At 59.2% G+C, this 230,686-nt stretch carries 197 protein-coding genes and 1 pseudogene (2 of these 198 cut by a window edge); 115 read left to right on the forward strand and 83 right to left on the reverse strand.

All coding sequences use genetic code 11. From position 1 onward, the window contains the following. Positions 1-462: the 5' portion of a porin family protein gene (locus E4021_RS00265; RefSeq protein WP_168797397.1), read on the reverse strand. Its footprint begins 171 nt before the window's first position; 462 of the gene's 633 nt are visible here — the first part of the coding sequence; the start codon lies at positions 460-462; its stop codon lies beyond the left edge, outside the window. A gap of 149 nt (positions 463-611) precedes the next feature. On the opposite strand from E4021_RS00265, the gene E4021_RS00270 reads away from it, so the two are divergent. Next, the gene (locus E4021_RS00270; RefSeq protein ID WP_136455890.1) at positions 612-899 is read left to right on the forward strand and encodes a hypothetical protein; all 288 of its coding nucleotides are present in this window, start codon (positions 612-614) and stop codon (positions 897-899) included. Between the two features lies 1 nt (position 900). Here E4021_RS00270 and E4021_RS00275 read toward each other — a convergent pair whose 3' ends face one another. Further along, positions 901-1,575: a hypothetical protein gene (locus E4021_RS00275; RefSeq protein WP_136455891.1), complete on the reverse strand. Its 675-nt coding sequence runs from the start codon at positions 1,573-1,575 to the stop codon at positions 901-903. A gap of 92 nt (positions 1,576-1,667) precedes the next feature. On the opposite strand from E4021_RS00275, the gene xseB reads away from it, so the two are divergent. After that, positions 1,668-1,853, forward strand: coding sequence for an exodeoxyribonuclease VII small subunit (gene xseB / locus E4021_RS00280; protein ID WP_136455892.1), 186 nt, complete (start codon positions 1,668-1,670; stop codon positions 1,851-1,853). Between the two features lie 4 nt (positions 1,854-1,857). After that, entirely contained in the window at positions 1,858-2,691 is an 834-nt protein-coding gene (locus E4021_RS00285) for an SDR family NAD(P)-dependent oxidoreductase (protein WP_136455893.1), read from the forward strand. A gap of 136 nt (positions 2,692-2,827) precedes the next feature. Here E4021_RS00285 and E4021_RS00290 read toward each other — a convergent pair whose 3' ends face one another. Then, complete coding sequence (locus E4021_RS00290) at positions 2,828-3,679, reverse strand: SDR family NAD(P)-dependent oxidoreductase (protein WP_136455894.1); 852 nt, start codon at positions 3,677-3,679, stop codon at positions 2,828-2,830. 70 nt (positions 3,680-3,749) lie between these two features. Beyond that, complete coding sequence (locus tag E4021_RS00295; protein WP_246050184.1) at positions 3,750-4,571, reverse strand: type 1 glutamine amidotransferase; 822 nt, start codon at positions 4,569-4,571, stop codon at positions 3,750-3,752. A gap of 180 nt (positions 4,572-4,751) precedes the next feature. Here E4021_RS00295 and E4021_RS00300 point away from each other — a divergent pair, with 180 nt between their 5' ends. Next, the gene (locus tag E4021_RS00300) at positions 4,752-5,318 is read left to right on the forward strand and encodes a Dps family protein (RefSeq protein WP_136455895.1); all 567 of its coding nucleotides are present in this window, start codon (positions 4,752-4,754) and stop codon (positions 5,316-5,318) included. A 54-nt stretch (positions 5,319-5,372) separates the two neighbouring features. Here the strand turns inward: E4021_RS00300 and E4021_RS00305 are convergent, their stop codons facing one another. After that, entirely contained in the window at positions 5,373-6,182 is an 810-nt protein-coding gene (locus tag E4021_RS00305) for a YjjG family noncanonical pyrimidine nucleotidase (RefSeq protein WP_168797398.1), read from the reverse strand. A gap of 78 nt (positions 6,183-6,260) precedes the next feature. Between E4021_RS00305 and E4021_RS00310 the strand changes: the two genes are divergently transcribed. The 3 genes from E4021_RS00310 to arfB all read left to right on the forward strand — a co-directional run bounded on the left by E4021_RS00310 (position 6,261) and on the right by arfB (position 7,970). Beyond that, complete coding sequence (locus tag E4021_RS00310; protein WP_136455897.1) at positions 6,261-6,773, forward strand: DUF1573 domain-containing protein; 513 nt, start codon at positions 6,261-6,263, stop codon at positions 6,771-6,773. 103 nt (positions 6,774-6,876) lie between these two features. Then, on the forward strand, positions 6,877-7,572 hold the full coding sequence (locus E4021_RS00315; RefSeq protein WP_136455898.1) for a metallophosphoesterase family protein: 696 nt from the start codon (positions 6,877-6,879) through the stop codon (positions 7,570-7,572). After that, the gene (arfB, locus tag E4021_RS00320; protein ID WP_136455899.1) at positions 7,569-7,970 is read left to right on the forward strand and encodes an alternative ribosome rescue aminoacyl-tRNA hydrolase ArfB; all 402 of its coding nucleotides are present in this window, start codon (positions 7,569-7,571) and stop codon (positions 7,968-7,970) included. The genes E4021_RS00315 and arfB overlap by 4 nt, the downstream gene beginning before the upstream one ends. A gap of 25 nt (positions 7,971-7,995) precedes the next feature. Here the strand turns inward: arfB and E4021_RS00325 are convergent, their stop codons facing one another. From E4021_RS00325 to E4021_RS00335, 3 genes are all read right to left on the reverse strand, one after another. Next, positions 7,996-8,907 carry a transcription antitermination protein NusB gene (locus E4021_RS00325; protein WP_136455900.1) on the reverse strand — a complete coding sequence of 304 codons (912 nt, stop codon included), beginning with the start codon at positions 8,905-8,907 and terminating at the stop codon, positions 7,996-7,998. A gap of 74 nt (positions 8,908-8,981) precedes the next feature. Continuing rightward, complete coding sequence (locus tag E4021_RS00330; RefSeq protein ID WP_136455901.1) at positions 8,982-10,352, reverse strand: DoxX family protein; 1,371 nt, start codon at positions 10,350-10,352, stop codon at positions 8,982-8,984. An 11-nt stretch (positions 10,353-10,363) separates the two neighbouring features. Beyond that, complete coding sequence (locus tag E4021_RS00335) at positions 10,364-13,789, reverse strand: DEAD/DEAH box helicase (RefSeq protein ID WP_136455902.1); 3,426 nt, start codon at positions 13,787-13,789, stop codon at positions 10,364-10,366. 135 nt (positions 13,790-13,924) lie between these two features. On the opposite strand from E4021_RS00335, the gene E4021_RS00340 reads away from it, so the two are divergent. The 3 genes from E4021_RS00340 (at position 13,925) to E4021_RS00350 (ending at position 16,720) form a co-directional block, all read left to right on the forward strand. Further along, complete coding sequence (locus E4021_RS00340) at positions 13,925-14,899, forward strand: NAD(P)H-dependent flavin oxidoreductase (protein ID WP_136455903.1); 975 nt, start codon at positions 13,925-13,927, stop codon at positions 14,897-14,899. 114 nt (positions 14,900-15,013) lie between these two features. Then, entirely contained in the window at positions 15,014-15,778 is a 765-nt protein-coding gene (locus E4021_RS00345; RefSeq protein WP_136455904.1) for an enoyl-CoA hydratase-related protein, read from the forward strand. Between the two features lie 210 nt (positions 15,779-15,988). After that, positions 15,989-16,720: a S24 family peptidase gene (locus E4021_RS00350; protein WP_136455905.1), complete on the forward strand. Its 732-nt coding sequence runs from the start codon at positions 15,989-15,991 to the stop codon at positions 16,718-16,720. A gap of 968 nt (positions 16,721-17,688) precedes the next feature. On the opposite strand, the gene E4021_RS00355 is transcribed toward E4021_RS00350, so the two are convergent. Both E4021_RS00355 and E4021_RS00360 read right to left on the reverse strand, forming a co-directional pair. Further along, positions 17,689-20,076 carry a glycoside hydrolase family 3 N-terminal domain-containing protein gene (locus E4021_RS00355; RefSeq protein WP_136455906.1) on the reverse strand — a complete coding sequence of 796 codons (2,388 nt, stop codon included), beginning with the start codon at positions 20,074-20,076 and terminating at the stop codon, positions 17,689-17,691. A gap of 61 nt (positions 20,077-20,137) precedes the next feature. Then, the gene (locus E4021_RS00360) at positions 20,138-20,629 is read right to left on the reverse strand and encodes a DUF6495 family protein (protein ID WP_136455907.1); all 492 of its coding nucleotides are present in this window, start codon (positions 20,627-20,629) and stop codon (positions 20,138-20,140) included. Between the two features lie 78 nt (positions 20,630-20,707). On the opposite strand from E4021_RS00360, the gene E4021_RS00365 reads away from it, so the two are divergent. Further along, complete coding sequence (locus tag E4021_RS00365) at positions 20,708-21,565, forward strand: TerC family protein (RefSeq protein ID WP_136455908.1); 858 nt, start codon at positions 20,708-20,710, stop codon at positions 21,563-21,565. 187 nt (positions 21,566-21,752) lie between these two features. On the opposite strand, the gene E4021_RS00370 is transcribed toward E4021_RS00365, so the two are convergent. The 3 genes from E4021_RS00370 to rplU all read right to left on the reverse strand — a co-directional run bounded on the left by E4021_RS00370 (position 21,753) and on the right by rplU (position 24,309). Next, on the reverse strand, positions 21,753-23,009 hold the full coding sequence (locus E4021_RS00370) for a DEAD/DEAH box helicase (RefSeq protein WP_136455909.1): 1,257 nt from the start codon (positions 23,007-23,009) through the stop codon (positions 21,753-21,755). Between the two features lie 671 nt (positions 23,010-23,680). Continuing rightward, a complete protein-coding gene (rpmA, locus tag E4021_RS00375; protein ID WP_136455910.1) occupies positions 23,681-23,938 on the reverse strand; it encodes a 50S ribosomal protein L27 in 258 nt (85 codons plus the stop codon). Positions 23,939-23,994: 56 nt separating this feature from the next. Next, positions 23,995-24,309 carry a 50S ribosomal protein L21 gene (gene rplU, locus E4021_RS00380; protein ID WP_136455911.1) on the reverse strand — a complete coding sequence of 105 codons (315 nt, stop codon included), beginning with the start codon at positions 24,307-24,309 and terminating at the stop codon, positions 23,995-23,997. Positions 24,310-24,538: 229 nt separating this feature from the next. Here rplU and E4021_RS00385 point away from each other — a divergent pair, with 229 nt between their 5' ends. After that, entirely contained in the window at positions 24,539-24,958 is a 420-nt protein-coding gene (locus E4021_RS00385) for a hypothetical protein (protein ID WP_136455912.1), read from the forward strand. Here E4021_RS00385 and E4021_RS00390 read toward each other — a convergent pair. Genes E4021_RS00390 through E4021_RS00410 form a run of 5 tightly spaced genes read right to left on the reverse strand, consistent with a single transcriptional unit; the run spans position 24,872 to position 29,102 of the window. Next, the gene (locus E4021_RS00390; protein WP_168797399.1) at positions 24,872-25,690 is read right to left on the reverse strand and encodes a DUF2520 domain-containing protein; all 819 of its coding nucleotides are present in this window, start codon (positions 25,688-25,690) and stop codon (positions 24,872-24,874) included. The genes E4021_RS00385 and E4021_RS00390 overlap by 87 nt on opposite strands. 23 nt (positions 25,691-25,713) lie before the next feature. Further along, positions 25,714-26,367 carry a phosphoribosylanthranilate isomerase gene (locus E4021_RS00395; RefSeq protein ID WP_136455914.1) on the reverse strand — a complete coding sequence of 218 codons (654 nt, stop codon included), beginning with the start codon at positions 26,365-26,367 and terminating at the stop codon, positions 25,714-25,716. Then, complete coding sequence (trpC, locus tag E4021_RS00400) at positions 26,364-27,182, reverse strand: indole-3-glycerol phosphate synthase TrpC (RefSeq protein ID WP_136455915.1); 819 nt, start codon at positions 27,180-27,182, stop codon at positions 26,364-26,366. The genes E4021_RS00395 and trpC overlap by 4 nt, the downstream gene beginning before the upstream one ends. Before the next feature lie 51 nt (positions 27,183-27,233). After that, the gene (gene trpD, locus E4021_RS00405) at positions 27,234-28,223 is read right to left on the reverse strand and encodes an anthranilate phosphoribosyltransferase (RefSeq protein WP_136455916.1); all 990 of its coding nucleotides are present in this window, start codon (positions 28,221-28,223) and stop codon (positions 27,234-27,236) included. Between the two features lie 6 nt (positions 28,224-28,229). After that, positions 28,230-29,102, reverse strand: a complete 873-nt coding sequence (locus E4021_RS00410; RefSeq protein ID WP_136455917.1) for a porin family protein — start codon at positions 29,100-29,102, stop codon at positions 28,230-28,232. Positions 29,103-29,445: 343 nt separating this feature from the next. Between E4021_RS00410 and E4021_RS00415 the strand changes: the two genes are divergently transcribed. From E4021_RS00415 to E4021_RS00450, 8 genes are all read left to right on the forward strand, one after another. Next, positions 29,446-32,637, forward strand: coding sequence for a SusC/RagA family TonB-linked outer membrane protein (locus tag E4021_RS00415; RefSeq protein WP_136455918.1), 3,192 nt, complete (start codon positions 29,446-29,448; stop codon positions 32,635-32,637). 83 nt (positions 32,638-32,720) lie between these two features. Next, on the forward strand, positions 32,721-34,187 hold the full coding sequence (locus tag E4021_RS00420) for a SusD/RagB family nutrient-binding outer membrane lipoprotein (RefSeq protein WP_136455919.1): 1,467 nt from the start codon (positions 32,721-32,723) through the stop codon (positions 34,185-34,187). Between the two features lie 132 nt (positions 34,188-34,319). Beyond that, positions 34,320-34,940 (forward strand): NifU family protein, encoded by a 621-nt coding sequence (locus tag E4021_RS00425; protein WP_136455920.1) that lies wholly within the window; start codon positions 34,320-34,322, stop codon positions 34,938-34,940. A 127-nt stretch (positions 34,941-35,067) separates the two neighbouring features. After that, positions 35,068-36,366, forward strand: coding sequence for an adenosylmethionine--8-amino-7-oxononanoate transaminase (gene bioA / locus E4021_RS00430; RefSeq protein ID WP_136455921.1), 1,299 nt, complete (start codon positions 35,068-35,070; stop codon positions 36,364-36,366). Positions 36,367-36,396: 30 nt separating this feature from the next. Then, positions 36,397-36,738 (forward strand): 2Fe-2S iron-sulfur cluster-binding protein, encoded by a 342-nt coding sequence (locus E4021_RS00435; protein ID WP_136455922.1) that lies wholly within the window; start codon positions 36,397-36,399, stop codon positions 36,736-36,738. Between the two features lie 110 nt (positions 36,739-36,848). Then, entirely contained in the window at positions 36,849-37,094 is a 246-nt protein-coding gene (gene iscX / locus E4021_RS00440; RefSeq protein WP_136455923.1) for a Fe-S cluster assembly protein IscX, read from the forward strand. 183 nt (positions 37,095-37,277) lie between these two features. After that, positions 37,278-37,811, forward strand: a complete 534-nt coding sequence (locus E4021_RS00445) for a KdsC family phosphatase (protein WP_136455924.1) — start codon at positions 37,278-37,280, stop codon at positions 37,809-37,811. A gap of 163 nt (positions 37,812-37,974) precedes the next feature. Further along, positions 37,975-40,290 carry an ATP-dependent helicase gene (locus E4021_RS00450; protein ID WP_136455925.1) on the forward strand — a complete coding sequence of 772 codons (2,316 nt, stop codon included), beginning with the start codon at positions 37,975-37,977 and terminating at the stop codon, positions 40,288-40,290. A 40-nt stretch (positions 40,291-40,330) separates the two neighbouring features. Here E4021_RS00450 and E4021_RS00455 read toward each other — a convergent pair whose 3' ends face one another. From E4021_RS00455 to E4021_RS00465, 3 genes are read right to left on the reverse strand one after another with little or no spacing between them, the layout of a single operon-like run. Next, on the reverse strand, positions 40,331-41,545 hold the full coding sequence (locus tag E4021_RS00455) for a Pycsar system effector family protein (protein WP_136455926.1): 1,215 nt from the start codon (positions 41,543-41,545) through the stop codon (positions 40,331-40,333). Then, positions 41,535-42,470 (reverse strand): SdiA-regulated domain-containing protein, encoded by a 936-nt coding sequence (locus tag E4021_RS00460; protein ID WP_136455927.1) that lies wholly within the window; start codon positions 42,468-42,470, stop codon positions 41,535-41,537. Before E4021_RS00460 ends, E4021_RS00455 begins: the two co-directional genes overlap by 11 nt. Positions 42,471-42,480: 10 nt before the next feature. Further along, on the reverse strand, positions 42,481-46,224 hold the full coding sequence (locus E4021_RS00465; protein ID WP_168797400.1) for a metallophosphoesterase: 3,744 nt from the start codon (positions 46,222-46,224) through the stop codon (positions 42,481-42,483). 252 nt (positions 46,225-46,476) lie between these two features. Between E4021_RS00465 and bshB1 the strand changes: the two genes are divergently transcribed. After that, positions 46,477-47,208: a bacillithiol biosynthesis deacetylase BshB1 gene (gene bshB1 / locus E4021_RS00470; RefSeq protein WP_136455929.1), complete on the forward strand. Its 732-nt coding sequence runs from the start codon at positions 46,477-46,479 to the stop codon at positions 47,206-47,208. Here the strand turns inward: bshB1 and E4021_RS00475 are convergent. Beyond that, a complete protein-coding gene (locus tag E4021_RS00475; RefSeq protein WP_136455930.1) occupies positions 47,205-48,539 on the reverse strand; it encodes a polysaccharide deacetylase family protein in 1,335 nt (444 codons plus the stop codon). The genes bshB1 and E4021_RS00475 overlap by 4 nt on opposite strands. 84 nt (positions 48,540-48,623) lie before the next feature. On the opposite strand from E4021_RS00475, the gene E4021_RS00480 reads away from it, so the two are divergent. Together E4021_RS00480 and aroB are read left to right on the forward strand one after the other, a co-directional pair. Further along, complete coding sequence (locus tag E4021_RS00480; RefSeq protein ID WP_136455931.1) at positions 48,624-49,424, forward strand: hypothetical protein; 801 nt, start codon at positions 48,624-48,626, stop codon at positions 49,422-49,424. 16 nt (positions 49,425-49,440) lie between these two features. Beyond that, entirely contained in the window at positions 49,441-50,508 is a 1,068-nt protein-coding gene (aroB, locus tag E4021_RS00485; RefSeq protein ID WP_136455932.1) for a 3-dehydroquinate synthase, read from the forward strand. An 11-nt stretch (positions 50,509-50,519) separates the two neighbouring features. Here aroB and E4021_RS00490 read toward each other — a convergent pair whose 3' ends face one another. Then, entirely contained in the window at positions 50,520-50,996 is a 477-nt protein-coding gene (locus tag E4021_RS00490; protein ID WP_168797401.1) for an Hsp20/alpha crystallin family protein, read from the reverse strand. A gap of 150 nt (positions 50,997-51,146) precedes the next feature. On the opposite strand from E4021_RS00490, the gene E4021_RS00495 reads away from it, so the two are divergent. Together E4021_RS00495 and E4021_RS00500 are read left to right on the forward strand one after the other, a co-directional pair. Continuing rightward, positions 51,147-52,577: a redoxin family protein gene (locus tag E4021_RS00495; RefSeq protein WP_136455934.1), complete on the forward strand. Its 1,431-nt coding sequence runs from the start codon at positions 51,147-51,149 to the stop codon at positions 52,575-52,577. Continuing rightward, complete coding sequence (locus E4021_RS00500) at positions 52,577-53,017, forward strand: hypothetical protein (protein WP_136455935.1); 441 nt, start codon at positions 52,577-52,579, stop codon at positions 53,015-53,017. The genes E4021_RS00495 and E4021_RS00500 overlap by 1 nt, the downstream gene beginning before the upstream one ends. Before the next feature lie 6 nt (positions 53,018-53,023). Here the strand turns inward: E4021_RS00500 and E4021_RS00505 are convergent, their stop codons facing one another. Next, on the reverse strand, positions 53,024-53,986 hold the full coding sequence (locus E4021_RS00505) for a TIGR03885 family FMN-dependent LLM class oxidoreductase (RefSeq protein WP_136455936.1): 963 nt from the start codon (positions 53,984-53,986) through the stop codon (positions 53,024-53,026). Positions 53,987-54,109: 123 nt separating this feature from the next. On the opposite strand from E4021_RS00505, the gene E4021_RS00510 reads away from it, so the two are divergent. From E4021_RS00510 to E4021_RS00545, 8 genes are all read left to right on the forward strand, one after another. Beyond that, positions 54,110-55,789: an alpha-amylase family protein gene (locus E4021_RS00510; RefSeq protein WP_136455937.1), complete on the forward strand. Its 1,680-nt coding sequence runs from the start codon at positions 54,110-54,112 to the stop codon at positions 55,787-55,789. 140 nt (positions 55,790-55,929) lie between these two features. Then, a complete protein-coding gene (locus tag E4021_RS00515; RefSeq protein ID WP_168797402.1) occupies positions 55,930-57,432 on the forward strand; it encodes a putative maltokinase in 1,503 nt (500 codons plus the stop codon). Between the two features lie 9 nt (positions 57,433-57,441). Further along, entirely contained in the window at positions 57,442-58,122 is a 681-nt protein-coding gene (locus E4021_RS00520; protein ID WP_136455939.1) for a 4-hydroxy-tetrahydrodipicolinate reductase, read from the forward strand. 40 nt (positions 58,123-58,162) lie between these two features. After that, positions 58,163-59,047 (forward strand): hypothetical protein, encoded by an 885-nt coding sequence (locus E4021_RS00525; protein ID WP_136455940.1) that lies wholly within the window; start codon positions 58,163-58,165, stop codon positions 59,045-59,047. Positions 59,048-59,092: 45 nt separating this feature from the next. Next, positions 59,093-60,187: an alanine dehydrogenase gene (gene ald, locus E4021_RS00530; RefSeq protein ID WP_136455941.1), complete on the forward strand. Its 1,095-nt coding sequence runs from the start codon at positions 59,093-59,095 to the stop codon at positions 60,185-60,187. 69 nt (positions 60,188-60,256) lie between these two features. Continuing rightward, positions 60,257-61,783 carry a M28 family peptidase gene (locus E4021_RS00535; protein ID WP_136455942.1) on the forward strand — a complete coding sequence of 509 codons (1,527 nt, stop codon included), beginning with the start codon at positions 60,257-60,259 and terminating at the stop codon, positions 61,781-61,783. Positions 61,784-61,789: 6 nt separating this feature from the next. Then, the gene (locus E4021_RS00540; protein WP_246050186.1) at positions 61,790-62,929 is read left to right on the forward strand and encodes a sterol desaturase family protein; all 1,140 of its coding nucleotides are present in this window, start codon (positions 61,790-61,792) and stop codon (positions 62,927-62,929) included. A 54-nt stretch (positions 62,930-62,983) separates the two neighbouring features. After that, entirely contained in the window at positions 62,984-63,898 is a 915-nt protein-coding gene (locus E4021_RS00545; protein ID WP_136455943.1) for a hypothetical protein, read from the forward strand. Between the two features lie 13 nt (positions 63,899-63,911). Here E4021_RS00545 and E4021_RS00550 read toward each other — a convergent pair whose 3' ends face one another. Next, positions 63,912-65,327 (reverse strand): DUF5106 domain-containing protein, encoded by a 1,416-nt coding sequence (locus E4021_RS00550; protein ID WP_136455944.1) that lies wholly within the window; start codon positions 65,325-65,327, stop codon positions 63,912-63,914. A gap of 59 nt (positions 65,328-65,386) precedes the next feature. Then, the gene (locus tag E4021_RS00555) at positions 65,387-66,112 is read right to left on the reverse strand and encodes a 5-oxoprolinase subunit PxpA (protein WP_136455945.1); all 726 of its coding nucleotides are present in this window, start codon (positions 66,110-66,112) and stop codon (positions 65,387-65,389) included. Between the two features lie 104 nt (positions 66,113-66,216). Between E4021_RS00555 and E4021_RS00560 the strand changes: the two genes are divergently transcribed. The 5 genes from E4021_RS00560 (at position 66,217) to E4021_RS00580 (ending at position 71,560) form a co-directional block, all read left to right on the forward strand. Continuing rightward, the gene (locus E4021_RS00560; RefSeq protein ID WP_136455946.1) at positions 66,217-67,602 is read left to right on the forward strand and encodes a Gfo/Idh/MocA family oxidoreductase; all 1,386 of its coding nucleotides are present in this window, start codon (positions 66,217-66,219) and stop codon (positions 67,600-67,602) included. 104 nt (positions 67,603-67,706) lie between these two features. Next, positions 67,707-68,390, forward strand: coding sequence for a uracil-DNA glycosylase (ung, locus tag E4021_RS00565; RefSeq protein ID WP_136455947.1), 684 nt, complete (start codon positions 67,707-67,709; stop codon positions 68,388-68,390). Positions 68,391-68,423: 33 nt separating this feature from the next. Then, the gene (locus E4021_RS00570; RefSeq protein ID WP_136455948.1) at positions 68,424-69,065 is read left to right on the forward strand and encodes a hypothetical protein; all 642 of its coding nucleotides are present in this window, start codon (positions 68,424-68,426) and stop codon (positions 69,063-69,065) included. An 18-nt stretch (positions 69,066-69,083) separates the two neighbouring features. After that, on the forward strand, positions 69,084-70,364 hold the full coding sequence (gene purD / locus E4021_RS00575) for a phosphoribosylamine--glycine ligase (RefSeq protein WP_136455949.1): 1,281 nt from the start codon (positions 69,084-69,086) through the stop codon (positions 70,362-70,364). Beyond that, positions 70,361-71,560, forward strand: coding sequence for a GlmU family protein (locus E4021_RS00580; protein ID WP_136455950.1), 1,200 nt, complete (start codon positions 70,361-70,363; stop codon positions 71,558-71,560). The genes purD and E4021_RS00580 overlap by 4 nt, the downstream gene beginning before the upstream one ends. Here the strand turns inward: E4021_RS00580 and E4021_RS00585 are convergent. Then, positions 71,554-72,459, reverse strand: a complete 906-nt coding sequence (locus E4021_RS00585; protein ID WP_136455951.1) for a CPBP family intramembrane glutamic endopeptidase — start codon at positions 72,457-72,459, stop codon at positions 71,554-71,556. The genes E4021_RS00580 and E4021_RS00585 overlap by 7 nt on opposite strands. A 62-nt stretch (positions 72,460-72,521) precedes the next feature. Between E4021_RS00585 and E4021_RS00590 the strand changes: the two genes are divergently transcribed. Further along, complete coding sequence (locus E4021_RS00590) at positions 72,522-74,498, forward strand: glycosyltransferase family 2 protein (protein ID WP_136455952.1); 1,977 nt, start codon at positions 72,522-72,524, stop codon at positions 74,496-74,498. Here the strand turns inward: E4021_RS00590 and E4021_RS00595 are convergent. Together E4021_RS00595 and E4021_RS00600 are read right to left on the reverse strand one after the other, a co-directional pair. Then, positions 74,482-79,344, reverse strand: a complete 4,863-nt coding sequence (locus E4021_RS00595) for a translocation/assembly module TamB domain-containing protein (protein WP_136455953.1) — start codon at positions 79,342-79,344, stop codon at positions 74,482-74,484. The two genes, E4021_RS00590 and E4021_RS00595, sit on opposite strands and share 17 nt — an antisense overlap. Positions 79,345-79,457: 113 nt before the next feature. Continuing rightward, positions 79,458-80,591: a hypothetical protein gene (locus E4021_RS00600; protein WP_136455954.1), complete on the reverse strand. Its 1,134-nt coding sequence runs from the start codon at positions 80,589-80,591 to the stop codon at positions 79,458-79,460. Between the two features lie 210 nt (positions 80,592-80,801). Here E4021_RS00600 and lepA point away from each other — a divergent pair, with 210 nt between their 5' ends. The 5 genes from lepA (at position 80,802) to E4021_RS00625 (ending at position 89,259) form a co-directional block, all read left to right on the forward strand. After that, positions 80,802-82,589: a translation elongation factor 4 gene (gene lepA, locus E4021_RS00605; protein WP_136455955.1), complete on the forward strand. Its 1,788-nt coding sequence runs from the start codon at positions 80,802-80,804 to the stop codon at positions 82,587-82,589. Positions 82,590-82,694: 105 nt separating this feature from the next. Next, positions 82,695-85,232, forward strand: a complete 2,538-nt coding sequence (locus tag E4021_RS00610; protein ID WP_136455956.1) for a transglycosylase domain-containing protein — start codon at positions 82,695-82,697, stop codon at positions 85,230-85,232. 40 nt (positions 85,233-85,272) lie between these two features. Then, positions 85,273-87,078, forward strand: a complete 1,806-nt coding sequence (gene asnB / locus E4021_RS00615; RefSeq protein ID WP_136455957.1) for an asparagine synthase (glutamine-hydrolyzing) — start codon at positions 85,273-85,275, stop codon at positions 87,076-87,078. Between the two features lie 11 nt (positions 87,079-87,089). Beyond that, positions 87,090-88,265, forward strand: coding sequence for a glycosyltransferase (locus E4021_RS00620; RefSeq protein ID WP_136455958.1), 1,176 nt, complete (start codon positions 87,090-87,092; stop codon positions 88,263-88,265). A gap of 88 nt (positions 88,266-88,353) precedes the next feature. Further along, entirely contained in the window at positions 88,354-89,259 is a 906-nt protein-coding gene (locus E4021_RS00625) for a glycosyltransferase family 2 protein (RefSeq protein WP_136455959.1), read from the forward strand. Positions 89,260-89,263: 4 nt separating this feature from the next. On the opposite strand, the gene purB is transcribed toward E4021_RS00625, so the two are convergent. Continuing rightward, positions 89,264-90,604, reverse strand: a complete 1,341-nt coding sequence (gene purB / locus E4021_RS00630) for an adenylosuccinate lyase (protein ID WP_136455960.1) — start codon at positions 90,602-90,604, stop codon at positions 89,264-89,266. 78 nt (positions 90,605-90,682) lie between these two features. Continuing rightward, complete coding sequence (locus E4021_RS00635; RefSeq protein ID WP_136455961.1) at positions 90,683-91,057, reverse strand: hypothetical protein; 375 nt, start codon at positions 91,055-91,057, stop codon at positions 90,683-90,685. A 174-nt stretch (positions 91,058-91,231) separates the two neighbouring features. On the opposite strand from E4021_RS00635, the gene E4021_RS00640 reads away from it, so the two are divergent. From E4021_RS00640 to E4021_RS00665, 6 genes are all read left to right on the forward strand, one after another. After that, a complete protein-coding gene (locus E4021_RS00640; RefSeq protein WP_136455962.1) occupies positions 91,232-91,453 on the forward strand; it encodes a CcmD family protein in 222 nt (73 codons plus the stop codon). Next, positions 91,446-92,864 carry a Glu/Leu/Phe/Val family dehydrogenase gene (locus E4021_RS00645; protein WP_136455963.1) on the forward strand — a complete coding sequence of 473 codons (1,419 nt, stop codon included), beginning with the start codon at positions 91,446-91,448 and terminating at the stop codon, positions 92,862-92,864. The genes E4021_RS00640 and E4021_RS00645 overlap by 8 nt, the downstream gene beginning before the upstream one ends. A 107-nt stretch (positions 92,865-92,971) precedes the next feature. Beyond that, on the forward strand, positions 92,972-93,454 hold the full coding sequence (locus tag E4021_RS00650) for an Lrp/AsnC family transcriptional regulator (RefSeq protein ID WP_136455964.1): 483 nt from the start codon (positions 92,972-92,974) through the stop codon (positions 93,452-93,454). 41 nt (positions 93,455-93,495) lie between these two features. Further along, a complete protein-coding gene (locus E4021_RS00655; RefSeq protein WP_136455965.1) occupies positions 93,496-94,377 on the forward strand; it encodes a carbon-nitrogen hydrolase in 882 nt (293 codons plus the stop codon). Positions 94,378-94,453: 76 nt separating this feature from the next. Further along, the gene (gene nth / locus E4021_RS00660) at positions 94,454-95,095 is read left to right on the forward strand and encodes an endonuclease III (protein ID WP_136455966.1); all 642 of its coding nucleotides are present in this window, start codon (positions 94,454-94,456) and stop codon (positions 95,093-95,095) included. Between the two features lie 19 nt (positions 95,096-95,114). After that, complete coding sequence (locus E4021_RS00665) at positions 95,115-97,223, forward strand: HD family phosphohydrolase (protein ID WP_136455967.1); 2,109 nt, start codon at positions 95,115-95,117, stop codon at positions 97,221-97,223. Between the two features lies 1 nt (position 97,224). Here E4021_RS00665 and E4021_RS00670 read toward each other — a convergent pair whose 3' ends face one another. Continuing rightward, complete coding sequence (locus E4021_RS00670; RefSeq protein WP_168797403.1) at positions 97,225-97,893, reverse strand: NAD-dependent epimerase/dehydratase family protein; 669 nt, start codon at positions 97,891-97,893, stop codon at positions 97,225-97,227. 20 nt (positions 97,894-97,913) lie between these two features. Then, the gene (locus E4021_RS00675) at positions 97,914-99,248 is read right to left on the reverse strand and encodes an MFS transporter (RefSeq protein WP_136455969.1); all 1,335 of its coding nucleotides are present in this window, start codon (positions 99,246-99,248) and stop codon (positions 97,914-97,916) included. An 87-nt stretch (positions 99,249-99,335) separates the two neighbouring features. Here E4021_RS00675 and glmM point away from each other — a divergent pair, with 87 nt between their 5' ends. Continuing rightward, the gene (gene glmM / locus E4021_RS00680; RefSeq protein WP_136455970.1) at positions 99,336-100,727 is read left to right on the forward strand and encodes a phosphoglucosamine mutase; all 1,392 of its coding nucleotides are present in this window, start codon (positions 99,336-99,338) and stop codon (positions 100,725-100,727) included. Positions 100,728-100,769: 42 nt separating this feature from the next. Beyond that, positions 100,770-101,567 carry a 3-deoxy-8-phosphooctulonate synthase gene (gene kdsA, locus E4021_RS00685; RefSeq protein WP_136455971.1) on the forward strand — a complete coding sequence of 266 codons (798 nt, stop codon included), beginning with the start codon at positions 100,770-100,772 and terminating at the stop codon, positions 101,565-101,567. Positions 101,568-101,594: 27 nt separating this feature from the next. Here the strand turns inward: kdsA and E4021_RS00690 are convergent, their stop codons facing one another. The 3 genes from E4021_RS00690 to gldC form a co-directional block, all read right to left on the reverse strand. After that, positions 101,595-102,098: a hypothetical protein gene (locus E4021_RS00690; protein ID WP_136455972.1), complete on the reverse strand. Its 504-nt coding sequence runs from the start codon at positions 102,096-102,098 to the stop codon at positions 101,595-101,597. 16 nt (positions 102,099-102,114) lie between these two features. Beyond that, on the reverse strand, positions 102,115-103,428 hold the full coding sequence (gene xylA / locus E4021_RS00695) for a xylose isomerase (protein ID WP_136455973.1): 1,314 nt from the start codon (positions 103,426-103,428) through the stop codon (positions 102,115-102,117). Positions 103,429-103,517: 89 nt separating this feature from the next. After that, a complete protein-coding gene (gldC, locus tag E4021_RS00700; RefSeq protein ID WP_136455974.1) occupies positions 103,518-103,880 on the reverse strand; it encodes a gliding motility protein GldC in 363 nt (120 codons plus the stop codon). A 131-nt stretch (positions 103,881-104,011) separates the two neighbouring features. On the opposite strand from gldC, the gene rfaD reads away from it, so the two are divergent. The 5 genes from rfaD (at position 104,012) to E4021_RS00725 (ending at position 107,694) form a co-directional block, all read left to right on the forward strand. Continuing rightward, a complete protein-coding gene (gene rfaD, locus E4021_RS00705) occupies positions 104,012-104,980 on the forward strand; it encodes an ADP-glyceromanno-heptose 6-epimerase (RefSeq protein WP_136455975.1) in 969 nt (322 codons plus the stop codon). 27 nt (positions 104,981-105,007) lie between these two features. Next, on the forward strand, positions 105,008-106,006 hold the full coding sequence (gene fbp, locus E4021_RS00710; protein ID WP_136455976.1) for a class 1 fructose-bisphosphatase: 999 nt from the start codon (positions 105,008-105,010) through the stop codon (positions 106,004-106,006). Continuing rightward, positions 106,006-107,115 carry an acyltransferase family protein gene (locus E4021_RS00715; RefSeq protein WP_136455977.1) on the forward strand — a complete coding sequence of 370 codons (1,110 nt, stop codon included), beginning with the start codon at positions 106,006-106,008 and terminating at the stop codon, positions 107,113-107,115. The genes fbp and E4021_RS00715 overlap by 1 nt, the downstream gene beginning before the upstream one ends. Positions 107,116-107,178: 63 nt before the next feature. Beyond that, the gene (locus tag E4021_RS00720; protein ID WP_136455978.1) at positions 107,179-107,361 is read left to right on the forward strand and encodes a hypothetical protein; all 183 of its coding nucleotides are present in this window, start codon (positions 107,179-107,181) and stop codon (positions 107,359-107,361) included. A gap of 132 nt (positions 107,362-107,493) precedes the next feature. Then, the gene (locus E4021_RS00725; RefSeq protein ID WP_136455979.1) at positions 107,494-107,694 is read left to right on the forward strand and encodes a hypothetical protein; all 201 of its coding nucleotides are present in this window, start codon (positions 107,494-107,496) and stop codon (positions 107,692-107,694) included. Between the two features lie 2 nt (positions 107,695-107,696). Here the strand turns inward: E4021_RS00725 and E4021_RS00730 are convergent, their stop codons facing one another. The 3 genes from E4021_RS00730 to E4021_RS00740 all read right to left on the reverse strand — a co-directional run bounded on the left by E4021_RS00730 (position 107,697) and on the right by E4021_RS00740 (position 110,961). Continuing rightward, positions 107,697-109,313: a VWA domain-containing protein gene (locus E4021_RS00730; protein ID WP_136455980.1), complete on the reverse strand. Its 1,617-nt coding sequence runs from the start codon at positions 109,311-109,313 to the stop codon at positions 107,697-107,699. A gap of 120 nt (positions 109,314-109,433) precedes the next feature. Beyond that, a complete protein-coding gene (locus E4021_RS00735) occupies positions 109,434-110,189 on the reverse strand; it encodes a glucosaminidase domain-containing protein (RefSeq protein ID WP_136455981.1) in 756 nt (251 codons plus the stop codon). A 103-nt stretch (positions 110,190-110,292) separates the two neighbouring features. Beyond that, positions 110,293-110,961 (reverse strand): cyclase family protein, encoded by a 669-nt coding sequence (locus E4021_RS00740; RefSeq protein ID WP_136455982.1) that lies wholly within the window; start codon positions 110,959-110,961, stop codon positions 110,293-110,295. Positions 110,962-111,152: 191 nt separating this feature from the next. On the opposite strand from E4021_RS00740, the gene E4021_RS00745 reads away from it, so the two are divergent. The 3 genes from E4021_RS00745 (at position 111,153) to E4021_RS00755 (ending at position 114,460) form a co-directional block, all read left to right on the forward strand. Beyond that, complete coding sequence (locus E4021_RS00745) at positions 111,153-111,410, forward strand: DUF4212 domain-containing protein (protein WP_136455983.1); 258 nt, start codon at positions 111,153-111,155, stop codon at positions 111,408-111,410. 63 nt (positions 111,411-111,473) lie between these two features. Then, positions 111,474-113,273: a sodium:solute symporter family protein gene (locus E4021_RS00750; protein ID WP_136455984.1), complete on the forward strand. Its 1,800-nt coding sequence runs from the start codon at positions 111,474-111,476 to the stop codon at positions 113,271-113,273. A 98-nt stretch (positions 113,274-113,371) separates the two neighbouring features. Next, positions 113,372-114,460: an AAA family ATPase gene (locus tag E4021_RS00755; protein WP_136455985.1), complete on the forward strand. Its 1,089-nt coding sequence runs from the start codon at positions 113,372-113,374 to the stop codon at positions 114,458-114,460. 28 nt (positions 114,461-114,488) lie between these two features. Here E4021_RS00755 and E4021_RS00760 read toward each other — a convergent pair whose 3' ends face one another. Together E4021_RS00760 and E4021_RS00765 are read right to left on the reverse strand one after the other, a co-directional pair. Beyond that, positions 114,489-115,793 (reverse strand): M23 family metallopeptidase, encoded by a 1,305-nt coding sequence (locus E4021_RS00760; protein ID WP_136455986.1) that lies wholly within the window; start codon positions 115,791-115,793, stop codon positions 114,489-114,491. Between the two features lie 88 nt (positions 115,794-115,881). Continuing rightward, entirely contained in the window at positions 115,882-117,357 is a 1,476-nt protein-coding gene (locus tag E4021_RS00765) for a hypothetical protein (RefSeq protein WP_136455987.1), read from the reverse strand. 286 nt (positions 117,358-117,643) lie between these two features. On the opposite strand from E4021_RS00765, the gene serC reads away from it, so the two are divergent. The 5 genes from serC (at position 117,644) to E4021_RS00790 (ending at position 124,831) form a co-directional block, all read left to right on the forward strand. After that, on the forward strand, positions 117,644-118,705 hold the full coding sequence (gene serC, locus E4021_RS00770; RefSeq protein ID WP_136455988.1) for a 3-phosphoserine/phosphohydroxythreonine transaminase: 1,062 nt from the start codon (positions 117,644-117,646) through the stop codon (positions 118,703-118,705). A gap of 103 nt (positions 118,706-118,808) precedes the next feature. Further along, positions 118,809-119,018 carry a hypothetical protein gene (locus tag E4021_RS00775; RefSeq protein WP_136455989.1) on the forward strand — a complete coding sequence of 70 codons (210 nt, stop codon included), beginning with the start codon at positions 118,809-118,811 and terminating at the stop codon, positions 119,016-119,018. Between the two features lie 358 nt (positions 119,019-119,376). After that, complete coding sequence (locus E4021_RS00780; protein WP_136455990.1) at positions 119,377-120,021, forward strand: HAD family hydrolase; 645 nt, start codon at positions 119,377-119,379, stop codon at positions 120,019-120,021. Between the two features lie 102 nt (positions 120,022-120,123). Next, positions 120,124-121,842 (forward strand): T9SS type A sorting domain-containing protein, encoded by a 1,719-nt coding sequence (locus E4021_RS00785; protein WP_246050187.1) that lies wholly within the window; start codon positions 120,124-120,126, stop codon positions 121,840-121,842. Positions 121,843-121,912: 70 nt separating this feature from the next. Continuing rightward, a complete protein-coding gene (locus E4021_RS00790) occupies positions 121,913-124,831 on the forward strand; it encodes a TonB-dependent receptor (protein ID WP_136455992.1) in 2,919 nt (972 codons plus the stop codon). 42 nt (positions 124,832-124,873) lie between these two features. On the opposite strand, the gene E4021_RS00795 is transcribed toward E4021_RS00790, so the two are convergent. Then, a complete protein-coding gene (locus E4021_RS00795; protein WP_136455993.1) occupies positions 124,874-125,317 on the reverse strand; it encodes an RDD family protein in 444 nt (147 codons plus the stop codon). Between the two features lie 468 nt (positions 125,318-125,785). Between E4021_RS00795 and E4021_RS00800 the strand changes: the two genes are divergently transcribed. The 5 genes from E4021_RS00800 to E4021_RS00820 all read left to right on the forward strand — a co-directional run bounded on the left by E4021_RS00800 (position 125,786) and on the right by E4021_RS00820 (position 135,004). Then, positions 125,786-126,778 carry a S66 peptidase family protein gene (locus tag E4021_RS00800; protein ID WP_136455994.1) on the forward strand — a complete coding sequence of 331 codons (993 nt, stop codon included), beginning with the start codon at positions 125,786-125,788 and terminating at the stop codon, positions 126,776-126,778. A gap of 135 nt (positions 126,779-126,913) precedes the next feature. Beyond that, a complete protein-coding gene (locus tag E4021_RS00805; protein ID WP_136455995.1) occupies positions 126,914-129,346 on the forward strand; it encodes an LTA synthase family protein in 2,433 nt (810 codons plus the stop codon). Positions 129,347-129,378: 32 nt separating this feature from the next. After that, on the forward strand, positions 129,379-131,073 hold the full coding sequence (locus tag E4021_RS00810; protein ID WP_136455996.1) for a glycosyl hydrolase: 1,695 nt from the start codon (positions 129,379-129,381) through the stop codon (positions 131,071-131,073). Positions 131,074-131,182: 109 nt separating this feature from the next. Further along, a complete protein-coding gene (locus E4021_RS00815; RefSeq protein WP_136455997.1) occupies positions 131,183-133,648 on the forward strand; it encodes a GDSL-type esterase/lipase family protein in 2,466 nt (821 codons plus the stop codon). Between the two features lie 267 nt (positions 133,649-133,915). Next, positions 133,916-135,004, forward strand: a complete 1,089-nt coding sequence (locus tag E4021_RS00820; protein WP_136455998.1) for a CgeB family protein — start codon at positions 133,916-133,918, stop codon at positions 135,002-135,004. Here the strand turns inward: E4021_RS00820 and yaaA are convergent. From yaaA to rseP, 3 genes are read right to left on the reverse strand one after another with little or no spacing between them, the layout of a single operon-like run. Further along, positions 135,001-135,756: a peroxide stress protein YaaA gene (gene yaaA / locus E4021_RS00825; RefSeq protein ID WP_136455999.1), complete on the reverse strand. Its 756-nt coding sequence runs from the start codon at positions 135,754-135,756 to the stop codon at positions 135,001-135,003. The two genes, E4021_RS00820 and yaaA, sit on opposite strands and share 4 nt — an antisense overlap. Before the next feature lie 3 nt (positions 135,757-135,759). Beyond that, positions 135,760-136,269 carry an iron-sulfur cluster co-chaperone HscB C-terminal domain-containing protein gene (locus tag E4021_RS00830; protein WP_136456000.1) on the reverse strand — a complete coding sequence of 170 codons (510 nt, stop codon included), beginning with the start codon at positions 136,267-136,269 and terminating at the stop codon, positions 135,760-135,762. Then, positions 136,269-137,612, reverse strand: a complete 1,344-nt coding sequence (gene rseP, locus E4021_RS00835; RefSeq protein ID WP_136456001.1) for an RIP metalloprotease RseP — start codon at positions 137,610-137,612, stop codon at positions 136,269-136,271. The genes E4021_RS00830 and rseP overlap by 1 nt, the downstream gene beginning before the upstream one ends. Positions 137,613-137,897: 285 nt before the next feature. On the opposite strand from rseP, the gene E4021_RS00840 reads away from it, so the two are divergent. The 4 genes from E4021_RS00840 (at position 137,898) to E4021_RS00855 (ending at position 141,946) form a co-directional block, all read left to right on the forward strand. Continuing rightward, positions 137,898-138,749 (forward strand): prephenate dehydratase, encoded by an 852-nt coding sequence (locus tag E4021_RS00840; protein ID WP_136456002.1) that lies wholly within the window; start codon positions 137,898-137,900, stop codon positions 138,747-138,749. A gap of 8 nt (positions 138,750-138,757) precedes the next feature. After that, entirely contained in the window at positions 138,758-139,966 is a 1,209-nt protein-coding gene (locus tag E4021_RS00845; RefSeq protein ID WP_211096940.1) for a pyridoxal phosphate-dependent aminotransferase, read from the forward strand. Further along, positions 139,963-140,805, forward strand: a complete 843-nt coding sequence (locus tag E4021_RS00850; protein ID WP_136456003.1) for a prephenate dehydrogenase — start codon at positions 139,963-139,965, stop codon at positions 140,803-140,805. The genes E4021_RS00845 and E4021_RS00850 overlap by 4 nt, the downstream gene beginning before the upstream one ends. Before the next feature lie 61 nt (positions 140,806-140,866). Beyond that, positions 140,867-141,946: a chorismate mutase gene (locus E4021_RS00855; protein ID WP_136456004.1), complete on the forward strand. Its 1,080-nt coding sequence runs from the start codon at positions 140,867-140,869 to the stop codon at positions 141,944-141,946. Between the two features lie 137 nt (positions 141,947-142,083). Here the strand turns inward: E4021_RS00855 and E4021_RS00860 are convergent, their stop codons facing one another. The 3 genes from E4021_RS00860 to E4021_RS00870 form a co-directional block, all read right to left on the reverse strand. Then, positions 142,084-142,383 carry a putative quinol monooxygenase gene (locus E4021_RS00860; protein ID WP_136456005.1) on the reverse strand — a complete coding sequence of 100 codons (300 nt, stop codon included), beginning with the start codon at positions 142,381-142,383 and terminating at the stop codon, positions 142,084-142,086. A 68-nt stretch (positions 142,384-142,451) separates the two neighbouring features. Beyond that, on the reverse strand, positions 142,452-143,549 hold the full coding sequence (gene ychF / locus E4021_RS00865) for a redox-regulated ATPase YchF (RefSeq protein ID WP_136456006.1): 1,098 nt from the start codon (positions 143,547-143,549) through the stop codon (positions 142,452-142,454). A gap of 70 nt (positions 143,550-143,619) precedes the next feature. Continuing rightward, positions 143,620-144,249, reverse strand: coding sequence for a rhomboid family intramembrane serine protease (locus E4021_RS00870; RefSeq protein ID WP_136456007.1), 630 nt, complete (start codon positions 144,247-144,249; stop codon positions 143,620-143,622). 48 nt (positions 144,250-144,297) lie between these two features. On the opposite strand from E4021_RS00870, the gene E4021_RS00875 reads away from it, so the two are divergent. Further along, complete coding sequence (locus tag E4021_RS00875) at positions 144,298-144,717, forward strand: Dabb family protein (protein WP_136456008.1); 420 nt, start codon at positions 144,298-144,300, stop codon at positions 144,715-144,717. Here E4021_RS00875 and E4021_RS00880 read toward each other — a convergent pair. Genes E4021_RS00880 through pyrR form a run of 3 tightly spaced genes read right to left on the reverse strand, consistent with a single transcriptional unit; the run spans position 144,709 to position 147,416 of the window. After that, positions 144,709-145,923: a 1-acyl-sn-glycerol-3-phosphate acyltransferase gene (locus tag E4021_RS00880; protein WP_136456009.1), complete on the reverse strand. Its 1,215-nt coding sequence runs from the start codon at positions 145,921-145,923 to the stop codon at positions 144,709-144,711. The two genes, E4021_RS00875 and E4021_RS00880, sit on opposite strands and share 9 nt — an antisense overlap. Continuing rightward, positions 145,924-146,868 carry an aspartate carbamoyltransferase catalytic subunit gene (locus tag E4021_RS00885; protein ID WP_136456010.1) on the reverse strand — a complete coding sequence of 315 codons (945 nt, stop codon included), beginning with the start codon at positions 146,866-146,868 and terminating at the stop codon, positions 145,924-145,926. 2 nt (positions 146,869-146,870) lie between these two features. Next, complete coding sequence (pyrR, locus tag E4021_RS00890; protein ID WP_246050188.1) at positions 146,871-147,416, reverse strand: bifunctional pyr operon transcriptional regulator/uracil phosphoribosyltransferase PyrR; 546 nt, start codon at positions 147,414-147,416, stop codon at positions 146,871-146,873. 155 nt (positions 147,417-147,571) lie between these two features. Here pyrR and E4021_RS00895 point away from each other — a divergent pair, with 155 nt between their 5' ends. The 3 genes from E4021_RS00895 to folE are packed head-to-tail and all read left to right on the forward strand — an operon-like array spanning position 147,572 to position 150,314. After that, complete coding sequence (locus E4021_RS00895; protein ID WP_136456012.1) at positions 147,572-149,257, forward strand: GNAT family N-acetyltransferase; 1,686 nt, start codon at positions 147,572-147,574, stop codon at positions 149,255-149,257. Between the two features lie 28 nt (positions 149,258-149,285). Further along, on the forward strand, positions 149,286-149,714 hold the full coding sequence (locus E4021_RS00900) for a 6-pyruvoyl trahydropterin synthase family protein (RefSeq protein WP_136456013.1): 429 nt from the start codon (positions 149,286-149,288) through the stop codon (positions 149,712-149,714). Positions 149,715-149,717: 3 nt separating this feature from the next. Beyond that, complete coding sequence (gene folE / locus E4021_RS00905) at positions 149,718-150,314, forward strand: GTP cyclohydrolase I FolE (RefSeq protein ID WP_136456014.1); 597 nt, start codon at positions 149,718-149,720, stop codon at positions 150,312-150,314. A 75-nt stretch (positions 150,315-150,389) separates the two neighbouring features. Here folE and E4021_RS00910 read toward each other — a convergent pair whose 3' ends face one another. Further along, a complete protein-coding gene (locus tag E4021_RS00910; protein ID WP_136456015.1) occupies positions 150,390-151,709 on the reverse strand; it encodes an aspartate kinase in 1,320 nt (439 codons plus the stop codon). A 1,122-nt stretch (positions 151,710-152,831) separates the two neighbouring features. On the opposite strand from E4021_RS00910, the gene E4021_RS00915 reads away from it, so the two are divergent. The 8 genes from E4021_RS00915 to E4021_RS00950 all read left to right on the forward strand — a co-directional run bounded on the left by E4021_RS00915 (position 152,832) and on the right by E4021_RS00950 (position 164,095). After that, positions 152,832-154,178: a (Fe-S)-binding protein gene (locus tag E4021_RS00915; protein ID WP_136456016.1), complete on the forward strand. Its 1,347-nt coding sequence runs from the start codon at positions 152,832-152,834 to the stop codon at positions 154,176-154,178. Between the two features lie 410 nt (positions 154,179-154,588). Continuing rightward, positions 154,589-155,374, forward strand: a complete 786-nt coding sequence (locus tag E4021_RS00920) for a (Fe-S)-binding protein (protein ID WP_136456017.1) — start codon at positions 154,589-154,591, stop codon at positions 155,372-155,374. A gap of 41 nt (positions 155,375-155,415) precedes the next feature. Then, positions 155,416-156,903 (forward strand): xylulokinase, encoded by a 1,488-nt coding sequence (locus E4021_RS00925; protein WP_136456018.1) that lies wholly within the window; start codon positions 155,416-155,418, stop codon positions 156,901-156,903. A 71-nt stretch (positions 156,904-156,974) separates the two neighbouring features. Further along, positions 156,975-157,640, forward strand: a complete 666-nt coding sequence (locus E4021_RS00930; RefSeq protein ID WP_136456019.1) for a TIGR04282 family arsenosugar biosynthesis glycosyltransferase — start codon at positions 156,975-156,977, stop codon at positions 157,638-157,640. Between the two features lie 36 nt (positions 157,641-157,676). After that, positions 157,677-160,907 carry a SusC/RagA family TonB-linked outer membrane protein gene (locus tag E4021_RS00935; RefSeq protein ID WP_136456020.1) on the forward strand — a complete coding sequence of 1,077 codons (3,231 nt, stop codon included), beginning with the start codon at positions 157,677-157,679 and terminating at the stop codon, positions 160,905-160,907. A 22-nt stretch (positions 160,908-160,929) separates the two neighbouring features. After that, the gene (locus E4021_RS00940) at positions 160,930-162,360 is read left to right on the forward strand and encodes a SusD/RagB family nutrient-binding outer membrane lipoprotein (RefSeq protein ID WP_136456021.1); all 1,431 of its coding nucleotides are present in this window, start codon (positions 160,930-160,932) and stop codon (positions 162,358-162,360) included. Then, positions 162,360-163,772, forward strand: coding sequence for an SLC5/6 family protein (locus tag E4021_RS00945; RefSeq protein ID WP_136457209.1), 1,413 nt, complete (start codon positions 162,360-162,362; stop codon positions 163,770-163,772). The genes E4021_RS00940 and E4021_RS00945 overlap by 1 nt, the downstream gene beginning before the upstream one ends. After that, complete coding sequence (locus tag E4021_RS00950) at positions 163,757-164,095, forward strand: tRNA-binding protein (RefSeq protein WP_136456022.1); 339 nt, start codon at positions 163,757-163,759, stop codon at positions 164,093-164,095. The genes E4021_RS00945 and E4021_RS00950 overlap by 16 nt, the downstream gene beginning before the upstream one ends. A 4-nt stretch (positions 164,096-164,099) precedes the next feature. On the opposite strand, the gene E4021_RS00955 is transcribed toward E4021_RS00950, so the two are convergent. Next, positions 164,100-165,851 carry a sigma-54 interaction domain-containing protein gene (locus tag E4021_RS00955; protein WP_136456023.1) on the reverse strand — a complete coding sequence of 584 codons (1,752 nt, stop codon included), beginning with the start codon at positions 165,849-165,851 and terminating at the stop codon, positions 164,100-164,102. Between the two features lie 221 nt (positions 165,852-166,072). Between E4021_RS00955 and E4021_RS18515 the strand changes: the two are divergent. From E4021_RS18515 to arsS, 3 genes and pseudogenes are all read left to right on the forward strand, one after another. After that, a pseudogene (locus tag E4021_RS18515) lies at positions 166,073-166,693 on the forward strand (metallophosphoesterase family protein); the annotation flags it as partial. A 306-nt stretch (positions 166,694-166,999) separates the two neighbouring features. Further along, positions 167,000-167,335 carry an arsenosugar biosynthesis-associated peroxidase-like protein gene (locus E4021_RS18520; RefSeq protein WP_136457211.1) on the forward strand — a complete coding sequence of 112 codons (336 nt, stop codon included), beginning with the start codon at positions 167,000-167,002 and terminating at the stop codon, positions 167,333-167,335. A gap of 69 nt (positions 167,336-167,404) precedes the next feature. Beyond that, positions 167,405-168,478 (forward strand): arsenosugar biosynthesis radical SAM (seleno)protein ArsS, encoded by a 1,074-nt coding sequence (gene arsS / locus E4021_RS00970; protein WP_136456024.1) that lies wholly within the window; start codon positions 167,405-167,407, stop codon positions 168,476-168,478. Positions 168,479-168,612: 134 nt separating this feature from the next. Here the strand turns inward: arsS and E4021_RS00975 are convergent, their stop codons facing one another. The 5 genes from E4021_RS00975 to typA all read right to left on the reverse strand — a co-directional run bounded on the left by E4021_RS00975 (position 168,613) and on the right by typA (position 176,741). After that, entirely contained in the window at positions 168,613-170,784 is a 2,172-nt protein-coding gene (locus E4021_RS00975; protein ID WP_168797404.1) for a prolyl oligopeptidase family serine peptidase, read from the reverse strand. A gap of 60 nt (positions 170,785-170,844) precedes the next feature. Continuing rightward, positions 170,845-171,615 (reverse strand): DUF481 domain-containing protein, encoded by a 771-nt coding sequence (locus tag E4021_RS00980; protein WP_136456026.1) that lies wholly within the window; start codon positions 171,613-171,615, stop codon positions 170,845-170,847. 8 nt (positions 171,616-171,623) lie between these two features. Further along, entirely contained in the window at positions 171,624-172,196 is a 573-nt protein-coding gene (locus E4021_RS00985) for a DUF6580 family putative transport protein (protein WP_136456027.1), read from the reverse strand. A 33-nt stretch (positions 172,197-172,229) separates the two neighbouring features. Further along, positions 172,230-174,764, reverse strand: a complete 2,535-nt coding sequence (locus E4021_RS00990; protein WP_136456028.1) for a T9SS type B sorting domain-containing protein — start codon at positions 174,762-174,764, stop codon at positions 172,230-172,232. Between the two features lie 171 nt (positions 174,765-174,935). Beyond that, positions 174,936-176,741: a translational GTPase TypA gene (gene typA / locus E4021_RS00995; protein WP_136456029.1), complete on the reverse strand. Its 1,806-nt coding sequence runs from the start codon at positions 176,739-176,741 to the stop codon at positions 174,936-174,938. Positions 176,742-177,070: 329 nt separating this feature from the next. Here typA and E4021_RS01000 point away from each other — a divergent pair, with 329 nt between their 5' ends. Then, positions 177,071-177,454, forward strand: a complete 384-nt coding sequence (locus tag E4021_RS01000; protein ID WP_246050190.1) for a VOC family protein — start codon at positions 177,071-177,073, stop codon at positions 177,452-177,454. Between the two features lie 173 nt (positions 177,455-177,627). Here E4021_RS01000 and E4021_RS01005 read toward each other — a convergent pair whose 3' ends face one another. The 4 genes from E4021_RS01005 to E4021_RS01020 form a co-directional block, all read right to left on the reverse strand. After that, positions 177,628-178,437, reverse strand: a complete 810-nt coding sequence (locus tag E4021_RS01005) for a helix-turn-helix domain-containing protein (RefSeq protein ID WP_136456030.1) — start codon at positions 178,435-178,437, stop codon at positions 177,628-177,630. Positions 178,438-178,487: 50 nt separating this feature from the next. After that, positions 178,488-179,240 carry an oxygen-binding di-iron domain-containing protein gene (locus E4021_RS01010; RefSeq protein WP_136456031.1) on the reverse strand — a complete coding sequence of 251 codons (753 nt, stop codon included), beginning with the start codon at positions 179,238-179,240 and terminating at the stop codon, positions 178,488-178,490. Between the two features lie 369 nt (positions 179,241-179,609). After that, entirely contained in the window at positions 179,610-180,956 is a 1,347-nt protein-coding gene (locus tag E4021_RS01015) for a Gfo/Idh/MocA family oxidoreductase (protein WP_136456032.1), read from the reverse strand. A gap of 40 nt (positions 180,957-180,996) precedes the next feature. Further along, entirely contained in the window at positions 180,997-181,755 is a 759-nt protein-coding gene (locus E4021_RS01020) for a 3-keto-disaccharide hydrolase (protein ID WP_136456033.1), read from the reverse strand. Positions 181,756-181,902: 147 nt separating this feature from the next. On the opposite strand from E4021_RS01020, the gene E4021_RS01025 reads away from it, so the two are divergent. The 5 genes from E4021_RS01025 to E4021_RS01045 all read left to right on the forward strand — a co-directional run bounded on the left by E4021_RS01025 (position 181,903) and on the right by E4021_RS01045 (position 185,836). Next, positions 181,903-182,265 (forward strand): nuclear transport factor 2 family protein, encoded by a 363-nt coding sequence (locus E4021_RS01025; RefSeq protein WP_136456034.1) that lies wholly within the window; start codon positions 181,903-181,905, stop codon positions 182,263-182,265. A 182-nt stretch (positions 182,266-182,447) separates the two neighbouring features. Further along, the gene (locus tag E4021_RS01030) at positions 182,448-183,479 is read left to right on the forward strand and encodes a methyltransferase (protein ID WP_136456035.1); all 1,032 of its coding nucleotides are present in this window, start codon (positions 182,448-182,450) and stop codon (positions 183,477-183,479) included. 36 nt (positions 183,480-183,515) lie between these two features. Beyond that, positions 183,516-183,941: a hypothetical protein gene (locus E4021_RS01035; RefSeq protein WP_136456036.1), complete on the forward strand. Its 426-nt coding sequence runs from the start codon at positions 183,516-183,518 to the stop codon at positions 183,939-183,941. A 32-nt stretch (positions 183,942-183,973) separates the two neighbouring features. Next, entirely contained in the window at positions 183,974-184,972 is a 999-nt protein-coding gene (locus E4021_RS01040; RefSeq protein ID WP_136456037.1) for a GAF domain-containing protein, read from the forward strand. A gap of 15 nt (positions 184,973-184,987) precedes the next feature. Then, on the forward strand, positions 184,988-185,836 hold the full coding sequence (locus E4021_RS01045) for a hypothetical protein (protein WP_136456038.1): 849 nt from the start codon (positions 184,988-184,990) through the stop codon (positions 185,834-185,836). A 6-nt stretch (positions 185,837-185,842) separates the two neighbouring features. On the opposite strand, the gene E4021_RS01050 is transcribed toward E4021_RS01045, so the two are convergent. After that, entirely contained in the window at positions 185,843-187,939 is a 2,097-nt protein-coding gene (locus tag E4021_RS01050) for a hypothetical protein (protein ID WP_136456039.1), read from the reverse strand. A 257-nt stretch (positions 187,940-188,196) separates the two neighbouring features. Between E4021_RS01050 and E4021_RS01055 the strand changes: the two genes are divergently transcribed. Further along, on the forward strand, positions 188,197-189,795 hold the full coding sequence (locus E4021_RS01055) for a sulfatase family protein (RefSeq protein WP_136456040.1): 1,599 nt from the start codon (positions 188,197-188,199) through the stop codon (positions 189,793-189,795). 24 nt (positions 189,796-189,819) lie between these two features. Here the strand turns inward: E4021_RS01055 and E4021_RS01060 are convergent, their stop codons facing one another. After that, positions 189,820-192,123, reverse strand: coding sequence for a transglycosylase domain-containing protein (locus E4021_RS01060; protein WP_136456041.1), 2,304 nt, complete (start codon positions 192,121-192,123; stop codon positions 189,820-189,822). Between the two features lie 277 nt (positions 192,124-192,400). Here E4021_RS01060 and E4021_RS01065 point away from each other — a divergent pair, with 277 nt between their 5' ends. The 3 genes from E4021_RS01065 (at position 192,401) to E4021_RS01075 (ending at position 196,810) form a co-directional block, all read left to right on the forward strand. Further along, positions 192,401-194,032 (forward strand): S8 family peptidase, encoded by a 1,632-nt coding sequence (locus E4021_RS01065; protein WP_136456042.1) that lies wholly within the window; start codon positions 192,401-192,403, stop codon positions 194,030-194,032. Positions 194,033-194,153: 121 nt separating this feature from the next. Next, positions 194,154-195,194 carry a selenide, water dikinase SelD gene (gene selD / locus E4021_RS01070; RefSeq protein WP_136456043.1) on the forward strand — a complete coding sequence of 347 codons (1,041 nt, stop codon included), beginning with the start codon at positions 194,154-194,156 and terminating at the stop codon, positions 195,192-195,194. A 44-nt stretch (positions 195,195-195,238) separates the two neighbouring features. Next, positions 195,239-196,810 (forward strand): FAD-dependent oxidoreductase, encoded by a 1,572-nt coding sequence (locus E4021_RS01075; protein WP_136456044.1) that lies wholly within the window; start codon positions 195,239-195,241, stop codon positions 196,808-196,810. Between the two features lie 7 nt (positions 196,811-196,817). Here E4021_RS01075 and E4021_RS01080 read toward each other — a convergent pair whose 3' ends face one another. Next, on the reverse strand, positions 196,818-197,414 hold the full coding sequence (locus tag E4021_RS01080) for a hypothetical protein (RefSeq protein WP_168797405.1): 597 nt from the start codon (positions 197,412-197,414) through the stop codon (positions 196,818-196,820). 351 nt (positions 197,415-197,765) lie between these two features. On the opposite strand from E4021_RS01080, the gene E4021_RS01085 reads away from it, so the two are divergent. Next, the gene (locus tag E4021_RS01085; protein WP_136456046.1) at positions 197,766-197,975 is read left to right on the forward strand and encodes a hypothetical protein; all 210 of its coding nucleotides are present in this window, start codon (positions 197,766-197,768) and stop codon (positions 197,973-197,975) included. Here the strand turns inward: E4021_RS01085 and E4021_RS01090 are convergent. The 8 genes from E4021_RS01090 to E4021_RS01125 all read right to left on the reverse strand — a co-directional run bounded on the left by E4021_RS01090 (position 197,961) and on the right by E4021_RS01125 (position 204,111). Then, positions 197,961-199,001 carry an arginine-tRNA-protein transferase gene (locus tag E4021_RS01090; RefSeq protein ID WP_168797406.1) on the reverse strand — a complete coding sequence of 347 codons (1,041 nt, stop codon included), beginning with the start codon at positions 198,999-199,001 and terminating at the stop codon, positions 197,961-197,963. The two genes, E4021_RS01085 and E4021_RS01090, sit on opposite strands and share 15 nt — an antisense overlap. A gap of 80 nt (positions 199,002-199,081) precedes the next feature. Continuing rightward, positions 199,082-199,708, reverse strand: coding sequence for an ABC transporter ATP-binding protein (locus E4021_RS01095; protein ID WP_168797407.1), 627 nt, complete (start codon positions 199,706-199,708; stop codon positions 199,082-199,084). Beyond that, entirely contained in the window at positions 199,698-200,498 is an 801-nt protein-coding gene (gene lpxA, locus E4021_RS01100) for an acyl-ACP--UDP-N-acetylglucosamine O-acyltransferase (protein ID WP_136456049.1), read from the reverse strand. The genes E4021_RS01095 and lpxA overlap by 11 nt, the downstream gene beginning before the upstream one ends. A 52-nt stretch (positions 200,499-200,550) precedes the next feature. Beyond that, positions 200,551-201,942 carry a bifunctional UDP-3-O-[3-hydroxymyristoyl] N-acetylglucosamine deacetylase/3-hydroxyacyl-ACP dehydratase gene (locus E4021_RS01105; RefSeq protein ID WP_136456050.1) on the reverse strand — a complete coding sequence of 464 codons (1,392 nt, stop codon included), beginning with the start codon at positions 201,940-201,942 and terminating at the stop codon, positions 200,551-200,553. Positions 201,943-202,007: 65 nt separating this feature from the next. Further along, the gene (locus E4021_RS01110; RefSeq protein ID WP_136456051.1) at positions 202,008-202,739 is read right to left on the reverse strand and encodes an ABC transporter ATP-binding protein; all 732 of its coding nucleotides are present in this window, start codon (positions 202,737-202,739) and stop codon (positions 202,008-202,010) included. Positions 202,740-202,759: 20 nt separating this feature from the next. Then, the gene (gatC, locus tag E4021_RS01115; protein ID WP_136456052.1) at positions 202,760-203,044 is read right to left on the reverse strand and encodes an Asp-tRNA(Asn)/Glu-tRNA(Gln) amidotransferase subunit GatC; all 285 of its coding nucleotides are present in this window, start codon (positions 203,042-203,044) and stop codon (positions 202,760-202,762) included. 42 nt (positions 203,045-203,086) lie between these two features. Continuing rightward, complete coding sequence (locus E4021_RS01120) at positions 203,087-203,551, reverse strand: DUF2452 domain-containing protein (protein ID WP_136456053.1); 465 nt, start codon at positions 203,549-203,551, stop codon at positions 203,087-203,089. Between the two features lie 23 nt (positions 203,552-203,574). Further along, on the reverse strand, positions 203,575-204,111 hold the full coding sequence (locus E4021_RS01125; RefSeq protein WP_136456054.1) for a 2'-5' RNA ligase family protein: 537 nt from the start codon (positions 204,109-204,111) through the stop codon (positions 203,575-203,577). A 130-nt stretch (positions 204,112-204,241) separates the two neighbouring features. Here E4021_RS01125 and E4021_RS01130 point away from each other — a divergent pair, with 130 nt between their 5' ends. The 4 genes from E4021_RS01130 to ribH all read left to right on the forward strand — a co-directional run bounded on the left by E4021_RS01130 (position 204,242) and on the right by ribH (position 209,059). Further along, positions 204,242-206,581 carry an SPOR domain-containing protein gene (locus E4021_RS01130; RefSeq protein WP_168797408.1) on the forward strand — a complete coding sequence of 780 codons (2,340 nt, stop codon included), beginning with the start codon at positions 204,242-204,244 and terminating at the stop codon, positions 206,579-206,581. 39 nt (positions 206,582-206,620) lie between these two features. Further along, a complete protein-coding gene (locus E4021_RS01135) occupies positions 206,621-207,505 on the forward strand; it encodes an alpha/beta hydrolase (protein WP_136456056.1) in 885 nt (294 codons plus the stop codon). Between the two features lie 2 nt (positions 207,506-207,507). Continuing rightward, the gene (locus E4021_RS01140) at positions 207,508-208,476 is read left to right on the forward strand and encodes a pyridoxal-phosphate dependent enzyme (RefSeq protein ID WP_136456057.1); all 969 of its coding nucleotides are present in this window, start codon (positions 207,508-207,510) and stop codon (positions 208,474-208,476) included. 61 nt (positions 208,477-208,537) lie between these two features. Beyond that, positions 208,538-209,059 (forward strand): 6,7-dimethyl-8-ribityllumazine synthase, encoded by a 522-nt coding sequence (ribH, locus tag E4021_RS01145; RefSeq protein ID WP_136456058.1) that lies wholly within the window; start codon positions 208,538-208,540, stop codon positions 209,057-209,059. Here the strand turns inward: ribH and xseA are convergent. Beyond that, positions 209,056-210,282 carry an exodeoxyribonuclease VII large subunit gene (xseA, locus tag E4021_RS01150; protein WP_136456059.1) on the reverse strand — a complete coding sequence of 409 codons (1,227 nt, stop codon included), beginning with the start codon at positions 210,280-210,282 and terminating at the stop codon, positions 209,056-209,058. The two genes, ribH and xseA, sit on opposite strands and share 4 nt — an antisense overlap. Positions 210,283-210,408: 126 nt before the next feature. On the opposite strand from xseA, the gene rlmF reads away from it, so the two are divergent. Then, positions 210,409-211,254 (forward strand): 23S rRNA (adenine(1618)-N(6))-methyltransferase RlmF, encoded by an 846-nt coding sequence (rlmF, locus tag E4021_RS01155; RefSeq protein WP_136456060.1) that lies wholly within the window; start codon positions 210,409-210,411, stop codon positions 211,252-211,254. Between the two features lie 30 nt (positions 211,255-211,284). Next, entirely contained in the window at positions 211,285-212,193 is a 909-nt protein-coding gene (locus E4021_RS01160) for a phytanoyl-CoA dioxygenase family protein (protein WP_136456061.1), read from the forward strand. Here the strand turns inward: E4021_RS01160 and E4021_RS01165 are convergent. Then, on the reverse strand, positions 212,184-212,855 hold the full coding sequence (locus E4021_RS01165; protein WP_136456062.1) for a YggS family pyridoxal phosphate-dependent enzyme: 672 nt from the start codon (positions 212,853-212,855) through the stop codon (positions 212,184-212,186). The two genes, E4021_RS01160 and E4021_RS01165, sit on opposite strands and share 10 nt — an antisense overlap. Positions 212,856-213,038: 183 nt before the next feature. On the opposite strand from E4021_RS01165, the gene E4021_RS01170 reads away from it, so the two are divergent. Further along, the gene (locus E4021_RS01170; protein ID WP_136456063.1) at positions 213,039-213,227 is read left to right on the forward strand and encodes a hypothetical protein; all 189 of its coding nucleotides are present in this window, start codon (positions 213,039-213,041) and stop codon (positions 213,225-213,227) included. Here E4021_RS01170 and E4021_RS01175 read toward each other — a convergent pair. Together E4021_RS01175 and msrA are read right to left on the reverse strand one after the other, a co-directional pair. Beyond that, the gene (locus tag E4021_RS01175) at positions 213,220-213,801 is read right to left on the reverse strand and encodes an FKBP-type peptidyl-prolyl cis-trans isomerase (RefSeq protein WP_168797409.1); all 582 of its coding nucleotides are present in this window, start codon (positions 213,799-213,801) and stop codon (positions 213,220-213,222) included. The two genes, E4021_RS01170 and E4021_RS01175, sit on opposite strands and share 8 nt — an antisense overlap. A 74-nt stretch (positions 213,802-213,875) precedes the next feature. Continuing rightward, entirely contained in the window at positions 213,876-214,469 is a 594-nt protein-coding gene (msrA, locus tag E4021_RS01180) for a peptide-methionine (S)-S-oxide reductase MsrA (RefSeq protein ID WP_136456065.1), read from the reverse strand. 98 nt (positions 214,470-214,567) lie between these two features. Between msrA and E4021_RS01185 the strand changes: the two genes are divergently transcribed. Together E4021_RS01185 and argS are read left to right on the forward strand one after the other, a co-directional pair. Beyond that, entirely contained in the window at positions 214,568-217,426 is a 2,859-nt protein-coding gene (locus tag E4021_RS01185) for an Npt1/Npt2 family nucleotide transporter (protein ID WP_136456066.1), read from the forward strand. Between the two features lie 20 nt (positions 217,427-217,446). Beyond that, the gene (argS, locus tag E4021_RS01190; protein ID WP_136456067.1) at positions 217,447-219,294 is read left to right on the forward strand and encodes an arginine--tRNA ligase; all 1,848 of its coding nucleotides are present in this window, start codon (positions 217,447-217,449) and stop codon (positions 219,292-219,294) included. Between the two features lie 18 nt (positions 219,295-219,312). Here argS and E4021_RS01195 read toward each other — a convergent pair whose 3' ends face one another. The 4 genes from E4021_RS01195 to E4021_RS01210 all read right to left on the reverse strand — a co-directional run bounded on the left by E4021_RS01195 (position 219,313) and on the right by E4021_RS01210 (position 222,476). Continuing rightward, on the reverse strand, positions 219,313-220,098 hold the full coding sequence (locus tag E4021_RS01195) for an Fpg/Nei family DNA glycosylase (protein WP_136456068.1): 786 nt from the start codon (positions 220,096-220,098) through the stop codon (positions 219,313-219,315). Positions 220,099-220,149: 51 nt separating this feature from the next. Then, a complete protein-coding gene (locus tag E4021_RS01200; RefSeq protein ID WP_136456069.1) occupies positions 220,150-220,950 on the reverse strand; it encodes a hypothetical protein in 801 nt (266 codons plus the stop codon). Between the two features lie 99 nt (positions 220,951-221,049). Further along, positions 221,050-221,475 (reverse strand): UPF0158 family protein, encoded by a 426-nt coding sequence (locus tag E4021_RS01205; RefSeq protein ID WP_168797410.1) that lies wholly within the window; start codon positions 221,473-221,475, stop codon positions 221,050-221,052. Continuing rightward, entirely contained in the window at positions 221,472-222,476 is a 1,005-nt protein-coding gene (locus tag E4021_RS01210) for an SMP-30/gluconolactonase/LRE family protein (RefSeq protein WP_168797411.1), read from the reverse strand. The genes E4021_RS01205 and E4021_RS01210 overlap by 4 nt, the downstream gene beginning before the upstream one ends. A gap of 533 nt (positions 222,477-223,009) precedes the next feature. Here E4021_RS01210 and E4021_RS01215 point away from each other — a divergent pair. From E4021_RS01215 to E4021_RS01230, 4 genes are read left to right on the forward strand one after another with little or no spacing between them, the layout of a single operon-like run. Further along, positions 223,010-223,771, forward strand: coding sequence for a PPK2 family polyphosphate kinase (locus E4021_RS01215; RefSeq protein WP_136456072.1), 762 nt, complete (start codon positions 223,010-223,012; stop codon positions 223,769-223,771). Positions 223,772-223,777: 6 nt separating this feature from the next. Next, on the forward strand, positions 223,778-225,058 hold the full coding sequence (locus E4021_RS01220; RefSeq protein WP_136456073.1) for a peptidoglycan-binding domain-containing protein: 1,281 nt from the start codon (positions 223,778-223,780) through the stop codon (positions 225,056-225,058). 20 nt (positions 225,059-225,078) lie between these two features. Further along, a complete protein-coding gene (locus E4021_RS01225) occupies positions 225,079-225,450 on the forward strand; it encodes a hypothetical protein (protein ID WP_136456074.1) in 372 nt (123 codons plus the stop codon). 7 nt (positions 225,451-225,457) lie between these two features. After that, complete coding sequence (locus tag E4021_RS01230; protein ID WP_136456075.1) at positions 225,458-227,269, forward strand: peptidoglycan-binding domain-containing protein; 1,812 nt, start codon at positions 225,458-225,460, stop codon at positions 227,267-227,269. A 30-nt stretch (positions 227,270-227,299) separates the two neighbouring features. Here the strand turns inward: E4021_RS01230 and accD are convergent, their stop codons facing one another. Both accD and E4021_RS01240 read right to left on the reverse strand, forming a co-directional pair. Further along, on the reverse strand, positions 227,300-228,160 hold the full coding sequence (accD, locus tag E4021_RS01235) for an acetyl-CoA carboxylase, carboxyltransferase subunit beta (RefSeq protein WP_136456076.1): 861 nt from the start codon (positions 228,158-228,160) through the stop codon (positions 227,300-227,302). A 22-nt stretch (positions 228,161-228,182) separates the two neighbouring features. Next, the gene (locus E4021_RS01240; protein WP_136456077.1) at positions 228,183-228,629 is read right to left on the reverse strand and encodes a DMT family transporter; all 447 of its coding nucleotides are present in this window, start codon (positions 228,627-228,629) and stop codon (positions 228,183-228,185) included. 45 nt (positions 228,630-228,674) lie between these two features. Between E4021_RS01240 and E4021_RS01245 the strand changes: the two genes are divergently transcribed. Continuing rightward, a complete protein-coding gene (locus E4021_RS01245; protein ID WP_136456078.1) occupies positions 228,675-229,172 on the forward strand; it encodes a hypothetical protein in 498 nt (165 codons plus the stop codon). 300 nt (positions 229,173-229,472) lie between these two features. Continuing rightward, positions 229,473-230,686, forward strand: partial view of a dicarboxylate/amino acid:cation symporter gene (locus tag E4021_RS01250; protein WP_136456079.1) — the 5' portion only. It continues 91 nt past the right edge of the window; the window shows 1,214 of its 1,305 coding nt (coding positions 1-1,214); the start codon lies at positions 229,473-229,475; its stop codon lies off the right edge, out of view.

The raw sequence follows: 230,686 nt of genomic DNA on the forward strand, positions 1-230,686 counted from the left end.
GGTGAGGTAAACCGTAACCCCGAGATTGAGAGCGAAGAGGTTGTCGCGCAGGGGCAGGTCGGCGGAGATGTCATCCCCCCGGGAATCCACCACCCAATATCCGATCAGCCGCTGGTAGCTTCCCCCTGCTTCGGCTGTCAGGCGCCAGTCCTTGTAATAGACCATGAACGGGATCTCAACGGTGTTGAGCCGGAACCGGTCAAAATCGCTGATGTTGATGCTATTGCGGTTCCGTTTAGCGCCCTGCTGGGAATACAGCAGCTCCGGTCCGACGCGCCACCGCTCGCCCAACAGGGCCACTACCCGCAGTCCGCCGTTGAGGCCAGGCTGGTAGAAACCCAATAGGTCGTCGCCGTCGATCTGACTCAGGTTGGCTCCCGCCAGTACGGAGGCCCGGAAGGTTTGGGAGGACAGCGTGCCACCCACCAGGCAGCACAGCCCGATCAGGAGGAAGAGGCGCATGGCATAAAAGTAATTAATGCGTGGGGTAAGCGACTGCATGGTTCGGGCCATTCGGCGATGTGGACGGGCACCTTACCTTTGCGGCCTTTCGAGCGCCACCGGATACGGCCCGGTAGGCCGCCATTACCTTGCACCCGCGTCCCCGCCCCATGATTGCCTCAACGAAACACAGCCTGAAGAAACTCGAGAACCTGATGCAGGAACTGGGTTATACGGTGCGCTACGAAAAAGGAAACTTCACCTCGGGCTATTGCCTGGTCGAGCAGCGGCGGGTGGCGATCGTCAATCGCTTCTACGATACCGAGGGGCGGATCAATGTATTACTGGAAATACTGGCCCAGTACGGCAGCCCGCCGGACGATGTGGTACTGAGTCCGAAGTCGGAAAAACTACTGAAGCGTTTGCGTCGGGAAACGGCGATCGGGGAGGAGGAATAAATCAGTTGTCCTGCTCACTGCCCGGCTCGTGGAACTGGATGCCCTCCCAGGGAACGTCAAGTTCTTCGGTGACGCGCCACCGGCGGGAATCCGGCGACATGTAATAAACCGACCGGCGTTCGTCGGTGGTGCCGTTGGCTTCGGTAGACCGGCGGGCGATCTGGATGAGGTCGAAATTCGTGTCCAGGTTCACGTCGGTAATGTAGCTGTCCATTTGCAGGCATTCCGTTCCGGCGCAGTCGAGGTAGGCGAGGGTCTTGAGGTGCTTGACCTTGCCGTCGCGGATGGCGAACATATCGATCTGGTCGCGGCGCGGTCCGTCGAGCCGGGTCAGGTAGAGGTTCTCGTTGATGCCCTTGATGGCGATCGTAGCGTAGAAGGTGGCGTTGTCGTCCTTGGCCAGACGGCGGAGGCGGGTCGGCAACATGGCCACGGCGGTATCCGACATTTCCTGGCCCCGCAGCAGGTAGGTTTCCAGCGGGTCACTGGTGGGGTCGACGTAAACGTGCAGGAACCCTACGTTGGATTCATCAAAATTGGTGGCAAAAAGATCCGCTCCGGTGGCTTCTTCCAGGGCGGTGGTCTGCATGCCTTCCCCGCCGACGTCGACGGGCGATTGGGCGTGTACCGACAAGGACAGGAGCAGGGTGAAACACAGGAGAGTAAACTGGCGCATGGTATGTTCTTCTTTTATCTTGGAACGCGATTGACGGCGGTGGATGTTCTTTTACCCCCGTGGCCGCCCTACATTCGCGGAAATTGACCGCGATGAATTACACCGAAGCCCAGGCCGAGCTGGAGAAGATCCTGGAGCAATTGCAGGAAGTACCCGCCGATATCGACCAACTGCACGCTCGGGTAGCCCGGGCGGAGCAACTTATCGCCCTATGCCGGGCCAAGTTGCGCGGTGCGGCTGAGGAAGTGGCCCGTCTGCGCGAATCGACCGAAGAATAAGCCTATGAAAAAAACAGTGCTCATCACCGGGGCGACCGGGGGCATCGGCCTCGAAACCGCCCGCGCCCTGGCCGCCCGGGGGTTCCACATCTTGCTGCACGGTCGGACCCTGGAAAAGGCCCGTATGGCCGCTTCCTCGATCACCGAGGGAAGCGTGAGCCCGATCCACGCGGACCTGTCGGACCTCACTGCCATCCATGACCTAGCCGGACGGGTAAAGGCACTCCATCCTCATCTCGATGTGCTGATCAACAACGCCGGGGTGTGGAACTCCAGGCAGGTACTTACCGCCGAAGGCGTGGAGGAAACCTTCGCCGTCAACCACCTGGCCTACTTCCTGCTTACGGGCTTGTTGCGCGACCACTTACAGCCGGACGGGCGGATCATCTGCGTGGCCAGCGACAGCCACCGGCAGGTCAAGGGCATGCGGTTCGACGACCTGAACCTGGACGGTAACTATCACGGACTGCGCAGCTACGCCCAGAGCAAGCTGGCCAACGTGCTGTTCTGTTACGAGTACGACCGCCGGAAACGCGACCGGACCACCATCTGCGCCGTACAGCCCGGGCTGGTGCAGACGGACATCGGAATCAAGGGAAATACCTGGCTGCACAGGCTGGCGTGGCGCGTACGTCGCCGGATGCAGGGCAACAAGACACCCGCCGAAGGGGCAGCGACCAGCGTGTTTCTGGCGAGCGTGGAGGACGCGCCGCCCAGTGGCCTTTACTGGGACAACCTGTCGCCCAAGCGGTCCTACTCCAGCAGTTACAGCGAAGAGGAGGCCCGCCGGTTGTGGGAAGTGAGCGAAAAACTTACGGGCTACCGGTATCAGTTCTGAATCTCTATTCTCCGGCCGTCACCCGGACATTTATATGGTAAGGGATACCCGCTTCCTTGCAACTCGCTTCGGGCGGTACACGCTGGTTCCATAAATTGACGGTCAAGCCCTATCCGGCGAAAGACCGTCTGTCCAGCTAGTTGCTGACGTTCTTCAGGGCGGAGGGACTGACCACGGTGGCCGGTTCGTCGCGGTACCGGCTGAACAACTTTTCCAGGATGCGCATGCGGAGCGGGCGAGGTGTGACGTAACTCGTGGCGATGAGGGCGCGGATCAACCAGCCGGGAACGATGACGGCCTTTCCGGTAAGCATGCCGCGAATGGCCTGGGGGGCAATATCGTCGGGCATGGCTACGAGCAGGCGGCCGCGACGCCCCTGTGCCTCGAGGCGGCGCAGGCCGTCGGCGTTGGTGATCACCGGTCCGGGGCAGAGTACGGAAACGCTGACGCCGTAGTGCCGGAACTCCTCCCGCAGGGCAAGGGAAAAATTATAGACGAAAGCTTTGGTGCCGGTATAAACGGTCTTGTAGGGAAGCGGCAGGGTGGCCTCCATGCTGCTGATGTTCAGTATGCCACCGCGGCAGGCGCGCAGGTGGGGAAGGAGCCGGTAGGTGAGTTCCACCATCACCTGGTTGTTGAGCATCAGCATCGTGCGGTATTCACCCCAATCGGTATTCTCAAAGAGGCCGCCGCGGCCGAAGCCGGCATTGTTGATGAGGTAGTTGACCGTGATGGATTCGGCTTCCAGCCAGGCCAGGACGCGGTCGATGGCGCCGGTTTCGATCAGGTCCTGGCCGAGGAGGCGATATGCGGCGTTTGGAATAGCGGAGAAGGTCTCCCGGGCACCGGACAGATTTGCATCGGAAAGACCGACGGCGGCCACTCCCATTCCCTGCCGCAGGCACTCCTTGGCGAGTGCCAGGCCGATTCCGTGGGTGGCACCGGTAATGAGTACCCACTCTACGGGTTGACGAGGAGGATTGCGCATAGCGTAAAGGTAATGTAATACGGTGCGCGGAATAATAAGGGGCGGGGCAATCCACCCGAAAAAGAATGGGTTACCGCTCGGCTACCTCGGGCTCGGGGGCAAGTACATTGATCGCACGGCGCAGAAAACCGGGGATGACCGTATCGTGGGTATGCGAGATCTTGGCGGGATCGCTGAGGTCAGCCATGAGGCTGATCCACTTGTCGCGCCCGTGCTCGGCGATCACCTCCGCCTTGATTTCGGGTCGGCTGAAATGCTCGAGCATGCCGTCGGCATCTGCTTCTGGGTGAAATTGGGTACCTACGATCTCGGGCGTCCAGCGGATGGCCATGGTGGCGCGTTCCAGGTCAACGTGCGGGCGGTCCTTTTCGATCGCCAGCACGGTGGCGCCGAGTTCATCCATCCGGTTGAGGTCGGGCTGAATGACCTGAAACCGGCGGAAATCGGCGGCGGTAAAGGGGTCGTCCAGACCGATAAAGACGGGATCGTCCTCGCCCAGGTCGGTGACGTGCATCGGGAAAGTGCCGAAACTGAGGCTGCGGCGGGCGGTCACCTCAGCCATGCCCATGTGATGCACGGCCATCTGGAAGCTGTGGCAGATAAAGAATACGAACTTCTTGCGATCGTTGGCGGCGTTGTGTGCCAGCACGGCGTCGAACCAGCTGCCCCAAAGATCTTCCCAGACGCCGTCGCCTTCGCGTGGGTCGCCGGGTCCGCCGGAGCTGATGTAGATGTCGTAGCTGAGGTCGGGCACCTGATGCTCGGCGCGGACGTCGAAGACCTCGTATTCTACACTTCCGGAGAATTGTTCGACGATCTCACGGATGCAGCGCATTCCCTGGTTGGGGATACCATTGTACATATCGAGGATCGCAAGGCGAAGTGCGCTCATGTTTTTGGGGTTTTATTCCTAACGCTGGTAAGACGTTCCAGCGCATAAAAAGTAATCCGGAATATCCGGAAGTTGAAGGTATGTCACTGAACGGACGGCGACGACGGACGCGGCTTCGTGAACCAGCGCAGGCGAACATCATCAGGGGGTCACCGTTGGGGAAGGTAAACATAGCTTTCCATGGAAAAGATCAGAGATCACAAAGAATACGAAGGAAATCCGGTAGGACTCAGCGAGGAAACCTGCGCTGAAATGCGCGAACACCTCGACCGCCACCTGGCGGCTTTATGGGTCCAATATTTTCAGTACCACAAACACCACTGGCTGGTGGAAGGTCCGCAATTCCGCGACCTGCACCTCTTTCTCGAAGAGAATTACACCGAGATCCACGAGCAGGCCGACGCGGTAGCCGAACGGATCACGCTGCTGGGATATGACCCCACCACGCGGATGGAAAACTACGTAAAACTGTCCTACATCAAGCAGGAGCCCGAAGGCGTCTTCCGCATCCGCGACGGCGTGGAGGCCGACATGAACAACGAGCGGAAGATGGCCGAGGAATTCCGCAAATCGATCCACCGCGCCTTTGAACTTGGCGACTATGGTACCAAGTCGATGCTCGAGGAGTTCCTCTTCAAAATCGAGGACCGCGCTCACCATTGCGAGCACTTCCTCGGCGAAGACAGCCTGGCGGTAGGCTACCTCCATACCGAGAAGGAGGTGGATAACAAGAAAAAGAAAAAGTAGCCCCTCGCCGAACGATCAATCGACCGCCGTTCCCTTCCGGGGAGCGGCGGTTTTTCATTTCAGCACATCGGGCAGTTCAGAAATGCGGCGAATCTGGTAAGTCGCTCCCAACTTCGGGTGGTTGGCGGTGCCGGGCAGGCGCAGCCAGCAGGCGTCGTAGCCGAAATCGAGTGCACCGCGGATATCGGCATTCGGGTTGTCTCCGATCACCAGTACCCGGTCTTTCCCGGGGTGGCCCATGCAGGCTTGGGCGTGAGCAAAAAAGGCCGCGTCGGGTTTTGCTACCCCGATCTCGTCGGAGATGGCGATAAAGTCGAAGAAGGGTGCGATCCCGGTATTCTGCAGCCGCGGTCGCTGTACCTCCTTTAGTCCGTTGGTGATCAGCCCGAGCCGGTACCGGCCCTGCACCCGTTGCAGGACGTCGAGGGCACCTTCGAGCAAGTGGTGGCTGGCGGCCAGGTAGTTGCGGTAGCTCAATGACAATTCTTCCGCGGGGTGGTCGTGCCGGTAGTGTTCCAGCAGACGTTTGAAGCGTATGTCGCGCAACTGTTCTTTCGGCAGTCGCCCTTTTTCGAAGTCGTCCCAGGCGGCACGGTTGATTAGGCGGTACGTGCTGAGTACCTCCTGAGACCATTCCAGGTCGCGTTCGAGCAGGGTGCGTTCCAGGGCGTGGGCTTCGGCCGCGTCGAAGTCCCAGATCGTGTTGTCGGCATCGAAGAGCAGCCAGTCGTACATCATCCGGTGGGGTTTTTGCCGGGGCAAGGTAAGGGACGTGGGGCTGGTACCGGAACGAATGGCCTTGCGGGAATTCCCGGCACCCGCGGCCGCGCCCTTGGCTTGTTTAAGGGAGGAATAGCGGGCCATTAACAAGTCATTTGCTACATGCGGGCCCAGCAATACCGTTGTAAGGCTCATATTTGTACCGAATTAAACCAATTCCATATGCTTACCCTCCGTTCTTCGCTGTTTGGTGCCGCCGTACTGGCCCTCAGCGTATTCTCCTGCCAGCAGGGCAACGACGACGTCCGCGACGCCGCCCGCCAGAACATTGAGACCGTGACCCCCAAAGATCCCAATGCCGCTGCACCCCTCCAGCCCAACGTGGCTACTCCCGCCGGTCCTACAACCAGCCTGGCTTTTGAGGAGAGCTCCTTCAACTTCGGCGAAGTGACCGAAGGCGAGATCATCACCCACACCTACTCGTTCACCAACACCGGTAACGAACCCCTCATCATCACGGATGCCAAGGGCAGCTGCGGATGTACGGTACCTTCCCGGCCCACCGCTCCCATTGCACCGGGCGAGACCGGCGAGATCACCGTTCGCTTCGACTCCAATAACAAAGTTGGACAGCGGAACCAGCGCGTGACCATCACCGCCAACACCACGCCACCCCAGACCGTCATCTCCCTTGACGGAACCGTAGTAGCCGACCCCAACGCCGCTACTCAGTAAGCGACTCCGAACCCGGAAGAAGCTCCGTCCGCTAACCGCGGGCGGAGCTTTTTTTATGTATTAAGGCCAGAGAAAGTACTTTTGGCCCTCCCTAAGCGACCAGATGCCCCGCAGAGTAGCCATTTCCGATATCCACGGCTGTGCCCGGACCTTTGAGGCCCTGCTCGACCGGATCAGCCTCGGCACCACGGACGACCTTTACCTTCTGGGCGACTTTGTGGACCGTGGTCCGCGCAGCGCCCAGGTACTCGATATGATCCTGCGACTGCGGGAGGAGGGGTACCGGATCCACGCCCTGCGCGGCAACCACGACCAATACATGCTGGATGCCGTGCTGGTCGGCGACAAGCGCTCGCGGGCGGCCTGGCGCAGCGCCGGCGCCGCCTCCACCAAGTCCAGTTACATCCAGCCGGGTAACCCGGAAGGTCGTATCGACCCGCTACACATCGCCTGGCTGAACCAGTTGCCCTACTACTACCTGCTCGACGATTATATTCTGGTCCACGCGGGGCTGAACTTCCGCCGCAAGAATCCGCTTAAGGGCAAAAAAGCCATGCTCAACCGCCGCAACTGGTACCGGCATATCGACTACGACTGGCTGGGCGTGCGCAAGATCGTACACGGCCATACCCCCCTGACGCGTGTACAGATCGAGGCGCAGGCCCATCCCCGGCGGCGGGCCTACCCGGTCTTTGATATCGACGCCGGCTGCTTCCACACCAAACCGGGCATGGGGCACCTTTGCGCGCTGAACCTGGACGACCGCACCTTCACTTTCGTGCCCAACATCGACCGATGAACTGGGACATCATCGAAAGGGAACTGGAACTTCGTACCTCCCGGTCCTCCGGGGCGGGCGGACAGCACGTCAACAAGACCGAAAGTCGGGTAGAACTGGTGCTCGACGTTGAGGCCAGCCAGGGACTCAGCCGCCGCGAACGCGACAATATCCGTTTCCACCTGGGCAACCGCCTGGATGGACAGGGCCGCCTATCCGTCACCGACCAGTCGGATCGCTCTCAGCATACGAATCGCAAACGTGCCCTGGACCACCTGCGACAACTGCTGGAACGCGGCATCCGCAACCCCCCGAAGAAGCGCAAGGCCGGGGCCTTCAAGGCCAACAGCCGCAAGCGGCTGGCCAGCAAGAAGCGGCGGGGGGAGATAAAGGCCGGGCGGGGAAAGATAGATTTCTAGTTGAGTCGAGGGCCGACCGGTCGGGTCAGCGCACCAGCCCTTCTTCGCGTAGTTCCTTCAGCAACTTGTCCAGGACCCCATTGAGGAAGTCCTTACTCTTGTCCGTGCTGTACAGCTTGGAGATGTCCAGGTACTCGTTCAGGGTCACCTGCGGCGGAATGTTGTCGAACTCCAGGAATTCGGCGATGGCCATTTTCAGCAGGATCATGTCGATGATAGCGACGCGCTCGGCGTCCCAGTTCTGCAGCACGGACTTGATGCGGGTTAGCAGTTGGTCGTTGGCATCGACCACGAAGGTGAGCAGCACCTCACCGAATTCGCTGACGGATTCCGAGGTGGACTCGTACTCCTGATAGAATTCCGCGCCTACGGGGAGCGCCTTGATGGTCTTCTTCATGGCACCGACTACCAGGCTCTTGTCCTCGGTCCACAGGGGAGAATGGTCTTCCACCATGGCCAGGAAAAGTTCCTGACCCTGCAGCCACTTGTACAGCGAGAGCAGCACCTTGGTGGTGTCGGCCGGTGCGGGTTCTTCGAGGGCGGCGTAGGTGGCGTAGGCTTCGGTGCCGAGGAAGTCGCGGTACAACTGCTTGATCTGGTCGGCGTCGATCAGACTGCGCGTATGGTACCGGTCGTATAGTCGGCTGAGCTCTTTATTATCGCTTAGGGAACGGACGGCCGGATTGGTGGCCAGGGTGGCGCGGAAGTTCTTGTCCTCGTCGCTCGGTCGGAACTTGGCGTTGCGGGTGGCCAGATCCTGCTTGGCGTACTCACAGCAGCGCTGCAGGATCAGCAGGTTCTGCAGGTAGAGCTCGAAGGAGCGCTTCACCATCTGGTTGTAGTGGCTGCGGATCGCCCGGAGGTCATGGCGCTCCTGCCGCTGGGCGGCGTAAAGGACCTGCATGATCTTGATGCGAACGTTGCGGCGACTCAGCATATCGGTATCCGGTTTTCAAAGTCGGGAAGCTGAACTGCCCCCCTACGAACCGCAAAGCAACGAAAAAAGCCCGACTACTGCCGCGAGGCGGCCAAAATATCCCGCTCCGCGATGCGGTCGAAGGCGGGAAGCTTCTTGTGATGCCATTTATTGACGATGACGCCCTTCTTCATCAGCACCACGCCGGGATTGGACCGGATGATGGTCTTGAGGAGGATGTCGTCGCCCCGGTAAAAGGGGTAGTCGGCACCGATGGTGCTGCGGAAGTCGTCGATGTAGGCATCGTCGGCAAACTTGGTCATGGCCATTACGGAGTGGCCGGCGGCCTGAGCCTGTTGTACGACCGGCTGAATTTCCTCGCGCCAGTGCTCCAGGTAGTCGGCATCCCAGTTGCCGGGCTCCCCCTTGAGGGTATAGGCCACGATGATAAAGGTGTAGCCGGGGTCAGCCAGCAGTTCGGGGACGATGTCGTTGCCATCCGCGTCGCTGACCTCGAAATCACTGATCTTGGTCGCCTCGATAGCGGGTTCGGAGGAGAAGGTCTCGTACTCCCAGTCTGATTCAGGGTAATCCTGGTAGACTTTCAGGAACTCATCGGTGGACATTTCCACGACGCGCCCGTCGGCCTTGTTTGTAAGCGTGTAGCCCAGAACCGAAACGCCGGCGGCGGCCTCGGCTTCGGCCTGTTTGACGGCGGCTACGTCGGTGCCGATCCGGAAGGGGCGGAAGTCCTGTCCGGGAAGGTCCCAGACGAAGTTGCTCAGGCAGAAGTACAGGGCCACGGCACCCACCGCCGCCACCGTGATGCCGCGCACCCCCGGCGAAAACAGCTGGTGCATACGGGAGGGGGCCAGCAGGAAGATCAGGGCGGGAATGAGCAACGCCACGTCCTTGAGGAAACTGACCCGCGGCTCCAGCTTCAGAAAATCGCCGAAGCAACCGCAGTCGGTCACTTTCATGTTTGTTTCAGCGTATTCTCCCCACTCACCGAAGGCGAAGAAATTGCTCCCCGACGGCACGTAGCCCGTCAGGTAGGTGAAGCCCGTAAGGGCCGTGAAAAACGCTACGATGACGAACAACAGTCCGGCCGTCAGTTTCGGCCGGGCACCGATGATGAGCATCACGCCGAGCATGATCTCGAGGACGATCATGAACACGGAGAAACCCACCGAGAAACTGCTGAGCCAGGGGAAGAGCGGCACGAGAAAATCCGCCCCGGCCCCCTGGGCGGTGGAAGCGAACTCGGCGAAATACTGCTCCATTTTGTAGGCCGTCCCCAAAGGGTCGATGGCCTTGACGTAACCCGAGAACACGAAGAGTGCCCCGGTAAAATTTTGCAGCACGCTCATGCCCAGATTGCGCGTAGCCTTCAGGAAAACGTGGGTCAGCGCCGTGAGCGACAGCGCGGCTATTCCAATGTACAGCAGGAGAGTAGTAAGCGTCATGAGCGTAAATTCTACGGTAAAGTACAACGGGCGTCCGGAGAGGTTGTAACGTGGTCCAGCAGCTTTGCGTATATCTCGTTCTGCCGCAAAATATCGGGGCACCCCACAAGTACCAGATGCTCCCGGGCGCGCGTCATGGCTACGTTCAGTTTTCGGTCGACCCCCTCGCTGCTGAGTTGCGACATGCGATCGAGTTGCACGCTCTCATTGGCGCAGAGCGACATCAGGATGATGCGTTTGGCGCTTCCCTGGTACCGCTCCACGGTGTCTACGGTGAAGTCGTCCGGTAAGTGGCCCGCCGCCGCCAGTTCCCGGCGGATGTATGCAATCTGCGCGCGGTAGGGGGTGATGATGCCGATGTCACCGGCGCGAATAGGGGCCGGGGTGGCCGCGTACAATTCCGTGAAAGCCTCTACCAGCCGGACGATCATCCGGGCTTCGTGGCGGTTCACCTTCGGGTCTGACGACTCCCAGTCTACCTCGGTGTCGATGAAGACCATTCTCCGGTCGGCCAGCTTCTGGTGCAGGGGGTGTCCGTTACCCCGCAGCATGAGGGGGGCCAACTGCAGTTCCCGGCGGCTCACCGAGGCCGGAAGGATATCGAGGGCACCGCCGTAGAAATGAAGCGCCGGAAACCGCATGATGTCCTGGTGCATCCGCCCCTGATGACTGAGTTGATCGTAGGCCCATGTCCAATCGTTTTGTTTAGCCTTCAGGTAGAGCCGCTCAAACAGACTGGTGCTCAAGTCATTAAGGCCAATGGTCTTAAGGTTTGGATCGTTCACCTTCGTGGCCTTTTCTCCCTGCTGCACCACGGCCGGCAATTGGCGGTGGTCGCCGATGAGCAGGGTGCGGGGCGCCCGGGTGAGCAGGGTGCCGAGCAGGGGTTCGAGAATCTGGCTTGCTTCGTCGATGACGATCCGGTCGAACCGCTTCAATTGAAAGAGCTCGTTCTTGCCGCCTACGCTCGATACCGTGCCGACCACGATGCGCGTACGGTCGATCAAGGCCCGCAGGTCCTTGCGACGCTGGATGCCCTCGCTGCGGACCTGCAGCAGGCGGTCCGTGTAGGCTTCGTTAGTTCCCAACCGGCTGCCGATGCGGAGGTAGTTGCGGAAGGGAAGTCCCTCGGCCGTCCGGATCTTCTCGATACTTTCACAGATCTCGTCCACGGCCCGGTTGGTGTAGGCCACCAGCAGCACGTTCTCCTCGGTATTGGTCAGGAGGTAGCGCACCAGGTGGTGCAGCATCATGCTCGTCTTTCCGGTACCCGGCGGGCCCCACAGCAGGAAGTAATCGGGGGCGGTGATCACCTTGCGCAGTATGCGGTCCTGTTCCGGCGTGAGTTCGGTGGCCACGCCGCCGCTGAGTGGGGCGGCTTTGGCGGGGGGCACCAGGCCCAGCCAGCGGGCACGGAAATCGGGTGCCGCGGCGGCCCAGAGGTACAGGCCGAGGTAGTGGTTTTTGAAACTGCTGTCGAGCACGTCCTTCTCAATGGCCCAGAAGGGATCGCGGCGGAAGGCCCCGTCGTTGAGTTGCGGGTTGCGGGGGCGCAGGAGCAGGGCGTCCTGACGCACCTCAATGATGGTGGATTTGAAGATCTGCGACCGCACCGCGTCGCCCGGCTCGGAGACGGCGGCGGGCGTGCCGTATAGTGCCACGATGTCGCCTTGCCGGAACTTCACGAGGTGGTCGGCATCCGCGGCTCGGTTCAGGGTCAGGATGTTGGCTTCCACGTCGTAGTCGGCAAACTGCAGCCCGTCGAGCAACTCGAAGCGCTCGATCTTGTCGCGTCGCTCGTCCAGCCACAGGCTGGCCAGTCCGTTGATGTGGTCGGTACGCTGCTCGCCAATTTTGGCCAGCCGCTGCTCGCGGGCCACGAAACCGAGAAAGGCGCCGAAGTACCGGCGCTCCAGGTCGCTCAACGCCCCGTAGGTTCGCAGAACGGTGCGGTGGTCCTCTTCGGCGAAGCGTCCCAGGTTACGGAAGCGGTCCGGCGACAACCGTCCGAAAAGGGCATCGGTCTGCTTGCGCAGGTCCCGGAACCCTCCGTCCGCGTCGGCCTGACCCAATTGGGCGATCAGCATTTCCACGGCTACCAGTTGGTTGCGGGCTGACAGGGCGATCATCTGGTGGGTGAACTGCGGCGGGGCGTAGCGTACCGGATTATGGTAGTCGATGCTGTACAGGATGTAGGAGCGCACGTTCGCTTCTTTACCGAGGGCCCGGTTGATCATTAGGTCGTACAAGACGGTCTGGATGAAATTATCGTTCCGAATGCCGTGCTGATTGGCCTGGTAAATTTTACTCGTCTTGAGTTCGACTATCGATGTAAGTCCGGATTCGGTGTCGCGCTGCGATTGCAGCAAATCGAGGCGTCCCTGCAGTCCATAAGCGGGGGAGAGGAAAGTAGGCTCCAGCATCACCTTTTCCCGGTCGATGTCGAGGCCGGCCAGTAGCTCCACCACGAAGCGCTTCACGGTCAGGTAGTGGTGGTTCAGGTCCCGGACCAAATCGTATACCTCCCGGTCGGAAAAGGTGCACAGTTCCAGCGGTTGCAGGGCAAACATGGTGGGCAGCACCTCCTTGAATTCACTGTTGGGCTCCTGGATGAGCACGTCGAGGAAGGTGTTGACGATGTTACCGCGCACCAGCGGTGGTTTCTTCTCGAAAGGGAGCAAGCGGCCTGGCAGCGAAGACCAGGGCTGGTAGTCGGTACCGCTGCTGAAGCAAAAGGCTACGTCGGTGACGTTAACCAGGAAGTCCGGTTCAATAACGATCTGTGAGGGGTACAGCCGGTCGTCTTCCCGCAACTGGGCGTTGATCAGGTTAAGGACTACGTAGGGGCCACTGATCTTTTCCAGGATCCGCACGGCTTCGGCTACGGGGGAGTCCGCAAGTTCCGCGTCGCCGTAGGGGATCGTGTAGCTTATTTCCGCCCGCTTTTCCTCTCGCACGGTCAGGAGCTGCATCTCCGGGTCCAGCTCCGTAGCCACCACCCGCAGCAGGTAAAATTGCCGTTTTACCTCCGCCGGCCGGTAGGGGGGGAAGGGCATCCGGTCGTACTCCGCCAGCTCCTCCGGGACCGGGGTGTCGAATAGGGTCTGGGTGAGGGCGACGGCCACTTTGAGTCCTAGGTTCACCCGTCCGGCCTGATCCGAATCGCCGAGCGCGGCAGCCATGGCCCGGCGGAATTGCCGTTCGTGGTAGATCAGTTGCCGCGGTAGCCCGAATTTGTGTGCGGCGTAGGAAATGCGCGCGTAGAGCGTACTGAAATGCAGGTTGTCGGTTTCGGTCGCCCGCTCGAATATCTCCTGGTGCAGCCGGCGCAGGGCGTCGCTACGGTCGGTGGCCGGCACATCGGTATTTCCGGCCACCACGCGGATGCGGCGGTAGAAAAAACTGCTGACGGCCTGGTCGCGCGGTGTACTGCTCATGGGCGACAAGATAGAACCTCCTGCGGCTTCAACGAAAGCGGAAAAGGGCGGCGGCGCGCCGGTGCCGTGCCCTTGTCCGGAAAGCAGAGCATAGTGGCGGTTCGGCTAAAAGCGAATATTCGCTACTTTGCGTGCATGAAGAATCGCCACCAAATTCTGAAAGGCCTCCACCTCGATATTCCGGTGGTGGTTTCCCCCATGTTCATCGTCTCCCAGCAGCGACTGGTGCTGGAAAGCTGCAAAAATGGTGTCCTGGGCACCTTTCCCGCCCTCAACAACCGCACCACGTCCGGTTTCGAGGAATGGGTGGTCGAGATCAAGGAGGAACTGGCCGCGGAAGCCGACCGCCGGGGCAGTCCGCTTCCACCCTTCGGCGTCAACCTCATCGTACATAAGACGAACCCGAGGGTCCAGGCCGATCTGGAAGTCATCGTGCGCCAGCAGGTTCCCGTAGTGATTACCAGCCTGGGCGCCGTGAAGGAAGTGGTGGACGCGGTACACAGTAATGGCGGACTGGTTTTTCACGACGTCACCAATACCTACCACGCGCAGAAGGCCATTGACGCGGGGGTCGACGGACTCATCCTCGTCTGCGCGGGCGCCGGCGGGCACGCCGGTACCCTGAATCCCATTCCCTTCGTAGCCGAGATCCGGCGTATGTTCGACGGCATCATCCTGGTAGCCGGGGCCCTGAGCACCGGACGCGACGTAGCCACGGCACTGCAGATGGGGGCGGATCTGGCCTATATGGGGACGCGCTTCATCAGCACCCGCGAGGCGGTAGCGGACGAAGCCTATAAGGACATGATCGTGCGGGCCGGCACGCGCGACATCGTCTACACGGCATCCGTTTCGGGCATCCCGGCCAACTGGATTGCGGCCAGCCTGGAAGCCGCCGGCATCACCCGCGAGATGTGGGACCAGAAGGCCAAGGCCGACTTCGGATCCGAGACGGAAGCCAAGGCCTGGAAAAACCTCTGGAGCGCCGGTCAAGGCGTAGCTACGATCGCAGACACCATTCCCGCCGCCGAACTGATCGAACGGCTGAAGCGCGAAATGCACGAAGCGATAGCCGAACAGGCGCAACTGCTCAATAAATTTTCCGTCTGAACACCAACTATACCGCTCCACTTTGCGGACCCGTGCCCACGCGCACGGCACGACCGGATCGCTCCGGCACCTGCGTGCAGCGCCCATAATCCGGACGGACTATCTTACCCATGTATGGAATACCGAGTAACCGACGGCGTGGCCCGACTGACCTTCAACCGCCCGGAGCGGGCGAATGCCCTGGACGAGGACGCATGGCAGGCCATGAAGGACGCCTTTGAACGGGCCAGTGCGGACAATGAGGTACGGGTGGTGGTGCTGGAGGGCACCGGAAAGCACTTTTGCGCGGGCATGGACCTGAGCGTACTGCAGAATCTGCAGACGAAATTTACCGGACCGCGGGAAAGGGTGCGGGAGGGGGTACTCGCCTTCATTACCGACTTGCAGGCGTGCATCACGGCCATCGAGCGGTGCGACAAACCGGTCATCGCCGCCGTACACGGAGCCTGCGTGGGGGCGGGGGTAGACATCATCACCGCCTGCGATATACGCTACTGCCTTAAGGACGCATCATTTTCGATCAAGGAGATCGACCTCGGCATCGTGGCCGACCTTGGAACCTTGCAACGGATGCCTGCTTTGGTCAACCCCGGCGTTGTGGCCGAGCTGGCGTTTACCGGTCGCACCTTTGACGGAAAGGAGGCCGCCCGGATCGGGCTCGTAAACGAGGCGCTCGCCAATGCCGGTCAGCTGCAATACAGGGTAGGTACCGTGGCCGATGCTATTGCCGCCAAACCACCCCGGATCGTGGCCGGCATCAAACGCACCCTGCTGCAGCAACGCGGCCGCCGGGTCTCGGAAGGTTTGTCCTACGTGGCCAGCCTGAGTGCCGGACTGATCGCAGGAATGCCCTTTGGCAGCGACGGGGAGTCATCCTAGACGGCAAAAAAACGCACCCAGCAAACTACCTGACCGGCAACTGGGAAGGGCACGCTCTGGTGGGCGGAAGGTCACGGAAAGGTCTTCATTACCAACATTTTCACCCAGGTATGGAATAAAAACCCGCATTTATTTAAGAATTCTTGTTGAAAACTTGCGCGGCTGTTTGAAAATGTTTTAATTTGGGCTTAAATAAACTGATACTGAATTATGATAACCGAAGATCGCCGCGAATTGAACGACCGGTTCCGGGAAGTCTTCCAGATTCTGGAGGACCGCGGAGAGATCATCAAGAACGACCGTAATGGTCGGGGTCTGGGTGATTTTGCCAAGCGAATCCTGAACAACCGGTCCTACGGGCACATCATCCGGGCTTACCTTAATCCCGACGACAAACGCTGCATCAACTACGAGCAGGCCCGCCGCGTGTGCAGCGAGTACGGGGTCAACCAGGAGTACCTGCTGGAAGGCAACGGCACGCCCTTCGGCATGGACCTGCCCAAGGTGGCCGACATCAGCGGCGTGGAAGTAAAGCAAAACATCCTGTTCACCTCCGTAGAAGCCTTTGCGGGTGCCAGTGTTGACGGCGACAGTTTCCTGCGGGAAGAGGCGCAGTTCTTCTCCCTGCCGGATCTCTTCGGTGACGGATTCGTGGCCTTCCCCATCAACGGCAACTCCATGGAGCCGGTCATCAACGACGGCGACGTCGTCATCTGCCGCCAGATCGCCGGCGTCCACGAGATCAAGGAAAACAAGATCTATGCCGTCCGCTCCAAGGGAAGCCTGTGGGTCAAGTACGTGCAGCCAATCAAGGACAGCAAGGGCCGAATCCACTCCCTCAAGCTCATCTCGGCCAACTACCTCGAGCACGACCCCTGGGTAGAAGACGTAGACAAGAATACCCGCCTTTATGAGGTGCAGAAGCGCATTAGCGACCTCTAGTCATCTTATTTCGGTAAACTATCACCCGCAAGCGGTGGTCCGGACCCAGGGCCGGGCCACCGCTTTGTCGTTTCAGGGCCACCCGCTGCTTGAGGTTTTCGTCACTGCCTTTGACTGTTCGTGCCCGAAGTCGTGTAGACCAGAGATAGCTTTGTTGATGGTGCACTGGCCTCTTCCGCGCCGCGGAAGCATCGGTCTCTCCACGCGCCGCGGTAGCTCCTGACCCTCCACGCGCCGCGTGGAGTAAGGGTTAGGGCAGGTGACGCAGTTGCCCACGCGGCGCGTGGGCGGTCCGGCTGGTACCACGCGGCCTGATGCTCTCCCTTCTTCAATCGTAAGGGACATGACGTGAGGTCCACTCACCTTAAAATTGACGGAACCCTCCACTCACCGCGGTAGCTCCGGACCCTCCACGCGCCGCGTGGAGTAAGGGTAGGGTAGGGCAGGTGACGCAGTTGCCTACGCAGCGCGTGGGCGGTCCGGCGGGTACCACGCGGCCTGATGCTTTCTCTTCTTCAATTGTAAGGGACATGACGTGACGTCCACTCACCTTATAATTGCCGGTCCCTCAACTCACCGCGGAAGCCTCGGACCCTCCACGCGCCGCGTGGAGAAAGAGTCACACCAGGCAGGTGACGCAGTGGCCCATGCGGCGCGTGGGTGCTCCGGCTGGAACCACGCGGCCTGAGGCTCTCTCTTCTTCAATCGTAAGGGACATGACGTGACGTCCGCTCACCGTAAAAGTGCCGGTCCCTCAACTCACCGCAGAAGCCTCGGACCCTCCACGCGCCGCGTGGAGAAAGAGTCTCACCAGGCAGGTAGCGCAGCGGCCCGCGCGGCGCGTGGGTGCTCCGGCGGGTACCGCGCGGCGTGATGTTTTCACCTCTTCAAGTGTAGCGGAGATGCCTCGGCCACTTATTGGCAAGCCAGGCTGGATAGAGCCGACTAAACACCGCAAAGCCTTCGCCTTAGCGTGCCTGGCTCACCACGGTCAGGGTGACGCTCTTCAGGTCTCCATTCCGGCTGCTGTTGCCCAGCATCAGCTGAAAGGTGCCGGGTTCGACGGCGTATTCCATATCCGCGTTCAGGTAGTTAAGTTGGTCGAATCCGATCTCGAAGGTTACGGCCTGGGTTTCACCGGGGGAGAGACGAAGCTTCTGAAAGCCTTTCAATTCCTTTATCGGACGGGTAACCGAACTGAAGTTATCGCGAATGTAGAGTTGCACCACCTCTTTGGCGGTAACCTTGCCGGTGTTGGTTACGTCCACGGTCACCGTCGTGTTACCGTCGGTCGGGATGAGGTCGGTACCCAGCCGGGGCGGACCGATCTCGAAGGTGGTATAACTGAGTCCGTAGCCAAAGGGATAGAGGGCGTTCACGTCTTCGAGCAAGTACCCCCGGCGGGCGGTCGGCTTGTAGTTGTAGTAGGCGGGAATGTGTCCGGCGGAGCGCGGGATGCTGATGGGCAATTTGCCGCTCGGAGCCACTACTCCGTGGAGTACGTCGGCCACGCTGTGTCCGGTCTCCTGTCCCAGGTAGAAGCACTGGAAAACGGCGGCCGATTTCTCCGCCAGGTTGCGAATATTGAGGGGGCGCCCACCAAATACCAGACCGACAATCGGTATCTCCAGCTCGGAAAGGGCGTCGATGAGTTCATTCTGGGTGCCCATCAATTCTAGCGATGGCCGGTCGCCGAGGTGCGATTCCGCCCAGGCCTCGCGGCTCGTGAGTTCATTGCCGCCGACCGCCAGGACGATGACGTCGGCTTCGCGGGCCACACTGACCGCGTGCTCGATCCGGGCACGATCGTCGGAGAGGCTGACGGGCACTACCGGGTCCTTGTACCAGCTGCCGGGCTCAGTGACCCGTGATCCCTCGGCGTACAAGATCTTCCCCCCGTGTTTGGCGGCGTAGGCTTCCAGTCCCTGGCGTACCGTAACGAAATGATGGGGCTCTCCGGTGTAACCACCGTGGAGGACGCGGTCAGCGTTTGGTCCGATCAGCGCGATGGTCAGACCGTCCTCCAGTGGCAGCAGGCCGTCGTTTTCCAGCAGGATCATGGCTTCCGTCCCCGCCTGCCGCACGAGCGTGTCGTCGTCCGGGGTGTTGGCGAGGGCGCCTTCCGGATCGGTGTACGGGTTTTCAAACAGGCCGCGCTCAAATTTCTGGCGGAGAATGCGCCCTACGGCGGTATCGAGGATCTCTTCGTTGAGTTCGCCGGAATTCACGGCGGCCACCAGATAGGGAAAGGCTTTGGCGTCGGGCAGTTCGATGTCAATACCGGCCCGAATGGCGCCGATGGCGGCGGCTTCCAGGTCATCGGCTACGGCGTGTCGGGTGGACAGCTCCTCAATTCCGTAGTAGTCGGATACCACCGCGCCCCGGTAACCCCACTCACCGCGGAGGAGGTCGTTCAACATCCAGCCATTGGCGTGGCTGGGCACCCCGTTCACTTCGTTATAACTGGCCATGATGTTGCGGACGTTGCCGTGGCGGACGATGTGCCGGAAAGGATACAGGAACACCTCGCGGAGCGTCCGCTCGCTGATGTTGGCCGGGGCGATGTTGTTCCCACCTTCCGGTTCGCCGTGGCCGGCCATGTGCTTCAGTGTGGCGTAGACTTCCCCCGGATCCCAGCGGTCGTTGTCTCCCTGAAAGCCGAGTACGGCCTGCAGGCCGATCTCACCGGCCAGGAAGGGGTCTTCCCCGAGCGTTTCTTCCACGCGTCCCCAGCGCGGGTCGCGGGCGATGTCGACCACCGGAGTCAGTACGACGTGTACGCCCCTACTGGCGGCCTGCCGCGCGGCGGTAGCGTAAAGACGACGGGTGAGGCCGCGGTTGAAAGTAGCCGCTACGGCGATGGGTTGGCCCCAGCTTGTCGCATCCTTGGCGGCCAGTCCGTGCAGACTCTCTTCGTGCATCAACGCGGGAATCCCCAAACGGGTCTCCTCCTTGAGGTAGCGCTGAATAGCATTGACATAAGCCACGTGCTGGGCCGGCGTGCGCCCGGGTTCGCCGTTACCGCTGGCTTCGCTGGGGCGGGCCACGTGACCGATGCCGTGCGGGATAATCTGCCGGGCTTTCACCGGGTCGAAGGAGTAATCCTCCGACTCCATCTGGTGCTTGTCGGACCAAACCGACAGCAGCTGGGCAACCTTCTCTTCGGTGGTCATACGCCCGATGAGGTCCGCGATGCGATCGTTTGTGGGTTGACTGACGTCCTTGTAAATGGCGGTTTCGGTGTTGGACCGGGGGACGGCCTCCGCGGCGGTCGTCGGAGCCGACGAGCCGTCTTTGGGCCGATCGCAACCGGCAAGAACCAGAACGATCAGAAGCAGGGCAAGGCGGGAGAGCATGGTCAGCGTTTTCGGGCGATAGGTTAAGGTAACAACTTTACCCGTAGCATTTGCCGCGGCGCTATTTAAGCCCGTCCAGCAGATGAAACAACTCCCCACCGTCGATCAGAGCGCCTTCCTCCATGCGCAGAAAAATGTCCTGGTCGCGGCCGATCGGGAGGTAGGCCCGCTCGGCGGAGTAGATCTTGGGCCGGGCACCATCAGCTCGTAACTGGCGGAAAATTTCCTCCGGCGCGACCTTGGTGTCTGTAAGGTCTACGCTCGTTTCGCCGCTGATCAGCAAGCCGCGCATTTCAATCTTGTCCGGTCCGGTGCGGTAGGTGCGCAGGTCGTGAGGCTTGCGCTGCACGAGGTATTCGACCCGTTCGATAACTCCGGCAAAGACGATCTGACTGAATTGCAGGATCAACGCGTCGGACCGTTGCGGGTCTTCGTTCTTGATCTTTACCCAGCTGTCGGCGTCGATGCCGTTGACGCTCAGGAACTTTACGAACTGACCCCGTACCTCCTCGAGTTCATCGCGTCGCAGGCGGCGGAATTTTGTTTCCTTCATAGGCAGCACAAACAAATGGTGCAGGCCGTAGTTTTGCCGTTAGCGGGCTAATTCTACCCTCAGCACACTTCTGATTCCATGTTTGAAATCCCCGATTTTGGCAGCGGCGCCGTTTGGCTGTCCTTGCTCACCCTGACCTTCCTAGAGATCGTTCTCGGTATCGACAACATCATCTTCATTTCCATCGCTAGTGGCAAACTCAAATCCGAGGCCGATCGCAAGAAAGCGACCAATATTGGGCTCATCCTCGCTATGGCCCTGCGGATCGCCTTACTTTTCGGCGTATCCTGGCTGGTATCGATGGACGATCCGTGGTTCGAATTCGACTGGGGCTGGGCCAGCGGCGGGTTCAGCGGACAAAGTCTGATCCTCATCGCGGGGGGTATCTTCCTGCTCTATAAATCCACCTCGGAAATCCACCACAAGTTGGAGGGAGACGAACACGTCGAAGGAGATCCCGGAGCCCCCAAGGCCGGGGCGAGTTTGCGCTCGGTGATCATTCAGATTACCATCATCAACATTGTCTTCAGTTTCGACTCCATCCTTACGGCGGTCGGGATGACCAACGGACTCGTCGGGGCACTGCTGATTATGGTGATTGCCGTGGTGGTGTCGGTAGGGGTCATGATGCTCTTCGCCGTTCCGGTCGGCAACTTTGTCAACCGCAATCCCACCGTTCAGATGCTGGGGCTGGCCTTCCTCATCCTCATCGGTTTCATGCTCATCGTGGAGGGCGCTCACCTGGCCGACCTGGTAATCTTCGAAAACCACATCGGCACCGTTCCAAAGGGCTATCTCTACTTCGCCATCGCCTTCTCACTGCTGGTCGAGTTCCTGAATATGCGTATCCGGCCCAAGTCTGCCGGCAAGCAGGTCAAGCTCAACACCTACGCTCAGGAGGCCGCGCGGGATCCGGAGTATACCCGCATGCAATAGGTTGCTTTTTATCCCGACTCCGGAACTTAAGGCTTCCTAGCTCTTCATCCGGGCGGCGGCGCGCGGGTGCAGGGCGGCACCGGCAGAAGCGGTACCGATGGTACCATGAATCCAACCTCCTCCACAAAGAGAACGGCCGATCGCAGTCTTGCGATCGGCCGTTCTCTTTACTATCGGGAAACGTACGTTACTTGTCGTAGAACGTAATGGCTTCTCCGCCCTTACCGGCACGACCCGTACGGCCTACGCGGTGTATGTAGGTATCGTAGTCGGTCGGTGCTTCGAAGTTCACCACGTGGGTGATGTCGTCGATGTCCAGACCGCGGGCGGCGACGTCCGTGGCGCAGAGGGCCGTGATCTTGCCGGCTTTGAAGGCGTTGAGTGCTTTTTGCCGGTAGTTCTGGCTCTTGTTGCCGTGGATCTCGTCGGCCGAGATGCCGGCCTGGTTCAGTTTCTTCGTAACCTTCTTGACGCGGTGCTTGGTTTCGGCGAATACCAGTACGCGCTTCATTTCGGGCTGCTGCAGCAGTTCGATAAGGGCATCGAACTTGTTGTCGGGCTCCACGAACTTGACGGTCTGGTTGATGTGCTCGGCCGAGGCTTCTCCGCTGCTCACCTTGATGGTGACGTAGTCGGTCAGGAAGTGGTCGATAAGTTTCTGCTGGCTCTTGTCGAGGGTGGCAGAGAAGAGCATAGTCTGGTCGCGGTCGCCCATCTTGTCCGTGAGGAACATAACGTCCTTTTGGAAACCCATGTCGAGCATGCGGTCAAACTCGTCGAGGACGAGCACCGAGGCCTCCTGCAGGTCGATCTTTCCTTGTTGGTACAGGTCCTTGAGGCGGCCGGGGGTGGCCACTACCAGATGGTAGCTGCGCTTCTTCAGGTTGACGATGTCGGTGTTGATGTTGCGTCCGCCGATCAGGGTGATGGCGTTGTACTTCATGCCGATCGTCAGGGCGCGGAACTCGTCTTCGATCTGGAGGGCCAGTTCGCGGGTGGGGGCCAGAACGAGGGTCTGGAAGGGCTGCTCGCTTTCGAGCAGGGCGTCGATGAGCGGGATCAGGAAGGCGCCGGTTTTACCGGTGCCGGTAGTGGCGATGCCCATCACATCCTTGAGGGCGGCGATGTGCTCGAAGGATTTTTCCTGAATCTCGGTGGGGTAGACCCATCCGGCTGCCTTAATGGCGCTTTTCAGCTTGGCGTTGACGGGCCAGTCGACGAATTTGGTTTCGGCGCGGTACTCAACGGTTTTCAGGGAGACACCCTCGTGCACCATCATATCGGCGGGCAGGGGAATGTAGTTGTGGTTGGAACGGCCACCGCCGCTGCCGCGGCGATCGCGTTGTCCACCGCCACCCGAGGGCCGGCGGTTACCGCCGGAGCGATTGGGTTTATTGTTGCTGCGGCCTTTGCCGGAGCGGGAAGAGGGACGTTTACTGTCCATAAACTATAAGTGGGTTAGTAGCTCCGTAGAGATAGAAATGGAGCTTCGTCCTGCCCGGCTCACAAGCCGGTGGGCGGATCATAAAGGCTTCCATCCGAATGCAATAGCGGCCCTGGAAATAGCGGGCTGCGCGGGCGAGGCGTGGATCGGTGGAAGCAAAGGGTCCCGGCTCGCGCCGCAAAGGTACTCATTAAACGATTGGTAGTAACATTAAGTTTCACCGACCGCCGGATGGCGTACGAAGCGGGCGGAAGGGGGACAACCCTGGGTGGGGCTCGTGCGTTGATCGTATTCCACACGGGCCCTAAAACTTGGTTGACCCTACAATTTATTTAAATTGGGAAGTGACTTCGGCCTGTCTAGGGCGGGCCTCAAACCCTTCGACTTGTCAGGGTTCCCGATTCGGTTCGCCGATGAAGGACAAGGGGATTACCGAACCAGGCCAGCTATCCCAACCATGTTCTTAGCAGGAGTCAAACCACCTGGGGGCACGTGTGGATTTAAATAAGAAAAGCCCGACCGAGGATTCCTCGGCCGGGCTTTCTTGTAGTGGTTTGATTCAGTCAGCTCCATCGGGTGGAATGGGCGGTACCGAGCGTGGTCCCGGCCCGATAGTATTGCGCATGTATCAGCCGGAGCTGATACTCGGGTTAACCACCGGGCAGTGGGATTTAGTTGGCGGGCTCGACGCTGACGAACATGCGGTTGAGGCGGCTCTTGCGGAAAGAAACCTTGCCGTCTACTTTGGCGTGGATGGTAAAGTCCTTGCCCATGTAAACGTTCTCACCGGGGTGGTACTTGGTACCCCGCTGACGGATGATGATGTTGCCGGCCTGGGCGGCTTGCCCACCGAACAGCTTCACGCCGAGGCGCTTTGATTTGCTGTCGCGGCCGTTATCGGTACTACCTACACCTTTTTTGTGTGCCATGGTATATTAATGTTTTGGCTCCCCCCGAGGGAGGAAAGTTAGGAATGGGGCCGTGACTAGCCCGCGATGGATTCGATTTTCAGTTTGGTGTACTGCTGACGGTGGCCCTTCTTCAGTCGGTAGCCCTTACGGCGCTTCTTCTTGAAAATGATCACTTTGTCTCCCTTTACGAGAGGGTCAACGACGGTGGCGCCAACGGTGGCGCCGCTGAGCATCGGCGTGCCTACGGTCACGTCATCGCCGTTGGCGAGGAGGTGAACCGCATCGAAGCTGACGGAGTCGCCAGCTTGGGCTTCTAGCCGGTGGACGAAGATCTCCTGACCTTCCTCAACTTTGAATTGTTGACCGGCTATGGTTACGATTGCAAACATCTAGATGTGGATGTTGGTGAAAAAAATTGAATTCGGGGCGCAAAGGTAGGGAATTTCGCTTGATTATCCACCAAAGGCAAGGGGTATAAATTGCGCCGCTCCGAATAAAGCTTGCCGCCAGCTCCCACAGCCGGTCGATGCCAGTGCAGCAATCGTCGATGTGTCTCTTCCGCCGTTTCGGTTTGACCGACATTGCAGTTACTATTCTTACCTGCTCAAATACCCAGCCATGCTAGATGATATCCTTACCGGTGCCCGAAACGCCATTTCCGGTCTTGCCTCAACAGTGGGGGAGGGAACGCGGGAAAAAACCGCCAAATTACTTGAGGACTGGCTGCAGATCTTTCCCGTGCTGGAGAGCTACGGGTTGGAGATCACCAGTTTTTCCATGACGCTCGGCCTCAATCCGGCCTTGAACGTAGAACTACTGGGCAAACACGACGACTGGACGGAGGAGATCCTCCAGGAACGCTTTGCCGCCCACCGGGGCGATACCGCCCTGACTACCGTCTTTACGGCCATTCGCACCGCCTACCGGCTGCAGAAGCAGACCAGAGCCCGCTTACGCGATCCCCTTATCCTCAAGATCATCGTTCGCATCACGCCGGAGGTCAGGGTCGTCCTTGGGCAGCCGATACTCGAAGATTAGGCGGCTGATGTCGCGGTAAAGCTGGCGGTACTCCGGCCGCTGCAACAGGGACAGGTGGCGCTCCATCGTCGCCGTATCGCCCCGCACCGCGGCGCCGGTTTGCCGCACGGCGGGTCGCCGGCCATCCTGGCTGTGGGCCGTATGCCGTATGATGGGCAGCAACAGTTCGAACGGAATGTCTTTCGCGTCGCAAAGCTGGTAGGCAATATCGTAGAGGGCCGTGACGAAGTTATTGGAAAACACCGCCGCCAGGTGGAGCTGGGCCCGCTGCAGGTCGTCCAGCCAGGTAACCGTATCGCTGAGCTCAGCAGCCAACCGGCGCAAATAGGTCGCGCCGGGCTCGGTGGAGGCGTAGATGACCAGCGGCAGGTCGCGCCAGTGGCTCACCGCTTCTCCCCGGCGGAGGGAACGTATCGGCCAGAGGACTCCGCGGTGCTGAAAGTACCCACTGATTCGGTCCGCCGGGGTCGCGCCACTGGTATGGAAGATGGGTATGTGGGGTTGAAGTATGCCTCTCAGTTGTTGGCTTGCGGCAGCAATTTCGTTATCCGGCACGGCCAGGAATACCGCCTCCAGTGGGTAGTTCGAAAGTTGCGCGTAAGGGACGGGGCTCTTGTCCCCACTATCGTCCTCGCGACGGTGACCGGCTACTACGCAACGCCCCCCCAAGACACGGGAAAAGTGCCAGGTCAGGTTACCGTTACCGACAATGGCGATGGTGGAAAGGGACACGGGGCGGGCGAGCGAGGGGTGACTTAATCCAATTGGTCCAGGAACGTCCTTAGTTCCGCAACGTCCTTAAAGCCGGGCCGGGTTTCGAAGCGACTGTTAAGGTCGATGCCTTTGAACTGGGGGTGGTCAATGGCGTTGATCGCGTCGGCGTCTTCCGGGCCGATCCCGCCGCTGAGCAGGAAGGGTACCGGACCGGTATATTCTTTGAGCTTGCTCCAGTCCCATTTGCGGCCCGTGCCGCCGGCCTGTTTATGCCCCCCGGTATCGAAAACGAAGAGTGAGCAACTACCGACGTAATCGTTGGTCCGCGAAAAATCAAAATCCGGAGTGATAGAAAAAGCTTTGCTGATGCCGGCTTTACGCAAGGTATTGACGCTCCACAGCAACTTCAATTCTTGGCAGTAGCCGGGGCTTTCCGTACCGTGTAGTTGTACCCAGTCGAGGTGGAAATCGTGGACGGTATTCAGCAGGTAGTCAATCTCACCATTGACGAATACGCCGACCAGTTCCGTACCGTTCAGCAGGGCATCGTTGGCGGAGAGCCATTCGCTCAGGGAGGCTTGCCCGGCAAAGCGCGGCGAGTCGGGGTGAAAGATCAACCCGAGGTAATCGACGTCGAGCCCGTTCACGGCGGCAATATTCTCCGGATCACGCAGTCCGCACACCTTTACCTTCATGCGACAGCGTCTTTGTAGATGTCGTTGATCTTGTGGGCCTTGCGAATGAATTCGGCACAGGCGGCACCCGGATCGGCTTGCCGCATGAAGTAGGTGCCGATCAGAAAACCCTGGAAGTGAGCGTGGCGGAGTTTGACAACCGACTGCGGGTCGTCGATACCGCTTTCGCTGATACGCAGAATGCCTGGCGGCAGCATTTGCTCGAGTTCCAGGCTGTTGGAGATGTCAACCTCGAAGTTCGTGAGGTTCCGGTTGTTGATTCCGATGATATCTACACTGGGGCTGATCTTCCCGATCTCGTCCTCGTTGTGTACCTCGCAGATCACCTGCAGGCCAAGTTCATTGGCTTCCTCCGACAGTTCGTCGATCTGCTGGGCGGTCAGAGCGGTGGCGATCAGGAGTACGGCGTCGGCCCCCATTGCGCGGGATTCGTGTACCTGGTAGCGGTCGATGATGAAGTCCTTACGGATGATGGGGATGTCCACCGCGGCCCGTACCCGGTCGATATCGTCGGGGCGGGCACCGAAGAACTGCACGTCGGTCAGGCAACTAATAGCCGCCGCGCCCGCCTTTGCGTAACCCTGGGCGACGGCGGCGGCATCCGCGTTGAGGTTGATGTCCTGCTGGGAGGGGGATTTGCGCTTGAACTCCGCGATGAGACCGAAGTGTTTGCTCTTCTCCAGGGCCCGGCACAGGTCGTGACGCTTGTGGTCGTAACCTTCCGAATCCTGCAAGGCCGACAGGGACACTTGTCCCTTCCGGCGTTCGACCTCCAGTTTCTTGTGTTCAATAATTCGCTCAAGGATGTTGCCCATGGTGTAGCTCTTGTGGATTTAGATAAAGCGTTTCGCCGGGGCGGGGTTGTGTCAGCCCAGCAGTTTATGCAATACTGCGGCGGCCCGCCCGCTTTCGATACTTTCGCGCGCTTCTGCTACGCAGTCCGGCAAGCTTCTCTCCGGGTGGATAACTTGGATGGCCAGGCCGGCGTTGGCGCAAACTACCGCCTGTTGCTCGGGAGTCGATGTACGGTCTAAAACACCCAGGAAGATGGCTTTTCCCTCTTCGGGAGTCTCACCGCCGTATAGCGAAGGGGGCGCCAGACTGGGCAAGCCAAAGTCGTCCGGATAGTATATGGCCTGGCACCTGCGGCCGCGCACACTGGCCCCTGATGTGAGGCTGATCTCGTCGTAGCCGTCGAGGGCATGTACGATCAGGTAGTCCCGACTGGTCTCACCCTGCAGGATGTAATCGTAGATCCTGCTTACTTCCCGGTCGTAGGTGCCGAAGAGTTGGTAACGGGGTCGGGCGGGGTTGATGAGGGGCCCGAGAAGGTTGAAAAAGGTGCGTACGCGCAGCGACTTGCGGACCGGCACCACGTTTTTCATCGCCGGGTGGAACAGCGGCGCGTGCAGGAAGCAGATGCCGGCGCGTTCGAGGTCCGCCATCAGCTTGTCGCGATCGTTAGAGAATTCGTAGCCGAGCGCCTGGAGCACGTCGCTGCTGCCCACGTTGCTACTCACACCGTAGCTACCGTGTTTCGTGACGGGGTATCCCGCTCCTGCAACCACGAAGCAGGAAAGCGTACTGATGTTGAAGGTATTCTTGCCGTCGCCCCCTGTACCGACGATATCGATCGTGGGGCGATCTTCCAGGTCGAAAGGGACGGCCAGTTCGAGCATGGCGTCGCGGAAACCCTGAATTTCGGAGAGGTGCGGCGGGCGCATATTGATGGCCGACACCACCGCGGCGATCTCTGGCTCCGCTGCCTCACCGTTGGCGATGCGCTTGAGTGTCTCATGGGCCACCTCGCGGCTGAGCGGCTGGCGGGCGTAGAGCTGATTGAGGAGGTTCTGCATAGGCGGTTAGAAGCGGAATCCGATGCTGGCTTGCAGCGAGCGGTTGTAGTCCTTGTCGTCGGTGTTGTACTCGCGGTCCGTAACCCCTTCCGTACGCGTTAGGCGCTGGTCGTTTTCCCCGTTCGTGGCGTCGGTGAGTCCGTATTGATAGCGCAGCCCCAGGTAAAGCCCGTTATTCAGGAAGAAGGAAGCTCCGCCCACCAGGCCGAAGTCGAGGCGACGGTATAGGGGGGTGTTGTCGTCCGCGTTGTAGTAGGCGTCGATGACGGAGGGCAGATTGGACTGCTGCTGATTTGGCTCAATGATCGCGGCGAAGCCGATGGGGTCGTCGAAGTAGTTAAAATCGTAGTTGTACGAAACGCTGGGGATCACGCGCCCGTCGGGTAGGGTCGGGGAAGTAAAGGTGGCCGAGCCCGAGGCGCGGCTGTTGACGAGCAGTCCCGCGCTGAAACCGCCCTCCAGTTCAATGGGACCCACACGGTAATAAGTGACCACCGGTACGTCAATGTAGCTGTTGAGCACGTCGCGTTCGCTCTGCAGCTCCCCCACGATCCGGAGGGGTTCGGTATCGGCCGCATCGGCGTAGAGGTAAAAATAGGAGGGGCCGTCGTAGCGTACCTCGCCGCCCTTCTGGCTGTACATCAGATCGGCCTTGAAGCCGAACAGGTCGGTGACGGCGTAGGCGAAGGTGGCCCCGACGTGGAATCCGGTAGTACGGTTGAATTGCTCCAGCGTGGTGCCGTCATCCGCCATTTCCCGGTCACCGTCGAAGGTCGTGAAGTTCAGTCCGGCCCGGAAACCGCCGCTGAATTCCTGGCCGTAAAGGCAGGATACCGGAAGGAGGCAAAGCAGCAAAACTGCCAATCGGATGACGTGCATAAGATATTTTTTGGGGCGGTAAAGATGAGGTTAATTTGTGGAAACAGCGGGTCGGCGGCGGGCGGCAATAAGTTGTGCATTATCAACACATTATACGTCTGCCCGCCCGGCTTCGCGGCCCGGGTCGTTTAGATATGACCCCTGCCCGGTTGATGCCGAAAGCGAGTAAAACCGCCATATTAACTACCGGTTTAGTTGTCGCACAAACTATCTTTAGTAGCTTTGTCACCGTCTACGGGGTTTTTAGGGTACAAAACGAAGTCTGATCATTTTAAGAACATTTTGGGCAGCCGCCACGGCTGTCCCCTTACTACTATCATCACTTTTAAATCAATTACCCTAAATGCAGCGATTATCATTAGTCCTCGTTCTGGTCTTCGGAGCGTTCGGCGTTCTGCTGGCGCAACAGAAGATTACCGGTACGATTACGGACGACGCCGGTGAGCCCCTTATCGGAGCGTCCATTCTCGTCGAAGGCACCACCACCGGTACCGTTACTGATTTTGACGGCACCTTCGCCCTCACCGTCCCCGACGGGGGGGAGCGCCTCGTGGTCAGTTATACCGGTTACGCCAGCCAGACCATCCCCCTCACTTCGTCCACCGCCTACCAGATTATTCTTCAGGAGGGTGTACAGCTCACTGACGTAGTCGTGACGGCACTCGGCATCACCCGCAGCGAGAAATCGCTGGGTTACGCGGTAACCGAAGTCGACGGCGACGACGTCACAAAAACCCAGGAAAACAGCGTTGTCAGTGCCCTGAGCGGCCGGATTCCCGGTGCCCAGATCAACAACTCCAACAGCGGCCTGGGCGGATCGGCCAACATCATCCTGCGCGGTGCCACCTCCGTGACCGGCAGCAACAAGCCGCTCTTCGTGGTCGACGGTATCCCGATCGCCAACGACAACAACAACGGCGCCAACGCCGCTGTGGCCGCCGGCGGCCGCGATTACGGCACTACGGCCCAGGACATCAACCCGGCCGACATCGCCTCCATTTCCGTACTGAAAGGCGGCGCCGCCGCGGCCCTGTACGGATCGCGAGCCTCCAACGGCGTCATCCTGATCACCACCAAAAGCGGCAAGGCACGCAAGGGCATCGGCGTGACCGTCAATTCCGGCGTTACCTTCAACAACGTTGCGGTGCTGCCCGATTTCCAGGATCAGTACGGTGGAGGTTATACCCAGGAATTTTCCACTTTCGAATACGACCCCGATGTTCATCCGGCGGAGTGGGCTTCCTTCGACGGACAGTTTATCCCCGAGTACTACGCGGACGAAAGCTGGGGACCCGAAATGGACGGAACCCTGGTACGCCACTGGGACAGCTGGTACCCGGGCGAGAACTTCGGTGAGTTGCGGCCCTGGTCGCCCAACCCCGATAACGTGCGCGACTTCTACGACACCGGAGTTTCTTTCGACAACAACGTGGCCATCGCCGGCGGAAACGAGCAGACCCTCTTCCGCCTTTCGTACACCAACAGCTCCAACGCCGGTGTATACCCCGAGTCGAAGCTGAACCGCAACACGCTTAACGTAAACGCCACCCAGCAACTGGGCAGCAAATTCGAGGCCACCATCAACGGTACCTACGTCAATACCCGCGGCGAAGGACGCCCCGCCATCGGCTACGGCGGTTTCGGCAACGCGATCAACGTACAGTCGAACTTCAACGAATGGTTCCAGCGCCAGTTGGATATGGACCGCCTGCGCGACTACAAGCAGCCCGACGGCACGCCGCGTACCTGGAACATCCGCAGCCCGACGAACCTTGACGCCCTATACTGGGAAAGCCCCTACTGGGTAGTCTACGAAGACCGCGGCAACGACAACCGCGACCGCGTGTACGGTAACCTGAGCCTGAAGTACGAAGTCATGCCCGGCCTGTCCATCACGGGTAGCGCACGGACCGACTACTACAACTTCCAGGTACACGACCGGCTGGCCGCGCGTTCCGCTGCCAATATTCCCTACGCGGAGCGCCTCGACGTGACCAACCGCGAGAACAACTTTGAACTGATCGGTAGCTATACGGCTAACTTCTCCAGTGAATTCAGCCTCGACGCCCAGCTGGGCGGCAACCTGCGCCAGGACGAGTACAGCTCCGTCCGCTCCAAGAGCAGCGGCGGCCTGAGCGTGCCCGGCATCTACACCGTAGAAACCTCGGTAGACCGCCCCGAGCGGAACGACTTCCAGAGCCAGAAAGAGGTGCAGTCCGTCTACGGCCGACTCGGACTCGGCTGGCGCGCGATGCTTTACGTTGACCTGACGGCCCGTAACGACTGGTCTTCCGCCCTGGAAGCCGGCAACAACAGCTATTTCTACCCGTCAATCTCCTCCAGTTTCGTCTTCAGTGAGCTGCTGGAAAACAGTTTCATCAGCTTCGGTAAGATCCGGGCCGGTTTCGCCACGGTTGGTAACGACCCCGCTCCTTACCAGACCCGGCAGACCTACGGGGCCAGCAACCCCTACGGCTCGTTCCCGACCTTTGCCGTACCCAATACCCAGGCCAAATTCGATCTGGTTGCAGAATCCATCACCACCTGGGAGGCGGGTATCGATATGCGGTTCTTCAACGACCGGCTCGGTTTCGACGTGACTTACTACGACATCCAGTCGCGGGACCTCATCATCGACCTCGGGGTGTCGGGTACTTCCGGATTCAGCAACGTGACCACCAATGCCGGCCTGCTCACCAATAAAGGTGTCGAGGTACAGTTGTACGGTACGCCGATCCAGACGGAGAACTTCACCTGGAACGCCCGCATCAACTTTGCCTCCAACGAAAACCAGGTAGTGGAACTGGCCGAAGGCCAGGACCTGCTCAGCCTGGGCAGCTACGGTACCCAGTTCGTGGCCCAGACGGGTCAGCCCTACGGTACCCTCATCGGCCTGGGTTACGAGCGCAACGACGCCGGACAGAAGGTCGTCGATGAGGATGGCTTCCCCATTCTCGCCTCGAACCTGAACTTTGGCAGCGTATTCCCCGACTACACGGGCGGCATCATCAACGACTTCGAAATTTACAAGTTCCGCCTAGGAACGGTAGTCGATTTCCGCAAGGGCGGCGTGGTGTACTCCGTCTCCAATCGTTGGGGAACCAACTCCGGTCTGCTGGCCAGCACCGTAGGCAAGAACGCCAACGGCGTGGACGTGCGTGAGCCCGTCTCCGAAGGCGGCGGCATACTGGTGGACGGCGTGACCGAGGACGGACAGCCCAACACCACCTACGTGAATGCTCAGGACTACTTCGGCGGACTGCGCAACTTCCGCGAGGAATTTACCTACGACGCCAGCTTCATCAAGCTGCGCGAGATCAGTCTGGGCTATGACCTGCCGGGCAGCTGGCTGGAGAACAACTTCGTGGCTAACGCCGCCATCAGCGTCTTCGCCCGTAACGTGGCCATCCTGCACAAGAACACGCCCAATATCGACCCCGAAACTTCCGTCACCAACGGCAACGTACAGGGATTCGAGAACGGACAGAACCCCAGCGTACGCAGCATCGGCATGAAGCTGCGTCTCGGATTCTAAGCCAGGCCACATTGTCAGACCGACCGGGGTGGGGCGGAAGTTCCCCCGGGTCGGTCCCCAATTCAACAATAAAAAATAATCATATGAACCGCATTTTTCTTGCGTGTCTCCTGTTGATCGGCTTTACCGCGTGTACCGACCAGTTCGAGGAGATCAACACCAACCCCAACAGCCCGGTGGAGGTCCCGACCTCCTACCTCATCACCCAGGCCGAGCGCAGCCTGGTTGACCTGGTGCTGGGTGAAGGCTTCGCCGGAGTGGGCACCTACGGGTCGCACTACATCCAGCACCTTTCACAGACCCAGTACACCGACGTGACGCGTTACGACGATGTACGTACCTCCTTCTATGGTTTCTACACCGGTGGCCTGGAGGATCTCGAGAACGTGATCCTGCTGAATACCAATGAGGAAACCAAGGGCTCCGTATCCGCATCCGGCCCCAACGCCAACCAGATTGCGTTGGCCAAGATCATGCAGAGCTGGGCTTTCCTTTCGATGACCGACTTCTGGGGCGATATCCCCTACAGCGAAGCCCTCAAGGGACTGGAGAACCTGAATCCCCGCTACGATGAGCAGGAGATGATCTACCGCGGAGCGGTGAATACCCTGGTAGAAGCCGGCGATATGATCGTGCCCGGTCCGGTAGAAGGCGACATCATCTACAACGGCGACATGGAGTTGTGGCGCAAATTTGCCAACAGCATCATTCTTCGCGCCGGCATCCGCGTATCCGACGTGGCCCCCGAACTCGGACGCGAATGGGTGAATCTGGCCCTCAGCCGCGGCGTCATCTCCGACAATAGCGAGAACGCCCAGCTGAACTACATCACCGGAGGTGAGTTTGCCAACAATACCTTCTATACTGACGCGCTTACCCGTACCGACTACGCCATCAGCGAGCCGCTTGTATCCTTCCTGGAAGAGCGCAACGACCCCCGACTCGCCGTCTACGCCCAGCCGACCGCCAACAGCGTAGCCGCCGGTAAGACCGAGTACGTGGGTATGCCCTACGGAATCAGCGAAGGCGACGCCGGTGCTATTCCCGTAGCCGAAGTTTCCTTCCCCGGACTGGCCTTCGTAGGCATCGACGCCCCCGCCGTTATGCTGACGTACAGCGAAGTGCTCTTCAATCGCGCCGAAGCCGCCGCCCGCGGGTGGATCGACGGCGACGCCGAGGAACTGTATGACGCCGCCATCACCGCCAGCATGATGCAGCACGGCATCAGCCATACCGACGCGATCGAGGATTACCTGGAGCAGGAGGAAGTGGCCTACGACGCGGCCAATTTCGAAAAGTCGATCGGACAGCAGAAGTGGATCGCCCTCTACTTTCAGGGTCTGGAAGCCTGGTCGGAATGGCGTCGCCTCGGCTATCCCGAGTTGGATCCCGCCCCCGCCGCCATTGTCATCAAGACCATTCCCACGCGTCGGGGCTACCCCGACAACGAGTTCAGCCTCAACAAGGAGAACTACCTGGAAGCCCTGCAACGGCAGTTCGGCTCCGATGAGGATCCCCTCGATGGACGGGTCTGGTGGGACGTAGACTAGAACCGCCACGATTTCTATCAATACCCGAGGGGCGCAGTCACCGACTGCGCCCCTTTTTACTTGGACGTGATGCAGCCACTTCCGGATATTCAACCCTACGGCCCAGGAGACGTTACTATGCAAAAGACAACGATGAGTCAAGCTACCACTGCCACCAAGCGGCCCGTACTGCTCTACACCGAGCAAACCCCGAACCCCGAAACCCTGAAATTTGTCACCAACCGCATGCTGTACAACGGCACCGCGGAATTCCGGGAAGAAGAGTTCGCCCGCGAGTGGTCTCCCCTGGCTACCGAATTGTACGATTTTCCCTACGTAAAGAAGGTCTACATCGCGAATAACTACGTGACCGTAACTAAGGAATTCAATTACAGCTGGGATGACATCATGCTCAAGCTGAAGGAGTTCATCAAGTCCTACCTGGAAGAGAATAAGCTCATCATCAAGGATGGATTCGCGGAGGCCATCGCCGAGATGGAAGCCGAACGCGGGATCAGCTACGAATACACCGAGGACGAAGCCGAAACCGTCACCCAGATCAAAGAATTGATCGACACCTACGTGAAGCCCGCCGTGGAGTCCGACGGTGGTAACATCGAATTCAAGAGCTACCGCGACGGCGTCGTAACCGTGATCATGCAGGGTGCCTGCTCCGGATGCCCGAGCTCCACGGTTACCCTGAAGTCCGGAATCGAGCAGATGCTCAAGCGGATGATGCCCCAGGTCAAAGAGGTACAGCAGGAAATGGGCTGACCTACCGGTCGCCTTTCCACAGACCATAACAATTAATCGGTGGGGTAACTTACTTGGCGGAGTCCGGCAGCGGCCGGAAGTCTGAGTAAGTTGCCCCACCGTTCGTTTGCGCAGCAGCTTCCTCAATATGTCACCCGCACAGCTAGCCTTTGACCGGGATCACCTCTGGCACCCCTACACCAGTTTGGTCGACCCCCTGCCGGTCTATCCGGTCGCCTCCGCCGACGGATTCCTGATCAAACTGACCGACGGCCGCGAACTCATCGACGGCATGTCGAGCTGGTGGAGCGCCATTCACGGTTACAATGTACCCGCACTCAACCGCGCCGTCCAGGATCAGCTGGCTAAAATGAGTCACGTCATGTTTGGCGGACTGACCCACGAGCCGGCGGTTGCCCTGGGCCAGCGCCTGGTCGAGATCACGCCGCAGGGTCTGGATCGCGTATTCCTTGCCGACAGCGGCTCGGTCAGCGTAGAGGTGGCCATGAAAATGGCCGTGCAGTATCAGCACGCCCTGGGCCACCGCGGCCGGACCACCTTCCTCACCGTGCGTGGCGGCTATCACGGCGATACTACCGGTCCCATGTCGGTCTGTGATCCGGTCACTGGCATGCACCAGCTGTTCGCGGGATTTATGCCGCGCCATGAGTTCTTTGATCGGCCCCCGGGCGGGTACGATGCTGCCTTGGACAGGGATTACGTGTCCGGTTTGGAAGAATTCTTTCACCGCCACGCCGATCGCGCGGCCGCCTTCATCGTAGAGCCCGTGGTGCAGGGTGCCGGTGGCATGCACTTCTACAGCCCGCGTTACCTGGAGGAATTCCGCAGGCTTTGTGACGAGTACGGACTGCTACTCATCTTCGACGAGATCGCAACGGGATTCGGTCGTACCGGCCCGCTTTTCGTGGGCGCGGACGCGGGTGCCGGCACCGGTACCGAGCGCGGCGGTAGCCGGCAACCCGACATCATGACCGTAGGGAAGGCCCTCACCGGCGGATACCTGACGCTGGCCGCCACCTTGTGCAGCAACCGGGTAGCGGAGGTAATCGGGGCGGGGGAGGCTTCCGTGCTGATGCACGGTCCGACTTTCATGGCTAACCCCCTGGCCTGCGCCGTGGCCGTAGCGAGTATAGATCTGCTGCTTGGCCGCGACTGGCCTGCCGACATTGCCCGGATAAAGGCGGGCCTGGCCCGGCACCTGCGCGCCGCCGCACAAAAGCCAGGCGTAAAGGACGTTCGTGTGCTCGGGGGCATCGGCGTGGTAGAGCTCCACGATCCCGTGGATGTAGCCTCCATTCAGGCCCGATTTGTGGCGGAAGGAGTATGGGTTCGTCCGTTCGGACGACTGGTCTACATCATGCCGCCTTACGTAATAAGTGACGCCGCCTTAGAACTGCTCTGCCGCGCGGTCGTTAAATATGTTTAGTTTCGCCCCCCCGATAAAGACCAACCACCGATGGCTACCGTAAAATTCACCTTCGAAGATAAAAAGATCGCCCCCAAGACGGTCGAAAACGTCGAGGTCGACATGAGTATTCTGGAAGTCACCGAAGAAAATGGCATCCACCTCAACCACAACTGCGGTGAGGTCTGTGCCTGCTCTACCTGCCACGTTTACGTGCTAAGCGGAGAGGACGCGCTGGAGGAAATCAGCGACAAGGAAGAGGACTTCATCGACCGGGCCATCAATCCCCGTATCGAAAGCCGCCTGGGCTGTCAGGCCGTCATCCTCGACGAGGATGCCATCATCGAAGTCGAAATTCCCGACCAAAGCCGGATCATCGGCCACGAACACTAATCCACCTCCAAGACCCCCAGGGGGATACTCCGCCAATAGTGGAGGCCCTTCGGTTTGCGCCGCAGCTTACTTGCGGAAAGCGCCAGGACGTGTGAAAACTGTAACTAATTATGAGCTTTAAAGACTTCGACGATTTTCCTTTCGGCTGGGCCGACCACGAAGACATCGCTATCGCCCTGTACGACCGCTTCGGCGACGATTTCGGCCAGGATAAAATTTACCGCATCCGGTTCACCGACCTGCTGGACTGGATCCTGGAAATTCCCCAATTCACCGGTACCCGCGACCAATCCACCGAAGAACACCTCGAGCAAATTCAGGCCAAGTGGGTGTACGAATGGCGGGAGAATCAGTAGTGGTTCTTTAGTCCTTTAGTTCTTCAGGCGGGTAGTTCTTTAGGCTGTTCGGCGCAGTGTCCGCAGAGACAAGCAGTGAGGGAGGCACGACCTGTCCTTGATAACTGCAGCCTCTACCAGACTAAAGAACTAAATGCCTAAAGAACTAACTGCCTAAAGAACTAACCGCCTAATAGGCTAATAATGAACGAGCTAGAACGCTTCGCGGAAATCACAACCTTCATATTCGACGTGGACGGTGTGCTTACCAATTCGCAATTGATCGTGTTGGAGGACGGCAATTTGCTGCGGCAGATGAACGTCCGAGACGGATACGCCATCAAGCGGGCCCTGGAAATGGGTTACCAGGTCTGCATCATTACCGGTGGGAAAAGCCAGGGCGTGGTTTCGCGGCTACAGGGTCTGGGAGTAGTAGACGTTTACTACGGGGTAGCCGATAAGGTGGAGGCGTATCGGGAGTACATGGACCTATACGAACTGGAGGACGAGCACGTGCTTTTCATGGGCGACGACTTGCCGGATTACGAAGTCATGCGCCTGGTCGGATTTCCCGCTTGCCCTAGGGACGCGTGCCCGGAAATCCTGTCCATTTCAAAGTACGTGAGTAACTGCGACGGCGGGGCCGGAGCGGTGCGTGATGTGATCGAACGTACCCTGCGCCTGCACGGAAAGTGGTTGCCTTCGGATCCTACCGAAGTGCTGCCCACCAGCGTCTAGGGAGCTGCACCTGGACTGCATTCCCTGGATTGACCATGCTACCGGCTGGCAACCATAGAAAATCTGGTGCTGAAGAACCCGGCTATCCGGCAGAAAGCGGGCACCCGCGGCCGCGCCCAAACAAATTGTTGCTTATCTTGGCGACCCGCTCAAAATACCCCTTATGTCCGATCAACAGACCAGCAGCTACCTCGATTCCCTGAACGACGTACAGCGGCAGGCCGTGACCACGACGGACGGGCCGGTACTGGTAGTGGCGGGCCCCGGATCGGGAAAGACGCGGGTACTGACCTTCCGCATTGCCTACATCATCGAGCAGGGTACCGCCCCCTGGAAAATTCTGGCCCTGACCTTCACCAACAAGGCGGCCCGTGAGATGAAGGAGCGGATCGAGAAGGTGGTCGGCAAGCGCGCCAGTTATATCTGGGCGGGGACCTTCCACAGCCTGTTCGCGCGCATTCTGCGGGTGGAGGCCCAGCATATTGGCTACCCCAGCAACTTTACGATCTACGATACCGACGATACCAAGAGCCTGCTCGGGTCCATCATCCGCGAGATGAACCTCGACAAGCAAGTATACCAGGCTAACGCGATCAAAAACCGCATCAGCTCGGCCAAGAGCAGCCTGATTACGCCGAAGCTCTACGAGAAGAATGAGGAACTGCTCGCGCAGGACAAGATGGCCAATATGCCGCTTGTCCACAAGATTTACGCCGCCTACGTGGCCCGCTGTAAACAGGCCGGGGCGATGGATTTTGACGACCTGCTTTTCCGCCTTTACGAACTCCTGCAGAACCACCCGGAAGTGGTGCAGAAGTACCGGGAGAAATTTAAATACGTACTGGTCGACGAGTTCCAGGATACCAATACGCTGCAGTATGCCATCATCAAGCGGCTGGTGCAGTACCCCAATAGTCCGCGTAACATCTGCGTGGTCGGCGACGACGCTCAGTCGATCTACGCCTTCCGCGGGGCGACCATCCAAAATATCCTCGATTTCGAGAACGACTTTGGACAGCACGGCATCAAGACCTTCAAGCTGGAGCAGAACTACCGTTCCACCGAGAACATCGTCAATACGGCCAACGCCGTGATCAGCTACAACAAGCGGCAGATCCAGAAGGAGATCTGGAGCGACAAGGGGGTAGGGGACAAGATCCGGGTCATCAAGGCCGTGGACGACAACGAGGAAGGGCGCCGCGTGGCCGATACCATCCTGGAGCAGAAGAACCGCTATCACCTGCAGAATAGCGACATCGCCATCCTCTACCGCACCAACAGCCAGTCGCGGATCTTTGAGGAATACCTTCGGCGCTTCAACATTGCCTACCGGGTGTACGGTGGTTTAAGTTTCTACCAGCGCAAGGAAGTGAAGGACCTCATCTCCTACCTGCGTATGGTGGTCAACCCCAACGACGAGGAGGCGTTCCGGCGTTCGATCAACCACCCCAAGCGCGGCATTGGCGGGACGAGTCTGGCCAAAGTGACCGACCTGGCGCGGCAGCAAAACATCACGCTTTTCGAAGCGCTCAAGCACGTAGCCCTGCCGAAGCGCACCCGGCACGCTGCCGACGGCTACATCCACATTATCCAGGAGGCTCAGTCGAAAGTGGATACCGCCAATGCCTACGAACTGGCGGACCTGATCGCCAAGGGATCGGGGCTCACGGACCTGCTCCGCAACGACAAAAGCATCGAAGGTATGGGCCGCCTGGAAAACCATGAGGCACTGCTGGACGGCATCAAATCTTTCGTGGAGGAGGATACTGTGATCGATACCGACACCTTGCCCGACAAGTCGCTGGCTACCTACCTCCAGAATATTGCGCTGCTTACCGACTTCGACAGCAACGAGGAAAACCAGAACGGCGACGTGGTCACGTTGATGTCGGTCCACGCCGCCAAGGGGCTGGAATACAAGTCCATATTCGTCGTCGGACTTGAAGAAAAGCTTTTCCCGAGTTGGATGAGCATGGACAGTATGGAGGGGCTGGACGAAGAGCGCCGGCTATTTTACGTAGCGATTACGCGGGCGGAACTGTACCTGACGCTCAGTTACGCCAATACCCGTTATCGATACGGCAAGATGGTGATGAATGAGCCCAGCCGCTTCCTGGCCGAAGTGCCGGCGGATGCAGTGGAGAGTACGTCTACCAATCCCCGCAGCGCCGACCACGAATACGACAAGGTGGCCCGACAGCGGGAACACCGGGCCCGGGTAACCGGCATTGCCCCCCGTACCCGACGGGGAACCGCCCGTTTCGCCGCCCCCAAGGTCGATCCCGCCACCTTTGAACCCAGTCCGGCCAGCGAGGTCGAAACAGGGCGCAAAGTCCTCCACCTGAAATTCGGGGAAGGGAAGGTGTTGAACGTCGACGGAGGAAGCGACAATCGCATCGCCACCATTCACTTCAGCGATCTGCCGCAGCCCGAGAAACGGATCATGCTCAAGTTCGCCAAGTTACAGGTTCTAGACTAAAGAATCCCGTTGTAACTGAGTGGATGGCAGTAGAATCCGCCTACTGCATATTTGTCAGATTCCAGATGTAGACCGTCAGGAAGGAGAGGACCGCCAGGGCGAGTCCGCCAATAAAGGTATTATAGCTAATGGTGAGCAGGAGGTATTTGCGGTGGAGCACCTGACCCAGGTCGTAAAGGTCGCGCGCCAGATCGTCGTAAAGGCTGTCCTGGTCCATCTTCATGCGGGACATATACTTGATGAAATCCGACTTCTCAATTTTGAGGAAGTTGCCGAAGTAGAGTAGGCTGGCTTCCTTGCTCTGGAGAAGTTTACGCTTTTTGATACGGTACTCGGTGACTTTTGGTCGGGCGGAAAAAACGGCGAAGATGACGGCCGTGAGGGAGCTCATCAGCAGAATAATGATGGGTGCCAGAAATTCCGGGCTGTTGAATACCAGTTCCTCGAAAAAGCTCAGGCCCGCACCGGACACCGCGATCAGGATGGACAGGATGATCGTGTTGATGGAGATCATCATGTTGGCCTTGTCGTCGGCGATGCGGCTCAGGTTGATGTGGTTGCGGAAGGCGGTGCGGTACATCGTATCGATACCGCGGCCGAAGTTCTTGCCGGTCTTGGCTTTGACCTCCTTCTGCTGGATTTTGTAGTTGTTGCTCTGCTGCTTGCTGACGTTCTTGCGGCGGCGCACGTCAAATTCGCGTTTGCCTTCGTCGGTCAGGTAATTGAAGTTCAGAAGGAACTTCTGCATTTCCTGACCGAAGGGCACGGGGCTGCCTTTTTTGCTGTCGAGGGCCTCGCGCTCCAGCTGCAGTAGTTCGGAGCGTCGCTCGTAGCGCTTGCGGCCGAGCCAGTTCCACACTGCATCATGGAGCAGGCGGACCATCTCATCGCTTTGGGCGTTGGCTTCCGGCACGGCGGTGATCCAGTTGGCGGCATCCCCGGCGTCGTAACCCTGCTGGGTGGCGAAAGTGGTGAGTTCCTCGGCCGATCGCCGGGTGAAGTCTTTGGGGCCGCCGATGTAGCCCAGGGGATAGAACAGTCCGGCCAGCTTCAGGCGCTCGGTCGACTGCTCGTCGAGTTCGGCCTCCTTGGCCAGTTCCTCGGCCTTGTCGGCGATTTCTTCGGAGTAGGCGAAGTTGTGGAACAGGAAGATCGGGTCCAGTGCTTCGTTGAACCGGCTGCGGACGTATTCACGAGCCTGGGAAAAGAAGGTCTTCTTTTCGGCTTCTACTTCCGTGTGTTGATCACTGCTCATTGGTGGGGGGTTGCATGCGGGTAAGGGTAGCTACGATGCCGCGCCCGCCCCGGCCTTCGCTGCTGATGTAAAGGTCTCCGTTTGCCGCGAAAGCGATTCCCTCGGGCTGGGTGAAGGTGGACTTCTCAAGGAGTTCCACGTGTTTGATCTGGCTGTCGCGGTCGATCACCACCAGCACGTTGCCCACGGAGGAAAGAATGAAAATGTCTCTGGTAATTGGGTCGACGGCGATTCCGCTCGGCTTGATGATGTATTCGCGGTTGGATCCGAAAACGATCTGGCCGACCTCCAGACTGCTAACGTAGTAAGTGGGCTGGGGATTCAATTGACCGGTGGTAAGGTCGTAGGTATATACGCCCCGGCGGCTTTCGTTGTCGGCCGTAGGATTGAGTTCCTGTTCCTTGGGGACGATCAACAGGGTATTGGTTACGGAATCGTAGCAGATGCCCTCGGTATCGTTGCGGTAACTGAAATCCGTTTCCATCTTGGTGGCGGTCACATCCGTGGCACTGTCCTGGTAGGTGAAGCGGTGGATATCCCCGTCGGTTTCCAGGACAAATAACTCCCGGCCGCGGCGCGTGACCCCCTCGTAGTCGCGGTTCTTATCGAAGCGCACCTGGTGGATGGTTTCGCCGGTTACGGTATTGACCAGGAACAATTCCCCCTCCTCGTCCTGAATGGCGAACACCTCATCGGGATTAAATCCGGCACAGAGGCCACTGATCTCGTTCAGGTCGGAGTGAAGTTTGACCACCCGGTCGAGCCGGTCAAAGTTGTAGGGAAAAAAGTAATCGTCGTCTACCGTAAAGCTTTCGGTTTCCGGCCGTTGGCTCACCGTTACGGCAACGTAAGTTATGCCGATGCCGAGTACGACCAGGAGAATGACGATGCTGATCAAATTCGGTTTTTCCCAGAGCTTGTTCATGTATAAATTTTTAGAATGGGAAACCGGCGGCGAAATTCACGCGCCCGCTCTCTTCGTCCAGGAAATACGTTAGGCTCAGGATAGTGGCTCCAAGGGGAGCAACCCAGACGCCACCACCGTACCCGACGTGCCAGGTACTGCTGTCTTCGCCCTCCAGCCACACCCGACCGTGGTCCAGGCCCAGGATAAAGCCGCCAACGGTGGGAACTTCCCCGCCCCCGAAACCGAAGCCCATAAAGCGCAGGTCGATGTTCTGGTACACCATCGTGTTGCCCAGGTAGCGGTCGACCCGCGCGGCACGGTAACTGCCGCGGCCCCCAAGGGAGGCGAGCTGGTAGAATTCAGGATCCCCGCTGGAGCGCTCCACACCGAAGCGGGTCGCAAAGTTGATCGCTTTGGTAAGCATACGGTAGAAGGTCAGATGACCCCCGTATTGGGTGGTGTTGATGCCCTCCCGTTCCAGGTTCCAGCTCTGACGGGCAAAGAGTTCGTACTTGACCCCGTTGTCGGCCATCAGGGGGATGGCCAGGTTATTGGAACTCACGGTGGCAGCAATACCGGCAAAGGGCTGCCGGTTGAACACCTCAGGATCGATTGCGTCGGTATTCTGGATCAGCGTAAAGGCAGGGGCCTCGTCGAGTTCGTAACTGTGGTAAAAGGGACCTACCGAAAAGCTGAAGCGATTGCGGCTGCCGCGGAACCGGAGCATGGGATTGATGAATACTTCCTCCCGGCGCGCGCGGTTGTATTCGAGCACTTGGTCTTCGGAAATTTCCAGTTCGTCAAGCTCGTCATCATCCGGTTGCCCGACGCCCTCGTTGCCGAGGCCGAAGAAGTTGGCTACGTAGCCCGGACTGTAGTAGTGGGCCGAAAGGGTAAGGTCATTGCGGCGGCGGAACAGGTCGTTGAATTCCCCGTCGTAACGGAATTTGTAAAACTCGTTGGTGCTGTAGGTTCCCAGAATAGTGTGCCGCTGGGCGTAGGGGTCCGGCTTCCAGCCCGTAACGGTGCGGGTGATTCCGGCTCCGATAAAGAGGCCGTCGTCCACGTTGAAACCGATCGAGGGAATGGGAATGGTGTAACTGGGATAGTACTCCTCGAAGTCGAAGGTGTTCAGATCGGGGTGGTTGTCGCTGCGCCGGTCTTTGAGTTTTCCGGTTTGCCCCTCCAATTCCATTCCTTCTTTTTCGTCGTAGACCTTCGCCTTGAGCTGCCCTTCGGCCACCGCAATGTCGCCATCCGTGCCGCCGATAAGGCGAATGGTGATGGGACTTGTGGCCCCCGACAGGACGAAGCGATCGTCTCCGTCCATACCATACACGACTACCTCCTTGGTCTCCCCGGGCAGGAAAGTGCGCTCGTAGAATTTCTCATCGGCCTCTCCTTCGCTGTCCGCGTCGAAGGCCTGGACGAGCAGGTTGCCGTTTTCCATGCCCTGCAGGACAAACACATCGTCGTTGTCAGTACCCAGTACGTTCACGCTCTCCGCGAGGGTGGCGTAGTACTCACCGGCGAAGCGGTCAAGTTGATCAAGACGTGATTTCAGTTTGCCGTCAATGTCCTCCACGTCCAGGCTGTATTCCAGTACTTCCGGCGGCATGCGGCGCAGGGCGGAATCGAGGGCGGCTTCACTGAGGTTCTGCTGGATGTAGCGGGCTTCGGCGACCATCTCCTCGCGGGTGATGGCATTGAGGAACACGCGGTCGTTCCACTTTCCGTTCAGTGCGCGCCACTTGGCCTTGGTCAGCTCGCCGGTAAAGGGGCGCAGCTTACGGGCTTCGGGCACAAAGATGCGCGCCAGAGCCAGCAGTCCGCCGTCGAAGTTGCTGAATACCTGGTCGCGGTCGCGGCCCACGGGTACATGGCGCGTGCGGCCATCCTCCCCTTCAAAGGCTGCCCACCGCCACTGATCGCGGTGGCGGTCCCAGTCGCCGATCAGCAGGTCAAAAAGCCGGGCACGAGCGTAATTATTCTGGTCGGCGTAGTTTTTCCAGCTGTCGCGGAGCGCCTCGCGCATATCGCTGTTGCTGATGATGCTTTTGCTGCCGCCGAAAAAGCGCGTGTCGCTCCAATCTTCGTCCGGGCGTTGCTCCACCCAATACATCTCCCCGCCGAAGTTCGTATTGAAGTTGCCCAAGCCCGGCTGCTTTGGGATATAGTACAGCAGGGGATCGGCTCCCAGCAGACCAAGCTTGTCCTGCAGGGGCGGCAGGGCCAGGGGGGCGTAGGGGTGGATGGCAGTAAATTGATCCTTGGCCAGGTCGGCGGCGAAGCTGTTCTCCAGCAGACTTGGCAACAGCTGAGCGGGGTTCTTGCGTACCGAGCGCAGTTGGTACAGGTGACCGTCATTGCCTTCGGTATGCAGACTCATGGTGGTCATGCCGCCGCCACGTCGGTAGGGCTTAAGACCCCCGAAGATCGTATCGATGTTCAGCACGGGTACGGCAACCGGCAGGTAGTAAAGCGGACGGTAATGGCGGCCCAGGGTGGTCTTGTACGCGAGGCTGTTGTCGGTGGCCTCACCGGCGTAAATACCTGCCCGAACGGTATCATTATTGACTATTTCCGCGGGTACCGCGTCGACGCCTACGTCCTGAGGAGCGAAGCGGTCTTCAATGATGCGGCGGTAGTAGGTGCGTTGCTGCTCACCCTCCTCGTCGACGGTGTAAAAGCCAACGTAGACCGAGCCGTCGTCGTAAAAGTCCAGACGGCTGTAGCCCACCTCCCCCTGAACGTAGTTGGCGTCGTTGCCGCCCACGGCCGGGCCGCGGGTACTGCCGGAACCGGCCACGATGTTGATGTACTCCTCTTCGTGGTTGAGCATCAGGTTATGCTCGTGGCCACTGACGAAGATGACGTTAACCTCATCGTCGATGCCGGCCTCGACCTTTCGGATAAATTGCTGATAGAGGAGGCTATTGACGTCCTGGGCGCCACCGCCCACGCCCTGGATCAGGCGGAAGACGCTGCCGACCACCGGCAGGGGTACGTATGCGCCGGGGATGGCATCGGCCAGGGGAAAAAGGTGCTGGCGCACGCTGTACTGCCCGCCACGGTTACCGTTGCTCTGCAAGGGGTGGTGCATCATCACGATCTTGACCTGGTCGCGGTACCCCTTGATCTCGTCCGCCAGGGCAAAGGTCATGGCATCGCGGTTGGTGAAGTCGCAGCCTTCGCTGACTTCCTCGTCGCGGTTCCAGTTGGCGAGGTACCAGGCGGTGTTGATGCCGATCAGGCCAATGCCTTCGTACAACTCTTTGTCGTCCGGACCGGAGCAAGCGTTGTTCGGCATGAAGCGCACCTTCTTTTTGCTGTTGTCGTCGAAGTATTCTTCCAACCGTTCCAGTCGGCTGAACTGTCCGTCACCGCCGATCTCGTTCTCACCGGGGGTGTAGTAGACCTGGCCGGGTACCCGCTGCAGCCGGCTGATCAACTGGTCGATGTAGGCCTGGTCATTCTCTTCGGCGTTCTTCTTCAGTCCTTGCCGGCCAACTATATCGCCCAGGAGCAGCAGAGAACTGGCCTCTTCACCCTGCGGCATTTCGTCAATCATGGTTTCCAGGGTGGTCAGACCCCGAGAATAGTCATACCCCAGGTCGCCCACCATGAAGGTGGAGTATTGGAGGGCACCGGTGGGGGCTACTTCGGAAGTGAGTTCCTCATCGTCCTCTACGTGAAGCCGGTAATCGGCACACTGGGTAAGGAAGAGGGAGGCCACCATAAAAGCGGCCCAGCGGGTAAAAGCTTTACGCATCGTGTGAGTAATGTTCGGACTATAACTGAATGCCCGAAGGGGAAGTTCGTCGTAAATCTTTCGGAACCTCATATATGGCGGGGTACACGCGGCACCGGCAACCTTCTTGGGCGGCTGGAGCAGCCAGGGCCTGGGCTATCGGCACCGGAAACGGTGAAGTGCGGCCCGTGGGACAGCCCGCTGTTACAAACGATTTAAACCGCAGACGTACTCAGGGGTTGTGGTACCAAAGCTATATCAAGCACCGATTAGATGAAAGTAGATATCCTTGCCGTTGGCGTGCACCCCGACGACGTAGAGCTCAGTTGCGCCGGCACCCTTTTACACCACGCCGATCTTGGATACACTTTCGGGATCCTGGACCTTACCCGGGGCGAGCTGGGTACGCGGGGCACGCCGGAAATCCGGGCGCAGGAGGCCTACGCCGCCGCCCGTAAGCTGGGTGCGAAGTTCCGCGAGAACCTGGGCCTGCCCGACGGCTTCATCTCCCACGATGAAAATTCCGTCCGCAAACTCATCACCGCCATCCGCGACTGCCGGCCCGATATCGTGCTGGCCAACGCCATTTCCGACCGCCATCCAGACCATGGCCGCAGCGCCCGCCTCGTAGCCGACGCCTGCTACTACAGTGGTTTGCAAAAGATTCGGACGAATAACCTGCAGGGTGCCGCCCAGGAGCCCTGGCGTCCGCGGGCCGTGTATCACTATATTCAAGACCGCAATCATCGACCCGATTTCGTAGTCGACGTGACCACTTACTACGGTCGTAAGATGGAGGCCATCGAGTGCTACGCTTCCCAGTTCAACGACCAGAACCCCGGCGAGTACGCCGAGGAGCCCACTACGCCCATCAGTGGTAAGGATTTTATGGATTTCCTCCACGCCAAGGCGCGCAACCTGGGCCGGGAAGCCGGCTACGACCTGGCCGAAGGATTCCGGGCCGCCCGCTACCCGGGCGTACGCGACCTATTCGATCTCGATTAGCCCTTTCTGTCGCCCGACCAAGGCTCGGCCCCAGCGGCCAGCAATGATCGCAGGGTAGCCCTGTAGTTGTCCCACCAGCCGGCCCAGCCATAGGCGTCGGCAAAGCTGCTGTTGTGCCATAGCAGGGTAAACGAACCTCCGAAAGGTTTTACGGCGGCGGCCAATTGACCGATCCTGGCACCCGCGTCCGCGCCCGAAAGCCGCAAGTAATTCTTGAGGGTCACGTCCATGGCCGCGAAGGGGTGCACCACCAGCGGGGTAGCGCGCTCGCGCTCCAGGTCGTACCACGTAAAGGGCAGGTTGGTGCCCGCCCGCCAGCCCACGTCGTCGCTGTAGCCCATGCTGTAATCTTCCCGGATGCCCGCCTCCAGCAGTTCCCGGTACGTGCCAGGCAGGCGAAACCGCAGGAAATGCTGCCGCGAGCGGTTTACGTTGCGGCCCAGGATGGCCTCCAGTCGGACTCGCTCTTCGACCATTAGCGCAGGCTGGTCGGAACTGCGATAGCCGGGGTGCAGCCCGTTTTCCGCGTCGGATTCCAGTCGCCGCATCAGTTTCTGCTGGTCATCCGGAATGGGAAAGGGATTGGTGTCGCTGCGGCAGCCGGAACGCGCCACGAGCCAGAAGTAGGTGGCACGCATACCGAGTTCCCGGTGCAGGTCTTCCAGGCGATCAAGGGTATTGTACGGGTCATTTTCGGGCCCGGAACGCAGGCGTTGTACGCCCCGCGCAACTTCTCCGCTGAACAGGTCACGCAACAGGGCCGCATAACCCCGCCAGCCCCGGTGGTGCCACGCCCACAGCAAGTCGATGTCGTAAGTGGGGCGCAGGAGCAGCGTGCGGCGGCGCGGCGGCGGCAGTTCCGGGAACCACGCCAGGAGTTGCCGCGCAATTTGGGCGGTCCATTCGCGCACCACCGGTCGGTACAGGTAACCGTGGCGCCCCGCGTGAGATAAGGCGGCGGTATAGCGGCCGTGGCCGTCCGGCACAAAGTCCTGGTACTCCTCGTACCGGCTGATCGTGTAAAAGATGCAGGCCAGCAAATCGGGGCCGCGGTCGGTATGAAAGAACACCGGCAGACCATCCTTTTGAAAGCTCGGGGCGGTATCCGCGGGTGCCGGGTCCCGTCCCGAGACCAAGGGGTGGTGGGGGAGCGTTCGGGGACCGTCGCCGCCGTAAGCAATGGTAAATGTGGCGGTGGGCGTACCGAAGACCGAGCGGTCGTTCTCGAAGCGGAAGCGATAACCGAGGTCATCGCCGATAAGCCGCAGGACGTAACGCAGGCGGGGATGGCGAACGGCGGACTTTACCCGGATTACGGGGGCGGATGACAAGTCGGGCGACAATTGGTGGACCTAAAGGTAAGCTGCGGCAACAAAGCCCGCCGCTTTGCTGTACTTTCGCTATATATTCCGCTCATGTACCGATTGACACTCACCTTCTGTTTTCTGCTCTCGGCCCTTGTAGTTGCGGCCCAGCAGCAGCTGCCCGGTGACCGGAATATTTACAACGCCAACCCCATCGGGGTGGTGTACAACCACGAACTGACCTTCAACGTCGCCATCGCCACGCCGCGGAACTTCTTTCTCGGCGTGAGGTCCGGCCGACTCATCACCTACGACCGTACCCGCTTCTGGACCTTAACCTTCGGCGACATCCGGCACAGCCGTGAGCGCCGGGAAAATCCTGACCGCGTCAACGTGGTGAGCAACCGCGTCAGCCGCGCCTACGTCTTCGGCAAACAAAACCAGCTGTACGCCCTCCGACTGGGCTTCGGCACCAAGCGGTTCCTGAGCGAAAAGGCCTCGGAGCGCGGCGTAGCGATTGGGTACTCTTACGAGTTCGGCCCCTCGCTAGGGTTCCTCAAACCCTACTACCTCGAAATCGAACGGGCCGACGCCGCGCCCGTGGACGTGCGCTACACCGGTGATAATGCCGACGTCTTCCTCGACAACCAGGTCAACGTCTTTGGAGCCAGCGCCTGGACCGTAGGACTCGAAGAGGTGGGTATCCGTCCGGGGGTGCATGCCAAATTTGCCACGCACTTCGGCTTCGGGGCCTACGATGAGACAGCCAAGTCTCTGGAAGCGGGCGTAATGGCGGAATACTTCGTAGGCAACACCGACCTCATGATCGAGAGTTCCCTCACTCCGGGCGTGACCAACAGTCCGCTCTATCTCAGTCTATTCATCAACGTGCAGATCGGCAAGCGCTGGTAGGCTCCCTCCTTTCCCTATGACGCTGACCGTAAGTCAAGAGTACGATATCCGTATTGCCCCGCTGTCCGAAAGTCATCTCGACTGGCTCCGCCGCCAACGGTACGCCGGCTGGGTCGTGGTGGTGGACGAGCATACGGAGCGACACTGTCTGCCACTGCTCATGCCCCTGCTGGAGGCGGGACAGACCCCCTACACTTTGATCCGCGTTCCCGCCGGGGAGCGCCACAAAACCCTGGCCACCTGCGAGACCATCTGGCAGGAAATGTTTCGCGCCGGGGTAGGGCGCCGGTGGTGCTGCCTGAACCTGGGCGGCGGCGTGATCGGCGACATGGGCGGCTTCGCGGCCGCCACCTTCAAGCGGGGGATCGACTTCGTGCAGTTGCCCACCACGCTTCTCAGCCAGGTAGACGCCAGTGTGGGCGGCAAGCTCGGGATCGACTACCACGAGGTGAAGAACAGCATCGGGGTGTTCGCCAACCCGCGTGCGGTCTGGATCGACCCGGCGTTTCTGCGCACCCTACCTGCGCGGGAACTGCGCTCGGGATACGCCGAAGTGATCAAGCACGCCCTGATTGCCGATCGCCCGCAGTGGTTGGAACTTCAGCAGGTGACGGACCTCGACGCGGTAGAATGGAGTAATCTGATCGCACGCAGCGTCAGCATCAAGCGGGAAGTGGTGGAGGAAGACCCTCACGAAAGAGGAAGGCGCAAGGCCCTGAATTTCGGTCATACGATCGGCCACGCGGTGGAGAGCCACCTCCTCATGGGCGAGGATCGACTGCTGCACGGGGAGGCCGTGGCGGTGGGGATGATCGCGGAGTCGTACATCAGTCACCGACAACTATCTCTGGGTCGGGAGGAGCTGCGCGAAATAACCGACTACTGCCTCCGGGTGTACGGCCACCAAGCCTTGCCGGAGGCGGGGTTCAAAGAGATGCTGGCCCTTATGCGGCAGGACAAAAAGAACGAGGGCGCGGAGATTAATTTTACACTGCTCGAAGCCCCGGGCCGGGCGGTCGTAAACCAGACAGCGACCCCGGAAGTCATCCTGGAGTCGCTGCGGTACTATAATTCGTTGCGGTAAGTCGGTCGGGTTCAGGAACCGATTTCGATGCGCCGGGGGCTCTTCGTTTTCTCCACTGGCTTGAGCACGGGGACGAACACCTCAAGGATGCCGTTGCGGTAGCCGGCGGTGATGTTTTCCTCGTCGGTGGATTCGGGCAGGGTAAAGCTGCGGCTGAAGGTGTGGTAATTGTGTTCGCGCCGGGTGTAGGAGTCGTGGGGCCGTTGGCGGCTTTCGTGCAGTTCTCCCTTGATGGTGAGAATATCCTTGTGGACGCTGATGTCGAAATCTTCGCGATCGTAACCGGGTGCGGCCAACTCGATCAGGTAGCCGCCACGTTCTTGATCGTCCATTTCCGTGATGTTCGCGCCGGGGATGCTGAGCTCGTATTCGTTGTCGATGGTCTGGTTGCCGTACAGTCGTTGCCGCTCGAGGTCAAAGAGGTGGTCGCTGTTACGGTAGCGTGCGTTGCTGGGGGTTATGCCCCGGAAGCTGGTGAAGGTTCTCATGTCTGGGTAATCGTTAAGGGTTTGGTAAATCATCCGGCGGACCGGTTATTTTTCCAACGAAAGCGCCAAAGGCCGTGTTCGCTGGGCGCCGGCCGGGTATACGGCCACCCGCGGGGGGATCGTTACCTTTGCGAAACATAATGTCTGCTGATGTTCCCACGTCTTATTGCCCTGTTCTTGCTGACTTCCCTGACCCTTGGCGCGCAGGATGAATCTTACCGCATCGCCGTTGACGTGAAAGGCTACGAGGAGGACTTCCTCACCCTGGGGTACTACCTGATGGACAAGCAGTATATCGTCGATACCGCATACCGGAGCGACGCGGGCACCTACGTATTCGAAGGCGACTCAGCCGCGCTGAACCCCGGCATCTACCTGGTGGTGCTATCGCCGGACAACAACTACTTCCAGTTTCTGATTGGGACCGACGGCGACCAGGACTTCGCGCTCTCGACCGACGTCAACCAGCTTAACCAGGTGAAGGCTGAGGGCAGTACCGAGAACGAACGCTTCTACGATTACCTGGATTTCCTGGCTGCCCGGCAGGAGGAGGGGGCGAACCTGCAGGCACGGCTTGCCGATACGACCCTGGCACCCGCGCTCGCCGCCCAGGCCCGACAGGAGATGCAGGAACTCGACGCCCGCGTGAAAGCCCATCAGGAGGAGGTGGTCACCAAGTATCCTGAGGCCTTCGTTTCCGCCATCATCCGGAGCAACCAACCCATTATTCCGCCCGACTACCCCGAAATCACGGACGAGGAAGCCCGCCGTACCCGGCAGTGGCGCTGGATGCAGCAGCATTACTTCGACGGCCTGGACCTCTCCGATCCACGGCTGGTGCGCACGCCCTTCCTCTTTCAGCGGGTCGACTATTTCATCAATACCCTGCAGGTCAAGCACCCCGACACCCTGGCGGCGGCCATCGATGAGGTGCTCAGCCGGGTCGACCCGCAATCGGAAGCGTTCAAGTTCTTCGTGGTCCACTACACCAATGAGGCGGCCAGCAGTAATATCGTCGGTATGGACGGCCTCTACGTGCATATGGTCGACAACTACTACCGCAACGATCGGGCCTACTGGGCCGACGAGGAACAACTCCGCAAAATGATAGAGACCGCCGACCGGCTCAAACCACTCCTTATCGGGCGGAAAGCACCTGACCTGCAGATGGTCACCCGCGCGGGTAACGACACCACCCTGTACGGCGTGGATTCTGACTATACGGTGCTGTATTTCTGGCGGTACGACTGCCCGGCCTGCAAGAAATCCACACCGTACATGAAGGACTTCTACGAAAAGTACAAGGACCGGGGGGTGACCATCTTCAGCGTCTGCACGAAGGGGGTGGAAGAAATGGGTGAGTGTTGGGACTACGTCGATGAGCAGGGAACGGGCGATTGGGTGCAGGTGGTGGACCCCTACCAGCGGTTCTACCGCGACTACGACATCAAGTCTACCCCAGCGATATTCCTGCTGGACAAGGATAAGAATATTATCAGCAAGCGCATCGGCGCCGAGCAGCTGGACGAAGTAATGGATAACCTCCTAAACCGTTCCGCTGCAACATCATCCGGGCAATAATGGAACTACAGCACTTCACCCCGGAACGCCTCGACCTTTACGCCACCCTTGTGGGGTGCGGCCTGGGTTTTCTCGTAATGCTGTACCTGGCCTACCGGGCCAGCCGGGCGGGGCATACCGACCCCCGGCAGCGGGTATTGCTGCCCATGTTGGCCTACTTCGGGGCCTTGCTGTTCCTTATGGCCTTTCTTGGGGGATTTTGGACGAGTTTCAAGTACCCCGACGTGGCCATCGGTCCCAATACCTTCGTGGTCAAAGGGGAAGAGATGCCCCTGCCCAGCCTCAACAGCGTGCGCATGGAAGCGGTGGGCCGGGGAGCCAACCTTGATCAGAAGATCCTGCTTATTCAGACCCGCGACCGGCGCAACTGGGTGTTTCCGGCCGACCGCTACGACATCAATACGATGTACGGACTGCTGCGGGAGTACAACCAGCGCTAGCTCCCCTTATCGCAATTTTGGCAGTACCTGCTCGCCGTAGAATTTAAGGAAGTACTCCTGATTCAGGCCCACGTTGTGCAGGATGATCTTGTCGACACCGAGGCTCAGGTCCTTTTTCAACAACTCCACGTGCTCTTCCGGATCGGTTGAGATTCGAATGGACTCCGCCACCTCGTGCGGACCGATAAACTGGGAAGCCGCCTCAAACTGCTCGGGGTTGCGCAGTTCTCCGTGGACCGCGGAGGTGCCGACGTTGGTGCGCCACTGCTCGTAGGCCAGTTCGACCGCCTCCTCGCGGGTGGGCGCGCAGCAGAGATCCACTTTCAGGTAGATCGGTTTGCCCTCCCCGCCGTTCGAACGAAAGGCGTCGATCACGTCGTCCAGTTTATTGTGAGGTTTCCAGACGGTGTACAGGCCATCGGCCCAGCTGGCGATTTCCCCCGCCGTTGCGGCGGTGATGGCGCAGCCTATGGCTACGGGTGGCTCCTCGGGTAGGGTATACAACTTTACGTCCTCGGCGGTAAGAAATTCGCCACGGTGCGTGAAATGCTCGCCGGCCCAGAGGCGCCGCATGATACTGACGGCTTCGGCCAGTTTGCGGTTGCGCGCGGCCTTGTCCGGCCAGTGGTTGCCGGTCACGTGCTCGTTCAAAAATTCCCCGCTACCAAACGATGGCCAGAAGCGCCCGGGGTACATCTGGCAGAGCGTAGCTACGGCCTGGGCAATGATCACGGGGTGGTAGCGTTCGTTCGGACAATTTACAACACCGCAGGGTATGGTTGTGGCTTCCAGGGCCGACCCCAGCCACGACCAGGTGAAGCCGCTCTGACCCTGCGCGTCGCTCCACGGGAACAGGTGGTCGGAAGAGGCCAATTCGTCGAAGCCAGCCGCTTCGGCCTTTTTGGCCAGGTCGAGCAGGCGGCGCGGGGTGAACTGTTCCTGGGAAATCTGGTAGCCGAAGGATGCCATATTGTAAAATTTGCTGTTGTACTCCGCGGCAGGGGCCAATGTTCGGCCAAACATTCGCCGTCGGACTTGCGTCACTACCGCGGGGGCTCCCCTCACTATCGCAAAACACCCGCACTTCCGACTATGATTGACGAATACTGGTACAAGAACGCCATCGTGTACAGCCTCGACCTAGAAACCTTCATGGACGGCAACGGAGATGGGGTAGGGGACTTCGCCGGACTGAACCGCCGGCTCGAATACCTGCACTCCCTGGGTGTCGACGTCATCTGGCTGGCCCCCTTCCAGCCCACGCCAAACCGCGATAACGGCTACGACATCAAGGACTATTACGGGGTAGACCACCGCCACGGCAGCAGCGGCGAATTCGCGGAATTCCTGGTGCAGGCCGGCAACCTGGGCATCAAAGTGATCATCGACCTGGTGGTCAACCATACCAGCGATGAACACCCGTGGTTCCAGAACGCCCGACAGAGCGAGGATGCGCGGTACCGCGACTGGTACGTCTGGTCCAAGAAAAAGCCCTCCGACTGGGATGAGGGCATCATCTTTCCCGGAGTGCAGGAAGCTACCTGGACCAAAGACAAAAAGGCCAAGGCGTACTACTTCCACCGCTTTTATGACTTCCAGCCCGACCTTAACATGGCGAATCCGGAAGTGCGGGAGGAGATTAACCGCATCATGGGCTTCTACCTCTCCCTCGGCGTTGCCGGCTTCCGCGTGGACGCCGTACCCTTCGTACTCGAAACGCAGGAACCCGGTACCAACGGCAAACGCGAGATCAAATTCGAGTACCTGGAGGAAATGCGCCGCTTCCTGCAGTGGCGGAACGGCAGCGCCATCCTGCTTGGCGAGGCCAACATCGCCCCGGATGAGGCCAAAAAGTACTTCGGCGAGCAGGGCGGCGGACTGCACATGATGTTCAACTTCTACGTGAACCAGTTCCTGTTCTACGCCCTGGCCAGTGGCAATTGTACCCTCCTGCAGGAAGCGTTGCGGGAAACCGCGGGGATCCACCCCATGGCCCAGTGGGCCAACTTTCTGCGCAACCACGACGAACTGGACCTCGGGCGGCTCACGGAGGAGCAACGCCAGCTGGTTTTCGAGCACTTCGGTCCCGAAAAGGAAATGCAACTGTACGACCGGGGGATCCGTCGGCGGCTGGCCCCCATGCTGGGCGAACGGGCGCGCATTGAACTGGCTTACAGCTTGGTTTTCGCCCTGCCGGGCACGCCGGTGCTGCGGTACGGCGACGAACTGGGGATGGGCGAAGACCTCAGCCTGAAAGAAAGGGACGCGGTGCGCACGCCCATGCAGTGGAGCGACGAAGACAATGCGGGCTTTTCCTCCGCGGCGGAAAAGGAGCTCGTGCACCCCGTCATCGACGAGGGGCCCTACCACTACGAAGCCCTGAACGTGGAGCAACAGATGAGGGAACGCGACAGCCTGCTGAATTGGACCAAGCGGATGGTGCGCTTGCGCAAGGAATGCCCGGAAATCGGCTACGGGGAATGGAAAATTCTCGACGTCGGCCACGATTCGGTGCTGGCCATGTCTTACCGGTACCGCAACGTAGTGGTCGTCACGGCCCACAACTTCCTGGCGGGCCCCGTGGTGGTCAGCCTCGATCTGGAATCCGATTCGGGCACGCCCCTCGTCGATCTGGTGGAGCCGCTGTCCGTACATCCCGGCGACGAGGGCAAGTACACCATTCGGCTCGGCTCGTACGGCTACCGCTGGTTCCGGCTCCGCGGCGTAAAACCGACCATGTCCGGCCCCATGGATTCGAAACTTGACGGGTAATTTCCGACTTTGCCGGCGCAAGACCACATACCCACGGGCGGCGGCGCGCCGGTCCCGCGTTCAAACCCAGCCGCGGGCCGTACCGGTAAACAATGCGCGACCCACGACGCTATAGGAAAACCGCACCCACAAGAAACAATATGTCAGAAAACACTGCATTCAGTAAGCTCTTTCAGGATCCCGACTTCCGTGAGGCCCTCACTTCTGTCCTTCTGCCCGGTTACCTGCCCAAGCAGCGCTGGTTCACAAGTAAGGGCAAGCACATTGAAAATTGCCGGATCGCCGGTGTTTATCCCATCCAGGACGATGGCGGCGTTGTTTTGGTTGAGGTGAGCTTCAGCGACGGTTCCCGCGAGCAGTACCAGATGCCACTGGCGATCAATGCCCGACCGGAGCAGCGTGCGCTTTACCAGGAAAACCACCCCCGCCTGATATTAGGCGAGATCACCGGCACGGGGATGCTGGTAGACGCCGTGGCCCGGGAGGACTTCCGCAGCCGCCTCTACACTCTCATCCGGGAAGGTGAGACGCTGGAGCACGGGCTCTGTGCCGAAGCCGGTAAGGCGGTGCGCGAAGGTGCAGCATCTGCGACGAGCGTAGTGCCGGCCATCGATACCAGCAATACGGCAATCGTGTACAACGATACCTTTTTCTTCAAGTTGTTCCGCAAGCTCGATCCGGGCCTCAATCCCGACCTGGAACTGGTTCGCTTTCTGTCCGAGCACACCGATTTCGCTTACTGCCCCCCTTACGGCGGGTGCCTGGGCGTCGGCAGGATGGAGGAAGAGGGTTACCTGAATCTCGGTCTGATGAGCGGCAAGGTGGACAACCACGGTGATGCCTGGGAACTCTTTCAGCAGCTCACCGAACGCTACTTCAGTGGTACGGAGCAGACGGTAGACACCGAAACCCTGGCACGCGCCCGGCTGTTGGGGGTACGCACCGCCGAAATGCACAAGGCGCTGGCTTCCGCCGGCCCGGATCGTCCGGATCTGGTGCCGGAACCCATGACGGCCGAATACCGTACGGAAATTACCGAGGCGGCCCTCCGCTTACTTGAACGTCAGTTCGCCCAGCTGGCGGAGAAATTGTCTTCGCTTCCCCCCGCCACCCAGGTGCTGGCCCGCCGGGTGCTGGGCGTACACCAGCAACTTAACGACCGGCTCGGCCGGCTGCGCGAACGGGAAATGGAAGCGCAGCTGACGCGCATTCACGGGGATTACCACCTCGGCCAGGTGCTGTACACCGATACCGACTTTTACATTATCGACTTCGAGGGCGAGCCCTTGCTCAGCATACCCGAACGGCGACGCAAGCGCCCGCCCCTCAAGGACGTGGGCGGCATGGTGCGCTCCTTCCACTACGCGGCGCAGGGACAGCTCTTGCTGAACGAGGAGCGCTATCGGGGCCGCGAACTGACGGACCGCGCCGACCACTGGTATCAGGTGGTCTCCCAGACTTATCTGGACGCCTACTTCGAAGCGTGCGGACACGCCGGCTTTTTGCCGCGCGAAGAGGCCGACCGGCACGCACTGCTCGAGCTTTTCATCCTCGAAAAGGCCGTTTACGAAGTGGCCTACGAACTCAACAGCCGGCCGGGTTGGCTGGCCATCCCGCTCAAGGGGGTATTGTCGCTCGTTTAAATCCACTCCATGAAAATCGCACTTCTCGGTTACGGCAAAATGGGCCGGTACATCGAACAACTTGCCACCCAGGCCGGCCACCAGGTCGTATTGAGGGTTGACGAACATAACCGCGACCGCACCGGGGTATCCGACCTGGAAGCGGCTGACGTGGCCATCGAATTTTCCCGACCCGACGCCGCCGTGAATAATATCGAACTGGCACTGGCTGCCGGTGTCCCGATCGTAGTGGGAACTACCGGGTGGCTGGACGCCCTGCCCGCCGTACGCCTGCGCGTGGAGCAGGCCGGTGGTGCCTTGTTCTATGCCTCCAATTTCAGCATAGGGGTCAACCTCTTCTTTTCCGCCGCCCGTGACCTTGCGCGCAAATTGGCACACGAGGGCTACACCGCACGCATTGAAGAAACCCACCATACCGAAAAGCTTGATGCTCCGTCCGGTACCGCCCTTACCCTCCAGCAAAAGATTGGGGGAGCATTTCCCAAGGCGGCAATTCCGATCGAATCATTCCGTGAGCCCGACGTACCGGGAACACACCGGCTCATTTTCCAATCCGCCGTCGACACCATCGAGCTTACGCATACCGCCCGCTCGCGGGAGGGCTTTGCGCGCGGGGCGCTCGCGGCAGCCGCCTGGCTGGTTGGCAAACAGGGCACTTTCACCATGTCCGATTTACTTCAATCCGAGTGATCCCTTGCGCTATCTTTGGCTCACGTTTCAATTTACCACCATGCACCGTTTGCTTACCGGCCTGATTCTTTTCTGGGTAGCTTCCCTGGGCGCCCAGGCTCCCCCCACCCAGCTGTACGTCTTTGATATTCAGGTGCGCGATACCTCGGTTACGCTGACCAACCCGCGCTACCTCACGGCCTTCAACGCCAACGGCTACAATAATCACCCGAACTGGGCCGATGAAAACCGGCTCTTTGCTTCGGTCATGACGCCGGATATGGCTCAGCCCGATGTGTACCTTTTCGATCTGGCTGATCAGTCGCGGACCCGCCTTACCCAGACGGCCTCCGGGGAATACAGCCCCAAGAAGCGTTTCACCGCCGGCAGGTTCTCCGCGGTACGCCAGGAAATGGCCGGCCGGGATACCGTTCTACGGTTGTGGGATTTCCCCATCGACCGCTCCGACAACGGACAGCCGGTACTGAGCACCATGGCCGGGATCGGCTACTACGAATGGCTGAACAACACCCAATTGGTCCTCTTCATGGTCGAGAACCCGAACCGGCTGGTAATGACCTCTTCCAACGGCGACACCCCGCGCACCCTGGCAACCAATACCGGCCGCACCTTCACGCGGCTCACCAATGGCAATTTGGTGTACGTAGACAAGTCTACCACCCCCTGGCGGCTCATGGAGCGGAACCTGTACCAGCTGGACCAGGAGGCCACCGTTGTCGCCGAAATGCCCGAAGCAACGGAGGACTTTGTGGTCTTGAACGACGGTAGCTACCTTGCCGGCTCCGGCAGCAAACTGTACCGGCTGAAGCCCGCTGCTTCTGGCAACTGGCGTCAGGTTGTTGACCTTACCTACTACGGCTTCGACGAAATTACCCGCCTGGCCCTCAACGGGCGCGGACAACTTGCACTCGTCGCCCGACCCTAATCTTATTCTTTCCCCCTAACCATAGTTCGAAAAACCACCACCCCGATGATCATTGGATGTCCTAAAGAAATTAAAAACAACGAAAACCGGGTGGCACTGACCCCCGGCGGTACCCTGGAACTGGTGCGCCGCGGCCATACCGTGCTGGTGCAAACCAACGCCGGGGTGAACAGCGGCTACAGCGATGCCGATTACGTGGAAGCCGGTGCGGAGATCATGCCCGACATCGAGTCGGTCTACGCCCGTGCCGAAACCATCGTCAAGGTTAAGGAGCCCATCGAATCCGAGTATTCGCTGATCCGCGAAGACCAGCTGGTCTTTACCTACTTCCACTTCGCCAGCTCCCGGCCGCTTACCGAGGCCATGATCAAAAGTAAATCGATCTGCCTGGCCTACGAAACAGTGGTAGGACCCAACGGTGGCCTGCCACTGCTCATCCCCATGAGTGAGGTAGCCGGCCGGATGTCGGTACAGGAAGGAGCCAAGTACCTCGAGAAGCCCGCTGGTGGCCGCGGTATCCTGCTGGGCGGCGTTCCCGGCGTGCCGCCGGCGCGCGTACTTATCCTCGGAGCCGGTGTCGTAGGTACCGAAGCGGCCAAAATGGCCGCCGGCCTGCACGCCAACGTGACGGTAATGGACATCAACCTGGATCGCCTGCGGTACCTCGCCAACGTCCTGCCTCCGAACGTTACGCTGGTCTTCAGCAGTGAATACAACATCCGCCGTGAACTGGAACGCACCGACCTCATCATCGGGGCCGTACTGATCCCCGGCGGCAAGGCCCCCAACCTGATCACCCGACAAATGCTGAGCGAAATGCGCGACGGTACCGTGGTGATCGACGTGGCCGTCGACCAGGGCGGTTGTATCGAGACCTGTCACCCCACCACCCACGAGGACCCTACCTACGTGATCGACGGCGTGATCCACTACTGCGTGGCCAATATGCCCGGTGCCGTACCCTTTACCAGTACCCTCGCCCTGACGAACGCCACCTTCCCCTACCTGCTGCAGATCGCGGAGAAAGGGTGGGAGCGCGCCACCGAAGAGAACGCCGGACTGAAGGAAGGCCTGAACATCGTTCGCGGAGAGATCGTCTACCGCGAGGTAGCCGAGGCATTTGAGGAACTGGTAAACTAAGGTCGGAGGAGCGGTCGGCCGGCAACCGGCTTGCCATTCGAATAGACGGGTTTCCATTACTTTTACGCAATGAAGAATACCCTGTTCCTGCTGTTGATTGCTTCCCTTGGTTTACTCGCCCAGGGGGGCAAGCCAGGAGCGGTCGACCGCTCACTACCTGAATTCTCTTTCGACCGGCTCGAACTGGCCGGCCAGCTCTATTTCCTCTCTTCCGACTACCTGCAGGGCCGGCGCACCGGCTCGGTGGGGAACGAGATCGCGGCGGAATTCATCGCCGCCCAGCTTAAGGCTTACGGCTACGAACCAATCAACGCTGCCGACTCCAGCTATTTTCAGCGGGTGCCGCTGCGCATGGTTAACGCACCCACCCGCGCGGCACTGGACATAAACGGTTCTTCCTACACCAACGGGGATGACCTCCTGGTGATTCGCGGACCAGAGGCGGAGGCCACCGCACAGGTGGTGTACGCTAATTTCGGTTGGGTGGACCCGGCCGCCGATCACGACGATTACGCCAACCTGGACGTGAAGGGCAAGATCGTGATCACCCGCGCGGGCCTGCCCGGCGACCAAAGTCAGCAAGCCGTGTTCCGCGGCATGGAAGAAAAGGCCGCCATGGCCGCCGCGGCGGGGGCCGTCGGAATCTTCGAACTGTTCACCCTTCCCTTCCCCTGGGAAAGCTTCAAGCGGTACCTCGGCGGAGAGCGGATCACCATGACCGAAGAAGGGAGTGAAGCCACCATTCCCTACGGTTTCATCCGCCTGCCCGCCGAAAGGGTGAACGAACTGCAGTCTGCTACCGGTGGCCTGCGCGGGTCCCTGGCCAGCACGGGGATGCGCACCACCGGACTCGGCAGCCGTAACGTTGGCGGCATACTGCGCGGCAGCAATCCCGCGCTCGCCGACGAATACCTCCTGATGACCGCCCACTTCGACCACGTAGGCGTGGGCCGACAGGGTGGGGGAGCCTACACCGCCGAGGACAGCATCTTCAACGGCGCACGCGACAACGCCTTTGGTACGGTGAGCCTCCTGGCCGCCGCCCGAGCCTTCGCGCAAGAACCGCCGGAGCGGTCCATAATCGTCCTGGCCGTCACCGGGGAGGAGATGGGATTGCTGGGCAGTAAATACTACGCCGATAACCCGCTCGTTCCCCTGGAGCAGACCATCTTCAACTTCAATACCGACGGTGCCGGCTACAACGATACCTCAGCTATTTCCCTGATCGGGATGGGGCGTACCGGTATCGACGAGCAAATCGAGACCGCCGCCGCGGCTTTCGGATCATCGGTGATTGCCAACCCGGCCCCGGAGCAGGGGCTCTTTGACCGGTCGGACAATGTTAATTTTGCCGTTAAAGGCGTTCCGGCCTTGACCTTTTCCCCCGGCATGACGGGTTTTGACGATGCCATCGCCCGGTACTACCACCAGGTGACCGACAATCCGGAGACCGTCGACGTGGATTACCTGAAACGGTATTGTCAGATCTACACCCTGGCCGTCCGCCTGATCGCCAACCGCCCCTCGGCTCCGTTCTGGAAGGAGGGCGACAAATACGAATCGGCCGGAAAGGCACTTTACGGTAATCGTAAGTAACCACCTATGAACAAGCCCCTGTATACCTTCGAAGACATTCAGAACCTCGAATTCCCCCCCGTCATCGTGTATGCGGTGCCGGTGATGGTGGCCCTGACGGTGATTGAGTGGTTCTTGCGTCGCCGGGAATACATCCACGAACTGGAGGAGGCCGCCGCCGCCCTGGGATACCCGCTGGGCAACGCCCCGACGCTGCGCAATGCCGGTTTCAACCCCTTTACCTACACCCGCAATCGCAATCTCTACGCCGAGTCGCTGAAGACCTTCATAGCCGACCAGGCCGGCACGAGTCGCGCCGAGAAGCACAACTACGATATCAAGGACGGCCTCGCCGCCGCGGGCGTCGGCGTGGGCAACCTCATCAGCACCGCTCTGGTGAAGGCGGCGACTTTCGGCGTCATTCTCTTTTTCTATAACCTGAGTCCGCTGTACATCCCGACTACCTGGTGGAGTTTCATTCTCTGCTTTATCGTGGTCGACTTCTGCCGGTACTGGGCGCACCGCGTCAGTCACGAACAACGGTTCTGGTGGGCTACCCACGTCACCCACCACAGCTCCGAGCAGTACAACTTTACGGTATCCTTCCGACTGAGCTGGACGCAGCACATCAAGGTCATCTTCTTTATTCCGGCGGCGCTGCTCGGCTTTGATCCATTCGTGTTTTTCATCTGCATGCAGATTGGGGTCCTGTACCAGTTCTGGATCCACACCGAACTCATCGACCGTATGTGGGCTCCGATCGAGTTCCTGTTCGTTACTCCAAGCCATCACCGGGTTCACCACGCCACCGAGGAGAAGTACCTGGACAAGAATTACGGATCCAGTCTGATCATTTGGGACCGTATGTTCGGCACCTTCTGTCCGGAAGAGGAAACCCCGAATTACGGTATCCTCAAGCCGGTCAACAGCTACAACCCCATTACGCTGGTGTTCCATGAGCACATCGATATGCTGCGCGATATGAAGACCTACCGCCACCCGAAAGCCTGGTGGCGAATCATGTTCCACGGCCCGGGCCTAACCCTCGACAAGGAAAAGCACTACGGCTTCTACAAGCGCAAGAACGTGCAGGAGGAAGACGAGTCTACCGCGCCCCGGCAGCAGGAGGCCAGCGAGCGCAAGAACCCCCGCAACGTGGTGGTGTAGCGCGAACTTCACGGGCGGCACCGTATTTTAGCAACGGATCCAATACCCTTCATTATGCCGCTTTTCAACGACCTCAAAAAGATTTTCTTCGGTGCTAAATCCGTCGCCCGGCACCAGTCCGAGCGCGCCGGCGAAAAAGCCCGTGAGGCCGGAGACGAGTTGGCCGAGCAGGGTGAGGAGCTCCTGGACAAGACGAAACGCGCCGCGGGGGAATTCGTGGCCCGCGCCCCGGAGTACATCGACCGCGGCCGCGAGGCCCTGAGTGAACTCGGCGATGCGGTATGGAAAGAACCGGAAACGGAACACCCTTCCTCTACCCGGCAGGCAAAAGACCTCATCGACGAGGAACTGAATTTCGGTAACCTCGACCTCACGCGCGAATCCGAAGCCCCGAAATCAGGCAGTATCAATTTCGAGGAGGATCTCCTGGAAAGCGAGCCCCCGAGTCCAAAAGAACCCTCCGCCTTCCGGCAGGTTGCCGATTCCGGACTGGATGCCGCCGCCCTGGCCGGCCTGAAGGCCAAGAAAGCCGCGGAAGCTGCCGGCGAAGAACTGCTCAACCGCGCCGCCGAAACCGGTGCCCGTCTGAAGGGGAAGACCGATGCTTTCATCGAGCACGCCAATCGCGAAGCGGAGCGCATGAAGGCCGAAGAAGAGATCAAAAAGGCAAAGGCCGCCGCCGAGCAGGCCGAAGCACGCGCGCGCGCTTTCGGCAACCGGGAGGGCGAGCGGGACGCCAGCGGCTCAACACTCAGCGGCACGGATTCCTTCTTCGACCGGGCAGACCGTTTCGCGCGTGGCGATTACCACAACGAGGGCGGAAAGGATATGCGCATCCTGCAGGACCCCGACTACCAGGCTCCGAAAAAGGGTGACCGCATCGCCGGTTTTGACGACCGCGATAACGACGGCGACAGCCTCATAGACGATGCGGAAATCGAGGAGGACGACGAACCGACCACTACTTAAAGATTGCTGTCTTTTAGCCCTCCGCCCCGGTGATCGCTGCGTTCAATTCATCCGGTGCTAGGTTCTTCGCGATAATGGTCCGGTCGCCGTCCAGCAGATAGATTTCGGGCGTGTGGTCCACAAAGTAGGTCTTGAAAACAGCCTGGTTGGTGGGATCATAGACGTTGGTCCAGTCGCCGAGGCCAAAACGGTCAACAAATGACCGCCACTTGGCATCATCGGTATCCAGGGCAATGGCGTAGACAGCCGCCCGGCTCCGGTTCTGGCGGTACCAGTCGAGCAGTTTGGGGGTTTCTTCGATGCAGTGGTCGCACTCCGGATTGTAGATGTAGACCACGACGTACGGTTTGGTTTCCCCGTAAATCTCCTTTGTTTTTCCGTCAAGGCCAGGCACCTTCAGGTTTGGCCCGGGCTGCCCTACCAGACTATGGGCCATCATATCGGCCTGGTCCAGCAATCCGAATACGGTCATGCTGTCCGTCCAGAAGGCCCGCTCACGGGTATAATAATTCTGGATCATGTGTACGTAGACGGCTTCCCCGTCCATGAGCGCCGAGGTGCCCGGCTGGTATTGCAGGGTGATGTAGTTGGCGAAGAAGCGGTAAAATTCGTTTTCGTCCAGTACCCTCGACAGCAGGTGATCCGCGGCGGCGGTGACGGAGTCCGCCCGTTGTGGCGTCAGTTCCGTAATGTACCGGCGCAGTTTGTTGGCCACCGCCGGCGTGCGCAGTAGCCGCTCGTCGGAAAAATCCACACCGTCCCAGAAGTTTTTGCGGTAGGCGGCCACCTGGGCGGACTTGTCGCGGCTGCCGTCGGCCTTCCGCAGATCCTGGACTGGAGGGTTCTGGGCCGCCCGTTGGTACGCCGTATAGAAGGCATTCGGGTTTTCTCCGTACTGCTTTTCGTAGAAGGCGTTGAGATCGGACAGTACCCGGTCGCGCGCGTCCAGAAGTTGGGCATACTCGGGCTGTTCGGGTTGCATCGTGCCGAGCAACTGGTTCATGGCCGCCAGGGGCTGGGCGATCGTGCGTTCGTACTGCAGGCTTTCGTACAGCAGCTGATTGTCAATGCTGCCTTCTACGCCCATCGATCCGACGGGTTGCTGCCGGTTGGCGCGTAGGGTAAAGGTTTGGTCCTGGTCGAGCAGCAGGGGTACCGTAGTCTGGTCCGTGAAGAAAGCAAAATAGTAGCCCGGCTCGTAGGGTACGTCACGCTGAAAGCGAACCGTCCCGTCCGTCTCCACCCGGGCGGAATCCATGCGGTATTGCTGATCCATGTACTGGCCGACCAGCAGGACGTTGCCGGGCGCGGCGCCATTGAGCACAATGGTGATGTCGGCTGAAGCATCGCCCCCGTTGGAGCTGTCGGAATTCTTTTCGGAACAGGCAAGAAGTAACAGGGGAAGGAGGGAGAGAAAGCAGCGGCGCATGAATGGGGTTATTAGGCCGCAAAGCTAACGGTACGTGGCTTGCTGGGGGGCAGGTTCAACTATTTTGCCCCGTCAAGCTCCCGACGAACTGCCATGGCCCGGTCTACGGCACCGGTGTGATCCCCGTGGATACAGAGCGTCTGCACCCGCAGGGGGTAGTCCCGTCCGTCGCTGGCGGTGACCTTCCCTTCGCGTGCCAACTTCCGTGCCTGCTCCGCCGCCCGCTTCGGATCGTCGATGGAAGCGTTTTCCAGTTGGCGCGACCGCAGGTGCAGTGAGGGCTCATAGACGCGGTCCACGAACCCCTCAGCGTAAAAGGTGCGTCCGGCCTGCTCCGCGGCCCGTTGCAACTCCCCGCCGGGCGGGCCATAGAGGGTGGGTATGTCCAGTAGCTTCATGACTTCTACGATCGCGGCGGCCGAGGCACGGTCACCGTCGGCGAAGTGGTACAGCGCACCGTGGGGTTTGAGGTGGTGCAGCTTGGAGCCCGCTGCCCGTACCATACCGTCCAGGGCACTGACCTGGTACAGCAGCAGGGCGCGCAATTGCGCTACGGGAAGGTGGAGGGTGCGGCGTCCGAAGTGCTTGCGATCGGGGAAACTGGGGTGGGCTCCGATACGGACGCCGTGGTTCAGCGCCAAATCGATGGTTTGCACCATGGTCAGGGCATCGCCGCCGTGGAACCCGCACGCCAGGTTACAGGCGTCGAGGTAGGGCATCAGCGCGGCGTCGTCGCCCACGCGATGGTCGTACCACGATTCGCCCAGGTCGGCATTGAGTTCCATGATTGTGAACCAGAGTTGATGGCCCGAAGAAAATTACCCGGCACCGGCGTTTGCGCAATATAAATCGATTGTAATGTAGTAACTTGACCACATAATTCCATTCCATGCATCGAAGAACATTCCTGAAGTCAAGCACCATTCTCACCGCTGCCCTGGCCGCAAGCCAGGCGAGCGCATTCGCCCTCTGGAAAAATACGGAACAGAAAAGGGTAGCCCTGGTCGGTACCGGCATACGGGGCAGCTCACTCTGGGGCCGCAACCTGGTGGAAAATTATTCCGAGCAGGTGGAGTTCGTCGGCTTGTGTGACATTAATCCCGGCCGGGTAAAGTTCGTCAAGGGTGCCATGGGCGTCGACTGCCCTACGTTTACGGACTTCGACAAGATGATGCAGGAAACGAAACCCGGATGGGTGATCGTGACCACGATGGATTCGACCCACGACGAATTTATCATCCGCGCCATGGAGCAGGGGGCCAACGTCATCACCGAAAAGCCGATGACCACCACCGCCGAGAAATGCCAGGCCATCCTGAATGCCCAGGAGCGGACCGGACGCAAGGTCCTGGTTACCTTCAACTACCGCCATTCCCCCCACAATACCGCCATCAAGCAATTGCTGCACGATAAGGAAGTGGGGCCGGTAACGAGCGTAGATTTCCACTGGTACCTCAACGTGCACCACGGCGCCAGCTACTTCCGCCGCTGGCACGCCTACGTCGAGAATAGCGGCTCCCTGTGGGTACACAAGGCCACCCACCACTTCGACCTGCTCAACTGGTGGGTCAACGCCACGCCGGTGGCCGTGACCGCCATGGGTGCCCTGGAACACTACGGCAAGAATGGCCCCTTCCGCGGCGAATCCTGCCGGACCTGCCCGCACAAGACCGAATGCCCCTACTATTGGGACATCACCAAGGAGGAGTACCTGATGGACCTGTACGTAGACAACGAGGAATACGACGGCTACATCCGCGACAGCTGCGTGTTCCGCGAGGACATCGACATCTGGGACAAGATGAGTGCGCAGATCCTCTACGACAACGGTGTGGTGGTCAATTACAGCCTGACCACCTATTCGCCCTACGAAGGCTACCGGATCGCCTTCAACGGCCACGACGGCCGCATCGATTCCTGGGAGGATATCCCCTTCCAGCGCGGCGAGTACAACAAGGAGGAGCAGGCCGCCTTGCACAGCGACGAAATGACCTTCAAAACGGAAGAGGTGCCCACGGAATTCCACGAAATTATCGTGCACAAAAACTTCGAGCGCGATTTCGAAAGTATTAAGGTGCCCAAGTACCGCTACGGACACGGCGGCGGCGACCGGCGCATGCTGGACTACCTCTTCGTGAATCCCGACGCCGCCGACCCATTGAGCCACATGGCGGGTACCCGCGACGGGGCCCTTTCGGTCCTCATCGGCATCGCGGCCCGGCGGAGTATCGCCGAGGGGCGGATGGTCCGGCTCGACGAATTGGTGAAGGTGTAAGGGCCTTGTGCTGAATACTGGCCGGATAAAATCTACGGCATGCCGGGGCGGCGGGAACATTTTCCCGTCGCCCCGATTTAGTTAGCATCACCCAAGAACCGAGCATGTCCGCCGTCAACGTACAAATTGAACCCACCTGGAAGGAAGCCCTACAGGATGAATTCAGCAAACCCTACTTCCGCACCCTTATCGGATACATCAAGCAGGAGAAGGCCGATGGAAAGACGATCTACCCGCCCGGATCCCTGATCTTTAATGCCTACAATACCACCCCCCTCGACGAAGTGAAGGTGGTCATCCTCGGACAGGACCCGTACCATAACCCCGGTCAGGCTATGGGCCTAAGCTTCAGCGTACCCCGCGGCGTGACCCCACCCCCCAGTCTGCGCAACATTTACCAGGAGATCGAGGACAGCCTCAACATCCCCCGCCCGGCGCACGGCGACCTGACCCGCTGGGCGGAGCAGGGCGTGTTCCTCCTTAACGCCATGCTGACGGTGGAAAAGAACCAGCCCGGCAGCCACAAACGCTCCGGCTGGCAGTACTTCACCGACGCGAGCATCAAGGCGGTGAGCGACCGGACCGAGCACACCGTTTTCATGCTCTGGGGTGCCTTCGCGCGCAAAAAGGCGGAGTTGATCGACCGGGGCCGCCACCTCATTCTGGAAAGTGCGCACCCTTCGCCCTTCTCGGCCGACAAGGGCTTTTTCGGCAACCACCACTTCAAACAGGCCAACGAATACCTGGAGGCACACGGCAAGACTCCGATCGATTGGAGTTTGGACTAAGCCGGGGAACGCTACATTTGCAAAAAATTGCCCTTGCGCATCCTTGTTCCCTCATTGTTGACCTTGCTCCTGGCGTGCGGACCGGCCGAGCCCACCCCGATCCTGGAGGTGAAGTCGGTGAGCGGCCACGTACGGTACCAGCAGGGGAACCAGAGTCTGCAGGCGGATCTGTTACTGCCCGATTCCACCGACCGGGTACCCAGTTTCCTCGGGAGCGCCATGGAACCCATCGGACAGTTGCCCACGGACCGCTTCCGGCACTACGCCACCGGGGATCTTCCCTCGGTACTCCGCTTCGGGGTGGATGCGGATGGCGAAACCACCGCGACCTTCAGTTTCGTGAGCCACCCGATCTACGTCGATTCCCTGCCGGATACGCTATACCGCAGTGAGGCAGTCAATTTCCCGGTAGCCGATCGCGGCCTCACCGAAGTGGAAAGCCTGGTGCTGTTCTTCGAGCCCACCGATCGCAGCACCCCCAAGCGCATCCTGGTGACCGGTCCCACGGCCACCGGAACGGTATCGCTGCCCACCTCGGCCATCGACGACATTGCCCCCGGGGAATATGAGGTGTACATCGTCAAGCAACGCCTCTTCAAAGACCAGATTCGAACCGTAAAGGCGAGTATTCAAACCGAGTTCTTCACCCGATCCGCTCCCGTCACCGTCCAATAGCTCTCAAAAGAAATCACCATGAATGTATTACTCCTCGGCAACGGCGCCCGCGAAGACGCACTGGCGTGGCGAGTGTCCGAAAGCCCCCTCTGCGGCGAACTCTTCATCGCGCCCGGCAACGCCGGTACGGAACGGCGGGGCACGAATCTTCCCCTGGATCTGAGTGATTTCAACGCCATCCGGCAAGCGGTGCTCGACCACAAGATCAAACTGGTAATCTGCGGACCGGAAGAGCCCCTCGTCCGCGGCCTGCGCGATTACTTTCGGACCGACGACCAACTCAAGACGGTATACTTTATTGGTCCGGGTCGGGAAGCCGCCCGGCTGGAGGGAAGCAAGGCCTACGCCAAGGCCTTTATGGAGGAATACGGTATTCCCACCGCCGGCTACCGGCGCTTCACCGCCGACGATCGCGAGGAGGCCGCCGCTTATCTGGACAGCCGTACGCCGCCCATCGTCCTTAAGGCCGACGGCCTGGCCGCCGGCAAGGGCGTGATCATCCTCAACGACGTAGGGGAAGCGAAACGGGAGCTGAATGCCATGCTGGACGGTAAATTCGGGGAGGCCAGCGCCACGGTGGTGGTGGAGGACTTTCTGGACGGCATCGAGTTTTCGGTTTTTGTGCTCACCGACGGCAAGAGCTATCGCATATTTCCCGTCGCCAAAGACTACAAACGCATCGGCGTAGGCGATACGGGCCCTAACACGGGGGGTATGGGCAGCGTAAGCCATCCGCCCTTCGTCGATCCGGACCTCATGCGCAAGGTGGAGCAACGCATCATCCAGCCCACCCTGGAGGGAATCCAGAAACGGAAACTCGACTACCGGGGCTTCATCTTCCTCGGCCTCATCGCCGTGGAGGGCGAACCCTTCGTCATCGAGTACAATTGCCGCCTTGGCGATCCGGAAACCCAAACGGTTATGGCCCGTCTCCAGACCGACATCATGCAACTGCTGCTCGAAGCCGTGGAGGGAGACCTGAGCACCGCCGTGATCCGCATGGACCAACGGCAAGCCGCGACGGTCGTGCTCGTCAGCGGAGGATACCCCGGCCCCTATGAGAAGGGAAAGACCATCAGCGGACTGGACGATATCCAGGACAGCATGATCTTTCACGCTGGTACGCGGCGCAAGAACAAGCAGGAAATCGTAACCAATGGAGGCCGGGTGCTCTCGGTCACCAGCTACGGTGACACGCTTGCCGAGGCCCTGGAGAAGTGCTACGCGAACGCCCGACGCGTCTCCTTCGAAGGCGCTAATTACCGCAGCGATATAGGCTTTGATCTGGAGACGGCATGAGGGTAGTACTTTTTGACGGCGCGGCCCGGGAGGCCCTGCTTCCCCTTACTTACAGTCGACCGGTAGCGGACCTGCGCGTAGGCATCCTGACCATCGCCGAAAAATGGTCGCGTCGCCTGGACCGTGGCGTCGATTTGTATACCCAGGATTACTTGCAGGATGAATATCCGGTTGAACTGGGGGATGATAATCTGCTCATTGACGGTAGCTTACTACCAAGTGATGAATTGATCGGTTTGCTCCGAGACCTACCGCCAAACAGCATTGAAAATTTAAATGGCGAGGCCTTGGTGGCGCGTCTATCAGCTGGACCAGCACGCGAATTTCTAAACGGTGCGGAAGTTGAGGTAAACCAGCACGGAAACCTGGCCGGCATGCCGCTGCTGCGGGTAAACCGTCCGGCCGACCTCTTTTTACTCAATGACCGGTCCCTGCGCGACGACTTCGCCCTCCTCACCGAGGGAAGACAATCCGCGCCGCTTTCCTCCACCAACACACTCATTGGCCCGACCGACCAACTCTTCCTAGAGGAGGGCGTGACCCTGGAAGCCTGCACGATCAACGTGACCAGTGGCCCGGTTTACTTCGGTCGCGACGCCGTGGTGCTGGAAGGCTGTCTCATCCGGGGTCCGGTTGCGGCGGGCGCGGGTGCCGTACTCAAAATGGGGGCCAAAGTATACGGTGCCACTACGATTGGTCCGTCCTGTAAAGTTGGCGGGGAGATCAATAACGTAGTCTTCTACGGCAACAGCAACAAGGGGCACGAAGGCTTCCTGGGCAATGCGGTGGTGGGCGAGTGGTGCAATATCGGCGCCGATACCAATGCCTCCAACCTGAAAAACGACTACGGTGACGTGAAGGTGTGGTCTTACCCGGCCGGCCGGCGGGTGTCGACCGGGCTCATGTTTCACGGACTGATCCTCGCCGACCACGCCAAGGTGGGAATCAATACCATGTTCACCACGGGAAGCGTGGTGGGCTTTTCGGCCAACGTTTTTGGGGCGGGGTTTCCGCCGGGATTTCTGCCCTCCTTTACGTGGGGTGGAGCAGAGGGTCTACAGACCTACCGCATCGACAAGGCCATAGCCACCGCCGAGCGCATGATGGAACGGCGCGGCGTCACCTTCACCGAGCGTGACCGGAAATTGTTTGAGCGCGTATTCGCCGACAGTGAACGTTACCGTCGGGACTACTGATCTCCGGGCGGGCGGGTGGATGCCAGTTCCCCGCGCAGCTTCTTTTCCGAGCGGACGATCAGGTAACCCACAATGCCCAGACTGATGGTGCCGGCGATCAGCAAGGGCATGAAGGGGGTGTCCATTTCCGTGTCCGCGGTGAATTCCCCGGACCAGTAGGTGGAAATAACCTGACTACCGTTAAATAAGAGGTGCAGTGCGATGGGTACCCACAGCGAGCCCGTCCAACGAAAGGCATAGCCCAGCAGGGCGCTCAGTAACAGGCGGGGCACAAAACCGGCGAATTCAATGTGAATGGCTGAAAAGATGGCGGCGGCCACCCATACGGCTGCGTGTCCCCCCATTATGCGCGGCAAAAGTTGACCCTGAATGAGCCCCCGGAACATCAGCTCCTCGCACAGGGCGGGCACCACTGCCACGGTGAGCAGGGCCATCAGGAGTTCCGGCAGAATTTCGAAGGTCAGGATGCCCGCCAGCATGGTATTGCCAGTGGCTTCGGAGCGGTCCATCCAATCTGGTAAATCAAGCTGCAGGTTGAGGTAGGCACCCAAGGCAATGAGTGGCAACCCCAATAGGAAAGCCAGCACCGCGGGGGTGGTGAACTGCGGACGGACAACGGGTACGAGGCGGGCGGCGCGCGACCAGGCCGCGCCGAAGGCCAGACTGAGGGCCAACATGGCCGAAAGTCCCCATGTGCCGACGTTGTTGATGAGCAGAATGAAACGCAACTGTTGTCGCTGACTGATCTCCGTCAAGGTAGCGGTGGAATCGCCCAGCGGAAGGGCGAACTGCCGGGCCAGGATGAACACTACGCCGTTGGTGATGAGGAGGAGCGCGATAATGCTGAAGACCGTGTACAGCAGTAGGCGAAAGCCACTTACGGGGGAGGGAGGAGTCATGATTTCGGTTGCTGCCTATATAACCCCCGGGGCGGCATAAGTTTGCGTTCTACCTTTATGCCGTGCAGCTCTCCGTCATCATCGTCAGCTACAACGTCCGGTACTTCCTGGAACAATGCCTGCTGAGCGTAGCGCGCGCTGCCCAAGGCATGGGCACCGAGACGTGGGTGGTGGACAACAACTCCGCCGATGGTTCCGTGGAAATGGTATGTCGTCGCTTCCCCTGGGTGAAGGTCATTGCCAACGACGATAACCCCGGCTTCTCCGTGGCCAACAACCAGGCCCTACGGAAGGCCGCCGGCAAGTACTGTCTGCTGCTTAATCCGGACACCCTCGTGGAGGAAGACACATTCCGGCGCTGTTACCGCTTCGCCGAAGAGCATCCGGATCTCGGTGGCTTGGGTGTGCGAATGATCGACGGCAGCGGTCGGTTCCTGCCAGAGAGCAAGCGGGGGCTCCCCACGCCCTGGGTGGCCTTCACGAAGGCCTTCGGACTGGCGCGGCTCTTCCCCCGGTCACGGCGCTTCAACCATTATCACCTGGGTTACCTGCCGGAGGATGAGACCCACCAGATTGAGATCCTCGCCGGCGCATTCATGTGGATGCGGACCGCGGCGCTGGAGCGGGTGGGACTGCTCGACGAGGCTTTCTTCATGTACGGTGAGGACATTGACCTTTCCTACCGCCTGATTCAGGGGGGGTACCATAACTATTACTTTCCGGGAACGAGCATCATCCACTACAAGGGGGAAAGCACCAAGCGCGGCAGCCTCAATTACGTCCGGGTATTCTACCAGGCCATGGTGATCTTCGCCCGCAAGCACTTTGTGGGCGCCGGGGCGCGGTGGCTGGTGCTGATGATGCAGTTGGCGATCTATCTCCGGGCTTTCCTGACACTGCTGGGGAATGCCTGGCAGCGACTTCGCTTTCCCCTGGTGGACGCCGCAGGCATGTACTTAGGCCTCGGCCTGCTCGAACAACTCTGGTCGGCGTACCACTTCGGCGACACCGGATACTTTCCGGAATACATCTACTACCTCCACTTTCCCGGCTACACACTGCTCTGGACGGGGAGCATCTTTCTGGGGGGAGGTTACGACCGCCCCTACGATTACGGCCGGCTGCTGAGCAGTCTGGGTATTGGTACGCTGCTGCTGCTTTCGATCTACGGACTGCTGCCGGAAGAGCTGCGTCCGAGCCGTGCCCTGCTTGTTTTGGGAGCCGCCTGGGCCGTGGGCTGGACCTTACTGGTGCGCACCCTGGCCCGGTGGATCGATCCGGCGGCGGGCGGTCCGGCTGCCGACCGGCGGTTGCTGATCGTCGGCCGGGCTGGGGAGGCCCAGCGTACCCTGAGCCTGCTCCAGCGGGCGGGAACCACTGCACAATTCATTGGACGAGTAAGCCCCGGCACCCGCGCCCCGCGCCCGGAGGAAGAAACGGAAGAAGCGATCGGCAGTACCGAACGCCTGGTGGCCCTGAGCCGCCTGTACCGGGTGGAGGAGATCATATTTTGCTCGGCGGACCTGGACATCGGCGACATACAGCGGTGGATGCGGGAACTCGGCCCGCGCATCCAGTACCGAATACTACCGGAGGCGAGCCGGAGCATCATCGGAAGCCACCGTCCCGACCAGCGGGGAACGCTCTACACCATCGACGTGAACCTGCGCATCGACGACCCCGTGATGCGGCGCGGCAAATGGCTGCTGGACCGGGGTTTGGCCCTGCTCCTGCTGCTGACCCTGCCCCTGAACGTTTGGTTCGTGGCCCGACCGGGGAACTACTTGCGTAACCTGCTGCGCATCCTGGTAGCGGGGGCGAGTTTCGTGGGGTACCACCCGAGCGATGCTGAGCGAAAATTACTGCCGACCCTACGCCCCGGTATCCTGTATCCCGGCGTGGGCAGCGAGATCACGGACGCGGAAACTCTCCATCACCTCAACCTGCTGTATGCTAGGGACTACGGGCTGGGGGAGGATGTGCACCTGATCGCGGCCCACTTCCGCCAACTGGGGGGCGCGCCTAGCGCCGCAGGGTGACGTCTTTGCGGAAGCCGTCGAAGAACTCCGACAGCGAATCGAACTCCCGCTTCCAGCTTAGTCCGGTGCCCACCTGCAGGCGGCGCCCGCTGGCGATGTCGGGTTGCCGGCGCTGGTACACCCGCAGTTTGAGCGAGCGGCTATCGTTGAGCACGTATTCCAGTACCACGTCGTTGCCGATGAAAGTGCCGGTATTGCCCCCGGCGGCAAACTGGTTGTTCAGCACGTTGACGTCGCCGCTGAGGCTCAGGCGGTTGTTGAAATCGCGCCGGAAGGAGAACTCCACGGCCTGTCCGCGACCGATGGTGTTCTGGTTGTTCAGGCTGGTATTGGTGGAGTAGTTGTTGTAGGCGATGTCAAAGTCAAAGCCAGAAATGAAGGCGTCTTCTCCGAAAGCGTCACGCAACAAGTCGTTCAGCAGCAGGCTCAGGTAGGTAGACAGCCACTCGCTTACCGTATTGACGGCCACGTCGGCCACGTTGAAACTGAGGTCGGAGGGCAGGAACTGTCCGACGGCAATGAGACCGAATACCTGGCGGTTCAGTTCGTTCTGGTCCAGTAGTAACTGCCGACGCTTGTTGTTGGCGTAGTTTTCGAGGCGGCCATCCAGGTTGGGGAAACCGATGTCGAAGTTGATGTTGGGCTGGGTGAGGATGCCGTCGAGCTTGAGGGTCAGCTCGATGTCCGTGGCCTGCGAGGCACTTTGCGCGATATCCGTGCTCCCGTCGACGGGCAGGTACTCCCGCACGAAGTTGATGATGGGCGTTTTCAGGTTCTGGTAATCGGCCGCAATGTCGATGCGCGCGGCGAAGGGGTCGCCGGACCAGGAGACGGTACCACCCGGGCGAACGGTAAATTCTTTGTTCACCACCTTGTAGAGCGTGAACAGGTAATCACCTTCCGTAAGCGTGATCGTTCCGTACATCTGTAAGTCGCCGTCGCGCGGGATCCGTATGGTGAGGTTGCCATTACCCTGGCCGCGCAGGATATCACCTACCTCCTCGTCAAAGATGATTTCCCCGATGGCCTCGTCAGTGACCTCGATTTCCATTTCCAGGCTCACTCCGGCCGGGTCGGCGGCGGCTACCGTTTCTTCCTCCTCTTGGTATACGCGCCGGTTGACGAAGCGCACGTTGTCGATCGGGCCGGCCCCCGTCCCCTCCGTTACCGGAATCGACAGGCGGGAATCGCGGCCGACGGTAGCGCGGACGTAGATGTCGGTCTGCCGGAAATTGCCGGAGAAATCGACCGTTCCGCTGCCGATGGCGCGTCCGTAGAAATTGGGGTTCTGACCCGGCGAGAGGTCCAGGGCCAGGAAGCGATCCGTGCGCAGGCGCGCGCTGATGCCCAGGTTCTTCAGTCGGTCGTGGGTGATGCCCCCGGTTAGCCGGGCTACGTTGTTATAGCGGTCGAGCAGTCGGGTGCCGGCCAGGTCGAACAGGGTGTTGGTGATGCGCACCCGCGATTCGTCGAAGTGATACCGCGTTTGCAGGTAGTCTAGCGTGAAAGCCCCCGCCGAGGCATCAATGTACCCCTGCACGTCCGGCTTGCCGACGGGGCCAACCACGTTAAGTCGCCCGTTGATCTTGCCGACAATGTCGGACACGGAGCCGCCCACCCAGTAACTCGCCAGGTCGAGAGGGTACCCGTTGATGTCTACCGTAAGGTCGAGGTAGTTCTTGCGCTGATCTACCCGGGGCGTGAGCGATAGATCGCCAAGGTTAAAGGTGGCCTCCGCGATTAACTGCGCGGTGTCGCGGTTCAGGTTCATGTAGGCGGTAAGCCTTCCTTTGGGGTCAGGGGCCTGCAGGTCGATCCGCAAATACCCGTAATCGTCGCCGTTTATGAGGAAAGTATCGCTGCGGATGTCGGCGCTCAATCCTTTAAGTAGAAATACATTATCTACTCCTACGTGTACATCCACGTCACCACTAAAATCCAGTGGCTGGTAGGCCCAAACTGAGTCGATGAGACCCAGTGCCATGTTTTCGAAATTCAGATCCAGTCCTTTATCGCCGCGCTTGGAGACGCGAATACGGCGGTTCCCGCTTCGCAGACTGAAGTTGCGGCTGTCGATGTACTGCGGCCCGATCACGAGCCGGTTGTCACGGCGGATCGCCCAGGGTTCCTGGAACAGCACCAGATCCGAATCGTCGAAGCGGATCGCGTAGTTGGCGGAATCGGGAAGGGTGATTTCGCCGTTGAGGTTGAGCTTCTCGAGGAACAGCCCTCCGGCACCTCCGTAGTTGATGCCGAAACTGATGGTGTCGCGGTCGATCAGGCTGAGGAGAGTAAGTTGGTCGAGCAGCGGTTTGCCGTTCACCAGCGTGCTGTCGATGACCAGATCGAGTTCGCCTTCGGCTCCGTCGCCCTTCGCCCGGACGATCAGGTCAACCAGTGAAATGTTGTCAAAGGTGAAACGGGGTGCCAGCAACTCCGCCTTCAGGTCGTCTTCGTACCCATCGTAGCTACCGGTGAGGTGTACGTCTATGAGCGGCCCCAATTTGGGGTTGATGAGGCGGTTAAGCCCCTTGGAGTCAATGACCGTCAGGTCAAAGCTGAACTTATTGTCTTCGGGTATGATTCGCGGCGGCTTGATGTTGAGGCGGCGTGCCCAGCCGGGGTAGTACTCTACCAGGTAGCGGGTCAAACTCGTGGATACCTCGTTGAGGTCGAACCTTCCGATGATCTCCCCCTCGGCGACGTCGCTTTCCAGCTTAACTACCTTTTGACCCTCGGCATTAAAATTGGAGTAGGCTAACAGCCTGCCGATGTCAATGACGGCCGTGTCACGGACGACCTGGAAACTATCAAGCTCCACCCGGCCCTCCATTTCGCTGAAGACGGTATTGATGACGTTCAGGTCAACGTTGCCCGAAAGCACGATCAGTCGCTCGCTGAGGTTCAGGGCCTGCAGGTCCACTCGCTCGATGTCGGCCTGGAAATCAAAGACCGGAACGCTGTCGCGAAAATCCAGTTCCCCCAGAAAGTAGAGGTCGATATTCTGATCCGCGATTTCGAAGCTTCCGTTAAAGAACTGCTGCTCCAGCCGGCCGCTGATCAAGGCATTCTGGTATACATAGTCGCGGAAGCTAAGACGCTCAATGGTTGCGGTAAGGTTGGCGCTGGCGGATTCGGCCAGCAGGCCTACGCCGTCGTTGATGGACGCGCTGAAGTCTACCTGGCCGAGTTGTGCGTTGTCGGTCCAGCGACCGAGATCGAAGTTGTCCAGCGAGAGGGTACCGCTGTATTCCGCGCGGGTGGACCCGTTCTCGATGTCCATCCGCATATCCAGCTGGGCCCGACCGAGCTCCGTGCGCAGGTCACCCTTGGCGGCGAAGTCCGTAAAGAAGCCGTCGAATTGTCCGTTGAAGTCGAGCCGGCCCAGCTTGTTGAAATTTTGGGGCAGGTTCAGCCGGGGGATGAGGCGGCGCAGCGCACCGACGCTGGTCTTCAGAACGTCAAGTTTTAGGTTCAGGGCTTCTGAACCCGGCAGGGCGAGATTGCGGCTGCTAAAGCTTCCCGCCAGGTAGTTCCTGTCGTCCAGCCCCAGGGTGACGTCCTCGGCCCGCAGGTTATTCACCCGTCCGGTAAAGCCGCCGCCCAATTGGATGCTGCGGTCCCGGTTGTCGCGAAAGAAGGGGTTGAAGCGCAGCTTCCGTGCGAAGTACAGCAGGTCACGTACGGCCAGGGTACTGGGTTGCAGACTGATCTCCATCCTCACCCGGTTGTTGAAGTCGGCCCAACTTTCCCAGCCTCCCGGGAAGTTGAACCGGAGCGAGTCGGAAAGCATGCTATTCGGGGTGGCCAGCACAAGGTCGTTGAGGATCAGTTCCGTTGGCGTGACCCGCAGCTCTTCCACGCTGAGGCGATTAAGGATGAAGCCACTTCCCTCCTCAAGACTGAGGTGCTCCAGGGTAGCATCCAGCTCACCGTTCCAGTAATCGATACCCGTCAACTCCAGGTCGATGTCGTGGGTAGATAGGCGGGCAAAGTCTACGGCGCTGAGATCGCTTTCCTCGATGGCTTCTTTTCGGAAGTTGTTGAGGATGAAACTTCCGCCGATAATTTCCACACTGTTGGCCAGGACGTGCAGACTGACGCGGTTGGTGTCCACCAACAGACTGTCCTGCTGACGTATGGCCTCATCCAGTTCGGGAATAAGGGAAAGCGGGGTGGGCGGGATACTGGTTTGCCGGATCACCGGGTGAACGATCTCGGCCGTCTCAATCGATACCAATTTGTTGGCAAGGTCCAGCTCGTCCAGGAAGATGACACCGGATTCGAGGCTGACGTCGAAGCGCTGTCCGCGGACGCTGTCGTCCTGGATGAAGGATATATTTCTCAGGTCCACCCGGTCCAGGTCAAGGTTGATGGGTTTGGCGGGCTCATCGCGGGGCGGAAAAAGGCGTTCCAGAGCCGTCTCCAGGTTGGTCTCCGGATCACCCAGGTCGCGGCGGATCTTGAAGCGGGTATCGGAAATAGATACCTCCTCAATTACTACTGCATTATTCAGGAGGGATAGCAGGTTAAAATCAGCAGTGACTTCCCGGCCATAAAGAAGCGTGTCGCCGTACTTGTCTTCGATGAAGACGCCCCGCAGGGTCAACTCATCGAACCAGGAAAGGCGGGCATAGTCGATGGATACCTCGGTTTCCAGGGTTCGACTGAGGTTAGCCGTCACGCGATCTACCAGCCAGTTCTGAAAGGAAGGCAATTGTAACAGCCCCAGGGTAAAGACCAACAGCAGTACCACCCAGACGAAGAGCTTGCGCACCCGCTGCCACCACCGGCGCTTCAGGCGGCGCGGCTGGGGATTTTGGGGAACTTCGTTGACTTCTTCCATGAATTGAACTGGCGTAGGATAAACGCCACCCCCCGGTGCACTGTTTTACGGCACGCGGTATCGTGAGTAGGGTGGTGCAAGGTAGGTCATCTGACCTGCCGCGCAGCCCTCGCCTACAAAACCACCCGGTATCCCAGGGTGGTTACCAGCTGGTTGCCCGGGCGGCGTGAGATTTGGCCGGGCAGGTATTCGTAATGCACGCCAAGGAGGAAGTTGCCGCTGTGGAGGTTGGCTCCGCCATTCAGAAGAAAGTAGTTATTGGAGAAAAAGCTGCGAAAGCCGGATGAGATGGCATTGTAGTTACTTAACCCCGCAGTCAGTTGCAGCCCCAGTTTTTCGCCCCCGCTTACCGTATAGCCTAGCGAAAAATTGCCGCGGACCATGGATTGGGAGACGTCGGAAATCATTTCCCAGCGAAAGGAGTGGTACACGAAATCGAGTGATGCGAGCACCGCCAGGCGCCGGAACCGCTCGTTGAACCGCGCCATGGCCAGGTAACCCAAACCGGCGCTGAGCTGCCGGTCGCTGAAGTCGCCATCCCGGATGTCGATATTAAAGCCCCGTGCATAGTGTTCGATCCGGACACCACCGCGCAGCAGTGATCGATCCAGAATGACCTGCCGTCCCGCGTCGCAATCGCCGTACGCATCCAACACCCGCAAGATGTCGGAGTCGGCGAAGTTGGCCGTACGGGCCATGGCAAGCGCGCGCGGACAGTCGCGGGTAAGGAACTTCAGCAGGTTTCGGAAGCGAGCCGGATTGGCGTGCAACCGCTCATAGACCATGATGCTGCTGAGTTTTAGCACCAGTTCGACTTCCCCTTCCCGCAAAAGGTACAGGTAGGGTTCCCCGTCGGCGGCCTCGAGGTCGTATTCCGACGAGGAGAGGGCGACCTTTATCAGTTCCACGTCCCCGGAGGCCAGCACTTCTCCAAACCGCAACTGCTCCGTTGGAGGGTCGGTCGACCGGGGGTAGGGGAGCTCTACAGCGACCTGACGGTAGGTCCTGCCCGTTTTGCCGAATTGGAATTCTGCGACCATGGAGGGAGTAAGCGATCGCTCCCCGCCCTCCGGTACGGTAAAACTGATGGACTGGGCAAGTTCGGTGGCCCCCGTTTTGCGCAGGTCCACTTGCAGGGTGGTACCATCCGCTAACGTTAATTCATCCGCAAAACGCGAGTTGTCCTGCCCGCTCAGGGGTAATAACCAGATGCAGGCCAGGAGGCCGACCGCAGTACGAAGTTCCATGCGATTACGATTTACGGAAAGTGGAGCAGTGCCAAAATATAGTCATTGCCACGGGATTTTTTAGAAGGAATCGCCAGGGCTTTGCGCGTTTAACAGCAGTACACAGTAAACCGGATTGGCCCTGCCCCTACGGCGGGCGAAAAAACCATCGGCGGGCATGGGTGTTCCTTATCTTTGCGCGCTTTGATCAATCGTCAACCTACTACCGCCTTGAAGAACATCCGTAATTTCTGCGTCATCGCTCACATCGACCACGGCAAGTCGACCCTTTCCGACCGTCTGCTCGACTTCACGCAGTCCGTGGCGGAACGTGAAAAGATGGATCAGCAGCTCGACGATATGGATCTTGAGCGGGAGCGCGGGATCACGATCAAGAGCCACGCCATCCAGATGCACTACCCGCACACCGACGGGGAGATGTACATCTTCAACATGATCGATACTCCGGGTCACGTCGACTTCAGCTACGAGGTATCCCGTTCGATCGCCGCCTGCGAAGGTGCCCTCCTGCTGGTTGACGCGACCCAGGGCATTCAGGCCCAGACCATTTCCAATCTTTTCCTGGCTCTGGAGCACGATCTGGAGATCATTCCCGTGCTGAACAAGGTGGACATGGAAACGGCGATGATCGAGGAAATGGCCGACCAGATGATCGATCTGACGGGCTGCGAAAGAGAGGACATTATTCTGGCCTCCGGCAAGACGGGAATTGGCGTTCCCGAGATCATGAAGGCGGTGGTCGAGCGCATTCCCGCCCCCAAGGGAGACCCGGAGGGACCGCTGCAGGCCCTGATCTTCGACTCGGTGTTCAACCCTTTCCGTGGTGTCATCGCCTATGTGCGGGTGATGAACGGTGTACTTCGAAAAAACGACAACCTGCGCTTTATCGCCACCAAGTCCGTTTACGAAGCCAACGAGGTAGGGGCCATGGAGATCACCCCCAAACCCCAGCCCCAGATTGAATGCGGCAGTGTAGGATATATCGTGACCGGATTGAAGACGAGTTCGGAAATCAAGGTGGGCGATACCGTCACGCTTGATGACCGGCCCGGTGAGCGACTGGGCGGATTCGAGGAGGTCAAGCCCATGGTCTTTGCCGGTATCTTCCCCCTGGATAATGACGATTTCGAACCGCTGCGCGACAGTCTGGAAAAGCTTCAGCTCAACGACGCCAGTCTGGTTTTCGAACCCGAAACCTCCGCCGCCCTCGGCTACGGCTTCCGCTGCGGATTCCTGGGCATGCTCCACCTGGAAATCGTACAGGAGCGGTTGTTCCGCGAGTTCAACATGGACGTGATCACCACGGTGCCCAACGTTACCTACCGGGTGACGGACACCAAAGGCAACGTAACTGAGATCCGCAATCCGGCCGAACTTCCCGACGTGAACCACCGCTCGATGGTAGAAGAGCCCATGATCACCGCTCAGATCATCACCACTACGGAGTACATCGGGAGCATCATGACCCTCTGCATCGACAAGCGCGGCACCCTTACCAAGCAGACATACCTGAGTCCCGAGCGCGTGGAGCTGCACTTCATCCTTCCCCTGGCGGAGATCGTCTTCGACTTTTACGACCGCCTCAAGTCTATCTCCCGTGGGTACGCCAGTTTCGACTACCAGCCCAAGGGGTACCAGGAAACCGACCTGGTGCGGATGGACATTAAGCTCAACGGAGAGAACGTGGATGCCCTTTCGGCGCTCGTACACCGCACCAAGGCCGAATACATCGGTCGCGGAATGTGCAAGAAACTGCGGGAACTGCTACCACGTCAGCAATTCATGATCGCCATTCAGGCGGCCATCGGTGCCAAGGTCATTGCCCGTGAAACGCTCTCTGCGATGCGCAAGGACGTGACCGCCAAGTGTTACGGCGGCGACATTTCCCGTAAACGCAAGCTGCTGGAAAAGCAGAAGGCAGGTAAACGGAAAATGCGGCAGTTCGGCAAGGTGGAAGTGCCCCAGAAAGCTTTTCTGGACGTCCTGAAACTCGACTAAAGCCCGTGGCAATTAGTATTTTACAGTACGGAAGCGGGCGTGGTCCGCGTTCTAACCGTACTCCTGCGCTGCCAAACTGTAGCTACCCAACAACCCAAGACCGTAATGTCCAAGCTCAAATCCTTTCTTTTTGCCGGCACCGACGGCTGGAGTCGCTCGGCCCTCAAGCTATTCTGGTTGCTGGTATTCGCCTTGCCCATCGGGATAGTCCTGCTGTTCGTCGGTTTGAGCTTCACCGACCTCCCCTCGGTCACTGAACTGGAAAACCCGAAGAATAATGAAGCCAGTCCGGTTCTGGCGTCGGACGGAACGGTACTCGGCCGGTACTTCGTGGAGAACCGGGTCATGGTCGACTTCAAGGATCTCGGTCCCCACCTGGAAGCGGCGCTGGTAAGCACCGAAGACGAACGGTACTACAACCACAGCGGCATCGACTGGCAGAGTTTACCCCGCGTAGTCATCAAGACCGCCATTTTGGGACAGCAATCCTCCGGCGGCGGCTCTACCATCACCCAGCAGTTGGCCAAGCTGCTGTTCACCGAGCAGGTGAGCGCCAACATCGTGGAGCGCGGCTTCCAGAAACTTAAGGAATGGATCATCGCGGTGCGCCTCGAGCGGAAGTACACCAAGGAGGAAATCATCGCGATGTACCTGAACCGCTACGATTTCATCAACGGCGCCCAGGGTATCCGGGCCGCGGCGGAAAACTACTTCGACGGCAAGCGTCCCAATGAACTGACGGTGGAGGAGTCCGCCATGCTTATCGGTATGTTAAAAAACGCCTCCCTGTACAACCCCCTCCGGTTCCCCGAGCGCACGAAGGCCCGCCGCAATCAGGTGCTGGCTCAGATGGTGCGCAACAACCGCATCTCCCGCACGGAATTTGACTCTCTCTCAGCCCTTCCTCTCGGCATTAAGTTTACCCGACAACGGCACGACGACGGCCTGGCCCCCTACTTCCGCATGGTGCTCGCCGAAGAGGCGAAGCGTATTCTGTCCGAAGAGCCTTACCTGAAATCAAACGGACAGCCCTACGACATCTACCGTGACGGCCTGACCTTCTACACCACCATTGATCCGGCCATGCAACGGCACGCCGAGCGGGAAGCGCGGGTGCACATGCAACAACTCCAAAAGCAGTTCTTCCAGCACTGGAAGAATATGGACCCCTGGACGTACACCAATCCGTCTTCCGAGACCGAGGTGCGGGTCGATCGCCGGCAGGAAAGCCTGCAAAATGCCATCCGGTATTCCGACCGCTATCAGGTATACCGCAGCGAGATTCTGATCCCCGTGATCGAGCGCATCGGGGAGGAGGTCGACTTCCGCTTTTCCCGCAACGACCGCGAGATCGAACGCATGATGCAGGAACTGGAAGCACCCGGTGCTATTGACGAAGCCGTACGACTCAATCTGATTTCGAAGGACTTTGCCGCCCGCCACCGGGAAGTCATGAAGTTACCTGAATTCAAGGAGTTGAAAGCAGCGTGGGAAAAACTGCAGGAAACCGTCCGTAGCGAATTTGAAAAGGAGGTGAAGATGCGCGTTTTCACCTACGACAACGACCGCATGGAAACCGATACGCTGATGACCCCGCTGGACAGCGTCCGCTACCACAAGATGATCCTGCAGATCGGCAGTATGTCGGTAGAGCCCAGCACCGGATACGTCCGCACCTGGATCGGCGGCAGCAACTTCAAGTGGTTCCAGTACGATCATGTCACTACCAAGCGCCAGGTCGGATCGACCTTCAAGCCATTCATATATGCGGCCAGCATAGATCTGCGGGGCATAACTCCCTGTCTGCGGGTGCTCGACCAGCCGATCACCATCAGTCCCGGCGACGGCAATTTTCACCTCAACAAGCCCTGGACGCCCCGCAATTCAAACGGTGCCTACAGCTACTACGACTACACCCTCTACCAGGGACTAAAGAACTCGGTCAATACCATTTCCGCTTACCTCATGAAGGAATTGGCGAGCACGGAACCCGTGCGCAATATGGTGGCCAATATGGGCATTCCCAAAGAGGAGATTCCGGACGCGCCCTCCATTGCGCTGGGGTCGGTGGACCTCACCGTACAGCAACTCACCGGTGCCTACACCACTTTTGGCAACAACGGCGTCTTCATCCGGCCGGTATTTCTGACGCGCATCGAGGACCGCACGGGCCGCGTTATCTACGAATACCTTCCGGAAGAACAACCGGCCATCAGTCCGCAGGCCAACTACGTAATGGTCAATATGCTTTCCCGGGCCAGTGTCGGCAACCTCGCCGGCGTGGAAGGGCCGGTGGGCGGCAAAACCGGTACCACCAACGACCAGACCGACGGCTGGTACATGGGCATCACGCCCGAACTCATTGTTGGTACCTGGGTAGGCGGCGACGATCGTTGGATCCGCTTCCGCAGCCTGGGGCTCGGGGCCGGGTCCAATATGGCCAAACCCTTCTTCCGCCGCTTCGTGCGCGCCGCCCAGGAAGACGAGTCCATCGGTTGGGACACCACCAAAGACTGGATAAAACCCGAAGGCGAGCTGGGCATCGAAATGAATTGCGAAGCCTATAACGTCGGCAACGATGACCTATTCGAAGACGGCCAGCGTCTCTCCGACGATCCCTTCGGTAACAGCCCCGATTTTTAGGGCGTGGCCGCGGGTGCAATGAAAATGTAAGGAAGCAAATATGTGTGGTATCTACGGTCAGGTGGCGGACCTGCCCCGGGAGCGCCTCACAGCGAACGCAGACCGGGCTCTGGAGCTATTGGCGCACCGCGGCCCCGACGGCGATGGTAAGGAGGGCGGACGCGGCTGGATCTTCGGTCACCGCCGATTGGCCATCTTCGATACCTCTGACCTCGGGCGGCAGCCCATGGTTGGGTGGAACCGGACCCTCATCTTCAATGGCGCGATATATAACTTCCAGTCGCTACGTGACGAACTGGAGAAGTTGGGCTACCGGTTTCGGAGCCGCACCGATTCGGAGGTTATTCTGGCCGCGTATGACCGCTGGGGAACGGACTGTTTCGGGCGCTTTAATGGTATGTGGGCACTGGCCATTTACGACGACTTACGAAGGGAAGTGATCCTTAGCCGGGACCGGTTTGGCATCAAGCCACTTTATTTCTCGGAATCCAGGGGAGTGACCTTCGCATCCGAGCCACGCGCCGTAGTGGAAACCCTTACGGAGCGCCCCGCCCTGGAACGGCGCATAGGAGAGGAGTTTCTTTTCAAGGGTTGGCAGGACCATCGGCCGGAAACCATTTTTGGGGGAGTTCGCCAGTTTCCTCCTGGGCACTTCGCTATGGTACCGGTTGACGCTCCCGAGATGGTGCAAATCGAGGCTTTCTACGATTTGGCGGAGGCTACTGCAAGGGTCTCGGTACCTAATAGCTTACCGGAGGCCATCGATGAGGTTCGGCACCTTTTCGAGCGGAGTGTCCACTTGCAAACCCAGTCGGATGTAGGGCGCTGCATCACGCTTTCGGGCGGTATTGACAGCAGCAGCATAGCGGGAGTAATGAGTACACAGCGTGATGCGCGCCCGGCCACTTTTTCCGCCCTCTTTCCCGGGACCCCGTTTGATGAAACACCATACGTCGAGTCGGTTAACCGGCTGCATGGTTTACCGGGAAACAGCTTTAAACCTCTCTACCACGATTTTATCGCTGATTTTGAGCGTTGTCAGTGGCATCAGGGCCAACCGCTTGCTTCGATGGCCGTGGCCATTCATTACAGCTTAATGCGGCGCATCCACGAAAGCGGCGAGAAAGTAATCTTGAACGGTCAGGGCGCGGACGAGATCGGTGCGGGTTACGACAAATTCTACCTGCCACTTTTGCGGGAACATTGGGTCCACCGACCTTGGCGAATCGGCCAAACCCTATGGGGTTACGGTCGGCACCACCGGCTAAATCACCGTGGGGCAGTGTTCAGATTATGGACCACTGTGGCCGGCACCGGCGCGCGCCGCCCAAATTATGCCGGAACGTATTTCGATCGGCTGGAACTGCCGCGCTTTGATAGGAGCGCGGATGCGGACGTCCGGACCACCTCGGTTAATCTGCTGCGGGAAGTGGGCCTTCCGGTTTTGCTCCGGCACGAAGACCGGAATACTATGGCGTTCGGATTGGAGAGCCGTGTGGCCTTTCTGGACCACCGCCTGGTGGAGTATCTCCTGGCCCTGCCCGCGGACTGGAAAATACAGGCCGGCGTTCGCAAATACGTACTGCGGGAGGCGTGCCGAAATGTGTTACCGGCCAAAGTGTATAACCGGCACGACAAGCTGGGCTTCGCCACTCCCGAACAATCGTGGATGGAAGGGGACGTGCAACCCTATCTGCGGGCGGCGGACGACGCGTACCGCCAGGAATATCTTTCGGAGGCAGGGCGGGACCGTTGCCACCTGATCATGAAACAGCGCCGCCGGGGGGAATACAAATTCGTATTTCGGTGCTGGTCGTGGATGCAGTTTGTGGCGGGGCAACGGTAAATTGGGCGTTCATGCGGATTCTATTCATTGCTTCCTGGTGGCCCAGCCGTGTTTACCCTACCCACGGCAACTTCGTGCAAAAGCACGCCCGGCTGGTCGGAGCCACGCACCAACTTACGGTGATGGCGGTACAGGAAGATCCGCAACTGGGACCGGGCAAATTGGAGTTGGTCGAGAAGCACCACGACCGTTACCGCGAAGTCATCGTGTATTACGGCCGTTCGTCCGGATGGTTGAAATGGATGCACCTTCCCAGTCGCGTGATGGCTTATTATCGTGCCTGGCGTGCCGCTACGGCGGACGGTGATGGGCCGGAATTGCTGCACGGACACATTCTCATTGACGGGGGCATTATTGCCGCAATCCTGGGCCGGTGCATGAGGCGGCCCGTGGTTATTATGGAGCATTCCACCCGATACAATGAGCCGGAGTCGCTCGGCTTACTGCGATCGCAACTCGGAAAATGGGCCTGCGGGCAGGCGGAGTTCGTACTTCCCGTATCCGATCGACTGGGAAGCGCCATGCGGGAAACCCATGATCTGAACGGAAAGTATCGGACAGTGAGTAATGTAGTCGATACAGCGCTCTTTTACCCTCCGCAAGAAACTGGAACACCCGGTGGTCCGGTATCCTTGCTGCACGTATCCAATTTTGATCCCCGCTTCAAGAATGTACGGGGAATACTTCGGGTATACGCCAAACTCCAGCGCAGCCACCCGGGGCGGTTTCATTTGCACGTGGCGGGTGACGGTGACTTCGACCTGGTAGGGTGTTGGATGAATGAGGTGGGGCTACGTGAAGGGGATGTAGGATTGAGTGGTCCACATTCCGAAGCCGAAATCGCTGGGCTCATGCAAACCGCTGACGTGTTCATACTTTTCAGCTCAAATGAGAACCAACCCGTTGTACTGCTGGAAGCGCAGTGCGTCGGGCTCCCCTGCGTTGCTACACCGGTAGGGGGTATTCAAGATATTGTGGTGCCCGGGCTGACCGGTGACCTTGTGGCACCTGACGATGAAGATGCATTAGAGACAAGCCTGCTTGCAATATTGCAAGGGGTCAACCCGCTTTCACGGGCAGCGATCAGTGAGAGAGGCCGAAACCTTTACGGTGAATCTGCCGTAGGCAAGCGATTAAACCAGATATATGAAGAAGCCAGTTCAAATTATTATAAATCAAAGTCTTGATTGAATCTAGTTATTCTAATATACCCGCAATTTTAAGGATGCATTTGGTTGCCTTATTTGTTTTTCGCCAGACCTTTCTTCCCAATCAATGCCAAAATTCTCCATCATTATTCCAACCCATAATCGGCCAAACCTGCTGGCTCGGGCGATTGGAAGTGTGCTGAACCAGAAGTGTCCGGATTGGGAAATAATTGTGGTGGACGATGGCTCCGTCCCTTCCGCGGAGACGGAGCGTCCGGAGCTTTTCGCCGATGAACGAATAAGCTACTACTGGCAGGAGGCGTCCGGGCCGGGTGCCGCGCGCAAGCGCGGACTAAATATTTCAACCGCACCCTGGCTGTGCTTTTTGGACGATGATGATTATTACCTGCCTGACCACCTGTCCGTTCTGGAGGCGGCGGTAGAATCGCTGACTGATTGGCGGGTGCTGGTAGCCACCGGAATGATTACCCAAAAGCCGGATGGCAATATGGTGCGGGACCCAACATTCGCTACCACCGACCGGCCCCTTCCGGAATACTGGAGACGACCGGTTAGTTTGTTGCCGTTTGCTATTTCAAGACAACTTATTGTTCGGGTACCTGTGCCGATGATTCCTTCCCCAATAGAGGATTTTGAGTGGCTCTGTTTGCTGTTAAGCAGCAGTTCCTTGCTTCAACTGCCGGCCTACACCGTTGTGTACGTAGAGCATGAAGTTAATCGCACGAATACACTGATAGATCCGAACAACCTTGACCAACGGCTGGCAGTTATTTCTCGTCTAATAAACCATACTGTTATCAGACAACAAGTACCCCTGTTCTCAATTAACAAAATGCAGACTCATCAGTGCTGGCACCACGCTCGGCAATGCCTAAAGGCTCAAGAATTCAAATCGGCCGGTGATGCTTTCCTTCGGGGATTTAAAACGTTTACCATCTACAACCTGGCAGAACTGGCATATACAGTGCTGTGCGGATTACGCGCGTTAAAAATCCGAAGGAGCCCTAGGTAATAGTTCAAAACCGCCCCACATAATTCTCCGGCCGAACGGCCAGCAGTTCAGACTTCACTTCATCGCTCACGTCGAGTTGTTGGATAAACGCGTGAATGGCCGCCTCCCCGATATTGGTTTGGCCGCGGGTAAGCTCCTTGAGGGCTTCGTAGGGTTGCGGATACCCCTCGCGGCGCAGGATGTTCTGGATTGCCTCGGCGGTCACCATCCAGTTGGCCTCCAGGTCGGCAGCTATCTTTTCAGTATTAAGCAAGAGTTTGCCCAGGCCCTTCTCTATGGCCTTCAGGGCAATCAGGACGTGTGCGAAAGGCACGCCGATATTGCGCAGCACGGTAGAGTCGGTCAGGTCGCGCTGCAGTCGGCTGATCGGCAGTTTGTCGGCCAGGTGGGTCAGAAGGGCGCGGGCGATCCCAAGGTTGCCTTCCGCGTTCTCAAAGTCGATCGGATTGACCTTGTGTGGCATGGCGGAACTGCCGATCTCCCCCTTGACGGTCCGCTGGCGGAAGTATTCCATGCTGATATAGGTCCAGATGTCTCGGCAGAGATCAATCAGAATGGTACAGAGCCGCGACAGGGCATGAAAGCCGGCGCCCAGGTTATCGTAATGCTCGATTTGCGTGGTGGGGTAGCTGCGCTCCAGTCCGAGGTCATTGCGGACAAATTTATCGGCGAAGTCGTGCCAGTCGTATTCGGGATAGCTGACGTAATGGGCGTTCATATTGCCAGTGGCACCACCGAACTTGGCTGACATTGGTACCGACTTCCACTGGCGAAGCTGCTCGGTGAGGCGGCTGGTCCAGACGGCAAATTCCTTACCAAGCAGGGTAGGGGACGCGGGCTGACCGTGGGTCTTCGCCAGCATGGGAATATCCTGCCATTCCTTTACCAGCCCCTCCAGCTGGTGGATCAATTGCGAAAATGCGGGAAACATCACTTCTTCCTGGGCATCGCGCAGGCTCAGGGGTATGGCGGTATTGTTGATGTCCTGACTGGTCAAGCCGAAGTGCGTAAACTCCAGTATGTCATTCAGTCCCTTTTCTTCGAGTTTCTTCTTTACGAAGTATTCCACCGCCTTGACGTCGTGATTGGTTACGCGCTCCGTGTCCTTGATGGTTTGAGCATCGGCGTGATCGAAGGTGTAGACGATCTCCTCTAGGTCCTTTACCGCTTGACTGGTGACGGACTGGAGTTGGGGCAGGCCCAGTCGATAGAGCGCCTGCAGGTACCGTACTTCTACGGTCACCCGGTAGCGGATCAGGCCGTATTCACTGAAGTAGGGGGCCAGGACCTCGGTCTTGTCGGCGTAGCGGCCGTCGATGGGGCTGATGGCGGAAAGTGCATACATAGCTTGGAAACTTGAGCTGCAAAGGTAACCAAGCCCCGGCGGGAATAAATGGGAGAGAGCGGTTAAGGATACCTCGGGTCACACGAAGAACTCGTCGTCCAGTTCGGTGGGACGACTTTTGTCCCGGCTCAAGTGGTAGGGTTTGGCGTCCATGTGGGGTTGCAAGCTGGGGTCGACCCGGGTCAAGGGGGTACGGCAGCTCGCCAACAGGCAGCGGTCGTTGCGGAAGACGTCCACGGTGCACCCACCGTACCAGCTCATGCCGATCTCGACTCGGTACCGGTCTACGCCACCGCCGTCGGCGGCGTCTACCGTGAAGTAGTGGGTGCGGCCGAAGAGACTACAGCCGGAACTGGCCAGGCTACCGTTGAAAAACACTTTTTCCTCACCGGACCACAGGCTGTTGTGCACTTCCAGAAGGTCGGATTCGATGGGCAAAGAAAGAATACGCATGGTGCTGAAGCTTGATTTGACACCCAAACTCGGACTGACGGCTTGCCGGGGCAATAACGGTAGACGAACGACCCGGATAATCGGACCATGGGATCCAAAACTTAACCTTCCCGCACCCTAGCAAGGAGAGCGGCGCTAATGCTTACCTTCGCCGGAGCTTAACCAGCCGATGCTATGCCACGCACCATTGCCCTTCTCGTCTTACTTTGCACCTGCGTCCCCGCCCTTGCCCAGGAGGCCGCAGTAGAGCCGCCCGCCGACTTTATGCGGAGTATCGGCAAGATCTACGTTGTGGTGGCCGTCATTGTAGTCGTTTTTCTCGGACTTGCCTTCTACCTGTGGAGGCTGGACCGCCGCCTAACCATTATAGAAAATCAAATTGAAGATCATGCCTGACAATTCTTTTTTGGAAAGCGTGGGTCAATATTTTGACGCCGCAGCTCCCCACACCGGTTTGCCGGATGGCTTACTGAAGCAGATCAAGGTCTGCAACTCCGTTTACCAGATCTACTTCCCCGTCAAAATTGATGGGGAGGTCCGCGTCATTGAAGCCTACCGGGCGCAGCACAGCCACCACCGCAGCCCGACCAAAGGGGGTATCCGGTACTCCAACCACGTTAACCAGGAAGAAGTGGTGGCCCTGGCCACCCTCATGTCGTACAAGTGTGCCATCGTCGACGTGCCCTTCGGCGGGGCCAAGGGCGGCGTGCGGATCAACCCCTGGGAGTACACCGAGGCGGATCTGGAAAAGATCACCCGACGGTACACCACGGAACTCATCCGCCGCAAATTTATCGGCCCGGCCATCGACGTGCCGGCTCCCGATTACGGAACCGGACCCCGGGAAATGGCCTGGATCTACGATACCTACCGCAGCTTCCACCCCGGCGACATCAACGCGGCAGGCTGCGTGACCGGCAAACCCGTGAGCCAGAACGGCGTCCGAGGACGTACAGAAGCCACGGGCCGCGGGGTCTTCTACGGCATTCGCGAGGCCTGCAACGAGCCCGAACTGATGAAAGAGCTCGGACTTACCGTCGGCATCGAAGGCAAGACGATGGTCGTGCAGGGACTGGGTAACGTAGGTTCCCACACCGCCACGATCAGCCAGGATGAAGGCGGCGTGAAGATTATCGGCGTTTCGGAAGTAGAGGGGGCCATCTACAATCCGGATGGCGTGGACATCCACGACGTGATGCGCCACCGCGCCGAGCACGGCACCATCCTGACCTACCCGGGAGCGCAGGCCTTTGGAAAGGACGAGCGACGCGCCGTGATGGAGTTCGAGTGTGACATCCTCGTACCTGCTGCCCTCGAGAACCAGATCGACGAACACAACGCCGGAGCCGTAAAGGCCAAGATCGTAGCGGAGGCCGCCAACGGTCCCGTAACGGCAGCCGGTTCGGCCATCCTCGCCGAGCGGGGCATCATTGTTCTGCCCGACATCTACCTCAACGCCGGTGGCGTGACGGTCAGCTACTTCGAGTGGTTGAAGAACCTCAGTCACATGCGCTTCGGCCGCCTGCAGAAACGCTTCGACGAGCAGAACTACCGCCGGATCGTGGAGCAGATTGAGTCTACCTCCGGACGCGAAATCAGTGAGCGCGACCGCCGGATGATCATCCACGGTGCCGACGAGATCGACCTGGTGCGCTCCGGACTGGAGGAAACCATGATCACGGGCTTTCAGGGCATCTACAGTCTGTACCGGGAAAAACCCGAAATCAAAGACCTGCGCACGGCTGCTTTCGCCCTGGCAATCAGCAAAATATCCAACGACTATATCAGCTTGGGTATTTGGCCGTAAGCCGGATTTTAGCGAATAATATACTTTTCTAATCAGGATTGGGAAATAATTGTTGGTGCGGCTATCTTTGCCGCACCAACTTATTACACCCCTTATCCTAATCCTATATGTCCGACAAACTCGACAAGATCGACCTGAGCATCCTCAAAATTCTGCAGGATAACAGCAAGATCACCAATCTCGATCTTTCCAAACGCATCGGACTCAGTCCCGCCCCGACCCTCGAGCGGGTAAAAAAGCTCGAACAGAACGAAGTAATCCAGAGCTATCACGCCAAGGTTAGCCCGGAAGCCATCGGCCTGATGGTCAAAACCTTCGTGCTCGTATCGCTGGACTGGCGTAAAAATCAGGCCCGGGAAAATTTCCTCGAGCAGGTGCAGATCATCGACGAGATCACCGAATGTTACATCATTACCGGTGAAGCCGACTTCCTGCTGAAGATCGTCTGCAAGGACATCCCCACCTACGAGCGGCTGCTTTTCAAGACCCTGCAGCAGATCGACGAGATCGAGCGCCTCAAAACGCTCATGACATTGTCCACCGTTAAGGACGTCAAACGGCTTCCCTTCGACTACGACGGCGAGGCTTAGCAGAGGCGCGATATATTTGCGCCCCCTAATGCCATTTGACCATGAAGCTCCCCATCGGAATCGTCCAGCAGGCCAATACCGGCGATCGTACCAACAACATCGAAAAGAGTGCGGCGGGTATACGCAGGTGCAAGGAAATGGGGGCCGAATTGGTTGTCCTCCAGGAATTGCACACCGGGCTCTATTTCTGTCAGATTGAATCCACCGAGGTCTTCGACCAGGCCGAACCCATCCCCGGGCCAAGTACCGAATACTTCGGTGCCCTGGCCCGGGAATTGGACTTGGTGCTCGTCCTGAGCCTGTTTGAAAGTCGGGCCCCGGGCATCTGTCACAACACGGCCGTGGTCATCGAGCGCGATGGCACCATTGCCGGCCGGTACCGGAAGATGCACATCCCGGACGATCCGGCGTACTACGAGAAATTCTACTTTACTCCGGGCGACCTGGGTTTCCAGCCCGTCCGCACAAGCGTCGGTAAGCTCGGCGTGCTGGTGTGCTGGGACCAGTGGTACCCGGAGGCCGCCCGCCTGATGGCCCTGGCCGGTGCCGAGGTGCTGATTTACCCCACGGCCATCGGGTACGAGTCAACCGACCCCGAGGCGGAACAGGAACGTCAGCGGGATGCCTGGATTATCTCCCAGCGCGGTCACGCCGTCTACAACGGTCTGCCGGTAGTGGCCGTCAACCGTACCGGTTACGAGCCCGATCCGAGCGGAACGACCGGTGGAATCCGATTTTGGGGCAGCAGTTTCGTGGCCGGGCCACAGGGGGAATACCTCTATCAGGCGCCCCGCGACGAAGAGGATGTGCGGGTGGTGACGGTCGACAAACAGCGTACGGCCGATGTGCGACGGATCTGGCCCTTCTTCCGCGACCGCCGCATCGACGCCTACGGTGACCTGACGCGGCGGTACATCGATTAACGCAGTCCCACCGGGAAAGCGCATTTTTTACGGCTTGCCCGCTCGCGTCTTACTTTTGCCGCTCAAACCCCGATTGTTGAAGAAAGCAGAAAAGGCAGTGGCGATCCAGGAGACCCTGGAGCGTCTGTACCCCGAGGTTCCCATCCCCCTGGATCACACCGACCCGTATACCTTACTGGTGGCCGTTCTGCTCTCGGCCCAGTGTACCGATAAGCGCGTCAATGAGGTAACCCCACATCTGTGGGCGTTAACCGACCGGCCGGAAGTAATGAAGGATCTGCCGGTGGAAGAGATCCGAGCGATTATCCGCCCTTGCGGACTATCACCCGCCAAAAGTAAAGCCATTAAGGAACTGAGTCGGATCATTGCCGAGGAACACGGTGGGGTAGTGCCCTCCACGTTCGCCGAGTTGGAGGCCTTGCCCGGCGTGGGCCACAAAACCGCTAGTGTAGTGATGAGCCAGGCCTTCGGAGTCCCCGCCTTTCCCGTCGATACCCATATCCACCGCCTGGCGTACCGGTGGGCGCTGAGTACCGGAAAGAACGTGGCGCGCACCGAAGCCGACCTGAAGCGGTTGTTCCCCCGGGAAAGCTGGAACCGCCTTCATCTCCAGATGATCTTCTTTGGCCGGGAACACTGTCCGGCCCGCGGCCACCGGATGCTTGAGTGTCCGATCTGTTCCCGATACGGCCGGCGATCACTTCTGAAGCGGGAATAACAACTAACTTGGCGAAGGAATGGACGGACTTACTAACAGTTCCCAATGGGCCCGTAGACTGCCGCGCATCCTGCTGGGCGTGCTGGCCGTGGTGTTGATCAGCCTGTTGTATCCGAACAACCTGACCTTCCCGTACCAGTTCGAGCTCAACCAGACCTGGCAGTATGCTGATCTGACCGCGCCTTACTCCATACCCATCCTGAAGCGTGAGGAGCGACTGGCCGCCGACAGACAAGCTGTCCTCAAGAACCTGACGCCGGTCTACCAACGCGATCCCCAAATCGCCCGGCGCGCACGGGCGGAATACATCGAGGAATTTCGCATTGCCCTCGATTCGGCCCGGGCCCGCAACAACTACCCCGGTCTGCTGCGACAACCCGAGGCCCACCGACTATACGGACTGGAGCTGCTCGACCGCATCTACCAGCGCGGGATCGTGAACCTGCGCACGGAAGACGAAGCCCGCTCCGGCATGGCGTCCGTCATTCAAATTGTCGACGGCAGTGAGGTCAATACCCGCACCATCGGTCAGGTCTTCACCACCCCCGGACGCGCGCGACAGTGGCTTACGGACAGCATCCTCTACACCCGCCTGGCCGCGCCGGACTTTCTGCTGCCGCTGCTCGAGAACCGCCTACGCTACAACGTTTTCTACAACGACAGCCTCACCAACCGACTGCGCGAACAAACCCTGGAGGCGGTAAGCCCCTTTGACGGCCTGGTGGAGCAGGGAGATATCCTCGTCCGCCAGGGGGAGGTCATCTCCGATAACGTCTACCAGAAACTGGTCAGCTACCGCCGGCTTTACAACAGCAACCTGCAGGGCTCAACGACCTTCCTGTCGGTGTACACCGGATTTACGCTTATCGTCGGACTGGTCATCCTGCTGCTCTACCTGTACCTGCGCACGTTCTTCCCCTTCGTGTACGTCCGCATCAAGAACCTGGTGTTTATCCTGATGTGGCCCCTGCTATACGCCATCATGGTTCGCTCGATCGAACTGGCCCCCGGGTGGAGCGCCTACGTGGTGCCGTTCTGTATCGTACCGATCGTGATGCGGATCTTCTTCTCGGAGCGATTGGCATTTTTCGTCCACGTGGCGGTGGTACTGATCGCGAGCTTCCTGACTTCCCTGGGTTACCCCTTTACCTTCCTGAGCATCATGGCGGGTGTGGTGGTCATCTTCATGGACATCGACACCCGCGACTGGAGCCGGTTCTTCAGCAGCCTGCTACTGTTGTTCGCTTTTTACTTATTTGGCTACGTCGGCATTCAATTGGTGCAGGGGTCGGGGTGGTCGGGGATCAACTACGTGGACCTGCTCTGGCTGGGCTTGAACGTGTTCCTCGTTTTGCTGGCCTATCCCCTCATTCCCATGCTGGAACGCTTCTTCGGGCTGATCTCACCGATCACGCTCATGGAGCTAAACGACATGAACCGGCCGTTGCTCGAAAAGCTGGCCCGTCAGGCCGCTGGAACCTGGCAGCACAGCCTCAACGTGGCCAATCTGGCCGAGCGGGTGGCGAGTGAGATCGGTATTGATTCCCTTTTGGTACGTACGGCTGCCCTGTACCACGATATCGGCAAGCTCAAAAACCCGGAGTACTTCATAGAGAACCAGACTGGTCCGAACCCTCACGACCGTATTACCGACCTGGAAAGTGCCAAGATTATCATCGACCACGTCAACGAAGGAGTGCGGCTGGCGCGGGTCGCCGGGCTGCCGGAAACGATCATCGATTTTATTCGGACCCACCACGGTACTACCCGCACGGAGTACTTCTACCGCAACCACATCAAGAATCACCCGGAACGGGAAGCCGACGAGCCCTACTTCCGCTACGACGGCCCATTGCCCACCACCAAGGAGCAGACGGTGCTGATGCTGGCCGACAGCGTCGAGGCCGCCTCAAAATCACTGAAGCAACCCACCCAGGAAGAATTGTACGAACTGATCGACAACATCATCCGGGGCAAACTTACCAACGGACAACTCGTGCAGAGCCGGCTCAGCTTTCACGAGCTGGAATCCCTGCGCAGAATTTTCCGGTCGGTACTCAAGAGCTCCCACCAGTTGCGGATTGCCTATCCTGCAGAAGCCAGGGCGGAAGAAGCGGAAGAGGAATAGGCTAAGCCTTAATCAGTTCGGCGGCACCGTGAAAGTGGACCCCGGGTGAAATGGCCTGGGCCGCTTCGATCATCTTGCGCGCGAGCATATCCGCTTCCGTGGGATTGTAGTCGCCGAGGAGGGTAGGTGAGATCTGCCGGACGAGCGTGGATAATCCCGCGGCGACTTTCTCGCCAATGCGGAGTTCATCCCGGTTCCCGAGCAGTACACCGGGTCGGAAGAGGTGGACAGACCAGAAATCCAGTCGCGTAATGGCTTCCTCCATTTCCCCTTTCACGCGGCTGTAGAGAAAGCGGCTTTCGGAATTCGCACCGGCAGAGCTCACCACCAGGCACTGGTTCGCCCCCTGCGTGTGCGCGAGGGAGGCTACCTGAATGACGTAATCGTAATCGACTCGCCGGAAGGCTTCGGGACTGCCTGCCTTTTTGATCGTGGTGCCGAGGGCGATATAGACGTCGTGGCAACGAAAGACGGAAGCGTCGCGCCCCAGGCGCTCGAAATTCACAACTGGATTATCGAGCTTTTCATGGCGCACGTTCAGCGGCCGCCGGGTCGGCGCCACTACACGGCGGTAGGCCGAATGGGCCAGGAGCCGCTCCAGCAAGTTGCCGCCCACCAGTCCGGTAGCCCCGATGAGGAGCGCCGTCTTTCTGCTGGCAATGATTTCCATCCCTTCTTCCATCCTTCCCACTAACCCGGCAACGAGGACGAGGTTTGCACGCGGCCGGCCTTCGGCAGATGGAAACGGGAGAGCAGTATCATCCCCGCGAGGAAGAACAGGGCAAGGATCAGGATGCTGAGCCGCATACTACCGGTGAGGGCATCCAGGAATCCGAAAAGAAAGGTGCCCATTACAATCGCCACCTTTTCCAGTACGTCGTAGAAACTGAACCAGCTGGTAGTATCCGTACGGCGCACCCCGTTGTCGATTTCCGGCGGGATCACCTTGGCGTAGGTTGAACGACTCAGCGACTGGATGCCTCCCATTACCAGCCCCACCGCCCCGGCGATGAGGTAGAATTGAAACTTTCCGGTCACGAAGTAGGCCAGGAGGCAAATCAGGATCCAGATGACGAGCTCCACGTAAAGGGCAAACTTGTTGCCGCGCCACTCGCTGATGCGTGCGGCGAGGTAAGCGCCCCCTACGGCTACGACCTGCAGGATGATGACCACCACGATGAGTTCCTCGGTAGCAAAGTTGAGCTCCTTCTTAGCGAATATGCTCGCCAGAAAAATGATCGTTTGCACACCGGCGGAATAGCAGAAAAAAGCCGCGAGAAAACGCTTAGCCTGCGGATAGCTTTCCAGTTGCTTCCACACTTTACGCAGTTCTTCCCATCCCCGGGCGGCCATATCCGACATGCCCGTTCCCTTGATTGGTACATCGTCCGGTAGCCGGGCGAGCGAAATAGCCGCGAAACCCAGCCACCATATTCCGACCGTAAGAAATGCCATACGCACCGCAAGTGTCCCATCCTCGGGCAATCCGAACCAGGCAGGTTGGGTGACCATGACGAGGTTAACGATGAGCAGGATTACGCTGCCGATGTACCCCATGGCGAAACCCCGGGCACTCAGCCGGTCGAAGCGATCCTCGGTGGCGATGACGGGTAGGAAACTGTTGTAAAACACCAGTCCGCCGGCAAAACCAATCAGACCCACGATGAAGCCCAGGCTGCCAATCCACATGGTATCCATTCCCGTGAAGAAGAACAGGCTCAAACAGCCCGCGCCGCCCATGATGGTGAAAGCACGCAGGAAGCCTTTACGCCGACCACCGGCGTCCGCAATGCCGCTCAAAAAGGGCGACAGGCAGGCGATGACCAGGTAACTGAAGGTGATGAGGTAGGCAAACCACGAGCTGTTGGTAAAATCCATGCCCAGTACCCGAAATTCCTCGTCGATCATCTCCTCGAAATAGGGCGGGAAGATGGCAGTGGTGATGACCAGGGCGAAGGCGGAATTGGCCCAGTCGAAGAGCGCCCAGCCTCGTAGCGTCTTCGGGTCATTAAGGGGATGCGACATAGGGTAAAGGTAGACGCTTCGCTGCGGATGTTGTAAACTTGCGCCGCCCCTTTCACCCGTCCCGGCGGCGACTCACTCTTACTACCTATGCCCCTTATCAAAAGCATTTCCGGTTTTCGCGGTACCATCGGCGGCCGACCCGGCGAAAACCTTACCCCCGAAGACATCGTCAGCAGCGTGGCCGGTTACGGCGACTGGCTTATTCGCAGCGGGGCTAAACCCCTGGTGGTGATCGGCCGCGATGGGCGTCCCTCCGGACCGGTAGTATCGGCCCTGACCGCAGCCACTCTCCAGTCGATGGGCATCGACGTGATCGATTGCGGCCTGGCTACCACGCCGACCGTCGAGATGGCCGTAATATCGCGCGGCGCCGGGGGCGGGATCATTCTCTCGGCCAGCCACAATCCAAAGGAATACAATGCCCTCAAGCTGCTCAACGACCGGGGCGAATTCATCAGCCACGAGGCCGGACAGGACCTGATCGCCACCGTGCGCTCGGGCAACATCACCTACGCGGATGTGGATGACTTGGGAAGCCTGGAAAACGACGAGTCCGCCCTGCAGGACCACATCGATGCCGTACTGTCCCATCCCCTGGTGAACGTTGAGGCTATTCGGTCCGCCGGCTTCCGCGTAATCCTGGACGCCGTGAATAGCGTAGGCGCCATTTCAATTCCGCCGCTCTGTACGCAGCTCGGGGTTAGCTGCGAAGTTATGAACGGCACCCTCGACGGACAATTTGCCCACAATCCCGAGCCATTGCCGGCCAACCTGAAGGACCTGATCCACCGCATGGAAACTACCGATGCCGATCTTGGAATTGCGGTTGATCCGGACGTCGACCGCCTCGCCCTGGTAGGCCCGGGCGGCCGCTGGATCGGGGAAGAATACACCCTAGTTGCGGTGGCCGATTACGTGCTGCGCCACGAGCCCGGACCGGTAGTCAGTAACCTCAGCAGCAGCCGCGCCCTGGCGAACCTCGCCGAAACCTTTGGTCAACCCTATCATGCCTCCGCCGTGGGCGAGGTGAATGTCGTGGCGAAAATGAAGGAGGTGCGTGCCACCATCGGCGGGGAAGGCAACGGCGGAATTATCGATCCGCGGCTCCATTACGGTCGTGACAGCCTGATCGGTCTGGCCCTCGTGCTGAGCCACCTGGCCACCAGTGGGAAGACCATCAATGAACTGCGCGACGGCTACCAGCACTACGAGATGGTGAAGGACAAGATCCAGCTGGATCCGGCGCTCGACCTCGAGGATGCCCTCTCGGTCATGGAAGGCCTGTACCCCGAAACGCCGCTTTCTAACATCGACGGACTGAAACTGGACTTTCCGGACGGGTGGGTCCATTTGCGTGGTTCCAATACCGAACCCATCGTGCGCGTGTACGCCGAAGCCTCCAGCCAACAACGGGCCCAAGAACTCGCGCAGCAGGTAAAGGCCAAGTTTGTCGAACTTACCCAGGGCAGCGGGGAGTAATTGTCCTTGACGCCCCTCTGATCATCCCGCAACTTGCGCCCCATGCAACTTCCCGATCCCTCTTCCGATAACTTTTTCCTCATCGCCGGCCCCTGCGCCATCGAAGGGGAGGAGATGGCCATGCGCATCGCCGAACGACTGGTAGCGGTGACCGAGAAACTGCAAATCCCCCTGATATTCAAGGGAAGCTATCGCAAGGCCAACCGGAGCCGGATCGACAGCTTTTCGGGCATCGGAGATGAGAAAGCGCTATCGATCCTGCGCAAGGTGGGGGAGCACTTCGACCTGCCGACGACCACCGACATTCACGCCGACGAGGAAGCGGCCATGGCCGCCGAATACGTAGATGTGCTTCAGATCCCCGCGTTCCTCTGCCGGCAAACTTCGCTACTGGCCGCCGCCGCGGATACCGGCAAGGTGGTTAACATCAAAAAGGGACAGTTCCTGAGCCCTTCGTCCATGGAGCACGCCCGGCAGAAGGTCCTCGATAGTGGCAACGATCAAGTCTGGCTGACCGAGCGGGGCGTCACCTTTGGCTATACCGACCTGGTGGTGGACTTCCGCGGCATTCCCACTATGCAGGCCCTGGGCAGTCCGGTTATCCTCGACTGCACCCACAGTCTCCAGCAACCCAACCAGAGCAGCGGCGTCACCGGCGGCCGTCCCGCTATGATCGAAACCATCGCCCGGGCGGGGGTGGCCGTGGGGGTAGATGGTCTTTTCATGGAGACCCACTACAACCCCTCGGAAGCCAAAAGCGACGCGGCCAATATGCTCCCGCTCGACCAACTGGAAGGCCTGCTGACCAAACTCGTCCGCATCCGGAAAGCTATCCGGTAGCAAGGGGCATATATCGGCCGAAAACCACTAGCCCGGCCCCTGGGGCAAGGTCACGGTACCCGCGTCCGCGCCCATCCAGTCTTTGACGACTTGCTCCAGCAGCGTGGGCTGCTGCGTGCCGATCAACAACCGGCTGCCATCCCGCAGGTGAAGCTGCAAGCCCTGGTTTCCCATGGTATTGAAAGCCGTACCGTTGGCCCCGAAGCGCCAGCCCCAGCCACCGAATTCCAGCAGCGGATCGTAGGTGCGCACGTATGCACTTACCACCTCGGCGCGGGAATAGCGCCTACGGAGGAAGGGCGAAAAGCCTGCCTCAATGGTTTGATCGGTTATGCGCGTCCGCAGGGTGACCGACGCTGTGGCAATCACCACCAGCATGATGCCCGTGGGTGCCAGATAGCCCGACCACCCCGCGCCGATCGACCACAGGCGGTAGTAGGTGTACAGTGACAGGGCGAACAGGAAAATGTTAAGCACGGATACCCACCAGGCGTTGAATTTTTGCCGCTCGGCGAATAGTACCGTCTCCATATTTTGGTGTTTCCGCCTACAGGTACTGGGCGATGATGTTCTCGTAGCGTTCCTGCCGCCCGCTGGTCATGGGGGGCTCTCCGGCGGCCAGTCCGATCTGGGCCAGTTGTTCCAGCGAGAGTTGGCCGTCTTCGTATTTCTTGCCGTCGCCGGTGTCGAAGGAGGCGTAGCGATCCCGGCGCATGTCCTTGAACTTGGATTTGGTCAGCACGCGATCGGCCGCCAACAGTGCGCGGGCGAATACGTCCATGCCGCCGACGTGGGCGTGAAAGATGTCTTCCAGGTCGGTGGAGTTCCGTCGGGTCTTGGCGTCGAAGTTGACCCCGCCCCCCTGAAGGCCGCCGGCCTGGAGGATGATGATCATGGCTTCGGTGAGCTCCTGCACGCTGTTCGGGAACTGGTCGGTGTCCCAACCGTTCTGGTAGTCGCCGCGGTTGGCGTCGATGCTGCCCAGTAGTCCCTGGCTGGCCGCCACCGCGAGCTCGTGCTCGAAGGTGTGCTGGGCGAGGGTAGCGTGGTTGACCTCGATGTTGAGCTTGAAGTCGTCCATCAGGTCGTACTGCCGCAGGAAGCCGGCCACCGTTGCGCTGTCAAAATCATACTGGTGCTTGCTGGGCTCGAATGGCTTGGGTTCGATGAAGAAGGTGCCGGTGAAGCCTTGCGCGCGCGCGTAATCGCGGGCCATGGTCAGGAAGCGGGCCAGGTGCTCGGTTTCCCGCTTTAGGTCCGTGTTCAACAGGCTCATATAACCCTCGCGGCCACCCCAGAAGACGTAGTTCTCGCCGTTGAGTTTGATTGTCGCATCGATGGCGCCCTTGAGTTGGGCCCCGGCGTGCGCCACTACCCGGAAATCAGGATTCGTGCTGGCGCCGTTCATGTAGCGGGGGTGGCTGAAGAGGTTGGCGGTTCCCCACAGGACCTTCTTGCCCGTAGCCTCCATCTTTTCCTGGATGTAGTCGGTCACCTGATCCAGGCGCTTGCGGTAGGTCTTCAGGTCGGCCCCTGCTTCCTCCAGCAGGTCGATGTCGTGGAAGCAGAAGTAGTCGAGTCCCAGCTTGTCCAGGATCTCAAATCCGGCGTCGGCGGTGTTCTTCGCCTCCTGCACGGGGTCGGCATCGCCCAGCCAGGGATACTGAGCGGTGCCCGGGCCGAAGGGGTCGGCACCTGTATTGCGCAGGGTGTGCCACCAGGCCATGGCGAATTTGAAGTGTTCGGCCATCGTCTTGCCCGCCACTACCTGGTCTTTGCGGTAGTATTTGAAGGCCAGCGGGTTGTCGCTTTCGGGTCCTTCATACGGGATGGTGGGGATGTTATCGAAGTAGGTCGCCATGGGAGGTCATATTTATTACGGGTGGAAGGTAATGCGTCCGGCGAAACTACAACACGTCACGCAATCGATTTCGTGGCCCGGGGCCTTTATTACGATTCTTCTTTTGGGATGGCTCCGGTGGCTTGTCCGAAATAGAAGACGAACTGCTGCATCTGGTTGGCCAGTTCCTTGTTCTGGGTGGCGCGGAAGTAGGTGTCGGCCAGTCCGCGCAGCGTCTGGTAGAACATCCGATCCATTTCAACCACCTGCATTTCCTGTGTCCAGAGGTCGATCTTCAGGGTTTCCTTGGTCCGTTCATCGAAGAGGGAGAGAAGCATTGCCTTACAGGCCTGGGGCTGATTGCCGGCAGGGTTATCGCTGGCGGCCCAGGTCATTTCCACCGGCATGTTTTTCTCGTCGAGTCCTACGTCAACGGTGATTCGGCTTTTCTTTTTTACCGCGTGCTTGGCCATCGTATATCGTTTGCGCGCAAGGTACCCCATGCTATCCACTTGCCGCGGCCGCGGGTGCCGGGGGTACGCCGGACTGCCGGGCTGGGTGGCTCGCCGCTAATGATGTAAATTAACCGCGCTAACTCCTCACTATGTATATCGTTACCGGCGCGAACGGATTTATTGGAAGCGTTTTAGTCGGATACCTCAATAGCCTTGGCATCAGGGATTTACTGTTGGTGGACGACTTCGTCCACTACCACGATAAGACTCCCAACCTCGATGGCAAGGAGTATCTCGTCAAGATCGAGCGCGACACCCTGTTCGCCATCTGGGACCAGGAGCAGTGGCCCCTCGAGGGTGTTTTTCACCTGGGTGCCCGTACGGATACCACCGAAACGGACACCGCCCTTTTCGACCGGCTGAACCGCAATTACTCGCGGGAGGTATGGCGGCGGTGCGCCGACCTGCGCATCCCCCTCGTTTACGCCAGTAGCGCGGCCACTTACGGGTCTGGCGAAGAGGGCTTCAGCGACGGCACCCCGCCGGACGCGTTGCAGCCGCTCAACGAGTATGGCCGCAGTAAGAATGATTTCGACAGTTGGGCACTACGGCAGTCCCACGCGCCGCCCCATTGGTACGGACTCAAATTTTTCAACGTCTACGGTCCGAACGAATACCACAAGGGGCGGATGGCAAGCGTGGTCTGGCACACCTTCCGCCAGGTGCGCGCCACGGAGCGCATGAAACTCTTCCGCAGTCACCGTAAGGACATTCCCGACGGCGAGCAGCAGCGCGACTTCATCTACGTACTCGACCTCTGCCGTGTGTGCCACTGGCTGATGACCGAACTGCCCGAAGAAAATGGCCTATTCAATCTCGGTACCGGCCAGGCCAGGACGTTCCTCGACCTCGCACGCGCCACCTTTACTGCCATGGACCGCCCGGCCGATGTCCAGTTTATCGACACCCCGGCTGACCTGCGACCCAATTACCAATACTTTACGCAAGCCGACATGGGCAAACTGCGCCGTGCCGGATATTCTACCGCCTTCACCACCCTGGAAGAGGGGGTCGCCGACTACGTGCGGCAGTACCTCCTCCCCGCCAAATATTACTGAATCAAACCTTTACGCACCCTCAGCTCCATGAAACATCACCCCCAAACGCTTGGCGAGTTCATCATCAGCAACCAGAAGGATTTTGAATATTCTTCCGGCGAGCTCAGTCGCCTCCTCAACTGCATTCGCCTGGCCGCGAAGGTCGTCAACCACGAGATCCGGCAGGCCGGACTGGTCGACATCACCGGTACGGTAGGAAACGTCAACGTACAGGGCGAGGAACAGAAGAAACTGGATGTATTCGCCAATAACGTCTTCATCAACGCCCTTACGAACCGCAACATCGTCTGCGGCATCGTCTCGGAGGAGAATGAGGATTTCATCACCATCAGCGGTGCCAACAACGCCAATCGGAACAAGTACGTGGTGGTTATGGACCCCCTCGACGGTAGTTCCAACATCGACGCGGGCGTATCGGTGGGCACCATTTTCGGCATTTACCGGCGGATCTCACCCGAGGGTACGCCAGTGACGCTCGACGACTTCCTGCAGCCGGGTAATATGCAGGTAGCGGCCGGCTACGTGATCTACGGCACCTCTACTATGCTCGTCTACACCACCGGCAACGGGGTAAATGGATTTACCCTCAACCCTGCCATCGGTACCTACTACCTTTCCCACCCCAACATCCGGATGCCGGAGCAGGGTAGGGTGTACTCCGTGAACGAGGGATACTACGTCCACTTCCCGCAGGGAGTGAAGGACTACATCAAGTACTGCCAGAAGGAGGAGGACGACCGACCGTACACGAGCCGCTACATCGGGAGCATGGTAAGCGACATCCACCGCAACCTCATCCAGGGCGGCATCTATATGTACCCCAAAAGCTCCGAGCGCGAGGCGGGCAAGCTGCGGCTGGTCTACGAGTGTAACCCCGTTGCTTTCATCGTGGAGCAGGCCGGCGGACGGGCCACCGACGGATACCGTCGCATCCTCGACATCAAACCCGAACACATTCACGAACGTATCCCGCTCTTCGCCGGCAGCCAGAAAATGGTGGAGAAGGCAGAATCATTCCTCCACTAATGGAAACCGTAAAGACAACCGTCAACAACCGCATCCTGTCGATCGACCTCCTGCGGGGTCTGACGATCGCTGCCATGATCATGGTCAATAATCCCGGCACGTGGAGTCATATCTACGCGCCACTGGGACACGCGCCCTGGCACGGCTACACGCCCACCGACCTGATCTTCCCCTTCTTTCTCTTCATCGTCGGTTGTTCAATCTCCTTCGCCTACCGCAGCAAGTCGCCCGGGCCGGATACTTACCGTAAAATAGTGGTCCGCAGCCTCAAACTGATCGGACTGGGCATCTTCCTGGGGGCTTTTCTTATTTACCCGCCCTTCGTGAAGGCCTGGAGCGAGATCCGCCTGCCCGGGGTGCTGCAGCGGATCGGCCTGGTATTCCTGCTGGCGGCGCCATTGGCCTTGCACCTGCGTTCGCGGCAGATTGTCTGGTTGTGCGTAGCGCTGTTGCTGGGTTACTGGATCTGGATGGGTTTCATACCGCTGCCGGACGGCAGTGACCCGACCTACGAGCGCGCGCCGAACAACTGGGCCATGTACGTTGATAAACTCATCCTGGGTACCCATACCTGGCAGGAGGATTACGACCCCGAGGGATTGCTGAGTACGCTGCCCGCAGTAGCTACCTGTCTGATTGGCGTGCTGACCGGCCGCTACCTGCTGGCTCCCTACGCCAACAAGACCCGGGGCTTATTTCTGGCCGGCGCTGCTATGCTGGTCGTAGGGCACCTGTGGGGACTGGTCTTCCCGATCAACAAGGCGCTCTGGACGAGCAGCTTCGTGCTGGTCACGGCCGGTTGGGCCCTGGTCGTTCTGGTGATCATATACTACATCACCGACGTGCGTGGCATAATATGGGGGCGGGTGTTCAGCTACGCCGGAGCCAACGCGCTCATCCTGTATTTTCTCTCGAGTTTTTTCGCCAAGATATTCGGCAGTATTCAGGTAGGCGATACTTCCCTGCACGGCTACCTGTACGAGACGATCTTCGTTCACGACTTCATGCCCGACAAGCTCTCCAGCGTACTCTATGCCCTGGTCCTGGTGGCCTTTTACCTGGCCCTCGGAGCCTGGCTTTATCATCGGCGGATATTCGTTAAAGTTTAGGCCGGTGCTGTGCTACGCGAACATAGTGTTGGAAAGGGGATTCTATTCCAAATTCACGCCTTCATGCGACATCTCACCCTTACGGCTGCCTTAATGATGGCCACCACTTTATTGACCGCGCAGGACAATCCCCTGATCGATATCGACATTGACAAGACGGAATGGTACGAAAACCCGGTTCTATGGGTTGGCGTAGCGGCATTCTTCATAATCCTCATTGTCGTGACCCGCCGGAAACCGACCTGATAATCGCTTGTACAAGCCTGTTCTGTAAGCGCCCCGGAAACCATTCCGGGGCGCTTGTCGTATGGGGATCTTGCAGCCAACTGGATGAACCCGTCCCTGCCGGAGAGAATTGTAAGGGGAAAAAGTTCCTTTATGAAACGTGCGCTGTACTTACTATCGGTCCTTTTATATACCCCCCTGTTGCCGGGGCAGGTAGGGGTAGAGGAGAATCCTGAGATCGACCCCGATGCACCCTGGTACGAAAGTCCGACCCTTTGGATCTTGCTGGCCGTAGGCCTGGTCGTAGCGCTCCTGGTGCTGCGTCGGAAGTCTCGCCGGCCGACCCGTCCGTAAGGCTACCGCGCGGTGATCGGCGCCAATCCGCGCGTGAGCTCCCGGATGATGCCCCGTCGTTCGGGGTCATAAATCCAGTTCGTGTCGAAGCGGGAAAGCAGCTCGGCGTTGGCCTCGCGGGTCAGGGCCAGGCTGTGGAACTCGGTTCCCTTATTATGCTGGAAATGCGCAACTTCTGACAGGACATCGCGATCGATCTTGTACATGACGAAGTCAGAGATCATCAGCACGTCGGCGTCCCGGTAGTCGTTAGCTTTAAGTTGACGCAGCGCTTCGTAGAGGGCCAGGGTGGCATCGGTACCCCCGTAGAACGACATAGTCAGAAAGGCTGCCAACTCGTCAATTGAATTAGCGATGTCATAGAGGTCGATAGTCTTGATGCCGGTGCTGAAATTGATCAGATAGGCCCGGCGGTTGCTCTGGATCGCCATCTTCAGAATGCCCAAGGTGAGTACTTTGGCGATCTCTTCGGGGCGGCCCATCATTGACTGGCTGGTATCGACGCAGACGATGAAGGGGCCTTTTTCGCGTTGCTTTACCCGCTGGCTTACTTCCATTACATGATCCTCGCGACGCACGGTGTACCGGTCCTCGTAGCGCAGGGTAAGCAGGCCATGGTCGGCGTATTTTTTCAGGAAGGCGGTTTCGGTATCGCGCTGGCTCAACAGAGCGGCTTCTGAACTCAGGATGTGATTCAGGTCGTGGCTTTCGTGGATGCCGACGATTTCCGATCGACGCAGGGGATCGGTTACCCACTCCTGTCGCACGATCGTTTTTTCAAAAGTTTCTTCCTCCAGTTCGATTTCCGCTTCCCGCAGATTGCCCAGCAGATCGGCCAGCCGGCGTAGGCTGTCTTCGTCGGCCAGCAGCGCGTCGTAACGTTGCAGGGCATCGAAGCTGGTCGACTGCCACAGGTCGCGGCTCATATCCCACCCGAGGTAATCGGTGAATGGATTAAGGATGGACCGGAGGCGGCGGTACTCTTCCACTTTTTGTTTCAGCAGGTCGGTAAAGCTTTCCTTTGCCTCACTGAATTTACGCAGCTGATATTCCAGGATCTTGGCTTGCAGCAGGGCATCCCACTGACTGAGCAGGTCAGTCAATAATCGGTCGAACTCCCGGTGATCGGCTGCGGACCACTCCACTACGTCACGCGAGAAATACCGGTCGAGGCGATCCTCGTAAAATGCTGTATCCAGCTCCTCTCGCAGGTAGGTGGAGCGCAGGAACTGCAGCAAATGCGGATAGCGGTGCCGGAAGGCACGGGCCGGAGTGACGCTCCAACCCTGCAGCAACTCTACCTCAGAAGTGTAGGGATGCCTGGTTTCCGCCCGGGCAAAGGTTTTCTTGATCCAGTAGAGCGTATCGAGGACGATCTGCCGGGTAATGCTCTCGTTGTCGGCGCAGATGAAAAGCAGTTGATCGATCCCGAAGATGTCGTCAAGGGCCGACTGAAAATATTCCGCGTAGCGGTCGTTTAGTGCTTCCCCCAGGTAGGGCTGACCGCTCAGTTTTGACTTCAGGTACTCCACCAGGTAGCGACGGGTGCGCCGGTCCAGTAGCTGCCCGAATTCAATAAAGCGCTGGTACTCCGCTTCCAGGATTTCATCTTGTTGCATCACAGGAAGAAACGGTGGGGATCGGAGGTGGTTTTGCCCGCCGGGCTACGGGTAAAAAAAATGACCGCCTTCCTGATGGAAGACGGCCGGAAAACCACTTAGAGAAAAATAGTCCTGGCATCAGAGACGGTCGAGTTCGAACCGCTCGATGATCTGTAGCAATTTATCGGCGTACCCGGGGTCGGCACTGTAGTTCGTCTGCGCCAGTGCCGCGATCCATTGCTGGTGGTTCACCGACTCGTAAGCCAGTTGCGGGAACCGTTTCTTGATGGTTTCGCTATGCGCACGCCACGAACTCCAGGCATTATCGAAGCGATGGCGGGGCGTGGCGGTAGGAAAGTGGTTGTTGTCCTCCACGGCGGCGGCTGCGGAGCCGGCATCACTTTCCAAGATGGCCATGGCGAGCTTCACCGGAACGGGGATGCCAAACTTGTCGGCCTCGGTGCGGGCCACACGGGCGAAGCGATCGATATAGGCGCGGGTGGCGGCAGCGTCCAGACGGTCCACCGTCCAGGAAGGTGTGGCAGGGGTGCCGGATGGCAGCATGCTGAGCGTAGAGGTGTGGACGGGAGAAGAAGCCGTACGCTGCGCCTCCCCGGTAATGCCAGTGCCCGCGGCACCAACGGTAACCGTGAAGTCGATCTGCTTCTGGGTGAAGACGAAAGCCGCCAGGGCGATCAGTCCCACGCGGAACCAGGTCAGGCGCAGGTAAGTCATCCAGGTGGGTGGGATGTATTCCGTCTGGGCGGCGCGGTAGCGGGCCGATTTAACGTATTGCCCACCGCGCGAGCGGAGGCGCCGCCCAAGCAGTCGCCAGTTGACATTAAGAACTTTTTCGGGGCCGCCACCGTGGGCGGGCGAGGAGGAGCGAGACATAACCAGTACTTTTTGCAACCGCGCCACTGGGTGTGACGCAAAGCAAAAATACCACACAATGTGTCAAGTTCCAAAACTAAAAACACAAAAAGTGTTTTTCTAATCAATCCGCCTTTTCCCTCAAGAGAATACGAATGGGGGAGCCATCGGAGCCGGCGATCTTCAGCGGCAGACAAATCATGTCGTAGTCTCCCTCATCGGTGCGCCGCAGATCCACGCCCTCGATGACCCACACGTCTGCCCCCAGTAGGGCGCGGTGCGTTTGGGGGTTTCCCTGGTAAAAGGGTCCCACCGACAGGTAGTCCACCCCGACCAGCTGCAATTTGCGATCGGCGATCCAGTGGGCGGCTGCAGGGCCGATGCCGTGGTAATCCTTATTAAAGGGTGCCTGGGGCCAGAAGGCGGCGTCGCTGTTGGGCGTCCGCAACAGCAGTCGGTCCCCGGCCAGCAGCGGGCGCGTTCGCTTTTCGTAAGCTTCGAGATCTTGCGGCGTGACTTCGGCCACGCAGTCGATCCGCGCGATGCGTACCGGCCCGAGGCCTACGGAGATAGGGAATCGACTGATGTCGGTGCCCTGCGCCAGAAAGTGACAGGGCGCGTCCATGTGGGTACCCGTGTGTACGCTCATGTGGATGACCGACACCTTCGCCGTATCGCCGCAGTGGATGCAGCTCAGCATCTCCAGATTTGTATCCGGCTGCCCCGGCCACCCGGTCATTCCTTCAAAAATGGGATACGTCACGTCCGTCCAACCCTCATACCATTCTGCCATGTCTATCACTTTCGTTCGGACTGGTAAGCGCGGTGCCGGAACAAAGGTTCGCGTTTGTTGGCCTGCGCGTTTGGAAGTTCTTTCCAACCGGTATATCTTGAGCAGGCATTCGGCCACGAGCCGCAAAGAACCTAGTCGATCATGCCTTTTTATTCGACGGGCCACACGTACACCCACTAATATTTTATCTGATGGCCCCACCGGAAGAATACCGCCGCTACTGGCGAGCTAATCTTCGGTATCTAGCGATCCTTCTTACGATATGGTTTGCCGTCAGCTTCGGCTGCGGCATCCTTTTCGTAGACCAGCTCAACCAATTCCGGATCGGAGGGGCCAAACTGGGCTTCTGGTTTGCCCAACAGGGAAGCATCTACGCATTTGTCGTCCTCATCTTCGTGTACGTTTACCTGATGAATCGTCTCGACGCCGAATTCGGGGTAGGTGAATAACCGAAGCCCCGCCGCGCCCACCGGTCGTCGCCCTTTCCCGTTCCAATACCCCGCCAGCTGATTATGGACGTACAAACCTGGACCTACCTCATTGTCGGTGCCACTTTCCTCCTCTACATCGGCATTGCCGTGTGGGCCCGTGCGGGATCCACCTCCGAGTTCTACGTGGCCGGCGGCGGCGTCCATCCCATCGCCAACGGTATGGCTACGGCGGCCGACTGGATGAGCGCGGCCAGTTTCATCTCCATGGCCGGCATCATCAGTTTTGCCGGTTACGACGGAGCGGTTTACCTCATGGGCTGGACCGGCGGCTACGTCCTGCTGGCCCTCCTGCTCGCGCCCTACCTGCGTAAATTCGGCAAATTCACGGTGCCCGACTTTATCGGCGACCGCTACTACTCCAACGTCGCCCGTACGGTGGCGGTCATCTGTGCCATCATCGTCAGCTTCACCTACGTGGCCGGTCAGATGCGCGGTGTAGGACTGGTGTTCAGCCGCTTTCTCGAGGTGGAAATCAACACCGGCGTCTACATCGGTACCGTAGTCGTGTTCTTTTACGCCATCATGGGCGGGATGAAGGGGATTACGTACACCCAGGTGGCCCAGTATTGCGTCCTGATCTTCGCCTACATGGTACCCGCCATCTTCATCTCTCTGCAGATGACGGACCACCTCATTCCACAGCTCGGATTCCTGGCCGACGTGAACGACGGCTCCGGCGTAGCCCTGCTGGACAAGCTCGATCAATTGCATACCGAACTCGGCTTTGCGGAGTATACCGACGGCACCAAATCCACCGTCGACGTTTTCGCCATCACCCTGGCGCTCATGGCGGGCACCGCAGGACTGCCCCACGTCATCGTGCGGTTCTTCACCGTGCCCCGTGTGAAGGATGCACGCATCAGCGCCGGTTGGGCCCTGCTGTTCATCGCGGTGCTTTATACCACGGCACCGGCCATCGCGGCCTTCGCGCGGACCAACCTCATCACTACCATCTCCGAGCGCCCTTACACGGAGCTCCCGGGCTGGTTCAGTAAATGGGAGGAGACGGCCCTGGTAGCCTGGGTGGACAAAAACAACGACGGGGTAGTGCAGTACGCTCCGGGTCCTCCCTTCGTCGGGGACGTGGACCAGCAACGTCCGGCGGGCGGCGGCGCGCGGGTGCAAGGGGCCTCCGGGCAGGCGCTCCTCCACAACGAACCCACCGATAATCCCAATGAAGTATACATCGACCGCGATATCATGGTACTGGCCAATCCCGAGATCGCCGGTTTGCCCGCCTGGGTGATTGCCCTGGTTGCGGCGGGCGGACTGGCGGCGGCGCTGTCCACGGCTGCGGGATTGCTGCTGGTAATTTCCACGGCCGTGAGCCGCGACCTCATGCGAAAGCAGATCAAGCCCAACATGAGCGAAGCCGAAGAACTGTGGTGGGCGCGCGGCGGGGCGGCCGTTGCCGTATTGGTCGCCGCCTATTTCGGGGTGAACCCGCCGGGCTTTGTGGCGGCCACGGTTGCCCTGGCCTTCGGACTGGCCGCCGCGAGTTTCTTTCCCGCGATCGTACTGGGGATTTTCGACCGGCGTATGAACCGCGCCGGGGCCGTCGCGGGTATGGTCGTCGGTACCGTATTGATGTTTGGCTACATGGCCGTGTACCGTCTGGGCTGGTTCGTTGAGGAAGTGCCCGCGCCGGAAACCTGGTGGTTCGGTATCAGCCCGGAAGGCTTCGGCAGCGTGGCCATGGTGGTCAATCTGGTCGTCGCCCTGGTGATAAGTCGCTTCACGCCACCACCACCCGAGGACGTACAGGAAATGGTGGAGACGATACGCATCCCCCGCGGGGCCGGAGCGGCCAGTATGCACTAGCTTTGGAAGGGAGCCCGGGACAGGCTCCTGACCCGCATTGCTGCCGGCTTGTTTTCTTTGCACCTGCGCCCGCGCCCAAAACCGCCAACTTCTGAGCCATGCTTGACCGCCTCTACATTGCCGCTACTTCCCAGCACGTGGGAAAAACCACTTGCACGCTGGGGCTCATGGCCGCTATCCGACAGCGGGAATACCGTGTAGGCTACTGCAAACCGGTAGGGCAGGAATGGGTAGAATTGGGAGACCTGCAGGTCGACAAAGATGCGCTTTTGTTTGCCCGGGGCATGGATTTTGAGTTGCGCTCGGAACTGCACAGCCCCGTGATCATCGGCAGCGGCGTGACGGCCAAGTACCTCGACGATCCCTCCCGCTACGAATTCAATTCCGCCATCACCCGGGCGAGCCGCAAACTGCAGTCACGCAACGATTTCGTGATTTACGAAGGTACCGGTCACCCCGGGGTAGGTAGCGTCTGTGACGTGAGTAACGCCCAGGTAGCCCAACTGCTCAATGCCCCCGTAGTGATGATCGTCGAGGGCGGGATCGGCAGCACCATCGACCGGCTCAATATGAACCTGGCGATGTTCCGCGAACGTCGGGTTCCGGTACGCGGAGTGATCGTCAACAAGACCCTGCCGGCAAAACTGGAGAAGGTGCGGCACTATGTGGGCAAGTACCTCGACAAGACCGGCATTCCGTTGCTTGGCGTCCTGCCGTTCGAAAAGATCCTGGCCAACCCCATTATGGCCTCCATCCGTCATTCGCTTAAGGGGCGCACACTGATGAACCGCGAGGGGCTCGACAACCAGGTGGAGAATATTGCCAGCGGCAGCCTGTTGGCCCAGGAAGAAGTGGAAAATTTGAAGAACCTGCTGGTGATTGTCAGTCACCGCCGGTTGTACGAAGCGCTCAGTGCCCTGCAGGGAATCCTGAGCGATCGCAATCTGCCGGGTTCAACGATTTCCGGGGTGGTGGTGACGGGCCTGTCTGACGACAACCCGGATTTGCCGCACTCAGACTTTCTGTCCGCGCACAACATTCCAGTGGTGGCCTGCCAGCTGGACACGTACGGGGCCGCCGTGCGCATCAGCCAGATGGAGGTAAAGATCAATCTGAAAACCCCGTGGAAGATCCGGCGGGCGGTGGAACTGATCGAGGAGCACATCAATATGGACCTGCTCCTCTGATCGGATCGGTTGGTAGCCTTTAGTATTATTATTTGCTGACCGTATCCTCTTCTTCGATGGGGCTGCCCACGCTGTTCAGCTTGGCCAGGTAGTCGTCGCGTACCTGGAAGAATTCCGGTAGGTATTCCTCGGGCATCGGTTCGGCGTCCTGGAAGTCCATCTTGGTGTGGTCGACCTGCTTGCCGTTGTCCCAGAACCGGAAGCATACGTGGGGGCCGGTGGCCAGGCCGGTTGAGCCGACATACCCAATCACGTCACCCTGGCTCACGCGCTTGCCCACGACCATGCCGGGGGCGCGCTTTTGCATGTGCAGGTACTGGGTATCGAAGCGTTTGTCGTGACGGATCTTGACGAAGATGCCATTGCCACCGGTACGCCCGGCGCGGCTGATCACGCCGTCGGCCACCGCCACGATGGGGGTGCCATAGGGCGCGGCGTAGTCGGTACCCAGGTGGGGCTTGACGCGGCGCTGCACGGGATGAAAGCGGCGTAGGTTGTAGCGGCTGCTGATGCGGCTGTAACGCACGGGCGCCTTGAGGAAGGTAGCTTTCATGGGCTGACCGTCCAGTCCGAAGTAACCCGCCTGGGTGCTGTCCTCACTCTCGAAGTAGAAGGCATAGATGTCTTTTCCGCCGGTGCTGTAGCGGGCCGCGCGTACGCGGCCGAAGCCGGCGGGGTTGTTTTCAACGTATTCCTGTTCGTAGACCAGTTGAAAGGCATCGCCGGGTTGCACGTGGTAGAAGTCGACGGACCACTGCAGCGCGTCTTCCATCTTGTCGGTGAGGGCAAAGCTGTGTCCGGCACCTACCATAGCGTTCCACAGCGAGGTTTCCACTTCGCCCGCGGCCAGTTCTTCCGTCATCGTCACCGGCAGCGTAGCGTAGTCGTGCCGGCCGGTACCCTGAAGGTCCAGTCGGAGGTAGCGGTAGACCGATGGAGCGTAGATCAGAAAATCAGGGCCGTCGGTGTCGGCGTCATCAAGAACCTGGTAACTGCGGCCGGCGCGCAGGTTGCGCACGTCGAGCATTTCGTTGAAATCGTTTGCTGCATCGTAGGCCTGCTGCGCTGCCAGCCCGTGCCCGAGCAGGATGTCGGAGAGGGTCTGTCCGTACTCAATGGTACCTTCCTTAATGGAAAAGGTATCAAGGGCCACGCCATACCGAACGGTGGGTTCAATGATCGGAAAACCAGTCCGGGTAAGGCGGGGAGCATCCGGGGCGGGGGAAGCGTTGGTAAGGCTGGAAAGGATAGTGCCGCCAAAGAGCAGACAAAGCGAAAGGGCCAACAGGCCGGAAAGCGCCCGGCGGGCCCGAACATTATGCGGTAATCTCACGTACAGATAGGTTTATATACTATGCAGCAGGCCGGTAGGTGACCTTGCGCAAATATAAAAACTATATCGGTAGGAGTTCACCCCCTTACTAGGGGGTCCGTACGCGGGTCGTTTCCTGGATCCAGCAGCCTACGGTAAAGGTCGACCCTTCCTGAATTCCGCGCTGGAAGATATCGGCACGGGAGGGCATGTAGCGGGTGTAGCGGTTGATCAGATCGTTCGCTTTACCGGCTACGGAGGAGTCGACGGATTTGGCGCGTTGCCACATGTCGATGGCTGGCCACACGACCACCTGGCTGTCAAAGCCGGTGCCGGGACCGCAGAGCGGGCCGCTACTGGCGTACAGGGTTCCGATCAGCATGTAGGGCTCACCGTTGCGGGGATCGGCCTGGGCGGCGCGGCGGGCGAAGGCCCTGGCCTGGCTGAAATTGCGCAGGTCGCGGTAGTAGATCTTGGCGGCCGTCAGCAGATAGCGGCTCTTGCGTTCCCCGTCGGTGGTTTCCTCGGCGGCCTGTTCGAAGAGGCGCACGGCCTCGGCGGACTTGTTGCTTTTGAGGGCATCGTAAGCCTGGCGCAGGGTGGACCCACCTGAGGGACCAGCCTCAACAACCGTTGCGCAGTTCTCTTCGAAGGCTTTTTTCACGCGTTGGAATTCCGGCAGCGTTTCGGCGCAATCGGCCCACTGCAGTCGCGAGTAGGCGGTGGTGATGGCATCGCAATCGGTGGGGTTGGCCTCAAAGTCCGGAAAATATTCCGTGAGGTAGTATTGGCAATCGTAAAACCCTTTGACGGTCTCGAAGTACTGCAGGCTGCTCGGAGCGTAAGCCTGGATCGCTTGCCAGGCGGCGCACTCGTCGCCGCTACATTCCTGCAGACCCAGTTCCAGCCGCGTCTTCAGGGCGCTCACGATCTTTTTGGCTTCGGCGTCGTCAATTTTGTCCGCATCGTGCTGGTCGACCACCAGCCGCGACATGGGGTTGATGATGAAGTACTGCAGTTTTTCCGGACCGTCCATCTCGATGCTTTCCTTGAACAGGGCATAGATTTCGTCTTCCGTAGCGGTGCCCGGGTAGGTGTAGTAGCTGTCGAACGCCTGGATGGCGGCCATGTAGCCGTCGCCGGGGTAGCACTCCCGGGCCTGCTCGTACAGCATCAGAATGGAGTCGCCGTACACCTGGCGCTTATCGGGGTTCTGCTCGATGAGGTAATTGTAGAAAGCCACACCGTCGGTGTATACGGTAGGGCGGCGTCCGTCGGCGGCGGGGCTGACGGCGTACACTTTGCGCCAGGTTTTGAGCGCGCGGTCCATCTCCTTGGCCTTCAGGGCAGTACGGTAGATGACGTAATTGGTTTCCGCGTCGTCCGGATTGCGGGCGTCGGAAAATTTGGGGCAGGAGCTCAGTTCCTCTCCGGGTTTGGCGGGCCGAGTGGCGGTGGTGGCTTTCGCTTGCGAACCGCCGGTGTCCGTCCCGGTGGTGGCCGGACCGGCTGCTTTGGGGGTACAGCTCAGGACCATCAGCATCATAAAGATGGAAGCCAGAAAAAAAAATTGAATTCGGTTCATAGTAAGCTAGAGGTTAAGTGGCATTATAAGGATGCAACACTATCGGATGTTGACGGAAGCGCGGCGTCCGGACACCAGAAGTCAAAATTAACTTTCCTGCGGCAATGACGGGGCAGGCTAGGGTGACTGTCGAATCGCACCGTGGCGTTCAAGATCGATCTGGCCACCGGAAAACGGCGACTATGGTGATGCGAAAGGGTAGGAGACCCCAAACTATAAGGTGAGAAAACTATTCTATGCAGACACTGCTAACCCGAGGTATTTTCGCCCCCGCAAATCACCCCAAATGAAAAAGATCAATTTTAGTGCCGGTCCGGCCATCCTTCCCGCCAGCGTGCTGACCCAGGCCGCCGCGGCGGTTGAGAACCTGGACGGCAGCGGACTCTCCATCCTGGAAATCAGCCACCGGTCGGACGCCTTCGATGCGGTCCTGGTAGAGGCCGAACAACTGGTGCGCGAACTCCTTAACGTCGGCGACGAGTACGGCGTCCTCTTTCTCTCCGGGGGAGCGAGCACTCAGTTTTTCTTCACGGCGATGAACCTTCTCAATCCCGAGGAAACAGCCGGCTACCTGGATACGGGCTCCTGGTCCGCCAAAGCCATAAAGGAGGCCAAGAACTTCGGCAAGGTCAACATCATCGCCAGCAGCAAGGAAAGCAACTACGACCACATTCCCCGCGGCTACACCGTACCCGATGGCCTGAAGTACGTTCACCTAACCAGCAACAATACGATTTTCGGCACCCAATTCAAGGAGTGGCCCGAAACGGACGCTCCGCTAGTAGCCGATATGTCCTCGGATATTTTCAGTCGACGCATTCCCCTGGAAAAATTCGGCATCATCTACGCCGGCGCGCAAAAGAACCTGGGCCCCGCGGGCGCTACCCTGGTCATCGTGCGCAAAGACCTGCTGGGAAAGGTTAACCGCACCCTCCCGTCCATGCTTGATTACCGCGTCCACATCGACGGGGGCAGCACCTATAACACCCCTCCCGTGTACCCGATCTACGTAATGATGCTCACCCTGCGGTGGATCAAGGCACAAGGTGGCCTGGAAGGGATGGAAAAGCACAACGAACGCAAAGCCAAGCTCCTCTACGAGGAGATCGACCGCAACCCGAAGTTCCGTGGTACGGTGGCGGATGACTTCAGCCGCAGCCAGATGAACGTAACCTTCGTTTGCACGGATGAAGCGGACACCGCAGCCTTCCAGGCCGCCGCCGAAGCTGCCGGCTGCGACGGCATCACGGGCCACCGAAGCGTGGGCGGATTCCGGGCCAGTATCTACAACAGTATGCCCTACGAAGGCGTCGAAACCCTGGTTCGGGTAATGCGAGAGTTCGAATAGATCGGCTTTCTGTCCGGATAATGGACCCATTGGTCGAAATAACCCGCCGGTTACCGTACTTATTTGGTACGGAACCGGCGGGTTTCTTATATTAGCCTTCGCAATGACACACCCTAAAGTTAAATTGATTACCCTTCTGGTAGCACTCTTCATCTGTAGTGCCGCCTGCTCTGGCTTTTTAGTCGGACGGACGGTCAAGCTACACGAGGAAGGGAAGTTCGAGCAGATTCAGCAGGTGAGCGATCAGGTGTACGACATTGGATCGGCTGTCGTTCGCGGAGTGGAGGTTATCCGCCGCGTAATCCTTCGTTGACCCGCCCCCCTTTCTCCTGCTTTCGCCAAAAATTCGTGCACTAGCTCATGGTAGCGCGGTGAAATTTATTTCCCATCAGGTAAGGGATGTATGGTAGCTCGATACCACTCGTTTACATTGGCCAAGGTTTTACTTATGGGATTAATGTCAGACTGCCGTGTTCCGCAGGAGAAGTGCGATGAAATGCCTCTGACTGGAAATTCACGGGTGGGTGGAGTAACCGTGGCTAACTGTCCTCCATTTCCGCCTAATCCATTGTCACCTTGCTTACCCACCCGGTCAACCTTTTCGGTCGTCCGGATATTGGTCTTTCTTTACGGCGTATCCGGCGTCGGTATTATAACCCCAAATCCATATTATGCTGCGCGGCCTTCTCTGCGATCTTGACGGCACCCTTGCCGACTCCGAGCCCCTCCACTGCGCCGCCTGGCTGTCCCTTCTGCGGGAGTCTTACGGTCTGGAATATGACGAGCACTGGTTTGAACAGTGGATCGGTACGAGCGACCTGGTGGTTGCTACCTACCTGATTAGGGAACACGACTGGGACATCACTACGGACGAACTTGTCGCGCAGAAACAAGAAAGGTTCCAGGAGGCCGTACGGCAAGAGGGGAAGACCTTTTCCGGCGTGCCGGAAGCCCTGCAAGCCATCGCCGAGCGGTTCCCGCTGGCCATCGCCACTAATAGCGGGCGTTCGGATGCCGACTTAATGATCGAAGCCACCCGTCTTGATCGGTTCACCTCCGTAAGTGTAACCGCGTCGGACGTTGAACATATGAAACCGGAACCAGACATCTACTTGCTGGCCGCCGAAAAGCTGGGCCTGCCGGCCACTGAATGCATAGCCATTGAGGACAGCGGCCCAGGTGGCATCTCGGCCAAGCAGGCTGGGTGCTACCTGATTGGCCTGACCGACAAGGTGACCAACGCGGATGAGCGCGCCGACTCCAACGAGGCGGCCTTGCGCCGTGCCTTTCACTTGCTGGTGCAGGACGCGGATTAGATCGTGTCCCCTTCACAATAAGTTAACCTAAGTGTAATAGGGAGTTTATGGACTGACTGGATCTTTGCGGTAAATCTGAGACCCGCAAAAACCCAAATGTCTATGAACCCAACTGTTACCCTTTTTCTTTTGGCCCTCCTGCTGAGCGGTGCAGGGGTAATGGCACAGGATCGGATCGTCATCACCGATAACGATCTGGTCGGCGGGGAAACCTACAACTGGACCAGCAATAATGACTATGTCCTTGACGGACTAGTTTTTCTTGAAGCCGGTGCCACGCTCAACATTGAAGCCGGTACGGTCATTCGCGGACTGGGCGGTCCGGACGTGACTACGGGTGACAATACCTCTGCCCTGATCATTTCCCAGGGTGCGCAGATCTTCGCCCGCGGTACCGCCGAGCAACCAATCATCTTTACGGCATCCGATGATGACGTGACCGACCCTTTTGACTACGACATCATTGACCGTGGCGAATGGGGTGGACTGATTATCCTCGGAAGCGCCACGATCGCCCGGCCCGGCGGGTCGGATGGTATTGAAGGCATTGACGCCGCGGAATCCCGGGCGCGCTTCGGCGGCACGAATGATGCCGACAACAGTGGCGTACTCAACTACGTCTCCATTCGCCACGGGGGTGCCCAGTTGAGCACCGACAACGAAATCAACGGACTCACCCTGGGTGGTGTCGGTTCCGGTACCGAGATCGATTACATCGAAGTCTTCGCCAATCTGGACGACGGAATCGAATGGTTCGGTGGCACGGTGCAGGTGAACCACGCGGCGGTATCCTTCTGCGGCGACGACGGCTTCGACTACGACTTCGGTTGGCGCGGCGGCGGACAGTACTGGTTCGCCCTGCAGGGACCCGGAGACCCTACCGGCCGTTCCGGCGAGCACGACGGTGCCAGCCCCGATGAACAGCAGCCCTTCAGCCGCCCGACCATCTACAACGCTACCTATATCGGCATCGGCGCCGAGCAAACCGCCTCCGGCGGTGATGCCGGTCGTTCGCTGCCACTCTCGGTACTTTTCCGCGACAATGCCGGGGGTTACTACTACAACTCCGTCTTCGTCGACTTCAATGGTGCGGCTGTGGCCATCGAGGACCGGACGGATTCCGAAACAGATTCCTACGCTCGCCTCCAGAGCGGCGACCTGGGCTTCTTCAACAACTACTTTTTCTCCTTCGGAGCCGGAGACACTCCGGCCGACCTTTTTCTCGCCATCGATCAAAATGAAGCCATTGTACCGGCCTCCAGCGCCAATGTTGCCGCCACCTTCGTAGCGAACGGCAATATCATCGCGGATCCCGTGCTCAATAGTCTCGACGCGCGCAACGCCGACGGCGGAAACGTCGACCCCCGCGTCTACGCTTTCGGACCGGCGGCCATCGACGCACCAGTAGCGATTGCCGGTTACGATACCACTGAGTTCTACGGTGCCTTCGCCCCCGGTGCCTACGCCGACAGCAACAACAGCTGGCTAACCGGCTGGACGGCACTCGACCACTATATGGTTACCGGCGACTTCACCAACGGAGTAGGGCAGGTAGCGGATGCCGGCTTCCTACTGGATGCTCCGGTGCCCAACCCCGCCACCCAGATCGCAACCATCGGATTTGCCTTGCCGCGACCAGCACAGGTGACCCTAACGGTGATGGACCTATACGGTCGCCCGGTGTTGCGGACCGCTAATCGCTACGATGCCGGCGATCAAACCCAACGCATTGACGTAAGCCAGCTGCCCAACGGTAACTACCTGATCGTGCTCGACGCCGCCGGTAGCCGGCTACTGCAAAAAATGGTGGTAGCCCACTAAACCCGAACTACACCACCGGGGGGACCTCCCGTCTTCCCCGCCTTTTATCTAGTGCAAACAATTTACCCTTATGCTTAACCGCATGTTTTCTCTTCTGGTCCTGATTTTGGTGACGGCTACTGCCATGTCGCAAAAAGGGGCCATTGCCGGAACCGTTTACGACGAGGACGGCTTCCCGATGCTGGGTGCCAACGTCGTCGTCCAGGGCACCTCTACCGGGGCCCAAACCGACTTCATCGAAGGTAAGTACCAGTTTCAGGTGGAACCTGGAACGTACACCGTTGCTGCCAGTTACGTCGGCTACGCCGAACAGGTGCTGGAAGGCATCGTGGTACGCGCCAACGAAACCACCATTCTCGACATCACTTTCGCCGAAGACACCGGCGTGGAATTGGCTCTCGACGTCACGGTAACCGCCCAGGCGCTCGAGCGCGGTGAGGTAGCCGTAATGAAACTGCGGCAGAACAGTGACAAGGTCCAAGACGTGATCTCCAGCCAGGAGATCCAGCGCCTTGGTGCCGGAACTGCCGCCGCGGCCCTTACCAAGGTTACCGGTACAACGGTCGTCGATGGCAAGTACGTTTACGTTCGGGGCCTGGGCGACCGTTACTCGGCCACCACCCTCAACGGACTGCAGCTGCCCAGTATCGACCCTTACCGCAACTCCGCCCAGTTGGACCTGATCCCCACCACCGTGCTGGACAACATCACCGCCAGCAAGACTTTCACGCCAGACCTTCCCGGTGACTTCACCGGCGGAAGCGTGAACATCAAGATCAAGGCCCTTCCCGAGCGCTTCACCTGGGGGGTTTCGGCCTCCGGGGGGTACAACAACCTGAGCAACTTCCGCAACGACTTCCTGACCTATCCCGCCGGTAAAAAGATCGGACTGGGTTACAACGACGGCACCCTGGATGGTCCCGCCATTTTGCAGGATCCGCGACTCGAAAGGCTGAACGCCCTGAGCAGCAACGTCGACCGTCGCGCACGCCGCGATCCCGAATTGGCCGCAGCCGTGGAGGACGTCGCCAACGAATTTGGCAATGCCTTTACTCTCGGTACCAAAAGTACCGGACCCGATTTCAGCCTGAGCGCCAACATCGGTAACCAGTTTAACCTGGGCACCATGCCGCTGGGTTTCTTTGCCACGGCTTCCTACAGCCGGGAATACAGCCAGTACACCAATGGCGTGCGCGGCAACTTCGTCAACCCCGGCGGCAGCGCCGGCAGTCTGCAGGAGATATACGACCTGAGCGACTCCAAGAGCGTGGAGTCCGGTCAGTTGGGTGGCATGGTCGGCCTGACCCTTCGCCCTTCGCCGGCCAACAGCATCTCCCTGTATACGATTTACAGCCACCAAGGCTTCCTCGAGGGACGCATCCTGCAGGGCAGCAACGAAAGCAAGGGAGCTGCCGGAACCGCCGACAACTTCTACCGGTCGCAGGCTTCCACCTTCATGGAGCGCGAACTGATCGACTACGTATTGCAGGGCGAGCACACCCTCACGGGACTGGGCAACACCAAGATCGAATGGTCGGCCAACTACATCGACAGCAAGCAAAACGAGCCTGATCTGCGCTTCGCCGAGTACATCGAGCAGGGGGACCGCTTCATCATCGATCCCAGCCAGTTCAGCCGTCCGAGCCGCTTCTTCCGCGACCTGTCCGACGACACCTACCAGGGATCGCTTGACATCACCGTACCGGTTCTGCAGGGCAAAAGCCGCGGTAACGCGCTGAAATTCGGTGGCATGTACCGGTCGAAGAGCCGGGACTTTAACGAAAAGATTTACGCCTACGAAAACGACCGCGGTCTCTCCTTCAGCGAAGCCGGTGGTGATTTCGACGTGTTCTTTGGACCAGACAACCTGGGTGTAATTGAAGAGGTCAATAACCGCAACCTGGTGGGTGTCTTCGTCTTTGACAACAGCAACCTGGCCAACAGTTACACCGGCACTTACGACGTAGGTGGCGTCTACGGCATGATGACCTACGAAGTGAGCCCCCGCCTGAAAGCGATCTTCGGCCTGCGCGCGGAGCAGACCCGTATCCTGGTCGAAAGCGACGTGGTGGCTAACGAGTACCAGCAGTCGGCCGAGAACGGCCGTACTCCGGACCTCAACCGCATCGACGACAATACCGCCAACATCGATACCCTGTCATTGATGCCCGCCCTGAACCTGGTCTACAAGCTTGGCGAGAATACCAACCTGCGCGGCAGCTTTACCCAAACCGTGGCCCGTCCCAACATGCGGGAAGTAGCCCCCTTCGGCGCTTTTGGCTTCCTCGGAGAACCCATCGTGTTCGGTAACCCCGACCTGGAACTGACGAGCGTAGATAACTACGACCTGCGCTACGAGATTTTCCCCAACGCCGGTGAAGTACTCGCCCTGAGCGCTTTCTACAAGCGTTTCCGCAACCCGATTGTGACCACCTTCCGCCTGTCGGGCGATCAGCAGTTCACCTGGACCAACTCCGAGAACGCTGACCTGTACGGTCTGGAGATCGAGGCCCGTAAGTCGCTAGGCTTTCTGAACGAGAAACTGGACAACTTTACCCTGAGCACCAACCTGGCGGTGATCGAAGCCCGGCAGCAGATCGACGCCTCCGAGGTTCGCCTCGGCCAGGCCGTAGACCCGGAATTCAGCGGTGACCGCCGCTTCAACGGACAGTCGCCCTTCGTGGCAAACGCCAACTTGAGCTACGCCACGCCGACTTCCGGCTGGGATGTGGTCATCGCGTACAACTACTTCGGCGATCGCCTGCAAAGCATCGGCGCCGTAGGCAGCCCGGACATCTTCGAACGCGGTCGCAGCCAGCTTGACATGAGCATCAGCAAAAAGATTGAAAACTTCAAGTTGAGCCTGCGTGCCCGCAACCTGCTAAACCCCGCTTTCGAAAGCTACTCGACCTTCAGTGGACAGGAGTACATCTTCCAGAGCTACGAGCGCGGTCGCGAGATCTCCTTCGGGGTGAGCTACGGCCTGTAACCGCCGCAAGACGCACTAGATTACATATCTGTAGTCAACCTTTCAATGCCCTCCGTGCTCCGCACGGGGGGCTTTTATTTTGCGTCGCTCGGTCTTGGCCACGTAGTCGTGCAAGAAGCGGTTGTCCTCGCTGAACACGGCGAAGAGCAACAGAATGGGCGCAGAGAACAGGCTAAAGGCCTTAAGGAACGACCGAAGAATGCGCGTCTCAATGCCAGGCTTGCCTTCCTGATCGCGGCTGACGATCTCGGACCGCCGCAGGTCGACCAGATCCGGGTGAAAGTCCACGATCGTCCAGTAAAGCGTACTGCCCAGGAGGGTGGTGAGCATCACGCTGCCGCCACCTTCGAGCAGGATGGGTAACCAACGGTCGGTATCGTACCCGATGGGCAACTCACCCCGGAAAATGAAGAATTGCACACCGATCACGGCCAACATGACCGCGCAGTCTGCGAGATAAAGGAGGTAACGACCGAAAACACCCATGATCTGTATTTTTATTGGTGTTTCTAAATTAAGGGACATGACCCCCGCCGGGCAGTTTTATCGACCTATGCAAGTAGGCCATAGACGGGGAGGGTGGGGCAGTGGGGCCCTTGAAGTTCAGTGCCGGTAGGTTGCTGGGGCATAGGCCGTTGCGCAAGTTTGGTGATTGCCCACATGCAGGAGAATGTGGAACATGGTAAGGTATTGTGTCCCGGGATCAGCAATGCGCCAGACGGACCTTTACCGGCCCAACCAACCATCTTATTAGCTCATGAACACGTTCTTCCCATCCACCCGTCGAACGGTACCACCGCGGGCACGTGTGCAACCCCTTCCCCCGACGTACCTCGGCATACTGATCCTGGGACTGTTGGCCAGTTTCCTCGGTGGGTATTTGCTTGGCCACTCACCATTGGGAGTGGGGTAGCGAGACTTACGGTTCATGGCCGATGGATTAACTTGCCCGCTATGAATCGTCGCACGTTTACCTCCCGTCTGGCTGCCGGACTGGCTTTGCCGCTTCCGCTGAGCCCGGCACCCGCGCTCCGCCGCCCGGATCCTCCCGCTCGCCTGCGCCCCGGGGATACGGTCGGACTCATTACGCCGGCGAGTTTTCTCGATGATGAGGGGCTGGAGCGTGCCGTCACCCAAATCGAGGGACTGGGGCTGCGCGTGAAACTGGGACGATACGTGCGGTCGGAAAACGGATTTCTGGCGGGTACGGATGCCGAGCGATTGGGTGATCTGCACGCCATGTTTGGCGACCGCGACGTACAGGCCGTCTGGTGCGCCCGGGGAGGCTACGGAAGTGCCCGACTGCTGCCGGACCTTAACTACAACCTCATTCGCCGCAACCCCAAAATCCTGGTAGGGTATAGTGACATTACCGCTTTGCTGAACGCCATCACCCGGGAGACAGGGATAATCACCTACCACGGCCCGGTGGGAAGTTCGGAGTTCACCGCTTATACAGAGAAGCACCTGCGCATGGCGCTTTGGGAGGGAGAAGAGTGGTCAACGATCCACCCCCCGGAGGAGGGGCCGGAGCCCTATATCATACGGCCCGGCCGGGCATCCGGTGAACTGTGGGGGGGCAACCTGAGCCTGCTGGTCGCCAGTGTGGGGACGGATTTCACCCCGCCGATCGACGACAGCCTGCTCTTTATTGAAGAGGTGGGGGAGAAGCCCTACCGGATCGACCGGATGCTCACGCAACTGCGGCAAGCGTGGAAGCTCGACAAAGTCGCCGGCATCGTACTGGGCACCTTTAAGGACTGTGAGGCCGATCCGGACGACCGGTCACTGACGCTGCGGGAGACGCTGACGGAGCGCCTGGGTGACCTTGACGTCCCCGTGGCCTACGGGTTGCCCATCGGGCACATCAAGGATATGTGCACGCTACCGGTCGGCGGGCGGGCGACCTTTGACGCCTTCGACTTTACCATCACGCCCGGGGAATAGGACCAGCTTATATCGCTACGCGGTGGCTCACAACCACTGCCTGTGGGCATAGCGCAGCATTTTCAAAGGACCTATCTTGGCCTTGGCTAGCCCGGCTGGTGGGCCAAACGCTTTACCGACAATTCGGAATGGTCCATGAATGCAGCACACCTCGCCCGACTTCTGTTATTTTGGCTCTGTTGTGCGGGCGCAAACGCGGGAGCAGTAATCCCGGGAGATGCCGCAACGGTGGCGGATACGGTTTACCAGAACTTCACCTACGAGGCTGAGAACGCGGGGGAGGTGTTCCTGGTCTGGAAACCCGTCAACTACCCGGTCACGGATGGCCTGAACTGGAACGAAGATACCCGGGCCGAGGACTCCCTACTGTACACCCCCATGGTGGGTGAAGATGGACGTTTCAGCGCCACGCTGAAATTGCCGGTAAGCGCCGAATTCTATTTCTGTTTCTGGATTACGGAGAACGACGCCGGCGATATTCGCGATTACTGGGACGTCCGCGTAGGGGCTACGGTGGCCGCCACGCCGGACCGGACCATTCACCGCGTGGGGACTGTAGAAGGGGAGGAGGTGTCCGGGGTCGGCATCAGGGATCTGTATATGATCCTGTTCGGCTTGCTTTTAGTCGTTTACGTCGTACTCCGCTGGGCGGGCCGGCAAAGATTACGGGATAGGGGGGTGCCGGCCATTCATCGCATACTTGCGCTAGGTGGGGCTTTGGCGCTGTTGCACCTCATTGCCCGGGCGGAAATACTGGGAGTTACCCCACATGCCGCCTTGACCAATCCGCGCTGGACAGTGGTGACCGTGTGGGCCGCCTCGCTGCAAGACCTTTTGCTGGTCGCGGGCCTGGTTCTCCTCGGCTGGGCAGCCGTAGCCGCGGCCCGCAGCCGGTCGCAGGAGCGTTGGATTACCGCCGGATTCACGGTGGTGACGCTTTTGCTGGCGTTCACAAGTCAGGTGAACGTGGATACCGTCGCTTATATGGGTAATCCCTTCACCTACCAGTGGCTTTACTATTCGGAATTTCTGACGGCTACGGATGCCTGGTCGGCAATCGGTGAGCAGGCCTCGGGGGGTCGGGTCGGTGAACTGCTGGCCGCGTGTTTGGGGGTGTTGGTGTTGAGCCGCATCATGGAGCTCGTGCTGCTTTGGTTGCCCGTTCGATTGGGTACCTTACTCCTGGCCGGGGGATTGGCGACCGCCGTAATCGGCAGTGCACTACTGGCCCACCACCGCCCGCCGCAGGCTATGGCAGGGCAATTGGGAAACGCCGTCACCACCTTCGTGGGATCCGTAATTTCTTCCGATGCGCCCTCCGCCTTCAGCGAAGCCACGCTGCCCGCCGGCGCCCTGCCGTTCGCCGAGTCGGAGTATCCCCTTGCTGCGCCTATGTCTCTGCCGGACACCACCGGGCGGGTCCGGAACCTGCTTTTCATCGTCCTGGAATCGGCCGGTGCCGTGTACTTCAACACGTATACCGGACAGCGCGGTCTGGAGGAACCCCTGCAGCCTTATCTCGATCAAAGCCTGGTCTTTGAGGAGGTCTACGCGCACGCCCCGTCCACGAACTGCTCGCTGGTTTCGCTGCTGACGGGCATCTACCCCAAGCTCTCCTACGAGAGCGTCACCAAGGAATTAACGACGGTCGATTTTCCCTCCGTTCCTTCCATACTGTCGGAACGCGGCTATCGCACCTCCTTTTTCTCCTCCGCGGATCAATCCTGGCAAAGCGGAATGGAATACCTGCAACACCGGGGATTCGACATTGTCAAGGATTACCGGAACATCGAATGCGAGGAGCAGTTCCGGGTGGACCTGAATAACTACAAAGAGGGCGGAGGAATAGACGATGCGTGTCTGGCCGAACAGTTCAACAATTGGGTTGGCGAGGATACTACCACGCCCTTCTTTTCGGTGCTGTGGACGGTGCAGGCCCACTATCCCTACTATTTTAAGGGTGAGGAACACGACTACGGGGTGGGCAACTTCAGTCTCAATCGGTACCTGAATGCCGTGCGGCACGGCACCGAAGTAGTGGACCGGGTATTGCAGGACCTGCGGCGTCGGGGCCTGGACAGTACCACGCTGGTGGTGGTGACCGGCGACCACGGGGAAGCATTTCAACAGCACGGCCACAGCGGCCACGGCAACACCCTTTACGAGGAAGACCTGCGTGTCCCGCTTTACTTCATAAATCCGGTACTGTTCGATGGCCGGCGCTACGACGGCCTGGCGGCCACGAAGGATATTCCGGCCACGGCGCTGTCGTTATTAGGCGTGGAGGTACCGGAAGCGTGGCAGGGCAGAAAACTGCTAGCATCCAGGTCGGATGAGGTTTTCTTTTTCGCGCCGTGGACCCAGCTTTACTTTGGGTACCGCAAGGGGAATACCAAATACATCTTTAACGAAACGAAGAACAGCGTGGAGGTGTATGATTTGGCCGCGGACCCCTACGAAAAGCGTGACCTCTCGGCTACGGTGCCTGAGGCTGCCATCGACTCGGCGCGGATACGCATTGCCGCCTGGGTACAATCTCAATCAAAACTCTACGACAGTTTCCAGTGATCACGAGCCGAAAATACTTTTGGCGGTATACCATGCTCGCCATTGCGGCGGTCGGTATCCTGCTGTACCTCCTGGCCCCCACTTTCGGGTGGATGCTTGATTCCATCTTCCAGCGCAGCACCGCACTTTACCCGGCTCCCGAGGTGGAGGTGATCGGGCGGTACGTCCTCGATGAATCACCGGAAGCGGAAATACCCCCGCGGTTCACCCACTACATACTGGACCTGAACTACCAGAGCGGTTGGCTGGAGGACGAAGCTTTGCTCGAGGCACTGCGGGACGAGCGCCCGGTGATGATCACCGTACAGACCTGGAGTTCGGGGAGCCGGGCCTACGACAACAATCCGCTGGTAGACGTAAACGCGGGCAGGTACGACGACATCTTCACCCGGTTTTTTCGATTGCTGCCGGAAAAGGGGGAAGGCATTTACCTGCGGTTCAATCCGGAAATGGAAGTGCCGGTTGACCAGTACCCCTGGCAGCAGTACCCCTCGGTCTACATCGATGCTTACCGCCGTTTTGCCCGCCTGAGTGCACAGGAGGCCCCCGCGGCCGTGCGCATGTGGTCTCCGGCCGGCTATCCCGGCGCCCTGGAATTTTACCCCGGTGACGACGTGGTTGATGCGGCGTCGGTGACCTACCGGTATTCGGGGGAGGGCCAATTGACTGCCTATCCGCGTGACCTGCCTCCGGACACCGACCTGTATCGCCGACTCCACCGGCTGCGCTTCCTTTCGGTTCCGATTTACGTTATCCTGCCCCCGGAAGCCAAGGGGGCACTGCCGGACCTGAACCGCGTAATCCAAAAGCTGCGGCAGGCCCCGGAAGGCACCTACGGAAAGCAACCATCGCTCGACGCCGTGACGGCGAACCGCAAACGGTACCGTGAGGAGGCCTTCACTTTCGGCCTGTACGATCCGGACGGCCGCTTGCTCGACAACGAAAGCATTTCCGCCGAGCATCTCTTTACCGATTTTCAATCTATCGACTCAGGTAAATTTGATTCCCTGTTCCGGGCCGTGGACGCGCGTGGACACGTGGCCATCGTAAGCTTCGAGCCCTTTCATGCACCGGACGAGGTACGAGACTCCAATGTGCTGGAAACCATGGTGGAAGGCAAGTACGATTCGATTTTGGAACGGCTATATACCACCCTGGGCTCCGCTTCCGGGCCGGTGTACTTCCGCTACGCCCACGAAATGGAGATCCCTATTCACCGGTACCCCTGGCAAAGCCAGGACCCCCACACCTACATCCGCTCGTTCCGCTACGTGATGAACCCCGACCGCCTCCCCGCAAACATCCGGCGGGTGTGGGGCCCGGCCGGCGACCGAGGTTCGCTGGAGTGGTATCCGGGCGACGATTTCGTGGACTACATCAGTATTGCCATCTACGGCCTGCCCGACAAGAATATCACCGACCCCAAACAGCAGGAGCAGTTCGCTACGGTATTCAACCGCAAGATGTGGCGCATGCGCTTCGTAGGCAAGCCGGTCTTCATTACGGAGTTTGGCGTCAAGGGCCCGGAGGATTACCAGACGGACTGGATGCTCGGCGCGGCCAAAACACTCAGGGACGACTACCGGATAGTGGGCATCAACTACTTCAATATGTCGGATACACCAAAAGCCTGGGGGGATATCAAGCCGCCCGACTGGAGCATCACGCGCCCTACGCTCGACGCCTTCGTGGCGGCGCTGACCGGGGAACGCAAGGAAAGGCAATAAATGGCTGTGTGACGAAAAGCAACATATTGGTGAAAACCGTAAATCAATTTCCCAAACTAGAAATATTGGGTTTTCTTTACCTCGAAGTTGTTGTTAAACCACGCGCACTATGTCACCCACACCTACCCCGTTAGTTACCCTTTACCTGTTGTTACTGGGCACCCTGCTGCCGCAGCAAGGTTTTACGCAGGCCCGAGACAGCCTGTTGATCGACTTCGGTACCGTGCCCTCCGCGCTGCCCTGGAACAACCTCCCGGATTTCGCGGGTGGGAGTATCGCATCCCTGACCAACAGTCGTTCGCTGCCGACGTCTTATTCCATCTCCGTAACCGATGCCTTTACGGGGGTCAATACGGCGGGTACGCAGGATGCCGACCCAGAACTCGGATTGCCGGCTTCGGCCACCGGGGACAGCTTTTTCGGAAATACCGGGGAGTTTGGAGGATCGACGGAGCCCACCGGTGCCGTAACGCTAAGCGGATTGCGCACCGACAAGGAATATACCCTTACCATCTTCGCCTCCCGTAACGGGGCGAACGATAACCGGGAAGCAGCCTATGTCCTGGAAGGGGAATCCACCGAAACCGTATACCTGGATGCGGCAAACAATGAAAGTGGGGTGGTACGGATCACGCAGGTCCCCGCCGCCGACGGGACCATCCGCCTGCAAGCGGGTCCAGGGCCCAATAACGACAACCCGACCGGTTTCTACTATCTCGGTGCAGTCATCGTGAGCTACGATCAGGAGGACACGCCGCCCCCACCGCCGCCGCCTCCTACCGGGCCCGATGAATTGGATACGGTACTCGTGGACTTCGGGGGCAGTTCGACCAGTCCCGCACCCTGGAACAACATCACCGACCCGGATGCCGGGTCCATTGCCGACCTGCAGAACTCCAGTGGCTTTCAAACGGGCTACGGACTCAACATTTACGACCGCTTCAATAACATCAATACCAACGGGACGCTCAATCCAAATTCCGATCTCGACCTGGTCGCTTCCGCCACCGGAGACAGCTTTTTCGGTAACGTTTCGGAATTCGGCGGCCGCACCGAACCCACCGCCGGGCTGGAACTCACCGGACTGAACCCGGAAAAAACCTACAGCGTCGAGCTCTTCGCCTCCCGCAGCGCGAGCGACAACCGCGAAACGCAATACATCGTCACCGGAGCAACCAGGGACTCGGTCTATCTTGACGTTGCGTCCAACGCCGACAGTATCGCCGTTGCGACCCTCCAGCCCTCGGCTGAAGGCACCCTCCGCATCGACGTCGGGCCCGGTCCTAATAATACAAACGGTTCCAAGTTCTACTACCTCGGTGTCCTGCGGCTAACCTACGCCAACGAAGACGCGGCGGGAGAGACCACCCTGAAGCTGACCGCCCCGAACGGCGGCGAATTCTGGCAGGCGGGCAAAACCCCCTCCATCACCTGGGAGTCACAGAACCTTACGGATGTCGTCCTTGAATATTCGATCAACAACGGACAAGATTGGACGACCATCGATACCGTACCGGCTTTTGACCGGTCGTATTCCTGGACGGTACCGGCCACGCCGACCGACTCCGCCCTGGTACGGATCCTGGCCGACAGTCTTTTCGACGTCAGCGATTCGGTCTTTGAAATTTCCTCCGACACCACCAGCTGTACAATCGTCGTCCTTGGCTCCTCCACGGCCGAAGGTACCGGTGCCTCAAACCCCGACAGCGCGTGGGTGAACCGGTACGCAGACTACCTGTCCGACGACACCCGCTACGAAGTGGTCAACCTGGCCCGCGGGGGGTACACCACCTACCATATCCTGCCCACGGGCGCGGACGTTCCGGCCGGGGTCAACATTACTCCGGACCCGACACGGAACATCACCCGGGCCCTGGAATACGATCCTTTTGCGGTGATCATCAACATGCCTTCCAACGACGCGGCCAATAACTTCCCCGTCGAAGACCAACTGGAAAATTTTGCTGCAGTGATAACCATGGCACGCGAGGCGGGGGTAGAAGTATGGGTAGCCACTACCCAACCCCGTAATTTTACCAACACCTCTCAGGTGGAACTGCAGCGGGAGGTACGGGATTCGTTGTTCGCGATTTACGGCGATCGGGCGATTGATTTCTGGACGGGCGTGGCCGACGGGAACGGATTCATCTTGGACAGCCTCGACAGTGGTGACGGCATCCACCTGAACGATGCCGGTCACCGCCTGCTCTTCGATCGGGTGGTTGATCTGCGTCTGGACACCTTTGATTGTTCGGGTATGACCGATCCGGTCCGGTCGATCATCACCTCCCTGTCCGGCGTGTCGGTTTTTCCGAATCCGAACAGCACCGGCGTGCTCAACATTACATTACCCGCGGAAGTAAGCGGACTGGTTGAGGTGAGGATCATCGATCTGCTGGGCCGTGAACGGTTCCGGCAGGAGGGCCGGATCGCTTCCGGGGGGCAGCAACGTCTGCAGATCCCTACCGGTGACTTTGCCGGGCGGACCGGGGCAGGGGAGTACTTCATTTGCCTGGTGACCGTGAAGGATGGTAACCATTGGCGCCGCCAGGCCGTGGGCGTGATGATCAGATAAGGAAACGAGTTTATGGGATGCGATCGTTCCAACTGGATGGGTTAGGCCGGCAAACCCATAACCCTGGTCCAAATACGCTCGCAACAGGCTGCTCCATCCCAGTGACATCGGATGTCGTCGCCACCAGTGACCAATAGCGACGACCTAGGCGCGAGCGGGTGACCATAGCTTGCGGTATGGCCGATTGCGACACTTGGCTGACAGTTTTAAGGGAATACTAACGCCAGGAATTAGGGTGCACCTGGGGCGCATGCGTACCTTGGTGCGGTGAATTTGTCCGAACAGACCCTTGATTTGGTCATCATTGGCCGGTCAATACTGAGCAGCCACGTTAACCCGACGGCGCAGTTGTACCGTGGGCTGATCAATGAGCTTTCCCATTACGGTCACCGGACCACCTACCTCGAGCCCCTGGACCGTCAGGCTCGTGCGCCCCGCGACATGTTCAAGTCGCCCTATTGCGAGGTGTGGTCCTACGAAAGCATTGAAGTTCTGCTGCGGGAATACCTGCCCGCCATCGCATCGGCCGATCTGGTCATGCTGGGTTCCGGCGTGCCGGGGGCGGACCGCATCGCGCAGTGGATTGCCAACGAGGCCCGCGGCATCAAGCTGTATTACGATACCGACCTGAGCCGGACGCTAAACAGCCTGGACGCGAATTCGACCTGCCCGTTGTGCCTTTCCCCTGCGTCGGTGACGGCCTTCAATATGTACTTGTCGACCACTGGTGGGCCGGCCCTGCAGCGGCTGTGCGCGGACTACGCCGTGCGCAATGTGCGGCCCCTTTACGAGAGCATCGATCCTTTCGCCTTTTACCGGATGGACATCGAAAAGACCTACGATCTGGGCTTTATTGGAACCTACAAGGCGGAACGTAGCACGCTCCTGGACGACCTGCTGCTGAAACCCGCCGCAATGACGCCCAATAGGCGTTTCGCCCTGGCCGGGGAAGGCTACCCCGCGGATATCGTGGTACCGGATAACCTTACTTACCTGGAGCACCTTCCGGAAACCAACCGCGTAGACTTCTACAACCGGCAATCCTGTACCCTCATCATTGGGCAAAGCAACCGCAGGCGCTTCGGGTATACCCCAACGGTGCAATTGCTGGCGGCCGCTGCCTGCGGAGTGCCGATTCTCTCCGATGCCTGGACGGGGTTGGATGAATTTTTCGAGCACAACCGCGATATCTTTTGCGTGCATGACCACCATGAGGTGCTCGACGTGCTGTACGGTACGGATGAGGCTACCAAACGGAAGGTTGGCGCAAACGCGCGTGAGCGGGTCCTTTCCACGCACACAACCGCCCAACGTGCGCGGCAGCTGCTGGCCTATTGGGAAGAGATCGCGGATTAGTCGCGGACGTACACCCAGTCGTTTTCTTCACTTAAATCCTCCCGGAAAACATAGTCGTTCACGACAAGTTCCCGCAAGGGTTCAGCCGTGCGGATACCCTCAAGGGTTATCAGGCGAGCCATTCGGCCCCGCGCCTTTTTCGCATTGAAGGGTATGATGCGATAACTCCCCTGTCGGTTCTCCTTGAAGTGAATGTTGAGGATCCGGCCGTTTAATCTATCCTCCTGTATACTGCGGAAGTACTCCTTACTTGCCAGGTTCAGCACCAGACCGGTTCCATCCTCCGCCAGGTCCTCATTAAGCAGGTCTGTGATCCGGTGGTCCCAGAATGCATAAAGGCTATTGCCTCGGTCATTGGCCAGGCGGGTACCCATTTCCAGGCGGTAGGGTTGCATCAGATCGCTGGGGCGCAGGAGCCCGTATAGTCCGGAAAGGATGCGGATCTGCCGTTCGGCGAAGGCAAATTCACGTTCGGTGAAGTCGTCCGCTTCCAGGTCTTGGTATACGTCCCCCTTGAAGGCCAGCAAGGCGGCCTTTCCCGCGGGCTTGTCGGTTTCGAAGGACTGATATCTTTCGTAATTCAGCTCGGCCAACTTTTCACTGATCGACATCAACTCACCCAGTTCCGAGACCGATTGTTGCTGCAGGTGGTCTACGAGTTGGTGGGTGTCCGCAAGCATACGGGGTAGGGTGCCTCCCGCTTCGGCGGGGGACATATCCAGCGTCTTGGCCGGAGAGAGTAAAATTAACATGGGTTAAATCTTTTCGCGCAGGCGAAGCAAATACCGCCGCTTCAGGTAGTAGTCTTTCAATTGGTCGAGCTCCTCCTGGGTTACCCGGTCGTCGTCGTAGTGCTCGATGATGCTTTCAACGTCGCGGTCGAGGTCGGCCTCCAGTTGGTCGATCAGTCCGGCCACCTTTTGCCGCACGCTGGGGTCGTCCTCAAACTCGAGTTCCATCAGGGCTTCATTCACCTCCATGATTTCCATGAGAAAATCCTGGGGGACCTGGTTGCTGCCTTCCTCACCCAGTACGTTTTTGATCTCGAGGAGGTGCTTAAGGCGCAGATCGTCGTCGGCGAGTACCTTGTAGCCCTGGTTGTTGAGGGTGCTTTTCTCCAAGACTTCTTGCTGAGCGGCATCGTCTTCCAGCGTGTGGAAGTCCGGGTGGAATTGCTTGGAGAAGGCGTAAAACTTACGCTTCAGTGCCGCCTGATCCACCGTCGGGGAGGGGCGTAAATCGAAAAAGCTGAAATAGTCCGTCATTAGTTATTGATCCAGCGCCAGATGTCTAGTCCGTTGGCGAGTACCACCAGACCCAGTACGATCACGAATCCGACCATGGTGGCGCGCTCCATGAATTTGTCGCTCGGTTTCCGCCCGGTCACTACCTCATATAAAAGGAACATAACGTGGCCGCCGTCGAGTGCGGGGATAGGCAGCAGGTTCATGAAGGCCAGGATCAGGGAAAGGGAAGCGGTCATATACCAGAAGCGTTCCCAGTTCCATGTGTTACCAAACATGGAGCCAATGCTGGCAAAACCGCCGAGGCTTTCGGTGACCTTGATCTTACCGGCAAACATCTGGCCAAAGGCCTTGAACTGATCGCCGAGGAAGTTGACGCCCTGATTGACGCCGGCGGGAATAGACTCCAGAAAGCCGTACTCCTGCCGCTCCGTGTCGTAGAAATAGTTGGGGGGCGCTACCGCTACGCCGATCATGCCTTCTTCGGATAGCGTCAGCGGTACTTCATTGACTTGCTCGCTTTCCTTAGGCTGTATACCAAGGGTGATGGTCTGACCTTTCTTTTGCCGGATCACCTCGGTGACCTGGTCAAAATACGGGGTAGGGGTGCCGTCGACGCTTACTACCCGGTCTTCTTTCTGCAGTCCGGCTTCCTCGGCGGGACCGCCCGGTGCTACGTCGGCCACCACCAGCGGCATGCGCATGGTGAACAGGCGGGCGTTCTTGTTTTCGTACCGCGTGAGCAGGTCGGTCCACTTGGGGTCGACCTCTACCGCTACTTCCTGACCGTTACGGTTGACGTCGATGTTCCGGGCATTATTAATGGCTATTTCCCGGAGGACGATGCGGTCGTTGAAACGCTCGAAGGGCACATTGCCAACCCGCAGGATGTGGTCGCCGCTTTCCAGACCGATCTCGCGTCCCAGGCTATCGGCGGCGATGCCAGCGGTGATGTTCTCCGCCGGAAAGTATTCCTCGCCGTAGCCGAAGAGGACCATGGCGTAGATGAAAAAGCCCAGGAAGAAGTTTACCGTCACGCCGCCGAGCATAATGATCAGGCGCTGCCAGGCCGGCTTGGCCCTGAATTCCCACGGCTGCGGCTCCTGTTCCATCTGTTCGGTATCGAAGCTCTCGTCAATCATGCCGCTGATCTTCACGTAGCCGCCCAGGGGGAGCCAGCCGATACCGTACTCGGTCTCGCCGATCTGTTTCTTGAACAGGCTGAAACCCGGGTCGAAAAACAGGTAGAATTTTTCAACCCGCGTACCGAAAAGCCGCGCCGGAAGGAAGTGGCCGAATTCGTGGAGCACGATCAAAATTGAAAGGCTCAGGACCAGCTGCCCAACGGTAATCAAAGTATCCATACGGTAAAGTTAGAGCCCGGGAGTTGAATCGCGTACCGGGTCAATTAGTAACGAGCGGGCGAAGCTATGGTTGAGCGCCCATCAATTCGGCGTAGTTGCCAGAACAACATTTTGTGTTTCAAAAACAAGGCCGTAGGTTTGTGGCACGATGACAAAAAACACTTTCTATTTCTGGTTTAGCTTTTACTGCCTACGCGAGTAGGGGGCAGCTGAACGTACCAAAGGAAAGTTACAGCAATGGCGGTCCCCCACATCCGGGAGCCGCTTTTTTTATTTCAGCAGCCTATGCAACCAACTACCGCCCTGCGGCAAATCCGCGTCAGCATTCAAGGCTACGCGGGCGCCTTCCACGAAGCCGCCGCGCGTATGCATTTCCACGACCGGGAAGTGGTCACCGTGCCCGGGCACACCTTTTCCGAGGTGGTGCACCAAGTGGAGCACCAACAAAGCGACGTAGCGCTCATGGCCATCGAGAATACCCTCGCCGGCAGCCTGATGGAGAATTACGACCTGCTGCAACGTTCGGAACTGCGCATCACTGGAGAGGTCTACCTTCGCATCCGCCAAAACCTGATGGCCCTGCCCGGCGTACATATCGAGGAGCTGCGGGAAGTTTACTCCCATCCCATCGCCCTGATGCAGGTCCGGGAATTCTTCAAGGCCTGGCCCCGAATCAAGCTGGTAGAATCCGCCGATACGGCCCTGAGCGCTCGCCACGTCAAGGAAAGCCAGGACCGAACGCGCGGTGCCGTAGCCCACACCCTTGCGGCGGAACTGTACGGTTTGGACATTCTGGCCCAGGGCATCGAAACCAACAAACTAAACCATACCCGCTTCCTGGTGCTCGAACGCGGGCGCGACGTCAGCGGCGACGACGGCGACAAGGTGAGCATGAGTTTCTCGGTCAGCCACGAAGCCGGAAGCCTGTCGCGGGTACTGATGGTGCTGGACGCCTACAAGATCAACCTGACCAAGATCCAGAGCACCCCGATCGTAGGCCGGCCCTGGCAATATCGTTTTTACGTCGACTTCCTCCTTAACGGCAGCATCACCCTGAACGAGGCCCTCGCCGGCATTCGTCCCATCACCCAGGAACTGCGCATCCTGGGCATCTACTCCTCCGGCGAAAAACCCTGAATGTGATTATGACCCCCCAAACGACCTTCTTACCCATTCTGCCGGACAGCGACCGGCTCGGGGAAACCCAGGAGTACTACTTCAGCATGAAATTGCGGGAGATTGCCGAACTCCGTTCGCGTGGCCACGCTATCCTCAACCTGGGGATCGGCAGTCCCGATCTTCCCCCGGCACCGGAAGTCCTTGAAGCACTGACCGAAAGCGCCCGCCAGCCCGATAGCCACGGCTATCAGCCTTACACCGGGCGGCCCGAACTGCGGGAAGCCTTTGCCCGGTGGTACGCTACTTATTTCGGGGTAGACCTGGATCCCACCTGCGAATTATTACCCCTGATGGGCAGCAAGGAAGGCATCATGCATATCAGTATGTCGTTCCTCAATCCCGGCGATGAGGTGCTGGTCCCCGATCCCGGCTACCCAACCTACCGCTCGGCCACCGAACTGGCGGGTGGGGTAGTGCGCGGCTACGCATTAACGGACTCAGGTGGCTGGCTGCCAGACCTGGAAGCATTGGAAAACGAAGGGCTGGATAAGGTCAAGATCATGTGGATCAACTACCCCCACATGCCCACCGGGGCGGCTGCGCCCGCGGGCTTCTTTCACCGGCTAATCGAATTTGCCCGCCGCAACCGTATCCTGCTGGTCAACGACAACCCGTACGCCTTTATCCTGACCGATTCGGTACAGAGCATTCTCTCGGTGCCGGGCGCGCGTGAGGTAGCGCTGGAGCTTTCCAGCCTGAGTAAGGCCCAGAACATGGCCGGTTGGCGAGTGGGCGTGCTGGCCGGAGCCGAGCCGTACCTGCAGACCGTCCTCCGCTTCAAGTCCAACATGGACAGTGGCATGTTCCTTCCCGTGCAGCGCGCCGCCACCGTAGCACTAGGGCTCGGCAGTGAATGGTACGCGGCCCTGAACGCGGAATACCGTAAGCGGCGCGAGGTGGCCTACCGCATTATGGACGCGCTGGACTGCCACTACCGGCGCGATCAGGTAGGACTGTTCGTCTGGGCCCGCTGCCCCGGCGGCACCGACGGCTACGGCACCTGCGACCGCGCCCTCTACGAAAAGGATGTATTCATCACGCCGGGCGGCATTTTCGGTCCGGCCGGCAATGATTACGTCCGCATCAGCCTGTGCAGCCCCATTCCGGTACTTGAGGAGGCCCTCTCCCGTCTGGGCGGCGGCGCGCGGGTACCCCATCAATCCCAGCCGCAATGATCGTAGGTATCATCGGAATTGGACTCATCGGAGGATCGCTGGCCATCAGCCTGAAAGAGAGCGGGATGGGCGTACGCGTGATTGGCATGGACGCCAGCCAGGACAATCTCGACAAGGCGGTGCGCCGCCGGCTGATTGACGAGGACGTGCCCCTGGAAGAGGGTGTTCCGCGCTGCGACGTGATCGTGCTGGCCACGCCCATGGACGCGATGCTGGAACTGCTCCCACGGCTGCTGGACATCGTCCGACCTCACCAGACCCTGCTCGACGTGGGCTCCACGAAAGAAACGCTGCTTACCCGCGTCAAGGGCCACCCCAACCGGGGGCGTTTCGTGGCCTGTCATCCCATGGCCGGCACGGAATTCAGTGGTCCGGAGGCCGCGGTACCCAACCTCTTCACGGGTAAGACCTGCGTGTTGGTCGACGCTCACGACAGCGACCCGGACGCGGTAGATGTGGCCAAGCGCGTATTTGCGAGCGCGGGTATGACCTTCACCCATCTGGAAAGCCGGGCCCACGACCTCCACTGCGCGTACGTGAGCCACATTTCTCACATTGCCAGCTTCGCCCTGGCCCTGACCGTACTGGAAAAGGAAAAGGACGAACAGCGCATTTTCGAACTGGCCAGCTCCGGCTTCGGGTCTACGGTACGCCTGGCGAAAAGCTCGCCCGACATGTGGGTGCCCATATTCCGGCAGAACCGCGACCACGTACTGGACGTGCTGGACGAGCACATCGAGCAGCTCTCCCGATTCCGTACGCAACTTATTAAACGGGATTTCGACGGCTTCCACGAGCGTATCCGTCGGGCCAACCAGATTACCAAGATATTAACCTGAACCATTACTTCAGAAACCCCATCACGGGGCATTAAAAATCAGCCATTTAAATATCACTACCATGGAAATGAAAATTAATAAGGTCATCGAACCCACTCCCGGCCGCGGTATCGTAATTGCCGGCCCGTGCAGCGCCGAGACCGAAGGACAGGTCATGCAATGCGCCAAGGACCTCGCCAAGCTGAACCAGGTAGACCTGTTTCGCTCCGGCATCTGGAAGCCCCGCACGCGCCCCGGCAGCTTCGAGGGGGTAGGCAAGGAAGGATTGTCGTGGCTTAAGCGGGTCAAGGAAGAGACCGGCCTGAAAACCACCACCGAAGTGGCGAACGCCAGTCACGTATACGACTGCCTGAAGGCGGGTATCGACGTCGTCTGGTTAGGCGCCCGAACGACGGTCAACCCCTTCAGCGTTCAGGAGGTGGCCGACGCGCTGAACGGAACGGATATTCCCGTCCTCATCAAGAACCCCATCAACCCTGACCTGGGCCTCTGGATCGGCGCCGTAGAGCGGATCTACAAGGCCGGCATCACCCGCATCGGACTCATCCACCGCGGGTTCAGCTACCACGGCGAGACGATTTACCGTAACGTACCGCGCTGGCAGATGGCCATTGAAATGAAGCGCCGCTTCCCCGATCTGCAGATGGTGGTCGACAACAGCCACATCTGTGGTCGCCGCGACCTCCTGGCTGAAGTGGCCCAGGAAGCGCTGAACCTGAACTACGACGGATTGATGACCGAAGTACACCCCCGCCCGGACGAAGCCTGGTCCGACGCCGCCCAACAGATTACCCCCGCCGCCTTCGGCGAACTGCTGGAAGGACTGCGCCTGCGCAAACCCACGGCCGATGAAATGGAAATGGAACGCCTGACCGAACTGCGCCGGCAAATCGACGAGATCGACAGCGACCTGATCGGCATGCTCGGCCGCCGCATGAAACTCGCCGACAAGATCGGTGAATTCAAGGCGGAACGGAACATCGCCGTCCTCCAGGAAAGTCGGTGGGAAGAAGTACTAAAGGAATCCAGCAAACGCGGCAAGGACCATGGCCTGAGCGAGGATTTTATGATCAGCTACCTGCGCGCCATTCACCAGGAAAGCATTGACCACCAGGATGCTATTGTAAATAAGGTAAAGTAGTTCGTTAGTTTTTTAGTCAGTTAGTTCTTTAGGGGATGTTTTATAGTACCCCCTAAAGAACTAACTGACTAAAAGCCTAAAGCATTAAAAGCCTAAAGCACTAAAAGCATAAAGCACTAAAAGCCTAAAGAACTAATTCACTCCATACCACAAAGTAAATCCGCCTCCATCACGTCGGGTTCCCGTTTCCACACCTGGCTGATCTTGGCGTGAAAGGCGTTGTGTTCCTCGTCGTTGACGTGTTGCTCGAAATAACTGTAGTCCTCCCAGCACTCCATGGTGGCGAAGCGGGCGGGATTGTGGCGGTCGCGGATCAGGTAGAAAAAGAGGCAACCGGGTTTGGCGCGACTTGCCTTGGCGTGGTCGTGGAAGTTGGAAGCGAACGCGTCGGCGTCTTCCAGTTCGAACTGGGCGGTGAGGTAGAGTTGCTTGGCCATGTTTGGTGGGGGTTTACCCCGTAACGGCAAGCAGCGAATGGGGTTTAACCCGGGAGTAGGATTGCGGATCAGACGTTGAAACGGAAGTGCATCACGTCGCCGTCCTGTACCACGTATTCCTTGCCTTCGACATTTAGCTTTCCATTGTCGCGGGCACCGGCTTCGCTGCCGAAGGCCACGAAATCCTCGTAGTGGATGACCTCGGCGCGGATGAAGCCTTTCTCGAAATCGGAGTGGATAACGCCGGCCGCACCGGGTGCCTTGGTGCCGCGGTGGACGGTCCAGGCCCGGACTTCCTTTTCACCGGCGGTGAAGTAGGTGATCAGGTCCAGCAGCTCGTAGCTGGCGCGGATGACCTTGTTGACGCCCGGTTCGGTGAGTCCCATTTCCTCGATGAATTCCGCGCGTTCTTCCCGGGTCTCCAGTTCGGCGATATCCGCCTCGATGCCCGCGGAGATCAGGATGACCTCGGCGTTCTCCTCGGCCACCGAGGCCCGGAAGTTTTTGGTGTGCTCGTTACCGTCGTCAATGCTGTCGATATCGACGTTGCAGACGTACAGGATGGGCTTGCTGGTCAGTAGCATCAGGTCGTCGACCACGGCCTGACCCTCTTCGGAGGTCTCAAAGCTCCGGGCGGGTTTTTCGCTTTCGAGGTGGGCCAGGAGGGCTTCGCCAACTTCGACGATACGTTTGGCCTCCTTGTCGCCGCTTTTGGCGGTGCGGCGGAACTTTTCGACCCGCTTTTCCACGGTCTCAATGTCTTTCAGGATGAGCTCGGTATCGATAATCATCTTGTCGCGGACGGGATCCACGTTGCCGTCGACGTGCACGACATTGTCGTCTTCAAAGCAGCGGACCACGTGCAGAATAGCGTCCGTTTCGCGGATGTTGCCCAGGAACTGGTTGCCGAGTCCTTCCCCCTTACTGGCCCCCTTGATGAGTCCGGCAATGTCGACAATGTCGACGGTGGTGGGGATGACCTTTTGCGGATTAACCAGCTCCTCGAGCTTGTCCAGGCGCGGATCGGGAACGGTGATCACGCCCAGGTTGGGATCCTTGGTGGCGAAGGGGTAGTTGGCGGCGAGGGCCTTGGCTGAGGTCAGCGCGTTGAAGAGGGTGGATTTCCCTACGTTCGGCAGGCCGACGATACCACACTTGAGTCCCATACTATACACGTTTTGCTAAAGGCGGGCAAAGGTACGACGCGGCGGCCGTCCGCGAAAAACCCACGGCAAATTAGAAATTGGGTCCCTTGGGTTGCATCAATTCCTCCAGGAAGTACGACATCAGCGCCGGCTCGAAGGCGAGCACCAATATGGAGTAGGCAATCAGTCCGAAGATTGCGCCCCAAAGGTGAGCGTTGTGGCCGATATTGCCCTGGCCCCGCTTGTCGGCGTAGTGAGAATACAGGATGTAGCCGATACCCAGCAGGATGGCCGGCAGGGGCGGAAAGATGAACCAATTCCAGGGGGCAAGCATCACGTAGGGCCAGATGGTCGCCGCCACCCCGCCGGAGGCGCCCAGGCTGGCGTACATCCGGTTATCCTGGTGCCGGACATAATCCGGGATACTGGCCGCAACGATCGCCGCCAAGTAAAAGAGCAGGTAAGCAAGTTTACCGATCGTCGGGCCGAAGAGGTACTCGGTAAAGACGAATTCCACCGAACCGCCGAAGATGTACAGCGCGTACATATTGAACAGCAGGTGTTGGAAGTCGGCGTGGATAAAGCCGTGGGTCAGAAAGCGGTAGTACTCACCACGTGCCTTGATGGCGGAGGGCAGAAAGATCAACTTCCCGCGCAGTTCCGGGTTGTTGAAGGCCTGCCAGGAGATCAGCACGGTGATCAGGATGAGAATAATGGTCATGGTGAAGATTTACGGCCGTGGGCTATCTTGCCCGCATAAGCTACATCAATGAACTACCGACCGCTTTTGTTGCCCTGCCTGCTGTTCTTCGTCTTTGCGACCAACAGCTGCGTAGCTCAGAATACCCAATCAACCGACATGACCGAAATCACCCAGCCGGGTATGGCCCACACCGTTTACTTCTGGCTCCAGGAAGGCCTCAGTGAGGACGAACTGCAAAGCTTCGAGGCAGGAATGCGAAGCCTGGCCGCCTCACCCACCGTCCGGCGCGTTTTCGTCGGCAAACCGGCGGCTACGCCTTCGCGTGGAGTGGTTGATAACAGTTTTGATTATTCGCTCGTGCTCTGGTTCGACGACGTCGCCGGTCACGATGCCTACCAGGTCTCGCCCGCACACCTCAAGTTCGTCGAGGACCACGAGGCCAAGTTCAAGGAGGTCTGCGTTTTCGACAACGACGTGCTAGAGTAGCGCCTCCCGCATCCGCTGGAGTTCTTCCCGCTCCGCTACCGAAAGCTGCATAAATTTCCGGTGTCCCCGCCAGTCGAGCCAATCCTCAACTTTCCGTAGCGCCCATCGGACTGTCAGCAATGAAAGGATTAACCAGACCGCTACCGGCCAGGGAAGGAAAAACACGGCCGGGAGATACAACAGGGTGATCACCGCAATGGCCGCGAACCGCACGGGACTGTAAAATTCCACGGTCTTGGGCCCGCGCAGCGCAATGGTCTCCGCGAGCAGCCATCCGGGCAACTGAGGAAGCAGGAGCACCGCGGCGGGGAGGGCCGTCAGGGGCATTTTGATGGCACTAGTCATGGGTGGCGCCACGTCGTCATCGCGTAGCCCGTGTTTTTTCAATCGGGCGGCGTAGCGCAGGGTGCCGGCCATGTCGGGCAATGCGCCGCTGGAGGTGGCGAGCTCCGCATCGAGCGTTTTCCCGGAGTGCGTAATGCCGCGTTGTCCCCGCGCAGCCGCGTGGTCCCGCGTTTCCAGTACGGTATCGAAAGCCGCGACGTCCACCCCATCTGGCAATTGTACTACCAGGGTAGACAATGCCGTTCGCAGGTCGTCGGTCAGTGACCGCATGGCCGTCATTTCCTGCTTGCGGTATTCACTTAGGTAGCGGCTGGCCAGGAGGGGTTCGCCGCAACGGATCATGACTTTGGATCTGGTTTGGTCGGCAGCCGTGAAGTTTACCCCCACCGGGACGATGTAGACTTCCCGCAGCGTATTGTCGCGATCGAGGGCACCAAGTGCGATGCGAGCCGTGCCCTTGCGGAGCGGGCGCAGTCGTTTTTCATGAATGCAGCGTCCTTCCGCCAGAATCATTAGGGCACGGTGCTGGCTTAGTGCGGTGTAGCACTCATCGAAGGTGTCGTAGTTACGGACCAGTTTATCGTAGCCACCGTCCTGAATCCGGTAAACGGGCAGCATGTTCAGCGCGCGAAGAACCAGGGTGGCCACCGTACTGCGGAACAGATCGCCGCGGGCCAGGAAATGCAGGGTGCGGGACTGGAAGCAGGCCAGCAGGCAGGGTTCGATAAAGGCGGTCGGATGGTTAGCGGCCAGGATGACCGGCGCATCGCGGGGAATGTGGTCCAAGCCCGTGATGTCGATGTTGCGGTAATAATACGACAGTACATAACGGGCTACCGGCCGCACCAGGTAGTACAACATCTATGCTTCGTTGCGGCGGGCAGCCAGGAGGTAAAGCACTGCCATTCGTACCGCCACTCCGTTCTCAACCTGCTGCAGAATGATACTGTGCTCGGAATCGGCGACTTCGGTGTCGATTTCCACCCCGCGGTTGATGGGGCCGGGGTGCATGATCACGATCGGCTTGTCGAGACGCGCCATTCTTTCCTTGGTAATGCCGAAGTAGCGGTTGTACTCCCGCAGGCTGGGAATGTACTTGGTGTCTTGACGCTCCAATTGAATGCGGAGTACGTTCGCCACGTCGCACCAATGGAGGCTTTCCTGCACGTCGAAGCTCGTTTCTACCCCCAGGCTGCCGATGTGCTTGGGGATAAGTGTTGGGGGGCCGCAAACCCTGACGTGGGCTCCTAGACGCTGCAGACAAAATATATTGGATAGCGCCACCCGGGAATGGGTAATGTCACCAAATATGCAGATTCGTTTGCCGCGCAGTTCCGTGCCCAGCGCATCGCGCATGGAGTAGGCATCGAGCAGGGCCTGGGTGGGGTGTTCGTGGGTACCGTCGCCCGCGTTAACGATGCTGGCGTCGATCTTGCCGGCCAGAAAGTGGTGGGCACCCGGAGCTGGGTGGCGCATGACGACCATATCCACCTTCATCGCCAGGATATTATTGACGGTGTCGAGCAGCGACTCACCTTTCTTAACCGACGAACTGGAGGCGCTGAAATTGACGGTATCGGCGCTGAGGCGCTTTTCGGCCAGTTCGAAGCTGATGCGGGTACGGGTGGAGTTCTCGAAGAAAAGGTTGGCGATGGTGATGTCGCGCAGACTGGGCACTTTCTTGATCGGCCGGTTGATCACCTCCTTGAACTCGCGGGCGGTATCCAGTACTAGCTCCACGTCGGCCGCAGTGAGGTACTTGATGCCCAGGACGTGTTTGGTGGAGAGTTGCTGAACGGAGGCCATAGCTATCGTTGGGAGCCGAGGAGTAAGATTTGGTCGGTACCGTGGGTTTCCTGCCACTGTACGTCGACGTATTCGTCGGTGAGAGAATCCACCAGCACGCCGCGGTAATTGGCCTGTACCGGAAGGGTGCGGCGGAAGCGGCGATCGACCATCACAAGAAGTTCCACCGCCGAGGGGCGCCCGTAGTGGTTAAGGGCGGTCATGGCGCTCAGCACGGTGCGTCCGCTAAACAGCACATCGTCGACCAGGATTACGCGTTTGTCCTCCACCAGGAAGTTGATGGTGGTGGGGTGGGCGGTCAGCGGTCCGGCCTTGGTTCGGAAGTCGTCGCGGTAAAAGGTGATGTCGAGTTTGCCGAAGGGCAGTCGTAAGACCCCCAGTTCCTGGAGGCGCTGGTGGAGTCGCTCGGCAAGTTGTACGCCGCCGGTCTGGATGCCGATAAGGCAGCTGTCGGCGAAATCTCCGTGCTCCTCGATGAGGTGCCGGCAGAGTCGCTCGATGGTCAGGGCGAAGCGCGCGCTGTCGTGTATGGTGCGGGAATTGGCCACGGTGCGAAGGTAGGCAATTAGGTGAAACGAACCCGCCGGGGAAATCGCCGCGCGGTGCCCCGCCATCAGTTGTGCGCGTGCGGGCTTTGGCGCTGAACTACGCGTGCAACGCTCCGTTTAGCAGTACGTTTACGATGAAAACGGCAACCTAAATTATGCAGTACCGTCCTGGTCGGGAAAGCGACTTCACCCATCTGCCCACCTTTGTCTGGCAGGCCATCTACCCGGCCTTTGATCTTCCGGATCTGAGCGAGGAGCAGCGTGCGGAGAACGACCGTGCGGTGGCCGAGGCCCGCGACAGGGTACTGCTTGCCCTCACCGATCCCCGAGCAACCGTGATTACGGCCTGGGACGAGCGGCGCCGGGGATTGGCAGGCTATATCGTTGTGACGAAGGCGGGCAAGTTCTCCGCAACCATCGATCAACTCGTCGTGCGGCGCAGCGAGTGGGGCACGGGAACGGCTGTGGAACTATTGGACCGCGCCGCCAGGAAAACCGGGATGGAGCGTGACCTGCTGGTGGCCGTCCGGCCCTATAACCAGCGCGCGTTGGCCTTTTTCAGCAAGCACGGATTTGAAGATACGGGTGAGTCCGCCGGTGAAGTCTATCCCGATCGGCCCCTGTGGCGGCGGGCGGGGGAAGCGTCGGTGGCCGCAACCGACGGTGAGTTTCCGACGGAGGCCGACGAGCCGCACTTCGCGCCGGTTTACGAGTCGCTCCCGGACTACAATCTGGCCACCGAGGAACTGTCGGCGGAACCCCTGTTTGATCCGGAGCAGTCCAGTCTGGACGAGCAGCAACTAAGCGAACTCGAGGCCTTTATAGCGCGTGCCAAAGCCCAAAAAAGCAGGGAACTGCAGGAGCCGAGCGAAAAAAAAAGTCCGGTTGAGTCCAGCACGCCGACGATAAACTACGCCAGCAAGCACCCGGAGATTGAACTGGAGATTGATTTCGGAGGTGAGGAACCCACCGACCCGGAAAAGGGTAGGGGGTCGATACCATTTGAGTTTGCTTTTGACGAGACGGATACGGAACCCGCGCCCCGCCGCCCGGAAGAAGTGGCACAGGAAGAAACGGATACGGTCATCGACGATCCGCTGGAGCTGCGGGAAATACCCGAACCTGAGCCGGTGGAGACGCCCCGGGAGTTGCGTGGCGCCTTTGAAGATCAGCTGGGAGAACGGCTGGCGGCCTATTTCGGTGCCGATGCGCTACCCGAATACCTGGGTGTGTACTGGAAGGCGGACAATTTTCACCGTATCCGTGATGTGGCGCTGCAGGGGCTTACAACTTTTCTAAATGCCCGTCCGGGACCAAAACGCGCGGCCCGGCGTCGGCGCAACGTGATCGCCGAGTTGATCGAATACTTTGTCGTGGAGACGGCCGGGGCGGTCCACGGGGGGCAAATCGCGCAGCGGGTATTGCGGTACCAGGGGGCGGATTGGAAAAAGGTCGATTTGTTCAAGCTGGTTATGGACTACCTGAACTTCGGAGAGGATGCGGACGGAGTGTACACGGATTTCGTGTCCCTGCCGCCGCGGATTCTCAAGAACGCCACCGCTTCCTACCTGCAAGCTACGCGCGATGAGCGGGTGTTTTTTATTTATGATCAGAGCCTCTTTGGATCTGGTAAACAGGGTTTTGCGGTGACCGACGCCACCATTTACTGGAAGAATATCCTGCAGCCCGCCGGAGCGGCTACGTACACCACGCTGCGGACCCTGGAACGGCGGGGCGATCACCTTTTGATCGACGGACAGTACTTTGATGCCGGGAAGGCGCTCAACCTACGCGTGGCCTTGTTGTTGGATAAGCTCCGTCGGATGGAGCTCGACGATTGATTACCTTTGCACCCCCAAATTGGCCAGCATGCATTACTTGACCCGTCGTGAAACGTTCAATTCCGCCCACAAGCTTGCCGTGGAGGAATGGCCGGATGACCGCAACCGCGAGGTCTTCGGCAAGTGTGCCAACCGCAACTGGCACGGGCACAATTACGACCTGCGCGTGACCGTGTGCGGTACGCCGGACCCCGTCACCGGATTCGTTATGGACGCCAAGGTGCTTTCCGGCATTGTCAAATCCGAGGTCGTCGATCACCTCGACCACGCCAACCTGAATCTGGACATCGACTGGTTCAAGGACGGTCGTCAACCCACTACCGAGAACCTGACCAGCGAGATCTGGAAGCACCTGGAAGAGCGGGTGGCCGCCGCCGGATCCAAGCTTTACCGGGTCCGCCTTTACGAGACCGAAAATATCTACGCCGACTACTACGGTCCGGCGGGAAGACCATAATCTATGCCGCTAAAACAAGTCCTCAAATACGATGAGGAAACCACCGACACCATCAGCGACCACTACACCCGCATCCTGCAGGATATCGGGGAAGACCCGGCGCGTGAAGGACTAATGAAAACGCCCGTACGGGCCGCGAAGGCCATGCAGTTTCTGACGCAGGGCTACGAAATGAACGCGGAGAATATTCTCCGTTCGGCAATGTTTGCTGAGGACTATTCCGAGATGGTCATAGTCAAGGATATTGAGTTTTATTCCCTCTGTGAGCACCATATGCTACCCTTCTTCGGCAAGGCGCACGTGGCGTATATCCCCGACGGTTACATAGTCGGACTGAGCAAAATTCCCCGGGTGATTGAGGTGTTTTCGCGCCGTTTGCAGGTGCAGGAACGGCTTACCGACGACGTGCTGCAGGCCATTCATTCCACCCTTAATCCGCTTGGCGTAGCAGTGGTGATGGAAGCGCGTCACATGTGCATGATGATGCGCGGCGTGCAAAAACAGAGCAGCGTGACGACCACCTCGGCTTTTACGGGCGCATTCAAGTCCGAGCGTACCCGCAATGAGTTCCTGAAGCTGATCACCAGCAACCTGCACTAGCGATATAACCAAGCCCATGGCACAGCCACTCCCTCTGATGTTAGAGTGGCCGGCGGTCTGGCGCGCTACGAATAATTAACGCAGGATCTCTCCTTCTTCCTTGCGGCGCATTATGGGTACGTCTTTGACGACCATCTGCAGCGTAAGCGGCAGGCGTCCTTCAAGCATATTGACCTTGCCCCGGCGCAGGCTGTCGACGATCTCCGGAGTGTAGTGCCGGATGGTGATCAGTTCGAGGTGGCGGTCGACCGTGGTCTTGAAGTGGCGATCGATGAGGGCGCAGAACCGCTCTACCCGGTCGTCGATGTCATTGACCACCACGTTGAAGCTGATGGCGGTATTCTGCATCATGTTGACCTGCAGGCGCGTGGTGGTGATGTGCTCGAACAGTTCGCGGATGTGGTGCTCGGCCACGAAACTGAAGTCGCGGGTACTGATGTTGATCAGCGCCTGCTCACGCTCCACGGCTACCATGGGTGGGTATACGTCGCCTGCTTCGTCGGTAACGTAGGTCCCTTCCAGTTGGGGATCGATGAAGGAACGGACGTAGAGCGGGATACTCTTGTTTTGGAGGGGTTTGATGGTTTTGGGGTGAATGACCTTGGCACCGTAGTAGGTCATTTCGATGGCTTCCTTGTAACTGAGCCGGTCGATCTTCGTGACGTTGTCGAATAGTCGTGGATCGGCGGTCAGGACACCCGGTACGTCCTTCCAGATGCTCATGGCTTCGGCGTCGAGGCAGTAACTGAAGATGGCGGCGGAATAGTCGGAGCCCTCACGTCCAAGGGTCGTGGTATAGTTTTCGCTGGTGTTGCCGATGAATCCCTGCGTGAGCACGAAATCAGTCTGCTGCAACAGGGGTGGGACCAAGCGTTCGGCGCGTTCCATCGTTTCGGGCCACTTTACCCAGCCTTCGCGGTAGGTGTTGTCGGTCTGGATCACGTCGCGGGCGTCGAGCCAGCTGGTGGGCAACCCGATGCGGTTCAGGTAGGCCGCCACGATGTGCGAACTGACGAGTTCGCCCAGGCTGACGATCTGATCGTAATCGTAATCGTACTCGGCGTTCGGGGCTTCGTCCAGGGCCCACTCGACCGAAACGAACAGGTCGTTGACGGACGCCGTCAGCGATTCGGGAACCTCGGCAAACAAATTATTGATCACTGCGGTGGCCCCTGAGTGGATGGCGGCGAGTTTTTCTTTGGCTTCGGCGGCATCGCCTTGCCAATAGCTATTGGCTACTTCCTCCAGGGCATTCGTGGTCTTGCCCATGGCGGACACTACGATGACCAGCTTCTTGCCGGCGAAGCGTTCGAGGATGGAACCTACGTGGCGAATGGCGTCGGCGTCCCTGAGTGAAGCACCTCCGAATTTGAAAACGTTGACCTGTTGCTGCATAATGGCGCAAAGGTAAAAAGGGTTTGGGAGGTGGCAAGGGGGCAGGGGGGCGTTGGATCAAGGGGCCAAGGGGTCAATCTGGGCCTAGCGGCTGATCGCTCGTATTGTGGGCCGGCTGAGGGATTGTATACGGACGGTGCCGACCTAAATCTAGGGTGTTGGAAAAATGCCGGCCGCTGGCCGCGTAGTTGAAGGAGAATAGTGCAGGGGCTAACACCTCGACCATTTGATTAGCCGGGCACAGTTCCCAATCGACCGATGCTCCGATCTTGGAGGACTGGACGTGAGAATCTTTTACTTAGTTGCGAGAATCCACCGTTTGGGGGTGCACCATTTTAATCAGGACGCTATACGACGTAAGGCTCCTCTAAGAGGGTGGGTCAACCTAGTACTTCCAACTGTGCCAAATTGATTAGCACCACATGACATAGGTTCTCTCCCGAGTAGGTGGGAGAATCTATTTATTTGTTTTGTTCCAGATTGGTCCGCTTCCTGGAAGACGTAGTGTCGTTTGTGGGAAATTTCAGCCCTTGGGCGGGTATACATGGCGTCAGCGCCAAATTGAACTTAAGGCCCTTCAAAGTGAGTGGAAATACTACCCCTTGGATCTGTACCCATAGGTATCTACACTGTAGGAGGTAAGGCGTCAATAAGTGAATGGGAGATTTTACCCCTCTGGTCTGTTCCCGAAGGTCAGCACCCTATATGATATGACGTACGGCTCCTCTGAGTGGGTGGGAGAACCCACCCGACCGCCGCCGCACAGCTCCCCTTCTTCCACGCCAACCACCGCCCACACCGGTGGCCTTTCCGCGACAGTGACTGAAAGTAAGCGGAGGAGGGGTTAACCGTCAGTTGCCGCTGACCTTTCGGTACCACAAAGGGGCGATCATCTGACTATATTTTATTGAAGAGGCGTCGGCGGGGTAGGGTGTCATCGGACTGCGCGCTGCGCGGTCCGTCCACCGCCGGATGGTCCAAAAGTATGGAGAAGTATTCATTTTAACAAACAAATTGTGTTTAATTTGTGGGCGCAAACCCCACTTAACTGGACGAAGACATCTAGCGAAATTTCGCTAACAAATGTTGGGTGCTCCGCCCCGTAATTCTACCTTTACCCTTATGGTACAGTCGATCATCTTCGCGCTCGTGGCGCTCCTGGCCCTGGGGTTTGCCTACTTTCAGTTCCGAAAGGTACACGCTAACGTTATGTTGGGTAAAGATGAGGCCGTCACCGGTCCGACGGGCGAGCGGTGGCGGAACATGCTGTTAGTAGCGTTTGGCCAGAAAAAAATGTTCAAGCGGCCCATTCCGGCGATCCTGCACTTCATGCTTTACGCCGCCTTTGTGTTTACCCAGATCGAACTCATAGAAATTTTCATTGACGGCATTTTCGGGGTTCACCGGTGGTTTCTCGGACCGCTGGGCGGCATGTACAACTTCATCATCAGTACAATTGAACTGCTGAGTATTCTGGCCTTCGTCGCTACGGTAATTTTCCTGGTGCGCCGCAACGTCCTGTTCATTCCCCGCTTCCACAAGCCGGAAATGCAGGGGTGGCCGAAGCTTGATGCCAACCTGATCCTGGTTTTCGAACTGATCCTGCTGGCCTGCATCTTCACCATGAACGGTACCGACGTGGTACTGCAAGACATGGACCCCGACCATTACCGTCCCACCAACTTCGCCGTAAGTGGCTTCTTGGGTCCGGTAATTTTCGGTGGTCTTGAAGCTTCTACGCTCTACACCCTGGAGAGGGTAGGTTGGTGGGGTCACATCATCATGGTATTCGTCTTTCTCAATTACCTGCCGAAGTCGAAGCACCTGCACATTCTCCTCGCTTTTCCCAACACCTGGTACGCCCGCCTTAAGCCTCGGGGCGAAATGATCAATATGCCCGAGGTCATGAATGAGGTGAAATCGATGATGGGACTCGGCGATCCCAACGCTCCCGAACCCGATATGAACGCCGCACTCCCGGAATTCGGGGCTGACGACGTGACCGAAATGAGCTGGATTGACGTCCTGGGCGCCTACAGCTGCACGGAATGCGGACGATGCACCGCCGTCTGCCCTGCCAACATCACCGGCAAAAAATTGAGCCCACGCAAGATCGTCATGAACGTCCGCGATCGGGCCGAGGAGATTGGCGAAAAGATTCGCAGCGGTAATCAAGAATTTGCCCCCGATAAGGAAGCCGCGCTGAGCCGTACCAATTTTGACGACGGTCGCAACCTCTGGGACTACATCACCCGCGAAGAAATTCACGCCTGTACCACCTGCAACGCCTGCGTTGAGGCCTGTCCGGTGCTCATCAATCCCCTGGAAATGATCAACAAGATGCGCCGCCATGAGATCCTCACCGAAGCCCAGGGACCCGCCGACTGGATGCCGCTCTTCAACAGCATCGAGAACCAGCAACGCGCGTGGAGCGTCGGGACTTCGCGTACGGCCTGGACTGAAGGTTGAGAGTATTGGGTTGTGAAGTTTTTGCGTTGAAGAGTTCTTGGAGGTTCTGCGGTGGAAACCTCATGGGTTTGGGTAAAGGGGCTACTGCGATACGTCTGATTTAACTTCCCGGCGTTGGCAGACTGGACCTCCTCATCAAAGTAGACATTGACCTCGGTCGAAGCGGTTGGAATCTTTAACCCCTTCGATCCACGTCTAATGTCAAGACCATTGAAAAAATTCACTCGAGCCGAGAAGCTGGAGATCGTCATTTAAGTGTACCTCAAATCAAATGATAGCTACTCTTTGCATTAAGACCTGCCTTATAATCCAGGCGATTGAAACCAGGGTCCCAGCACTCTAGGTCCAGAGACGGGCAGTACTCAACATTCCAAAGACCTAAAAACCCAACAACGAAAAAAACCGCCACCATGACAGTTAAAACTATGGCCGAATACGCCGCCGAAGACAAAAGCCCCGAGATTCTGTTTTGGGTTGGTTGTGCTGGTTCTTTTGACGATCGGGCCCAGAAGGTAACGCGCGCCTTCGCCGAAATTCTCACTGCTGCCGGTATTGAGTTTGCCATCCTGGGTGACGAAGAGGCCTGTACCGGAGACCCCGCCCGCAGGGCCGGCAATGAGTTTCTCTTCCAAATGGTAGCGCTGCAAAACATCGAAACGCTGAATATGTACGGCGTGAAAAAGATGGTCACGGCCTGTCCGCACTGCTTCAACACCATCAAAAACGAGTACCCGGCCCTCGGTGGCCATTACGATATCGTCCACCACACCCAATTGCTGCAGCAACTCATTGACGAAGGCCGCATCAAGATGACCGAAGGAGGCACCTTCAAGGGTAAGCGCATCACCTACCACGACAGCTGCTACCTGGGCCGTGCCAACGGCATCTACGAGGCACCGCGCGACGTGCTTCGCTCATTGGACGGACAGCTGGTAGAAATGAAACGCAGTCGGCAGAACGGACTCTGCTGCGGGGCCGGCGGCGCGCAGATGTGGAAGGAAGACGAGCCCGGAGACAAACGCATCAATATGGAGCGCACGGACGAAGCCCTAAGCCTGAACCCCGACGTAATCGCCGTCAATTGCCCCTTCTGCCTGACCATGATGAACGACGGCGTCACCGGCCGTGAAAAGCAGAACGAGGTAATGGTCTATGACCTGAGCGAGCTCATTGTGCGCAACATGCGAGTGAGTTAATATTGCTTCCTACATTGGGCTCCCAGCAAAATCCGCCCACTATGTATACGATCGGCTACGACATCGGCTCCTCTTCCGTTAAAGCGGCTCTGGTCGAAGCGTCCACCGGCAAGGTGCTAGCCCGCGTACAGGCCCCCCAGGAAGAGATGAGCATGCAGGCCCCGCAATCCGGTTGGGCGGAGCAGGACCCGGAGCTCTGGTACCGATACGTCGTCGAAACCACCAAACAGTTGTTGGCGCGGACGCAGGTGCCGAGCTCCGAGGTTAAAGCCGTAGGTATTGGTTACCAGATGCACGGTCTTGTATTGGTCGATGCGGAGCAGCAGGTGGTGAGACCTTCCATAATCTGGTGCGACGGGCGCGCGGTCGCCACTGGCGAAAAGGCATTCGCCGGCATTGGTGAGGAACGCTGCCTGAGCCATTGCCTCAACAGCCCCGGGAACTTCACCGCCGCAAAACTGAAGTGGGTAGCCGACCACGAACCCGAAAACTACGCCCGGACCGCCCACGCCATGCTCCCCGGCGATTACATAGCTCTCCGCCTCACTGGCGAAGCCACCACTACCGTGACTGGTCTCAGTGAAGGTGTGCTGTGGGACTTTAAGGAAAATGCCCAGGCCGATCTCGTGATCCACGAAATGGGGCTCGACGGCAACAAACTTTGCACCCGCGTACCCGCCATAGGAAAACAGGGAACGGTATCCGAAAAAGCCGCCCGGGAAACTGGCCTCACCGCCGGCACCATAGTCGGTTACCGGGCGGGCGATCAGCCCAATAACGCCATGAGCCTCAACGTGATCCGTCCCGGCGAGGTGGCCGCCACCGCCGGGACCAGCGGGGTGGTGTACGGGGTCACCGACCGGCTCTCCTACGACCCCGATCAGCGGGTCAACAGTTTCGCGCATGTGAACCACGCTGCCGGTGAGGATAGGATCGGTATCCTGCTCTGCATCAACGGTACGGGGATCGCCCACCGATGGATCCGCCAGCAGGTCTGCTCGCCGGGGACCACCTATGAAAATATGGAGCGTACCGCGGGAGAAGTGCCCATCGGCAGCGACGGGCTTCATTTTTTGCCCTTCGGAAATGGTCCGGAGCGAATGCTGCAGAACCGTGAGGTCGGCGCCCGCATGCTGGGCCTGGATTTCAATCGCCATACCCGTGCTCACCTGGTGCGGGCGGGCATTGAGGGGGTAGCTTTTTCCTTCGTTTACGGCATGCGGATCATGCAGGAACTGGGTGTGGAGCTTAGCACCATTCGGGTGGGCAACGACAATATGTTCCAGAGCCGCCTGTTTGCCTCCACGATCTCTACCCTCACGGGGGCCTCCATTGAGGTGCACAACACTAACGGTGCGGTAGGTGCGGCACTGGCCGCGGGTGTAGCGGCGGGGCTGTCGGCCGATTTGAACGAAGCAGTGGGCCGGCAGGAGGTGCTCTCTACCATTAAGCCGGAGCCTGAGGATCGCGCGGCGCTGGATCTCGCTTACCAAACATGGGCGGCGGCCTTGCACGCAGCCCTTTCCTGAATCCGGTACGCGGACTTTCGCCGTAGATTGCACCATCGGTAAGTTGCCGATCTCGTCCTGACCTCTGCGCCGTGCCGTCATCCACTGCCATCCTGCTGTTTAGTCGGTCCGCCCTGGCGGAGTCGGACACCAAGCGCTTTGGCAGTCGGTCCGAAAGTGTACAGATACAACAGGCAATGCTTGACCGGACCCTGGCTACCCTGCGACGTGCCGGGTTGCCGATATTTCACCACGATGAGCGCCAGCAGCGGGGCTTCCGCTTCGGCGATCGTCTTGTCAATGCGATGAGCGACGTCTACGCACGAGGCTTTGAGCGCCTGATCGTGGTGGGCAACGATTGTCCGTTACTGTCGTGCCAGTATGTAAACAGTGCCGTACAGGCCATGGAGGCGGGTCGATCCGTCCTCGGTCCGGATCACCGGGGCGGCATCTGGCTTCTCGGTTTAGGCAGGGATCAATTCGACCCGGCTGCGTTTCGGGAAATCTCCTGGCAGGGTCCGGAAGTTTTCGATCAGTTGAAGTCGGCACTCCCTGGGGGAATGATTCTGGCTCGCCTTGTCGACGTAAATGCACCAAAGGACCTGCGCCGCTTCCGACACGTGCTGCGCGGAGTGATGCGGAAGGTGTACCTACTGCTCAGCCAGGATACTACGTCGGGACCGCAAGGCTCCGGACTCCGGGCCATTGTAGGTAGCGAGGCATCAGTTTCTGGCCGCGCCCCGCCCCGGGCCGCCTGACATCGGTTCTCCATTTCCTTGCCAAATGCTGCAATTATGTTCCGCTATCGCGCGTGGGCTACCCTGGGTGGTTCGCTCCTTTCTTTATTCGTATCCGCTCAGGTATCCGTTTCCGGTACGGTATTCGGGGGCGGTGAGCCACTCATCGGTGCTACGATCGTAGAGGCTGGCCGGCCCGACAACGGTACCGTCACCGACCTCGTGGGAAATTTTACCCTTACCGTGGAGGGCTTGCCCGATACCCTCACGGTCACCTATACCGGATTCCGCACCCAGTCGGTAGCGGTAGCCGCCGACACGCCCCTGCCCCTACGCATTGAACTGGACGCTGGTGTAGATATTTCCGGAGTAGTCGTCACGGCCCTCGGGGTGCGTCGGCAGAACAGTACGCTCGGGTACTCGGTGCAGCAAATCAGTACGGAAGAGCTCACCGACGTACAGGCCGTAAACTTCCTGGACAACCTGAGTGGACAAGTCGCCGGTCTGCGCATCACGGCGGGGGCTACGGGCGTGGGTTCCAGCAGTCAGGTCGTCATCCGGGGGGAAACGAGTTTCACGAACAACAATCCACTGTTCGTGGTAGACGGCATTCCCATCAACAACAATACCATCATCAACCAGACCGACGAGGCCGCCTCGGGCTTCCAGGAGATCGACTTCGGCAACGGTGCCATGGATGTCAACCCGGCGGACGTAGCCTCGGTGAGCGTTCTGAAGGGCGCTTCCGCCGCGGCCTTGTACGGCGCACGCGCCGCGAACGGGGTAATCGTGATCACCACCAAGCGTGGCGGGAAGCAACCGGGCTTGGGCATAACTTTCAATAGTTCCGTCACCCTGGACCGACCTTTCCAGCTACCCCGCTACCAGAATGAGTTTGGCCAGGGGCAGGGCGGAAAATTCGCCTTTGTCGACGGTCTCGGCGCAGGGATTTCCGACAATATCACCTACAGTTACGGTCCGCGCCTGGATGCAGGATTGAACGTGCCACAGTTCGACAGTCCCGTTACTCTGTCCGACGGAACGGTGGTGCGCGGGGGGGACGTAGCCGTACACGGAGGTTTGCCCATTCCGGCCACGCCTTTCGTGAGCCGTCCGGACAACGTTCGCGACTTTTACGGTACCGGGAGCACGGCCATCAATAACCTGGCGATCAGCGGGGGTGGGGAGAGCGGTGACTTCCGCCTTTCGGCCACCGACCTGCGTAGCGAGAGTTATATCCCCGGCGTCAACCTGAAGCGTAAAACGCTGGCCGGCCGCCTGGGCTTCCGCCCTGCGGAGAGACTTCACCTGGATGCCAGTCTGAACTACATCAACAGCGGATCCGACAACCGGCCCGCCGGTGGGTACGGGTCCGAAAACATCAATTACGACCTGACCGCCTGGCTGGGACGGCAGACGGACCTGGAAGTGCTGAAGGATTACTGGCAGCCCGGATTGGAGGGCGTACAGCAGTATAGCTACAACTACACGTTTTTTGACAATCCCTACTTCACGCTGCTGGAAAACCGTAACAGCTTTGACCGCGACCGCCTGTTCGGGTTTCTATCGGTGAAGTATGACATCCTGGATAACCTTAGCCTGAGTGTGCGTTCGGGCATGGACTACAGCAATGAGCGGCGGCAGTTCCGGCGCAACTTTAGCACAAACCGCTTTCCCCAGGGCGGCTACGCCGAAAACGACGTCCTGTTCCGGGAAGTCAATACCGATTTTCTGCTGGAATATTCCACTGCACTAGGGGGGGCCGTGTCCATGAACCTGCTCGTCGGAGGCAATCGCCTCAGCCAGTCGGCCGCCAACACTCAAAGTAACGCCATGACCCTGGCTCAACCGGGCATATTCCGCCTCAGCAATGCGGCCAGCCCGGTGGTAATCCTCGACCGCAGCGCTGAAAAACGGATTAACAGTCTTTACGCACTGGCCCGCTTCGGCTTTCGGGATTACCTCTACCTGGACCTCACCGGACGCAACGATTGGTCCAGTGCCCTGGCCACGCCAACGAACGCGGAGAATACCCGCTTTTTCTATCCCTCAGCGAGTATGAGTTTCGTGGTCAGTCAAGCCTTTGAGCTACCGGAGGCTATCAGCTACCTACAGCTGCGCGCCAACGCCGCCCAGGTGGGCAACGATACCGACCCCTATCGCACCAGCTCCACCTTCGTAGCCCAAACGCCATTCCGGGGTCAGCCCACTTTTACGGAACAGTCGGTATTGGCTCAACCCAATCTCCTGCCCGAGCAAACCACCTCCACCGAGGTAGGTGGCGATATTCGTCTGCTTGACTACCGACTGGGGCTGGACTTCACCTATTTCACCCAGCGCACGGAGAACCAGATCCTGAGTCTGCCGATCGCCCAATCGTCCGGCTATAGCCAGCAGATCATTAACGGAGGCACCGTGAGCGCGCGAGGCGTAGAAGCCATCCTCTCCCTGGTGCCGGTATCTGCGGACGATTTTCGATGGACGACCCGCTTCAATTTCAGTACCAACAAAGCCACCGTTACAGCGCTTCCGGCCGGTACCCAACGGTTTACCCTGGCCTACAGTCGGATCTACAACTCGGTAAACCAGACCGTCTTTTTTATAGCCGAGCCGGGTGGGGAGATTGGTGATATCTGGGGAACGGGTTACCGGAAAACCGACGACGGTGAATTTATCCTGACCGAAGGAGGACAGCTCATTGCCGATAACACGCTGCGAAAACTGGGCAACGTGAACCCAGACTACATCCTGGGAGTGACAAATTCCTTCCGCTTTCACAACTTCGAACTTGACTTCCTCCTGGACTGGCGACAGGGCGGTCAGTTGGTCAGCCGCACGCTGAGTCTGGCCGGCGTGGCGGGGCAGCTCGAGGAGACGGCCTTCCGGCCGGAATCCGGAATTATCATACCCGGCGTGGTTAACACGGGTACCGCCCAGACACCCGAGTACGTGGAAAACACGACCGCTATTTCGGCCGAGAGTTACTACCGCAGCTATTACGACCGCAACCACGAGGAGAACAACCTTTACGATGCCAGCTACCTGAAACTAAGAGAAATGCGCCTGACCTACCGGCTGGGTCCGGAGCAATTGACCCGTTCCTTCCTGTCGGGCGTTGCCGGCGTGTCGGTAAGTCTTATCGGCCGCAACCTCTACGCCTGGTCCGCCATTCCCCACTTCGATCCCGAGCAGTTTGCCGTGCAAGGACAGAACATCGTCTTTGGGGTAGAGAACATGACGTACCCCAGCGCGCGGAGTTTCGGATTTTCCCTCGGACTGGAATTCTGATCCCATCCCAAAAAGTAACCCCATGAAGTATCTACTCCTTTGCGGATTAACGCTGGCCACGCTGACTTCCTGTACCGAGGATTTCTCGGAGGTCAACACCAACGCCAACGCACCGTCCACCGTGCAGAACGAACTGCTGTTCCGGCAGGTGCTCTACGGCTACGGGAACGCCATGAGCTACGAAGGCTTCGTGGCCGGCAACTTGCTGAGCCAGCATTTCGCGATGATCGATTTCAACCTGTTGGACCGTCACGCACTGAGCAGTCCGCAGGAAGGCGGGAACCCCTGGAATGTGTTATACACCGCGTTGCGGGACAACGAGACCGTCCTGCAACAAAGCCGTCAGAACCCTGCCGCTGCGGTTTATGAAGGCCCCGCCCTGGTAATGAAGGCCTACCTCGCTATGAGCCTGACCGACATATTCGGAGATGTTCCTTATTTCGAAGCCGTGCGGGGACGAACCGACGGCATTGTCCGGCCCGCATACGATCGGCAGGAAGACATCTACCTCGGGGCCGGGGGCATACTGGATAACCTGCGACAGGCCATCGACGTCATGGACGCATACCAGGGTGCCCTTCCCCTGGGTGGCGACCTGATTTATGGGGGTGATTTGGATGCATGGGCCCGCTTTGCAAACAGTTTGCGCCTCAAGGTGCTCGTGCGCATTTCCGGAAGGGTAGACGTGGCGCAGGAGATTGCCGGGATATTCGCGGACGACCGCTACTTGTCCACGCCCGAACAGGATGCAACCTTTGATTTTACCGCCGGACCCCCGAACAGTTTCGCCTTCGCCACGGCTCGGGTGGGCATCTTCAACGTATTCCTTATGTCACTGACGGCGGAGAGAATATTTGAACGACTGGACGATCCGCGCGTAGACGTACTGTATCGGCCGGCCTCAAATACCGGACAATTTGCCGGCATCATCAACGGAATTGATGCGGCCACCTCAATCGTCCCCGATGACTATGCCCGACCCGGACGAATCTGGCGCGAGAACACTGCGGACCTGAATTTCAATTACCTGACTTCCTGGGAAACCCACTTCCTGCTCGCGGAAGCCGCCCTGCGGGGATTCATTGATGCCGATCCGCAAGTGCTCTATGAGGCCGGGGTACGTCAGGCTTTCGAGTACTGGCAAACCCCACTTCCGGAACAATACCTGCAAGATGGGCCCGGCGCTTGGGCACCGGATAAAGGCTTGGACCGGATTATCACCCAAAAGTGGATTGCCGGCATAGGCAACGGGTACGAAGGCTGGATCGAATGGCGGAGAACGGGTTATCCGGAACTATTGCCGGTTTCCGCCAGCCTCAACAGCGGTCTGTACCCCGTCCGTTTTCCCTACCCGGCGGATGAGCAGGCACTGAATCTTGAAAACTACCAGCGTGCAGCAGCCGCCACGGACGGCAATTCAATCAACGTACCGGTGTGGTGGGACGTGAATTGATGGAGGGCGACAACACCTACCTATTTCTGCAGTGGGCACTGGTGATCGGTTCCAGTTTGTTGCTCTTCGCGGTGTCCCCCCTGGCCCGGTCCCCGGCCGAATTCTTTCGTGGTACGCAGCGGGAACGGTCGCCCGGGGTGCTGGCTCTGACCAGCAGTTTGGTTATTTCCTGGCTATTCGCCAAATCCATCACCAACGCGGCTAACCTTGGATTGTCCTTCGGACTGATAGGCGGCATGGCTTACGCTGCCTATTACCTGAGTTTTGCCGTAGCCGGGGTGGTGATCTACTACCTCCGCACACGCGGCGGGTTTCATAGCATTCACCACTTCCTCCGCACCCGGTTCGGGCGGGGGGCGGTGTTGCTCTTCACGCTTTTGATCGGATTCCGCTTGTTCAATGAAGTCTGGTCCAACACCATGGTCATTGGCACCTACTTCGGGGAAGCGGGTTCGGCCAGCTACTATTGGGCGGTGATGGTTTTTACCGCCCTCACCCTGGCCTACAGTTTGAAGGGGGGCATGTCTTCCTCTATCCTTACCGACGTGATTCAAATGGCGCTTTTCGGCGTGCTGCTGACGGTGGTGCTGGGAGCTATTTTGCCACGACTGGACTATGACCTGGGGCTCCTGTCCACGGCGGGACCACCCCCCGTACCGAATGGATCTGCCTTGGGGTTCAGCGGAGGGATAAATCTCCTATTGGTAGCAGTACTGCAGAGTTTCAGCTACCCGTTTCACGATCCGGTACTGACCGACCGCGGGTTTCTTTCTTCCCCGCGCACCTCTTTAAAGGCTTATTTATGGGCTGCGCCGCTCGGTGCCGTTTGCATCCTGCTGTTCAGCGTCGTAGGTGTCTATGGTAAGCTCGTGGGGGTGGAGGGGCAGGCACCCGTGGAAGTGGCGCGGTTGCTGGGCGGGCCGCTCCTGTTGGTAATGAATTTTATCATGATCACCTCCGCGGCGAGCACGCTGGACAGTACTTTCTCCAGTTTTTCCAAGCTGGCCGTGGTTGACCTGGTGCCGGGAAGACCGGAAAATGGTAATTCGGTAGGGGCCGGTCGATGGGCGATGGCCGGGATAACGGTCGTCGGTACCATTCCAGTGTTCCTGGATCCGGCCATCCTATCGGCCACCACCGTTTCCGGCGCGATGGTAGTGGGCCTGGCCCCGGTCTTTTGTCTGTGGTGGTTGCCGGCCTCGCGCGTCAGCTTCTTCACCAGTGTGGGAGCCGGCCTGGTTTTCGGCACCGTTTACGTACTTGGACTCTGGCCCGGCGGTTGGACTTACGGGAATGGGCCTTACGCGGACCTGCTTTCGGTGACAGTCGTTAGCTTGGTGGTTTGTTTCCTGCTGTACCTGCTGCCCCTCGCCGGCCGCATCATTCGCAATGCCTTATGGAAAATGACCTGAAGTGGAGTGAATTTACCCGTGTAGATATGCGGGTGGGAACCGTAACCGCGGCGGAGCCCTTCCCCGAGGCGCGGCAACCCGCCATCAAATTGTGGATAGATTTCGGGGAACTGGGTACACGTAAGACCTCCGCCCAGATCACCGACCACTATACGCCATCCCTGTTGATAGGCCGGCAGGTTGTGGCCGTGGTGAACTTCCCACCCAAGCAGATCGCCAATTTTATCAGCGAGTGCCTGGTCCTGGGTGGGGTAGAGGAGGATAGGTCGGTTACCCTCCTGCGGCCCGATCGAATTATCAAGAATGGCACCCGGATAGCCTAATTCCTTACCGCAAACCGAGTTTTCGCATGCGACCGAAAAGTGTTTGGGCGTTCATGCCGAGGATGGAGGCCGCGCCGCCTTTACCGCTTACCTTTCCGCCGGTCAGCTCGAGCACGTATGAAATATATTGCCGTTGGTGTTCCTCAAGGGTAAGCAGGTCATCCGCCTTGGGAAGGGACAGGGCGGGGTGGTGGCTCGTTGCCGTCGCCTCCCCGGCGCCTACATCGAGGCGGATGTCGGCAACGCGCAGCGTGTCGCCGCTGGAGACGATGAGGGCGCGTTCCGTGAGGTTTTCCAATTCCCGGATGTTGCCCGGAAAACGGTAGCCGTTCAGCAGGTCCATGACCGCTGGTTCCACCTTGGTGACCCGGCGGTTAAGCCTGGCGTTGAATTTCTGGATAAAGTGCCAGAGTAAGGGGCCGATGTCGGCGGGACGCTCCCGCAGCGGCGGGTTGTGGATAGGGAAGACACTGAGGCGGAAAAAGAGGTCCTGGCGGAAGGTGCCTTTCTCAATTTCGGCGCGCAAGTCGCGGTTGGTTGCCGCGATCACGCGTACGTCGACCTGAATGGGGCGGGTACCTCCCAGGGGGGTAAAGGTCCTTTCCTGCAGAACGCGCAGCAGACGGGTCTGCAAACCCAGTGGCATCTCTCCGATCTCATCCAGAAAAATGGTGCCGCCATCGGCGGCCTGGAAGCGGCCGATCTTGTGATCGTTGGCGCCGGTGAAGGCACCCTTGCGGTAGCCAAAGAGTTCACTTTCGATCAGCTCGGGCGGCAGCGCACTGCAGTCAACGGTTATGAGTGGCTTATCGGCCCGGTAGCTGAGGGCATGTATGCGGCCGGCCACCAGTTCTTTGCCGGTCCCGGTTTCTCCGGTGATCAGCACCGTGGTTTGGGTAGAGGCCACCTGCTCGATTTTCCGCAGCACCTTCTGGTAGCTGGGATCAACGGACACGATCTCCTTGGCGTGGCCCTGCTGACGAATGGTCTGTTTAAGCTGGCGATTCTCGCGCTGGTATTCCCGGCTAAGTTCCTTGACCTGCAGGAGTGCCTCGCGCAGCCGGTCTTCCACCGCTTTCTGCTCGGTAATGTCCTGGGCGGTTAGGGTGAAGCGTCCGCTGATCGAAAAACGGTCCGGAATGACGCTCACCTCCACGGGCATTAGGCTTCCATCGCGGCGAACGAACTGGGTGAAGTAGTTGATGCCGCGGCCTTCGCGTAATTCCTGCCGGCGTTCGGACCACGCCGCTTCGTCGTAGTTCCGGTCGATGTCGCGAATGTGCCGGACGGCCAACTCCGGTTGACTGAGGTCGTAGCCCAGTTTTTCAAAGACGCGCTCGTTGAGGTAGCTAATTGACCCGTTGATGTCGAGCTGCATGACCAGCGAGGTGACCGTATCCAGCAGTTCCGAATAATCGACGTCGTCGAGAAACTTCTGGGGCGTCAGTACGCAGCAGAAGTATTCCTTTTCGCCCTCGCTGATAACGCGGGTGGCGCGCAGGAAAAAATTTCGGGGTGGGTATCCGATCTGGATGTTCTTGGCTACGTATTCGCCACCCTGCAGGTAGTTGTTGACTTTCTGGGTAGGCTGCCGTTCGTCGGCGCGGTCCAGGAAGTATTGAGGATCGAAGTATTCGTTGCGGGGCCCCAGTTCGTCGAATAAACTGTTCATCGGGCCGTTGGCGAACAGTACGCGGTGATCGCTGCCGATAACCAGAGCGGGGAAAGGTAGGGCCTCCAACCAATCGGAAATCAAAAAGGGCGGTAGTAGCGAATGAGCAGCTATCAAAGTGGTTAGGTGTTAGGCGTTAGGCGAAAAAACAAGAAGGGCGAAGATACAATTTCCTGACACCGCTTCGTCGCACCCTCTCGGCGCGGAAGATGAATGTCCGTGGTTTTGCCGACTACCATAATTAACCCGGCAAACAGTCCGCCCGATATGAAACCAAGGCAGCTGCCCTCGCGTATCTATGCAGCATGTCCGTTCAACCCCCTTTGCAACTCGGCCACCGTGCCGGTCCCCTGCTCGTTTTTGGCGGGGTGTACTCCAATCTGGAGGCACTTACAGCACTTAAGCAGCGTGCCGAGGCATTGCAGATTTCCCCGGACAACGTCATTTGTACCGGGGACACACCCGGCTACTGCGCCGATCCGGAAGCCTGCCTGAACTTTCTGGAAGACTGGGGCGTGCACTCCATCGCCGGCAACGTGGAGATCAACTTGCGCGAAGGAATAGACGATTGCGGCTGCAACTTCAGCGACGGCAGCCGGTGCGATGTATTCGCCCGGCTCTGGTATGCCTACGCCCGGCAAGAAGTGGGCGAGCGGGGGATGGCTTACATGCAGCGCCTCCCCCGGGAAATTGAGTTCACCTACGCCGGAAAGCGGGTCCGCGTCCTGCACGGATCGGCCGATCACGAGTCTGAATTTGTCTGGAAGTCCACTCCCTGGGAAACCAAAAAACACAACTTCGACGTAACTCGTGCAGACGTCATTCTTTCCGGGCACAGCGGTCTGCCCTTCGCCGATGCCGGCGATGGCCGGCTGTGGCTCAACAGTGGGGCGGCGGGAATGCCCGCCAACGACGGTACGCCGCGTACCTGGTTCCTGACCCTTATCGACGCGAACGGAAAGTTAACCTACGCCTTCCAGGCGCTGGATTACGACTACGCAGCCGCCAGGGCAAAGATGCTGCAGCATCGCACCCGGCTTCCCCTGAGTTACGCTACGACGCTCACCACCGGAATCTGGGACAATACGGAAATCATGCCGCCCGCAGAAGCCGCCCGGGAAGGGGTACCCTACACCCCCGGCCCCTTCGCGCCAGACGCGGCACCCGCTGGAACAGCCCAAGAGGTGGCGCCAGCCCTAACCTTTACTCCAAAGCACCAAAAGCAAACGACCATGAATCCCTACAGTGATCCCAAAGATTTACGCACTTTCGGAAAGATCACCGAATGGCAGGAAGAGATGGGCGGCAAATTCTTCGACTGGTACAGTGGCGTCACCGAAGGGGATTCCGCACTTACGGAGCGAGAAAAGGCACTCATCGCCCTGGCCGTAAGCCACGCCATCCAGTGTTCCTACTGCATCGAGGCCTATACCACCAACAGTCTACAGGCCGGTGCCGATGAGGAGCAGATGATGGAGGCCGTCCACGTAGCCGCCGCGGTCAAGGCCGGCACCACGCTTATCTACGCCCGGCAAATGCAACGCCAGGTGGAAAAAGTGACCATGTAATCGCGGCATTATTCACGCCGCTTATGGGCGGCCAACCCCAACCCCGGGACAAGAAATACAAGAACCTTTATGGGAGTCAAGCAAAAAACCACCAGCCTGAAGCGCAAGGGATCCGATCTGAGCAAAGGCTACGTCCAGCTCACGGTACTCAACGGTAAGGACGTCGCCGACGCCAAGCTGCCGCGTTTCGCGGACCGGCTCGCCGCGCAAGGTCATCAACCCTTCCGGGCCACCGGTATCGAGGTTTTTCAGCTTAACATCGGCAAACTCTGCAACCAGACCTGCGCCCACTGCCACGTCGACGCCGGCCCCGACCGCAAGGAGGAAAACATGAAGCGTGAGGATCTGGAGCTGTGCCTGCGCGTAATTGAAGCCACGCCCACCATCCGGGTGGTCGACATTACCGGTGGCGCCCCGGAGATGAATCCGCACTTTCGCTGGTTCGTAGAGGAATGCACGCGCCTGGGCAAACAGGTCATCGACCGCTGCAACCTGACCATCATCATGGCCAACCCGAAGTACCGCGACCTGCCGGAATTCCTGGCCCGCCACCGCGTGCAGGTGGTCTCCAGCCTGCCGTACTTCAGCAAGAGCCGTACCGACGGTCAGCGCGGCGACGGGGTATTCGAAGACTCCATCAAGGCCCTCCAACTGCTAAACGCCGTGGGCTACGGCAATCCGGAGACCGGCCTCAAACTCGACCTGGTGTTCAACCCTTCCGGTGCCTACCTTCCCGGCAAGCAGGAAACCCTGGAAGCGGAATTCAAGCGGCAGCTGCACCGCAAGTTCGGTATCGTATTCAATGAGCTCTACGCAATCACCAACCTGCCCGTCAGCCGCTTCCTCGACTACCTCCTCGAGAGCGGCAACTACGCCGAATACATGCAGAAACTGGTTGATGCATACAACCCCGCTACGGTGGCCGGACTGATGTGCCGCAACACCATCTCAGTGAGCTGGGACGGCTACCTCTACGATTGCGACTTCAACCAGATGCTGGATCTGAAGGTCGCCGCCAAAGGCCAACACCTGCGCGACTTCAACCCGGAAGAACTCCACAATCGCAACATCGTCCTCAATCAACACTGCTACGGCTGTACCGCAGGTGCCGGCAGCAGCTGCGGCGGCACGGTAGTGGAGTAGTCAGGCGGCAAGAAGTCCTGCCCATTCGCCAAGATTAGTGGCGAAACCATCAGGCCGTTCAGTGGATCATGCCGCCAAACCAATCAAGGTGTCGAGCGAAGCGGGGCAAAATGTCTGCAGGCACCTTCACCAATTCACCCCTTGACACCGTACCCCACCAGAGTATCCGTATTGTAGAAGAAGAAGCTCCACATATCCGCCTGCTCCTCGATGATCTTGGAGATCGGTTTACCGGCGCCGTGGCCGGCGTTCGTTTCGATGCGGATGAGTACGGGCTTTTCACCCGCGTGGGTGGCCTGCAATTTGGCGGCAAATTTGAAGCTGTGGGCCGGCACCACCCGGTCGTCGTGGTCGGCGGTGGTAACCATGGTAGCCGGGTAGTCGGTGTCCGGCTTAAGGTTGTGGAGGGGACTGTACGACTTCAGGATCGGAAACATGGTCGAGTCTTCGCTGCTGCCATACTCTGGAATCCAGCCTTTGCCGACGGTGAATTTGTGGTAGCGTAGCATGTCCATCACCCCGACCGCAGGAAAGGCTACGGCGAAGAGGTCCGGGCGCTGCGTCATGGCCGCGCCGACCAGCAGTCCGCCGTTCGATCCCCCGGCGATGGCCAGTTTATCCTTATTGGTGTAGCCCTCTCGGATCAGGTACTCACCGGCGGCGATGAAATCGTCGAACACGTTCTGCTTGTTCTTGAGCATGCCGGCCTGGTGCCACTCCTCGCCGTATTCACCGCCCCCGCGCAGGTTGGCCATGGCGAATACGCCACCGTTCTCGAGCAAGGGTAGGCGCATCACACTGAAACTGGGCGAAAGGCTGATGTTGAATCCGCCGTAGCCGTACAGGTAGGCCGGATTGTTGCCGTCGAGTTTCAGCCCTTTCTTGTGTACCAGGAACATGGTCACTTCCGTACCATCCTTGCTGGTGTAGGTCACCTGCTTTTCCTCGTAGTCTTCGGGATTGAACTTCAATTCGGGCTGAAAGAAGGGCTTGCTCTCGTTGGCCTTGATGTCGTATTCGAAAATCGTGGGCGGGTAGATAAAACTGGTGTAGACGTAAAACAGCCGGTCGTCCTCTTCTTTACCACTGAAGCCGCCCGCGGAGCCTACTCCCGGCAGATCGATGGTGGTCTTGTTCTCGCCGTCGTAGTTCATCCGGTAGTAGCGGTCGGTAGCTTTTTCCAGGTAGTTGGCGAAGAGGAAGCCGCCACCGGTATTTACGCCCTGCAGCAGGCTTTCGGCCTCCGGAATGATTTCCGTCCAGCTGCTTTTCTTGGGGTCGTCAACGTTGATCTTGACCAGCCGGTAATTGGGCGCGCCGATGTCGGTATGCACCCAGAAGTCGCGCCCCTCGACGTGGACGATCGAACTCTTGTGCTTGGTGTCGGGAAAAAGAGCTACCGGTTCCAGGGGGGTAGGCAGGCGCCCATTGCCCGGAAGCGGCAGGTAATAGGTGGCAAAGCCGTCGGTGCCCGGGGCGGCGTACAGGATGAAGTAATCCTCATCTTCGGTGGTACCACCGTAATGGTAGTAAGTCGGGTGATCGGCGTCGGCGTACACCAGTCGGTCGGCAGACTGCGGTTCGCCCAGTTTGTGGTAATAGACGGAGTGGTTCAGGTTGTTGCCCTTCAGTTCGTCGCCCTCCGCCGGGGCAGGGTAGCGGCTGTAGAAGAAGCCGTCGCCGTACCAACCCGCTCCGCTGAACTTGATCCACTCCAGCTGGTCGTCCAGGTCCTGGTTGGTAGCGATGTCACGTACGTATATCTTGCTCCAGTCGCTGCCGGCCTCACTGCGGCTGTAGGCCATGTAGCGATTTTGCTTGTCGGCGCCGAGCAGATTGATGCTGGTGGTGCCTTCTTCGTTCAGGGCGTTGGGGTCGATGAAGACCTTCTCTTCTCCTTCCATACCCTTTTTGTAGTAGATCACTGCCTGGTTCTGCAGGCCGTTGTTGCGGCTGTAGAAGTAATAGTCGCCCACCTTGAAGGGGGAAGAAAGGCGGGGGTAATTGACCAGGTCGGTAAGCCGCTCCTCGATGTCCTTGCGGAAGGGGATCTGCTCCAGATAACCGAAAGTGGCCCGGTTCTCCGCCGCCACCCAGGCCTTGGTTTCCTCGCTGTTGTCGTCCTCCAGCCACCGGTACTCGTCCGCTACCGGGGTGCCGAAGTACTCGTCCGTGGTTTCCTCGGTCCGGGTATCGGGATAAGTGACGGGGATGGCGGGGTAATTAGCATCTGACATGGCTGGGTTTTCGTCGGTACAGTTTGCGCAGGCAAGGCTTAAAAGAAGAAGCGCCGAAAGTTGTTTCATTGGGGAAAGGTATTCATTCGCAGGATAGGGCCCGGGTTGGCCCGTCCCGGAGGGTGGGGACTAAAAGCTGTATCTGAGCCCGTTGATCCATTCGTACGTGGTTTCCGGGACGTCGGGCAGTCCGCGGTTCAGTAGGGCATCGTGGGTAATGCTGTATTTGGTATTGAAGGATAGCCGGTCGGTAAGCTTCAAAGAGATGGAAGTGATGCTCGATAGCCGCGGCTGCCGGAAATCGGGCAGAATGGGCTGGTAGTAGGTCGTATTGGAGATCGATAAATGCTCCCACGCGTAGAAGTTGAAACTGAGGTAGGAGCTCAGGCGGTGCGACTTGTAGATGATCTCGCCGTCGGCTACCTCGTCGTATTCGTACATGTAGAGCGTGCCGACGTAGACGCGGTTATTCTTGACGGCCAGCAGTTTGAGTCGTGGACCGGTCCCTACGAGCGTGCGCAGTTGCAGCCGGATCTGTTCGTTGTATTGAACCTGCCCAAAGGATTCCCAGCGCCACCGGTCGCTCAGGTAATAAGCATAGCGCAGGTGACCGAAACCCGCGTTCAGTGCGTTGTTGCCACTGACTTGCACCAGGCGGTAATCGGCCAGTCCGAGCAGCGATTGGCGGCGCCCCTTGCGGTCCACGCGGACCGCCCCGTTCAGGGTGATGACCTGGTTGATGTTGCGGGTGAGGCTACCACCGAGGTCGACCTGCCCGTACCAGCCCACGCTGTCGAAGCCCTTGCGCTGGTCCTCGATGTTTACGATCTGGGCGCGGACGCAGGTGCAGGGCAATACCAAAAAAAGCAATAGAAAGTGGGGGAGCAGTCGAATCTGCATGGGCGAAATTAAACGCGCTGACGGACTTTTTCGGTTTTCGGTCGGGGAGCGAGGTACTGCGCGCCACCGAACAGGAGGGCGGCGAAGAGCAGGTCACCGGCGAGGCTATTAAGCAGGAACGGGAGACCGGCCGTATAGGCAGCCACCAGCCCGGTGACCGTCTGCGGATACAGGGGCGAGCCCAGCCATACTCCAAGGTTGGTCAACAGGAAGAAAATGGCGGTAGTGCCGAGGGTGACACCCCCGAGCCGCAACCAGCTGAACTGCCGTGCGCGCAGCAGGCCGAGCCCCATCAGCACGGTGATACCGAAACCGGCATAGACCCAGGCATTGAATCCCCAAAAGAACCCCTCGTAGTACTCGGCGTACCACAGGTTGTTGAGGGCCAGGTCGCTCAGGTACAGGGCAGCGAAGGGCACCATGAACGCCATCCATTTGCGGTCGAACATCGCCGCGCCGAAGAGGGCCATGGCACCGACCGGCCCGAAGTTTGGCCAGTGCGGCAGCAGACGGCTGGCGGCAGCCAGGAAGATCAAAAACAACAGGGCGGGCAGCTGGGCGTTGCGGGAATCAGATTGCATAGAAGGTAATTGGCCCGCAAAGATAACGAGCGGTCAGCGGACTACCGTAACCTCCCCCAGCAGCTCGGCCGTCGTACCGTCGATCAGGCGTACCGTCATGGCGTAAACGTAGGTGCCAACCCCCGCGGCACTATGACCGCCCGCGGTACCCGCGACTCCGCCGCCCCAGAAATCGCCCGATGCTGGGGTATAAGTCCAAACCAAGGTTCCCCAGCGGTGAAAGACCCGCCAATCCAGAATTTCCGAAATATCCGGGCCCAGGCCCGGTTCCCAGCGGTCATTGTGGCCGTCGCCGTTCGGACTGAAGGCGGTAGGCAAATAGACCCGGGGGGCACCCCGTTCGACCAGGTGAAAAAGGCTGTCGGCGGCCGTACATCCGTTACCATCCGTGGCGCTTACCTCGATGTACCGGGTGCTGCGACTCGTGACGTTCAGTTCAGGACATTCCCGGCAGGTGAATGTAGAATCCGCCGACCACTGGAAGCTAATGGGGGAGGTCCCACCCATTAACTCCGCCGTGAAGGTAGCACCATCCCCCAGTCGGCTACGATCTGGACCCACAAGCGTCACCGAAAAGGGCTTTGCCTGCGGCACCACGGCCTCGCGGTAAACCTCACATCCGCCCTCCAACCGCACGATGAAGGATTTAGGGCCGCTGCTCAGACCGGTCAAGGCATCGGAACGGAAAAAGGTATCCGTGAGCAACTTCAGGCTGCCCGTTCCTGTGGGCAAAAGTTGAATCGACCCATCCGTCATGCCGGCGCAAGTGGGTGGAAAAGCGACAAGGGTAAGATCCGAATCCACCGCCGCTTCCACCGTAACGGGAAGTACAAACGGGCGGCACCCCGTAGTATCCGTCACCGTCACGCTGTAGGTTCCCGGATCAAGGGTAGCGCGCGGTCCCTTGCGGTCGCCGTCCGACCATTGGTACTGGTAGGGGGGAAGTCCGCCCGCCGGGCTTACAACTACCGTGCCCCCGGCCAATCCGCAGCCGGGTAGCTGGGTATAGGTAGCCGTGGGTGGTTCAATTACGACAAGTTCCGTGGTAACGAGAGAATCGCACTGTCCTGATCCAGTTTTGAGTGGATCGGTGTACAGTCCAGGACTACTCCTCCAGGCTCCGGCTATCCTGACCGAGTCGCCCGGACACAAGGCCACCGTAGAGAAACTGCGCTCGGTACAGTCGGCACACGGGCGGTCGCAATCGTCGTAGGACAGCAGTGGCCTATTGGGTCGGGCGGCGGGGGTAGGTATCCATTCGGCGACCGATACGGTGTCGATTAGGGTGCGGTCGTACCAGGTAGCGGACAGGTTACTTACCGTAGTAGCGGGATCAGCGGTATCCAGGCAGTCGGCCAGTGGTCTTCCTTCCGCGTCCAGCTGCAGCAGTAATCCTTCGTGGGGGCGGTCACCACGGAAGCTATACGTAGCGGTCACTACGATACGGTCCGGACGCACCAGCAGTTGTTGGTTGGCCCGCTGGTATACCTGGGCATTGCCGGGGAACGAATAGGTGCGCACCCAGCGGATGTCGCCGGTTAATTCCAGCTGGGCCAGGAAGATCTCGCGCTTGCCGACCATCGTGTAACCGTACAGGAGCAGGCCGCCGTCGTGGCGGGCCATTTCGATGCCTACCTCGCCGCTGCTTTCCAGCAGATCGTAGCGGCGCGTCCAGCGCACCTTGCCCGCTGGGTCGAAGGCGGTGATGATGGGGTTGGTGCCGGGAGCGCCGGTGATGCGGTCCAGATCGCCCCACTGCAGCACGTAGACCGATTGCCCGTCGGCCTCTACATCGAAGGCAAACAGCCGCGCGTTGCGGTCGTCGTCTACGGGACCGATGCGGTTGCGAAGTTGCCGTCCTTCGCCGTCCAGCTGGAGCAGGTTGCTGCGGGCCGATCCCGCGCTGCCCCGTACCGATACGGACCCCGCCGCGTAGTAGCCTCCCGCGGGGCGGGGTGCCAGGTCAAAGATGGTCTCTTCTCCGGCGAGGTCGAACAATTGTCCCTGGCCCAATGGCGTCCCGTCGCTGCGCCGAAACCGCTGAAAGTAAGCCCGACGAAAGATAGGGGAGGGCGCTCCGATGGCAGACCCGGAAACAATATATTCCCCTTCTTCGCCCACACGGATTCCAGTGGGGTCGCTCTCGAAAGGCGCTTTGCTGAAGTAGAGGAGTCGGTCGGTTACGGGGTTGTAACGGAACAGAAGGGCGTGCTGCCGGTCGCCCGCAAAGTGGCTGGCCACCCCCGCGATCATCCCCTCGGGGTCCACCACCAGGCCATTCAGCAGGGTAAGTTCGGTGCTCTCGCTACCGGTCGCAAAACTGCGTTGCCAGTAGATATCCCCTTCCGCACTGAGCCGCGAGAGGATGATATCACCCCCCGCCATACCGCCCACGAGCAGGTCACCCTGATTACCGTAGTCGGCCACGCAGGTTAGCCGCACGTCACGACCGCCCTCGTCCCGATACATCTGGATGTACGTCGGACCCTGACAATGATTATCCTGCCCCGTCACCCTGCCGGGAACGAGAGCTAACAACGGCAGAACATAGCGAAGGAAGAAGGTCATGGCAGCACCGCCAAGGTACCCCCCAAGCTGCTAAACGCACCCCAAGTGAACGACTACCGTCGCCCGGCGTACCGAGTATTGCTCCGATAGAAGGGACAACACCAAGACTAAAGCCCTAACGTACTAAAGCCCTAACCTACTAAAGCACTAACGTACTAAAGCACTAAAAGACTAAAACAAGATCTTCTCCCCACGCTTACGCTCGGCTTCCCGTAGCAGGGTCTTGCGCAGGCGCAGGCTTTCCGGAGTCACTTCCACGTATTCGTCGGCCTGAATGTATTCCAGTGCCTCTTCCAGTGAGAACTTCCGGGGTGGTACCAGACGTGCCTTGTCGTCGTTGCCGGACGAGCGCATGTTGGTCAGTTTCTTGGTCTTGGTGACGTTGATCACGAGGTCGGCGGCTCGGCTGTTCTCGCCGATTACCTGGCCTTCGTAAATCTCCTCGTTCGCGTCGATGAAGAAGCGGCCGCGGTCCTGCAGGTTGTTGATCGAGTAGGGGATGGCCTTGCCGTTCTCCATGGAGATCAGCGAACCGTTAAGGCGACCGGGAATCTCACCTTTGTGGGGCTGAAATTCCTTGAAGCGGTGTGTCATAATGGCCTCACCCTGGGTGGCGGTCAGCATGTTGGAGCGCAGACCGATGATTCCGCGGCTGGGAATTTCAAATTCCAGCACCACGCGTTCTCCCTTCGGCGTCATGCTCAGCATGGTGCCTTTGCGCTGGGTGACCATATTGATGGCCGTGCCCGACATTTCGTCCGGCAGGTCAATGGTTAGTTCCTCCACCGGCTCCTGCTTGACGCCGTCAATTTCCTTAACGATTACCTGGGGCTGACCGATTTGCATTTCATAGCCTTCGCGGCGCATGGTCTCAATTAGAACGGAAAGGTGCATAACACCCCGTCCGAACACGCGGAACTTGTCGGCGCTGTCGGTCTCCTCAACCCGCAGGGCCAGGTTCCGTTCGAGCTCGGCCGTCAGGCGGTCCTTGATGTGGCGGCTGGTGACGTACTTGCCCTCCTTACCGAAAAAGGGACTGTCATTAATGGTGAATACCATGCTCAGCGTCGGCTCGTCGATGGCGATGGTGGGCAGGGCCTCGGGATTTTCGGCGTCGGCGATGGTGTCCCCGATCTCGAATCCCTCCACGCCGAATACGGCGCAGATGTCGCCGGCCTGGACTTCCTCCACTTCTACGCGGCCGAAACCTTCATATACAAACAGGCTACGCGCCCGTGCCTTGGTTTCCACGCCCTCCCGGCTGATCAGTGTCAGGGGCTGGTTGGCCTTCAGGGTGCCGCGGCTCAGTTTGCCGATGGCCATACGGCCGATGTACTTGCTGAATTCGATGCTGGTAACCAGCATCTGCGTATTGCCTTCCTTGATCTGGGTCTCGGGCACGAACTCCAGGATAGCATCTAGCAGGGGCAGGATGTTGTCCGTTTCATTGCGCCAGTCGGTGCTCATCCAGCCGTTCTTCGCCGAGCCGTAAATGGTCGGGAAGTCAAGCTGCTCCTCCGTTGCGTCGAGGCTGAACATGAGGTCGAATACCATCTCGTGCACCTCCTCGGGCGTACAGTTGGGCTTGTCTACCTTGTTGATTACCACCAGGGGGTTCAGGCCCAGCTTAAGCGCCTTGTCCATCACAAAGCGCGTCTGCGGCATGGGTCCTTCAAAAGCATCCACGAGCAGGAGTACGCCGTCGGCCATGTTGAGCACCCGCTCTACTTCGCCACCGAAATCCGCGTGACCGGGGGTGTCGATGATGTTGATCTTGGTACCCTTATACTGGATCGAGACGTTCTTGGCCAGGATCGTGATCCCGCGCTCCCGTTCCTGGTCGTTGCTGTCCATGATCAGGTCGCCGGGGTTCTCGTGGTCGCCAAAGAGCTGGCCGGCGAGAAGCATTTTATCAACCAGGGTGGTTTTCCCGTGGTCGACGTGGGCGATGATGGCGATGTTGCGAATAGACTGCATAAGACGTGGCTTTAAGGGGAGGTGCCGGTTTGAGCGCGCAAAGGTACGGCTTTTTCATTTGGCAAAGTCCCTGGATTTTTTAAGGGAATGTTTTGCCCCGGGCGGCGGCGCGCAGGTGCCGCAAGGGGGTGTTCCGCTGTCCATATTGGCGCAGCCAGAAGTGCCATAATTCCTTCGACCAATGACTCGAGGCTGCCGAGGTAGGTTGATGGGTAGTTACCAGGGTGGTTCACCTTGGCCAACTTGTGTCGCCTCTTTCTGGGGACTATATTATCCCATAAGGTGCCTTGTACACTATCTCACCTTGTATACCTAAAAACGACCTTACTATGGATATGCTGCTGCACGCTGTGAACTGGTTTGAGATTCCAGTCAGTGATTTTGCCCGCGCAAAGAAATTCTACAGCGAGATTTTCGCCTACGACATGCCGGAAATGGAAATGGGTCCCGTACGTATGGGAATCCTGCCGCACGATCGGCAAGGCGGCGGCATCGGCGGTGCCATCTGCGCGGGAGAGGGTTATACCCCCTCCGACCGTGGACCGAAGATCTACCTGAACGGCGGTTCGGACCTCACCACCGTCCTGGACCGGGTAGAGGCCGCTGGCGGGAAGGTACTGCTGCAGAAAACGGAGATCAGCCCCGAGAGCGGCCATTTTGCCCTTTTCCGTGATTCCGAAGGGAACCACCTGGGCCTGCACTCCATGGCGTAAGGGGGGGCGGCAGCGTTGTCCGCGTGAAATTGGTCCAACGGTTTACCGGTCGGACCAGTTCATTACGGACGAGACATACCCCCGTCAGATCCCGGAATTACGCGGAGGCCAAATTCCCGAACAATGAAAGTCTGTGAATTGGCCAACGCGAACCATTGTCGGGCGATGGTGGGTTACGCCCCCCGCAGGACCGGCCCGCGCTCACCTTTTCGGAAGTCGCCCGGCAGCTGACCGGTGATGCGCTTGAAATCTTTGATGAAGTGTGCCTGGTCGTAGTACCCGCAGTGGTATGCCACGCTGGTCAGGTCCAGATGCGGGTTGTTTTCCAGGGTGCGAATTACCCGGTTGATACGCACGAGCTTCAGGTATTGCTTCGGTGAAATACCGATCTCCCGGCGAAACCTGCGTTGCAGCTGCCGCTGACTGATGCAGACCTGTTCTGATATTTCCTTGATGCTGTGTTGCGGACCGTGCCGCATAAGAGCGGCCGAGCGGGCTACGTAACTGGTTGGAGCAGCTGGGTGATGCAGGCACTTTGCGAGATAGGCTTCCGCCAGGGCGACCATCGCCGTTGGGCATTTTTCCTCTCGGATTCGTTCGCAGAGTTCTCGGAAGCCGGCTCCGAATATCAGGTCGCTGTTCTCGTAGCCATCGATCAATTTCTCTCCCGGTAGCTGGAAAAGAGTAAACAGCGCTTCCGGGTGGAGACGAATCGAAAAGACCGGCACGGGTTCGTTGAACTGCACGCGGAACCTGGAGCTGAAGAGGCCGATTAGCATGAAATCCGGTGTTCGCTCGACCCCCATTCCGAAGGGGAGTTTGCAAAACCGATCTTCAAGATGAATGATTACCTCGGGGCACCCGTTGGGCACGATCTCAATTACCGCCTCCTCGGCGGCGACGGTGTTGAACACCCCGAAAGTATAGCAGGCCACGAAAGGCGCGAGCGCGGGGCTGGGCGGGTATTCGGATACGGAGATCATGAGGCATTGGGTACGAGGAAGATACGGTTACTTCTTCGATCCATTTTACCTCAATTCGACGGCGCCGTTACGGACGAAGGGGTGGATTCCCACACCGAACGCAGCACGCTATCCAGGTCCAATAAGGTCTGTCGGCAATCACCGTTATACGACGAACCGTGCATGATCGCCAGCGTGTTGGGATTGAGATCCGCCAGCTCCTGGATGATGGCCTTCGTCCGTGCGGTGTAGGGACAGTAGCCCATCAGCGGCCCCTGCTCGAAATCAAGGATCGATTTATGGTGAAGGGAAAGGACATCAGAATCGGTCAGTGGCTTAACGGCGCCGTTCTGGTGAAGTATGTCTGAACACAACAAGGTTCCCTGGGTCTCCTCGAAAAGCACGCCGGCGTCCCACCCGTGGGGCAGGTGCGGGGTGCGTATGAAGCGGTAGCGGTTTTGTCCGGTGGTGAAGGTCGCACCGTCCTTGAGGGCCAGCGCGGGGCGGTCGGAGAAATCCCCCAGGTTGACCAGGGCGCCCACTTCACTGCACACCGGGGTAGCGTGCGGGGCCACTTTCAGCCAGTCGTTGAGGGCTCCGCATTCATCAACCTCGAAATGACTGAAGCCGATCCACCGCAGGGTAGCGGGGTCGATGAGCTTCCTGACGGCTTCGTACACCAGCGGAAACATCTTCCGCATGCCCGTGTGATAGAGCATGGGTTCGTCGTCCTTGAGCAGGAAGTGGTTGAACTGGAGATCCATCTCGGGCACATAGACGGAGATCCGGTACACATCCGGCGCAATTTCCGATACGTGGGTCATGGTACAGGCAGTTTGATGAGTGAGGTACCTAAGATCGGATAAGCAGTCCGGCGATGATTGTAAAAAACCGACATCCCACGGCAACCCGCCATAACCTCAATGGCCCATAAACTACCATGGTAAGCCCTTTTGCCGATCGATCCGGCGCGCGGCAACAGGAAAACCCTAAAGCAAAGGACACATATTACTCAGCCAGTAATTTCACAAATTGAAATTTTGCATAAAAAAACCGGTAGCCGTGAGCAGCCGAGATGCCTTGGCATATTGACCACCCCCGGCTACCGGTTCATGATTGTGTCGCGAAAAGCGGAAGGCTATAAGATTTCGGTGATTACTCATTTAGCCGTTCGCTGACCACGATAGCTGGTACTAGACCTTGCGATAATTGCCTTCCAGATACGTATTGGCTTCCTCCTCGTCGAAACGGCCGGAGCCGGCATTCCAGTGCAGGGTTTGTCCAGGGAAGCGTCCGGCTACCGTACCGAGCAGGATGACCTCCGTCAGGCGGGCGGAATAGCTGAAGGGGGCGCTGCATGTGCCCTTTCCCAAACAGGCATCTACGAACTGGTGGTAATGCTTGGGGCTTTCCGTCTCGTAGTTGCGTATGGGGGTTCCGAGTTGGAGGGCTTGGGCGGCGGCTGCTATTTCACTGGTAATATCCTGGTACGCGCCGTCGACGATCATACGGGGCTCCTGCATGAAGTGGGGCAGCAACAGGCGACCCTTTTCACCCACGAATACCGCGCCCTGGTCGGGCAATTCCTCACCGTTCGGCAGCGCCAGTTCAGGGTGCTCGGCCGGCGCGCCGGGGCCGTCGTACCAGACCCACTTGAGGCTGTCCGCGGTAAAGGGCGTGGAGGGGAATTCATAGGTCACCAGGTTGTTTTCCGGGAAGCCGTAACCGGTCGGGGGGCGGCATTCGTTCATCACCGTCCGGGGAACGTCGAGTTGCAGGGCATTGTAGGGCGTGTCGAAGATGTGTACGCCCATATCGCCGAGGGTGCCGCAGCCGTAATCAACGATCTGCCGCCAGTTGCTGGGGTGGTAGCGCCCTTCCACGTATTTGCGCTCCGGCGCGGTACCCAGCCAAAGGTTCCAGTCCAGACCGGCGGGGATTGGATCGCTGGTGGTCGGGGCAGGTCCGTTGTAGCCCCAGTTCTTGGGCGACCAGGCGCGCACGGTGTGGACCTTGCCCACGATGCCCGACTGGATCAATTGCGTAGCCAGGCGGTAGTCGTAGAAGGAATGCACCTGGATACCCATCTGGGTTACCAGTTTCTTTTCCCGCGCCACGCGGGCCATCTCGCGGGCTTCCGATACATGGTGCGCCAGGGGTTTCTGGCAGTAAACGGGCTTATCCATCTCCATGGCCATGAGGGAAGCCGGGGCATGGGTGTGGTCGGGGGTGGCTACGATCACCGCGTCGATCTCATCGCCCATCTCCCGGAGCATGGTCCGGTAGTCGACGAAGGTTTTGGCCTGCGGATGCTTGGCGTGGGCGGCGGTGAGCAGTTTGGAATCTACGTCGCAAAGGGCCACTACGTCCACGGCGGGGTGGGAGGCAATGGCCCGCATGTCCTCCGTACCCTGGTATCCCAGGCCGATGTGGGCGGTGCGGAGCCGGTCCTTGCTGCCGCCGCGGGAGGTGGCGCAACCGGGCAGCATCAGGGTGGCCGCGAGTGCCGTACTGCTCTGGATAAATGTTCTTCTTTTCATGATCGGGAATGTCTGAATTTGGAATGGATGAAAGGCGGGACTACAGTTCCCGAATGCGGATGTTGCGGAACCAGAGCGGACTGCCATGATCCTGCAGGGCAATGTAGCCAGTGCGGAATTTGCCGTAATCCGGGGCGTTCTTCCACTTGCCGGAATCGCGCTTGGCCTGCCAGTCGTCGGACCACGGCTCAAAGCTGAGGAGCATTTCTCCGTTAAGCCAGTACTCGGCCCGTTCCGGGGTGAAGACGATTCGGCTGGAGTTCCACTCGCCGGCGGGGTTCAGTTTCTTCTTGGTGGTGTCGGGGGTATACATGGCGTAGTCGGCCCCGGTACGCTGCCAGTCTTGCAGTTGCTCGGGGTGTTCGGCTCCGAACTGGCTGTTGTAGCCCGTCAGATCGTGGATATCGGCGTAGCCCTTGTCGTCGATGAGCTGGTATTCGGGTGCGATCAGGGAGGGGCTGTCGTAGCCTTCCTTCACGTGGTAGAAAATACCGCTGTTGCCGCCCGGGGGGATTTTCCACTCGAGTTCGAGCTCGAAGTTGTCGAACTCCCGTTCACCGTATATGATGTCGCGTCCCCCGGTGTAGTCCTGCTCCAGTTCCACTTCGGTATCGAATTGCAGCACGCCGTCGCGGACCACCCAGCCGGGGGGCATTTCCTCGGCGTTGTAGCCGCGCCAGCCGTCGGTGGTCGTCCCGTCGAACAGGCTGATCCAGCCGTCGTTGTCATCGGTTGTATTGCGGCTGGCGCAGGTGCAGAGGGCCAGGGCCAGGGGGATCAATAAAAGCAGGTTTTTCATAGGCAATGATCGCAGGGTATATTGTGCAAGTATCGGTGAGAGCGCGTCACCGGGGCGCACTGGCTAAGGTAATACCCCTTGCAGGAACCGCCGAACACCCGGCGATCAGTATTCGTACCTAAACTTAACCACCTACCTACTTACCCTATGAAGAGCGCAAAACAGATCGTCGAAGAATGGCTGGTTCACTTTAACCGAGGCGATGCCGACGCCCTGGCCGACCTGTACCACCAGGACGCCGTCAACCACCAGGTCGCCAACCTGCCCATCCAGGGCAAGCAGGCCATCCGTGAACTGTTTGCCTACGAGTTCAGCACCGCGGAAATGATATGCGAACCGGTCCAGATGTTTGAGAGCGGAGAATGGGTAATCATGGAATGGAAGGACCCCCTGGGTCTCCTGGGTTCGGGCTTCTTCCACATCCAGGACGGCAAGATCAGGTTGCAACGGGGATACTGGGACAAGCTATCGTTCCTGCGCATGCACGGTATGCCGCTGCCGACCCAGTAGTCGGATTTGCCGGCACCGGCGCGCCGCCGCCCCGGGCCCCTCGGTTTGCATAGGGGTTGGACACGACCTATATTTCAGTGAGAGCCGCCGGGAAAAAAGCCCGTCCGGCTGGATGGATTCGGTACCAATAACGCGTGTCGGGATCCCATACATCTAAGCACTGAGAACAACCCTCCCGCTATATGTCGACTATCCCCCACGTCGCTCCCGACCGTATCCTGCAAACCGGATTCGGTTTTTGGGCGTCCAAGGTCCTGCTGTCCGCCGTCGAAATGGACCTGTTTTCCCACCTGGCCGATGGGCCCCGGCCCGTCAACGAATTGCGGGAAGCGCTCGGCCTGCACCAGCGTTCCCTGTACGATTACCTGGATGCCCTGGTAGCACTGGGCTTCCTGCGACGCAAGGGACTGAAGGAAGGCGCCACCTACGCCAATGCGCCGGATGTTGACCACTATCTGGTCCGCGGAAAACCCGGCTACATCGGCGGTATGCTGCAGATGGCCAACCACCGGCTTTACCCCTTCTGGGGCAATCTGGAAGAGGCACTCCGCACCGGGGAACCCCAAAACGAGATCAAGGAGGGGGAGAAAACACTGTTTGAGGCCGTCTACGCCAATCCCGATACGCTGCGGGAGTTTGCCGCCGCCATGGCGGGATTCCAGATTCCGAATTTTCTGTTCCTGGCGCAGAGCTTCGACTTTTCGAACCTAGAGAAGTACTGTGATGTCGGCGGGGCCGACGGCACCTGTGCCTGTATCCTGGCGGACCGCCATGAGCACCTGGACTGCGTCACTTTCGATCTGCCGGAACTCGCGCCCATCGCGCAGGAGAACATTAGGGCCCGCGGGATGGAGGGCCGGGTGGAGGTGCGGTCGGGAAACTTCTTTGTAGACAAATTGCCCCACGCCGATGTTATCACTATGGGAAACGTCCTGCACGACTGGAGTACGGAAGAAAAGTTGACGCTGATTTCCAAAGCCCACGACGCCTTGTCGACCGGTGGTGCCCTCATCGTTATTGAAAATATCATCGATGATCAGCGCCGGGAAAACGTCTTCGGACTACTGATGAGCCTGAATATGCTCATTGAGACGCCGCAGGGTTTTGACTACTCTTATAGCGATTTCCGCTCCTGGGCAGACCAGGCGGGCTTCCGTCGGACTGATCTTATCCCCCTCGCCGGACCGACGAGTGCGGCGGTGGCCTACAAATGATCTCGGGCAAACCCGCGTGTATTTACAATACGACATATGCTCGCTGAACATCCCCTTCCCGCCAAGTTTTCCCAGACCGTTCCGTTTCATACGGAACTATCCCTGGCCGCGGTAATAGCGAAGTGGCGCGCGGAAGTACCGGAGACCGACAGCGACCGACAATTCATTGAAGAGGAGATAGCCCGATGCCCGGAAGTCCTGGAACCCATCACCGACCGGAATTTCTTTGCGGGTCGGCAGGAGTTTCTCTCCCGTCTGTTTTCTCCACTGTTGCCGGTCAAGGGATGGATCAAATCAGCCCACTCCCTCTGTTGCCCGTTCGACCATGATCTGTTTGTGTATGCCACGGATGCCTACCGACGTTTGTACGAGTCGGATGAAGTACGGGTAGATTCGGTCGATAGCCTCATGAATTATACCCGCATTGATGCCCGGTACTCTATGCTTACAAGAGTATCCTGAAGCAGCTCTACGGGCTGGACCTGAAAGTTGATTTGCCCATCATCTTCTCGGCCTGGAACGCCAAGCGGGGCTTGAACCGGTATTTCAAATTAACCGGGAACACCCAGTTCATTGAGGTGGTACCCTTGGGTCCACTGCCGGACCTGCCCAGGGAACAACTGCAGAAATTGCTCGACCAGGATTTTGATCTCGAATCCTGGATGGCCGCCCTCCCGCCGGAAAATTTTCTTTTTCGGGGAGTCACCATCACTACGCTCGTCGATATTACCATTGAGGAGGCTACGAAGCGGTTGCAGCTTTCCCTCCTTACGCGGCAGGAAATCCCGGAGGACACCTGGATGAATAACCTGCAGCACGAACTGCGCAATCTCTTCCGGCTTCCCCACCTTCGCCTTGGCGTAGCTACCCTGCAGAAGAACGGGGAGCTCAATTTTCATTACGACCGAAAGATCTGGAACAGTCTCCTGATTCGGGATCTGGACCAATCGGATCGCGAGAATCTCCGCCATTCGATTTACCATCAAGCGATAAAAAAGGGGAAGACCGTCATCATTGAAAACCTGGGTGAAATGCACCGTGACCCGGTAGCTTCCCACCTGGTCCGGTTGGGTTACCTGAACCTGCTTTTAGCGCCCCTCATCTATGACGGGCAGGTCGTCGGTGTGCTGGAATTGTCCAATCCGGAACCTGGCGGCGTAAACGGACTCTCGCTTTTCAAGATCCGCCAGATCACGCCCATTTTCGCCAACGCGTTGAAGCGCCACGTAGAAGAATTCGAGAACAAGGTGGAAGCGGTAATGCTTGAGAAGTTTACCGCCATTCACCCCGCGATCCAGTGGAAGTTCAGGGAAGCCGCCATCGCCCACATCGACCAAAACGGTTCGCGTCAGGTCATTACGTTCGAAAACCTGAGTCCCTTCTTTGGCTCACTGGACATACGAAATTCCTCCAAGAAACGGAACCGCGCCATCTACATGGATTTGCTGGAGAACCTGAAGGTAGCCGCCAGCATCCTGGACAAAGCCGTGTAAACGCATGCCATAGACGTGATAAAGGCCATTTCCTTCGAAATCCAGCGCAAGCAGGAGCGCATGGGGGTTCAATTTGGTACGGAAGACGAAGCGGGGCTGGGAGATTTTATCCGTCACCGCATCAATCCCATCATAGAGCACCTGGCCGGCCGGTATCCGGATGTGAGCGCAACGGCCGATAGCTATTTCAAACGGATCGGCAGCGAATCGGGCATCTTTGACCACAACCGCCTCGCTTACGATGGTGCGCTGGAAAACCTTAACCGCAGGATTGCCCGCATGCTCGATCGGGAAGAAAAAGCGCTGCAGGAACTGGTACCGTGTTTCTTCGAGAAGTATCAGACAGACGGTATTGAATACAATATCTACCTGGGCAAGTCACTTGCTCCTCACCTGAATTTCAACGACCTGTATATTGATAATCTTCAGTTGCGGCAGTTGATATGGACGTGCGACATTGCCTGTGCTGTCCGAAAACCCCACACGACTGCTTCAGCCGATTGTCCGCAGCCGGAAGGAATTCACCTGGACATAGCGCCCCTGGTACTGGCGTACAGCAGTCGACTGACCTTGAAATTCCAACCGGATCAAAAGCGGCTGGACGTAGATGGTTCCTACAATGTGCGGTACGAGATCGTGAAGAAGCGAATTGACAAGGCCGTGGTGAAGGATACCAAAGAGCGACTCACCCAGCCCGATCACCTCACGGTGATCTACACCCAGGATAAGGAAGCCACAGCCTACCAACGGCATTTTGAATATCTCTTCGCCCAGGGCTATATCTCCGACCAGTGGGAAATGCTGGAGCTGGAGCCCCTGCAGGGCGTAAAAGGATTGCGGGCCCTGCGCGTCCCCATTCTCTGACTCTCTTTAAAGCATACGATACAACCCCTCCCACCGAACCGCCCACCCGGGTGGGAAGCCACTGCCCGCGGGCAGGTCACGGGTCCCGGCCGCCATCATCGCCAGGGCGGCCAGGTATCCGCCGTTGCCCGGCAGGTACAGGCGCAGGTTGTCGCGCTGGTAGTTGTGGCCGTTGGCGAGGAACCGGTTTTTGGGTACGTCCATGAGCAAGGCATTCACCGCCCGTTCCGGCTGGTGGAGGCGCGCTGCCGTGAATGCAGTCAGCGGGAAATCCCAGCCCCAAGTGTCCTCCCAGTGCCAGATATCCCAGATGGTGTCGAGGGTGCGGCGCATGATCGCGGTGTCCACTCCACCTCCAGCCGGCAGGAATCCGTACGCGGCCAGTACACTGGGGTGATCCGTGAGGTACCGGGGGTTGGTGTAGGAATCCGGGGCGCTGGCGGCGGCCAGGTAAAGACTGTCCTGCATGGGCAGGGGAGAAAGTGTCGCCAATACGGTGTCCCAATCCGCACGTCGCGTCCGCCCCGTCCGCTCGCGCCATTGCTGGGCCGTAGAAAGCCCCCAACGCCAGTAAGCCAACTCGAAAGTCGTGTTCATTGTGGTGTCCGCGCCGAAGCGTTCCTGGGCGGCGATGAGCCCGGGCCCCAGTATCCGCTCCTGCCGCGCGGTATCGTACCAGGTAAAATCCGCCATGAATTCCGCCGTAGCTTCCATCAGGGGTGCGTACCGTTCCAATAGACTGTCCATCGGCTGCCCGCGGTACAACAGTTCAGCAAAGTAGATGGGGTGGGGTTGCTGCCAAAGGAGGTAGGACCCCACGGAGGAGGACGTCTCACCCCCTTCCAGGTCCGTCATTTTTTGCCACCGCACCCCACGGAATCCCTGCCGGCGGGCGATCTCGTGGGCACCGGGGAGAGCGGTAAAATACCAGTCGAGGTGGCGGGCCAGCACTTCGGGTTGCCCCCACAGCGCGAAGTGTACACCGTGCCACCAGGCCATTTCCAGGTGCGGCTTGCCGTACCACGAGTTGTAGGTCAGTCCGGTCTCCTGCGGCGGCATGTCGCCACTGCCGTTGAGGTGGGTCAGGTAGCGGGATAGTACCATGCGGCGTTCCAGTTCCACGGCTCGGGGGTCGGTCACGGCTCCGAAATCGATGATCCCGCCCTTTTTCCAGAATGCGTGATAATCGCGGGCGATGCCGTCCAGGGCTTGCCTGGGCGCGGTCGCGGGTGCCGGCTCCTCGCCGGGCGGTGCGTAGGCCAGTGAAAACGCCCAGGTGGAATCCCCGATCGTGGGGGTCCACCGGTAACCGTGTGTCAGGGAGTCGATGCGCACCGCCGCCGGGGTGGCGTGGAAGCGGGCCGTGTATCGCGTAGTGTCGATCAGCCGCTGGATTATCCAGGTATCGGGGTCGGACCGGCGAGCCTGCAACCTGTCTTGTTCGTCTTTATCGTAGCGTACCGCGTTGTCTTCCCATTCTCCGGTGGGGTAGGGGAAGTTCAGCGTAACCGCCAGCCTTCCAGTGGTGATGAGAGGGCTGTTGACCGCTACTACTACCTCGTCCTGGTCTTGCCGGACCCCTGTGGTAACCGTGACCGGTTCCCCTTCCACGGTAAAGCGGGTGGTGATAATTCCGTTCCAGGCATCCAACTCCTGCCGGATATTCTGAACGTCCTCCACCCTGATAGGGGTTCCGTCGCGTTTGCGAATGTCCCAACCCAGGGTGCCGAGGTGCAGGCGATGGGGGTTCTGCCTGAGGTAGTTGGCGGCCGCGCCGCGCCGCGAGTCGCCGGGCCACTGCACCGCGTAGGGGACGCGGCGCCCGTGGGAAGCGGTGTACCGCAGGGTTTCTTCAATCGAATAGCTGGAGTCGTTGGGGAAACTGTGCCAGCCCCAGTCGGACAGGGCACCCAGGGGGATACCGTTGCCGTAATACGCGGGGAAGGTTTGCAGTCCGGTGGCGTCGACGGTCATCGCGAAGTGGCCGTTGCCGACGGAGAGGGCGGCCATAGTATCCATACCAGTCAGCACCACCCGGTGGCGGTCAACGATGGGCTGCCGATCGATGGTGCGGACTGCCGACTGTCCAATCAATTGCGCCACTACCAGAAACGAGAGCAATGAGAAACAACGACACGGAAGCGGTTTCGCATCCGACCGTACCAACGCAGAGGGCACAATGTTGGCCAATACCTCAAGCATAATCCCGAAGTGAGGAAGGGTGAGTAAGCGGCAAAAAGGTACGGCCCCGCCGGTAACTTTCCATTCCGGGACGCGGGGCGCACGGCGGACCCTAAGAGAGTAGCACGGGCAGGCAAGGACACAGCTGTTTTTTACCTCCAAACGGCTATCTTCCCGGCATGCGACACCTCCTACCTTCCCTGCTCCTTGCGATAATCCTTTGCACCTGCGGCCCCGCCCCGGAAACCGACGCAACGGGACCTTCCGACGCGACGGCGCGGCGTCCCAACATCATCTTCATCATGTCGGACGACCACGCCCAACGGGCCATTTCCGCCTACACCGATGAGCTGATCCAAACCCCTAACCTGGACCGGATTGCCGCCGGGGGAATGCTATTCCGCAACAGCTTCGTCACCAACTCCATCTGCGCACCCAGCCGCGCGGCCATCCTGACCGGCAAGTACAGTCACATCAACGGAAAGATCGATAACCTGAGTCCCTTCGATCCGAACCAGTGGACCTTTCCGGAAGCCTTGCACGAAGCTGGCTACCGAACCTCATTGTTCGGGAAGCATCACCTGCAGGAGATCCCCCACGGACTGGACGAATACCGCGCGCTGATCGGCCAGGGAGACTACTACAACCCCACCTTTATCCACAACGGGGATACACTGGCGCCCACAATAGGATACACTACCACCTTGATCACCGATTACGCACTGGAAGAGCTGCGGCGTAATGCGGACAGCGACCAGCCCTTCGTGATGCTTTACTGGCACAAGGCCCCGCACCGCAACTGGATGCCCGACACCAGCGACCTGCCCGGATTGCTGGATCAGCGGTACCCCGAGCCCGCCAGCTTACGCGACGACTACGCCGGCCGGCCCGCCGCGGCGAACGCCGATATGCGCATCGCCGACATGTTCGTGAGCCACGACCTTAAGGTCACCGAGGAGTACGAACCCAATGACCCCGGTACCGGGGGTGCCACCTTCTGGGAGGACGGGCCGCGGCGAATGGCAGAGAACTTTTACCGCGAACTGGAGCGCCTTACGCCGGAACAACGCGCGGCCTACAAGCCCTTCCTCGACCGGGTTGGCCGGGAGTGGCAGTCGGTGAAGGGTACCGACCGTGAACTGGGCTGGCGGTACCAACGCTACATGCAGGATTACCTGGCCAGCGTCAAGAGCGTCGACGAGAATGTAGGGCGGGTGCTGGACTACCTGGAGGAAAGCGGACTGGACGAGAATACGATCGTCATCTACACCAGCGACCAGGGATTCTACTTGGGCGAGCACGGCTGGTACGACAAGCGCTTCATGTACGAGGAGAGCCATCGAACGCCGTTACTCATCTCTTACCCGCCGATGATCGAGGGTGGGTCCACGGCGGACGCCCTGGTGCTCAACATTGACCTGGCACCCACTCTTCTGCAACTGGCCGGGGTGCCCGTGCCGGATGACCTGCAGGGGCGCAGCCTGTTGCCGATCTTCCGGGGGGAAACGCCCGAGGACTGGCGCGAGCACATCTATTACCGCTACTATCAGGAGATGAACAGCTTCCACCGGGTGGCCCGCCACGAAGGGGTGCGCGGGGAGCGGTACAAACTGATCCACTTTACGGAGCCGGGCTTCGAGGGTTACGAACTGTACGACCTGCAGGAGGACCCCGGCGAAATGGAGAACCGCATCGACGATCCGTCGCTAACTGCCGTGAAGGAGCGGTTGCAAACGGAATTGCGGGAAAAGCGGCAGGAACTCAAGGTGACCGACTGAGGAGGGTCAGCGTAAGGGTTGCTGTTATCCACCGGAGGACTCGTTACCGAGTTCACTGACGGGCGTGACCTCCCCGGTATCATCTTCGTCGCCCAGCTCCTCCACCACTTCTACCGGGGGAATATATTCCGCACAGTAGAAATCGCGTTTCACGTCGGCCGAGGGCTCGGGGAATTCCTCGCCGAGCAATCCGACCAGGGTAGAGTCTTCCTGCACGGTACGCAAAAAATAGGCCCAAATGGGCAGGGCCGAATGTGAGCCGTTGCCCATCTGTCCACTGCGGAAGCGCACTCCGGTGTTTTCACCTCCCACCCAGGCCCCGCCGGTCAGGCCGGGCGTACTGCCGATGTACCAGCCGTCGGCCATATTCTGGGTGGTACCCGTTTTGCCGATCGAGGGGCGCGTGATGCCGTATTGCCACCGGAGTCGACTGGCGGTGCCGCGCTCCACCACGTAGCGGAGCATGGTCTGCATTTGGGCTCCCGCGCGTTCATTGAGGACGGTAACGGTCGGTTCGCGGTGCTCGTATATGACCTCACCGTCAGCGTTTTCAATGCGGCTGATGTAATAGGGTGGTGAGAAGCGACCGCGGTTGGCGAAGGCTCCGTAGGCACCCGTCATCTCGAAGAGGCTGCTCTCGACCGTGCCGAGGGCAATGCTGGGAATGGGGCGGATTTCTCCCGACAGGCCCACCTCCTTGGCGATCTCGACCACCGGCTCCGGCGTGGTTTCCATGATCATCTTCACCGTGGCCACGTTGATGGAATGGGTGAGGGCGCCGTGCATACTGTAGGTTCCGCCGTGGTTCCAATCGGAGTTATGGGGCGTCCAGGGGCCGTCCTCGTCCGCGTAGGTTCGCAGGGCATTGCTCAGGCGGTGGCAGGGGTCGTAACCCTCCCGCAGGGCCGCGGCGTAAACGAAGGGTTTGAAGGTCGATCCGGTCTGCCGCCGGCTCAGGACGTGGTCGTAGCGGTTGAATTCAAAGTCGCTGCCACCCACCCAGGCGCGAACGGCACCAAGCGCGTGATCCAGCACGAGAAATCCGGACCGCAGGTAAGACAGGGAATGCTTGACGCTGTCCAGGGGCGTGAACTCCCCGGTGAGGGGCTCCCCGTTCGGGACCAGCAATTCCATATTCCGCGGGGTGTTGAACTCCGCCATGATGGCGGTGCTGTCGAGGCCGGCGGCGCGGCCGGCCCGCCAGCGTAGGCTGTTACGGATGGCGCCGCGTAGGGAGGCTTCCGTTTCCCAGGCGTCGCGCCGACCGAGGTGGCGGTTAAAATCGCGCTGCAATTCCCCCATCTGCCGCTCCACGGCCGTTTCGGCGTGGCGTTGCAGACGCATGTCCAAGGTAGTGTGGATACTGAGGTTGTCGCTGAAGAGGTTGTAGGGCTCCCCATCGGGCCGGCGCAGATCAGCCAGTAGTTGCAGGGCCTCCCGTTTGACGGCTTGGGTAAAGTGGGGGGCCAGGGGCTCCTCCGCGGATTTGCGCTGGTAGTCGAGGCCAAGGGAATCCCGGAGTGCGGCAGCGAACTGGTCCTCGGTGAGGTAACCGCCCTGGTGCATCAGCCGCAGGACGAGGTCGGTACGCTTGGCGTTGCGTTCTGGCGCTCGCAGGGGGTCGTAGCTGGAAGTTCCCTTTAGGGAGGCTACGAGACTGGCCGACTGTCGGACGGACAGTTCACTGGGCTCTTTCTGGAAGTAGCGCTGGGAAGCCGCGGCGATGCCGAAGGTATTGCCGGGGAAACTGACGGTGTTCAGGTAGCGTTTGATCACTTCGTCCTTTGACATCACGCTTTCCAGACGCTGGGCGAGAAGCCCTTCGCGAATCTTGTGCAGCAGCAGGTCGACCCGCGGTCCGTACCCGATGCGCGGCCGGCCGTAAGCGTTTTTCACAAGCTGCTGGCTCAGCGTGGACCCCCCGCCCTGATCGTCTTCCCCCTGCAGTAGTGTCTTGTATACTACCCGCCCGTAAGCTTCCCAGTCGATGCCGCCGTGCTGATAGAACCGGCTGTCTTCGGTGGCCACGAGGGCATTAATCAGGTGCTGGGGCAACTCCTCGAACTCCGTTACGGTGCGGTCCTGGGCGTAAAAACGGCCCAGGCTGATACCATTTACGTCGTAAACTTCACTGCCGATGTCATTGCGGTAGTCCAGCAGTGCCTGCCGGGAGGGCATTTTACCGAAGGCCCCTCCGTTGACGAGCAGTAGCAACAGAATAATTCCCAGCACCATGGCTCCGGCAATCGTAGCCAGGGCGGCGAGGGAATAAAATGTCTTGGGGCGCTCGGTCCGCCAGCGGCGAACGCGTTCGTAAAGGTGTTTCATAATTATATCTGGGGGTTGCCGACAGTGCTCTTCTTGAAAAACAGGTCCGGACTGGCGATGTTTGCCATTGTGCGACCCGTGATATGCCCACAGGGCTGGCCGGTCGACGTCGTTTTGACGTACAATCAGCCGGAAGTAACGGCCGGGCGACCCACTTTTATGTTTTTGCTAACCACCCCGGAAAGCACTCGACGGTTACCTTTATGCGCCCACCAGCACCGGCGCGGCAAAACTTTGCGCCCCGCCGGTTGCTTTATTCTGCGCCAAAAAAATCGAAATGAAGCAGTTATTTTTTCTATTCGCCCTGGTAATGTCCGTGAGTCTGACGGCCCAGTCGTCCACGCCCAACAACTGGTGGGAACTTGACCGCACCGAAAATTCATACCCCGGCGTTAGCGCGGCCCGCGCCAACACCTACCTGGCCGGCAAAAAGGCCGAGCCCGTAGTAGTAGCGGTCATTGACTCCGGTGTAGACATTGAGCACGAGGACCTGAAAGACGTTATCTGGACCAACCCCGGCGAGATTCCCGGTAACGGCATCGACGACGACCGCAACGGATACGTCGACGACGTACACGGTTGGAACTTCATTGGCGGAGCCGACGGCCGCAACGTCAATTACGAGAACCTGGAGATTGTGCGCCTCTACAACCGCCTGCACGCCAAGTACAACAATCGCAACCGGGAGGGTCTCAGCAAGAAGGAAAAGGAGGAATATGACCGCTACCAAGAGTACAAAGAGACCATCGAAAACAAGCAGAAAGAACTCGGCCCCACCGCCGCCCAGTACGAGATGATCAAGGCCGCCATCGACACGGCGCTTGAAGAGCTCGACAAGGATCCCTCGGAAGTAACCGCCGAAGATATTGCTGGCATCGAAAGTCAGGACCAGACCATCGCTATTGTTAAGCAAGTCGTAGCCAATGCCTCCGCCGGCGGTACTACTTTTGAAGAACTATATAGCCAACTCGAAGGTGCTCAGGAGTATTTCGACGGTCAGTTAAAGTATAACTACAATCCAGAGTTCGACGCCCGTGACATTGTTGGTGACAATCCCTCCGACCTCGACCAGCGCATTTACGGCAACAACGACGTTGAAGGCCCTGACGCCTCCCACGGTACCCACGTTGCCGGCATTATCGCCGGAGTACGCGACAACCAGATCGGCGTTAACGGAGTCGGTGGTGCCAATGTCCGCATCATGAGCGTACGCACCGTCCCGAACGGCGACGAGCGCGACAAGGACGTAGCCAATGCCATCCGTTACGCCGTGGACAACGGAGCCAAGGTGATCAACATGAGCTTTGGCAAAGGCCAGAGCCCCTACAAGAAGGAAGTCGACGCCGCCATGAAGTATGCCGAGAAGAACGACGTACTGCTGGTACACGCCGCAGGTAACGACGGCAAGTTGCTTACCCTCGAAAATAACTACCCCAACGACACCTACCAGGGCCGCCGCAAAACCGGCAAAACCTGGATCGAAGTAGGCGCCGCCAGCAGCAGCTACGACGACCAGCTCGCCGCCGGCTTCTCCAACTACAACAAAAAGTACGTCGACGTCTTCGCCCCCGGAGCCCAGATCTACTCTACCGTACCCGGCGACGAATACGCCACTTTCGACGGCACCTCCATGGCCGCACCCATGGTGGCTGGTATCGCCGCCCTGCTGCGCAGCTATTTTCCCGATCTGTCGGCCCGTCAGGTCAAGGAGATCATCGAAGAGAGCGCCCTGCCCGTAAACCTGCAGGTGATCAAGCCCGGCACCGACGGAGAGACCGTTTCCTTCTCGGACCTGTCCGCTACCGGAGGCCTGGCCAATGCCTACACCGCCGTGAAACTCGCCGAGCGTACTAAGGGTAAGCTCCGGCGTCAGCGCGACAACCGCGACGAGAGCCTGCGTCAGTACTAAATTTAATCTCTTCTTCAGGGCCTTCCGGTCGCGGACCGGGTGTCAAATCTTCCTGCCTCAGCAGGTTGGTACACCCGCCCCTTGACTGGGAGGCCCTTGCTGTTTGCCAAAAGCCGCCGCCATGTCCGATGTAAAACTTACCGAATTTTCCCACGGCGCCGGCTGCGGCTGCAAGATTGCACCGGCCGTGCTGGACCGGATCCTCGCCCAGACCGCGCCGGGGGAACATTATCCTGGTCTCCTGGTCGGCAACCGGGAACGCGACGATGCCGCCGTGTACGACCTCGGCGATGGGACTGCCATTATCAGTACTACCGACTTTTTTATGCCCATCGTCGATGATCCCTTGACCTTCGGCCGGATCGCCGCTACCAATGCCATTAGCGACGTCTACGCCATGGGCGGCACGCCCCTGATGGCCATCGCGATCCTGGGCTGGCCGGTCGATAAGCTTAGTCCGGAAATTGCCGGGCAGGTAGTCGAGGGCGGCCGACAGGCCTGCGCCGAAGCGGGGATCCCCCTGGCCGGCGGCCACAGTATCGACAGCCCGGAACCCATTTTCGGCCTCGCCGTTACCGGACGCGTTGCCGTCAATAAGCTGAAAAAGAATGGTGGAGCCCGCCCGGGCGACAGCCTTTACCTGACCAAACCACTGGGCGTAGGCATCCTCAGCACCGCGCAAAAGCAAAAGAAACTACGCCCCGAGCACGCCGGTCTGGCCACCGCGCAGATGGTACGGCTGAATAGTATCGGACCAAAACTCGCGACGCTGCCCGGCGTCCGCGCCATGACCGACGTGACGGGTTTCGGCTTGTTTGGCCACCTCACGGAAATGTGCGCGGCGAGCGATGCCCGCGCCCGAATAAGGATGGCTGATGTTCCGCTTATCGATGCGGCTGTACTCGACCACTACTTGGCCGAGGGGTGCATCCCGGGCGGCACCAAGAGGAACTTTTCCAGTTACGGCCATAAGGTATCGGTACCATCTGACCGAGAGAAGTGGCTGCTGGCCGATCCGCAGACCAGCGGCGGGCTGCTGGTGGCCGTCGATCCGGGCGCAGCATCTGAATTTGAGGCCGTCTGCGCGGCGGCAGGGCACCCGGTGCGGGCGTTGGGAGAAATTCTTTCCGGGGGCGATGGCTCCCTCGTGGAAGTGGTGTGAACCATACGCAAAGCCCGGGCTTATAGCTGGCAAATTATGTGCCCATGACGCCCGTCCTCCCCCTTTCTCAACTGCCCGCCGGACACATGCACGCCGTCAAGGTTGGCGACTACGATGTCCTGCTGGCGAACGTAGCCGGCGAAGTCTACGCCGTAGAGAATAAATGCAGCCACTACCAGTTTGCGCTCACCAAAGGTGCACTTTGTGAGTTTCGCGTGCGGTGTCCCCTGCACCATGCCTGTTTTGACGTGCGCACCGGGGAGCAAATTGAGGCCCCCGGAATGGATGGCCTCCCCAAATTCAAGGTTGAAATCGCGGACGATCAGATTCTCGTCAGCGAAGAGCCGGTAGCGGAAAACGCTTCCCTGGCGGTACCCGACGGGTCCGTACCAGCGCCTACAAATGGCCGGTACGATCACGTGATTGTCGGGGCGGGAGCGGCGGCGGCTTACGCGGTCGAGTCCATCCGATCGCTTGATCGCGAAGCCTCCATTCTGGTGGTGGGTGACGAAGATCAGCCCCCCTACGATCGTACGGCCGTTACCAAAAACTTTCTTCAGGAGGATGCAGCGGCGGAAGACCTGTCTCTTCGCTCGATGGACTTCTACCGCAAGCACGGCGTAACCTTTCGGGCGGGGTCGCGGGTGCAGGCGCTCGATCTGAATGCAAAGACCGTAGGTTTTGCCGATGGAAGTTTGGTCGCCTACGGAAACGTGCTGATGGCCACTGGAGGCACTCCCCGGCGACTTTCCGTACCCGGCGCTGACCTGGCCGGGGTGCATACGATTCGTAAGCCGGAAGATGCCCAGTCCGTGCGTTCCGCCGTTAGTCAGGGTACGGAGGTGGTCATCGTGGGCGGCAGCTTTATTGGCCTTGAGGCGGCCATGAGCCTGGGCAAGCGCGGTGGCAAGATCACCGTAGTAACGCCGGAAGAGGTGCTGTTCGGCAAGGTATTCGGTGCCCCCATCGGGCAGTACGTCCGCGACCTCCACGAAGCGGCCGGCGTCACTTTTCGTTTGGGCCGCAAGGTTAAGGCGATTGAAGGCGATGATCGGGTCACGGGGGTGCAACTTGACGATGGCAGCACCCTGCCCGCGGATCTGGTTGTAGTGGGCATCGGGGTGCGGCCCGCTACCGATTACGTGCAGGGTATTGCCTTCCAGCGCGACCACAGTATCCTCGTCGATGGTCACCTGGCCGCGCACGGCAAGAATGCCTGGGCGGCCGGCGACATTGCAACCTACCCCGATCGCGAGGGCACGGTGCGCATCGAGCACTGGAAGGTGGCCGGTCAGCAGGGCCGCATCGCCGGGCTGAACATGGCCGGCCAAAGGGAGGCCTACCACATGGTTCCCTTCTTCTGGACCAACCAGCAGGGCGTAAATTTCCGGTACGTGGGCCACGCCAAGGACTACGACCACATAGTGTTGGACGGCACGCCAGGGCAGACACCCTTCCTCGCCTTTTACATCCGCGACCGCCACGTACAGGCCTGCCTTGGGGTAAAGCGCGACGCCGAGGCAGCCGCGATCAATGAATTGATGGCCTTGGGTAAGATGCCCGCGGTAGATAAGCTGATCGGACAAGATTGGCTTCAACGCTGCCGGGAGGTTTAGGCTTTCGCTAGGGGATGGCCCACTCCCAGTACCAGTCGCCCCCATCGGATCGGCTACCGGTCATTCGGGTATTGCCCTGCCGGTCCAGGTGCAACACGTCGGCCCACCGAAGCCGGGTAATCAGTATGCCAAAGTGGTGGATGGCGTAGTCGGTATCCGCTACTTGGCGTTCATCCCAGTCTTCGGGGAGACCCGAGGTGGGGTGGGGTACCTTGGTGCCCGGGGCGGACACCGTGGCGTAGGCCTTTCTGCCGTGCTTGGGCAGCTTTCTGAACGCGTTCCGGGCCTCATCCTCGGGTGCCCAGTGGGTCGGTCCACCGGCCATGACCTGCAGACTGGTGTCCGGATCCCAGAACAGGTAACTGCCTTCGGATCCGGCGGCCAGGTGTTCCGCCTTCACGGACCTACGGTCGGTGTAACAGCGTAGTTCAGTAATGGCCGCATCAACTGCCCGAAGTACCACTATGCGTGGTCGCGGTACCCCTTCCGGACCGGTAGTACAGAAGGTGGGCAGGGCAAAAGGGTGGTCGGAATTGTCGGGCGCGGATCGCAGCAGATTTGACGGAGATTGCCAAAATTTGAATTTGTTTTCCCTTTCCCTCACTTTCCATTTTTTTTTTACCTTAGAAGTCTTAAATGTGCCCAGCCGTAAACACTTTCGGTGCGGTTCAGCGTATGTACTTCAAACCTTGTTCATTGATAAGGTTGCTTGCTGCACTACAGAGAATACAATATGATGACTTTGCCGTCTATTTTGCGTCTCATCGACGTGTCAGCGTTCCGCACCGGACCGCATGATTCGTAGAACGCAAGGTCGTTCATTGAAGAATATGGGTTTTAGGTGTTTTTCTGGAGGGTTTGGGCTACGGCCCGAACCCTCTTTTTTGACCGGCCGTTGCCTGGACAACCTTACCATGGGGGTATCCGTTTTATCTTTGTCGCTTAATTCCCCTCCATGGATTTTATCACCCTCTTCTTGGTCATCTTCGGCGTGTTCGCCCTGAGTTTCGTGCTCATCAATATCCGGCACCTGGTCACCGGAGAAGAATTCCGTGGCACCTGTGCCAGCAACAACCCTATGCTGACCAATAAGATTGGCAAGTGTGATGTTTGCGGTAAATCGCCGGAAGAGGATTGTAAAATGCCCGAGCTACCCAAGGTCTAGCGCGGCGCACACTTTGGCCGCGTGGGCGGCGTCCGCCGTTCTCAATACCACCTGCTGCACCGCCAGCAGATCCGTTACGAAATCGTCGCTTTCGAATGACTGCAGGTACTCCGCGTTGAACATCAACTGCGTCTGTATCATGTGGCGACATCCCAGCACGTAGTACTGTCGTTCCTTGGGATCGAAAGCGACCACTACCAGGGGGTGCTTCGTGGTGCGGTTCAGCGGCACCAGGTAAGGGTAAGGGAAGTAGTCTTCGTTCCAGATGTCGTACAGTCCGGCCTCAAACAGTGGGTAGATTTTCACCTTAGCCGATTGACCGTACCCGCTGTACGCAGCGGTAAAACGGTTCAGCGCGGCGTGCTGTGCCTCTACCGGAGCCTCTCGTTCAGGGTCAAGCTGGGTATAGGGCTGCCAGGTATCGCTGCGCACGTCGAAGTACTCCGCCTGCCCCAACCGCAGTTTATAGTCGAAACGGTGATAACCGGGAACCACGTAGCCGGGGTAGTAGTAGCGCATGCCCTGTGCCATACAGTGCTCCATTTCTAGCAGCATGGTGTAGTAACCGAGGCTGAAACACTTCAGTGCCGGATCGAAGATGCCGAGAATACTGGCGGCGGCCGTACTGCCCAGATCGAAGTAACTGCTGGCTACCAATTGCTGACTTACGCGGTCGCGGACGGTGACCTCCCAGGTATTGAATACTACCTCATTGTCGTAATCTTCGAGGCTGTCGGCAATGGAGGGGGAGAGGCGTCCGTCAAAATCGGCGGCGTATTTGGCGTAGAGCCGTTCGCGCTCCTCGTCAATGCGTCGCGGAGCCACCGCGGTGTCGAACAGTTGGGCATTCTTGCGCAATAATTTGCGCTGGCTTTTGGAAAAACGAAACTCCTGCAGGTCAATCCGGATCCAGATGGCCGAGAAGGGGCGGTTCTGGAAAAAGAGAAAGTGGGTAGTAAATATCGTTGAGCCCATGCGGTACCAGCCCTTCGCGAGATGCCAATCTAGGCTCTCGGGACTGAGCATAAAGGGTGTACTCTTTTCCGCGTAACTGAACAGCATAGGGCAGGCAGTCCTAAGACGGCTTTAATATCAGGATAAAAACACTACAAGACATCAATTGTGTCGCAAGGGATCAAGTCGCGTTCGTCGTTACTGGCGATAAGCGTCAACCTATCCTTTGTGTATATTTTAAGTTCGCCCTGAAACCACTCCGCGGAGTCCGCATCCAGGGTGACCGTCGGTTCGTCGAGCAGCAGGAGCGGGGTGGCCGCGTAAAGGGCCGAGGCGAGCAGCACCCGCTGGCGCATTCCGGAGGAACAATCGGTAAGGGCGTAGCCGGAAGCCTTTTCCAGGCCTATCCGCGTAACGACCTCACTCACGGAAAGATGTGGAAGCAGCGGCTTAAGGGCAAAGTGGAAAGAAAGAAATTCGTAAACCGTCAGTTCTTCGACAATTTCAAAATAGGGGCCGATCCAACTGAGGTGGCGGTACAATTGGTCCACAGGCAGTGTCCGGTCGTCGAGCGTATAGGAAATGTTTCCCCGGCTGGGGCTGAGATGACCGGCGAGCAGGCGAATCAGTGTGGATTTTCCGGACCCGTTTCGCCCCCGCACGCCGTAGATGCGCCCGGACACATATTCTTCCGACTTCTGCTTGATGATCCAGTTACGCCCGAAGCGTTTGGATACCTCATGCATCCGGATGTTCAGGGACGGGAATTCAACTCCCATTGTCCAGGGCCTGGAAGCTGCGGATGATGCCCGTTTTCTCCGTAGCATTGATGAAACTGACTACCTCGTCGCGCTCTTCGGAAACCGGCACCGAGGCCTCGATTTCGGTCACCGCGTTGGTGATGTTTAGCCCCTTGACGAAAAGAATGCGGTAGATCTCGTGGATGGCATTGATCTGCCCTATGGAGAATCCCCGACGCTGCAGCCCGATCCGGTTAACGCCGATGTAGCTCAGGGGCTCCCGTGCGGCCCGGATATAGGGGGGGACGCTCTTTCTAACCAGGCTGCCCCCGGCGATGAAGCTGTGCCGCCCGATACGAACGAACTGCTGCACGCCTACCTGTCCTTCGATGATGACGTAGTCTTCCAGGATCACGTGACCCGCCAGGTTCACGTTATTGGCAATCACGATATGGTCGCCGAGCAGGCAATCATGGGCTACATGGGCGTAGGCCATGAGCAGGCAGTTGGCGCCGATGCGGGTGGTGCCGGCTGCCGCCGTGCCGCGGTTGACGGTCACGAACTCCCTAATAGTGGTGCCGTCGCCGATCTCCGCCGTGGTGTACTCACCCCGGAACTTCAGGTCCTGCGGAATGGCCGCGATCACCGCCCCCGGAAAGACGCGTACGTTTTTACCGATACGCGCGCCCCCGTAGATGGTTACGTTTGGTCCGATCTCGCTTCCTTCCCCGATTTCAACATCTTCTTCGATGGTGGTGAACGGTCCAACGGTAACGCCGGCTCCTATTTTAGCATTTGGGTGGACGACGCTCAGGGAATGAATGGACATGAATAAATTTATATGGTTGGCAGTGGGTAGGGGCAGACGGAACCGTCGTTCGTCACGAAGACCGGCGCACGATCTGGGCAACCAGATCGGCCTCGGATACCAGCTTGTTCCCTACGTAGGCGGTGCCACGCATCTGGCAGATGCCCCGGCGGACCGGTGCGGTCAATTCCATCTTGAACAGGATGGTATCACCGGGCACAACGAAGTTTTTGAACTTTGCGTTTTCAATTTTCAGGAAATAGGTGTCCCAGTTGCCCGGATCCTCCTGCTGGGTAAGGACCAGCAGGCCGCCCGTCTGGGCCATGGCTTCGATCTGCAGCACCCCGGGCATCACGTGGTTGTTCGGGAAGTGGCCCTGGAAAAAGGCCTCGTTGAAGGTCAGATTCTTCAGGCCGACGATGTGGGTATCGCTTTTCTCGATGATCTTATCGATAAGCAGAAAAGGATAGCGGTGGGGCATCACTTGCAGGATCTGTTCCGTAGTGAAGACCGGCTCATCGTTCGGATTGTACCGCGGGCGGCCTTTAAGGCGGCGCTGGTCGAGGTAGGCTTTTTTCAGCAGTTTGGTAAAGGCAACGTTGACACGGTGGCCCGGCTTCGTGGCCAGGATGCGGCCGCGGATGGGTACGCCGAGCAGACTGATGTCGCCCATTACGTCGAGCAGCTTGTGGCGGGCCGGCTCGTTGTGAAACTTCAGGTCCAGGGTATTCAGGATGCCCTGTTCGGTAACTTCCACGGTGTCCTTGCCCATTTTCTGGGCCAGGGCGTTCAGTCGGGGCTGGGGCACGTGGCGATCGGCGATCACGATGGCGTTGGTAAGGTCGCCGCCGCGGATCAGGTCGTGCTCGAAAAGCGCCTCCAGCTCGTGCAGGAAAACGAAGGTGCGGCAGGGGGCTATCTCCGTAGCGTAATCCTCATACCCGCGCAGGGTAGCGTATTGCTGGCCCAGTACCGGGCTGTCGAAGTCGATCATCGACACCACTTCAAAGCCGTCGTAGGGCAGGGCCACGATCTCCGAGCCCGTGGCCTCGTCGCGGAAGGTGATGGGCTCCTCAACCACGAAATAATCGCGGGGGGCGTCCTGCTCCTCAAATCCCGCTTCGAGGATTTTGTCGACGTAGGGGCTGGCGCTGCCGTCGAGGATGGGTACTTCCCCACCGTCGATTTCAATCAGCACGTTGTCTACCTGTAAGCCCGAGAGCGCACTTAGGAGATGTTCAATGGTGGAAACGGTGGTTGATCCGCTGCCGAGCGTCGTGGAGCGCTCGGTACTGACGATTCGGTTGACGTCCACGTTCATCAGCGGCTGATCGTCCAGATCCACTCTCTGAAATTTGACGCCGTGACCTTCTGGGGCGGGCTTGAACGTTAGGTTTACTTCCTGGCCGGTGTGTAATCCTACTCCACTGATGCTTATGGTACTGGCTATCGTACGTTGGTTCATATATACTATCGTAAACGGCGGATGATGATCACCACCCGGCTGAAGTTGGCCGCAAAGATAGCATGTCAGGCCTGATTGTACCGGTGCTCGGGATCACTAACGCGAATGATGTGCTCATTCGGCAGGTCGCTCTCCACTTCGCCGTCGCGCAAACGGACGATCCGGTGGGCGTGCTCGGCAATGTCCGGCTCGTGGGTGACGAGGATGACGGTGTTGCCGCGGGACTGGATTTCCTCGAAGATGCCCATGATCTCAATTGAAGTTTTGGTATCCAGGTTACCCGTTGGTTCGTCGGCTAGGATAATGGCCGGGCGGTTGACCAGGGCCCGGGCGATCGCCACGCGTTGCCGCTGCCCGCCGGACAACTCATTGGGACGGTGATCGATGCGGTCGCCGAGCCCAACGCTCTCCAGCACCTCGGTGGCCCGCTCGCGGCGGATCTTCTTGGAAACGCCGGCGTATACCAGCGGCAGGGCAACGTTTTCGAGGGTGGTCTGCCGGGGCAGCAAGTTGAAGGTCTGGAAGACGAAACCGATCTTCTCGTTGCGGATACTGGCGAGTTCGGCATCCTCCATCTGACTGACATCCTTGCCGTCCAGGAGGTACCGACCGGAAGTGGGGGAGTCCAGGCAACCCAACAAGTTCATGAGGGTAGACTTGCCCGAGCCCGAAGGACCCATCAGGGCCACGTACTCATTGGTCTGGATCTGCAGGTCGATGCCGCGCAGGGCGCGTACTTCGGTCTGCCCCATGAGGTAGGTCTTAGTCAGTTGGTGGATGTTGATTACGGCGGCCATCGGCGGTGGGAGGTTGAAGGTTAAATAACTCTCGGAACCCGGAAGAACACGCCGTCGCTGTCGGGGGCATTTTGCATGGCCCGTGTACGATCGAGGTGGTCGCCGACGTGGTCCGGCCGCAGCACTTGTTCGACTTGCGTCACGTAGCGCAACGGCTCGACATCGTCCAGGTCGAGTTCGTTCAGCTTTTCCACCATAGCCAGGATGCGGGTAAGATCGTCGCGCAGTTTACCTACGCGATGCTCCGGAACGTCCAGCTTGGCAAGATCCGCCAGGCGCAATACTAGGTTGTCGTCAACGGTCATCGTCCAACTTTTCGACAAAGTTAACCCACCAGGGGCCGAACGTTAGCCGGGCTGGTCTTCCCTACGCTCGATTACCTCCCAGGTATGGTCGCCGAGCAGCCGTACGGTTGCCAGAAAGTTATAGGGCGGGCGGGGGCCCCATTCGGCGGGACTGATCAGGCTGAGCACGCTTTTGCCGTTGCTCCGTTCGTAGAGGTAGTAGGTGCGATTGACGATGGGATCGATATTCATCTCGGCTTCGTAGATCCGCTCGCTCACTGTCATGCGGTGGGTGATCTCGTTCGCCTGGGTGGCAAGCAACTCCATCTGGGCCCGGATCTGGTCGAGCTGCATATTCGTTTGCTCGTACATGGCCGTCATCGCAAGTCCCGTAATCTTGCCCCGGTCAACGGGCTTGATGACCGCCGCCCCCCGCTCGTGGGGGTAGGGCAGGGACTGCGGATTGAGGGCCACTTTCTTTCCGTCGATGGGGTTCTCAAACTCTTTCTGATTCTCCTTCGCTGCCATGCCACTGTAACGATTTGCCGCATTTAAGGTTTTCCGAAGGGCAAGCGGTCAATCGGCGTCCACGGCCCGCCGTCGTAGGTATAGCAGTAGAGTCCCCGCACCCGCAACTGGCAGGGTAGGTACCGGGCCAACAGATGCCGGTGTAGGTGTCTGGCTGCCGCGGAGGTAACCTTGTTCTGAACGGTCAGGTGAGGCCGCTTCCAGCTCCGGTCATCTTGCGGAGTGAGCGCGTGGCTGAATTCTCTGCGCAGTGCTTCCCTGAGCTCGCCCAGCGCCCCGGCCTCTACACCGTAAGCTACCCCGCGCCCGAGCAGGAAAGGGGGTAGCACCCTGAGGGTGTGGCTTTGCAACGCCTCGCAGGACTTTCGGGCGGCCGCTAGAAAGTCGGAGCGCAAGGTGGCCGGAATGTGGTGAAACAAGGTCAGGTGGGCCTCTAGGTAATTACGGTCAGCCGGAAAAAAGCGCTGGCGGATGGCCGTGAATGGTGCCAGGTCCTCCTCCGCGATCCAGGCGGTCACGATCATGGGTCTTTGCTCGGGTGGAGGAAGGGTAGGGGCCATGTTCTCTATACTGAACCAGAGGGCGGGGAGTTCGGTCGGGCTACGGCACCCGCGCCCGCGCCCAGTAGCCCACAGAAATGTCCCCGACGCAGGGAAAATACCTATGTTTGGGGCGACCTATCCTACCGTCATGCAAAACGTTTCCAAGTACCTGCTTCTCCAACTTCTGCTGCTGGGTGCCCTGCCCCTCGCCGGTCAGTACCGCAGCGAAATGCGGACCGCGGACAAGCAACTCGAACTCAACGCCTACAACCTCGCCATCGAGAGTTACCAGCGCGCGCTGACCTTCCGTGCCGACGACCCGGAAGCGCTGTCCCGCCTCGGATTGGCTTACCAGATGATCAACCAGATGGACTCCGCCCGCCTGTACTATGAGCGCGCAATGGAGGATAACAAGGTGGAACCGGCTACGCTGCTGAACTACGCCCAAACCCTGCGGGCGCTGGGGGAATACGCACTCGCCGAATCACTCTTTGCCGCCTACGGGCGGGAAGCGGATGCGACCGTGGGCAACCACTACGTTACGAGTACCACCTTCGCCCAGCAACAGCAGGGGGAGAACGCCGGATTCCAGGCCAGGCGACTCGACATTAATAGTCTGGCCGCGGATTTCGGTCCTACGCTGCCGCAGCCGGGCCGATTGGTATTCAACTCCGGGCGGGCGGACGAAGATTTCGACGGGGCGGGCGGCAACCGTCCCTACGTGGCCACCCTTTCCCCCGACGGCTCGGCCGGTGACCCGGTGCCCGTCAGCTTCGGATACCGCATCGAAAACGGATTTATCGGACCGGTGAGCTACAGCCCCGACGGACGGCAGGTGCTCTTTAGCCGCAACAACTTTACCCCCGGCACCCGAATGGTGCCCGAAGCGGGCATCACCCTAACCCTTATGATCGCCGACGTCAACGCAGAAGGACGGTGGACGAACGTCCGGCCGCTGCCCTTCAACGGCAATGATTTCAGTACCGGATTCGGCACCTTCGCCGGCGACGACCGCACGATCTACTTCGCCAGTGACCGCCCCGGGGGGTACGGAGGATTTGACGTGTACCGGGCCACCTTCGACGGACAGCGCTGGGCGGCCCTGCCCGAAAACGTGGGGCCGACGGTCAATTCCCGGGGCCACGAGATCACCCCCTACTTTGACGGCAGCAGCCTCTTCTTCTCGAGCGACTGGCACCATGGCCTGGGGGCCTACGATGTGTTCCGCGCCGAGATGGACGGAATGCGGCCGGTGGCCCTGTACCATATGGGCTCCGCGGTGAACAGCAGTCGGGACGACTTTGGCTTCATCTTCGATCCTTCAACCCAGACCGGGTTCGTGACCAGCAACCGGCCAGGCGGTCTGTCTGCTTCGGAAGACATTTACTACATCAGTCCGCGCGGTGCCACGGCTCCCAGCGCCGAAACCGCCGACGCCTCCGGACCCGTAAGCAGCGTGCCCGAAGGGGTTTCCGCCGATGAGCCCGTTCCCTTCGGAGCGGTACGCGGTTACGTGACGGACATCCAGACCAACCTGCCCATTGTCGATGCTACCGTAGTTATCACAAAGCGCAGCGACAGTACCTCCACCACGCTCACTACCGATGTGAACGGCGCATATTATACCTCCGTACAGCCGTTTACGACCTACGATGTATCGGTGGATGCCTTTGGTTACGCCCCCATGACCTTTCCCGTGACGACCGACGGCGGGCGCAAACCCGACGCGTTCGGAAACATCCTCCTGCTTCCCGGAGCGGCTCCCGCCAATCCTGGCCGCCCGGCCGCCACGGCGGAGGTCGATCCTCCGGCACCACCCCGCGCGCCGCGACCGAGTAGCCCGCCCCCCACCGGAGGAAGCGCCCCCGCGGCACCCACGACCTACGATAATCCGCCGGCTGCGACCGGTGCCTTTGCCGTGCAGATTGCCAGCGTCGGGGCGCGTCCGGATGTGCAACTGTTCAATAATTTGACCGGACTCGGCCAGGTTTACATCCAGGAAACCGACGGCCGGTTTAAGGTGCGTCTGGGAGGATTTGCCACCAGGGAGGCAGCCCAGGCCGCTTCCCAGGGGGCCAGGGAACTGGGTTACGCCGGAACCTTCGTAGTGACGGAGGCCACACCCCCCGCCGCCCCGCCTTCGGTTGCCCCCCCGCCGGCCACCGTGCCCGCCCCGCCCGCCGGAGCCCCGGCATCGGTTCCGGAGGCACCAGTGGCCGCGCCCGCCACTCCGGCCGCCGCTCCAACGGCCGCCGCTGCCTACCGCGTTCAGCTCGGAGCATTTGGTAAACCCGAAAACTTTGACCGCGCCAAGGCCGGTCAGCTAGGTACCCTGGGCTCGGAAAAGCGGGGGGAGCTGACGGTCTTTTTCATCGATGGACTTGAAAATGAAGCGCAGGCCGAAGCCGTACGCGCCCGCGCCCTGGAGATGGGGTACCCGGGTGCCTATATTCTGCTCCGTACGGAATCGGGTTACCGCAAGCTGTAAACCGCAGCAAGACGCCGCCCCCACTACCAAGATCCGCCCATGCGCCTCCTAATGTTTCTCTTGCTCAATACCGTCGCGCTTGCCGCGCAGGATCGGGTATATGAGGTGTATACCGGCGCCATCCCCTGCCCAACCGAGCGGCCCCTGGCGAGCCGGACCGACCCGGGCATCGGACGTATCCTGACCGACGTCAGCGTGCCGGAATTGCATTACTACGCCCCCGTGCCCCGCGGCGGGGGATCGGCAGCAGTGATGATCATTCCGGGGGGCGGTTACGCCATCGAGGCCTGGGACCTGGAGGGGACGGACATCGCCCGCTACTTGAGTCACCGGGGATTTCACGCATTCGTCCTGAGTCACCGGTTGCCGGCCCGCGCGGCCGATGCGTGTCGCTCGGAGGTGGCCCTCCACGATGCGCAGGAAGGTTTGCTGCGGGTGAAGGCTCTGGCCGACAGCCTTGGGTACGCTTCAGACCAGGTAGGTGTAATGGGATTCTCCGCCGGGGGGCACCTGGCGGGGTCCGCCTCCGTTCACCCGCGGGAATCAGCCGGTGCATCCAGCCGGCCTGCCTTCAGTGTTCTGGTTTACCCGGTCACCATCATGGAGCAGGCCCGCAGTGGCCACGCCGGTAGCCAGGCCAATTTGGTCGGGGAAAATCCCGACCGGGAATTGCTGCAGTACTACAACCTGCCCGCGCAGGTAGATTCCCTTACCCCACCCACCTTGTTGGTGCACGCCTCCGACGACGGTGTGGTGCATCCCCGCAATGCCCTTGAATATTATTCCGCCTTGGTCGCGCACGGGGTACCGGCCGACCTCCGGATATACGCCACGGGAGGTCACGGCTTCGGCGCTGCCCGGGAGCGAGAGACTCCGGTGCAAAATTGGCTGGAGGAAGTGGTAAACTGGCTTAAAGTACGCTGAACATGATCGAATTACCCCCGCTTTCCGGTATCCCCAACCAGGCCGAACTCCTCGTCACCCACGAGGCAATCCACCCTTTCGTGCACCGCACCCCCGTGCTCACGAACCGCAGTATTGACGAACTATCCGGTGCGCACCTGTACTTCAAGTGTGAAAATCTTCAGCGTATCGGGGCCTTCAAGATGCGGGGTGGTGCTTCCGCCGCGCTGCGCTTCACCCCGGCGGAACGGGAACGTGGCCTGGCCACCCACAGCAGCGGCAACCACGCCCAGGCAGTAGCCAAGGCCGCGCAGGTCCTCGGAGTGCCGGCCTATATCGTGATGCCCCACGATGCACCCCGCGTGAAGGTGGCGGCGGTGGAAGGGTACGGCGCCCACATCACGTATTGCAACAACACTCCGCGGGAGCGGCAGGCGGCTTTGGAGCAGGTGATTGCCGAGCACGGTGCGGCCTTTATTCATCCCTACGACGACTACGGAGTCATCGCCGGTCAGGCAACGGCGGGCATGGAGCTGATCGAGGACACTTCCGCCGTGCTCGACTACCTGGTGGCCCCCGTCGGAGGGGGCGGACTACTGGCGGGTACGGCCCTGGCCGCCAGATACTTCAGCGTAAAGGCCGAAGTAATCGGCGCGGAACCCGAAGCCGTGGACGATGCATTCCGCAGTTTCCAAAGCGGCAGGATCGAGGAGAACGAAACAAATCAGACGGTAGCCGATGGCCTGCGTACCAACCTGGGGGAACGGAACTTCCCCATTATCCGTGATTACGTAAAAGCCATCTACACCGTCTCGGAGGCCGAGATCATAGCGGCGATGCGCCTGATCTGGGAGCGCATGAAGATCATCGTGGAACCCAGTTGCGCCGTCCCGCTGGCGGCCATACTGCGTAATCCGGAAACCTTCCGCGGCAAGCAGATCGGCATCATCCTCACCGGAGGCAACGTCGACGTAGACCGCCTCCCGTTCTGAAAATTCATTGCCCGTTACCGGCTGCCCCGGCCGGCAGTATCTTGCCCATAAATTTCCGCCCATGGCCTCCGCCCAGAAAAACCTGAGCACTTACGACGAATCTTCACTTCCCGATGCCGCTCCACTTACGATCGGAATCGTGGTAGCCGATTGGAACGCCGACATCACCCACGCGCTCTACCGGGGCTGCTACGATACCCTGGTTAAGCACGGCGCCCGCGAGGAACAGATCCATACCGTGCAGGTACCGGGAACCTTCGAGCTACCCGCGGCCGGTCGGATTCTGGCCGGTCGTGAAAAACTGGACGTAGTGATTTGCCTCGGCTGCGTGATCAAGGGCGAAACAAAACACGACGAATACATCAATAATGCCGTGAGCCAGGGCCTGGTGAACCTCAGCATCGCCACCGGAAAGCCCTTTATTTTCGGCGTGCTCACCCCCAACGATCACCAGCAGGCCCTCGACCGCGCCGGTGGCAAGCACGGCAACAAGGGGGTGGAGGCCGCCGTCACTGCCATCCGTATGGGCGAGCTCTACCGGACCAGCAAGGGGGGCAAAAAGTCTATCGGCTTCGGCAACTAGTCGCGCCTCAATACCAGTTTGCCGTCGCGCAGCCTCACCTCCACCTTTCCCGGAACCGCTTTGTCCGGCGAGGTAAGGATACGGCCCTCCTGGCTCACCAGTGCATACCCCCGGGCCAGCGTGGTTTCCGGCCGCAGGGCATTGAGCAGCATTGATTGTTGTCGCACCCGGTCACCGGCCCGCTCGAGTTGGTGCCTTACCAGGTAGTGCAACTCCTTCCGTTGGGCGGCGGTGCGCAGGTGCCCGGCCTCCAGAACCGCCGTGCCCGTTTGGTGAATGGCGATGGCCTTGCGGTCCAAGCTGGATGTTTCTCCGTGAAGGAGGGCGGTAGCGGTAGCGGCAATGCGCCGGCCCAGGTTCAGCAGGCGTGTTTCGGTCTGCAGCAATGCATCAATAAGGTAAGCCGCCACGGCGGTGGGCGTTTTTAAGCTGCGGTGCACGACCCGATCCAGCACCGTGATGTCGATCTCATGCCCAATACCCACGATTACCGGCAGCGGGGCGTCGGCTACGGCCCGGCAGAGGGCTTCGTCGTCGAAGGCTGCCAGATCGGTCTTGCCGCCCCCGCCCCGGACGATCACGATCAAGTCGTATTCCGCTTTGCGGCGTCCTATCTGCCGTAGCCTGGTGGTAATTTCCTCGGTGGTCTGCTGTCCTTGCAGCGCGGCGGAGTACAAATCGGCGGTGAAGGAGTACCCGTAGCCGTTCTCCGCCAGTTGGCGGCGAAAGTCGGACCACCCGGCTGCCGTATCGGCGCTGATCACGGCCAGTCGTTGCGGTGCCGGGGGGAGGGGTTGCCGGGCGTTTCGGTCCAGTATCCCGTCGCGACTGAGGGCTTCCAGCGTAGCCTGCCGGCGGCGTTCCAGGTTGCCCAGGGTATGTTCCGGGTCGAGGTCTTCCACGATGAGCCGCAGTCCGTATCGTTCGTGAAAGGAGGTGCTGACCTGCAGTCGTACCGACATCCCTTCCTGGAGGACGCCGCGGGTAAGGCGCAGCCCGTGGAGCTTGTGGATGCGTTTCAGCTTCCCGGACCAGATCACGGCCTCCAACTGGGCTATGATGCCGGCTTCGTTCTCTCCCTTCTCCACCAGCGTCAGCCAGGTGTGCCCGCGCGATTCGTTCACCTGCGCGAGTTCGGCGGAAACCCATACGGGTTCCGGCAGATTCAGCGCGAACACGCGGCGGATGAAAGTAGCCAGGCGGGATAACGGCATCGTCTCCATTCGCGCAAGGTAGCTTGGGTGGACGGATTGCCCCGGGTGGGACCGGCCACTACCCAGGCATCTGGTTATTCAACATGATGGAAGTACATCACCGGCAGGTACCTTTACCGACCATCCGCACCACGTATGCACCCCCGAAACCGTTACCGAGACAAGCACGATTTTCCGGCCCTTTGCAAGTTGGAACCCCGCCTCGAGGCCTTCCTGGCCCCCAATCCGGCGGGGAAGTTGTCGCTGGACTTTACCCGCCGGGAGGCCCTGTTGTTGCTCAACCGGACCTTGCTGATGCGGGATTACGGATTGCAGCATTGGGACGTGCCAGCCGGACACCTCGTGCCCCCGCTCCCCGGACGGCTTGACTACGTGCATACCCTGGCTGACCTGGTCCCCCATGCCCGTCGGGTACTGGATGTCGGGACCGGTGCGAGCGTCATCTATCCTATCCTGGCGGTGCGGGAATACGACTGGACGGTGGTAGGCTCGGAGGTGAATCCGGAAAGCCTGCGGGTGGCTCAGGCGATCGTGAAATTTAATCCGGTGCTACGCGGTCGGGTCCAATTGAGGCAGCAGACCGATCCCGTGCGCCTGTTTACCGGGGTGGTGGAGCCAGGGGAGTACTTCGATGCTACGCTATGCAATCCGCCGTTCTACGCGGACCGGTCGTCGGCTGAGCGGGCCGGTCGGAAGAAGTGGGAAAAACTTGGTCGGCAGGACGCCGGACTTTCCTTCGGTGGGGCCGATTCCGAGCTGTGGACGCCGGGTGGAGAACTGGCCTTTCTGCGGCGGATGATTCGGGAAAGCGATGCTTACCGCACCCAGGTGGGGTGGTTTACCACGCTGGTCTCGAAAAAGGGTTACCTGGACAGCGCCCGCCACGAACTCGACCGACTGGAGGGTGCTAGGGTTCGCGTAATGCCGATGGCGCAAGGGAATAAAAAAAGCCGCATCCTGGCCTGGACGTTTGGGGAATAAGGCATTTGGTTTCGCATTATCTTCCCTTTTATGACTTACCCCGATCTCTCCAGACACTCGGAGCCCCTCACCGATTTGTTTCCCCGTCTCAGCGCCGAGGAGACCTGGGACCGGTACGCCTTGCCTGTGGAGGATGTAGCCTTTTTCCGAAAGGAGGGGTACCTAAGCAACGTAAAACTGCTGGATGAGGATCAGGTGGAGCGCTTGAAGGCCGAGCTGGATGAGCTGATGCGGCCCGACCATCCGGGCCACCACCTCTTCTATGAGTTCCACAGCAACGAAAGCGGGGATCCGGATGCGGTGCTGTTCCATAGCCTGGGCCACTGGCGAATTACGCCGGCGTTTCACGACGTGCTTTGGAACCCCCGATTTCTGGTGATTGCTTCTCAGTTGCTCGGCAATCGATCGGTACGGTTCTGGCACGATCAGTTGTTCTGCAAACCGGCCCGTCATGGTGGGGTAGTGGCCTGGCACCAGGATTACAGCTACTGGACCCGCACGGGACCCATTCAACACCTGACGTGCTGGACAGCCCTCGACGATGCCCATCAAGACAACGGGTGCCTGCAATATATCCCCGGCTCTCACCGCTGGAACCTGCTCGATAAAACCACGCTGGCGGGGGATATGGACGGGCTGTATGAGCAGCTGGATGCGGAGCAGCGCCGGGCATTCGACCGAAGGGTTGCCGTGGAACTCCCTGCGGGGTACGCTACTTTTCACCACCCCTTGTTGGTGCACGGCTCTTACCACAACCGGTCGGAGCGCGCACGTCGCGCATTCGTACTCAACGTTTTTGCCGACGGCACCCGGAGCAACGCCGGGGAAGAACTGTTAAAGGGGGTTCCAGCCGTAGCGCCCGGGGAACCGATGGAGGGGAGGTTTTTCCCCCTGCTGTTTTCACCCCCCCAAGGAGTAAGGAGAGAGGATCAATCGTAGTTGCGCTTGCCCAGCAGCAGGCTGCCGATCCGGACCAGGGTGCTGCCCTGTTGGAGGGCTACCTCATAGTCGCCCGACATGCCCATGCTGATTTCCGAAAAGGTGGGCTCCTCCTCGAAGTACTCAGCCTTGACCGACGAATAGATCTCGTGAAGGGTGCGGAATTCCTGCGCCACCTGCTCCTTGTCGTCGGTATAGGTGGCCATGCCCATAACGCCGAGTATGCGGACGTTCTCCAGGGGTTCTTTCCGGATGGACTCCAGCAGTTCGCGACCGGATTCCGGGGTCAGGCCATATTTGCTTTTTTCCTCGGCGATGTGGTACTGTAGCAGGACATCTACGCGGCTGTCGTCGGCGCGCTTGTCCATCTCGCGCAGCAGCCGCAGGCTATCGCCCGAGTGGATCAGGGAGACAAGGGGCAGGACGTTTTTAACCTTGTTGCGCTGCAAGTGCCCGATGAAGTGCCAGTTGATGTCTTTGGGCAATCGGGCATGCTTTTCCTCCAGTTCGGCCACGCGATTTTCACCGAAATCCCGGTGTCCGAGGTCGTAGAGTTCCTGGATCAGCTCAACGGGGTGGGTTTTGGTGACAACGACCAGTCGGGCACCGGCGGCGGCGACTTCGCGGCTCAGGGTGCTGTAGTCATCGGAAAGCTTGGGCATGCGTATTGTGTTAACGGTTTGGGTAGGTGTTCACTCGGCCTTTGCCGGTCCCCGTAGAAAAGGTACCGTTCCGTAAAGGAGGCCTTAAATCGGTCCTAAAATGGGCGCGGCGTTATGGTTAAGTATATGAGCCTGACTAATTTAGACGTTACCAATTTACAAGGACATTAACGATACCAAACCATGAATTACCTCACGCTTAAGAATGACCGCAAACGCCGCCGTCAAGCCCGTACCGTAACTTTTCTCGTAACGACCTTAATGCTGGGCGCGGCTGCTTACGGGATGGGCGCCACGCAGGAGTTGGCTGAGCTGTTCCAGCATTGGATGGGCACCCAACCCGTAAGCGAACCGATCGCCTCGGCTATTTAACTTCGAAAAGTTCTACATCAAAAATCAGGGCTGCGTAGGGCGGAATGGCCGGTGGCGATCCCTGCTCTCCGTAGGCCAGGTCGTAAGGAATAAAGAAGCGGTATTTCGCGCCTTCCTTCATGAGTTGCAGACCTTCCGTCCAGCCGCGAATAACGCGGTTGAGGGGGAATTCGATGGTCTGCCCGCGCTCCACGGAGCTGTCAAAGACGGAGCCGTCGATCAGGGTGCCGTGGTAGTGGACCTTGACGGTTTCCGTAGCCGACGGGCTGGCGCCGCTTCCTTCCTGAAGAACTTCGTACTGCAGTCCGGATTCGGTGACCTTAACCTCGGGACGCTTGGCGTTATGAGCCAGGAAAGCCTCGCCTTCCTGACGCGCTTCGGCACCCGCGGCCGCGGCTGCTTTCTGAAGATATTGCTGGATGTACTGGTTGGCCTGTTCGGGGGAAACCTTGCCCGATCCGCTGAGGCCGTCTTCAAATCCTTTGGCCAGACTGCTGGCGTCGATGCTGTCGAATCCCTGACTTTTCAGGTTCTGGCTCAGCACGATGCCGAGACTGTAACTGGTGGTATCCATATAGGATGATTGGTTTTGCGCCGTGAGTACGGCGGTAGTAAAAAGTAGTAATACAAGCGTGCCGCCCCAGGGTTTCATGCGCGCGACTTTAATCGGTGGCTGTACTTCTTGCGGATCTTGCCCACCTTCGGGGTGATTACGAAGGTGCAGTAGCTGTTGCGGTCACCGACCTTGGCGTAATAATTCTGGTGGTAGTCCTCGGCGGCGTAGAAGCTGGTGAAAGGCACCAGTTCGGTCACCGCGGGCTGGTCGTACAGTTCGGGGACCAGTTCACGCATCTGCCGCTCGGCGGCCTCCTTCTGTTCGTCGTTGGTATAGAAGACGGCACTGCGGTACTGCGGCCCGATATCGTTGCCCTGGCGGTTGGGGGTCGTGGGGTCGTGGGACACGAAGAAGATCTCCAGGATCTCATCGCGGGTGATCACCGAGGGGTCGAACTCTACCAGGACGACTTCTACGTGGTCGGTTTTCTTGCTGCAGACCGCTTCGTAGTTGGCGGATTGGGCATCACCGCCGGCGTAGCCGTTGATCACGCGCTCGACACCCTGGATGTCCTGGAAGACGGCTTCCACGCACCAGAAGCAGCCGCCGCCAAGAATTATGGTTTCTTTGCGGGAGGTATTGTCAATATGGTTCAATACTTCTCCGAATTTGGGGGAGGTTGACATTATTTAGAGTTATCTTGTTAAGAAGGAGGGGGCCGGCTTCCGAAAAAGATTGGCATTTCGTTTTCACACCTGGCCCACGAGGGAATTAACGTCTCCGTATGCAGCAAGTTTTGAGCAAGCTATTTCGGGCCCGGCCGGGAGAGTGGGGCGCCGTGCTTCTACTGCAGTTGCTCGTTTTCCTTATCATCTGTACCCTTCTGATCGTCAAGCCCACGGCGAGCGCCCTTTTCCTCTCGGAATACGGCGCCATCGGTTTACCCTACATTTTTCTGGCCACCGCCGTACTGGCGGCCATTGTGAGCACCGGATACTCTCTGGCGCTGCGGCAGTACAGCCTCTTGCGGGTGAGCACGGTTTCCCTGGTCGTCTGCCTGGCCGTGCTGCTCGGTTGCGCGGGTTTCATGCGTATCCCGCTGGCCAGGCCCACCATCGCGGTGATTCTGTACCTCTGGACGGCCATCTTCGGGGTGCTGGCCGCTTCTCAGTTCTGGATGATGGCCAGTTTCGTGTTTGACGTGCGGCAGGCCAAGCGGCTTTTCGGGCTGATCGGGGCCGGGGCCATCGCCGGAGGTATCGCCGGCGGGTACATCACCTCGCTGTTGGCCCAGGAGATCGGCGCGCGGAACCTGATTCTGGTGGCGGCCGCCCTGCTGGTCCCGAGTCTGTTGTTGACAACCCTGATCTGGCGCCGGTACGTGGCACGCAAGCAGAGCATGATCAGTCGCAAGCGGAAGTCGGACGCCGGCTACGAGGCACCCCACCGCCTGATCCTGGCCAGCAAGCACCTGTTGCTCCTATGTGGCATCGTGGCCCTCAGCGTTACGGTGGCCAAACTGGTGGATTACCAATTCAGCGTACTGGCGGCCGAACGGTACGGCGACCAGGATCGGCTGGCCGGCTTCTTCGGGTTCTGGTACTCTACCTTCAACATTGTCGCCCTCGTGATCCAGTTGCTGTTCACCCATCGGGTGGTGCAAGGCATGGGCGTCAGCGGCGCCTTGCTGTTCCTGCCGGTAGGGCTCGGCATCGGTGCGGTAGTGATGCTGGCCATTCCGGGCCTCAACGCCGCGATCTTCAGTCGATCTGTAGACGGCAGTCTGAAGCAGAGCCTCAGCCGCGCCAGCATCGAGATGCTCTTTTTGCCGCTGGACGAAGAGACCAAGAAACGAGTGAAGACTTACATCGACGTTTTTGTCGACAGCCTGGCCGGAGGCCTCGGTGGTTTGCTGCTGATCCTGGTCACGCAGATCCTGCACCTGTCCGCGCCGGCCATCAGCTGGGTGGTCCTGGGCCTGGTGGCTATCTGGATGGTCAGCGTCGTGCTCATCCGTGAGGAATACATCGAAGCCTTCAGGGCGCAGCTCTCCCACCTCAAACCCAAGGAGCACCGCAACCGGCTGAAGAGCCACCACCGCAAGGTCATGGCCGGCTTCCTTCAGGTCCTGGAGGAGGGTCAGATGAGTACCCATGAAAAGCAGTTGCTTTACGTGCTGGAGCGGACCGATGACCTCAGCAACGGTTCTTTTCGGGAGCCCATACGCAGGTTGCTGGCCCACCCTTCGGGCAACGTTAGGTCGAGGGCCCTGCGCAGTCTTTACCTGCAACCCGGCACGGAATTGCTTGACGAAGTTATGCCCCTGTTACGCGACCCCGAACGGCAGGTACGTAGTGCGGCCTTTGACTACCTGTTCTCCCGCACGCACGCAGTGGAACGGTCCGTCCTGGAACCCCTGCTCGACCACGCCGACCCCGACGTTTCCGGGGCCGCTCTCGTGAGCCTGGCCACGGAGACGGCGGGCAACAGTTACAGCCAGAAGCAGTGGCGCGTGGGCCAGCGGCTTCGGCGGCGCATCCGCGAGCTGCGTACGCTACCGGTGGCCGACCGCAAACGTTGGTACCCATATCTGCTACGGGCTTCGGGCCGGTCCCAGACCGCCACGGGTAGGGCCTTCATCCAACGCTGTCTGGTTTCGGAGAAGGAGGAAATACTGCGCTACGCCATCCTTGCCGCGGGCGAAAGCCAGCACGAAGACCTGATCGTGCCCCTCCTGCACCTGATCGTGCATCCCGGCCTGCGGCCCATGGCCATCAATGCGCTTGTACAGTACCAGGGCGGATTACTGGCCGTAGTGCCCGGTTTGATTGCGGAGGGCGAACTCACCCTGGCGGAGATCCGCCGGCTGCCTTCCGTCATCGAAAAGATCGACCGTCAGCAGTCGGTTGACCTGCTGTTTTCCCTGATCGAGCGCTACTATCCCCACGATCTGGCCCTTCGTATGGAGGTGCTGCGGGCGCTCAATGCCTTTCGCCGTGATTTCCCGAAACGCAACCTGCCGGGGAAGATCATTTACCGGCTCATCGTGGCGGAAACCCGCACCTACGAGACGCAGCAGGAACAGGTGTACAGCCAGAATATCCTGCTCCGCTACACCCAGAGCGAGGACGAGCTGGCCTACCGCGAGGCTTACGCCAGCCTGCTGAACCAGCGCATGCGGGGGACATTTAACCGCCTTTTCCGACTGCTCGGTCTCCGGTATCCTCCCGCCGACATCATACCGGTACACCTGGCCCTCAACGGGGATACCGGGGCGGTGCAGATCAGTGCCATTGAGTTTTTGGACAACCTGCTGGAACTTTCCCTCAAGCGCCTCATCATTCCGGTTCTCGATAAGCGCCAGCGGCACCTGAATGCTTCCGGCACCGAACTCGTAGATGTGGAGACCGAAGTGGCAGAACTGCGACGCAAGGAATTCAAATCGCTGCGGCGGGTACTGCGCGGCCGCGACGACCGTCTCAAGATCGCCGCCCTGCGCTTGATCAGCTGCCTGCAGGATGTACGGTACCTGCCCGTTGTCGATTACTACGTCGCTTCTACGGATATCCCGGCGTCGGTGCGGGCGGTGGCCCTGGAAGCCCAGGAAGAGTTACGGGTAAGTTTGAGTACGGTTGCGGTCTGATCTTCTATCTTTGCGGCCATATGACCGCACTACAAGATTTGATCGAATCCGGAGTCCGCAAAGGGCTACAGCAATGCTACGGAGTGGATGCTGCCGGACAGGAAATCACCCTGCAATCCACCCGTAAAGAATTCGCGGGCGAATATACCGTCGTCACTTTCCCCCTGACCCGACTGGCCCGGAAAAAGCCCGAGGAGATCGGGCAGGACCTCGGCATTTTCCTCAAGGACGAGCTGGAGGAAGTGAAGGAATTTAACGTGATCAAAGGTTTTCTGAATCTGGTGATCGAGGACGCCTATTGGGCGCGTTTTTTGCTCCAAGAGGCCGGCGAGTCTGACTTTGGCCGTTCGCCCGCGCGCGACGAAAGGGTAGTGGTCGAGTTTGCTAGCCCCAACACCAATAAGCCCCTGCACCTTGGCCACATCCGCAATATTTTGCTGGGCTGGGCCACGAGTCAGTTACTTGACGCCGCGGGATTCGACGTGAAGACCGTGCAAATCGTGAACGACCGCGGCATCGCCATCTGCAAGTCGATGCTTTCCTGGCAGCGCTTCGGAGAGGGTGCCACGCCCAAGTCGGCGGGAGTCAAACCGGACCACTTCGTCGGCGAGCACTACGTCATGTTCGAGACGCGGTTCCAGGAGGAATACCGACAGTGGCAACAGTCGGAGGACGCGCAGCAAGTGCTCCAGGCCAAGAACAAAAAGGACTTACCCGAGAAAGAATTCTGGAAGGGGTACAAGAATACCTACTTCAACAACTTCAGCGATCTGGGTGCGGCGGCCAAGGAAATGCTGCTCAAGTGGGAGCAGGGAGACCCGGAGACCGTGGCCCTCTGGAACAAGATGAACGGCTGGGTATACGAAGGATTCGATGAGACTTACGAGCGGTTGGGCGTTCGGTTCGACAAGCTGTACTACGAATCACAAACTTACTTGCTGGGCAAGGATATGGTCGAGTCGGGGCTGGAAAAGGGGGTGTTCTACCGCAAGGAAGACGGCTCCGTTTTCGTCGACCTCACCGATGCCAAGCTGGACGAGAAGGCAATACTGCGCGCCGACGGCACCAGTCTTTATATCACCCAGGACCTCGGCACTGCCCGCCTGCGCTACGACGATTTCGGTGCTACCCGTATGGTCTATACCGTGGCCGACGAACAGAACTACCACTTCCAGGTCCTCTTCGAAATCCTGAAGCGCCTGGGTGAGCCTTACGCAGATGGGCTCTTTCACCTGAGCTACGGAATGGTGGACCTGCCGACCGGCCGGATGAAGAGCCGGGAAGGCACCGTAGTTGACGCCGATGACCTGATGGACGAAGTTATCCAGGAGGCGTACCAGTCGAGCCTGGAGCGGGAATCCACCAGCGACCTCAGCGAGGAGGAGCGGCGGGAGATCATCCGCAAGATCGGTATGGCGGCTCTCAAGTTTCAGATCATCAAGGTAGGCCCGCAAAAGCGCATGGTATTCGATCCGAAGGAAAGCGTAGACCTGCAGGGGCAGACCGGTCCCTACGTACAGAATGCTTTCGTACGGACCCGCGCGGTGTGGCGAAAGGCCGGTTCCCCGGACCTGGCCGCCGCCAGTGAGTACACCACCCTGGAACCTACCGAACGCGAGCTTATCAGCCAGCTGTACGCCTATCCGACCCTGCTGCGCGACGCCGCGGAAAACTACGACCCCTCACTGGTGGCCATGTACTGCTACGAACTGGCTAAGAACCTGCACAAGTTCTGGCACGATGTCAGCATCCTCAACGCCGGCTCCGAAGCCGCCACTGCCTTTCGTTTGCGCCTCTGCCAATCGGTCGGTAACGTGCTGGAATCCGGTATGGGAATCCTGGGCATCGAAATGCCGGAAAGGATGTAGCCCCGGCATCCCGGTAGCCTAGTGTTGCCAGCCTTCAACAAAGTAGGTGGTGCGCCCTGCCACCTTGGTCACCTTCACTTCGCCAATACCCTCGGGGCCGGCCTTTCCTTCTTCACGCCACACGTGCCAGAACCAGTCTTCGGGGTAATCCTTGTAGTACGGGGCATTTTCCGTGCCATACTTCATGACGGCTACGGTTTCGGTGTGGATGTCGGTCAGTTGATCGTCGGAAAGGTCGCAGGCATGCGCCGCGGGGTGAATGCGGGTCCGGTAACAGATCTCATCCGCGTACAGGTTGCCGACCCCCGCGAGAATGGATTGGTTGAGGAGTAGCCCCTTAATCGTGGCTTTGCGCCCCTTTACGGCATCCAGCCAATCCTCCAGCGTAAGGTCCAGCGCATCGGGACCGAGCTTGATCTCCTGGATGTAGGCTACGTGGTCCTGCAGGTACAGAATGCGGGCGAACTTCCGAGGATCGTCGAAGCCGAGGGTATTTCCGTCGGCGAAGTGTAGTGCAAAGCGCTCGAACTTGTTGCGATCAGCAGTTTCCTGGTAGAGCTTCAGGTCGCCGGTCATGCCGAAGTGCAGGAGCAGTGAGTGGTCGTTGTCCAGATGAGCGAAGAGGTACTTGCCCCGCCGCAGGCTACCGACGATGGTGCGGCCGGTCAGGGCATCCGCAAACGCCGGTCCGGGGAGGTTGCGCAAAATATGGTCATCATGGACGGTTACCCCGGAAATGGTCTGACCTGTGGCCGCGGCGTCGAAATACAGTTTGAAATTGTGAACCTCCGGCAATTCGGGCATGGAACGAATCTTTGGATACCCTAACGGCAGCTGGCCGACAGGGTTGCGACCTTATAGCCATCCACGCGGGCCCGCTTCCACCAGACGATACCCGCGATCGACCCCGCCAAATTTGGCAAAAAACGCTTTGACCCCCGGAATTTCCGAACCCTCAAAGTCGAAAACGGCACCCGGCTCTCCGGCATGGCGCTGCATTACCAGAGCCAGCAAACGGCTCGTGCCCCGGCGTTTCTTGCCGCGCTCGGTTGTTACCGTGGCCAGGTTGATGGTCCGCCCACCGAAATGCGGAAAAAAACCTGCGGCCAGCAGCTCACCATCCTCCCGTAACTGGTGGCAATTGCCCCAGCCCGCGTTTTGGGCCGTAAGGATCAAGCGGTGGAGGGCAGCGAACTGACTGGGCTGCATGCCCGGTTTTCCCGCCAGATCCGCTTCACTCAGGGCCACGAAAGTTGCGGGATCCATTGTGTCCAGGCAATCGTCGGAGCTCTTCCGCAGGAAAGCTTGCAACTTGCGCGGAAAGCCCGCGGCAATGTTGGGCCATTTCCGCGATAGATCGAGCTCGAAATTCGTGCGGACGCGGGACCTATAGCGCTTCGGAATTTCCGCCGTGGGCACGCCGGCCCGCAAGGGCAGGGCGATCTGGGGGCGGAAGGGAACGGCCGAAAGCAGGGCGCGTACATCGCCTGGCAGCAGCTGACCGAAAGGACCAAGCTGCTGCGTGTAGGGGGGGCGAACGTAAACGGGTACGAACCCCAGGCGGCGCATGCGCGGCAGGGGCAGCACTGCGCGGTAGTTGTCGAGCACCAGGCCATCCCACCGGCGGTCGGTGGCGGCGTCCAGCCAGTCGGTCAATCCGTAGGGCAGGGGTGTGGGGTCCGATCGGACGGCTGCATCCCAGGCACCATCGTCAATTGTGCTCCGGGAAAGGCGCCGGATGCCGCTCCCCACCGCTTAGTCTTGTTGCTCGGCCAGGCACTGCTGCACGTATTCCGTGTAGCGTTCCTGCCGGAATTGCCGCCACCGCTCGTAGTTCTTGGGGAAGCGGCGCAGTTCGGTCTTGAAGTTCTGGAAAGGGTTCGGACGTTTGAGGGCGTAGGTGAGCGCCTGCCACAGTTCCTGGTTGCGCACCCGGTCGGTGAAGGCCGACATGATCTTGATCGCGTCGGCGGCGGGCATGCGCTCGATGTGTACGTAGGCATCCGGGTCGGTGCTTACGTCCTGCATAATCGCCTCGAAGACCTCCGGGTCGGCGCGGACGTTGCGCTCGGGGTCGTCGGCGATGAGCATCCGCCCGTGCGCGCGGTGCACGTAAACTTCCATGCCACGGCGAATGGCGGTGGCCGCCTCGTTTATATCGTGGTCGTTCAGTGAAATCATAATGGGTTCAGTTTTACGCGCAGCAGGCGATTGTCGTTGGTAAGGTACAGCCAGTCTTCCCCTGGCGACAGGCAGACGTTGGAGACGGGTCCCTCGCTGCGAATCTTGGCGAGCAGGGTTCCGTCGGGGCGGACCACCCATACCCCGCCGGGAGAGGTGGCGAAAATGGTTCCGTCGCGGGCAACGGCCAAACCATCGGGGTAACCGGGTTCTTTGTCCGCCAGTTCGGTAGCGTCGATGATCGTTTTCGGTTCTCCGAGGGAAAAGTCATCTGCCAGGGGGGTAGCCGTCACAATGGCCCGCGCGCCATCGGAGTTGGCGATGTAGAGGGTACGGCCGTCCGGACTGAGCCCGATACCGTTGGGGCGGGAATATACCTTGGTGAGCAGGGTCACCTGGCCGCGGGGGTCTACGCGGTACACGCCATTGAACCCCATTTCACCGGCGTCCCCCTGGGGCAACCCATAGGGCGGGTCGGTGAACAGCACGGAGCCGTCGGCGGCTACCACGAGGTCGTTCGGACTGTTGAACCGCTTACCGTCGTAGTACTCGGCCAGGGCCGTATAGGTTGGTTCAGGGGTGGCGAGCGGAGCATCCATGCGGGCAATGCGTCGCCCACCGTGTTGGGCAAGCAGCAGCCGTCCTTCGCGGTCAAGTGCCAGCCCGTTACTGCCCGGTTCGTTGCTGTAATCGTTCGGCACGGCACCGGAATTGCTCAACCATACGCGGCTGCCCGTCCCCGTCCACGCCAGGATATGGTTATTCGGAACGTCGCTGCAGATGACCGTGCCATCCGGCAGGACCAGTGGCCCTTCCGACCACTCCATTCCGTCGAAAAGGGTTTCGGACACGAATTCCGTGCCGAACCACCGTTGCGCCGCGGCGGGGTCCACTGCTTCCAGGCGGACCGGCGGCGTCGGGTCGGCGGTAGCTTCCGGTGCGGGAGCGGAGCGGCAACCCAGCAGCAGGAGAAGGAGTCCAATAGGAAGCAATCGGTTCATGGCGGCAAAATTAGGAAAAAATAAGGCGCACTTTCGGTCCGTGATCAAATTCGGGATTATGCTGCGCAGCAGGTTTTCCTTCCTAAAAGGTAAGGTTGTCCCGCCGCGTATTGGCAAGTTTTTGGCGTAAGGCATGATAGGTGCGGGTGGTCTACCGGTAGGCCATGCGGCGCGGGTGCCGTTTAGTCGGGTCATTCGTGTGCTCGCTGAAGCTACGATGATTACGGGCGTTTCGACCGACAACGCCCATGGCATTGCGCGGAATGGTCCGATGTAATATTTCTTATACTTACGGCAACAAGGTGTTTTCGCGGCTTCATTCCTGATGTCAGGGTCAATTTCCCAGATTGAATTCATTTGCCATTTCCACCAGCGATCTATGAGTAATCCGAAAATTCATGGTGGTGAATGCGGTATTAATGCCGGCATACGGTTAATAAATCACCTTTTCCGTGCCAGCTTTTTTCTGGTAGATCTTGCACCTGCGCTCCGCCGCCCAAACCCCGATTGCCTCAACCATACCCCTATCTTGCATGCCCAACATAGACCTGAGTAAAATTTCCACCCGTGCCCCGGAAGACCTCGACCGCGACGAAGCCGAACGACTGACCAAGCAGCGGGCCGACCGCATCAGCGAACTGCACCAGCAACTCGTGGCACAAAAGGAGCATGCGGTGCTGATCATCTTGCAGGGCATGGACGCCAGCGGGAAGGACGGAGCCCTGCGCAACGTGTTTGGCGAATGCGCGCCCTACGGTCTACGCTCCGTAGCCTTCAAGAAACCTACGGAGGAAGAATTCGACCACGACTTCCTCTGGCGCATCCACAAGGAGGTGCCGGCGCAGGGGGAGATGGTGATCTTTAACCGCAGCCATTACGAGGACGTGCTGATCCAGCGGGTACACGGATGGATCACCGAAGAGCAGGTTGACCGCCGCTTCGACAGTATCAATGCCTTTGAAAATCTGTTGCGGTACGATAATAATACCCTCATCCTCAAATTCTACCTGCACATCTCCAAGGAACAACAGCGGGAGGAACTGATGGAGCGCATCGAGGAACCGGAGAAGCAATACAAGCATAACGACGGCGACTGGCGGGAGCGGGAGCACTGGGATGAGTACCGGAAAGCCTACGAGGACGTCATCGCGCGCAGCGAGATCCCCTGGCACATTATCCCCGTCGATCAGCGCTGGTACCGCAACTACCTGATGACCGACATCGTGGTGCAGGCCATGGAGGGGTTGAATATGGAATGGCCGCCTCTGGTAACCAACAAGACGTGGAGCGTATAAAGGGGTATGGAAAAAGTGCTGCGGCTGGGAAGGGTAGACGAGGACATTAAATTCAGCGAAGCGGAAAAACAGGAGTTCCTGCGTCTGTACCACCATCCGCAGGGCTTCTCGGGGGGTGAACTGCGGTTCCGCGACGACAGCCGCAATCGGTGGTGGGAATGGGAAAAAATCGAGGGTCACCGTATCCGTGACCTCACCCGCCTGCTCCAGGAGGCGGGCTTCATGCCCCACGCCGAGCACGGCGGTATTTTCGGCTACGCCACCCAGGCGGCCGTGCGGCTGTTCCAGGAATACGTACGGACCATCGACAGCCCGGAGCGTCACCAACGACGTGATCCCCCCTCCTGGCCCGATGGAGTAGTGGGTGACGATACGCAATATTACCTCGACCAGTGGGCGGACGCAGGGCGCCGTTGCAGGTGGTCGAATGGTGAGACGCGTCCCGATTACGTGCGATGGATGACTTGGCTGCAAGCGGCCAAAGCGCACCATCTGGCCCACCCCACGCCCGCCCTTCGCGCCCTGGCGCAAGCCGATCGCCGGGGCGATACCTTTCTGCCGGAGGAGTGGGACTTTGGGGGAACGGCCCCCCACCTCATCGGTATCCGTCGGCAGGCTGGCGCTCCCGCGCAATCCACCAGCCGCCGTGCGCCGGATGATCTGTTCGTTCTGCTGGTGCAGGGAATGACCTTCTACTTCTGGGGCTCTACCGATGCCAACCCGAGTTCGCGCCGGGAAGGGTATCTGATGGAGGGGCAGCACCGCTACCGCTTCAATTGGCACAATATCGGTGAGGCGAGGCGCGACCGCATTTACAAGGCCGGCCGGCCGGCGGGAGCCGGGGTGATGGTGATCAGAGACGTGCATGGAGACAACGCCCTCACAGACCGAAACCGGCAGGATGGCTTCGACCCGATCCCGAATCCAACCTTCAACATTCACTGGAGCGGATTGGGAATAAGTAACTGGAGTGCAGGCTGTCAGGTCATCAGTGGCAAGAACTACATCAATGACAGGGGCGATCTGGTCAACTGCGTGGAGTACGCCGCCCGCAACGACAGCGAAAGGGGAACGAAGCGCGGTTCGGATGGCCCCCGGTTGACGATGGGTGCGTACACGGTGCTCAGCGATTTAATGCTGTGTTACACCCCGGCACAGGCCCCCGGAGAGAAGCCCACGTTCCGTTATAGCCTCTTTCGGAAAGAAGATTTCGCGCAAATACCCGGCATACCGGCCGATGAACTCAAGGAAAAGCTGCACCTTATGCGTAGCGAGCAATTTTTCTGAAGCAAAATAACCCAGTACCCATGGCAGAGAACAAATCCTTTGGCGACTTCATCAACGATATGACGAGTCTGGACGTCGTCACCCTGACCGGTAACCTCACTGTAGAGGTGAATAACCTGCAGGACAGCGATGGCGATGACAAGCCGCTGAAGTTCACCCGCATCATGCAGCAGTTGGAGGGGAATATCCTGAAGAAAGACTCCAGGATTTCTGCCCTGGCGGCCACCCACGTTTCCATCGATAAGGACACCGTTACTTTCGTAAAGGAAAACCTGTCGCCCGAGGAGGCCGTGTACCTCGACTTCCACAACGAGACGGTGAAGGCGGCCGGTATTGCGCGTGCCGCGATGGCCGACGGGATCGCCAAACTGCTGTTGGGTAGCCGGAAATAGGCTGCGCATGAACACCGGTGCGTTCATCACCACCTGCCGCCGGCTCGGGGCCGGCGAGCGCGACCCGGAAGTGGCCGACCAGGCCTTCCTGGCCGTGGCCGATACCATGACCGTCAGGTACGCTATCCCGTTTCCCGCCACCGTACAGCGGACCTTTGACCGGCGCGACACGCCCTCACGCACGCGGCGGGGGCAGTGGCACGAGATGGTGCAGCACCTGACCGACCTCAATTATCTGTCAATTGACACCTTTCAGCTCTGGCACCAGGCCAGGGCCGGTAACCAGGAGCCGCCACCCAAGATTCTATTATCAGTGGTAGAAGCCGTGGGCCGGTTCGTGGCGGAGGACGATTACCCAGGTTACGCACTGATCCCTTCGTTTCCGCGCGGTCATTTATCGGGGCGCCTCGACTGGGTGGAAGAATACATCGTCACGGTAGTTTACCGTCTGGCCCTCTACACCTCCTTCGACGGTGACACCGAGGTGCGGCCCCGGTACCGGATCGGTGAGCAAACGGCGTACGGCCGCTCGCTGGCTTTTCGGCTGCGGGTATACTTTCACCATTACCGCCGGCAGTTCTCCCGTCAGCGCACGACCTATCTGGAGTGGGAACACTTGCCGTTGCTCTACCAGCTTGACAATTCCCTGGGCGGCACGTACAAGGAACTGCTGCCGGAACGTGACGCGGTTTTCCTGCACGTAAGTTTGCAGGAATTACTGCTGAACGGCCCCAAGCTTTTCGACGCCTTCCGGCGGGCCAACAAATTCCTGCCCAATGCCTCAGGCGATTATTACCTCCAGTACCGGATAGCGGAAGCGGACGGCGACACCGATGAAATGAGCCGGCGGGAGGAGAAACTCGCCCGGCGGGCCGACCGGCGCATCCGGCGCAGTGAGTTGCACGCCGACACCGGGGGCAATCACCTGGGCATCCGCCTGCTGCAACTGGCCCTCTGGCGGTCGGGATTCTACACCGGCATGCTGGACGGTGACTTTGGGCCTGTATCCCACCGGGCAGTGCTGGCGCTGGTGGCCCAGGAGCGGGACCACGGCGATTGGAAGGACCGCAAGCTCGACCGGGTGGTCGTGAAAGCTACCGAGGCCGGGAGCTGGCTGGTCGACCTGAAACTGGTCGGTCGCCTGCTCGACGCGTACGCACCGCCGGGCGAGGCGGAGGCAGAGCGGGAAGAGAACGAAATATGGGATAGCCTACGGGCTAGCGGCAGGGAGGACGTACTTGATCAGCGCTTTGCCGAACGACAACGCGAAGTAAGCATGGCCTACGGACAGCCGGAGCAACATCCCTTCAGGCGGGTGTACTTTGGATTGCGGAGTCTGATCCGCGGAGCATTTCGGGCAGTAGGGCGGATCGTCGCCTGGGTGGCCGGGGCGGTGGAGACAATCCTTGGGGCGGTGTTTGACTTCGTGAAAGCCCTCGCCAAACGGCTGCAGGAGGGAATCGGCCTGTTTTTCACCGGCTTTCGGTATTTCGGACATTTTTTGCTCGGCAGACCCTTCGTGTCACTCGGTAATCCGGTCGGCCAAACCCATCCGGTCATGATCACCCGCTACCGGATCGATTTTGATGTCGTCAATCTGGTCGACGCCGCCGTTTCCGACGACGACCTCCTGCGGCACCGGGCGTACATCCGACGTATGACCGAGGGCGCAGTTTATTTCCTGGACACAACCATTGCGGTCATCCGGCTGATTGCTACCCTGCAACCGCCCATGGGGTGGCTGCGTCTCGGGGTGCTGGTAGCTCGCTGCGTCCGCGACTTGTTGCGGCGCGAGGGCGAAACGGTCCCGGTGGTCTGACGATGCGAATTCGCCCCGGGGTGGCAGTGGCTAGTTCTGTGGGGTACGGGCCGATTCGAACAGATGAAGCAGGTCGCCCATTCGTTCCACGAGTTCGGAGCGGTCGACGATGAAATCGAGGAAGCCGTGTTCCAGAAGAAATTCCGAGGTCTGGAATCCTTCGGGCAGTTCTTTCTTGATGGTTTCCTTCACTACGCGCGGACCGGCGAAGGCGATCAGGGCCTCGGGTTCCGCGAGATTGATGTCGCCCAGCATCGCATAACTGGCCGTGACACCGCCCGTGGTGGGGTCGGTCATCAGGCTGAAATAAGGTACGCCCGCCTTGGCCAATTGACTCAGTTTGGCGCTGGTCTTGGCCATCTGCATCAGGCTGAAGGCGGCCTCCATCATGCGGGCACCTCCGGTCTTGCTGATGATCAGCAGGGGGGTGCGGGTCTTGCGGGCCTCATCGATGGCGAAGGCGATCTTTTCGCCTACGACGCTACCCATACTGCCACCGATGAAACTGAAGTCCATACAGGCTACCAGCAGGGGGCGGCGGTTGAGTTTGCCGCGGGCCACGCGGATTGCATCGTTCAGGCCGGTTTTTTTCTTGGCGGCTTTGAGGCGATCCTTGTAAGATTTCAGGTCCTTGAACTGCAGTACGTCCACGGCTTCCATGTCGGCCTCGTACTCTTCAAAATTGCCGTCGAACAGCAGGTTGAAGTACTCCTGCGAGCCGATCCGCTCGTGGTAGTTGCAGCTGGGGCATTTGAAGAAATTCTCCCGCAGTTCCTTGCGGGTGACGGTTTCGCTGCACCGCGGGCACTTGTACCATAAGCCTTCCGGGGCTTCTTTCTTGTTACGCGTGGCGGTCTGAATACCGTCTTTGAGTCTTTTGAACCATCCCATAGGGGGCAAAGGTACAGCAAGCCTAATTACTTCGCAGCAACACCACGCCACCAATGATGGCGGCGATGCCCACCACCCGCATCCAATTGACCGACTGCGCCGGAATACCCATCAGTCCGTAATGGTCGATAACCAGGCTGAAGACCATCTGCCCAGCCACTGTCAGGCCGATGGTGACGGCCACCCCCAGGCGCGGAGCGAGCACGATAATGGCGAACACGTAGAACCCCCCCAGTACGCCCCCGAGCCAGTAGAACCAGGGCAATTCGAACGCACGGCGTAAATTACCCAACGGAACCCCGGCCACCAGGCAATAGGCGAAAAGGGCAATACCCCCGGTCACGAAGGAAATCAGGGCTCCGTAGACCGGACTATTAACCGCTTTGCCCATCCCGCTGTTGAGCCCGGCCTGTACCGCCAGCATGGCACCCGCGACAACCGCCATCAAAAAAAGGAGTAATTGCTGCATGGCCGGGTGGTACTCTGTATGTTTGTCGCCCCAAAGTAGAAAGTAATGCTGAGAGAATTCAACAACCTGACCGCCGAAGAGCAACAACTCATGTTCGACGCCATACCCTTGATCGTGATCCTCGTAGGGGCGGCCGACAACGTACTGGACGAGGTGGAGCTCACGGAGGCGCAGCGTCTGGCTGACATTCGTACCTACAATACCCGCGGCCGCCTCAACGCCTATTACGAAAAGATCGACGAGGGCCTGTCGGCTCGCATCCAGGAACTCTACAACGGAATGCAGAACGGCGTCGAGCAGCGCGAGAAGTACATCGTCAAGGAACTGAGCAAGCTCAACGATATCCTGCCTAAGCTGCGGGAACCCTACGGTTACTTGTACTACCACAACTTCCGCACCTTTGCCCGCCACATCGCCGAAAGCCACGGCGGCTTCCTGCGCTTCATCACCGTAGGGCCGAAAGAGGCCAAGGTCATGGAACTGCCCATGATCAAACCGATCCCCAAGCCCCCGGAAGATGAGTACCCCAACCTGCTGAAGTAGCACGGGAAAATGGTATGGGCCTGGTTTATACCCTTCTAAAAAGTGGTTTGGGCGTTTATCTTTTGCGCTCTGCGCTCACCCCCTTGTTGGCCAGCCTCGCCGACAACCAGGTGTCGCCTCCGTTGGTCGTCTTGACCTGACCGGAGATAGCGGCGACCTAAATCTGTGGACCACTTCGTGCCGGGTATTCTGTCGCGCCCCGAGCCGCAGCCCCCCTTTCGGGGCCGGCCGGGGCGCGTCCGTTTTGCCGTATGGGGTGTGTTAAGGTATTTTCGGCCCTTACCCCAACAAACTACTTGCATGAAAAAGCTGGCATTGCATTGGCAAATACTCATCGGCATGGCGCTTGGTGTAGGGTTCGGTGTGCTGGCGGCCTCCCTGGGTTGGGGTGACTTTGTCGGCGACTGGATCAAGCCATTCGGTACCATCTTCATCAACAGCCTGAAGCTGATCGCCATCCCCCTAATCGTTGCTTCCCTTATCAAGGGCATCACCGACCTGAAGGACATCAGTAAACTCAGTTCGATGGGCGTGCGGACCATCGGTCTGTATATCTGTACCACGGTGGTGGCCATTGTCCTCGGCCTCGTCATTGTCAACGTAGTAGGCCCGGGTGAGGGGCTGGACCAGACCACGCGCGACAACCTCTTGAACGATTTTGCGGCGGACGCGGGTGCCAGGATCACAGACGCTTCGCGGCAAGCTGAGGCGGGTCCCCTTCAGGCATTGGTCGATCTGGTTCCGGAAAACATCGTGGGGGCCGCGAGCAGCAACGGCAACATGCTGCAGGTGATCTTTTTCGTAATCTTCTTTGCTGTCGGCCTTATCCTGGTGGACCCGAAAAAAGCCCAGCCGGTCAAGGATTTCTTTGACGGCGTTAACGAGGTGGTCCTGAAACTCATCGACCTGATCATGCTGGCGGCTCCGGTCGGGGTTTTCGCCCTGCTGGCCAGCCTGGTGGTGGAAGCACCCAGCAAGGACCTCTTTGTTGCCCTGATCATGTACAGTGCCTGCGTACTCGCTGGATTGGCGATTATGGTTTTTGTCGTGTACCCCACGCTGGTCAAAGTGTTCACCGGCGTGAGCTACGGCAACTTTATGTCGGGTATCAGTCCGGCCCAACTCCTGGCCTTCAGTACCAGTTCGAGCGCGGCCACATTGCCGGTGACCATGGAGAGGGTGGAGGAGCACCTGGGCGTAGATGAAGAAGTAACCTCTTTTGTACTGCCCATCGGCGCTACCATCAATATGGACGGTACCAGCCTGTACCAGGCAGTGGCGGCGGTGTTCATCGCCCAGGCCTATGGCATAGAACTGGGGTTAGGTGCGCAGCTCACGATTATTACCACCGCCCTGGCCGCCAGTATCGGCTCGGCGGCCGTGCCCGGTGCGGGTATGGTTATGCTGGTTATCGTGCTGGCGCAGGCGGGTATCCCGGAAGTGGGGCTGGCACTAATCTTTGCGGTGGACCGACCGCTCGACATGTGCCGCACGGTGGCTAACGTTACCGGCGA

The organism is Neolewinella litorea (assembly GCF_004803465.1).
Lineage (GTDB): Bacteria > Bacteroidota > Bacteroidia > Chitinophagales > Saprospiraceae > Neolewinella > Neolewinella litorea.

Coding starts and splice junctions, on each gene's coding strand:
- E4021_RS00540 (WP_246050186.1), top strand. CDS start 61,790: ATGAACAAGCCCCTGTATACCTTCGAAGACATTCAGAACCTCGAATTC.
- lpxA (WP_136456049.1), bottom strand. CDS start 200,498: ATGTCCATTCATTCCCTGAGCGTCGTCCACCCAAATGCTAAAATAGGA.
- E4021_RS00715 (WP_136455977.1), top strand. CDS start 106,006: ATGGAAACCGTAAAGACAACCGTCAACAACCGCATCCTGTCGATCGAC.
- E4021_RS00730 (WP_136455980.1), bottom strand. CDS start 109,313: ATGCAACAAGATGAAATCCTGGAAGCGGAGTACCAGCGCTTTATTGAA.
- E4021_RS01075 (WP_136456044.1), top strand. CDS start 195,239: ATGACGCCCGTCCTCCCCCTTTCTCAACTGCCCGCCGGACACATGCAC.
- E4021_RS00445 (WP_136455924.1), top strand. CDS start 37,278: ATGAACGAGCTAGAACGCTTCGCGGAAATCACAACCTTCATATTCGAC.
- selD (WP_136456043.1), top strand. CDS start 194,154: ATGTCCGATGTAAAACTTACCGAATTTTCCCACGGCGCCGGCTGCGGC.
- E4021_RS00365 (WP_136455908.1), top strand. CDS start 20,708: ATGTTTGAAATCCCCGATTTTGGCAGCGGCGCCGTTTGGCTGTCCTTG.
- E4021_RS00270 (WP_136455890.1), top strand. CDS start 612: ATGATTGCCTCAACGAAACACAGCCTGAAGAAACTCGAGAACCTGATG.
- E4021_RS01120 (WP_136456053.1), bottom strand. CDS start 203,551: ATGGCAGCGAAGGAGAATCAGAAAGAGTTTGAGAACCCCATCGACGGA.
- E4021_RS00740 (WP_136455982.1), bottom strand. CDS start 110,961: ATGGCAGAATGGTATGAGGGTTGGACGGACGTGACGTATCCCATTTTT.
- E4021_RS00790 (WP_136455992.1), top strand. CDS start 121,913: ATGCTTAACCGCATGTTTTCTCTTCTGGTCCTGATTTTGGTGACGGCT.
- E4021_RS00940 (WP_136456021.1), top strand. CDS start 160,930: ATGAAGTATCTACTCCTTTGCGGATTAACGCTGGCCACGCTGACTTCC.
- E4021_RS00855 (WP_136456004.1), top strand. CDS start 140,867: ATGGAAATGAAAATTAATAAGGTCATCGAACCCACTCCCGGCCGCGGT.
- E4021_RS00850 (WP_136456003.1), top strand. CDS start 139,963: ATGATCGTAGGTATCATCGGAATTGGACTCATCGGAGGATCGCTGGCC.
- E4021_RS01125 (WP_136456054.1), bottom strand. CDS start 204,111: ATGGCCCCTACCCTTCCTCCACCCGAGCAAAGACCCATGATCGTGACC.
- E4021_RS01195 (WP_136456068.1), bottom strand. CDS start 220,098: ATGCCCGAATTGCCGGAGGTTCACAATTTCAAACTGTATTTCGACGCC.
- aroB (WP_136455932.1), top strand. CDS start 49,441: ATGACGCTGACCGTAAGTCAAGAGTACGATATCCGTATTGCCCCGCTG.
- argS (WP_136456067.1), top strand. CDS start 217,447: ATGACCGCACTACAAGATTTGATCGAATCCGGAGTCCGCAAAGGGCTA.
- gatC (WP_136456052.1), bottom strand. CDS start 203,044: ATGACCGTTGACGACAACCTAGTATTGCGCCTGGCGGATCTTGCCAAG.
- E4021_RS00420 (WP_136455919.1), top strand. CDS start 32,721: ATGAACCGCATTTTTCTTGCGTGTCTCCTGTTGATCGGCTTTACCGCG.
- E4021_RS00800 (WP_136455994.1), top strand. CDS start 125,786: ATGAATCGTCGCACGTTTACCTCCCGTCTGGCTGCCGGACTGGCTTTG.
- E4021_RS00925 (WP_136456018.1), top strand. CDS start 155,416: ATGTATACGATCGGCTACGACATCGGCTCCTCTTCCGTTAAAGCGGCT.
- E4021_RS00290 (WP_136455894.1), bottom strand. CDS start 3,679: ATGCGCAATCCTCCTCGTCAACCCGTAGAGTGGGTACTCATTACCGGT.
- E4021_RS00620 (WP_136455958.1), top strand. CDS start 87,090: ATGCGGATTCTATTCATTGCTTCCTGGTGGCCCAGCCGTGTTTACCCT.
- E4021_RS00915 (WP_136456016.1), top strand. CDS start 152,832: ATGGTACAGTCGATCATCTTCGCGCTCGTGGCGCTCCTGGCCCTGGGG.
- E4021_RS01095 (WP_168797407.1), bottom strand. CDS start 199,708: ATGGGAGTTGAATTCCCGTCCCTGAACATCCGGATGCATGAGGTATCC.
- E4021_RS00325 (WP_136455900.1), bottom strand. CDS start 8,907: ATGCTGAGTCGCCGCAACGTTCGCATCAAGATCATGCAGGTCCTTTAC.
- E4021_RS00505 (WP_136455936.1), bottom strand. CDS start 53,986: ATGGCATCCTTCGGCTACCAGATTTCCCAGGAACAGTTCACCCCGCGC.
- E4021_RS00875 (WP_136456008.1), top strand. CDS start 144,298: ATGAACTACCGACCGCTTTTGTTGCCCTGCCTGCTGTTCTTCGTCTTT.
- E4021_RS00745 (WP_136455983.1), top strand. CDS start 111,153: ATGGCCCCACCGGAAGAATACCGCCGCTACTGGCGAGCTAATCTTCGG.
- E4021_RS00795 (WP_136455993.1), bottom strand. CDS start 125,317: ATGGGTGTTTTCGGTCGTTACCTCCTTTATCTCGCAGACTGCGCGGTC.
- trpD (WP_136455916.1), bottom strand. CDS start 28,223: ATGCAGAACCTCCTCAATCAGCTCTACGCCCGCCAGCCGCTCAGCCGC.
- serC (WP_136455988.1), top strand. CDS start 117,644: ATGAAAAAGATCAATTTTAGTGCCGGTCCGGCCATCCTTCCCGCCAGC.
- E4021_RS00560 (WP_136455946.1), top strand. CDS start 66,217: ATGCATCGAAGAACATTCCTGAAGTCAAGCACCATTCTCACCGCTGCC.
- ung (WP_136455947.1), top strand. CDS start 67,707: ATGTCCGCCGTCAACGTACAAATTGAACCCACCTGGAAGGAAGCCCTA.
- E4021_RS01065 (WP_136456042.1), top strand. CDS start 192,401: ATGAAGCAGTTATTTTTTCTATTCGCCCTGGTAATGTCCGTGAGTCTG.
- E4021_RS00455 (WP_136455926.1), bottom strand. CDS start 41,545: ATGAGCAGTGATCAACACACGGAAGTAGAAGCCGAAAAGAAGACCTTC.
- E4021_RS00675 (WP_136455969.1), bottom strand. CDS start 99,248: ATGTCGCATCCCCTTAATGACCCGAAGACGCTACGAGGCTGGGCGCTC.
- xylA (WP_136455973.1), bottom strand. CDS start 103,428: ATGGCGACCTACTTCGATAACATCCCCACCATCCCGTATGAAGGACCC.
- E4021_RS00735 (WP_136455981.1), bottom strand. CDS start 110,189: ATGTCTCGCTCCTCCTCGCCCGCCCACGGTGGCGGCCCCGAAAAAGTT.
- E4021_RS00765 (WP_136455987.1), bottom strand. CDS start 117,357: ATGAACCGAATTCAATTTTTTTTTCTGGCTTCCATCTTTATGATGCTG.
- E4021_RS01165 (WP_136456062.1), bottom strand. CDS start 212,855: ATGCCCAAGCTTTCCGATGACTACAGCACCCTGAGCCGCGAAGTCGCC.
- E4021_RS00415 (WP_136455918.1), top strand. CDS start 29,446: ATGCAGCGATTATCATTAGTCCTCGTTCTGGTCTTCGGAGCGTTCGGC.
- E4021_RS01010 (WP_136456031.1), bottom strand. CDS start 179,240: ATGACCCACGTATCGGAAATTGCGCCGGATGTGTACCGGATCTCCGTC.
- iscX (WP_136455923.1), top strand. CDS start 36,849: ATGAGCTTTAAAGACTTCGACGATTTTCCTTTCGGCTGGGCCGACCAC.
- E4021_RS00555 (WP_136455945.1), bottom strand. CDS start 66,112: ATGGAACTCAATGCCGACCTGGGCGAATCGTGGTACGACCATCGCGTG.
- E4021_RS00300 (WP_136455895.1), top strand. CDS start 4,752: ATGGAAAAGATCAGAGATCACAAAGAATACGAAGGAAATCCGGTAGGA.
- E4021_RS00900 (WP_136456013.1), top strand. CDS start 149,286: ATGCATTACTTGACCCGTCGTGAAACGTTCAATTCCGCCCACAAGCTT.
- E4021_RS00720 (WP_136455978.1), top strand. CDS start 107,179: ATGCGACATCTCACCCTTACGGCTGCCTTAATGATGGCCACCACTTTA.
- E4021_RS00275 (WP_136455891.1), bottom strand. CDS start 1,575: ATGCGCCAGTTTACTCTCCTGTGTTTCACCCTGCTCCTGTCCTTGTCG.
- E4021_RS00810 (WP_136455996.1), top strand. CDS start 129,379: ATGCTCGCCATTGCGGCGGTCGGTATCCTGCTGTACCTCCTGGCCCCC.
- rplU (WP_136455911.1), bottom strand. CDS start 24,309: ATGTTTGCAATCGTAACCATAGCCGGTCAACAATTCAAAGTTGAGGAA.
- E4021_RS01215 (WP_136456072.1), top strand. CDS start 223,010: ATGCCCAACATAGACCTGAGTAAAATTTCCACCCGTGCCCCGGAAGAC.
- E4021_RS00870 (WP_136456007.1), bottom strand. CDS start 144,249: ATGACCATTATTCTCATCCTGATCACCGTGCTGATCTCCTGGCAGGCC.
- glmM (WP_136455970.1), top strand. CDS start 99,336: ATGCCCCTTATCAAAAGCATTTCCGGTTTTCGCGGTACCATCGGCGGC.
- E4021_RS00345 (WP_136455904.1), top strand. CDS start 15,014: ATGGAATACCGAGTAACCGACGGCGTGGCCCGACTGACCTTCAACCGC.
- E4021_RS00880 (WP_136456009.1), bottom strand. CDS start 145,923: ATGTTGTACTACCTGGTGCGGCCGGTAGCCCGTTATGTACTGTCGTAT.
- E4021_RS00610 (WP_136455956.1), top strand. CDS start 82,695: ATGTCCAAGCTCAAATCCTTTCTTTTTGCCGGCACCGACGGCTGGAGT.
- E4021_RS00330 (WP_136455901.1), bottom strand. CDS start 10,352: ATGACGCTTACTACTCTCCTGCTGTACATTGGAATAGCCGCGCTGTCG.
- bshB1 (WP_136455929.1), top strand. CDS start 46,477: ATGAAAGTAGATATCCTTGCCGTTGGCGTGCACCCCGACGACGTAGAG.
- E4021_RS00335 (WP_136455902.1), bottom strand. CDS start 13,789: ATGAGCAGTACACCGCGCGACCAGGCCGTCAGCAGTTTTTTCTACCGC.
- E4021_RS00805 (WP_136455995.1), top strand. CDS start 126,914: ATGAATGCAGCACACCTCGCCCGACTTCTGTTATTTTGGCTCTGTTGT.
- E4021_RS00450 (WP_136455925.1), top strand. CDS start 37,975: ATGTCCGATCAACAGACCAGCAGCTACCTCGATTCCCTGAACGACGTA.
- E4021_RS00395 (WP_136455914.1), bottom strand. CDS start 26,367: ATGAAGGTAAAGGTGTGCGGACTGCGTGATCCGGAGAATATTGCCGCC.
- E4021_RS00295 (WP_246050184.1), bottom strand. CDS start 4,571: ATGAGCGCACTTCGCCTTGCGATCCTCGATATGTACAATGGTATCCCC.
- E4021_RS00515 (WP_168797402.1), top strand. CDS start 55,930: ATGTCAGAAAACACTGCATTCAGTAAGCTCTTTCAGGATCCCGACTTC.
- E4021_RS01090 (WP_168797406.1), bottom strand. CDS start 199,001: ATGCTCAGTCCCGAGAGCCTAGATTGGCATCTCGCGAAGGGCTGGTAC.
- gldC (WP_136455974.1), bottom strand. CDS start 103,880: ATGGCCAAGCACGCGGTAAAAAAGAAAAGCCGAATCACCGTTGACGTA.
- E4021_RS00285 (WP_136455893.1), top strand. CDS start 1,858: ATGAAAAAAACAGTGCTCATCACCGGGGCGACCGGGGGCATCGGCCTC.
- arsS (WP_136456024.1), top strand. CDS start 167,405: ATGGGAGTCAAGCAAAAAACCACCAGCCTGAAGCGCAAGGGATCCGAT.
- E4021_RS00845 (WP_211096940.1), top strand. CDS start 138,758: ATGACCCCCCAAACGACCTTCTTACCCATTCTGCCGGACAGCGACCGG.
- E4021_RS01030 (WP_136456035.1), top strand. CDS start 182,448: ATGTCGACTATCCCCCACGTCGCTCCCGACCGTATCCTGCAAACCGGA.
- rseP (WP_136456001.1), bottom strand. CDS start 137,612: ATGGATACTTTGATTACCGTTGGGCAGCTGGTCCTGAGCCTTTCAATT.
- E4021_RS01035 (WP_136456036.1), top strand. CDS start 183,516: ATGCTCGCTGAACATCCCCTTCCCGCCAAGTTTTCCCAGACCGTTCCG.
- E4021_RS01015 (WP_136456032.1), bottom strand. CDS start 180,956: ATGAAAAGAAGAACATTTATCCAGAGCAGTACGGCACTCGCGGCCACC.
- fbp (WP_136455976.1), top strand. CDS start 105,008: ATGAAACATCACCCCCAAACGCTTGGCGAGTTCATCATCAGCAACCAG.
- E4021_RS00975 (WP_168797404.1), bottom strand. CDS start 170,784: ATGAAACAACTTTCGGCGCTTCTTCTTTTAAGCCTTGCCTGCGCAAAC.
- rfaD (WP_136455975.1), top strand. CDS start 104,012: ATGTATATCGTTACCGGCGCGAACGGATTTATTGGAAGCGTTTTAGTC.
- E4021_RS00600 (WP_136455954.1), bottom strand. CDS start 80,591: ATGGAACTTCGTACTGCGGTCGGCCTCCTGGCCTGCATCTGGTTATTA.
- E4021_RS00985 (WP_136456027.1), bottom strand. CDS start 172,196: ATGCAATCTGATTCCCGCAACGCCCAGCTGCCCGCCCTGTTGTTTTTG.
- E4021_RS00490 (WP_168797401.1), bottom strand. CDS start 50,996: ATGAGAACCTTCACCAGCTTCCGGGGCATAACCCCCAGCAACGCACGC.
- E4021_RS00990 (WP_136456028.1), bottom strand. CDS start 174,764: ATGACCTTCTTCCTTCGCTATGTTCTGCCGTTGTTAGCTCTCGTTCCC.
- E4021_RS00840 (WP_136456002.1), top strand. CDS start 137,898: ATGCAACCAACTACCGCCCTGCGGCAAATCCGCGTCAGCATTCAAGGC.
- E4021_RS01140 (WP_136456057.1), top strand. CDS start 207,508: ATGATCGAATTACCCCCGCTTTCCGGTATCCCCAACCAGGCCGAACTC.
- xseB (WP_136455892.1), top strand. CDS start 1,668: ATGAATTACACCGAAGCCCAGGCCGAGCTGGAGAAGATCCTGGAGCAA.
- E4021_RS01240 (WP_136456077.1), bottom strand. CDS start 228,629: ATGCAGCAATTACTCCTTTTTTTGATGGCGGTTGTCGCGGGTGCCATG.
- E4021_RS00305 (WP_168797398.1), bottom strand. CDS start 6,182: ATGGCCCGCTATTCCTCCCTTAAACAAGCCAAGGGCGCGGCCGCGGGT.
- E4021_RS01135 (WP_136456056.1), top strand. CDS start 206,621: ATGCGCCTCCTAATGTTTCTCTTGCTCAATACCGTCGCGCTTGCCGCG.
- E4021_RS00355 (WP_136455906.1), bottom strand. CDS start 20,076: ATGCTCTCCCGCCTTGCCCTGCTTCTGATCGTTCTGGTTCTTGCCGGT.
- E4021_RS00945 (WP_136457209.1), top strand. CDS start 162,360: ATGGAGGGCGACAACACCTACCTATTTCTGCAGTGGGCACTGGTGATC.
- E4021_RS00670 (WP_168797403.1), bottom strand. CDS start 97,893: ATGGAAATCATTGCCAGCAGAAAGACGGCGCTCCTCATCGGGGCTACC.
- E4021_RS00350 (WP_136455905.1), top strand. CDS start 15,989: ATGATAACCGAAGATCGCCGCGAATTGAACGACCGGTTCCGGGAAGTC.
- arfB (WP_136455899.1), top strand. CDS start 7,569: ATGAACTGGGACATCATCGAAAGGGAACTGGAACTTCGTACCTCCCGG.
- E4021_RS00360 (WP_136455907.1), bottom strand. CDS start 20,629: ATGAAGGAAACAAAATTCCGCCGCCTGCGACGCGATGAACTCGAGGAG.
- E4021_RS01060 (WP_136456041.1), bottom strand. CDS start 192,123: ATGAAACACCTTTACGAACGCGTTCGCCGCTGGCGGACCGAGCGCCCC.
- E4021_RS00640 (WP_136455962.1), top strand. CDS start 91,232: ATGCCACGCACCATTGCCCTTCTCGTCTTACTTTGCACCTGCGTCCCC.
- purB (WP_136455960.1), bottom strand. CDS start 90,604: ATGTATGCACTTTCCGCCATCAGCCCCATCGACGGCCGCTACGCCGAC.
- E4021_RS00950 (WP_136456022.1), top strand. CDS start 163,757: ATGGAAAATGACCTGAAGTGGAGTGAATTTACCCGTGTAGATATGCGG.
- E4021_RS01230 (WP_136456075.1), top strand. CDS start 225,458: ATGAACACCGGTGCGTTCATCACCACCTGCCGCCGGCTCGGGGCCGGC.
- E4021_RS00625 (WP_136455959.1), top strand. CDS start 88,354: ATGCCAAAATTCTCCATCATTATTCCAACCCATAATCGGCCAAACCTG.
- E4021_RS00520 (WP_136455939.1), top strand. CDS start 57,442: ATGAAAATCGCACTTCTCGGTTACGGCAAAATGGGCCGGTACATCGAA.
- E4021_RS01245 (WP_136456078.1), top strand. CDS start 228,675: ATGCTGAGAGAATTCAACAACCTGACCGCCGAAGAGCAACAACTCATG.
- E4021_RS00480 (WP_136455931.1), top strand. CDS start 48,624: ATGTACCGATTGACACTCACCTTCTGTTTTCTGCTCTCGGCCCTTGTA.
- E4021_RS00410 (WP_136455917.1), bottom strand. CDS start 29,102: ATGCACGTCATCCGATTGGCAGTTTTGCTGCTTTGCCTCCTTCCGGTA.
- rlmF (WP_136456060.1), top strand. CDS start 210,409: ATGCACCCCCGAAACCGTTACCGAGACAAGCACGATTTTCCGGCCCTT.
- E4021_RS00830 (WP_136456000.1), bottom strand. CDS start 136,269: ATGACGGACTATTTCAGCTTTTTCGATTTACGCCCCTCCCCGACGGTG.
- E4021_RS01205 (WP_168797410.1), bottom strand. CDS start 221,475: ATGATTTCACTGAACGACCACGATATAAACGAGGCGGCCACCGCCATT.
- yaaA (WP_136455999.1), bottom strand. CDS start 135,756: ATGTTAATTTTACTCTCTCCGGCCAAGACGCTGGATATGTCCCCCGCC.
- E4021_RS00500 (WP_136455935.1), top strand. CDS start 52,577: ATGGAACTACAGCACTTCACCCCGGAACGCCTCGACCTTTACGCCACC.
- E4021_RS00815 (WP_136455997.1), top strand. CDS start 131,183: ATGTCACCCACACCTACCCCGTTAGTTACCCTTTACCTGTTGTTACTG.
- E4021_RS00690 (WP_136455972.1), bottom strand. CDS start 102,098: ATGGAGACGGTACTATTCGCCGAGCGGCAAAAATTCAACGCCTGGTGG.
- E4021_RS00510 (WP_136455937.1), top strand. CDS start 54,110: ATGATTGACGAATACTGGTACAAGAACGCCATCGTGTACAGCCTCGAC.
- asnB (WP_136455957.1), top strand. CDS start 85,273: ATGTGTGGTATCTACGGTCAGGTGGCGGACCTGCCCCGGGAGCGCCTC.
- E4021_RS00315 (WP_136455898.1), top strand. CDS start 6,877: ATGCCCCGCAGAGTAGCCATTTCCGATATCCACGGCTGTGCCCGGACC.
- E4021_RS00920 (WP_136456017.1), top strand. CDS start 154,589: ATGACAGTTAAAACTATGGCCGAATACGCCGCCGAAGACAAAAGCCCC.
- E4021_RS00535 (WP_136455942.1), top strand. CDS start 60,257: ATGAAGAATACCCTGTTCCTGCTGTTGATTGCTTCCCTTGGTTTACTC.
- E4021_RS01130 (WP_168797408.1), top strand. CDS start 204,242: ATGCAAAACGTTTCCAAGTACCTGCTTCTCCAACTTCTGCTGCTGGGT.
- E4021_RS00550 (WP_136455944.1), bottom strand. CDS start 65,327: ATGCGCCGCTGCTTTCTCTCCCTCCTTCCCCTGTTACTTCTTGCCTGT.
- folE (WP_136456014.1), top strand. CDS start 149,718: ATGCCGCTAAAACAAGTCCTCAAATACGATGAGGAAACCACCGACACC.
- E4021_RS00780 (WP_136455990.1), top strand. CDS start 119,377: ATGCTGCGCGGCCTTCTCTGCGATCTTGACGGCACCCTTGCCGACTCC.
- E4021_RS00775 (WP_136455989.1), top strand. CDS start 118,809: ATGACACACCCTAAAGTTAAATTGATTACCCTTCTGGTAGCACTCTTC.
- E4021_RS00385 (WP_136455912.1), top strand. CDS start 24,539: ATGCTAGATGATATCCTTACCGGTGCCCGAAACGCCATTTCCGGTCTT.
- E4021_RS01110 (WP_136456051.1), bottom strand. CDS start 202,739: ATGGCCGCCGTAATCAACATCCACCAACTGACTAAGACCTACCTCATG.
- E4021_RS00435 (WP_136455922.1), top strand. CDS start 36,397: ATGGCTACCGTAAAATTCACCTTCGAAGATAAAAAGATCGCCCCCAAG.
- typA (WP_136456029.1), bottom strand. CDS start 176,741: ATGCAGTCTATTCGCAACATCGCCATCATCGCCCACGTCGACCACGGG.
- E4021_RS00635 (WP_136455961.1), bottom strand. CDS start 91,057: ATGCGTATTCTTTCTTTGCCCATCGAATCCGACCTTCTGGAAGTGCAC.
- E4021_RS00860 (WP_136456005.1), bottom strand. CDS start 142,383: ATGGCCAAGCAACTCTACCTCACCGCCCAGTTCGAACTGGAAGACGCC.
- E4021_RS00340 (WP_136455903.1), top strand. CDS start 13,925: ATGAAGAATCGCCACCAAATTCTGAAAGGCCTCCACCTCGATATTCCG.
- ribH (WP_136456058.1), top strand. CDS start 208,538: ATGGCCTCCGCCCAGAAAAACCTGAGCACTTACGACGAATCTTCACTT.
- E4021_RS01170 (WP_136456063.1), top strand. CDS start 213,039: ATGAATTACCTCACGCTTAAGAATGACCGCAAACGCCGCCGTCAAGCC.
- E4021_RS00935 (WP_136456020.1), top strand. CDS start 157,677: ATGTTCCGCTATCGCGCGTGGGCTACCCTGGGTGGTTCGCTCCTTTCT.
- E4021_RS00425 (WP_136455920.1), top strand. CDS start 34,320: ATGAGTCAAGCTACCACTGCCACCAAGCGGCCCGTACTGCTCTACACC.
- E4021_RS00460 (WP_136455927.1), bottom strand. CDS start 42,470: ATGAACAAGCTCTGGGAAAAACCGAATTTGATCAGCATCGTCATTCTC.
- E4021_RS00655 (WP_136455965.1), top strand. CDS start 93,496: ATGAAGCTCCCCATCGGAATCGTCCAGCAGGCCAATACCGGCGATCGT.
- E4021_RS00885 (WP_136456010.1), bottom strand. CDS start 146,868: ATGGCCTCCGTTCAGCAACTCTCCACCAAACACGTCCTGGGCATCAAG.
- E4021_RS01055 (WP_136456040.1), top strand. CDS start 188,197: ATGCGACACCTCCTACCTTCCCTGCTCCTTGCGATAATCCTTTGCACC.
- E4021_RS00910 (WP_136456015.1), bottom strand. CDS start 151,709: ATGCAGCAACAGGTCAACGTTTTCAAATTCGGAGGTGCTTCACTCAGG.
- kdsA (WP_136455971.1), top strand. CDS start 100,770: ATGCAACTTCCCGATCCCTCTTCCGATAACTTTTTCCTCATCGCCGGC.
- trpC (WP_136455915.1), bottom strand. CDS start 27,182: ATGGGCAACATCCTTGAGCGAATTATTGAACACAAGAAACTGGAGGTC.
- E4021_RS01025 (WP_136456034.1), top strand. CDS start 181,903: ATGAAGAGCGCAAAACAGATCGTCGAAGAATGGCTGGTTCACTTTAAC.
- E4021_RS01185 (WP_136456066.1), top strand. CDS start 214,568: ATGCAGCAAGTTTTGAGCAAGCTATTTCGGGCCCGGCCGGGAGAGTGG.
- ychF (WP_136456006.1), bottom strand. CDS start 143,549: ATGGGACTCAAGTGTGGTATCGTCGGCCTGCCGAACGTAGGGAAATCC.
- E4021_RS01220 (WP_136456073.1), top strand. CDS start 223,778: ATGGAAAAAGTGCTGCGGCTGGGAAGGGTAGACGAGGACATTAAATTC.
- accD (WP_136456076.1), bottom strand. CDS start 228,160: ATGGGATGGTTCAAAAGACTCAAAGACGGTATTCAGACCGCCACGCGT.
- E4021_RS00495 (WP_136455934.1), top strand. CDS start 51,147: ATGTTCCCACGTCTTATTGCCCTGTTCTTGCTGACTTCCCTGACCCTT.
- E4021_RS00725 (WP_136455979.1), top strand. CDS start 107,494: ATGAAACGTGCGCTGTACTTACTATCGGTCCTTTTATATACCCCCCTG.
- E4021_RS01225 (WP_136456074.1), top strand. CDS start 225,079: ATGGCAGAGAACAAATCCTTTGGCGACTTCATCAACGATATGACGAGT.
- E4021_RS01000 (WP_246050190.1), top strand. CDS start 177,071: ATGGATATGCTGCTGCACGCTGTGAACTGGTTTGAGATTCCAGTCAGT.
- E4021_RS00580 (WP_136455950.1), top strand. CDS start 70,361: ATGAGGGTAGTACTTTTTGACGGCGCGGCCCGGGAGGCCCTGCTTCCC.
- E4021_RS01085 (WP_136456046.1), top strand. CDS start 197,766: ATGGATTTTATCACCCTCTTCTTGGTCATCTTCGGCGTGTTCGCCCTG.
- E4021_RS00895 (WP_136456012.1), top strand. CDS start 147,572: ATGCAGTACCGTCCTGGTCGGGAAAGCGACTTCACCCATCTGCCCACC.
- E4021_RS00755 (WP_136455985.1), top strand. CDS start 113,372: ATGCTTGACCGCCTCTACATTGCCGCTACTTCCCAGCACGTGGGAAAA.
- E4021_RS00585 (WP_136455951.1), bottom strand. CDS start 72,459: ATGACTCCTCCCTCCCCCGTAAGTGGCTTTCGCCTACTGCTGTACACG.
- ald (WP_136455941.1), top strand. CDS start 59,093: ATGATCATTGGATGTCCTAAAGAAATTAAAAACAACGAAAACCGGGTG.
- E4021_RS00595 (WP_136455953.1), bottom strand. CDS start 79,344: ATGGAAGAAGTCAACGAAGTTCCCCAAAATCCCCAGCCGCGCCGCCTG.
- E4021_RS01160 (WP_136456061.1), top strand. CDS start 211,285: ATGACTTACCCCGATCTCTCCAGACACTCGGAGCCCCTCACCGATTTG.
- E4021_RS00370 (WP_136455909.1), bottom strand. CDS start 23,009: ATGGACAGTAAACGTCCCTCTTCCCGCTCCGGCAAAGGCCGCAGCAAC.
- msrA (WP_136456065.1), bottom strand. CDS start 214,469: ATGTCAACCTCCCCCAAATTCGGAGAAGTATTGAACCATATTGACAAT.
- rpmA (WP_136455910.1), bottom strand. CDS start 23,938: ATGGCACACAAAAAAGGTGTAGGTAGTACCGATAACGGCCGCGACAGC.
- E4021_RS18520 (WP_136457211.1), top strand. CDS start 167,000: ATGAATCCCTACAGTGATCCCAAAGATTTACGCACTTTCGGAAAGATC.
- E4021_RS00545 (WP_136455943.1), top strand. CDS start 62,984: ATGCCGCTTTTCAACGACCTCAAAAAGATTTTCTTCGGTGCTAAATCC.
- E4021_RS01210 (WP_168797411.1), bottom strand. CDS start 222,476: ATGAACCGATTGCTTCCTATTGGACTCCTTCTCCTGCTGCTGGGTTGC.
- E4021_RS00785 (WP_246050187.1), top strand. CDS start 120,124: ATGAACCCAACTGTTACCCTTTTTCTTTTGGCCCTCCTGCTGAGCGGT.
- E4021_RS01175 (WP_168797409.1), bottom strand. CDS start 213,801: ATGGATACCACCAGTTACAGTCTCGGCATCGTGCTGAGCCAGAACCTG.
- E4021_RS00525 (WP_136455940.1), top strand. CDS start 58,163: ATGCACCGTTTGCTTACCGGCCTGATTCTTTTCTGGGTAGCTTCCCTG.
- E4021_RS00980 (WP_136456026.1), bottom strand. CDS start 171,615: ATGCAGATTCGACTGCTCCCCCACTTTCTATTGCTTTTTTTGGTATTG.
- E4021_RS01105 (WP_136456050.1), bottom strand. CDS start 201,942: ATGAACCAACGTACGATAGCCAGTACCATAAGCATCAGTGGAGTAGGA.
- E4021_RS00665 (WP_136455967.1), top strand. CDS start 95,115: ATGGACGGACTTACTAACAGTTCCCAATGGGCCCGTAGACTGCCGCGC.
- E4021_RS01020 (WP_136456033.1), bottom strand. CDS start 181,755: ATGAAAAACCTGCTTTTATTGATCCCCCTGGCCCTGGCCCTCTGCACC.
- xseA (WP_136456059.1), bottom strand. CDS start 210,282: ATGGAGACGATGCCGTTATCCCGCCTGGCTACTTTCATCCGCCGCGTG.
- E4021_RS00645 (WP_136455963.1), top strand. CDS start 91,446: ATGCCTGACAATTCTTTTTTGGAAAGCGTGGGTCAATATTTTGACGCC.
- E4021_RS00650 (WP_136455964.1), top strand. CDS start 92,972: ATGTCCGACAAACTCGACAAGATCGACCTGAGCATCCTCAAAATTCTG.
- E4021_RS00465 (WP_168797400.1), bottom strand. CDS start 46,224: ATGCGTAAAGCTTTTACCCGCTGGGCCGCTTTTATGGTGGCCTCCCTC.
- purD (WP_136455949.1), top strand. CDS start 69,084: ATGAATGTATTACTCCTCGGCAACGGCGCCCGCGAAGACGCACTGGCG.
- E4021_RS01005 (WP_136456030.1), bottom strand. CDS start 178,437: ATGATCTCCGTATCCGAATACCCGCCCAGCCCCGCGCTCGCGCCTTTC.
- bioA (WP_136455921.1), top strand. CDS start 35,068: ATGTCACCCGCACAGCTAGCCTTTGACCGGGATCACCTCTGGCACCCC.
- E4021_RS00310 (WP_136455897.1), top strand. CDS start 6,261: ATGCTTACCCTCCGTTCTTCGCTGTTTGGTGCCGCCGTACTGGCCCTC.
- E4021_RS00750 (WP_136455984.1), top strand. CDS start 111,474: ATGGACGTACAAACCTGGACCTACCTCATTGTCGGTGCCACTTTCCTC.